Origin of the sequence: Duganella sp. S19_KUP01_CR8 (assembly GCF_036688705.1) — a bacterium.
Taxonomy (GTDB): Bacteria; Pseudomonadota; Gammaproteobacteria; order Burkholderiales; family Burkholderiaceae_D; genus Rugamonas.
Map to the genome: position 1 here is coordinate 56,312 of NZ_JAQQPR010000007.1, position 192,384 is coordinate 248,695.

176 protein-coding genes (1 of these 176 running past the window's edge) are annotated in these 192,384 nt (G+C 64.9%); 103 read left to right on the forward strand and 73 right to left on the reverse strand.

Annotated elements, in window-relative coordinates:
- Together V6M89_RS09005 and V6M89_RS09010 are read right to left on the reverse strand one after the other, a co-directional pair.
- On the reverse strand, positions 1-993 hold the 5' portion of the coding sequence (locus V6M89_RS09005) for a DUF2863 family protein (protein WP_332852872.1). 225 nt of this gene lie to the left of the window's left edge; only the first 993 of its 1,218 coding nucleotides appear in the window; the start codon lies at positions 991-993; its stop codon lies beyond the left edge, outside the window.
- Between the two features lie 16 nt (positions 994-1,009).
- Positions 1,010-1,876 carry an HDOD domain-containing protein gene (locus V6M89_RS09010; protein ID WP_332852873.1) on the reverse strand — a complete coding sequence of 289 codons (867 nt, stop codon included), beginning with the start codon at positions 1,874-1,876 and terminating at the stop codon, positions 1,010-1,012.
- A gap of 244 nt (positions 1,877-2,120) precedes the next feature.
- On the opposite strand from V6M89_RS09010, the gene V6M89_RS09015 reads away from it, so the two are divergent.
- The gene (locus V6M89_RS09015) at positions 2,121-2,690 is read left to right on the forward strand and encodes a DNA-3-methyladenine glycosylase (protein ID WP_332852874.1); all 570 of its coding nucleotides are present in this window, start codon (positions 2,121-2,123) and stop codon (positions 2,688-2,690) included.
- On the opposite strand, the gene V6M89_RS09020 is transcribed toward V6M89_RS09015, so the two are convergent.
- The gene (locus tag V6M89_RS09020; RefSeq protein WP_332852875.1) at positions 2,595-4,253 is read right to left on the reverse strand and encodes a methyl-accepting chemotaxis protein; all 1,659 of its coding nucleotides are present in this window, start codon (positions 4,251-4,253) and stop codon (positions 2,595-2,597) included. The genes V6M89_RS09015 and V6M89_RS09020 overlap by 96 nt on opposite strands.
- Before the next feature lie 15 nt (positions 4,254-4,268).
- Positions 4,269-4,721, reverse strand: coding sequence for a cache domain-containing protein (locus V6M89_RS09025; RefSeq protein WP_442881964.1), 453 nt, complete (start codon positions 4,719-4,721; stop codon positions 4,269-4,271).
- A gap of 245 nt (positions 4,722-4,966) precedes the next feature.
- Between V6M89_RS09025 and V6M89_RS09030 the strand changes: the two genes are divergently transcribed.
- The 4 genes from V6M89_RS09030 to V6M89_RS09045 are packed head-to-tail and all read left to right on the forward strand — an operon-like array spanning position 4,967 to position 9,503.
- Positions 4,967-6,448 (forward strand): KamA family radical SAM protein, encoded by a 1,482-nt coding sequence (locus V6M89_RS09030; protein WP_332852877.1) that lies wholly within the window; start codon positions 4,967-4,969, stop codon positions 6,446-6,448.
- Between the two features lie 8 nt (positions 6,449-6,456).
- Positions 6,457-7,737: an MFS transporter gene (locus tag V6M89_RS09035; RefSeq protein ID WP_332852878.1), complete on the forward strand. Its 1,281-nt coding sequence runs from the start codon at positions 6,457-6,459 to the stop codon at positions 7,735-7,737.
- On the forward strand, positions 7,734-8,618 hold the full coding sequence (locus tag V6M89_RS09040) for a 2OG-Fe(II) oxygenase (RefSeq protein WP_332852879.1): 885 nt from the start codon (positions 7,734-7,736) through the stop codon (positions 8,616-8,618). The genes V6M89_RS09035 and V6M89_RS09040 overlap by 4 nt, the downstream gene beginning before the upstream one ends.
- 33 nt (positions 8,619-8,651) lie before the next feature.
- Positions 8,652-9,503, forward strand: coding sequence for a fumarylacetoacetate hydrolase family protein (locus V6M89_RS09045; RefSeq protein ID WP_332852880.1), 852 nt, complete (start codon positions 8,652-8,654; stop codon positions 9,501-9,503).
- A 67-nt stretch (positions 9,504-9,570) separates the two neighbouring features.
- On the opposite strand, the gene V6M89_RS09050 is transcribed toward V6M89_RS09045, so the two are convergent.
- Positions 9,571-10,902 (reverse strand): aspartate aminotransferase family protein, encoded by a 1,332-nt coding sequence (locus tag V6M89_RS09050; RefSeq protein WP_332852881.1) that lies wholly within the window; start codon positions 10,900-10,902, stop codon positions 9,571-9,573.
- A gap of 119 nt (positions 10,903-11,021) precedes the next feature.
- Here V6M89_RS09050 and V6M89_RS09055 point away from each other — a divergent pair, with 119 nt between their 5' ends.
- A complete protein-coding gene (locus V6M89_RS09055; protein WP_332852882.1) occupies positions 11,022-11,573 on the forward strand; it encodes a carboxymuconolactone decarboxylase family protein in 552 nt (183 codons plus the stop codon).
- Positions 11,574-11,605: 32 nt separating this feature from the next.
- Here V6M89_RS09055 and V6M89_RS09060 read toward each other — a convergent pair whose 3' ends face one another.
- The 3 genes from V6M89_RS09060 to yjgA are packed head-to-tail and all read right to left on the reverse strand — an operon-like array spanning position 11,606 to position 13,474.
- Complete coding sequence (locus V6M89_RS09060) at positions 11,606-12,271, reverse strand: alpha/beta hydrolase (protein ID WP_332852883.1); 666 nt, start codon at positions 12,269-12,271, stop codon at positions 11,606-11,608.
- 8 nt (positions 12,272-12,279) lie between these two features.
- A complete protein-coding gene (gene mog, locus V6M89_RS09065) occupies positions 12,280-12,888 on the reverse strand; it encodes a molybdopterin adenylyltransferase (protein ID WP_332852884.1) in 609 nt (202 codons plus the stop codon).
- On the reverse strand, positions 12,878-13,474 hold the full coding sequence (yjgA, locus tag V6M89_RS09070; RefSeq protein WP_332852885.1) for a ribosome biogenesis factor YjgA: 597 nt from the start codon (positions 13,472-13,474) through the stop codon (positions 12,878-12,880). Before yjgA ends, mog begins: the two co-directional genes overlap by 11 nt.
- 94 nt (positions 13,475-13,568) lie before the next feature.
- Between yjgA and pmbA the strand changes: the two genes are divergently transcribed.
- On the forward strand, positions 13,569-14,921 hold the full coding sequence (pmbA, locus tag V6M89_RS09075; protein ID WP_332852886.1) for a metalloprotease PmbA: 1,353 nt from the start codon (positions 13,569-13,571) through the stop codon (positions 14,919-14,921).
- Positions 14,922-14,928: 7 nt separating this feature from the next.
- Here pmbA and V6M89_RS09080 read toward each other — a convergent pair whose 3' ends face one another.
- Together V6M89_RS09080 and V6M89_RS09085 are read right to left on the reverse strand one after the other, a co-directional pair.
- Positions 14,929-16,041, reverse strand: coding sequence for a hypothetical protein (locus tag V6M89_RS09080; RefSeq protein WP_332852887.1), 1,113 nt, complete (start codon positions 16,039-16,041; stop codon positions 14,929-14,931).
- Between the two features lie 101 nt (positions 16,042-16,142).
- Entirely contained in the window at positions 16,143-17,273 is a 1,131-nt protein-coding gene (locus V6M89_RS09085; RefSeq protein WP_116991762.1) for a M14 family metallopeptidase, read from the reverse strand.
- 164 nt (positions 17,274-17,437) lie between these two features.
- Between V6M89_RS09085 and V6M89_RS09090 the strand changes: the two genes are divergently transcribed.
- Both V6M89_RS09090 and V6M89_RS09095 read left to right on the forward strand, forming a co-directional pair.
- On the forward strand, positions 17,438-17,677 hold the full coding sequence (locus V6M89_RS09090) for a DUF4160 domain-containing protein (RefSeq protein WP_332852888.1): 240 nt from the start codon (positions 17,438-17,440) through the stop codon (positions 17,675-17,677).
- Positions 17,649-17,945, forward strand: coding sequence for a DUF2442 domain-containing protein (locus V6M89_RS09095; protein WP_332852889.1), 297 nt, complete (start codon positions 17,649-17,651; stop codon positions 17,943-17,945). Before V6M89_RS09090 ends, V6M89_RS09095 begins: the two co-directional genes overlap by 29 nt.
- On the opposite strand, the gene paaX is transcribed toward V6M89_RS09095, so the two are convergent.
- Positions 17,942-18,868 (reverse strand): phenylacetic acid degradation operon negative regulatory protein PaaX, encoded by a 927-nt coding sequence (gene paaX, locus V6M89_RS09100; RefSeq protein ID WP_332852890.1) that lies wholly within the window; start codon positions 18,866-18,868, stop codon positions 17,942-17,944. The two genes, V6M89_RS09095 and paaX, sit on opposite strands and share 4 nt — an antisense overlap.
- Positions 18,869-19,044: 176 nt before the next feature.
- Here paaX and paaA point away from each other — a divergent pair, with 176 nt between their 5' ends.
- The 13 genes from paaA (at position 19,045) to V6M89_RS09165 (ending at position 31,435) form a co-directional block, all read left to right on the forward strand.
- Entirely contained in the window at positions 19,045-20,031 is a 987-nt protein-coding gene (gene paaA / locus V6M89_RS09105) for a 1,2-phenylacetyl-CoA epoxidase subunit PaaA (RefSeq protein ID WP_332852891.1), read from the forward strand.
- Positions 20,032-20,041: 10 nt separating this feature from the next.
- Positions 20,042-20,326, forward strand: a complete 285-nt coding sequence (paaB, locus tag V6M89_RS09110) for a 1,2-phenylacetyl-CoA epoxidase subunit PaaB (protein ID WP_020701068.1) — start codon at positions 20,042-20,044, stop codon at positions 20,324-20,326.
- A 12-nt stretch (positions 20,327-20,338) separates the two neighbouring features.
- A complete protein-coding gene (gene paaC / locus V6M89_RS09115) occupies positions 20,339-21,091 on the forward strand; it encodes a 1,2-phenylacetyl-CoA epoxidase subunit PaaC (RefSeq protein ID WP_332852892.1) in 753 nt (250 codons plus the stop codon).
- Between the two features lie 13 nt (positions 21,092-21,104).
- Complete coding sequence (paaD, locus tag V6M89_RS09120; RefSeq protein ID WP_332852893.1) at positions 21,105-21,662, forward strand: 1,2-phenylacetyl-CoA epoxidase subunit PaaD; 558 nt, start codon at positions 21,105-21,107, stop codon at positions 21,660-21,662.
- Between the two features lie 7 nt (positions 21,663-21,669).
- Entirely contained in the window at positions 21,670-22,749 is a 1,080-nt protein-coding gene (paaE, locus tag V6M89_RS09125) for a 1,2-phenylacetyl-CoA epoxidase subunit PaaE (protein ID WP_332852894.1), read from the forward strand.
- Positions 22,750-22,771: 22 nt separating this feature from the next.
- Complete coding sequence (paaG, locus tag V6M89_RS09130; RefSeq protein WP_332852895.1) at positions 22,772-23,563, forward strand: 2-(1,2-epoxy-1,2-dihydrophenyl)acetyl-CoA isomerase PaaG; 792 nt, start codon at positions 22,772-22,774, stop codon at positions 23,561-23,563.
- A gap of 1 nt (position 23,564) precedes the next feature.
- On the forward strand, positions 23,565-25,157 hold the full coding sequence (gene paaH / locus V6M89_RS09135) for a 3-hydroxyacyl-CoA dehydrogenase PaaH (RefSeq protein WP_332852896.1): 1,593 nt from the start codon (positions 23,565-23,567) through the stop codon (positions 25,155-25,157).
- A complete protein-coding gene (paaI, locus tag V6M89_RS09140) occupies positions 25,150-25,629 on the forward strand; it encodes a hydroxyphenylacetyl-CoA thioesterase PaaI (protein WP_332852897.1) in 480 nt (159 codons plus the stop codon). Before paaH ends, paaI begins: the two co-directional genes overlap by 8 nt.
- A gap of 16 nt (positions 25,630-25,645) precedes the next feature.
- A complete protein-coding gene (gene paaK / locus V6M89_RS09145) occupies positions 25,646-26,956 on the forward strand; it encodes a phenylacetate--CoA ligase PaaK (protein ID WP_332852898.1) in 1,311 nt (436 codons plus the stop codon).
- 9 nt (positions 26,957-26,965) lie between these two features.
- Positions 26,966-28,171 (forward strand): 3-oxoadipyl-CoA thiolase, encoded by a 1,206-nt coding sequence (gene pcaF / locus V6M89_RS09150; protein ID WP_332852899.1) that lies wholly within the window; start codon positions 26,966-26,968, stop codon positions 28,169-28,171.
- An 80-nt stretch (positions 28,172-28,251) separates the two neighbouring features.
- Positions 28,252-28,863: a phenylacetic acid degradation protein PaaY gene (gene paaY / locus V6M89_RS09155; RefSeq protein WP_332852900.1), complete on the forward strand. Its 612-nt coding sequence runs from the start codon at positions 28,252-28,254 to the stop codon at positions 28,861-28,863.
- Between the two features lie 17 nt (positions 28,864-28,880).
- Complete coding sequence (gene paaZ, locus V6M89_RS09160; protein ID WP_332852901.1) at positions 28,881-30,926, forward strand: phenylacetic acid degradation bifunctional protein PaaZ; 2,046 nt, start codon at positions 28,881-28,883, stop codon at positions 30,924-30,926.
- 80 nt (positions 30,927-31,006) lie between these two features.
- Positions 31,007-31,435, forward strand: a complete 429-nt coding sequence (locus V6M89_RS09165) for a hypothetical protein (RefSeq protein WP_332852902.1) — start codon at positions 31,007-31,009, stop codon at positions 31,433-31,435.
- A gap of 12 nt (positions 31,436-31,447) precedes the next feature.
- Here the strand turns inward: V6M89_RS09165 and V6M89_RS09170 are convergent, their stop codons facing one another.
- The gene (locus V6M89_RS09170) at positions 31,448-32,677 is read right to left on the reverse strand and encodes a M24 family metallopeptidase (protein WP_332852903.1); all 1,230 of its coding nucleotides are present in this window, start codon (positions 32,675-32,677) and stop codon (positions 31,448-31,450) included.
- 154 nt (positions 32,678-32,831) lie between these two features.
- Between V6M89_RS09170 and V6M89_RS09175 the strand changes: the two genes are divergently transcribed.
- Positions 32,832-34,460 (forward strand): S-layer protein, encoded by a 1,629-nt coding sequence (locus tag V6M89_RS09175; protein ID WP_332852904.1) that lies wholly within the window; start codon positions 32,832-32,834, stop codon positions 34,458-34,460.
- On the opposite strand, the gene V6M89_RS09180 is transcribed toward V6M89_RS09175, so the two are convergent.
- From V6M89_RS09180 to V6M89_RS09235, 12 genes are all read right to left on the reverse strand, one after another.
- A complete protein-coding gene (locus V6M89_RS09180) occupies positions 34,461-36,989 on the reverse strand; it encodes a M4 family metallopeptidase (protein WP_332852905.1) in 2,529 nt (842 codons plus the stop codon). It abuts the gene before it with no gap.
- Positions 36,990-37,117: 128 nt separating this feature from the next.
- The gene (locus V6M89_RS09185; RefSeq protein ID WP_332852906.1) at positions 37,118-37,621 is read right to left on the reverse strand and encodes a type II secretion system protein; all 504 of its coding nucleotides are present in this window, start codon (positions 37,619-37,621) and stop codon (positions 37,118-37,120) included.
- Positions 37,596-37,970: a type II secretion system protein gene (locus tag V6M89_RS09190; RefSeq protein ID WP_332852907.1), complete on the reverse strand. Its 375-nt coding sequence runs from the start codon at positions 37,968-37,970 to the stop codon at positions 37,596-37,598. Before V6M89_RS09190 ends, V6M89_RS09185 begins: the two co-directional genes overlap by 26 nt.
- A 5-nt stretch (positions 37,971-37,975) precedes the next feature.
- Positions 37,976-38,449 (reverse strand): type II secretion system protein, encoded by a 474-nt coding sequence (locus V6M89_RS09195; RefSeq protein ID WP_332852908.1) that lies wholly within the window; start codon positions 38,447-38,449, stop codon positions 37,976-37,978.
- Positions 38,450-38,451: 2 nt separating this feature from the next.
- Positions 38,452-40,419, reverse strand: a complete 1,968-nt coding sequence (locus tag V6M89_RS09200; RefSeq protein WP_332852909.1) for a secretin and TonB N-terminal domain-containing protein — start codon at positions 40,417-40,419, stop codon at positions 38,452-38,454.
- Positions 40,416-40,970 (reverse strand): hypothetical protein, encoded by a 555-nt coding sequence (locus V6M89_RS09205; RefSeq protein WP_332852910.1) that lies wholly within the window; start codon positions 40,968-40,970, stop codon positions 40,416-40,418. The genes V6M89_RS09200 and V6M89_RS09205 overlap by 4 nt, the downstream gene beginning before the upstream one ends.
- Positions 40,967-41,563 carry a hypothetical protein gene (locus V6M89_RS09210; protein WP_332852911.1) on the reverse strand — a complete coding sequence of 199 codons (597 nt, stop codon included), beginning with the start codon at positions 41,561-41,563 and terminating at the stop codon, positions 40,967-40,969. Before V6M89_RS09210 ends, V6M89_RS09205 begins: the two co-directional genes overlap by 4 nt.
- The gene (locus V6M89_RS09215; protein WP_332852912.1) at positions 41,551-42,111 is read right to left on the reverse strand and encodes a hypothetical protein; all 561 of its coding nucleotides are present in this window, start codon (positions 42,109-42,111) and stop codon (positions 41,551-41,553) included. The genes V6M89_RS09210 and V6M89_RS09215 overlap by 13 nt, the downstream gene beginning before the upstream one ends.
- The gene (locus tag V6M89_RS09220; RefSeq protein ID WP_332852913.1) at positions 42,108-43,004 is read right to left on the reverse strand and encodes a hypothetical protein; all 897 of its coding nucleotides are present in this window, start codon (positions 43,002-43,004) and stop codon (positions 42,108-42,110) included. The genes V6M89_RS09215 and V6M89_RS09220 overlap by 4 nt, the downstream gene beginning before the upstream one ends.
- Entirely contained in the window at positions 42,991-44,673 is a 1,683-nt protein-coding gene (locus V6M89_RS09225) for a GspE/PulE family protein (RefSeq protein WP_332852914.1), read from the reverse strand. Before V6M89_RS09225 ends, V6M89_RS09220 begins: the two co-directional genes overlap by 14 nt.
- Positions 44,670-45,872, reverse strand: coding sequence for a type II secretion system F family protein (locus tag V6M89_RS09230; protein ID WP_332852915.1), 1,203 nt, complete (start codon positions 45,870-45,872; stop codon positions 44,670-44,672). The genes V6M89_RS09225 and V6M89_RS09230 overlap by 4 nt, the downstream gene beginning before the upstream one ends.
- A 106-nt stretch (positions 45,873-45,978) precedes the next feature.
- Positions 45,979-48,519 (reverse strand): M4 family metallopeptidase, encoded by a 2,541-nt coding sequence (locus V6M89_RS09235; RefSeq protein WP_332852916.1) that lies wholly within the window; start codon positions 48,517-48,519, stop codon positions 45,979-45,981.
- Positions 48,520-49,283: 764 nt separating this feature from the next.
- Between V6M89_RS09235 and V6M89_RS09240 the strand changes: the two genes are divergently transcribed.
- Complete coding sequence (locus tag V6M89_RS09240) at positions 49,284-49,940, forward strand: hypothetical protein (RefSeq protein ID WP_116991697.1); 657 nt, start codon at positions 49,284-49,286, stop codon at positions 49,938-49,940.
- A 14-nt stretch (positions 49,941-49,954) separates the two neighbouring features.
- Here the strand turns inward: V6M89_RS09240 and V6M89_RS09245 are convergent, their stop codons facing one another.
- Positions 49,955-50,611: a DUF6445 family protein gene (locus V6M89_RS09245; protein WP_217940900.1), complete on the reverse strand. Its 657-nt coding sequence runs from the start codon at positions 50,609-50,611 to the stop codon at positions 49,955-49,957.
- 4 nt (positions 50,612-50,615) lie between these two features.
- Positions 50,616-52,013, reverse strand: coding sequence for an argininosuccinate lyase (argH, locus tag V6M89_RS09250; protein WP_332852917.1), 1,398 nt, complete (start codon positions 52,011-52,013; stop codon positions 50,616-50,618).
- A 98-nt stretch (positions 52,014-52,111) separates the two neighbouring features.
- On the opposite strand from argH, the gene V6M89_RS09255 reads away from it, so the two are divergent.
- The gene (locus tag V6M89_RS09255; protein ID WP_332852918.1) at positions 52,112-52,537 is read left to right on the forward strand and encodes a GNAT family N-acetyltransferase; all 426 of its coding nucleotides are present in this window, start codon (positions 52,112-52,114) and stop codon (positions 52,535-52,537) included.
- Between the two features lie 79 nt (positions 52,538-52,616).
- Here the strand turns inward: V6M89_RS09255 and V6M89_RS09260 are convergent, their stop codons facing one another.
- The gene (locus V6M89_RS09260; RefSeq protein WP_332852919.1) at positions 52,617-54,011 is read right to left on the reverse strand and encodes a YfcC family protein; all 1,395 of its coding nucleotides are present in this window, start codon (positions 54,009-54,011) and stop codon (positions 52,617-52,619) included.
- A 14-nt stretch (positions 54,012-54,025) separates the two neighbouring features.
- Complete coding sequence (locus V6M89_RS09265; protein WP_332852920.1) at positions 54,026-55,165, reverse strand: succinylglutamate desuccinylase/aspartoacylase family protein; 1,140 nt, start codon at positions 55,163-55,165, stop codon at positions 54,026-54,028.
- A gap of 159 nt (positions 55,166-55,324) precedes the next feature.
- Between V6M89_RS09265 and V6M89_RS09270 the strand changes: the two genes are divergently transcribed.
- The 5 genes from V6M89_RS09270 (at position 55,325) to V6M89_RS09290 (ending at position 63,100) form a co-directional block, all read left to right on the forward strand.
- Positions 55,325-58,093 (forward strand): TonB-dependent receptor, encoded by a 2,769-nt coding sequence (locus V6M89_RS09270; protein ID WP_332852921.1) that lies wholly within the window; start codon positions 55,325-55,327, stop codon positions 58,091-58,093.
- 107 nt (positions 58,094-58,200) lie between these two features.
- Complete coding sequence (locus V6M89_RS09275; protein WP_332852922.1) at positions 58,201-59,526, forward strand: cyanophycinase; 1,326 nt, start codon at positions 58,201-58,203, stop codon at positions 59,524-59,526.
- An 81-nt stretch (positions 59,527-59,607) separates the two neighbouring features.
- Complete coding sequence (locus V6M89_RS09280; protein ID WP_332852923.1) at positions 59,608-60,840, forward strand: cyanophycinase; 1,233 nt, start codon at positions 59,608-59,610, stop codon at positions 60,838-60,840.
- Positions 60,841-61,077: 237 nt separating this feature from the next.
- Positions 61,078-62,511: an IgA Peptidase M64 gene (locus V6M89_RS09285; protein ID WP_332852924.1), complete on the forward strand. Its 1,434-nt coding sequence runs from the start codon at positions 61,078-61,080 to the stop codon at positions 62,509-62,511.
- Between the two features lie 106 nt (positions 62,512-62,617).
- Positions 62,618-63,100 (forward strand): hypothetical protein, encoded by a 483-nt coding sequence (locus V6M89_RS09290; protein ID WP_332852925.1) that lies wholly within the window; start codon positions 62,618-62,620, stop codon positions 63,098-63,100.
- A gap of 145 nt (positions 63,101-63,245) precedes the next feature.
- Here the strand turns inward: V6M89_RS09290 and parC are convergent, their stop codons facing one another.
- Together parC and V6M89_RS09300 are read right to left on the reverse strand one after the other, a co-directional pair.
- On the reverse strand, positions 63,246-65,759 hold the full coding sequence (gene parC / locus V6M89_RS09295) for a DNA topoisomerase IV subunit A (RefSeq protein WP_332852926.1): 2,514 nt from the start codon (positions 65,757-65,759) through the stop codon (positions 63,246-63,248).
- Between the two features lie 13 nt (positions 65,760-65,772).
- The gene (locus tag V6M89_RS09300; RefSeq protein WP_332852927.1) at positions 65,773-67,770 is read right to left on the reverse strand and encodes a DNA topoisomerase IV subunit B; all 1,998 of its coding nucleotides are present in this window, start codon (positions 67,768-67,770) and stop codon (positions 65,773-65,775) included.
- A gap of 216 nt (positions 67,771-67,986) precedes the next feature.
- Here V6M89_RS09300 and V6M89_RS09305 point away from each other — a divergent pair, with 216 nt between their 5' ends.
- The gene (locus tag V6M89_RS09305) at positions 67,987-68,748 is read left to right on the forward strand and encodes a TorF family putative porin (protein ID WP_332852928.1); all 762 of its coding nucleotides are present in this window, start codon (positions 67,987-67,989) and stop codon (positions 68,746-68,748) included.
- A 52-nt stretch (positions 68,749-68,800) separates the two neighbouring features.
- Here V6M89_RS09305 and V6M89_RS09310 read toward each other — a convergent pair whose 3' ends face one another.
- Positions 68,801-69,346 carry a hypothetical protein gene (locus V6M89_RS09310; RefSeq protein WP_332852929.1) on the reverse strand — a complete coding sequence of 182 codons (546 nt, stop codon included), beginning with the start codon at positions 69,344-69,346 and terminating at the stop codon, positions 68,801-68,803.
- 104 nt (positions 69,347-69,450) lie between these two features.
- Positions 69,451-70,056 (reverse strand): hypothetical protein, encoded by a 606-nt coding sequence (locus tag V6M89_RS09315; protein ID WP_332852930.1) that lies wholly within the window; start codon positions 70,054-70,056, stop codon positions 69,451-69,453.
- Between the two features lie 339 nt (positions 70,057-70,395).
- Here V6M89_RS09315 and kdpF point away from each other — a divergent pair, with 339 nt between their 5' ends.
- From kdpF to kdpE, 6 genes are read left to right on the forward strand one after another with little or no spacing between them, the layout of a single operon-like run.
- Positions 70,396-70,485, forward strand: coding sequence for a K(+)-transporting ATPase subunit F (kdpF, locus tag V6M89_RS09320; RefSeq protein WP_332852931.1), 90 nt, complete (start codon positions 70,396-70,398; stop codon positions 70,483-70,485).
- Positions 70,485-72,302: a potassium-transporting ATPase subunit KdpA gene (gene kdpA / locus V6M89_RS09325; RefSeq protein ID WP_332853029.1), complete on the forward strand. Its 1,818-nt coding sequence runs from the start codon at positions 70,485-70,487 to the stop codon at positions 72,300-72,302. Before kdpF ends, kdpA begins: the two co-directional genes overlap by 1 nt.
- Before the next feature lie 33 nt (positions 72,303-72,335).
- A complete protein-coding gene (kdpB, locus tag V6M89_RS09330; RefSeq protein WP_332853030.1) occupies positions 72,336-74,420 on the forward strand; it encodes a potassium-transporting ATPase subunit KdpB in 2,085 nt (694 codons plus the stop codon).
- A gap of 12 nt (positions 74,421-74,432) precedes the next feature.
- A complete protein-coding gene (gene kdpC / locus V6M89_RS09335; RefSeq protein WP_332852932.1) occupies positions 74,433-75,020 on the forward strand; it encodes a potassium-transporting ATPase subunit KdpC in 588 nt (195 codons plus the stop codon).
- A gap of 15 nt (positions 75,021-75,035) precedes the next feature.
- Positions 75,036-77,834: a two-component system sensor histidine kinase KdpD gene (kdpD, locus tag V6M89_RS09340; protein ID WP_332852933.1), complete on the forward strand. Its 2,799-nt coding sequence runs from the start codon at positions 75,036-75,038 to the stop codon at positions 77,832-77,834.
- Positions 77,831-78,535, forward strand: coding sequence for a two-component system response regulator KdpE (kdpE, locus tag V6M89_RS09345; protein WP_332852934.1), 705 nt, complete (start codon positions 77,831-77,833; stop codon positions 78,533-78,535). Before kdpD ends, kdpE begins: the two co-directional genes overlap by 4 nt.
- 21 nt (positions 78,536-78,556) lie before the next feature.
- Here kdpE and V6M89_RS09350 read toward each other — a convergent pair whose 3' ends face one another.
- The 4 genes from V6M89_RS09350 to V6M89_RS09365 form a co-directional block, all read right to left on the reverse strand.
- Entirely contained in the window at positions 78,557-79,483 is a 927-nt protein-coding gene (locus V6M89_RS09350; RefSeq protein ID WP_332852935.1) for a GNAT family N-acetyltransferase, read from the reverse strand.
- Between the two features lie 155 nt (positions 79,484-79,638).
- Entirely contained in the window at positions 79,639-80,808 is a 1,170-nt protein-coding gene (locus V6M89_RS09355) for a vWA domain-containing protein (RefSeq protein WP_332852936.1), read from the reverse strand.
- 1 nt (position 80,809) lies between these two features.
- Entirely contained in the window at positions 80,810-81,424 is a 615-nt protein-coding gene (locus tag V6M89_RS09360) for a GNAT family N-acetyltransferase (RefSeq protein WP_332852937.1), read from the reverse strand.
- Entirely contained in the window at positions 81,424-82,278 is an 855-nt protein-coding gene (locus V6M89_RS09365) for an AAA family ATPase (protein WP_332852938.1), read from the reverse strand. Before V6M89_RS09365 ends, V6M89_RS09360 begins: the two co-directional genes overlap by 1 nt.
- A gap of 210 nt (positions 82,279-82,488) precedes the next feature.
- Between V6M89_RS09365 and V6M89_RS09370 the strand changes: the two genes are divergently transcribed.
- Both V6M89_RS09370 and V6M89_RS09375 read left to right on the forward strand, forming a co-directional pair.
- Positions 82,489-82,830 carry a c-type cytochrome gene (locus V6M89_RS09370; protein WP_332852939.1) on the forward strand — a complete coding sequence of 114 codons (342 nt, stop codon included), beginning with the start codon at positions 82,489-82,491 and terminating at the stop codon, positions 82,828-82,830.
- An 11-nt stretch (positions 82,831-82,841) separates the two neighbouring features.
- Positions 82,842-83,183 carry a c-type cytochrome gene (locus V6M89_RS09375; protein WP_332852940.1) on the forward strand — a complete coding sequence of 114 codons (342 nt, stop codon included), beginning with the start codon at positions 82,842-82,844 and terminating at the stop codon, positions 83,181-83,183.
- 105 nt (positions 83,184-83,288) lie between these two features.
- Here the strand turns inward: V6M89_RS09375 and V6M89_RS09380 are convergent, their stop codons facing one another.
- On the reverse strand, positions 83,289-83,714 hold the full coding sequence (locus V6M89_RS09380; protein ID WP_332852941.1) for a DUF1841 family protein: 426 nt from the start codon (positions 83,712-83,714) through the stop codon (positions 83,289-83,291).
- Positions 83,715-83,795: 81 nt separating this feature from the next.
- Here V6M89_RS09380 and V6M89_RS09385 point away from each other — a divergent pair, with 81 nt between their 5' ends.
- A complete protein-coding gene (locus tag V6M89_RS09385) occupies positions 83,796-84,377 on the forward strand; it encodes a malonic semialdehyde reductase (protein ID WP_442881962.1) in 582 nt (193 codons plus the stop codon).
- A gap of 125 nt (positions 84,378-84,502) precedes the next feature.
- Here the strand turns inward: V6M89_RS09385 and V6M89_RS09390 are convergent, their stop codons facing one another.
- Positions 84,503-85,132: an RNA pyrophosphohydrolase gene (locus V6M89_RS09390; protein ID WP_332852942.1), complete on the reverse strand. Its 630-nt coding sequence runs from the start codon at positions 85,130-85,132 to the stop codon at positions 84,503-84,505.
- Between the two features lie 202 nt (positions 85,133-85,334).
- Here V6M89_RS09390 and V6M89_RS09395 point away from each other — a divergent pair, with 202 nt between their 5' ends.
- Both V6M89_RS09395 and V6M89_RS09400 read left to right on the forward strand, forming a co-directional pair.
- Positions 85,335-87,071 carry a proline--tRNA ligase gene (locus tag V6M89_RS09395; RefSeq protein WP_332852943.1) on the forward strand — a complete coding sequence of 579 codons (1,737 nt, stop codon included), beginning with the start codon at positions 85,335-85,337 and terminating at the stop codon, positions 87,069-87,071.
- 110 nt (positions 87,072-87,181) lie between these two features.
- Positions 87,182-87,754, forward strand: coding sequence for a lytic transglycosylase domain-containing protein (locus V6M89_RS09400; RefSeq protein WP_332852944.1), 573 nt, complete (start codon positions 87,182-87,184; stop codon positions 87,752-87,754).
- A gap of 75 nt (positions 87,755-87,829) precedes the next feature.
- On the opposite strand, the gene V6M89_RS09405 is transcribed toward V6M89_RS09400, so the two are convergent.
- Together V6M89_RS09405 and ffh are read right to left on the reverse strand one after the other, a co-directional pair.
- Positions 87,830-88,222, reverse strand: coding sequence for an SWIB/MDM2 domain-containing protein (locus V6M89_RS09405; RefSeq protein WP_116991652.1), 393 nt, complete (start codon positions 88,220-88,222; stop codon positions 87,830-87,832).
- A 191-nt stretch (positions 88,223-88,413) separates the two neighbouring features.
- Entirely contained in the window at positions 88,414-89,781 is a 1,368-nt protein-coding gene (gene ffh / locus V6M89_RS09410; protein ID WP_332852945.1) for a signal recognition particle protein, read from the reverse strand.
- A gap of 83 nt (positions 89,782-89,864) precedes the next feature.
- Here ffh and V6M89_RS09415 point away from each other — a divergent pair, with 83 nt between their 5' ends.
- The 14 genes from V6M89_RS09415 (at position 89,865) to V6M89_RS09480 (ending at position 106,182) form a co-directional block, all read left to right on the forward strand.
- Entirely contained in the window at positions 89,865-90,608 is a 744-nt protein-coding gene (locus tag V6M89_RS09415) for a substrate-binding periplasmic protein (protein ID WP_332852946.1), read from the forward strand.
- Between the two features lie 93 nt (positions 90,609-90,701).
- Positions 90,702-91,733, forward strand: a complete 1,032-nt coding sequence (locus tag V6M89_RS09420) for a YjgN family protein (RefSeq protein WP_332852947.1) — start codon at positions 90,702-90,704, stop codon at positions 91,731-91,733.
- Positions 91,730-92,749 carry a M48 family metallopeptidase gene (locus V6M89_RS09425; protein WP_332852948.1) on the forward strand — a complete coding sequence of 340 codons (1,020 nt, stop codon included), beginning with the start codon at positions 91,730-91,732 and terminating at the stop codon, positions 92,747-92,749. Before V6M89_RS09420 ends, V6M89_RS09425 begins: the two co-directional genes overlap by 4 nt.
- Before the next feature lie 76 nt (positions 92,750-92,825).
- The gene (locus V6M89_RS09430; RefSeq protein ID WP_332852949.1) at positions 92,826-93,803 is read left to right on the forward strand and encodes an ABC transporter substrate-binding protein; all 978 of its coding nucleotides are present in this window, start codon (positions 92,826-92,828) and stop codon (positions 93,801-93,803) included.
- Entirely contained in the window at positions 93,804-94,625 is an 822-nt protein-coding gene (locus V6M89_RS09435; RefSeq protein WP_332852950.1) for an ABC transporter permease, read from the forward strand.
- Positions 94,625-95,434 (forward strand): ABC transporter ATP-binding protein, encoded by an 810-nt coding sequence (locus tag V6M89_RS09440; RefSeq protein WP_442881963.1) that lies wholly within the window; start codon positions 94,625-94,627, stop codon positions 95,432-95,434. Before V6M89_RS09435 ends, V6M89_RS09440 begins: the two co-directional genes overlap by 1 nt.
- Positions 95,435-95,456: 22 nt before the next feature.
- Entirely contained in the window at positions 95,457-96,263 is an 807-nt protein-coding gene (locus V6M89_RS09445) for a cytochrome C assembly family protein (RefSeq protein ID WP_332852951.1), read from the forward strand.
- Entirely contained in the window at positions 96,260-96,535 is a 276-nt protein-coding gene (locus V6M89_RS09450; RefSeq protein WP_332852952.1) for a PP0621 family protein, read from the forward strand. Before V6M89_RS09445 ends, V6M89_RS09450 begins: the two co-directional genes overlap by 4 nt.
- 171 nt (positions 96,536-96,706) lie before the next feature.
- Complete coding sequence (locus tag V6M89_RS09455) at positions 96,707-98,389, forward strand: sensor histidine kinase (protein WP_332852953.1); 1,683 nt, start codon at positions 96,707-96,709, stop codon at positions 98,387-98,389.
- Between the two features lie 12 nt (positions 98,390-98,401).
- On the forward strand, positions 98,402-99,913 hold the full coding sequence (locus tag V6M89_RS09460) for a sigma-54-dependent transcriptional regulator (protein WP_332852954.1): 1,512 nt from the start codon (positions 98,402-98,404) through the stop codon (positions 99,911-99,913).
- Positions 99,910-100,545: a 1,6-anhydro-N-acetylmuramyl-L-alanine amidase AmpD gene (gene ampD, locus V6M89_RS09465; protein WP_332852955.1), complete on the forward strand. Its 636-nt coding sequence runs from the start codon at positions 99,910-99,912 to the stop codon at positions 100,543-100,545. Before V6M89_RS09460 ends, ampD begins: the two co-directional genes overlap by 4 nt.
- 268 nt (positions 100,546-100,813) lie before the next feature.
- Positions 100,814-103,768 (forward strand): ribonucleoside-diphosphate reductase subunit alpha, encoded by a 2,955-nt coding sequence (locus tag V6M89_RS09470; RefSeq protein WP_332852956.1) that lies wholly within the window; start codon positions 100,814-100,816, stop codon positions 103,766-103,768.
- Between the two features lie 122 nt (positions 103,769-103,890).
- Positions 103,891-105,009, forward strand: a complete 1,119-nt coding sequence (locus V6M89_RS09475) for a ribonucleotide-diphosphate reductase subunit beta (RefSeq protein ID WP_332852957.1) — start codon at positions 103,891-103,893, stop codon at positions 105,007-105,009.
- Between the two features lie 126 nt (positions 105,010-105,135).
- Positions 105,136-106,182, forward strand: a complete 1,047-nt coding sequence (locus V6M89_RS09480) for a PDDEXK nuclease domain-containing protein (protein WP_332852958.1) — start codon at positions 105,136-105,138, stop codon at positions 106,180-106,182.
- Between the two features lie 268 nt (positions 106,183-106,450).
- Here the strand turns inward: V6M89_RS09480 and V6M89_RS09485 are convergent, their stop codons facing one another.
- Complete coding sequence (locus V6M89_RS09485; RefSeq protein WP_332852959.1) at positions 106,451-106,927, reverse strand: hypothetical protein; 477 nt, start codon at positions 106,925-106,927, stop codon at positions 106,451-106,453.
- 862 nt (positions 106,928-107,789) lie between these two features.
- On the opposite strand from V6M89_RS09485, the gene V6M89_RS09490 reads away from it, so the two are divergent.
- Entirely contained in the window at positions 107,790-108,782 is a 993-nt protein-coding gene (locus V6M89_RS09490) for a hypothetical protein (RefSeq protein WP_332852960.1), read from the forward strand.
- Between the two features lie 80 nt (positions 108,783-108,862).
- A complete protein-coding gene (locus V6M89_RS09495; protein ID WP_301546345.1) occupies positions 108,863-109,393 on the forward strand; it encodes a YggT family protein in 531 nt (176 codons plus the stop codon).
- 139 nt (positions 109,394-109,532) lie between these two features.
- Here V6M89_RS09495 and V6M89_RS09500 read toward each other — a convergent pair whose 3' ends face one another.
- The 8 genes from V6M89_RS09500 to V6M89_RS09535 form a co-directional block, all read right to left on the reverse strand.
- Entirely contained in the window at positions 109,533-110,471 is a 939-nt protein-coding gene (locus V6M89_RS09500; RefSeq protein ID WP_332852961.1) for a carbohydrate kinase family protein, read from the reverse strand.
- A gap of 9 nt (positions 110,472-110,480) precedes the next feature.
- Positions 110,481-111,992, reverse strand: coding sequence for a DUF3426 domain-containing protein (locus V6M89_RS09505; protein WP_332852962.1), 1,512 nt, complete (start codon positions 111,990-111,992; stop codon positions 110,481-110,483).
- Positions 111,993-112,000: 8 nt separating this feature from the next.
- A complete protein-coding gene (gene prmA / locus V6M89_RS09510) occupies positions 112,001-112,933 on the reverse strand; it encodes a 50S ribosomal protein L11 methyltransferase (RefSeq protein ID WP_332852963.1) in 933 nt (310 codons plus the stop codon).
- Positions 112,933-114,318: an acetyl-CoA carboxylase biotin carboxylase subunit gene (accC, locus tag V6M89_RS09515; protein WP_116991630.1), complete on the reverse strand. Its 1,386-nt coding sequence runs from the start codon at positions 114,316-114,318 to the stop codon at positions 112,933-112,935. The genes prmA and accC overlap by 1 nt, the downstream gene beginning before the upstream one ends.
- 111 nt (positions 114,319-114,429) lie before the next feature.
- A complete protein-coding gene (gene accB / locus V6M89_RS09520) occupies positions 114,430-114,894 on the reverse strand; it encodes an acetyl-CoA carboxylase biotin carboxyl carrier protein (RefSeq protein ID WP_332852964.1) in 465 nt (154 codons plus the stop codon).
- 89 nt (positions 114,895-114,983) lie between these two features.
- Entirely contained in the window at positions 114,984-115,421 is a 438-nt protein-coding gene (gene aroQ, locus V6M89_RS09525; RefSeq protein ID WP_020701157.1) for a type II 3-dehydroquinate dehydratase, read from the reverse strand.
- Between the two features lie 83 nt (positions 115,422-115,504).
- Entirely contained in the window at positions 115,505-116,053 is a 549-nt protein-coding gene (locus V6M89_RS09530; protein WP_332852965.1) for a TlpA family protein disulfide reductase, read from the reverse strand.
- Positions 116,050-116,691: a hypothetical protein gene (locus V6M89_RS09535; RefSeq protein WP_332852966.1), complete on the reverse strand. Its 642-nt coding sequence runs from the start codon at positions 116,689-116,691 to the stop codon at positions 116,050-116,052. Before V6M89_RS09535 ends, V6M89_RS09530 begins: the two co-directional genes overlap by 4 nt.
- Before the next feature lie 78 nt (positions 116,692-116,769).
- Between V6M89_RS09535 and mpl the strand changes: the two genes are divergently transcribed.
- The 9 genes from mpl to corA all read left to right on the forward strand — a co-directional run bounded on the left by mpl (position 116,770) and on the right by corA (position 125,358).
- A complete protein-coding gene (mpl, locus tag V6M89_RS09540) occupies positions 116,770-118,155 on the forward strand; it encodes a UDP-N-acetylmuramate:L-alanyl-gamma-D-glutamyl-meso-diaminopimelate ligase (RefSeq protein WP_332852967.1) in 1,386 nt (461 codons plus the stop codon).
- Entirely contained in the window at positions 118,152-118,730 is a 579-nt protein-coding gene (locus tag V6M89_RS09545) for a YqiA/YcfP family alpha/beta fold hydrolase (protein WP_332852968.1), read from the forward strand. The genes mpl and V6M89_RS09545 overlap by 4 nt, the downstream gene beginning before the upstream one ends.
- Positions 118,727-119,320, forward strand: coding sequence for a chorismate--pyruvate lyase family protein (locus V6M89_RS09550; RefSeq protein WP_332852969.1), 594 nt, complete (start codon positions 118,727-118,729; stop codon positions 119,318-119,320). The genes V6M89_RS09545 and V6M89_RS09550 overlap by 4 nt, the downstream gene beginning before the upstream one ends.
- Before the next feature lie 2 nt (positions 119,321-119,322).
- Positions 119,323-121,350, forward strand: coding sequence for a ribonuclease catalytic domain-containing protein (locus V6M89_RS09555; RefSeq protein WP_332852970.1), 2,028 nt, complete (start codon positions 119,323-119,325; stop codon positions 121,348-121,350).
- 194 nt (positions 121,351-121,544) lie between these two features.
- Positions 121,545-122,378 (forward strand): TonB family protein, encoded by an 834-nt coding sequence (locus tag V6M89_RS09560; RefSeq protein ID WP_332853033.1) that lies wholly within the window; start codon positions 121,545-121,547, stop codon positions 122,376-122,378.
- Positions 122,378-123,196, forward strand: a complete 819-nt coding sequence (gene aroE / locus V6M89_RS09565; protein ID WP_332852971.1) for a shikimate dehydrogenase — start codon at positions 122,378-122,380, stop codon at positions 123,194-123,196. The genes V6M89_RS09560 and aroE overlap by 1 nt, the downstream gene beginning before the upstream one ends.
- Positions 123,193-123,900 carry a monofunctional biosynthetic peptidoglycan transglycosylase gene (gene mtgA, locus V6M89_RS09570; protein ID WP_332852972.1) on the forward strand — a complete coding sequence of 236 codons (708 nt, stop codon included), beginning with the start codon at positions 123,193-123,195 and terminating at the stop codon, positions 123,898-123,900. The genes aroE and mtgA overlap by 4 nt, the downstream gene beginning before the upstream one ends.
- Positions 123,901-123,909: 9 nt before the next feature.
- Complete coding sequence (locus V6M89_RS09575) at positions 123,910-124,311, forward strand: DUF4124 domain-containing protein (protein ID WP_332852973.1); 402 nt, start codon at positions 123,910-123,912, stop codon at positions 124,309-124,311.
- Positions 124,312-124,392: 81 nt separating this feature from the next.
- Complete coding sequence (corA, locus tag V6M89_RS09580; RefSeq protein ID WP_217940965.1) at positions 124,393-125,358, forward strand: magnesium/cobalt transporter CorA; 966 nt, start codon at positions 124,393-124,395, stop codon at positions 125,356-125,358.
- 16 nt (positions 125,359-125,374) lie between these two features.
- Here corA and V6M89_RS09585 read toward each other — a convergent pair whose 3' ends face one another.
- Entirely contained in the window at positions 125,375-125,878 is a 504-nt protein-coding gene (locus tag V6M89_RS09585) for a hypothetical protein (protein ID WP_332852974.1), read from the reverse strand.
- Between the two features lie 172 nt (positions 125,879-126,050).
- Between V6M89_RS09585 and V6M89_RS09590 the strand changes: the two genes are divergently transcribed.
- Both V6M89_RS09590 and V6M89_RS09595 read left to right on the forward strand, forming a co-directional pair.
- The gene (locus V6M89_RS09590; protein ID WP_332852975.1) at positions 126,051-127,781 is read left to right on the forward strand and encodes an ABC transporter permease; all 1,731 of its coding nucleotides are present in this window, start codon (positions 126,051-126,053) and stop codon (positions 127,779-127,781) included.
- 15 nt (positions 127,782-127,796) lie between these two features.
- Positions 127,797-129,107 (forward strand): ABC transporter ATP-binding protein, encoded by a 1,311-nt coding sequence (locus V6M89_RS09595; protein WP_332852976.1) that lies wholly within the window; start codon positions 127,797-127,799, stop codon positions 129,105-129,107.
- Positions 129,108-129,220: 113 nt separating this feature from the next.
- Here V6M89_RS09595 and hemL read toward each other — a convergent pair whose 3' ends face one another.
- Together hemL and thiD are read right to left on the reverse strand one after the other, a co-directional pair.
- The gene (hemL, locus tag V6M89_RS09600) at positions 129,221-130,513 is read right to left on the reverse strand and encodes a glutamate-1-semialdehyde 2,1-aminomutase (protein WP_332852977.1); all 1,293 of its coding nucleotides are present in this window, start codon (positions 130,511-130,513) and stop codon (positions 129,221-129,223) included.
- Positions 130,514-130,529: 16 nt separating this feature from the next.
- A complete protein-coding gene (thiD, locus tag V6M89_RS09605; RefSeq protein WP_332852978.1) occupies positions 130,530-131,378 on the reverse strand; it encodes a bifunctional hydroxymethylpyrimidine kinase/phosphomethylpyrimidine kinase in 849 nt (282 codons plus the stop codon).
- Between the two features lie 96 nt (positions 131,379-131,474).
- Between thiD and V6M89_RS09610 the strand changes: the two genes are divergently transcribed.
- From V6M89_RS09610 to V6M89_RS09640, 7 genes are all read left to right on the forward strand, one after another.
- Positions 131,475-131,627 (forward strand): rubredoxin, encoded by a 153-nt coding sequence (locus tag V6M89_RS09610; protein ID WP_116991613.1) that lies wholly within the window; start codon positions 131,475-131,477, stop codon positions 131,625-131,627.
- Positions 131,628-131,688: 61 nt separating this feature from the next.
- A complete protein-coding gene (locus V6M89_RS09615; RefSeq protein WP_332852979.1) occupies positions 131,689-132,096 on the forward strand; it encodes a response regulator in 408 nt (135 codons plus the stop codon).
- 32 nt (positions 132,097-132,128) lie between these two features.
- A complete protein-coding gene (locus tag V6M89_RS09620) occupies positions 132,129-132,494 on the forward strand; it encodes a response regulator transcription factor (protein WP_116991611.1) in 366 nt (121 codons plus the stop codon).
- A 3-nt stretch (positions 132,495-132,497) separates the two neighbouring features.
- Positions 132,498-133,061 (forward strand): chemotaxis protein CheW, encoded by a 564-nt coding sequence (locus tag V6M89_RS09625; protein ID WP_332852980.1) that lies wholly within the window; start codon positions 132,498-132,500, stop codon positions 133,059-133,061.
- A 45-nt stretch (positions 133,062-133,106) separates the two neighbouring features.
- Positions 133,107-135,446 carry a methyl-accepting chemotaxis protein gene (locus tag V6M89_RS09630; RefSeq protein ID WP_332852981.1) on the forward strand — a complete coding sequence of 780 codons (2,340 nt, stop codon included), beginning with the start codon at positions 133,107-133,109 and terminating at the stop codon, positions 135,444-135,446.
- Between the two features lie 30 nt (positions 135,447-135,476).
- Positions 135,477-141,188: an Hpt domain-containing protein gene (locus V6M89_RS09635; protein WP_332852982.1), complete on the forward strand. Its 5,712-nt coding sequence runs from the start codon at positions 135,477-135,479 to the stop codon at positions 141,186-141,188.
- Between the two features lie 23 nt (positions 141,189-141,211).
- A complete protein-coding gene (locus tag V6M89_RS09640; RefSeq protein ID WP_332852983.1) occupies positions 141,212-141,985 on the forward strand; it encodes a transporter substrate-binding domain-containing protein in 774 nt (257 codons plus the stop codon).
- Here the strand turns inward: V6M89_RS09640 and V6M89_RS09645 are convergent.
- Positions 141,982-142,455 (reverse strand): VOC family protein, encoded by a 474-nt coding sequence (locus V6M89_RS09645; RefSeq protein WP_332852984.1) that lies wholly within the window; start codon positions 142,453-142,455, stop codon positions 141,982-141,984. The genes V6M89_RS09640 and V6M89_RS09645 overlap by 4 nt on opposite strands.
- A 181-nt stretch (positions 142,456-142,636) precedes the next feature.
- Between V6M89_RS09645 and V6M89_RS09650 the strand changes: the two genes are divergently transcribed.
- Together V6M89_RS09650 and V6M89_RS09655 are read left to right on the forward strand one after the other, a co-directional pair.
- Positions 142,637-143,326 carry a hypothetical protein gene (locus V6M89_RS09650; RefSeq protein ID WP_332852985.1) on the forward strand — a complete coding sequence of 230 codons (690 nt, stop codon included), beginning with the start codon at positions 142,637-142,639 and terminating at the stop codon, positions 143,324-143,326.
- A 13-nt stretch (positions 143,327-143,339) separates the two neighbouring features.
- Positions 143,340-143,660 carry a hypothetical protein gene (locus V6M89_RS09655; RefSeq protein WP_332852986.1) on the forward strand — a complete coding sequence of 107 codons (321 nt, stop codon included), beginning with the start codon at positions 143,340-143,342 and terminating at the stop codon, positions 143,658-143,660.
- Here V6M89_RS09655 and V6M89_RS09660 read toward each other — a convergent pair.
- From V6M89_RS09660 to V6M89_RS09670, 3 genes are all read right to left on the reverse strand, one after another.
- Positions 143,653-146,943, reverse strand: a complete 3,291-nt coding sequence (locus tag V6M89_RS09660; protein ID WP_332852987.1) for a BTAD domain-containing putative transcriptional regulator — start codon at positions 146,941-146,943, stop codon at positions 143,653-143,655. The genes V6M89_RS09655 and V6M89_RS09660 overlap by 8 nt on opposite strands.
- 188 nt (positions 146,944-147,131) lie before the next feature.
- Complete coding sequence (locus tag V6M89_RS09665) at positions 147,132-150,263, reverse strand: carboxypeptidase-like regulatory domain-containing protein (protein ID WP_332852988.1); 3,132 nt, start codon at positions 150,261-150,263, stop codon at positions 147,132-147,134.
- Positions 150,264-150,444: 181 nt separating this feature from the next.
- Positions 150,445-151,881 (reverse strand): cryptochrome/photolyase family protein, encoded by a 1,437-nt coding sequence (locus V6M89_RS09670; RefSeq protein WP_332852989.1) that lies wholly within the window; start codon positions 151,879-151,881, stop codon positions 150,445-150,447.
- Positions 151,882-152,014: 133 nt separating this feature from the next.
- Here V6M89_RS09670 and V6M89_RS09675 point away from each other — a divergent pair, with 133 nt between their 5' ends.
- The 6 genes from V6M89_RS09675 to V6M89_RS09700 are packed head-to-tail and all read left to right on the forward strand — an operon-like array spanning position 152,015 to position 156,619.
- Positions 152,015-152,665, forward strand: coding sequence for a YqgE/AlgH family protein (locus V6M89_RS09675; protein ID WP_332852990.1), 651 nt, complete (start codon positions 152,015-152,017; stop codon positions 152,663-152,665).
- Entirely contained in the window at positions 152,666-153,052 is a 387-nt protein-coding gene (gene ruvX, locus V6M89_RS09680) for a Holliday junction resolvase RuvX (RefSeq protein WP_116991599.1), read from the forward strand.
- Positions 153,053-153,057: 5 nt separating this feature from the next.
- On the forward strand, positions 153,058-153,567 hold the full coding sequence (gene pyrR / locus V6M89_RS09685) for a bifunctional pyr operon transcriptional regulator/uracil phosphoribosyltransferase PyrR (protein WP_332852991.1): 510 nt from the start codon (positions 153,058-153,060) through the stop codon (positions 153,565-153,567).
- Positions 153,568-153,584: 17 nt separating this feature from the next.
- Positions 153,585-154,550 carry an aspartate carbamoyltransferase catalytic subunit gene (locus tag V6M89_RS09690; RefSeq protein WP_008452016.1) on the forward strand — a complete coding sequence of 322 codons (966 nt, stop codon included), beginning with the start codon at positions 153,585-153,587 and terminating at the stop codon, positions 154,548-154,550.
- A gap of 8 nt (positions 154,551-154,558) precedes the next feature.
- A complete protein-coding gene (locus V6M89_RS09695; RefSeq protein WP_332852992.1) occupies positions 154,559-155,860 on the forward strand; it encodes a dihydroorotase in 1,302 nt (433 codons plus the stop codon).
- 9 nt (positions 155,861-155,869) lie between these two features.
- Positions 155,870-156,619 (forward strand): lysophospholipid acyltransferase family protein, encoded by a 750-nt coding sequence (locus V6M89_RS09700; RefSeq protein ID WP_332852993.1) that lies wholly within the window; start codon positions 155,870-155,872, stop codon positions 156,617-156,619.
- A 42-nt stretch (positions 156,620-156,661) separates the two neighbouring features.
- Here V6M89_RS09700 and V6M89_RS09705 read toward each other — a convergent pair whose 3' ends face one another.
- Positions 156,662-157,510 carry a symmetrical bis(5'-nucleosyl)-tetraphosphatase gene (locus V6M89_RS09705; protein ID WP_332852994.1) on the reverse strand — a complete coding sequence of 283 codons (849 nt, stop codon included), beginning with the start codon at positions 157,508-157,510 and terminating at the stop codon, positions 156,662-156,664.
- 141 nt (positions 157,511-157,651) lie between these two features.
- On the opposite strand from V6M89_RS09705, the gene rfbB reads away from it, so the two are divergent.
- The 9 genes from rfbB (at position 157,652) to waaA (ending at position 166,514) form a co-directional block, all read left to right on the forward strand.
- Positions 157,652-158,725 carry a dTDP-glucose 4,6-dehydratase gene (gene rfbB / locus V6M89_RS09710; protein ID WP_332852995.1) on the forward strand — a complete coding sequence of 358 codons (1,074 nt, stop codon included), beginning with the start codon at positions 157,652-157,654 and terminating at the stop codon, positions 158,723-158,725.
- Positions 158,722-159,624: a glucose-1-phosphate thymidylyltransferase RfbA gene (rfbA, locus tag V6M89_RS09715; protein WP_332852996.1), complete on the forward strand. Its 903-nt coding sequence runs from the start codon at positions 158,722-158,724 to the stop codon at positions 159,622-159,624. Before rfbB ends, rfbA begins: the two co-directional genes overlap by 4 nt.
- Entirely contained in the window at positions 159,621-160,169 is a 549-nt protein-coding gene (rfbC, locus tag V6M89_RS09720) for a dTDP-4-dehydrorhamnose 3,5-epimerase (RefSeq protein WP_332852997.1), read from the forward strand. Before rfbA ends, rfbC begins: the two co-directional genes overlap by 4 nt.
- Positions 160,166-161,023, forward strand: coding sequence for a dTDP-4-dehydrorhamnose reductase (gene rfbD / locus V6M89_RS09725; RefSeq protein ID WP_332852998.1), 858 nt, complete (start codon positions 160,166-160,168; stop codon positions 161,021-161,023). The genes rfbC and rfbD overlap by 4 nt, the downstream gene beginning before the upstream one ends.
- 243 nt (positions 161,024-161,266) lie before the next feature.
- Positions 161,267-162,361 carry an MraY family glycosyltransferase gene (locus tag V6M89_RS09730; protein ID WP_332852999.1) on the forward strand — a complete coding sequence of 365 codons (1,095 nt, stop codon included), beginning with the start codon at positions 161,267-161,269 and terminating at the stop codon, positions 162,359-162,361.
- Between the two features lie 66 nt (positions 162,362-162,427).
- The gene (locus V6M89_RS09735) at positions 162,428-162,742 is read left to right on the forward strand and encodes an H-NS histone family protein (RefSeq protein WP_332853000.1); all 315 of its coding nucleotides are present in this window, start codon (positions 162,428-162,430) and stop codon (positions 162,740-162,742) included.
- A gap of 72 nt (positions 162,743-162,814) precedes the next feature.
- Entirely contained in the window at positions 162,815-164,197 is a 1,383-nt protein-coding gene (locus V6M89_RS09740; RefSeq protein ID WP_332853001.1) for a phosphomannomutase/phosphoglucomutase, read from the forward strand.
- Between the two features lie 4 nt (positions 164,198-164,201).
- On the forward strand, positions 164,202-165,215 hold the full coding sequence (gene waaC / locus V6M89_RS09745; protein ID WP_332853002.1) for a lipopolysaccharide heptosyltransferase I: 1,014 nt from the start codon (positions 164,202-164,204) through the stop codon (positions 165,213-165,215).
- Positions 165,216-165,224: 9 nt separating this feature from the next.
- On the forward strand, positions 165,225-166,514 hold the full coding sequence (gene waaA, locus V6M89_RS09750) for a lipid IV(A) 3-deoxy-D-manno-octulosonic acid transferase (RefSeq protein ID WP_332853003.1): 1,290 nt from the start codon (positions 165,225-165,227) through the stop codon (positions 166,512-166,514).
- Positions 166,515-166,602: 88 nt separating this feature from the next.
- Here waaA and V6M89_RS09755 read toward each other — a convergent pair whose 3' ends face one another.
- The 13 genes from V6M89_RS09755 to V6M89_RS09815 all read right to left on the reverse strand — a co-directional run bounded on the left by V6M89_RS09755 (position 166,603) and on the right by V6M89_RS09815 (position 181,701).
- Entirely contained in the window at positions 166,603-167,667 is a 1,065-nt protein-coding gene (locus V6M89_RS09755) for a patatin-like phospholipase family protein (RefSeq protein WP_332853004.1), read from the reverse strand.
- A 128-nt stretch (positions 167,668-167,795) separates the two neighbouring features.
- Positions 167,796-168,344 (reverse strand): cytochrome b, encoded by a 549-nt coding sequence (locus V6M89_RS09760; RefSeq protein WP_332853005.1) that lies wholly within the window; start codon positions 168,342-168,344, stop codon positions 167,796-167,798.
- A 22-nt stretch (positions 168,345-168,366) separates the two neighbouring features.
- Positions 168,367-169,494, reverse strand: a complete 1,128-nt coding sequence (locus V6M89_RS09765) for a hypothetical protein (RefSeq protein WP_332853006.1) — start codon at positions 169,492-169,494, stop codon at positions 168,367-168,369.
- A 6-nt stretch (positions 169,495-169,500) separates the two neighbouring features.
- Complete coding sequence (locus V6M89_RS09770) at positions 169,501-172,065, reverse strand: hypothetical protein (protein ID WP_332853007.1); 2,565 nt, start codon at positions 172,063-172,065, stop codon at positions 169,501-169,503.
- Between the two features lie 118 nt (positions 172,066-172,183).
- Positions 172,184-173,131 (reverse strand): M48 family metallopeptidase, encoded by a 948-nt coding sequence (locus V6M89_RS09775; protein ID WP_332853008.1) that lies wholly within the window; start codon positions 173,129-173,131, stop codon positions 172,184-172,186.
- A 17-nt stretch (positions 173,132-173,148) separates the two neighbouring features.
- A complete protein-coding gene (locus tag V6M89_RS09780; protein ID WP_373886686.1) occupies positions 173,149-173,841 on the reverse strand; it encodes a lysophospholipid acyltransferase family protein in 693 nt (230 codons plus the stop codon).
- A gap of 66 nt (positions 173,842-173,907) precedes the next feature.
- Entirely contained in the window at positions 173,908-174,474 is a 567-nt protein-coding gene (gene gmhB, locus V6M89_RS09785) for a D-glycero-beta-D-manno-heptose 1,7-bisphosphate 7-phosphatase (RefSeq protein ID WP_332853009.1), read from the reverse strand.
- 15 nt (positions 174,475-174,489) lie between these two features.
- On the reverse strand, positions 174,490-176,598 hold the full coding sequence (gene glyS / locus V6M89_RS09790) for a glycine--tRNA ligase subunit beta (RefSeq protein ID WP_332853010.1): 2,109 nt from the start codon (positions 176,596-176,598) through the stop codon (positions 174,490-174,492).
- A 15-nt stretch (positions 176,599-176,613) separates the two neighbouring features.
- Positions 176,614-177,537, reverse strand: coding sequence for a glycine--tRNA ligase subunit alpha (glyQ, locus tag V6M89_RS09795; protein ID WP_332853011.1), 924 nt, complete (start codon positions 177,535-177,537; stop codon positions 176,614-176,616).
- Between the two features lie 91 nt (positions 177,538-177,628).
- Complete coding sequence (gene lnt, locus V6M89_RS09800; protein ID WP_332853012.1) at positions 177,629-179,200, reverse strand: apolipoprotein N-acyltransferase; 1,572 nt, start codon at positions 179,198-179,200, stop codon at positions 177,629-177,631.
- Positions 179,200-180,084: an HlyC/CorC family transporter gene (locus V6M89_RS09805; RefSeq protein WP_332853013.1), complete on the reverse strand. Its 885-nt coding sequence runs from the start codon at positions 180,082-180,084 to the stop codon at positions 179,200-179,202. Before V6M89_RS09805 ends, lnt begins: the two co-directional genes overlap by 1 nt.
- An 89-nt stretch (positions 180,085-180,173) precedes the next feature.
- Positions 180,174-180,638, reverse strand: a complete 465-nt coding sequence (gene ybeY / locus V6M89_RS09810) for an rRNA maturation RNase YbeY (RefSeq protein WP_332853014.1) — start codon at positions 180,636-180,638, stop codon at positions 180,174-180,176.
- Complete coding sequence (locus V6M89_RS09815; RefSeq protein ID WP_116991575.1) at positions 180,622-181,701, reverse strand: PhoH family protein; 1,080 nt, start codon at positions 181,699-181,701, stop codon at positions 180,622-180,624. The genes ybeY and V6M89_RS09815 overlap by 17 nt, the downstream gene beginning before the upstream one ends.
- A gap of 150 nt (positions 181,702-181,851) precedes the next feature.
- Between V6M89_RS09815 and V6M89_RS09820 the strand changes: the two genes are divergently transcribed.
- Positions 181,852-182,190: a hypothetical protein gene (locus V6M89_RS09820; protein ID WP_332853015.1), complete on the forward strand. Its 339-nt coding sequence runs from the start codon at positions 181,852-181,854 to the stop codon at positions 182,188-182,190.
- A gap of 310 nt (positions 182,191-182,500) precedes the next feature.
- Positions 182,501-182,833, forward strand: coding sequence for a hypothetical protein (locus tag V6M89_RS09825; protein ID WP_332853016.1), 333 nt, complete (start codon positions 182,501-182,503; stop codon positions 182,831-182,833).
- Between the two features lie 65 nt (positions 182,834-182,898).
- Here the strand turns inward: V6M89_RS09825 and V6M89_RS09830 are convergent, their stop codons facing one another.
- Both V6M89_RS09830 and V6M89_RS09835 read right to left on the reverse strand, forming a co-directional pair.
- Complete coding sequence (locus tag V6M89_RS09830; protein ID WP_332853017.1) at positions 182,899-183,744, reverse strand: HDOD domain-containing protein; 846 nt, start codon at positions 183,742-183,744, stop codon at positions 182,899-182,901.
- Positions 183,737-184,084: a hypothetical protein gene (locus tag V6M89_RS09835; protein WP_332853018.1), complete on the reverse strand. Its 348-nt coding sequence runs from the start codon at positions 184,082-184,084 to the stop codon at positions 183,737-183,739. The genes V6M89_RS09830 and V6M89_RS09835 overlap by 8 nt, the downstream gene beginning before the upstream one ends.
- 169 nt (positions 184,085-184,253) lie before the next feature.
- Here V6M89_RS09835 and V6M89_RS09840 point away from each other — a divergent pair, with 169 nt between their 5' ends.
- From V6M89_RS09840 to V6M89_RS09850, 3 genes are read left to right on the forward strand one after another with little or no spacing between them, the layout of a single operon-like run.
- Positions 184,254-185,837 carry a sensor histidine kinase gene (locus V6M89_RS09840; RefSeq protein ID WP_332853019.1) on the forward strand — a complete coding sequence of 528 codons (1,584 nt, stop codon included), beginning with the start codon at positions 184,254-184,256 and terminating at the stop codon, positions 185,835-185,837.
- A 10-nt stretch (positions 185,838-185,847) separates the two neighbouring features.
- Positions 185,848-186,252 carry a DUF3224 domain-containing protein gene (locus V6M89_RS09845; protein WP_332853020.1) on the forward strand — a complete coding sequence of 135 codons (405 nt, stop codon included), beginning with the start codon at positions 185,848-185,850 and terminating at the stop codon, positions 186,250-186,252.
- A gap of 28 nt (positions 186,253-186,280) precedes the next feature.
- Positions 186,281-186,451, forward strand: a complete 171-nt coding sequence (locus V6M89_RS09850; protein WP_332853021.1) for a hypothetical protein — start codon at positions 186,281-186,283, stop codon at positions 186,449-186,451.
- A 12-nt stretch (positions 186,452-186,463) separates the two neighbouring features.
- Here the strand turns inward: V6M89_RS09850 and V6M89_RS09855 are convergent, their stop codons facing one another.
- Complete coding sequence (locus V6M89_RS09855) at positions 186,464-186,820, reverse strand: PEP-CTERM sorting domain-containing protein (RefSeq protein ID WP_332853022.1); 357 nt, start codon at positions 186,818-186,820, stop codon at positions 186,464-186,466.
- A 256-nt stretch (positions 186,821-187,076) separates the two neighbouring features.
- Here V6M89_RS09855 and V6M89_RS09860 point away from each other — a divergent pair, with 256 nt between their 5' ends.
- The 5 genes from V6M89_RS09860 (at position 187,077) to V6M89_RS09880 (ending at position 192,315) form a co-directional block, all read left to right on the forward strand.
- A complete protein-coding gene (locus tag V6M89_RS09860; protein WP_332853023.1) occupies positions 187,077-187,943 on the forward strand; it encodes a ChaN family lipoprotein in 867 nt (288 codons plus the stop codon).
- Positions 187,944-187,947: 4 nt separating this feature from the next.
- Positions 187,948-188,268: a thioredoxin family protein gene (locus V6M89_RS09865; protein WP_332853024.1), complete on the forward strand. Its 321-nt coding sequence runs from the start codon at positions 187,948-187,950 to the stop codon at positions 188,266-188,268.
- A gap of 80 nt (positions 188,269-188,348) precedes the next feature.
- The gene (locus V6M89_RS09870; protein WP_332853025.1) at positions 188,349-189,638 is read left to right on the forward strand and encodes an MFS transporter; all 1,290 of its coding nucleotides are present in this window, start codon (positions 188,349-188,351) and stop codon (positions 189,636-189,638) included.
- Between the two features lie 202 nt (positions 189,639-189,840).
- Positions 189,841-191,238: an MFS transporter gene (locus tag V6M89_RS09875; RefSeq protein ID WP_332853026.1), complete on the forward strand. Its 1,398-nt coding sequence runs from the start codon at positions 189,841-189,843 to the stop codon at positions 191,236-191,238.
- 87 nt (positions 191,239-191,325) lie between these two features.
- Positions 191,326-192,315, forward strand: a complete 990-nt coding sequence (locus tag V6M89_RS09880) for a LacI family DNA-binding transcriptional regulator (protein ID WP_217941021.1) — start codon at positions 191,326-191,328, stop codon at positions 192,313-192,315.
- Positions 192,316-192,384 lie beyond the last annotated feature (69 nt).

Genomic DNA, 192,384 nt, shown 5'->3' on the forward strand with positions numbered 1-192,384 from the left:
GACGGCGTTCAGCCCGGCCGGCGCGCGGCCATCGATCGCCTGGTTGAGCGCGGACAGCAGTTGCAGCATCGCGTATTCGGACTGGCCCTGCTCGCGCGCGCCGAAGAACAGGTCCTGGTACAGGAAGTTCAGGCGCAGCGCGCCATCACCGCGGCCGCGGCCCAGGCAGCGCGCCACCAGCGGCGCGTGCTGTTCGGTCCATTTCTGGTAGCGCTCGGCACGCTTGGCGAAATAGGCGTCGGCCGCCTTGTCGCCGGCCGGCACCTGGTAGAAGGCGTCGTCGGCGCGCTTCATGGCAAAGCCGAGCAGGAAGCGCAGCTCGACGGCGGTGTCGTCCGCGCCGAAGCCGGTGGCCGACCAGCCGGCCGCCATGCTGCGCTCCAGCGCCGGCGCGGCGGCGATCTTTTTCTCGGTCAGCGACTGCGCCGCTTCGCGCACCATGGTGTGCAGCTGGCCGTAGCTGACGCGTTCGAATTCGTCGAGGTCGTAGGCGTGGCTGACCAGCACCACCTTGGCCTTGGGGCTTTCCAGGCCGGCGTCGGTGAAGCTGTCGAGCAGGGCTTCGTAGGCGGCGGCGTCCTGGAAATCAAAGGCCGGATCCAGGCCGCCCTGGCTGTGGACGAACACCGGAATCGCGAAGGCGTCGATCTCCATCTCGGGCGCGCCTTCGCGGCGCAGCATCAGGCTGGCGGCGCCTTCCTCGACGGCGTTGCGCAGGTAGCGGTAGCCGTCGCGCGATTCGTCGCGCGCCAGCTCGATGGCGCCGTACAACACCTCGTCCTTGCTTTGGTTGAGCAGTTTGCGCAGCAGGCGCTGGAAGTCCAGCGCTTTCTGCGCCAGTTCGGCGCGGGTGCTGTCGGCCACGATGTCGTTGTTGAACTCGCCGTCCGCCAGGTCCAGCGCCAGGGCGCACAATTCGGTGGTTTGCTGTTCGTCTTTCAGTTCCGGGGAGTTCGCGGATTTGCGCGGTACGGGGCGCTTATTCTTGGGCATATTTCTGATGGTTCGCTTATCGTTCGGTGTGGAAGGCTTCGTGCAGTTCGTCCAGCAGGTCGGCGGTTTCGTCCTCGGACAGGCCGAGGTGGCGGCAGGCCTGGTCGCCGCCTTTTTCCCACTCATAGGACAGGTTGCGGCCGTGGAAGCGGGCGATGCCCTTTTCCGCCAGCAGCGCCAGCGCCACCAGCGAGCGCACGGCGTCGTCGGTGGCCGGGTCGTCCAGCACGCGGTAGTCGTGGTGCAGCAGGATGGCCCAGGAGACGTCCGGCGACAGCCCCCAGTTGCGCGCCAGCAGGCAGCCGATGGCGGCGTGGTTGGTGCTGTAGCGGCTGTCCTCGATGACGGTGAAGGCTTGCTCGGCATCGTCGCAGGCCTCGGTGTAGGTGGCGGCGTAGTCGGCGAAGCGGTTCATCAGCAGCGGCACGCCGATGTCGCAGAACAGGCCGAAGGTGTGGGCGATGTCGGGCGGGGCGATGCGCAGCTTGCGCGAGAAGAACACCACGGCCTGGGCGCGGCGCGCCGAGATTTCCCAGAACGCGTTCAGGTCGGCTTCCTTGCCGTCGATGGCCTGGCGCGCCAGCAGCCCGGTCAGCAGCGCCGCGCACTGGTTGACGCCGAGGAAATTGATGCCTTGCTCGACCGACTTGGCCTTGCGCGCGGCGCCGAAGAACGGCGAGTTGGCCAGCTTGAGCAGGGCGCCGGACATGCCGACGTCGTTGCCGATGATGCGGGCGATGCGGCGCGGCGACGGGTCGGGCTGGGCCAGCTCGCGTTGCAGGTCGACGAGCAGGCTGGGCCGTGGCGGAATACGGATGGAGCGCATCAGCGCTTCTTCCACCGCGTTTTCAACTGGCATGGCTGGGGCTGCAACTGTCGTCATTGTGATCTTCAGGGGTACGAGGTGGGGCGATGCAATACAGCACTATAAACCAGTGCGCTCACTCATGCTGGGCATGCTTATCCCGATTATCGCCGCAAGCGCGCGCGGCGGGCGTGAATTTATCCTGAATTTCTGCCGGGTTCGCCATATTTTGTCGCTAAAAACCGCTAAGTGCGGCGATTCGATAATCATTTGTTATGGGTTTCGTGACTAAGCAAACCAGATTGGCATTTACAATATAACCATGGATACATATCTGGCAGGCATCGATTTCAACGCGCCCTCGGCCGAGGTGGCGCGGCGGTTGATCGGCGTCACCTTGCTGGTGGACGGCGTCGGCGGGCGCATCGTCGAGGCCGAGGCCTACGACCGCAGCGAGCCGGCCGCGCACAGTTTCAACGGCCCGACGCCGCGCAATTTTTCCATGTTCGGGCCGCCGGGGCGCAGCTATGTGTACCGCTCGCACGGCTTGCACTGGTGCCTGAATTTTGTCTGCCGCGAGGAGGGCCACGGCGCCGGCGTGCTGATACGCGCGCTGGAGCCGCTGGCGGGACTGGCGCAGATGCGCGAGCGGCGCGGGCTGGACGATGAACGGCTGCTGTGCTCGGGGCCGGGGCGGCTGTGCCAGGCGCTGGGCGTCACGCGCGCGCACAACAACCTGGCGCTGGACGCGGCGCCGTTCGTGCTGCTGGCGCCCGGTCAGCCGGCTTTCGACGTGCTAGCCGGCCCGCGCATCGGCATTAGCAAGGCGGTGGAGTTGCCGTGGCGCTTCGGCCTGGCCGGCTCGCGCTTTTTGAGCAAGCCCATGCGCTGACGGCTGCTCCACCTTGAACACCGACACTGCCTGCGACAGCTGCACCGCCTGCTCCTGCAGGCTGGCCGCCGCCGCGGCCGCCTGCTCGACCAGCGCGGCGTTCTGCTGCGTCACATCGTCCATCTGACCGACCGCCTGGTTGACCTCGGCGATGCCCTGGGCCTGTTCGACGCTGGCCTGGCTGATGCGGGCGATCACCTCGTTGACCTGCTGCACCGATGCGACGATGGCGTCCATCCGCTCGCCGGCCTGGTGCACCGAGGCGCTGCCGCTGTCGATGGTGGCCACCGAGGCCGCGATCAGCGCCTTGATCTCCCTGGCGGCGGCGGCCGAGCGGTGCGCCAGCGTGCGCACCTCGCTGGCCACCACGGCGAAGCCGCGACCCTGCTCGCCGGCGCGCGCCGCTTCCACCGCCGCGTTGAGCGCCAGGATATTGGTCTGGAAGGAGATGCTGTCGATCACGCCGATGATGTCGACGATCTGGCGCGAGCTGGCGCGGATCGAGGCCATGGTTTGCACCGCCTGGCGCACCGCCGCGCCGCCGTGCTGGGCCAGGTCGGCGGCGCCGGCCGCCAGCTGGCAGGCTTGCTGGGCGCCGGCGGCGTTGTCCTGCACCGCCTTGGTCAGGCTGGCCATGGCGCTGGCGGTTTCCTCCAGCGAGCCGGCCTGCATCTCGGTGCGGGTCGACAGGTCGAGGTTGCCGCTGGCGATTTCATGGGAGGCGCAGTCGATCGCCTGCACCGCCGCCATGATGGCGCCCAGCGTCTGGGTCAGCTTGTGCATGGTGTGGTCCAGCATGCGGGCGGTGTCGGCGATCTCGTCGCGGCCGCGGTTGTCGCCGCGCCCGGCCACCAGGCGGCCGGCGGCCAGCGCCACCACCACGTCGGCGATGGCGCGGATGTCGTGCAGCATGGCGCCGCGCACCGCCATCGTCACCCCCAGCGACAGCGCGATCGACAGCAGCACGATCACCGCCATGCTGGTGCCGAGGGTGTGGAATTCGGCCCGCGCGCGCGCGTAGGCCTGCTCGCTGAGGGTTTTTTCCAGCGCCGACAGCTGCGCCAATTGTTCGTTCAACAGCAGGAATTGTTTTTCGCCGTGGGCCATGGCGTTGGTGGCGATGCTCTGGTCGATGCTGGCCATCTCCATGGTGTCGCGCACCGCCTTGCGGTAGGCGGCCAGCGATTGCAGCGTCTGCTCGACGATCTTGCGCTCGGCGGCGTTGCCGTCGGCCGCCGCCAGCGCGTCCAGCTGGCGCAGCTGGGTCTCGATGGCGGCGTGGCCGGCCTTGATCTGCCTGGTCAGCGCGTCCAGCCGGGGCTGGGAAAAACTGCCGTTGACCCAGGCCAGCAACTGGTAGATGTGGGCGTGGGCGTAGCGGGTTTCGCCGGTGATGTCGGCGGCGGTCCGGAGGCGGGTGGCGCGCACCTGCACCAGGTTTTCCAGCGAGGCGTTCTGGCGCACCATGCCGTAGTAGGCGGCGGCGGCCGTGACGATCAGCAGCAACAGCACCAGGCCGGGCGCCAGCAGCAGTTTGGGACCGATACGCAGTTTGCTCAGCATGGTGCTCTCCCGCCGCTATTTTTTATAGATGCCCGCTTCCAGCACCACGTCGCCGACGCGCAGGATGTAGGTGGTCTTGGGTTCGATCTTGCCGCTGCCGGGGTTCTTGTACTGGTAGTCGACCCAGCCGTGGCCTTTCTTGGCGGCCAGATCGATGATCTCGCGGCGGTATTTCTTGCCGCTGGCGTCGGGCACGTCGGTCAGGTCCTTGCCGACGATGGAGGGGTTGAACGGATGGGCCAGCACGATGCCGCTGTTGAGATCGCGCAGGTCGACGTACAGCGAACCCTGCACGAAGTCCGGGTCCTTGGCGGCCACTTTCTTGATCAATTCGTCCTTGCCGTGGGCCTTGAGGAAGGCGGCGCTCTTTTCGACGATGGCGACGGCGTCTTTTTCGGTGGGCTCGGCGGCGGCCGAGGCGGAGGCGTGCAGCAGCGTGGCGGCAATCGCGGCGATGGCGGCCAGCATGGCGGTCTGTTTCATGGCGGTTCCTTGTGGTGGGGGCGGGGAGGGCTTGCTCCAATGAACTTTACGCCGGCGCCAAGGACGGGAATTGCGATGCCGCAAAGTCTGGCCGTGTGGAAATTTTGCGCGCGTCCGGCGTCAAGGAAAAATATATTTCCTTGCGTCAGTTGATTTACGGCAATCACAGTTCCGGCGGGCGGCCTAGCATGCAGTTTCCGCCACCCTTTTTATTGCGATAGGAACCTGCGATGACCTCTACCTCGACCGCCGCCTGGAACAGCGCCGCCGCCCAGGCGCCCAAGTTCAAGCCCTTCATCCGCCAGACCATTCCCCATTCCCGCCAATGGGAGTGGCTGACGCCCGATTTGCAGGAAGCGGTGCAGGTGGTGTCGCACGTGCTGCCGTTCCGCACCAACGAGTACGTGCTGGACCACCTGATCGACTGGAGCAGCATCCCGGACGATCCGATCTTCCGCCTGACCTTCCCGCACCGCGACATGCTGGCGCCGGACGACTACGCGCAGCTGCGCGAGCTGGTGCTGGGCCGCGCCAACCAGCAGGCGCTGACGGAGCTGGTGCGGCGCATCCGCCTGCGTATGAATCCCCATCCGGCCGGGCAGATGACGCACAACGTGCCGCGCGTGAACGACGCGCCGCTCAAGGGCTTGCAGCACAAGTACAAGGAGACGGTGCTGTTCTTCCCCAGCGCCGGCCAGACCTGCCACGCCTACTGCACCTTCTGCTTCCGCTGGCCGCAGTTCGTCGGCATGGACGACATGAAGTTCGACGCCAAGGAATCGCACCAGCTGGCCGACTACCTGCGCCTGCATCCCGAGGTGACCGATGTGCTGATCACCGGCGGCGATCCGCTGATCATGAACACGCGCTCGCTGGAGGCGTATATCGAACCGCTGCTGGCGCCGGACCTGGCGCATATCCAGAACATCCGCATCGGCACCAAGTCGGTGGCGTACTGGCCGCAGCGCTTCGTCACCGACCGCGACGCCGACGACTTGCTGCGGCTGTTCGAGCGGGTGGTCGCCAGCGGCAAGAGCATGGCCATCATGGGCCACTACAACCACGCGGTGGAGCTGCGGCCGGAGATCGCCCGGCAGGCGGTCAAGCGCATCGTCGGCACCGGCGCCACCTTGCGCATGCAGGGGCCGCTGATCCGCCACATCAACGAAGACCCGCGCAGCTGGGCCGAGTTGTGGCAGACCGGCGTGCGGCTGGGGGCCATCCCCTACTATATGTTCGTCGAGCGCGACACCGGGCCGCGCGAGTATTTCCAGCTGCCGCTGGCGCGCGCGCACGAGATCTTCCAGCAGGCCTACCAGATGGTGTCGGGCCTGTCGCGCACGGTGCGCGGGCCGTCGATGAGCGCCTTCCCCGGCAAGGTGGTGATCGACGGTATCGCCAACATCGGCGGCGAAAAGGTGTTCGCCTTGCAGTTCCTGCAGGCCCGCAACGCCGACTGGGTGCGCAAGCCGTTCTACGCCAAGTTCGATCCGAAGGCGACCTGGATGGACGAGTTGAAGCCGGCCTTCGGCAAGGACAAGTTCTTCTTCGAGGAGGAGGGCGGCAGCCGCAGCGAGTACGGCGCCGAGCCGCCGGGCCAGCGCAAGGTGATCCCGCTGATCACGGCGCGCCAGGACGAGGCGCCGCGCGGCGGTGGCGGGAGCGCGGCGGTCGCCAGCGCGGCCGGCTGCGGCGCGCACGGTCCGGCGTAGGTGCAGCCATGTCCGGCCGCGCGGTGTTCGTGCTGGTGTTCCTGCCGTTCGCGCTGGGCCACTATCTATCAAGCCTGATCCGCACCGTCAACGCGACGCTGGCGCCGCAGCTGATGGCGGCGCTGGCGCTGAGCCCCGCCCAGCTTGGCCTGCTGACCAGCGCCTTCTTCCTGGCGTTCGCGCTGGTGCAGCTGCCGGTCGGCATGGCGCTGGACCGCTGGGGCCCGGCGCGGGTGCAGCCGCCGATGCTGCTGCTGGCGGCGCTGGGCGCGCTGGCCTTCTCCGGCGGCCGTGATTTCGCCCAGCTGCTGGTGGCGCGCGCGTTGATCGGGCTGGGCTTGGGCGGTTGCTTCATGTCGGCGGTGAAGGCGGTATCGACCTGGATCGCGCCGGCGCGGCTGCCGTCGGTGCAGGGTTATCTGATCGCCGCCGGCGGCCTGGGGGCGGCGTCGGCCACCCTGCCGGTGCGGCTGGCGCTGCACTACACCGACTGGCGCGGCTTGTTCGTCGGCCTGGCCGCGGCGGCGGCCGCGCTGGCGCTGCTGATACGGCTGGTGGCGCCGGCCGCGCCACCGCTTGCCTCTGTGTCGGCCAGGCCGGCCGGTCTGGCGGTGCTGCGCGAAGTGCTGAGGCATCCGGCCTTCCGCGAGGTGGCGCAGCTGGTGCTGGTGCCGCACATGGTGTTCTTCGGCATCCAGGGTTTGTGGATCAGCCGCTGGCTGACCGACGTCGCCGGCTACTCCGAGGCGGCGGTGGCCTACCTGCTGTACCTGGGCATGGCGGCGGTGATCTTCGGCGCCATCGCGGTCGGCATGCTCACCGAGTGGGCCGGGCGGCGCGGCGTGGCGCCGATCAGCGTGGCGGCGGCCGGCGTGGCGCTGTTCATCGCGGTGCAGCTGGGCTTTGTGTGCAATTGGGCGCCCAGCTACCAGCTGTTGTCGGTGATCTTTACGCTGGTGGGCACGGTGACCGGCATCGAGTATGCGATCGTCGCGCAAAGCCTGCCGGCCACGCTGACCGGGCGCGGCGCCACCTGCCTGAACCTGCTGATCTTCCTGGGCGCGTTCGCGGTGCAAGCGGGCTTCGGGCTGGTGGTCGGCTGCTGGCGGCCGGACTTCCTGCAGCACTATCCGGCGCAGGCCTACCAGGTGGCGTTCGCGGTGCTGGTGTTGTTGCAGCTGCGCGGACTGTTGTTATTCGCGCGCCGGCGCTGGGGCGCGGGCGCGCAATCCGGTAAAATCGAGCACCAATCCGGCAGTCCGGCAACCAGTCCACCGATCGCACGATGACCACCACAGCACCTACCGTCTTTGTCTCCCTGCCGGCCGTATGGCAGGAATGGATCATGGAAAACCTGGCGCGCGCCTGCAATCCGCTGGACATGGCCAACAGCATGGCGGCCTCCGGCCAGCACAGCATGGCGGTGGCGCGCGCCGCCATCGACGAGGCGCTGGCGCTGCGCGCGGCGGCCGACCACGCGCCGGCGCCGGTGGCGAGTGTGTTCGTGGCGCCGCAGCAGATGCCGTACATCGACCTGGAACGCAACCTGGTCGCCGCGCCGGACCGGGAGGTGGAGGTGCTGTTCGTGCTGAAGCAGCCGCAGATCATCCTGCTGGGGAATGTGCTCAGCGACGAGGAGTGCGACGCCATCATCGCCCACTGCGGCACCCGCTACACCCGCTCCACCGTGACCGGCGAGGCCGATGGCGCCAGCGTGGTGCACGAGGGCCGCACCAGCGAGATGGCTTTCATCCAGCGCGGCGAGGCCGAGGTGGCCGAGCGCATCGAGCAGCGGCTGGCGGCGCTGGCGCACTGGCCGCCCGAGTGCAGCGAACCGTTCCAGTTGCAGAAGTACGGCGTGACGCAGGAGTACCGGCCGCACTACGACTGGCTGGACCCGGACAGCAGCGGCCATCGCAGCCACCTGGCGCGCGGCGGCCAGCGGCTGGCCACCTTCATCCTGTACCTGAGCGATGTGGAGCAGGGCGGCGGCACGGTGTTCCCCGGCCTGGGGCTGGAGGTGTATCCGAAGAAGGGCAACGCGCTGTGGTTCCTCAATACCGATCCCAATCACCAGCCGGACAAGCAGACCTTGCACGGCGGCGCGCCGGTGGTCAGCGGCACCAAGATCATCGCCAACAAATGGTTGCGGCAGGGGCGCTACGGTTAGAATGGCGACATTCGAAATTAACCTAGGAACCCCATGAGACTCGTTCGTTACGGCCGTCCCGGCAAAGAAAAACCAGGCCTGATCGATGACGAAGGCAAGCTGCGCGACCTGTCCGGCGTGATCGCCGACATCGACGCGGCGCAGCTGGCGCCCAAGGCGCTGCGCAAGCTGGAAAAGATCCCGCAAGCCTCGCTGCCGCTGGTGCGCGGCAATCCTCGCTACGGCGTGCCGGTGGCGCGCGTCGGCAAATTCATCGGCATCGGCCTCAATTACTCGGACCACGCGGCCGAAGCGGGCATGCCGATCCCGAAGGAACCGATCGTCTTCATGAAGGCGATTTCCTGCCTGTCCGGCCCGGACGATCCCGTCATGCTGCCGCAAGGCTCGAAGAAGACCGACTGGGAAGTGGAGCTGGGCGTGGTGATCGGCACGCGCGCGCAGTACGTCAGCGAGGAGGATGCGCTGAAGTACGTGGCCGGCTATTGCGTGGTCAACGACCTGTCGGAGCGTTCGTTCCAGCTGGAGCGCGGCCCGCAATGGGACAAGGGCAAGGGTTGCGACACCTTCGGCCCGGTCGGCCCGTGGCTGGTGACGCAGGAAGACATCTACGACGTGCAGCAGCTGGACCTGTACCTGGAATTGAACGGCAAGCGCATGCAGACCGGCTGCACCGACACCATGATCTTCTCGGTGGCGCAGATCGTCAGCTACCTGTCGAAGTTCATGACCCTGGAGCCGGGCGACGTGATCGCCACCGGCACGCCGCCGGGCGTGGGCCAGGGCCGCAAGCCGCAGCGCTTCCTGAAAAAGGGCGACGTCCTGCGGCTGGGCATCGCCGGCCTGGGCGAGCAGCAGCAGGACGTCGTCGCCTGGACTGCGCGCTAAACCCGCACTGCGGCCAGTCGCGGGGTCGGACCCCGTACGGGGTCTGACCCCTCTTCGGTGGTGGGGTTCAGGTAGCGCTGACCAGCGCCCGCGCCAGGGCGTCGGCCAGCCGGCTGGTGATTTCCGCCAGCTCGACCTCGGTGGCGATGAACGGCGGCGCCAGCAGGATATGGTCGCCGCGCCGGCCGTCGATGGTGCCGCCCATCGGGTACACCATCAATCCCAGCGCCATGGCCTGCTCCTTGACCGCCGCGTGCAGCTGGCAGGCCGGATCGAAGGGCGCCTTGCTGTCGCGGTCCCGCACCAGCTCCAGCGCCAGCAGCATGCCGCGCCCGCGGATGTCGCCCACGTGCGGATGGTTGCCGAACGCCTCGCGCAGCATGCGGCGGAAGGCGGCGCCGCGCACCGTGACGGCGCCCAGCAAACAATCCCTCTGTATCACCTTCTGCACCGCCAGCGCGGCGGCGGCGGCCACCGGATGGCCCATGTAGGTGTAGCCGTGCTGGAAGGCGCCGCTGCCCTCGCGCAGCCGCCGCACCACGTGCTGGCGCGCCAGCACCGCGCCGATCGGCTGGTAGCCGGCGCCCAGGCCTTTGCCCAGCACCACCAGGTCCGGCAGCACGCCCTCCTGTTCAAACGCGTACAGCGTGCCGGTGCGGCCCATGCCGCACATGACTTCATCGAGTATCAGCAGGATGCCGTACTTGTCGCACAGCTTGCGCACGCCGCGGAAGTAGCCGGGCGTGGGCGGCACCGCGCCGGAGGTGGCGCCGACCACCGTCTCGGCGACGAAGCCGATGATGTGCTCAGGGCCGTGTTCGACGATGGTCGCTTCCACTTCGGCCAGCAGGCCGGCGGTGTAGTCTTCGGTGCTCTGGCCGTCGGCGCGGTCGCGGTATTCGTAGCAGGGAGCGACGCGCGGCACCGCCATCAGCATCGATTCGAACGGGCGGCGGCGCCATTCGTTGCCGCCGACCGCCAGCGCGCCCAGCGTGTTGCCGTGGTAGCTCTGGCGGCGGGCGATGAACATGCCGCGCTGCGGCTGGCCCGCCTCCATCCAGTACTGGCGCGCCAGCTTGAGGGCGGTCTCCATCGCTTCCGAACCGCCCGACACCAGGTAGACGTGATCGAGGTCGCCGGGGGCGTCGTTGGCCAGGCGGCTGGCCAGTTCCTCGGCGGCGTCGCAGCTGAAGAAGGCGGTGTGGGCGTAGGCGTTGCGGTCGATCTGGGCGTGCATGGCGGCCAGCACGTCGGGATGGGCATGGCCCAGCGAGGAGACGGCGGCGCCGCCGCTGGCGTCGATATAGCTGCGGCCCTGGCTGTCGCGCACGGTCAGGCCGGCGGCGCCGACGGCCAGCGGTGGGGCGCGGCGCAGGTTGCGGTGGATGATGTGGCTCATGGCGTCCTTTCGGTCAGGGTGACGAAGAGCAGACGATAGCCGCGATCGGCTTGTGTTCTGTTGATCTATCCCGCACCATGTGCGAATAATTGACCAGGATGCCAGCAGGAGTGACAGCGATGACCGACCGATTGGGAGCTATTCCGTTTGCCGACATGAGCGCGGCGCAGCAGGTGGCGGCGCAGGCCGTGATCGACGGGCCGCGCGGGGCCTTGTACGGGCCGTTCGTGCCGCTGATCCGCAGCCCGGAGCTGATGGCGGCGGCGCAACGCATGGGCGAGTACCTGCGCTACCGCAGCGCGATCGGCACGCGGCTGACCGAGCTGGCGATCCTGGTGACGGCGCGCCAGTGGAGTCAGCAGGTGGAGTGGGCGATCCACGAGCCGATCGCGCGCCAGTACGGCATTTCAGACGAGGTGATTGCGGCGGTGGCGGCGCGCCGGCGGCCGGACGGCATGGCGGCCGACGAGGCGCTGGTGCACGATTTCTGCCTGCAGCTGCACCAGCGGCAGCGGGTCGACGACGAGACCTATGCGGCGGCGCTGGCGGCCTTCGGCGAGCACGGCGTGGTCGACCTGATGGGTATCAATGGCTACTACACGTTTTTGGCGATGGTGATGAACGCCGCGCAGACGGCGGTGCCGGCCTCGCCGGCAGCGCCGTTGCCGTAAAAAAACCGAATGTCAGACTTGCCCCCCGCTGATTAAAGGACTTTCTTCAGCCAGGCGCTGATGTGGTCCACTTCTTCCTGGCACAGCGAGTGCTGCATCGCGTAGTCGTGCCATTCGACGCTGTAGCCCAGTTGCTGGAGCAGGTCGCGCGACTGTTCGGCGCGGGCCACCGGAATCACCGGGTCCATGCGGCCGTGCACCATGAAGATCGGCGTGGCCAGGCTGGCCTGGGTGTGCTCGGCGGCGGCCTTGGCGGCGATCGGCACATAGCCCGACAAGCACATCAGGCCGGCCAGCTTTTCCTGCAGGCGCATGCCGGTTTGCAGCGTCATCGCGCAGCCCTGCGAGAAGCCGGCCAGGATGATGCGTTCGGCCGGGATGCCGCGCGCTTTTTCACGCTCGATCAGCGCTTCCACCTTGGCTTGCGAGGCGCGCAGGCCGGCTTCGTCTTCCTGGCGACCGAGGTCGCTGGCGACGATGTCGTACCAGGCGCGCATCACGTAGCCGTTGTTGATGGTCACCGGCATGGTGTCGGCATTGGGGAAAATGAAGCGGATGGCCGGCAGGCCGCGCAGGTCCAGCTCGTGCAGCATGGGCACGAAGTCGTTGGCGTCGGCGCCCAGGCCGTGCATCCAGATGATGGCCACGCTTGGGTTGGCGCCGGTTTCTTTTTCGATGGTTTGCAGCAGGGTGCTCATGGGCGTCCTCAGGGTAGTGGGCGTAGCGCGGATTTGGGGCGGAAGGCCTTGCACACGGCCGGGTCGGTTTCCATGTAGGGACCGCCGATCAGGTCGACGCAGTAAGGCACGGCGGCGAAGATGCCGCCCACCAGCACGGCGCCGGCGGCGTCCTTCAGGCCGCCCAGCGTTTCGGCGATGGCCTTGGGCTGGCCGGGCAGGTTCAGCACCAGCGCGGCGTGGCCGGCGGTTTCGCGGATCACGGCGGTCTGGCGCGACAGGATCGCGGTCGGCACGAAGTGCAGGCTGATCTGGCGCATTTGCTCGCCGAAACCGGGCATTTCCTTGGTGCCGATGGCCAACGTGGCTTCGGGCGTGACATCGCGCCGCGCCGGGCCGGTGCCGCCGGTGGTCAGCACCAGGTGGCAGCGGGCGACGTCGACCAGTTCGGTCAGCGAGGCTTCGATCTGCGCGCGTTCGTCGGCGATCAGGCGGGTTTCAACACGGTAGGGAGTGGTCAGGGCGCGCGCCAGCCAGTCTTGCAGGGCCGGCAGGCCCAGGTCCTGGTAGACCCCGCCGCTGGCGCGGTCGGAGACCGACACCAGGCCGATCACCAGGGTGTCTGCATTACTCGTCATCGGACTCGCTGTCTTCGTCGTCGGTCTCGGCGGCGGCCTTGCCCTTCTTGGACTCGATCTGCTTGAGGATCTGGAAGATCTCGCGGTAGGCCTTCGGCGGCTTGCTCTCGGCCTGTTCCTTGCGGGCGTTGCGGATCAGGGTGCGCAGGTGCTGCACGTCCAGTTCCGGGTTTTCTTCCAGCAGCACGGTCAGCGCCTTGTCGTCGACCAGCAGCTTGTCGCGGCGGCGTTCCAGCGCGTGCATGGCGGCCGTCTCCGACTTGGAGGCGCCCTTCCAGCTGTCGATGGTTTGCTGGATCACGGCCACTTCGGCCTCGTCGAGGGTGCGCATCTTCTTGCCGACGTACTGCATCTGGCGGCGGCGGCCCTCGTGGTTGGTGATCTGCTGGCAGGCCAGGATGGCGTCCAGCACGTCCTCCGGCATCGGCACGCGCTTGACGCGGTCGCGCGGGGCTTCGACCAGGGTTTCGCCCATCTTCTGCAGGGCGTCCGACTGGCGTTTAAGCTCGGTTTTGGACGGGCGTTCGTATTCTTGTTCGAATTCGGTGGAGCTGAAGCCGACGGCTCCGCGGTTGGGATTTACCATAATATTAACTTTCGGTTCGGCACGTGGCCGCACCTGTAAACTGTAAACGACTGCTATGATACCTGTTTTAGCGGCCACCCGAAGATTACAGCCCATGAGCGATACCCATTTTACCCACACCCAGGACCAGTTGAAGCAGCTCGCACGCGATGTGCTGGCGTTCGCCAAGGAGCAGGGCGGCACCGATTGCGCCGTCGAAATCAGCGAAGGCAGCGGCTTGTCGGTGTCGGTACGCAAGAGCAAAATCGAGACCATCGAGCAAAACAAGGACAAGGGCATGGGGGTGACGGTGTTCATCGGCCAGCGCCGCGGCAACGCCAGCACCTCGGACTTTTCGCCGGCCGCGCTGAAGGCGACGGTGGAGGCGGCCTACAACATCGCCCGCTTCACCTCGGACGATGAATGCGCCGGCCTGGCCGACGCCGACCAGCTGGAACTGGCGCCGCGCGACCTGAAACTGTTCTATCCGTGGGATATCTCGACCGCCGACGCGGTGACGCTGGCGCAGCGCGCCGAAGCGGCCGGCTTCGAGGTCGATCCGCGTGTCACCAATTCGGAAGGCGCCGGCGTGCACGTGCAGCAGTCGCACTTCGTGTCGGCCAACTCGCGCGGCTTCATCGGCGGCTATCCGTATTCGCGCCACACGCTGTCGGTGGCGATGATCGCCGGCAAGGGCTCGAAGATGCAGCGCGACGACTGGTACACCTCGGTGCGCGACGCCAAGCAGATGTCGGCGCCGGAAGCGATCGGCCGTTACGCCGCCGAGCGCGCGCTGGCGCGCCTGAACGCGCGCACCATCGACACCCGCACCTGCCCGGTGCTGTTCGAGGCGCCGCTGGCGGCCGGCCTGCTGGGCGCCTTCGTGCAGGCGACCTCGGGCGGTTCGCTGTACCGCAAGTCCAGCTTCCTGCTGGACTCGCTGGGCAAGCAGGTGCTGCCGAAGCATATCCAGATCAAGGAAGATCCGCATGTGATCGGCGGCGTCGGCTCGGCGCCGTTCGATGAAGAAGGCGTACGCACCGTCAAGCGCGACGTGGTCAAGGATGGCGTGGTGCAGGGCTATTTCCTGTCGACCTATTCGGCGCGCAAGCTGGGCATGAAGACCACCGGCAATGCCGGCGGTTCGCACAACCTGTCGCTGACCTCGTCGCTGACCAAGAAGGGCGACGACTTCGCCGCCATGCTGCGCAAGATGGGCACCGGCCTGCTGGTGACCGAGCTGATGGGCCAGGGCACCAACTACGTGACCGGCGATTACTCGCGCGGCGCATCGGGCTATTGGGTCGAGAACGGTGTGATCCAGTATCCGGTGGAGGAAATCACCATCGCCGGCAATATGAAGGACATGCTGGCGCAGATCGTCGCCGTCGGCGCGGACGTGCTGGTGCGCGGCACCAAGCAGACCGGCTCCATCCTGATCGAAAACATGGTGGTGGCCGGCGGCTGATCGCTGGTTAGTCCCGCTTGCAGTGCGCGCTTGACGGCAGCCCGCAAGCGATCAGGCGGCCGACGTCGGGGTTGGTCAGGTAGTTCAGATGCGCGTAGTCGGGGCGCTCCAGCAGGCCGAAGTAGGTGCTCGCGTTGGAGACCAGGACGTTGTAAACCGTCACGCCCTGGCGCGCATATTTCTCCGATGGCAGCGTGTACGACAACAGGTCGTTCGGATCGGTGAACGCCACCAGCGTCAGGCGCCGGTCGGCGGCCGCCCCTTCCACCGCCAGCCGCTTTTGCAACAGCCGTTGCAGACTGTCAGGCGTGGCCGGGGCCAGCGCCGGCGTGGCTATCTGCTGGTCGGCCAGCGACAGCAAGGGTATCTGGTTGGCCGCCATCACCAGCAAGCGCAGGCGATCCACCGCCTTTTGCGCCACCAGCGCCGCGCGCGAGCCGGGCGCCTCCTCCGTCATGCGCAGCAGGGTATCGAACAGGATCTTGCTGCCCATGCTATGCGAAATCACCACCAGCGGTACATCGGGCGCGGCGTCGCCGGCGCCCAGCACTTGCAGGATCGCATCGCGCATGCGGCGCTGGATGTCGTCGCGCGCCACGCCCTGGTAGACCAGCGCGTCGGGCAGGCAATCATCGATCAAGCCATCCTTGAAGCGCGCGTTGAGGCGGGCGCGGGTGGACGTGAACGGTGGCGCGCCTTCGCAGATGGACGACTTGCCGGTCTGGTCGTAGCACAGCTGGCGCTTGAGGGTGGTGGTCAGCGGCGACCAGATCAAAGCGTCGAAACGCAGGCGGCCGGCGGGCGTCTGGACGTTGGACGAGACGATCTGGACCTGTGGCCCGCCAGTGGCGGCGTGGGCGGACGACGAACTGCTCGCGCTCGTGAGCGACTGCATCAGCTGGCCTACCACCACGCCGGCCCAACTGGCGTCATGGGTACAGATGCCGTGCACCAGCAACACGTCGGCGTTCTTGCCTTGGGCGCTGGCGGCCAGTTCGATCAGGCCGGGGAAGGTGGCGCCGGCGTCCAACAGTTGCGGCGGACGGTAGGGCGTGGTGCAGGCGCACAGCATCAACACAAGCAATAGCAGTGCGCGGCGTTTCCAAGTCGGGGTATGCATGCTGAACCTCCAGTCGCGGCGCGTGGGTGCGCCGATGAGGTCCAGTGTATTTTCCCCTGCGGCGGCGACATTGTCGCGCCGCAGGGAACAGGCTCAGCGTGTTATGCCTGCGCCAGCAGCGATTGCAGCACAGGTTGCAACACCGACTTGCCCAGTTCGGCGCTGCGGGCGCCGTTCCAGCCGGTGTCCGGATCCGGATCGTTGGCGTTGTCCTTGAACGGCATCTCCAAGGTCAGCGACAGGCAGCCGAAGGCGTGGGTGATGTGCGGCGAGCCCATGGTCAGGGTTTCGTCGGTGTACGGCGTTTCGCCGTAGCCGTACTCGTCCTGGAAGTCCGGGCTGGCGATCAGGAAATTGTCGATGAAGTATTGCTGCGCTTCTTCCTGGTCCGGCGTGAAGGTCGGCAGCGACTCGCTGCCCGCCACGAACACGTAAGGCAGGCCTTCGTCGCCGTGGATGTCCAGGCACAGGTCGCAACCGATTTCCAGCATCTTGTTCTTGACCAGGAACACTTCCGGGCTGCGTTCCATGGTCGGGTTCAGCCACTCGCGGTTCAGGTTGGCGCCGGCCGCGTTGGTGCGCAGGTTGCCGCGTACCGAGCCGTCCGGGTTCATGTTCGGCACCACGTAGAACACGGCTTCCTTCAGGCACTGGCGGCCGAACGGATTGGCCGGGTCCAGCAGCGCCTCGACCATGCCTTCGACGAACCACTCGGCCATCGTCTCGCCCGGATGCTGGCGCGCGATGACCCAGACTTTCTGCTCCGCTTCCGGATCGCCGATGACCAGCATGTTCAGGTCGCGGCCGTCGATGGTGTTGCCCAGGTCGACCAGCTTGACCAGCGGCGACAGTTGCGCGTTGTCCAGCAGCGACAGGTGGCGTTCCCACGAGTACGGTTCGAAATAGGCGTAGTAGACGCTGTCGTATTCCGGCGTGTGGTTGATGGTCATGACGGTGCCGTCATAGGTGGTCGGCACGCGGAACCAGTTGTCGCGGTCGTAGCTGGCGACGGCCTGGTAGTCTTTCCAGCCGTCAGGGTAGGCGGCGGTGCCGGCGTTCAGGAAGCGCAGCGCCAGCGGCGTGGCTTGCGCGCCCTGCACGCGGAAATAAAACCATTGCGTGATGTCGGCGTGCGAGTCCTTGCGGATGTTCAGGTCGATGGCGGCCGGATCGTCGGCACGCAGGACCTCGATGGCGCCGGCGTCGAATTGCTGGCTGATTTTGATAGACATGGCTGAATCCCGGTAAATTCTATGTAAGAAGTTTGTTTGCGCTTGTGGCGCAGTGGCGACATGATACAGGGTCGCGCCAAGCCCGGGGTCAAGTCTGCGCCAGCGCAATGCCGGTCGTGCCGGCTTTGCCAAGTTGAGGGGGCTGTCGCAGGAGTACAATCCCCATGACCCCCACGCTGTTTCGTCAAGCCGGCTTCCGTTACTTCTTTTTCTCGCGCGAGGAAACTCGGATGCATGTGCACGTGTCTCACCCTGACGGCGCGGCGAAATTCTGGCTGGAGCCGGAGGTCGCGCTGGCGTGGCAGACCGGCCTGTCGGCGCAGCAGTTGCAAACGGCTGCGCGGTTTGTCGCCGCGCACCAACAGGAGATGCAAAATGTCTGGCGCACGTATTTCTCACCCTGAGTCATCAATTGGGCGGGGCGGCGAAGTCCGCATCCTCGATATTTCGCCGCACGGTTTCTGGGTCGATCTCGGCAATGAAAAACTGTACGCCGCCTATGCGGACTTTCCCTGGTTCGCCGGCGTCACGCTGGCGCAACTGGACGATGTGCAGCGTCCCAGCGCCGATCACCTGTACTGGCCTGCGCTGGATATCGATTTGTCGGTCGCCTCGCTGCGCGATCCTGCCGCGTTTCCGCTGGTCGCCGCGCTGACGCCGCCCCAGCGTTAAGCCAGCCCGCCGAAGCGGTCGAAGAAGGCGGGCTCGGCGGCGGGGGCTTCGGTGTCCTCGCGGCGCAGCGTGGCGTCGATGTGCTGCTCGGCGGCGGCGTAGACGGCCTGGTAGATGGCCCGCGTCAGCTCGTAGGCCAGCGCGCCCGGCCACGGCGTCGGCAGCAGCTCGACCGGCAGTTGCGGATCGTGCAGTTGCACCCGGCGGTAGGCGTGGATGAGCAAGGTGCGCACCACGTAGGCTTGCTGCGGCGCCAGTCCGCCTTCCGCTTCAGCCGCCCGCACCGCCGCCAGCAGCGGCTCGAACTGCGCGATAAACTGCTGGTAACCCTGCGCCACGCCGCTCAGGTCCCAGCCGTCGGCCACCAGGTCGCTCAAGGCCCGGCTGCTGACCTGGCGCATGGCCTTGCCCTGCACCACGAACAGCTTGCCCGCCACGCCCAGCCGCTTGAGCAGCTCGTCCAGCGCCGGGCCGTCGGCCGCCGGATGGCCCATGATGCCGGGCGCGATCACGCTATAGCCTTCCCACAGCAACTCCTTGCGCACCGCGCTGCGCTCGGCCGCGTTGAGCGCGCCGTCGCCGTTGAGGATCAGGGTCCAGCTGCCGTCCCAGTGCACATTCAGCGGCGCGTAGATGCGGCGGTAGGCGTGCACGAAGCGCGTCATCGCCGGCGGCGTGATCGCGTACGAGCTGCGGCGGCCGTCGCGCTGCGCCCCCAGCCAGCCTTCCTGCGCCAGCCGGAACACCGAGGTGCGCAGCAGTCGGTCGTTGACGCCGAATGGCGCCAGCAGCTCGATCAGGCTGCCCAGCCACACCATGCCCCCGTGCGGCACGATGGCGTCGCCGAAGATGGTCACCACCAGCGATTTCGAGCGCGGCGGGTCGCTGGCCAAAAATCCGGTTATCCAGTCGTTGCAATTCATGGGCAGGCATCTCTTTCTATACACACAAACAAGAGTTTACTTTGCCTGACCATCGGCGCAGCATTTATTTCACCGTCGTTGCCGATGGGATACTGATTTATGATCTGAGTCAAAAAAATCGTAGTCAAAGCAAAATATGTATCGTATTATGGATCATCAGCGATGAGGAGACAGCGATGTATGCACAAATGGTGGAGACGGGCCTGAGCACGGTCCGCACGGCGGACGACATGGCCGCCGACGAGCGCGCCTTCCAGGCCCGCATCGACGACGGCGTCAAGATCGAGGCCAAGGACTGGATGCCGGACGCCTACCGCAAGACCCTGATCCGGCAGATTTCCCAGCACGCGCACTCGGAAATCGTCGGCCAGCTGCCCGAGGGCAACTGGGTGACCCGCGCGCCTACGCTGAAACGCAAATCCATCCTGCTGGCCAAGATCCAGGACGAGGCCGGCCACGGCCTGTACCTGTACAGCGCCGCCGAGACGCTGGGCGTGTCGCGCGACGAGCTGCTGGCCGCCCTGCACAGCGGCAAGGCCAAGTATTCCAGCATCTTCAACTACCCGACCCTGTCATGGGCCGACATGGGCGCGATCGGCTGGCTGGTCGACGGCTCGGCCATCATCAACCAGATCCCGCTGTGCCGCTGCTCCTACGGCCCGTATGCGCGCGCCATGATCCGCGTCTGCAAGGAAGAATCCTTCCACGCGCGCCAGGGCTACGACATCATGATGGCGCTGGCCAAAGGCACGCCGGAACAGAAGGCGATGGCGCAGGATGCGCTCAACCGCTGGTGGTGGCCGTCGCTGATGATGTTCGGCCCGTCCGACGCCGAATCGGTCAACAGCGCGCAGTCGGCGCAATGGCGGATCAAGCTGTTCTCCAACGACGAGCTGCGCCAGCGCATGGTCGACCAGACCGTGCCGCAAGCCGAATACCTGGGCCTGACCGTGCCCGACCCGGATTTGAAATTCAACGCCGAAACCGGCCACTACGAATTCGGCGCCATCGACTGGAGCGAGTTCCACAACGTCTTGAAGGGCAACGGCCCGTGCAACCGCGAGCGCCTGCGCACCCGCGTCAAGGCCTGGGACGACGGCGCCTGGTTCCGTGAAGCGCTGGTCGCCCACGCCGACAAACACGCCACCGCCAAGGCAGCATAAGGAGATCAAGATGAGCAAAGAATGGCCACTGTGGGAAGTCTTCATCCGCAGCCAGCACGGGCTGGCGCACAAACACGTCGGCAGCCTGCACGCGCCGGACGCCGAAATGGCGGTCAACAACGCGCGCGATGTCTACACCCGCCGCAATGAAGGCGTCAGCATCTGGGTCGTGCGCGCGGCCGACATCGTCGCCAGCAGCCCTGGCGACAAGGGCGCGCTGTTCGAGCCGTCCAACAGCAAGGTGTATCGCCACCCGACCTTCTTCCCGATGCCGGAAGAAGTCAAGAACCTGTAAGCGAGGCGCACCGTGCAAAACAAGGTAAATTATTTATTGCGATTGGGTGACAACGCCCTGATCCTGAGCCAGCAACTGTCGCAGCTGTGCGGCAAGGGCCCGGCGCTGGAAGAGGACATGGCGCTGACCAACGTCGCGCTGGACCTGCTGGGCCAGACCCGTTTGTGGTACGAGTACGCGGGCGAGCTGGAAGGAGCAGGCCGTGACGAAGACAAGCTGGCCTACCACCGCGACGCCCACGACTTCAAGAACTGCCTGCTGCTGGAGCAACCGAACGGCAACTACGCCGACACCATGGTGCGCCAGTTCTTCTTCGATGCGTGGCACTACTTCCTGATCGTCGGCCTGACGCGCAGCAGCGACACGCGCATCGCCGCCATCGCCGAGAAATCGCTGAAGGAAGTGACCTACCACCTGCGCCGCAGCGGCGACTTGATCGTGCGCCTGGGCGACGGCACGGACGTCAGCCACGCCAAGACGCAGGCGGCCGTGAACGAACTGTGGATGTACAGCGGCGAGGTGTTCGCCTACGACGCCATCGATGAAGCGATGGTGGCCGAAGGCGTGGCCCCAGCCGCCGCCGACCTGCGCGCGCAATGGCTGGCGCACGTGGCCGAGATCCTGGCCGAAGCCACGCTGGCCATGCCGCCGGCCGACGCCTGGATGCAGAGCGGCGGCAAGCAAGGCCGCCACAGCGAGCACCTGGGCTACATCCTGGCCGAGATGCAGTTCCTGCAGCGCGCCTATCCTGGCTCCACCTGGTAACAGCGAGCCCGCCATGACAGCCGCCGCCATCAACGCTCCCGCCGCCGCCCAGGTTTGGGCCTGGCTGGGCGAGGTCTCCGACCCCGAAATCCCGGTCATCTCGATCGTCGACCTGGGCATCGTGCGCGACGTGCAGCTGGCTGCCGACGGCGCCTGCACCGTCACCATCACGCCGACCTATTCCGGCTGCCCGGCGATGCAAGTGATCGCCGACGCCATCACCGAAGCCCTGCACGGACACGGCCTGCAAGACGTCCGCCTGCAAAACCAGCTCTCTCCAGCCTGGACCACCGACTGGATGAGCGAAGAGGGCAAGGCCAAGCTGCAAGGCTACGGCATCGCCCCGCCGGCGCAGCAGGTGATCGACATCAGCGGCCTGCGCGCGGGCGCCGGCGCAACGGGCGCGCTGGCCGCCATCTCGCGCCGCGCGCAGCCCCGCCTGACGGTGGCCTGTCCCAACTGCGGCTCGCACCACACCGAAATCACCAGCCAGTTCGGCTCCACTCCCTGCAAGGCCTTGTACAAATGCCTGGACTGCCGCGAGCCCTTTGACTACTTCAAGTGCCACTAAAAAGATCATGAGCAAATTCCACCCGCTGACCGTCTCGCAAGTGCGCAATGAAACGCGCGACACCATCGCCGTCACCTTCGCCGTGCCGCCCGAACTGCAACAGAGCTTCACCTTCCAGCAAGGCCAGCACCTGACGCTGCGCGCCCAGATCGGCGACGAAGACGTGCGCCGCTCGTACTCGATCTGCTCCGCCGTGCAGGAAGGCGCGCTGCGCGTGGCCATCAAGCGCACCCAGGGCGGGCTGTTCTCCAGCTGGGCCAACGACACCATCAAGCCCGGCATCACGCTCGACGTGATGCCGCCGATGGGCCACTTCAACGTGCCGCTGGACGCCGCCAACCACAAGCACTACCTGGCCTTCGCCGCCGGCAGCGGCATCACGCCTATCCTGTCGATCATCAAGACCACGCTGGCGGCCGAGCCGCACAGCCGCTTCACGCTCTTCTACGGCAACCGCGCCTCGTCGTCGGTGATCTTCAAGGACGAACTGTCCGACCTGAAGGACACCTACATGGAGCGTCTCAAGCTGGCCTACGTGATGAGCCGCGAGCAGCAGGACATCGAATTGTTCAACGGCCGCATCACCAAGGAGAAGGCGGCGCAATTCCTCAAGCACTGGGTGTGGGTGGAAGACATCGACGTCGCCTTCATCTGCGGCCCGGAAGACATGATGCTCGGCGTCTCCGAAGCCCTGCAGGAAGCCGGCATGCCGAAGGCGCAGATCAAGATCGAGCTGTTCGCCGCCAGCATACCCAAGCACCAGCACAAGCCACGCGCGGTCGATCCGCAAGCGGGCCGCCACGAAACCGAAGTCACGGTTATCCTGGACGGCAACGCCACCAGCTTCACCATGGACCAGGACAAGGAATCGCTGCTCGACGCGGGCCTCAAGGCCGGCATCGACATGCGCTACTCGTGCAAGGGCGGCGTGTGCTCGACCTGCCGCTGCAAGCTGCTCGAAGGTAAAGTCGACATGGACGTCAACTACGCGCTGGAAGACTACGAAATCGCGCGCGGCTATGTGTTGAGCTGCCAGAGCTTCCCCATCACCGACAAGGTCGTCATCGACTTCGACCAGGCCGAATAAAAAACATCCCACCGGAGACGCCATGAACTACGAGAACATCCTCTTCGACATCACCGACGGCATCGCCACGCTGACGCTGAACCGCCCCGATAAGCTCAACAGCTTCACCCAGGCCATGCACGAGGAAGTGCGCCACGCCATGCACAAGATCAGCCACGACAAGACCGTGCGCGTGATGGTGCTGACCGGTGCCGGCCGCGGCTTCTGCGCCGGCCAGGATTTGTCGGACCGTTCGGTGGAGCCGGGCGCCCGTCCGGTCGACCTGGGCGACTCGGTGGAAAAGAACTACGCCCCGCTGGTGCTGGCGCTGCGCGCCTTGCCGATGCCGGTGATCTGCGCCGTCAACGGCGTGGCCGCCGGCGCAGGCGCCAACATCGCGCTGGCCTGCGACATCGTGCTGGCCGCCAAATCCGCGTCCTTCGTCGAAGTGTTCTGCAAACTGGGCCTGATTCCCGACACCGGCGGCACCTACTTCCTGCCACGCCTGATCGGCAGCGCGCGCGCCATGGGCCTGGCCATGCTGGGCGATAAACTCAGCGCCGAAAAAGCCGAGTCCTGGGGGCTGATCTGGAAGGCCGTGCCGGACGACGAACTGGCCGCCGAAACGCAGGCGATGGCGCGTCACTTCGCCACCGCGCCGACCAAGGGCCTGGCGTTCACCAAACAAGCCTTGCATTGCAGCCCGCACAATTCACTGCAACAGCAGCTGGCGCTGGAATGCGAAATGATGAGCGAACTGGGTCGCAGCGATGACTACCGCGAAGGCGTGGCCGCCTTCATGGAAAAGCGCGCGCCGCAATTCAAGGGGAAATAAGATGGCAGCACTTCATACCGACCGCGCGGTCGCCGTCATAGGCAGCGGCGCCATGGGCGCCGGCATCGCGCAGGTGGCCGCCGTCGCCGGCTACACCGTCAAGCTGTTCGACACCCGGCCGGAAGCCGTGGCCAAGGCCATGTCCGATATCGCCGCCGCGCTGAACAAGCTGGTGGCCAAGGAGCGCATGAGCGCCATCGATTGCGCCGCCGCCATCGCCCGCGTGCAGGCTGCTATCACGCTGAGCGACATCGCCGACGCCGCGCTGGTGGTCGAAGCCATCGTCGAAAACCTCGACGTCAAGCGCGGCCTGTTCGCCGAGCTGGAAGCCATCGTCGCCGACGACTGCATCCTGGCCACCAACACCTCTTCGATTTCCGTCACCGCCGTCGCCGCCAAGCTGCGCCTGCCGGCGCGGCTGGTTGGCATGCACTTCTTTAATCCGGTACCGTTGATGGCGCTGGTCGAAGTGATCAGCGGCCTGGCCACCGACGCCGCCGTCGCGCAAGCCGTGTACGACACCGCCGCCGCGTGGGGCAAGCTGCCGGTGCACGCCAAGTCCACGCCGGGCTTCATCGTCAACCGCGTGGCGCGGCCGTTCTACGCCGAAGGCTGGCGCCTGCTGAACGAGCAGGCCGCCGACGCCGCCACCATCGACGCCGTCATGCGCGATTGCGGCGGCTTCCGCATGGGGCCATTCGAGCTGATGGACCTGATCGGGCATGACGTCAATTTCTCGGTCACGCAATCGGTGTTCGGCGCCTACTTCAACGATCCGCGCTTTACGCCGTCGGTGCTGCAGCAGGAGATGGTCAACGCCGGTTTCCTCGGTCGCAAATCGGGCCGTGGCTTCTACCACTACGGCGATGCCGCTCCTGCTGTGCCGCAGCCGCAGGCGGAAGCCGCGCAGCCGAAGCCGGAATTCGCCAGCTACACCATCGAGCCGGGGGCCGCGGTCGGTCCGTCGCATGCGGTCGGCGGCGCGGTTTGCGACGCGCTGGCGGCGCGCCTGCGCGCCTCGGGCATCAATATCTCGCACCGCAAGACGCCGGAAGCGCGCGGCCACGTCGCCGGCACCGACGACGCGCCGGCCTTCCACTGCAACGGCGCCGCCATCTACCTGACCGATGGCCGCAGCGCCACCCAGCGCGCGCACGACAGCCATCATCCGGACACGGTGCTGTTCGACCTGGCGCTGGACTACGCCACCGCCAAGCGCATCGCCGTCAGCTGCGCGGACCAATGTTCGCCTGCGGCCTTCAACGCCGTGGTCGGCCTGTTCCAGGCGGCCGGCTTCACCGTCACGCGGCTGGACGACGTGCCCGGCATGGCCGTCATGCGCACTGTCGCCATGCTGGCCAACGAGGCGGCGGATGCCGTCAACCAGGGTGTCTGCAGCGCGCAAGCGGCGGACATCGCCATGCAGAAGGGCGTCAATTACCCACGCGGTCCGCTGGCCTGGGCCGACGCCGTCGGCATCGGACAGATCGTCGCCGTGTTGTCCAACCTGGCCGCAGGCTATGGCGAGGACCGCTACCGCGTGTCGCCACTCCTGCGCCGCAAGCAGGCCGCAGGAGGGCGCTTCCATGACTAAGACCGCCATGCTGGCCGCCGCGCCCGCGCTGAATGCCGAGGAAGCACAGGCGCTGGCGCAAGCCGTCGGCGCCGCCATGTTCGACAGCGACCCGGCCTCGCAGGGCCTGGGCATGACGATCGACGCCATCGCTCCCGGCCACGCCCGCATGTCGATGCCGGTGCGCGCAGACATGTTGAACGGCCATGGCAGCTGCCACGGCGGCTTTATTTTCACGCTGGCCGACAGCGCTTTCGCCTTCGCCTGCAATAGCCACAATCTGACCACCGTGGGCGCCGGCTGCACCATCGACTACCTCGCGCCGGCCCGCCTGCACGACGTGCTGACCGCCGACGCGACCGAGCAGGCGCTGGCCGGCAAGAGCGGCGTCTACGACGTCAAGGTCACGAATCAGGACGGCCGCACCGTCGCGCTGTTCCGGGGTAAATCGCACCGCGTCAGCGGACATATTTTGCCGCAGCACGCCGAGTAAAGAGGGGGAGACACCGATGGTTCAACGCATACCCGCGCCGTCCGATCTGGAACCGATCGAACGCGCCAGCAAGGACGAACTGCAAGCGCTGCAACTGCAACGCATGAAGTGGTCGCTCAAGCACGCCTACGACAACGTCGCACACTACCGCGCCGCGTTCGACGCCGCCGGTGTCCATCCCGACGACCTGCACACGCTGGCCGACCTGGCCAAGTTTCCCTTCACCGGCAAGAAAGAACTGCGCGACAACTACCCGTTCGGCATGTTCGCGGTGCCGCAGGACCAGGTGGTGCGCGTGCACGCCTCCAGCGGCACCACCGGCAAGCCGACCGTGGTCGGCTACACCCAGAACGACATCGACACCTGGGCCAACGTGGTGGCGCGATCGATCCGCGCCGCCGGCGGCCGTCGTGGTGACATGGTGCACATCTCCTATGGCTACGGCCTGTTCACCGGCGGCCTGGGTGCGCACTACGGCGCGGAACGACTCGGTTGCACGGTGATCCCGATGTCCGGCGGCCAGACCGAAAAGCAGGTGCAGCTGATCCAGGACTTCAAGCCGTCCATCATCATGGTCACGCCGTCGTACATGTTGAACATCATCGAGGAGTTCCAGCGCCAGGGCCTGGATCCCGCCGCCAGCTCGCTCAAGGTCGGCATCTTCGGCGCCGAGCCGTGGACCGACGCCATGCGCGGCGAGATCGAACAGCGCGCCGGCATCGATGCGGTGGACATCTACGGCCTGTCCGAAGTGATGGGCCCCGGCGTCGCCAGCGAGTGCATCGAGAGCAAGGACGGTCCGGTTATCTGGGAAGACCATTTCTACCCGGAGATCATCGACCCCGAAACCGGCGAAGTGCTGCCGGACGGCGAAGAGGGCGAGCTGGTATTCACCTCGTTGAGCAAGGAAGCGCTGCCCATCATCCGCTACCGCACGCGCGACCTCACGCGGCTGCTGCCGGCCACCTCGCGTTCGATGCGCCGCATCGGCAAGATCACCGGCCGCTCGGACGACATGCTGATCATCCGCGGCGTGAACGTGTTCCCGTCGCAGATCGAAGAACTGATACTCAAGATGCCAAAACTGGCGCCGCAATACCAGCTGGTGATCAGCCGCGACGGCCACCTCGACAAACTGGACGTGCTGGCCGAGCTGCGGCCCGGCGTCGCCGACAGCGAAACCGAAGCGCTGGCGCGCGAGCTTGAGCACCACATCAAAACCTACGTCGGCGTCACCACCAAGGTGCGCCTGCTGGCCCCCAACGGCATCGAACGCACTTTGACGGGCAAGGCCCGCCGCGTGGTCGACCAGCGCCCAAAAACTTAAGGAGATTCCGTGAACGACGCTTTCATCTGTGACGCCATCCGCACCCCATTCGGCCGCTACGGCGGCGCCCTTGGCGGCGTGCGCGCCGACGACCTGGCCGCGCTGCCCATCGCCGCGCTGATCGCCCGCAATCCCGGCGTGGACTGGTCCAAGGTCGATGACGTCTACTACGGCTGCGCCAACGGCGCCGGTGAAGACAACCGCAACGTCGGCCGCATGGCGGCGCTGTTGGCCGGCTTGCCGGTCGATGTCCCGGCCAACACCATCAACCGCCTGTGCGGCTCCAGCCTGGACGCGGTCGGCATCGCCGCGCGCTCGATCAAGGCCGGCGAAGCGCAGCTGGTGATCGCCGGCGGCGTGGAAAGCATGACGCGCGCGCCTTTCGTCATGGGCAAGGCCGATAGCGCGTTTTCGCGCGCCGCCAAGATCGAGGACACCACCATCGGCTGGCGCTTCGTCAATCCGCTGATGAAGGCCAAGTACGGCATCGACAGCATGCCGGAGACGGCCGAAAACGTCGCCCAGGAATTCGGCATCAGCCGCGCCGACCAGGATGCGTTCGCGGTGCGCAGTCAGCAGCGCTGGGCCGCCGCCCACGCGGCCGGCGTGTTCAAGGATGAAATCGTGCCGGTCACCTTGGCGCAGAAAAAAGGCGATCCGAAGATCGTCGACACCGACGAGCATCCGCGTCCGGAAACCACGGTGGAGATGCTGGCCAAGCTGAAGGGCGTGGTCAAGCCGGATGGCAGCGTCACGGCCGGTAACGCATCGGGCGTCAACGACGGCGCTTGTGCCATCCTGCTGGCGTCGGCCGCCGCCGCTGAGCAGTACGGTCTGCGCAAGCGCGCCCGCGTGCTGGGCATGGCGACCGCCGGCCTGGCGCCGCGCATCATGGGCTTTGGTCCGTCACCGGCTTCGAAGAAAGTGCTGGCGCAGGTTGGCCTGACCATCGAGCAGATGGACGTCATCGAATTGAACGAAGCCTTTGCCGCGCAGGGCCTGGCGGTCACGCGTGATCTCGGCCTGGCCGATGATGCTGCGCACGTCAACCCGAACGGCGGCGCCATCGCCGTCGGCCATCCGCTGGGCGCATCGGGCGCGCGGCTGGTGCTGGCGGCGCTGAACCAGCTGGAACGCACCGGCGGCCGCTACGCGTTGTGCACCATGTGCATCGGCGTTGGGCAGGGGATTGCGTTGGTGATCGAGCGAGTATAGCCGTCACTCCCGCGAAAGCGGGAGTCCATGCTGAGTATGGATTCCCGCCTGCGCGGGAATGACGCTGGCGAGGATAGAATATGGTCAAGGTTTACGAAATCAATGGCGTCACGCCGGTGGTCCACCCGACCGCCTACGTGCATCCCAGCGCGGTGCTGATAGGCGATGTCATCGTCGGCCCTCGCTGCTACGTTGGCCCGTTGGCCGCGCTGCGCGGCGATTTCGGCCGCCTGATCCTGGAGGAGGGCGCCAACCTGCAAGACACCTGCGTCATGCACGGCTTCCCCGGTGCCGACACGGTAGTTGAACGCGACGGCCATATCGGCCACGGCGCCGTGCTGCACGGTTGCCGCATCGGCCGCAACGCGCTGGTCGGCATGAACAGCGTGGTGATGGACAACGCCATCATCGGCGCAGACAGCATCGTCGCCGCGATGAGCTTCGTCCGTGCCGGCATGCAGGTGCCGCCGCGTAGCCTGGTGGTCGGCACGCCGGCCAAGGTGGCGCGCGAACTGCGCGACGACGAGATCAAATGGAAGACCGAGGGTACCGGCCAGTACCAGGAACTGGCGGTGCGCTCCATGAACACCATGCGCGAAGTGGAAGCGCTGACCGAAGTGGAACCGGACCGCAAGCGCGTCGAGTGGGAAAGCTCGCTGCCGCTGCACCTGCATAAAAACGCCCAAGCATAATCAACGGAGAGATAAACATGGCATCAACCCTGCAAAGCTGGATCGGCGGCCGATGGATAGGCGCCGAAGCGTCTGCACCGCTGCACAGCGCCTTGAACAACGCGCTGATCTACCACACCCACGCCGAGAAGATCGACTTCGACGAAGCCGTCACCTACGCCCGCAAAACCGGCGTGCCGGCGCTGATGAAGCTGGATTTCCAGCAGCGCGCCGCGCGCCTGAAGGCTTTGGCGCTGTACCTGGCCAGCCGCAAGGAAGAGCTGTATGCGATCTCGCACCTGACCGGCGCCACCCGCGCCGACAGCTGGGTCGACATCGAAGGCGGCACCGGCACGCTGTTCGCCTACGCCAGCATGGGCAGCCGCGAGCTGCCGTCGTCGAACGTGCTGCACGAAGGCCCTGCCATGGCGCTGGGTAAGAACGGCGGATTCTCCGGCACCCACATCCTGGTGCCGCGCGGTGGCCTGGCGGTGCACATCAACGCCTTCAACTTCCCGATCTGGGGCCTGCTGGAGAAGTTCGCGCCGAGCTTCCTGGCCGCCATGCCGTGCATCGGCAAGCCTGCCTCCGCCACCAGCTACCTGACCGAAGCGCTGGTGCGCATGATGAACGATTCCGGCCTGCTGCCTGAAGGCGCGCTGCAACTGGTCATCGGCAGCACCGGCGACCTGCTGGACCGCTTGGGCGGTGCTGACGTCGTCACCTTCACCGGCTCGGCCGATACCGCCGCCAAGCTGCGCACCAACCGCAACCTGATCGCCAACTCGGTGCCGTTCACCGCCGAAGCGGATTCGCTCAACTGCGCCATCCTGGCGCCGGACGTCACGCCGGACGACGTCGAGTTCGACCTGTTCGTCAAGGAAGTGGCGCGCGAGATGACCGGCAAGGCCGGCCAGAAATGTACCGCCATCCGCCGCATCATCGTGCCGGAAAATATGGTGGACGCCGTCGGCACGCGCCTGCGCGAACGCCTGGCCAAAGTCAGCATCGGCGATCCGTCGGTGGAGGGCGTGCGCATGGGCGCCCTGGCATCCAAGGACCAGCAACGCGATGTCGCCGAACGCGTCGAGCTGCTCGCGCGCGGCAACGAGGTGCTGTTCAGTGAACGCGACGGCTTCAAACTGATCGGCGACGGCGTCGCCAACGGCTCCTTCTTCTCGCCGACGCTGCTGCTGTGCCGCGACGGCATGCGCAACGACGCCGTGCACGACATCGAAGCCTTCGGCCCGGTCAGCACCATCATCAGCTATAACGGCATCGATGAAGCGCTGGCGCTGGCCGCGCGCGGCAAGGGTTCGCTGGTCTCCACGCTGGTGACCAAGGATCCGGCCACCGCCGCCTACGCCGTGCCGATGGCCGCCGCCTCGCACGGCCGCGTGCTGATACTGGAACGCGAAGCGTCGGTCGATTCGACCGGCCACGGCTCGCCGCTGCCGCAGCTGAAGCACGGCGGCCCTGGCCGCGCCGGTGGTGGCGAAGAGCTGGGCGGCATCCGCGCCGTGCGCCACTTCCTGCAACGCGCGGCAGTGCAAGGCTCACCGACCATGCTGGCAGCCGTCACGGGCGAATACGTGCGCGGCGCCAAAGTGCAGGAGAGCGAGGTCCATCCGTTCCGCCGCTACTTCGAAGACCTGAAGATGGGCGACTCGCTGCTGACGCACCGCCGCACCGTGACCGAAGCGGACATCGTCAACTTCGGCGGTGTCTCCGGCGACTATTTCTACATGCACTTCGACGACATCGCCGCCAAGGACACGCAGTTCGGCAAGCGCATCGCGCACGGCTACTTCGTGCTGTCGGCAGCGGCGGGGCTGTTCGTCTCGCCGGCGCCTGGTCCGGTGCTCGCCAACTACGGCCTGGACAACCTGCGCTTCATCACGCCGGTGGCGATCGGCGACACCATCCGCGCGCGCCTGACCTGCAAGCGCAAGGTGGACCGCAACCGCACCGACGACAAAGGCGTCGGCCAGGGCGTGGTCGCGTGGGACGTGCAGGTGACCAACCAGAACGACGAACTGGTGGCCAGCTACGACATCCTGACCTTGGTGATGAAGCGAACCTGACGCATTGGCGGCGGCGGAAAACTGGCTTTTTCCGGCGCCGCCATGCAGAATGCTTTATTTGCAATGATCAGGCGATTCGTATGGCGTGTACTTTTCAAAAGCAGTCGATCGGCTTCAATCCCTTACTGAGCCTGCGCGACTGGATGGTGTGGGCTTGTTTGGTCGCCGGATTCCTGGCCGTCGCCGTGCTGGCCCATTTCTGGATGCCGGATGCGTTCGTGCGGGGAGCATTGGTCGGTGCGTGCATGGGTCAATTTCCATCGCTGCTGATGTGCCTTCCGGTGCGTGGCACCGTGGATGCGGCAGGCGAGGTGGCATTCCTTGGCCGCGTAGAGCAGCACGGTTTCGTCCCCGCCGGCGAAACCGACGAGGGACGCATCTTCAACTACAAAAGCCCGCACTGGATGCGCTGGGATTCCAACCGTATCGTGATCCGGTCCGCCAACGGTGTGCTGCACGTCACCGCGCCGCTGTACTTCTACAACCGGCTCAAGCGCATGCAGGCATAACGCCTACTTTCCTTACTTGCGCAGACCGAACGGATCGTCGATGCTGTGCGCCGGTTCGGTGAACCATTTCGGACCGTTCTCGGTCATGTAGAAATGGTCCTCGTGGCGTACGCCGAATTCGCCGGGGATGCAGATCATCGGCTCGTTCGAGAAGCACATGCCCACGTCCAGCGGCGTCTTGTCGCCGCCGACCAGGTACGGCCACTCGTGGATATCGAGGCCGATGCCGTGGCCGGTGCGGTGCGGCAGGCCTGGCAGCTTGTAGCCGGGACCAAAGCCGTCCGCTTCGAGCGAGCGGCGCGCGGCCATGTCCACCTGCTCGCACGGCACGCCCAGCTGCGCTGCATCGAAGGCCGCCAGTTGCGCCGCCTTCTCGCTGTTCCACACCGAACGCTGACGCTCGCTGATTTGGCCGTACACGTAGGTGCGCGTGATGTCGGAAATGTAGTTGTGCAGTTTGCAGCCTGTATCGATCAGCACAGTGTCGCCCGGTTGCAACGTTTGCACATAGCTCACACCGTGCGGATAGGCGGTCGCCTCGCCGAACAGCACAATCACGAAGTAGGAACCGGAAGCGCCGACCTTGCGGTGCGCGCGGTTGATGAACTCTTCCACTTCAACTGTGGTGATCCCCTCGCGCAGCATGCTGGCGGTGGCCACGTGCACGGCCAGCGTCATGTCCTTGGCGCGCTGCATCAGCGCGATCTCGTTGGCGGACTTGCGGGTGCGGCAGTGCGCCGTGACCTTGCTGGCGTTTTCCAATGCGTAGCCATCGGCCAGCGGGCGGATGCCGTCGTAGATGAAGAAAGCCGCGCTCTCGCAGATGCCGACGCGCGGCGTAACGCCGCCCGCAGCCGCCGGCGCGATGCCCATGCGCTTGAGCGTGTCGATGAACAGCTGGTACGGGCTCTCATGCTCGTGCCAGGTATTGACGTTGCCCTCGACCTTCATGAAGTCCTTCAGCGTGCTCTCTTCGAAAGCGGGAGCGATGTACTCCACCGCGCCGCTGGCCGGCAGGATAGCGCCTACCATGCGCTCGCTGGCGTGCCACTTGGTGCCGGTGAAGTAGGTCATGTTGGAGCCGGCGTTGACGTAGATCGCCGCGATGCCCTGGTCGCGCATGTAAGCCTGCGCGCGCGCCAGGCGTTGAAGGTGCTCGTCCTTGCCGATGGGGACCGCGCCTGCGGTCATGTCGGACAGCGAGGCCAAGGCCTCTTCTATGGTTTTTCCGCCAATAGTCATTTTTATAATCCCTGAATTGATTTGCGTGACCGCGCGGATCTTTGTCTGCGCCAGCCGACGATCATAACAGTTTTGCCTATGCCGCCAAGTCACAGACAGGTAATACGCCAATGCTAGTGTGCCGAATTCCGCATCCACTTCAGGACTCACCATCATGTCGCTTATCTTGCATTTCCGTCCACGCCAATTGCTGATCCCGACCGCCATTGCCATCCTGTTGACCGCTGTTGCCTGCGGCGGCGACCAACCCGCGGCCGTCGTCGTGCCGCCGATTCCGAGCGGCCGCTGGATCGCCGGCGACCTGCATACCCACACCACGCAGTCGCCTGACACGGACATCAGCCAGACACTGGACAAGGTGCTGGGCAAGGCCTTCACCACCTATGGCCTGGACTGGATGGCGGTCAGTAACCACCTGCGCCTGTCGTCGCGCGACGAGGAGGGCGCGCAGCTGCCGGCGGCGATTCCGCTGTCGATCGGCGTCGAGCGCTACGAGATCCCGCGCGTGCAGGCCTTGCAGGCGGCCGGCACCTACGCCGACAAGTTGATCTTCTCCGGCTTCGAGTGGGACATGCCGACCCATGACCACATCGGCATCGGCTTGTTCGAGGGCAGCGACAAGCTGGCCTCCAGCACCAAGGGCATGAAGGAATTCGAGTACCTGTTCACCACCCGCGATGCGGCGCTGTTCGACGCGGCCGATGTCGCCGCGTGGAAGTCCAAGTACGGAGCCACCCGCTACAACGCCACCGCCGACGACGCACTGAAGGCCATCAGCTGGCTGAAGGACAATTACCCGGACACCAGCTACGCGGTGGTCAATCACCCGTCGCGCAACAAGGGCAGCTACACCATCGACGACTTCCGCCGCTTCAACGACATCGCGCCGAACATCATGTTCGCCATCGAAGGCATGGTCGGCAACCAGATGGAACCGGACCGCGGCGGCTACACGGCCGCCTACACGCCGGAGAACGCGCCGCTGCGCGCCTACGGCGGCGTCGACTACATCGTCGCCAAGGTCGGCGGCACATGGGATGCGCTGCTGGGCGAAGGCCGCCGCATCTGGAACCTGACCGATTCGGACACCCACTTCAAAATCGTCGGCAACAGCAGCAGCGGCTACTTCCCCGGAGAGTATGCGAAGAACTACGTCTTCAACAGCGCCCAGGGCAAGCCAGTCGCCAAGGACCTGCTGCAAGGCCTGCGCTCCGGGAAAATGTTCTCGGCCTACGGGGACCTGATCAACGCGCTGGACTTCAACCTGGCCAGCAAGGATGACCGCAAGGAGATGGGCGGGGAACTGAGGGTCGTCAGCGGCGACAAGGTGACGATCACAATCCGCTTCAGGTCGCCGGCCAAAAACAACTACGAGAAGCCGGTCGACAGCGGCACGGCCGCCAACGTCAAGCCGGTGGTCGATCACGTCGACCTGATCGTCGGCGACGTCGGCGCCAAGGCCACGCCGGGCAGCGCCGCCTACAGCTTGGCCACCAACGCCAGCACCCGCGTGGTGAAGCGCTTCACCAGCGCGGACTGGAAGGTGGATGCGGACGGTTACTTCAGCATCAGCTACGAAACCACCGCCAGCAAGAACCAGTACTACCGACTGCGCGGCACCAACCTTGGCGTCGATGTCGCCGGCCTGACCCAGGACGGCGAACCGCTGGCGGACCAGCGCACCGGCACCACCGACAACACGGCGCGCTTCAACGACATCAACGACCGTAACTACCGCAGCCTGTGGTTCTATTCGAACCCGGTGTTCGTCAGCCTGCGTTGATTACTTCGTTATCAGGCTGACCTTGTCGAGCACGAAGGAGGTCTGCTTGGAGCTGTCCTCCCGCATGACGAACGACAGCGTCACGGTCTGGCCCTTGAAGGCGGCCAGATCGTAGCTGCGGATCTGGTAGCCGTCGGCGGCGTCGAGGTTGGACCAGGTGGCCAGCGTGCGCAACACGGAACCGGTGCTGCTTCGCACGGTGACGACCAGCCGGTCGTAAACAGTGGGCTTGGTTTCATCGGTGTCGATATGCAGCGCGAAGGTCAGCATCGCCGACGTGGCGTTCGACGGTATCGACACGGACTGGATCAGGGCTTCGATTGCGAAGAAGCCGTTACCTCCCAACCAGGCGTAGCGCGTGCCTTCGTACGCCGGCTGGTCGGCGAAGCTGCCGATCACACCGGTGCTGCCGCGCCATCCGGTGGTGCCGTTTTCGAAGCCGCCGTTAGTCACGCGTTCGGTGCCGCCACCGCCGGCGGTGACGGTCAGTGTCGCCTTGGCCGAGGTGGCGCTCTTCGGCGGCGATGCGGCGTCGCTGACGACCACATTGAACATGGCGCCGTTATCGGCGATCTGCGCCGTCAGCGAGTAGCTGGCCGCCGCCGCGCCGGCGATCTCGGCGCCGTTGCGGTACCACTTGTAGGCATAGGGCTGCGTGCCACCGCTGGCGCCCACGCTGAACGATGCGGTCGCGCCGGGCGCCACGGTCACGCTGGCCGGCTGCGTGGTGATCGAGACATCGCCGCCGCCGGTCGTGCCCTCGTCGACATCGGCGCCGACATTGATCGCGGCGTAGGCGCGTTGCACGGCGATGGCTTCTTTCGATCCTGCGCCGTACAACTCCTGCGCGGAAGCCAGCACCTTGGCGCGCGCGTCGGCGTAGTTGGTCGACGAAGTGAATTTGGTGGTGTTCGCCTTGAACCAGATCCGGTAGGCCTTGTCATTGCCCACACCCGTCATCGCTGCGGGACTCTTCACCAGGTATTTGCTGTAGTAGTCGGACGCGGGATCGCTGCTGGAACCCTGCGACAGGAAGTAGTACATGCGGTTATTCGGTCCGCTGGAGTAGTGCACGTCCAGGTTTTTGATGGAACTGCTCCATGCGTCGGGACTGCGGCCATCCTTGCTCGGCTTGTACATCCAGCGCAGCGGCTGGCCGGATTTGCTGATCTCCTTGCCCATCATCCAATCGTTGCCGGTGGCCGGTATCACGGCGCCGGTGCCGCCCGCGCGCGCGTAGGCTTCCACCATCTCGCCGCCGATGTCGGAGTTCGATTCGTTCAAGCCACCCGATTCACCGGAGTAGGTCAGGTCCGAGGTCGACGCGGTAACGCCGTGCGACATCTCGTGGCCGATCACGTCGATCGAGCCCAGGCTGTAGAAGCTGTTGCCGTCGCCGATGTACATGCACTTGCAGCTGTCGTCGTAGAAGGCGTTGTCGTAGGAGGTATCGACGTGGGCGGCGATGTAGGTGGAGGTGTTGTTCCCGTCCAGCGAATGCCAGCCCAGCGCGTTCCTGTTGGCGTCGTAGGTGTTCATCAAGCCCCACAGCGCGTTGACGGCGGCGGTCTGGCCGTTGGCGTCGGTGGTGCTGCCGCCGTTGATGTACTGCTTGCCGTCGCCCCAGGTGTTGCTGCTGTTGGTGTAGATGCTGCCGGGATTGGGATTGTTGGCCGAGCTGTGGTTGGCGTTGGTGATCGCCATGCCGCCGAATTTTCCGCCGACGCCGCGCGAGTCGTCCAGCATCTGGTAGCTGCCGCCGGACAGCGTGGTATTGATCGGCACCACGCCGTTGTACTGGCTGTTGCCGGTGCCGACCACTGTTTTCAGCGCCTGCCACTGCGCGATGATCACGCCGGTCTTGGCGTTGACGATGGTGTCGTAATAGACCGGCTTTCCGTCATCGGCCAAGCGCAATTTGACGTAGTAGGCCAGCTGGTAGCTGTCCACCACCTCTTCCACGTCCAGGGCATTGAGCTCGGACTCCGGCTTGCCCGCCGCCGACGGCAGGCGCACCGTCTTCATGATCGGGTAGATCAGCAGTTCGGCGCTGGGTGGCCAGCGGTTGGTGCCGCGCGGCGCGATGGAATTGGCCGCCACGGTAATGGCGTCGTTGGCGCTCAGCGTCGGCACCATGTCGCTGATGGAGGACGGCGCCAGGCCGGTGGCCAGCTGGCCGCGCCGGTCGGAGGTCGAGACGCTGATGATGTTGCCGGTGGCGTTGGTGACCGCCACCGACTCGGAGCCGAACACCCGCAGGCCCTTGTAGGTGTGCTGGGCGCGGACGATCTTCTGCCCGACGACGCCCGGATGCAGGCTGCTGATGCGGAAGCTCAGGTCGGGCGGGACGCCGCGCGCGACGTCCATCGCCGCCAGTTGCGCGACCAGGCCGGAGCTGTCCTGCGGCGTGAGCGTGTTGACCGGAGGGGCCATCAGTTGGTCTGCCGCGAGCGTCGCGGTGGCGGCCAGCAGTGCGGTCGCTGCGGCGACGGCGGTGGTGGCGGGTAGCAGGCGTGTACGCAGGATCATCTCATCCTCCCAAGTTCAACCATTCCAGCTGGCATCGAATGATGTCGCCGATTCCGCGTGGCGGATGAATCACGCTAGATCGCGGATGGCTTGGGGGTTCTGTCCAAGATCAACAAATTCGCAACAAGTCAGCGTTTGGCTTCCGTATTCTGCTGCACGATGAACAGGTCATAGGGATAGGCAAATATCCAGTCGGCGTAGCGCGCTTTCTTCGCCAGGCCGGCGTCGTCGTCGTCGAAGTTATCCTGCTTGATGGGGCGCTTGGTGGAGGTCGAGCGGACGCCGACGATACGGCCCTGTTGCAGCACCAGCGCCCAATCGGGTTTGCCGGTGATCGGGTCGTTGTACAGCCGGCGCAGGTGGCGTTTGGCGTTGGGGAAGCGCGGGTCCTTCAGCAGTTCCTCCAGCGTCAGCGGATACTGGCCGGCGCCATTAGCCTTGGTGTAGGCTTCCAGCGCGCGACGGAACTCGTGGCCGATGAACAGCAGCTCGCGCTCCTTGTCGCGCCGCATGGCGGTCGCATACAGGTCGGCGGCGATGGTCAGGCCGACGCCCATGAAGGCCACCAGCATCAGCGTCCACAGATAGGCGAAGCCGCCTTGCCGCCTACAGCTGTTCGAACGGGATGCCATCGCGGGTCTTTCCTTTTGCGCCGCTGCGGATATCGGCCACGCCGGGCTTGTCGGCGTCGGCCGATGGCAGCAGCTGCCAGGTGGTGGCGGACTCCGTCACCGGATCCAGCGGCACCTTGCGGAAGTAGCGCTGCGTGACGAGGTCCCCCAGCGCCGCCGGATACTCGCCACGGTCGGCGTAGTATTTGTCGATGCCGCTGCGGAGCACCTGCAGGTTTTCGCGCAGCGCCACTTCCTTCGATTTGTCGACCGAGCTGAAATAGCGCGGCAGCGCGATGGTGAGCAGCAGCGAGATGATCGCCAACACCACCAGCAGTTCCACCAGCGTGAAGCCCTTGTTGCGTTTCATGGCGGTCACCATTGTTTGAGGGGGATGCCGTTCAATCCCATGACGGTGGAGCGGGAGCTGATGTCGAATACGTCCTCGCCTTCGGACGGGTTGTCCGGCGGCGAGGCGTAGGAACGAAGGGCCCAGCCGGCGCTGTTGCCGTCGGCCGGCGCGAACGGGTCGCGCGGTATGCGGCGCAGGAAGTACATATTCTGCTTGCGCGGGCTGCGCTGGTCCGGCATGCCGGTGACCAGGTCTTCCAGCTTCTTCGGATAGCCGGATTCGCCCATCGCCAGCTTGATGCGGCCGTTGTCGGCGGCGCGCTTGTAGGCGTCGATCGCTTCGCGGATCTCGATCAGCGCGGTGCGCAGTTGGTGCTCTTTTTCGCGCTGCAGCGCCACTTGCGCCATCGGCGCCGCCACCATCGCCAGCGTGGCGAGGATGGACAGCGTAATCATCAACTCGATGAAGGTGAAACCGCGTTGAGCCTTGCGCAGCATGGCTATTGGCCTTTCTTCGGCGGCGTGTAGGGCATGGGATTGACCGGTTCCGGCTTGGCGGGCGGCGCTGGCGGCGCGTCGCCGCCGGTCATGCCCGAGCCGCCGCTCATCGAGGAGCCGGCAGGCGCCAAGGTTGGTGCCAAAGCAGGCGCGGCGTCGCGCGGCGTGGGCGCCATGTCGGCCGCCGTATCGGGTACGGAGGCCAGCGTGGTACCGAGCTGGCTGCGGCCGCCGATATCGGATTCGGTGCCGGAGTTGAACTCCGCCGCCGACAATTCCGGCCGGCGGATGGAGCGCAGCACGCGCGGCGTAATCGACAGCACGATCTCGCTGCGGGTGGAGTCATCCTTCTGGCTGCCGAACAGGCGGCTCAGCACCGGCAGGTCGCCCACGCCGGGCACCTTGTTGGCGGTGGTGCGGTCTTCGTCGCTGATCAGGCCCGCCAACACCTGCGTCTCGCCGTCCTTCAGGCGCAGCACGGTGGCGGCGCTGCGGGTACCGATCTGGTAAGCCTGGGTGCCGGATTTGCTGACGATCTCCTTGACCACGCTGCTGACCTCCAGGTTGATCTTGATCGCCACTTCGTCGTCCAGGTAGATGTTCGGTTCCACGTCCAGCTTCAAGCCCACGTCCACGTAGTTCACGCTGTCCGAACTGACGCCGTTGTTGGTGGTGACCGTAATCACCGGCACGCGGTCGCCGATCAGCACCTTGGCCTTGTCCTTGTTGCGCACGCGGATGCGCGGGTTGGCCAGGATGTTGCTGTCGGTGTCGTTCTTGTTGGCGTTGATGGTGACGGTGCCGAAGCCCAGGCCGATGGTGCTGCCGGTGATCTTGCGCAGGTCGCCCACGTTCAGCTGGCCGTACTGGCCGCTGCCCAGCAGGGTCAGGCCGACGGTGTCCGGCCAGCGCACGCCCAGCTCCTGGATGCGCGAACGCTTCACTTCCAGCACTTCCACCTCCAGCATCACTTCGGGATCGGCCACGTCCTGCACGGCGATGATGCGTTCGGCCATGCGTATCATTTCCGGCGTGTCGCGCATAATGATGGTGCCGATGCGTTCGTCGGTGACGATGTCGCGCGCCTTCAATAGCGTCTTGAGCGAGAACGCCACCGTCTTCACGTCGGAGTTAGCCAGGAAGAAGCTGCGCACCAGCAGCTGCTGGTAGTCCTTCTGCTTCTGCGGATTGTTGGGGTAGATGGTGATCGAGCGTTCGCCGGTGACGCTTTGTTCCAGTTGGTTGGCGCTCAACAGCATGCCGATGGCTTCTTCGATGCTGGTGTCGCGCACCGAGATGGTGGCGCGCAGGTTGGGATCCACGTCGCGGTCGAATACGAAGTTCAGGCCCGATACCTTGCTGATGAAATCGAACACGGCGCGCATCGGGGCGTCGCGGAACTCCAGTGTCACCGGCTTGCGGTAGGCCATGGCCAGCCGTCCGCTGGCGGGGCGCAGGCGCGTTTGGGCGTCGCTGACGAGGGTCTTGAGGCGCAACAGGTCGCGCTGGTTGGGGCGTTCCGCCAGCAGGGGGCGCAGCAGCTCCTGCGCCTGCGCCAGGTTGGCGTCGCCGCCGCGCTGCACCAGCGCTTCGACGTCGCCCGTCACTTTCTGCTGGCGTTGATCCTGCTCCAGCGCGGTCTTGCCCTGGCGCGCCACCTGGTTGGATGGGTCCAGCGCCAGTGCGCGGTCGTACATCGCGCCGGCTTCGGCGGCCTGGCCTTTCGCGCGCAGCATGTCGCCGTGGCTGTTCATGGCGTTGACCAGTTTGAGCCGGCGGTTCAGCAGCACGATGCGGTATTCGGCGTTGTGCGGATCGTCGCGGGAGGCCTGTTCCAGCTTGGCCAGGCCCTGGTCGATCTGGCCTGCATCCAGCAGGGCGTTGCCTTCCTTGAAGGTCTGGCTGCCGGCGCAGGCGCTCAGCAGCAGCGTGACGGCCAGGATGTGCAGGCGGTGGGCGGTCGGTTTCAATTGGTGTCCCCTACGACTAAGGTTTGTTTCTGGTTGAGCGGCAGGTAGATGAAGTTCATCGTGTCGCCGCTGATGCTGTCGAGCAGATAGCTGTCGTTGACTTTTTCGCCGGGACGGGCGACGACGTTCTGACCGTCGATTTGCAGGAAGTAGACGGTCTTGCCTTCATCCGTGAAGCGGCCCATGAACTGGAAGGGCAGGGCCGGCGGGCCGGCGGGCGCGTTGGACTGCTGCGCCGTTTGTTGGGCTTGCGCCTGATCCATCATGATTTTCTTCGGCGTCTCCGGCGCCCAGCTTTGCTTGGCGAAGACGTTGCCCATCTCGTCGTCGGCGACGCGCGGATGGATTTGCAGGTCGATGCCGTTGTCGGCCGGTGGTGCCGCGCTGGCGGGGGGCGTGGCGGCGGCTACGGGAGCCTGGGCGGCGGACACCGGCGCGGCTTCGCGCGTGGTGGCGGCTGCGGGGCCGACCACGCCGCCGTCCTGGTCGGGTGCGAACCATGCGGCCAGCAGTGTGGCGACGGCGGCGGCGCCGATGACGATTTTTCTCATTTCCGCGCCTCCTGCCGCACCAGCAGCACAAACTGGATGCGCGCTTCGATTTCGCCGGACTCGATCTGTTCGCGCTTGAAGGCGACCGAGTCGAGCGTCAGCGTTGGCAGTGTTTGCAGCGCGTTGATGATGAAGGTCTGCGCGCTCGCATAATCGGCCTTGACCGGCAGCGTGATGCGGTAGCGCAGGAAGCCGGCCTTGGCGTCCAGTTCGGGCTTGTACTCCGCCTTGTTCAACGCGATGCCGCTTTGCTGCGCCACCTTCACCAGTTCTTTGAGCTGATCGGGAATCGCGTCGTGCGCTGGCAGGTAGGCGTAGAAGGCGGCGACGCCGCCGGCCGCCGTCGGTGCCGGTGTGTGCGGCATGGCGGCGGCGCGGGCGGCGGCGTTGAGCTGTCGCGTCAACGTGGCCTGGCGCTGGTCGAGTTGTGTTGCGTGCCATTGCGCCAGCACGGCCAGCAGCGCGCAGGCGATGCCTGCCACCGCGCCGGGACCGGCCTGGCGCAGCAGGCGGCGCGCTTGCCACGCCAGCCTGGGTGCGAGGTTGGGCGCGAGCTTCAGCTTGGGCAGCGCGCCGGATTTCATTGCCGCCATTGGGCCTCCAGCTGAAAGTGATAGGGCCGCTCGCCGGCGCCGGCCGCCATCTCGTGCTTGACCAGGTACACGGAGCGGAACATCGGCTGCTGGTTGAGGAAGGCCAGGTAGTTGATCATGTCTTGCGCGGTTTCCGCTTCGGCGGCGATCTTCAGCGCGCCGGAAGGGACGGCGGTGTCGGCGCCGTCTTGCGGCGGCTGGCCGTTGAGGTCCAGTGCCAGCAGGGCGACGCGCACGTCGGCCGGCGCGACGATGGCCTTGATCAGCCGCGTGACCGGCAGGTTGAGCTGGCGAACCGCTTCGGCCACCGCCTTCACTTGCAGATCCAGTTCGTGCTGCTGCGCCGGCGCCAGCGCGGGCCGCGTCAAACGCGTCGGTTGCGTGGCGGCCGATTGTGCGTCCAACCGCGCCTCCAGCCGTTTGACGGTTTGCAGCTGCGAGATCCAGTTGCCGGCGGCGGGCAGCAGCATCAGCAGGCCGGTGGCCAGCAAGGCAAGGCGCCAGCCTGTCGGTTGCGTGGCGCGTGGCAGGAAGTTCAGGCGCGTCATGCCGCCACCTCCGGCGATGTCGCAGGCGGTCGTTGCTGCGTCGCGGCCATGGCAACGGCGGCGTGTTCGCCGAACGGATTGGCGCTCAGGCGGAAGCGCGAGGGCAATGCGCTGGGGACCAGATGCAGCGTGGCGGTGGACGGCGCGCTCAGGTCGGTGACGGCCACCTGCTCGATGCCGGCCAGCTCCGGCGCGCGCAAGGTCCAGCGCTGCCAGGCTTGCGGCAGTTCGAGCCGCCAGGCCTCGCTGGCCGGCTGCGACTGGATGGCGACGATGCGGTTGTCGCGCAGCGCCGCCATCGTGATGCGGCCAGGTTCGATCAGAGCCAGTGCGCCGGTCGCGGTGGCCGTGCCTTTTTTCAACCGAATCGGCTGCGACGACTCCTGCGCGCGCAGGGCGGTGCCCAGCAGCGGCTCGATCACGCGACAGGCGTGGCCGAATTCGGCGGCGACGTCCTTCAGGGCTTGCAGCAGCGTGCTGTCGACACCGCAGACCAGCCGCGTGTGGCCGTACGGCGCATCGTCGCCGATCACGCTCCAGCCGCGCGCGTTGTCGCCGTACAGGGCCGCCAGCTGCGTTTGCAGGAAGCGGCCGGCCGACGGTTCGGACAGCAGCGCATCGCTCCACGGCGCCAGCACCAGCTGGCTCCAGCGGCCCGACAGGCTGATCTCCAGCGGCAGCCTGGCCGCCACGACGTCCGGCTGCTGCAACAGCGCGCGCAACGCATCGATGGCGGCCTGCCAGTGGTCGCCGGCGCCATCGACGGCGATTTGCTGCGCGCTGCCTTCGACCAGCCGCTTGCCTTGGCGGATCACGCACAACAGCTGCTGCGGCGCGAGCAGCACGCGCAGGCGCCGCTGCCCGATGGGGAGAAGACGTTCAATAAGTGACACGATTGAGCTCCAGTAAGGTCGTTTCTCCCTGCCGCACCAGATCCAGCCCGGCGCTGCGCGCCAGCCGGAAGCCCATGGTCGCGGCTTCTTCCTTCATGCGGCTGACCGGTGCGCGGGTGCAGATCATCTCGCGCATGGCGTCGTTCAGTATCAGCACCTCGGCCACGGCCTTGCGGCCCTTGTAGCCGGTGCCACGGCAATGGCCGCAGCCGCTGCCGGCCTTGAAGCGCCAGTCGCGCACGGCGTCGGCGGCCAGGCCGCTGTCGATCAGGTCCTGCGGATCGGGCGCCACCTCCACCGCGCAATGCTCGCAGTTCAGGCGCAGCAGCCGCTGGGCGACGATGCCGTTCAGCGCCGCCGCAAAGCTGTACGGGTCCACGCCCATGTGCAGGAAGCGCCCGACCACGTCGAACACGTTGTTGGCGTGGACGGTGGTGAACACCAGGTGGCCGGTCAGCGAAGCCTGCACCGCGATCTGCGCGGTTTCGTCGTCGCGGATCTCGCCGATCATGATCTTGTCCGGATCGTGGCGCAGGATGGAGCGCAGCCCGCGCGCGAAGGTCAGTCCCTTCTTCTCGTTGACGGGAATCTGCAGCACGCGCGGCAGCCGGTATTCCACCGGGTCCTCGATGGTGACGATCTTGTCGCGGCCCGTGTTGATCTCGGTGATGGCGGCGTACAGCGTGGTGGTCTTGCCGGAGCCGGTCGGCCCGGTCACCAGCAGCATGCCGTGCGGCTTGGCGGCCAGGCGGCGGATCTGCACGATGGCGTCGTCGTTCAGGCCCAGGCTTTCCAGCCGCAGCGCGGCGGCGGCTTCGGTCAGCGCGCGCCGGTCCAGCAGGCGCAGCACCGCGTCCTCGCCGAAGATGTTGGGCATGATGGAGACGCGGAAGTCGATCTCGCTGCCCTTGACGCGCACCTTGAAGCGGCCGTCCTGCGGCACGCGGCGCTCGGCGATGTCCAGCTCCGCCAGCACCTTGATGCGCGAGATGATCTGCTCGGCCATCTGCAAGCCCTGCACCGTGCCGGCCTGCACCAGCACCCCGTCCACGCGGTATTTGATGACCAGGCTGGCGGCGTCGCATTCGAGGTGGATGTCGCTGGCCTGGAACTTCAGCGCGTCGTAGATGGTGGAGTTGACCAGCTTGACCACCGGGCTGCTGTCTTCGCTGATGCGTATCAGCGAGATGTCCTCGATGGTCTGGTCCAGGTCCGCCAGCTCGCCGTGGCTGCCGTCTTCCATCATGTCCTGCATGGCCTGCTGCACGCTCTCCTGCTGCACCAGGTAGGCGGTCAGGTCGTCGGGATGGGCCAGCGCCACGCTGTAGGCGCAGCCGATGGCGTAGTCGGCCCACTGCAGGGTATCTTCGGCAAACGGATTGCCGATCACCAGCACCGGGTCCGATCCTTCGTCGCGCAGCAGCACGCAGTCGCGCTGCGCGCAGTCGGTGTAGGACAGCAGGTCGAAGGCCGGCAGCGCGGCCTGCAGTTTGCTCATCGGCCAGGCCGGATAGCAGAACAGGTTGGCCAGCTGGCGGGTCAGTTCTTCCGGCGTCAGGCTGGAGGTCTCCTGCAGCAGCGCCATCGTCGGACGGCCCTGCGCCATCGCGGCGGCGCGCGCGCTGTGCAGCATCTCGGGGCTGAGGACAGCCGGTTCGCGTGCGTTCATGACAGACTCCCCGCCAATTCGAAGATCGGCATGTACATCAATACGACAACGCCGCCGATCACCACGCCGATCAGCGTCATCAAGACAGGTTCCAGCAGGCGCGAGGCCCAGTCCACCCAGCGGGCGAATTCCTCGTCGTGGAACTTGGCCGAGCGTTCCAGCATGTCGCCCAGGCGGCCGGTGTTCTCGCCGACCTTGAGCAGCGATTGCGCCACCGGCGTGGCCAGCGCGTTCTGCTCCAGCGCGGTGGAGAACGGCAGGCCCTGTTCCACCGCGCGGCGCGTCTGCACCAGCTGCAGCTGCTGCTCCGGCAGCAGCATGGCGTTGGTCATCGCCAGCGCCTTCGACAGCGGTATGCCGGCGTGCAGCAGCAGCGACAGCGCGCGGTAGAAGCGCGCCAGGCGGAACTCGGCGGCCTTGGCCGACAGCACCGGCAGCCGCAGCACCGCCAGCACCAGCTTCCGGCGCATGGCGGCGTTGCCGAGGCTGAACACCACGCCCAGCACCACGCCGCCCAGCGCGCCAGCGCTCAGCCACGGATGCGCGGCCAGCGTCTGGCCGAAGGACAGCAGCATCTGCGAGGCCCACGGGATTTCGCGGCCCGAGCTTTCGTACACCACGCTGAACTTCGGCACCACGTAGCCCATCAAGAACAGCGTGACCAGCGTGCCCACCACCAGCAGCATGGTCGGATAGATCGCGGCCGAGACCAGCTTCTTGCGGATGGCGTCGAACTGCAGCTGGTAGCCGACGAAGCGCGCCAGCGCCTCCGGCAGATTGCCCGAGCGCTCGGCCGCGTGTACGGTGGCGACATACAGATCGGGGAAGACGGCCGGGAAATCGGCCAGGGTGTCGGAGAAGCTTTTGCCCTGTTGCAGCGAGCGCTGGATGGCGGCCAGGGTGGCGCGCGCGCCGCTGCGGGTTTCCTTGTTGAGCAAGGTGGCGGTGGCTTCGCTCAGGTTCAGGCCCGCTTCCAGCAGGGCCAGTAGCTCCTGGCTGAATTGCAGCAGCGGGAAGGGCTGCTTGCTGAGGCGTGCGGGCGCGCGCGCCCCCGCACCAGTGGATTCGGTACTGCCGATGGCCAGCACGCGCCAGCCGTTGCGCGCCGCCTGCCGTATCGCTTCCGCCTCGCTGGCGGCGTCGATCGCTATGGTTTGCGGGCCGGACGGCCCACCCTGCACTTGGAGATGGAACTGCATTGCATGCGTACTGCCTTAAACACTCAGGTGAAAAAAACGGGGCGGCGATGGGCTGCCGTCCCGGAAAATACAGCCCCGTCGGGTCAGGCGGGGCTGGGTATCACACTTACTGGGTGATCAGGCTGACCTTGTCCACCACGAACGACGTTTGCAGCGACGAGTCTTCAGTCATGGCGAACGACAGCGTGACGGTCTGGCCTTTGTACGCGCTCATGTTGAAGGTGCGGACCTGGTAGCCGCTGGCCGCATTCGCGTTCGAATACGTGGCCAGGGTGCCCAGCACCGAACCGGCGCTGTTCTTCACGGTCACCACCAGCTTGTCGTAGACGGTGCTGCCGGTTTCCGCGGTGTCGATGTGCAGCGCGAAGGTCAGCGTGGCCGAGGTCACGGTCGAAGGAATCGTCACCGCCTGGGTGATGGTTTCCGACGCGGTGCTGCCGTTACCACCCAGCCAGGCGAACTTGGTGCCTTCGTAGGCGGTCTGGCCGCTGTAGTTGCCGATCACGCCGGTGGTGCCGGCCCAGCCGGTCACGCCGGACTCGAAGCCGCCGTTGGTCACGCGCTCGGTGGTGCCGCCGGTGGTGCCGACGGTCAGCGTAGCGTTGCCCGAGGTGGCGGTCTTGACCGGCGACGACGAGTCGCTGACCACGGCGTTGAACACCGCGCCGTTGTCGGCCGTCTGCGCCGTCAACGAGTAGGTGGCCGAGGTGGCGCCGCTGATGACGGCGCCGTTGCGGTACCACTTGTAGGTGTACGGCGAAGTGCCGCCGGTCGCGCCGACGCTGAACGAGGCGGTGGAGCCTGCGGTCACGCTGACGTTGGATGGCTGGGTCGTGATCGACACGCCGCCGGTGGCGCCGGTTTCGTCGATGTCGGCGCCGACGTTGATCGCCGCGTAAGCGCGCGTCACGGCGATGACTTCTTTCGAGCCTGCGCCATACAGTTCCGTCGCCGAGGCCAGTACCTTGGTGCGGGCGTCGGCGTAGTTGGTCGAGGAGGTGAACTTGGTGGTCAGCGCCTTGAACCAGATGCGGAACGCCTTGTCGTTGCCGATGCCGGTCATCGCGGCCGGGCTCTTGACCAGGTATTTCGAGTAGTAGTCGCTCGACGAGCTGGCGTTCGAACCCTGCGACAGGAAGTAGAACATGCGGTTGTTAGGGCCGCTGGAATAGTGCACGTCGAGGTTCTTGATCGTGCTGCTCCAGGCGTCCGGGCTGCCGCCGTCCTTGCTTGGCTTGTACATCCAGCGCAGCGGCTGGCCGGATTTGCTGATCTCCTTGCCCATCATCCAATCGTTGCCGGATGCCGGGATCACGCTGCCGGTGCCGCCTGCGCGCGCATAGGCTTCCACCATCTCGCCGCCGATGTCCGAGTTCGATTCGTTCAAGCCGCCCGATTCGCCGGAGTAGGTCAGGTTGGAGGTGGCGTCGGTGACGCCGTGCGACATCTCGTGGCCGATCACGTCGATCGAACCGAGGCTGTAGAAGCTGGAGCCGTCGCCGATGTACATGCACTTGCAGCCAGGTTCGAAGAAGGCGTTGTCGTACTGGGTGTCGACGTGGGCGGCGATGTAGGTGGCGGTGTTGTTACCGTCCAGCGACTGCCAGCCCAGCACGTTTTTCAGCGCGTCGTAGGTGTTCATCAGGCCCCACAGCGAGTTGACCGCGGCGGTCTGGCCGTTGGCGTTGGTGGTGCTGCCGCCGTTGATGTACTGCTGGCCGTCGCCCCAGGTGTTGCTGGTGTTGGTGTAGATGCTGCCGGCGTTCGGATTGTCGGCCGAGCTGTGGTTGGCGTTGGTGATCGCCATGCCGCCGTAGGTGCCGCCGGTGCCGCGCGTGGAGTCCAGCATTTTGTAGGTGCTGCCCGACAGCGAGGTCTGGATAGGCACGGTGCCGTTGTACTGGCTGTTGCCGGTGCCGACCACGGTCTGCAGCGCTTTCCAGCGGGCGATCACGGCGCCGGTCTTGGCGTTGACCATGGTGTCGAAGTACACCAGCTTGCCCTTGTCGGCCATGCGGGTCTGGACGAAGTAGGCCAGCTCGTAGTGGTCGACCACATCTTCCAGGTCGGTGGCGTTGAGCGCCGCTTCGGACTTGTTCAGGGCCGAGGCCACGCGCACCGATTTCATCACCGGATAGATCAGCAGTTCGGCTTTCGGCTCCCAGCGGTGGGTGCCGCTCGGCGCGACGGCCTTGACCACTTGAGCGATGGCGTCGCTGGCGCTCAGCGTCGGCGTCCAGTCGGCCTGGGCGACGGTGGCCGAACGGCCGTCGGTCGATGTGGCGGGGGCGCCCAGCTTGGCGCGACGGTCGGACACCGATTCGCTGACGATGTCGCCGGCGTCGTTGGTGACCACCACCGACTCCGAGCCGAACACGCGCAGGCCTTTGAAGGTGTGGTTGGCGCGGGTGATCTTCTCGCCGACGACGCCGGGGTGCTGGCTGGCGATGCGGAAGCTATGGTCGGCGGACAGGCCGCGCTGGTTGTCCAGCGCTGCGAGCTTGGACACCAGTCCTGCGCTCTCTTGTGGAGAGGCCAGGGCCACCGGTGCGGACATCAGCTGTGCCGCCGCTTGCGCTGCGTTGGAAGCCATCATCGGCAATGCGGCGACGATGGATGCAGCAAGTAGGGTCTTACGTAAATTCATCTCTTCTCCATGGGGTTTATGTTTTCGCTAGGTGCGGCCTTGGCCGGGATAGTGGCCAACTCGGCGTTCCCGACGCTGCGTCGGCGGTTGGCCTGGCAGCGTATTTTTTGCGGCTAAAACGGCGAGTAGGGGCGACACTATTCCTGTCGAGATCACGAAGTCAAAAAACTTGGAAAAATAGTCACGGAAGAAAAAAATGTCCGAAATTAGACACCTGGAGGGGGCGAAAAACAGGGCTTGCGGCGCCCTCCATACCAGATGTAGGCCGCATGAATGCGCACGATAGGCTTGGTTTGTCTTATATCAACAACGAACTAGGCGCGACCCTCTATTTTCGGTGGCTACGCAACACTATGCACAAATTTTCAGCAAATCGTGGTTGCAGAGTTCTAATATTGCGAATTAAACTAGTTGATGCCAGCTCGGATTATGGTTCGTGACTGGCATATAAAAAGCGCAGGGCACGACCCTTGGTAACAAGCGCAACGGGAACCACAGGAAGAAAATAATGACCGCACACCCAACGCATAATGTCAGTTCCGCCCGCGCTCTGCGCGCCGCCCACACGACGGCGCCGCCGACGGCCTAGCATCGACCTCCAATCATCACCGCTTGCCGCATTTCGTTAGCCGCTGCGCCTCCATCCGGGGCGCCGGCAGCGTGAGTGCGTCGCTGCGCGGACGCCTACCAAGGCGCGCCGCTCGGCGCAGCGCCTGCAGTTCAGTATAGTGTTTGTCCGCCGGCGCGCGGACAGGGGAGTTTGTATGCTGTCGATTGCTACCAAAGTAGAACGCATCGTCATGGAGTCATCCTTCCTCACGGAGGGCTTGCGGCGCAATTTGATTAATCTGTCGGAGCTGGCGCGCCAGTTGCAGCCGCAATTGGAAAGCGATATGTGGAAGCCGGTCGGCCAGGCGGCGGTGGTGATGGCGCTGCGGCGCGTGGCCGAGCGCCTGCCGGAGGCGAGCAACCAGCCGCTCGCGCTGGCGCAGAAGACCGGCGAGCTGACCACCCGCACCGAGCTGACCGAGTACACCTACCGGTATTCGGACAGCATCAACGAATGCCATCGCCAGCTGCTGTCGAAGGCGGAGCCGATGCGCGGCGCCTTCGTCACGGTCACGCGCGGGGTCAACGAGGTGATGGTCATTTGCAGCCGCGTGCTGACGGCGATGGTGGAGGAGGTGTTCGCCGGCGAGCGGCTGCTGGCGCGGCAGGACAACCTGAACGCGGTGACGCTGCACCTGAATCCGGACACCAGCCGCACGCCGGGCATCTATCACGCCATCCTCAAGCAGCTGGCGTGGGACAAGATCAACCTGGTCAACATGATCTGCACCTACACCGAGCTGACCATCCTGCTGGAGCAGAACCAGACCGGCGCCGCGTTCACCGTGCTATCGAAGATCGTCACCCAGTAGGCGGCCGGCCTTAGTCAGGCCATCCAGAAGAATACGGCGGTCATGCGTTTGTCGTCGTGGTCGCAGCCGAAGTAGCTGCTGGCCGAGTGCACCAGGTTGGCGCGGTACAGCAGGATGCGGTTGAACTGGTTGTCGACGCGCTGGTCCTCCTGCCAAGCCTGCGGCGGCAGGCTGGTCACGCCCAGCGCCTCGCGCAGGTTGGCGTGCGGCGGGCTGCAGTAATTGCCGCCTAGCGTGCCGTCCGGGTAGCGCAGGCGGTAGAACGAGGTGCCGGCCGCCGGCAGCGGATCGGGCGACAGGTAGATCACCGCGGCGTAGCGGCACAGTTTTAACGAATCGGTGTGCGGACGCGGACCGGATTCGATCCCGCCCACCAGCTGAACATAGTTGTGATTGAGGGTGCTGCCTTGCGGCGTGGCTTCCTGCCACAGCTTCTTGGCGCCGGTGACTTTTTTGACCCAGGCTTCCACCTGCGCCAGTTCGTCCGGCAGCAGCGCGCCCTTGCTGCGCATGCCGGGCCACGGCTCTGGGCGATGCGGCGCGCCCAGTTCCCAGTCCTCGCGGGCGAAGCAGCGTTGGGCAACCTCCTGCGCGTTCGGCAGGATGTTGTCCATGACCCAGTAGTCGCGCCCCAGTTGCGGTTTGCGATAGGTGAGCGTCGGGCGCGCCATTGCCTTATTTGGCCAGTTGCTCGCGCACGCGGGCGATGGCCTTGCGCACCTGGTTCGGTGCGGTGCCGCCGACGTGGTCGCGCGCGGCGACCGAACCTTCCAGCGTCAGCACGGCGAACACGTCGTCGTCGATCAGCGCCGAGTAGGCGCGCAGCTGGTCGAGCGACATTTCCGACAGGTCGATCTTCAGGTCGTCGCAGGCGCGCACGGCGTGGGCCACGGCTTCGTGGGCGTCGCGGAACGGCAGGCCTTTCTTGACCAGGTAGTCGGCCAGGTCGGTGGCGGTGGCGTAGCCTTGCAGCGCGGCGGCGCGCATGGCATCCGGCTTGACGCTGATGCCGCCGGCCATGTCGGCGAAGATGCGCAGCGTGTCGACCACGGTGTCGACGGTGTCGAACAGCGGTTCCTTGTCTTCCTGGTTGTCCTTGTTGTAGGCCAGCGGCTGGCCTTTCATCAGGGTCAGGAGGCCCATCAGGTGGCCGTACACGCGGCCGGTTTTGCCGCGCGCCAGCTCCGGCACGTCCGGGTTTTTCTTTTGCGGCATGATCGACGAGCCGGTGCAGAAGCGGTCGGCGATGTCGATGAAGCCCACGCGTGGGCTCATCCAGATCACCAGTTCTTCCGACATGCGCGACACGTGGGTCATGATCAGCGAGGCGGCGGCGGTGAATTCGATGGCGAAGTCGCGGTCGGAGACGGCGTCCAGCGAGTTGTGGCAAACGTCGTCGAAGCCCAGCGTCTTGGCCACGCGCAGGCGGTCGATCGGGAAGGTGGTGCCGGCCAGCGCGGCGGCGCCCAGCGGCAGGCGGTTGACGCGCTTGCGGCAGTCGGCCATGCGCTCGGCGTCGCGGCCGAACATTTCGACATAGGCCAGCATGTGGTGGCCGAAGGTGATCGGCTGCGCCACTTGCATGTGGGTGAAGCCGGGCATGATGGTGTCGGCGTTTTTCTCGGCCAGGTCGGTCAGGGCGCCGCGCAGGGCTGCCAGCAGTTCGACCACGTCGTCGATGGCGGAGCGCACGTAGAGGCGGATGTCGGTGGCCACCTGGTCGTTGCGGGAACGGCCGGTGTGCAGGCGCTTGCCGGCGTCGCCTACCAGTTCGGTCAGGCGTTTTTCGATATTCAGGTGGACGTCTTCCAGGTCCAGCAGCCATTCGAACTGGCCGGCTTCGATCTCGGAGGAGATCTGCGCCATGCCGCGCTCGATCTCGGCGCGGTCGGCGGCGCTGATGATGCCTTGCGCGGCCAGCATTTCGGCGTGGGCCAGCGAGCCCTGGATGTCGGCCTTGGCCAGGCGCTTGTCGAAGAAGACGGAAGCGGTGTAGCGTTTGACCAGGTCCGAGACGGGTTCGTTAAAACGGGCCGACCAGGCTTCGCTTTTTTTGGAAAGTTGTGCTGTCATAGTGGGGAAGGCTTGTGCGTGTGATTGATGTCGACAACGATTATAAACCGCAAGCTGCTCAAAAATATGTCAACATTACTATTTTGGCTATCGAAATCATGACGACTCTGCACATCAGCACTAATAAAGCGGATCTGGACGTGCCGCTGATTTATCAATTTATCAGCGAGCAGTCGACATGGGCGATCGGCATGCCGCTGGCGGTGCTGGAGCGGGCGATCGACAATTCGCTGTGCTTCGGCGCCTACCTGGACGGGCGGCAGATCGGTTTCGCGCGGGTGGTGACCGACTGCGCCACCTTCGCCAACCTGGTCGACGTGTTCGTGCTGCCGGAGTATCGGGGGCGGGGCTACAGCACGCAGCTGATGGAGGCGGTGCTGGGCCACCCGGACCTGCAGGGCCTGCGCCGCTTCACGCTGGCGACCGGCGACGCGCACGGCCTGTACGAGAAATTCGGCTTCACGCCGCCGGCCCGGCCGACCACGCTGATGGAGCGCTACTTCCCTAACATCTACAGCAACTGACCACCGTCACTCCCGCGCAGGCGGGAGTCCATGGAACGCGGGCTCAGCATGGACTCCCGCTTTCGCGGGAGCGACGAGGTTATTGCCAGTTCATCAGGCACGGCGGCACCAGCAGGGCCAGCGCCAGCACGGCGTAGATCAGCTGCAGCGGCACCATCCACTTGGCCCAGGTGATCCATGGGATGCGCGCCAAGGCCAGCACGCCGACGGTGATGCCGGAGGTCGGGATCATCGGCGTGGTGAACTCGCCGAACTGGAACGCCAGGATCGCGGTCTGCCGCGTCACGCCCACCAGGTCGGCCAGCGGCGCCATGATCGGCATGGTCAGCGCGGCCTGGCCGCTGCCGGAGTGGATGAAGAAGTTGATCACGGTCTGGATGCCGAACATCTTCCACGCCGCGAAGATCGGGCTGGACGACTGCACCAGCGGCATCAGCGAGTGCAGCATGGTGTCGATGATGTGGGCGTCGCGCGCCAGGATCATGGTGCCGCGCGCCAGCGCGATCACCAGCGCAGTGCCCACCAGGTCGCGCGCGCCCTGGATGAAGCCTTCAACGATCTGGGTCGAGTCGAGCTTGCCCACCAAACCAATGACGATGCCCATGGTCAGGAACAGCGCGGCGATTTCGTCGATGTACCAGTCGTAGCCGACCACGCCGCCCACCATGATCGCCAGCGAGCCGACGAAGATCGCCAGCACCAGCTTGTGGCGCCCGGTCATGCCGTGGAACTCGCCCAGGCCGTGCGGCTGTTCGCGGCGCTTGTCCAGGTCCAGCGCGTAGGTCGGGCTCAGTTCCGGGGTCTTCTTCACGCGCGCCGCGTACCACATCAGGAACACGATGGTGATGGCGGTGGCGATGAACCACACGATCAAACGATAGGCCCAGCCGGAAAACACCGGCACGCCGGCGATGCCCTGGGCGATGCCGACGTTGAAGGGATTCAGGAACGCCGCCGAAAAGCCGACCTGCGAACCGAGGAAGGGGATCGATACGCCGGTGATGGTGTCGTAGCCCAGGGCCAGCGCCAGCGGCACGAAAATCAATATAAACGGTATGGCTTCTTCATTCATGCCGAAGGTGGCGCCGCCGATCGAGAACATGGTGACGAACACCGGGATCAGCGCCTTCTGGATGAACACCGAGCTGTCGTGCGCGCGCGCCAGCGACTTGATCATCGAATCGACCGCCTCGGTCTTCTGCAGCACCGAGAAGGCGCCGCCGACGATCAGCACGAAGCCGATGATCAGCGCGGCGTCGACGAAGCCCTTGATCGGCGCCTTCATCAGCGCCGTCACGCCCTGCGGCGCGCTGGCGATGTAGTGGAAGCTGGACGGATCGATCAGCTGCTTGCCGTTGACCAGGTGGGTGTCGTACTTGCCGCCGGGGACCAGCCAGGTGGCCGCCGCGATCAGGGCCAGGATGATGAACAGCAGGACGAAGGTGTGCGGCAGCTTGAATTTTTTAGTGGTCATTTTTTTATACAGCGTTATTGGCTCAGCAAATCGCCGGCACGGTAAGCCTGGGCGCCGGCGACTTTGCCGACGTTCATGCCACGGATCACGTGGCGGTGCGCGCTGCGGGCGAAGAACACGCCGGCCACGCCGGCGCGTATCACCGTGGTCTCGCCGCTGACCGGGTCGATCAGGTCGGCCACGGCGTCGCCCGGCGCCACGCGCGCGCCGAGGTCGCGGGTGTAGACCAGGATGCCGGCATGCGGCGCGTACAGCGGCTCGACGCCTTCCAGCGGCGTGGCGGCGCACAGCGGCGCGGGCAGCACGGCGGCTGCCGCTGCGGCCGCGGCGTCCGGCGCCTGCAGCACGCCGTTCAGCGTCAGGAACTGAATCAGGCCGGCGGCGTCTTTCTCTGCCAGCGCGTAGCTCACTTCCATTTCGCCGCGCAGTTCGACGGTGGTCGACAGGCAGGCGGCCGGGATCGGGTAGCGGCCTTCGAAGTGTTTGTCCAGGTCCCACCACAGGCGGCTGCAGGCTTCGTCGAACGGTTCGCCGCCGGCCTGGTAGGCCAGCAGCAGCGCGTGCGCGCCCAGGATGGCGGCCAGCGGCGCGACGCCCTCGGCCAGCGGCGTGCCGGCGTAGATGTGCAGCGCGGCCTCGTTGTCGCAGTGCAGATCGAGCACGATGTCGGCGTCGATGGCCAGGGTCATCAGGGTTTTCTTCAGCGTGTCGGCGTCGGTGGCCGGCTGCCACGCGGCGATCGAGGCGCGCGCGTGCTCGCGGATCAGGCGCACGTTGGCGTCGGCGTCCTGCCCCAGCAGGCCGTCCAGCGATTTTTTCAGGTCGTCCGCCACGTGCTTGTACGAGCGGTTGAAGTTGATGCCGGTGGTGAGGTCGAAGCGGCCGAAGGCGGCGCCGTGGATGGCCTGCGCCAGGCCGATCGGATTGGCGGCCGGCACCAGTATCACTTCGCCGCTGATGCGGCCGGCCGCTTCCAGCGCGCTCAGTTCCTTGCGCAGGTATTGCGCCACCAGCATGCCGGGCACTTCGTCGGCGTGCAGCGAGGCCTGGATGTAGACCTTCTTGCCGGCGCCGGGGCGGCCGAAGTGGAGACTGGTCAGTTCAAAGCTGGCGTTGCTGTGCGGACCGGACAGCGGATGTTTGTGTACTTGCATGGCAGGAAGGACTTTTTCGACAAAGATTGAGTATGTAGCACTATTTTCACAAAGTAAATCACCGCACGGCGAAAGGCGGCCCGGTTTCTTGAGTTTTCCCGGCGATGTGCGTACAGTTTGTTTAATAGAATCATTTATATAACAATCAGAGAGAAAATCATGGGTGATGTGCAAAGCATGCGGGTGAAGATGATGGCGCGGTCGGTGCGCCTGGCCTTGAGCGCGGGCGCCGTGGTCGGCCTGCTCGGCCAGCCGGCGCTGGCGCAAGCGCAGGTACAAGATTCGGCTGCCAATCCGGCGCTGCTGCCGAAGGTGGAGATCACCGGTTCGGCGATCCGCCGCATCGAATCGGAAACCGCGCTGCCGGTGCAGGTGATCACCCGCGAGGAGATCGAGAAGGCCGGCGTCACCACCGCCTCGGAGCTGATGGCGCGCGTGTCGGCCAACGTCGGCGGCCTGACCGACGGCGCCAGCATCACCGATGGCCACGACCAGCGCGGCTTCAACAGCGCCAACCTGCGCGGCATCGGCACCTCGTCCACGCTGGTGCTGCTCAACGGCCGCCGCATGGCCAACTTCGCCTCGCCCGGCGACGACACCGGCGTCGACTTGAACAACATCCCGGCCGCCGCCATCCAGCGCGTCGAAGTGCTGCTGGACGGCGCCTCGGCGCTGTACGGCACCGACGCCATCGGCGGCGTGATCAACTTCATCACCCGCAAGGATTTCCAGGGCGTGGAGCTGAACGCCTACGGCAGCAAGACCAAGGAGGGCGGCGCCGGCAAGCGCACCGCCACGCTGACCGCCGGCACCGGCGACTTGAACAAGGATGGCTACAATGTGTTCGCGGTGGTGGACGTGCAGCGCACCGACGCCCTGAGCACCTCGCAGCGCAAGTTCATCGGCAACCTGCAGATCCCCGAGCGCCTGCCGCACCTGCTGTCCGGCTATACCTCGCCGGCCAACATCCGCCTGACCGGCGCCCAGCGCGACTACCTGAACGACAACGGCTTCACCCTCAACGGCAAGCCGCTGACCAACCGCACCATCAACCTGTCGGTGCCGGGCTGCGCGCCAGCGGCCAATCTGTACCTGCCGGCCGGCATCGGCGGGGTCGACGCCTGCACCTACAACTACATGGGCGACACCGAGTTGTATCCGAAGTCGGACAAGGTCAATTTCCTCAGCCGCGGCGTGCTGCAGCTGAACGCCGACAACCAGCTGTTCGCCGAGATCGCCTTGAGCCGCTCGAAGACCAATTACGTGGCCTCGACGGCGCGCGTGCGGGCGCCGATCAACTACAAGAAGATACCTGGCCTGGCCAAGTACGACCTGGAGTCGGACGAGGCCAGCGCGGACGACGACGTGGTCGGCGATGTCGAGCTGCGCATCCGCCTCAACGACGCCGGCCGCCGCACCAGCGAATTGACCAGCGAAAGCCAGCGCTTCGTGGTCGGCCTGACCGGCAGCGCCAACGGCTTCGATTACGACATCGGCTTGAACCACAGCGTCAACACCATCAAGGACAAGGATACCCACGGCTATCTGCTGTACGACAAGCTGGTCAAGGGCATCTACGACGGCGTGATCAATCCCTTCGGTCCGTCCAGCGCTGCCGGCGTGGCGCTGCTCGATTCGATCCAGGTCAACGACGACGTGCGCCATGCGCGCGGCGTGATGGATTCGATCGACTTCAAGGTCTCGCACGCGGTCGGCAAGCTGGCCGGCGGCGAGGCGGCGCTGGCGATCGGCGGCGAGGTGCGCCACGAGCGCACCGACTTCACGCCGTCGGCGCTGCTGCTGAGCGATAACATCAACAACGACGCCGCGCCCGAAGGCGGCCGCGCCACCAGCGACAAACGCACGGTGCAGGCGATGTACGGCGAGCTGCTGCTGCCGTTCACCAAGCAGTGGGAGGCGCAGCTGTCGGCGCGCTACGATCACTACCAGGTGGTCGGCGGCGCCGCCAGCCCGAAAGTGGGCGTGACCTATATGCCGGCCAAGACCATGCTGTTCCGCGCCTCGGCCGGGCGCGGCTTCCGCGCGCCGTCGATGTCGGACCTGTACCGCCCGACCATCTACAGCTCCACCGCGACCTTGCCCGATCCGGTCGCCTGCGCGGCGGCGGACAACAACTTCGCCGACTGCGCCGACAACTGGAACACCCGTCGCTATTCGAACGCGAACCTGAAGCCTGAGCACAGCCGCCAGTACTCGGTGGGCATGGTGATCGAGCCGTCCAAGCAGGTGACGATGACGCTGGACTACTGGAACATCAAGCGCACGGACCTGATCAGCGAGATCGGCGACGACGTCATCCTGGGCAACCTGGCCAAGTACGGCAACCTGGTGCACCGCGACGAGGACGACGCCATCGACTACATCGAGCTGCGCAAGGAAAATCGCGGTGCGCAGCTGGCCACGGGCCTGGACCTGACCTTGGACTACCGTGGCGTGAAGACCTGGGCCGGCAACTTCGGCGGCCACCTGTCGGGCACTTATGTGCTCAACTCGAAGATCCAGAATTCGGTGGGCGATCCCTACCTGAGCAACCTGGGACGCTTCGTCACCGATGGCGTGGTGCCGCGCTGGCGCCACACGGTCACCTTCGACTGGGACCGCGGCCCGTACTCGGCCAGCCTGTCGAACACGTATTCGAGCGGCTATGAGGACCAGAACTCGGCGATCAACACCGACGACGGCTCGGTGGTGGCGGCCAACCGCGTGAAGGCCTACTCGCTGTGGGATATGTCGGGCGCCTGGCAGGTGAACAAGGCGTTCAAGCTGCGCGCCGGGGTGCAGAACCTGTTCAACACCGCGCCGCCGTACTCGAATCAAGCCTTCTTCTTCATCTCGGGCTATGATCCGACCTACACCGATCCGCGCGGCCGGCGCTTCTATGCCAGCGCCAATTACGCTTTCAAGTAATGTAACGTAATGATGCTTTAAGCCGGATTTAGTAATTGATTGGTATCATCTGCATTATCGACGGCGCCGCGCGTGAGCGTGGCGCCGGTTTTCATCGGAAGGGCAACATGAAATTAACAGGTTTTACGCTGCGGCGTCTCGTCATGCTTTGGCTGCTGGTAGTCGCCGGCACGGGCGTGTGTGCGGCGCAGGTGGCCGCGCAGGGGACCGGATCGGCGCCGGTCGCCAAGGTGACGGTCAAGTCCAGCAAGCCGGCCAAGGCGGTGCCGCCGCCCAAACCGGTGCTGGCGCCGCCGGCGGGCAACCTGGTCATCATCGGCGGCGGCCTGCGGGCCGACAACGCCGAAGTCTGGCAACGCATCGTGACCCTGGCCGGCGGCAAGGGCGCGCGTATCGGCGTGTTCGGCTCGGCCTCGATCAATCCCGAGAAGTCGGCCCAGAACACCGTCAACAAGCTGAATCAATACGGCGCCCAGGCGTTCTTTATTCCGTTGGGCGTCACGCTGCCCAATAGCGATTACCGCAAGGCGGCCGAAGATCCGGAAGTGGTGGCGGCCATCCATTCGGCCACCGGCATCTACTTCACCGGCGGCGACCAGGCCCGCATCACCAAGGCGCTGGTGCGCCCGGACGGCAAGCACACGGCGGCGCTGGACGCGGTGTGGGACGTGTACCGCGACGGCGGCGTGGTGGCCGGTTCCAGCGCCGGCGCGGCCATCATGAGCACCACCATGTTCTACGACGCCAAGCCGACCCTGGACATGCTCAAGCAGGGTGTCAACGACGGCCATGAAATCGCTTCGGGCCTGGGCTTCATCGGCGACGACGTGTTCGTCGACCAGCATCTGCTGGTGCGTGGCCGCTTCGCCCGCATGATCCCGGTGATGCTGAAGAAGGGCTACCAGATCGGCCTGGGCATCGACGAGAACAGCGCCATGGTGGTCAACGCCAAGCGCGACGTCGAGATCATCGGCTATAGCGGCGCGCTGCTGCTGGACTTGTCGGCGGCGATCACCGATCGCGGCATCAAGGGCTTCAACATCAGCAACGCCACCATCAGTTACCTGGACCGGGGTGACAAGTTCAACCTGGTGTCGCGCGAGTTCACGCCGTCGCCGGACAAGGCCGACAACAAGCTCGATCCCAACCAGCCGGACACGCGCGAGCCGGTGTTCACCAACGACATCCTCGGCAACAACGCGGTGCTGGACCTGATGGTCAACCTGATCGACAACGCCCAGCAGGAGGCCATCGGCATCGCCTTCGGCAATCCGCGCGACGCCTATCCGGACCTGGGCTTCGAATTCCGCTTCAGTAAAACCATCAACAGCGTCGGCTACAGCTCGACCGAAGTCGAGGCGTATTCGGTGCTCAAGCTGCGCATGGATATCCGGCCTATCCAACTGCAGCAGCCGCTGTACCGCTACCGCTAGCGGCCGCGCGAAATCGGGTATATTGGATGGGATGGCGCCTCGGGCTCCATCCCATTTTTCATTGCGGGGGCGCTTATGCGGATGTCAATCTTGAAGCATTGCTTGCAGGCGGCGCTGATGTTTGCCGTGCCGTTGGGCGGCGCGCTGGCCGCTTCGACCGCCGCGCCGGCCGCTCCCAAGGGGACGCTGGTCATCATCGGCGGCAATCTGCGGCAGGACAACGCCGACGTCTGGCAGCGCATCGTGCAGCTGGCCGGCGGGCCGGGCGCGCGGGTGGCGGTGCTGCCGTCGGCCGCCGCCGATCCGGCGCCGGTGGGCGCGGCCATCGTCGGTTTCCTCAAGCAGTACGGCGCGGACGCCTTCCTGGTGCCGCTGGCCGTCAAGCTGGCCGACAGCGATTTCCGCAAGGCTGCCGACGATCCCGAACTGGCGGCGGCGGTGCGCGGCGCCGGCGGCGTGTTCTTCGTCGGCGGCGACCAGGCCCGCATCACGCAGGCGCTGGTGCGCGAGGACGGCAGCCGCAGCGCGGTGCTGGACGCGGTGTGGGAGCTGTACCGCAACGGCGGCGTGGTGGCGGGCAGCAGCGCCGGCGCGGCCATCATGAGCAGCACCATGTTCTATGCGCCGAACACGGTGTTCGCCACCCTGCGCGGCGGCGTGACCGAGGGCAGGGAGATCGCGCCGGGGCTGGGCTTCATCGGCGACGACGTGTTCGTCGACCAGCACCTGCTGGTGCGCGGCCGCTTCGCGCGCATGATCCCGGCGATGCTGAAGAAGGGCTACAAGTTCGGCTTGGGCATCGACGAGAACACGGCGATGGTGGTGGACAGCCGGCGGCGGGTGGAGATCGTCGGCCACAAGGGCGCGCTGCTGATCGACCTGACGCGCGCCACCACCGATCCGGCCAACGCCGGCTTCAACGTCTCCAACGCCGTCATCAGCTATCTGGACCGGGGCGACAAGTACGACCTGGGCACGCACACCTTCACGCCGTCGGAAGCCAAGGCGTCCGGCAAGCTGAAGGCGCATGCGGCGGTGCTGCGCGAGCCGGTGTTCTCGGCCGACATCCTGGGCAAGAACGCGGTGGTGGAGCTGATGGAGAACCTGATGAACAACCGCCGCAGCGAGGCGATCGGCATCGCCACCAGCGGCCGCAATACGCCGCTGCCGGAGCTGGGCTTCCAGTTCACCTTCTCCAAGACGCGCGACAGCGTGGGCTACGCGTCGGCGGCGCCGCAAAGCTACTCCATCCTCAATATGCGGCTCGACATCCGCCCGCTCGACATCGGACAGTCGCTGACGCAGAAAAACTAGACCGGGTGTGGTGGGCGGGAGCCTCGGCGCGCTCCCTGTTCTGGATCATCCTGCTTTTACGACTGGAATCTCCTGCTTTCGGCTGATTTTGGCAGCTACTGTAAAAACAGGATAAACAAGTAAAATCCAGCGGAAAAAGCAGGAGGTTTCAGTGCATGGAGCGCGGCGGACACCCCCATCTCCTCGTCCCGCCGGGATTACAATGGCGGTCACCGTACACTGAACCACAGGAGTTCCATGAACCGCTTCGTATCCTTGGCGTTGGCCGCTTTCGCGGCCGTCGCCGCCCTGCCGGCGATGGCCGCGCAACCCGCCACCGTCCGTGTCGATTATCTCCACAGCGGCAACGCGCTGAACGAAAGCTACGCGTTGGAGCGCGTGGTGATCGAGCCGCTGCCGTGGGCGGGCGATATGCGCAGCACCATCGACAACACCAATCGCGGCAACAACATGGTCGAAGTGGTGGACGCCAAGAGCGGCGAGCTGCTGTACTCGCGCGGCTTCTCCACCATCTTCGCCGAATGGCGCAGCACCGACGAGGCGTCGCACGCCAATCGCGGCTTCCAGGAGTCGGTGCGCTTTCCCAAGCCGGACCGCCCGGTGCGCGTGCGCATCCTGAAGCGCGACGACCGCAACGCCTTCTCGGTGGTGTGGACCGCCGATGTCGATACCGATGCGATGGACGTGGTGCGCAAGCAGACGCCTCCCGCGTCGATGGCGGCGGCGCCGAAGCCGATCGCCATCCGCGTCAACGGCCCGTCGCCCGACAAGGTCGACCTGCTGATCCTGGGCGACGGCTACACCAAGGCCGACATGCCCAAGTTCGAAGCGACCGCGCGCAAGCTGGCCGACCACCTGTTCGCCACCTCGCCGTTCAAGGAACGCGCTAAGGACTTCAACGTCTGGGCGCTGGCGCTGCCGACCGAGGAATCGGGCGTGTCGCGTCCTTCGACCGGCGTGCACCACGCGTCGCCCTTGGGCACGCGCTACGACATCTTCGGCAGCGAGCGTTATGTGCTCACCACCGACAACCGCGCGCTGCGCGAGCTGGCGCAGTACGCGCCGTATGAATTCATCGAGATTTTGGTGAACAACGAGACCTACGGCGGCGGCGGCATCTTCGGCCAGTTCAGCACCGCCGCGGCCAACAACGACTGGGCCGACTACCTGTTCGTGCACGAATTCGGCCACCACTTCGCCGGCCTGGCCGACGAGTACTACACCTCGCCGGTGGCCTACCAGTCGAACGGCACGCGCCAGGAGCCATGGGAGCCGAATGCGACCGCGCTGCGCGATCCGGCCAATCTGAAATGGAAGAAGTTCGTCAAGGACGGCACGCCGCTGCCGACGCCGTGGGCCAAGGAGACTTATGAGACCGCGTCGCGCGCCTACCAGAAGGAGCGCGCCGCGCTGCGGGCCGCCAACCGGCCGGAGTCGGAGATGAGCGCCTTGTTCCGCAAGGACCTGGAGTCGACCAATGTGCTGTTCTCGAAGGACCCGCAGTTCCACACGGTGGGCGCGTTCGAGGGCGCGAACTATGAGGCCAGCGGCTACTACCGCCCGCAGATGCAGTGCATTATGTTCGACCGCAGCGAGAAGTTCTGCGCCGTCTGCGCCGACGCCATCGGCGCCATCATCGATTTGTACTCGCGCCCGGGGGCTGGCAGGTAATTCGCGTTAGGTACGGTACCGTACAGAGTGCTTCCTCTCATCGGCCTATTCTGGATACGTGGCAAGAACAAGAACGCATCCAAATAAAACTTTGAGAGGAAACACCATGAACAAAATTATCGCTACCCTGATCGCCGGCCTGTTTGCAACCGCCGCTTACGCACAAACCACTCCGGTTCAGACTCCGGCCGTCGTCAAGGCTGAAAATGAAGCCAACAAGGACGTGGCCAAGGCGCAGCAGAAGGAATTGAAGGCCGACGTCAAAGCCGACAAGAAAACCGACAAGGCTATCGCCAAAGCCCATAAGACCCATGACACCGGCGCCGCCCACGTCGACGTGGAAAAAGCCAAAGCCAACGAAAAAGTAGCCAAGGCCGATCCTGAAGACAAAGCCAAGGCAGAAGCCAAGGGTGACAAAGCGGTCGCCAAGGCTGAAGAAAAAGCCGTCAAAAAAGACGTGAAAGCCGACGCCAAGGCGATCAAGGAAACCGTTGACGCGACCGCCGACAAAGCCATCGCCGCCAACAAGACCGATGCCGTCAAAGCCAAATCGGCTGCCGACGTCAAAGCTGCCGCCGCCAAGAACTAATCAGTAGCGCATAAAAAAACCGCCGGCATGCCGGCGGTTTTTTTGTGCCCGTCATTCCCGCGCAGGCGGGAATCCATGCTGAGCTGACTGAGGAGCCGCTGTATGGATTCCCGCTTTCGCGGGAATGACGGGGGAGAGGGCGGGGTTAGACGATAGGCGTCAGCGAGGTTGGCTTGATCTTGGTCGCCAGCGCCTTGCCTTTGCGGGCGCGCTTGCCGAAGTGGACCGCCAGCGCCGATGCGGACAGACGCTCTTCCTGCGCCTTGCCGCCACGGCCGATGCCGGCGACGATCACGCCTTTCTGGCTGATAGGCTTGGCCGCGATCAGGGTTTCCTTGTCGTCGAGCTCCATCAGGATCACGCCGCGGCCGCCGTTGGTCAGCACCTTCATCTCGTCCATGCCGAACACCAGCACGCGCGCATTGGCCGACAACACGGCTACCGCGCTGGCGCTGTCGGCGATGACCGCCGGCGGCAGCGGCACGTCGCCGTCCTCCAATGTGATGAAGGCCTTGCCGCCCTTGATGCGGCTGACCATGTCGCCCGCCTTGGCGATGAAGCCGAAACCGGCGCTGGTGGCCAGCAGCAGCTGCGTGCTGCCCGTGCCGGCGAAGTAGTGCTGGATGCGGGCGCCGCTGGCCAGGTCGATCAGCGTGGTGATCGGCACGCCGTCGCCGCGCGCGTTCGGCAGCGCCGCCACCGGCACCGAATAGATCTTGCCGTTGCTGCCGAAGGCCAGCAGGTTGTCCACCGTGCGGCACTCGAAGGCGCCGTACAGCGTGTCGCCGGCCTTGAAGGTGAACTGCGCGGCGTCGTGGCCGATGCCGGTGCGCGCGCGTATCCAGCCTTTTTCCGAAATGATGACGGTGACCGGCTCGTCCACCACCTTCTGTTCGACCACGGCTTTCTGCGCTTCTTCGATCAGGGTGCGGCGGGCGTCGCCATAGGTCTTGGCGTCGGCGTCGATTTCCTTGATGATGGCGCGCTTCATCGACGATGGGTTGTCGAGCAGGTCTTGCAGCAGGCCTTTTTCCTTGCGCAGTTCGGCCAGTTCTTGCTGGATCTTGATCGCTTCCAGGCGGGCCAGTTGGCGCAGGCGGATTTCCAGGATGTCCTCGGCCTGGATCTCCGACAGGCGGAAGCGTTCCATCAGCGCCGCTTTCGGTTCGTCAGAGTTGCGGATGATGTGGATCACTTCATCGATGTTCAGCAGGATGGTCTCGCGGCCTTCCAGGATGTGGATGCGCGCGTCGACCTTGCCCAGCTTGTACTGCGTGCGGCGGGTGACGGTGGCGAAGCGGAACTCGATCCACTCCTGCAGGATGTCGGTCAGGCCCTTCTGGCGCGGACGGCCATCGCCGCCTATCATGACCAGGTTGATCGAGGCCGACGATTCGAGCGAGGTATGCGCCAGCAGCAGCAGCATGAATTCGGTCTGGTCCTGGTTCTTCGACTTCGGCTCGAACACCAGGCGCACCGGCGCGGCGCGGCCCGATTCGTCGCGGATGGTGTCGAGCGAATTCAGGATCAGCGACTTGAGCGCCATCTGTTCCGGCGACAGCGCCTTCTTGCCCATCTTGATCTTCGGATTGGTCAGCTCTTCGATCTCTTCCAGCACCTTCTGCGACGAGGTGCCCGGCGGCAGTTCGGTGACCACCGCCTGCCACTGGCCGCGCGCCAGTTCCTCGATCTTCCAGCGCGCGCGCACCTTCATGCTGCCACGGCCGGTCGCGTACATGTCGCTGATCTGCGACGGCGGGGTGATGATCTGGCCGCCGCCCGGGAAGTCCGGGCCGGGGATCATGGCCATCAATTCGCCGTGGCTGATCTTCGGATTGCGGATCATGGCGACGGCGGCCTGCGCCACTTCGGTCAGGTTGTGCGACGGGATTTCCGTCGCCAGGCCGACCGCGATGCCTGAGGCGCCGTTCAACAGCACCATCGGCAGGCGGGCCGGCAGCAGGCACGGTTCTTCGGTCGAGCCGTCGTAGTTGGCCTGGAATTCCACGGTGCCGAGGTTGATTTCGTCGAGCAGCACCTTGGCGATCGGCGTCAACCGGGCTTCGGTGTATCGCATCGCCGCCGCGCCGTCGCCGTCGCGCGAGCCGAAGTTACCCTGGCCATCGACCAGCGGGTAGCGCAGCGAGAAGTCCTGCGCCATGCGCACCATGGCGTCGTACACCGACTGGTCGCCGTGCGGGTGCAATTTACCGAGCACGTCGCCGACCACGGTCGCGGACTTGCGCGGCTTGGCGGTGCTGTTCAGGCCCATTTCGTTCATCGCGTACAGGATGCGGCGCTGGACCGGCTTCTGGCCGTCGCACACGTCCGGCAGCGCGCGGCCCTTGACCACCGAGATGGCGTAGTCGAGATAGGCGCGTTCGGCGAAGGTGGACAGGGTCAGCGTGTCGCCGCCGTCGCCGTCATCGCCGCCGCCCAGGGGGCCGTCGTTGCCGCCGTTGCCGCCACCATTGCCGTCGTTGCCGCCGTCGCCGCCGCCGGTGCCGCCAGCGCCGCCGTCCAGCGGATTGTCGGTTTCGCCGGCGCTCGCCTGCGCGGACGCAGGCGAGTACTCGGCCAAGGGCGCAGGTGCTGCAGGTTGAGCCACCGCTGCCGTTTCCGGCGCCGGTTCGTCAAAGAGATTTGCTTGATGAGTCATAGTCGGTCAGTAATTAGATGTCTGCTTCGGCTTCGTTGCCGTGTTCTTCGATCCAGGCGCGGCGCGCGGCCGCTTCGCCTTTGCCCATCAGCATATTGAAGCGCGCCGACGATTCGCCGTGCGCGTAGGCGCCCAGCGACACCGGCAGCAGCCGGCGGGTGTCCGGGTTCATGGTGGTTTCCCACAGCTGTTCGGCGTTCATCTCGCCCAGGCCTTTGAAGCGCGAGATCGACCAGGCGCCTTCCTTCAGGCCGTCCTTGCGCAGCTTGTCCTCGATCGCCACCAGTTCGCCGGCGTCGAGCGCGTACAGTTTCTGGATCGGCTTCTTGCCGCGCGCCGGCGCGTCGACGCGGTACAGCGGCGGCCGGGCGATGCAGATATTGCCGTTGGCGATCAGGCCGGGGAAGTGCTTGAAGAACAGCGTCAATAACAAGACCTGGATGTGCGAGCCGTCGACGTCCGCATCGGACAGGATGCAGATCTTGCCGTAGCGCAGACCGCTCAGGTCCGGCATGGTGTCGGCGCTGTGCGGGTCGACGCCGATCGCCACCGAGATGTCGTGGATCTCGTTGTTGGCGAACAGGCGGTCACGGTCGGTCTCCCAGGAGTTGAGCACCTTGCCGCGCAGCGGCAGGATGGCCTGGAATTCCTTGTCGCGGCCCATCTTGGCCGAACCGCCCGCCGAGTCGCCCTCGACCAGGAACAGTTCGGTGCGGGCGACGTCGGTCGATTCGCAGTCGGTCAGCTTGCCCGGCAAAACGGCGACGCCGGACGACTTCTTCTTCTCGACCTTTTGCAGCGAGCGCAGACGCGATTGCGCCTGCTTGATGACCAGTTCGGCCAGCTTCTTGCCGTAGTCGACGTGGTGATTTAGCCACAGCTCCAGCGCAGGCTTGGAATAGGTCGAGACCAGGCGCACGGCGTCGCGCGAATTCAGGCGTTCCTTGATCTGGCCCTGGAATTGCGGGTCCAGTACCTTGGCCGACAGCACGAACGAGACGCGCGCGAACACGTCCTCCGGCAGCAGCTTGACGCCTTTCGGCAGCAGCGAGTGCATCTCGACGAAGTTCTTCACCGCGCCGTACAAGCCGTCGCGCAGGCCCGATTCGTGGGTGCCGCCGTTGGGCGTGGGGATCAGGTTGACGTAGGATTCACGCACCACGGCGCCTTGCTCGGTCCACGCCACCACCCAGGCCGCGCCTTCGCCCTCGGCGAAGCCTTCGGCGTCCGGGCCGGCGAACTGCGCGCCTTCGAACAGCGGGATCAGGGTCTCGCCGTCGGTGGCCTGGGCCAGCGCCTCGGTCAGGTAGCCGCGCAGGCCGTCGTTGTACTGCCAGACCTGCGATTCGCCGGTCTTGGCGTTGGTCAGCGTGACGGTGACGCCCGGCAGCAGCACGGCCTTGGAGCGCAACAGGCGCTGCAACTCGGTCTGCGAGATGGCGGGGGAGTCGAAATATTTGGCGTCCGGCCAGGCGGTGACGCGGGTGCCGGACTTCTTGCCGTCGCGCGGGGCGACCACGGAGGACAGCGGCTCGACCACGTCGCCGTGCTCGAAGGCCAGCTTGTGCAGGCCGGTGCCGTCGGGCTCCTTGCGCCAGACGGTGATCTCCAGGCGCTTGGACAGCGCGTTGGTGACCGACACGCCGACGCCGTGCAGACCGCCGGAGAAGGCGTAGGCGCCGCCCGAACCCTTGTCGAACTTGCCGCCCGCGTGCAGGCGGGTGAACACGATTTCCACCGTCGGCACGCCCTCTTCGGGGTGCAGGCCGACCGGAATGCCGCGGCCGTCGTCTTCGACGGTGATGCTGCCGTCGGCGTTCTGCGTGACGATAATGTTTTTGCAATGTCCGCCCAGCGCCTCGTCCGAGGCATTGTCGATCACCTCCTGGATGATGTGCAGCGGATTCTCGGTGCGGGTGTACATACCCGGGCGTTGCTTGACGGGTTCCAGGCCCTTGAGGACCCGGATGGATGCTTCGCTGTAGTCGGAAACTGGTTTTTTAGTGGCCATACGTGATCAAGCTTGTAATTTCGATACTGGGTTTATGTACAGTTTTATGCGGACGTTTGCGTATTCTATCCTCAACCGGGCGTAATCGCGGCAAAAAAACGGCGCGGGCCAATTTATACACGATGTTTACAACCCCGGCCCGCCTTTTTAGACCGTTTTTACGGCGCCGTCGATAAGCTGGCTGCTTGATCCAACCACTAAAAGAAGGACCGCTTTATGAAGAAATTGATACTTGCCGCCGCCGTCGTCGCTGTTTTCACGGGCACGCGCGCTGACGCCGAGGATGCCGCGCCCGCCGTCAAGCCGGACAATGAGACCAGCTTCAATGCCGCCGTGGTCAGCGACTATCGCTATCGTGGCATTTCGCAGACGCGCCTGAAACCGGCCGTGCAAGGCGGCTTTGATTACACCAACAACCCGACCGGCTTCTACGCCGGCACCTGGCTGTCGACCATCAAATGGACCAAGGACGCCGGCGGCGGCGGCGGCATCGAGTGGGATATCTACGCCGGCAAACGCGGCCAGGTCACGCCCGACGTGTCCTACGACGTGGGCGTGCTGACCTATGTCTATCCTTCGAACGAGCTGTCGCACGTCAGCGGTTTCGCCAACGCCAACACCACCGAGCTGTATGGCCAGCTGGGTTATGGTCCGGCTTATATCAAGTATTCGCACTCGGTGACGAATCTGTTTGGTTTTGTCGACAGCAAGAACAGCGGCTACCTGGACCTGGGCGCCAACATCGAGGCGGGCGAGGGCTGCACGGTCAACCTGCATGCCGGCCGCCAGAACGTTAAGCATAACGGCGCGGCCAGCTATAGCGACTGGAAGATCGGCGCTACCAAGGACTTCGGCGTGGTGACCGGCGCGCTGGCCGTGATCGGCACCAACGCCGACAAGACCGCCTACGCGTCGCCGGCCAACGGCAAGTTCCTGGGCAAGGCAGCGCTGCAGCTGACCATCAGCAAAGTGTTCTGATCGGACTCGCGCCGGTCATCGAAGGGGCGGCGCCTGGCGCGCGCCCCTTTTTTTACGTCCGCTGTCCGCGGAATACTTCGCTGTAGAGGTGGCGTACTTCCGGGGCGCACAGCACGTAGGCCGTCTTGCGGCAGCCCAGTTCCAGTTCGCTGTGGTGGGAGTGGTAGGTGCCGCGCTGGTCGAGTTCCAGCGTGTCGGCCAGGCGCGCGCCGGGGATTTGCGCGACGAACACCAGCAGGCATCCGGTCTGGTGGGGCGACAGCGGCTGGCTGCCGTGGGCAATGGTCACCAGTACGCGGGCGCCGGGATTACGTTCTTGCGCCCGTCGAAGGCGGGTCAGGAAGTCGGCGTGGCGGCCTTGCTCGATGTCGGCCGGGCGCACCAGCGCCACGATGACGGCCGCGCGGGCGAGCGCCGCGTCAGCGTCGTGGTGGGAGGCGTCAATCACCAGGTCATCGTACAGTTGCGGATCGTAGGCGCCGGGGTTGGGGCTGACCAGCAGCACGCGGCTGCCGGCAGCCACGCGCAGCATCGCCAGGTCTTCGGCCAGGTCGGAGACGGTGGCGTTACCGTCCATGCCTGTCAGTGCGACGATCATATGGGCTCTTTATTTAGTTGAGACAGAAACAGCGTATGCCTGCCTCCGTAAAAATTTTCTAAATAGTCGGGCCGTGCCTGTAAATAAAGCGTAAATGCCGGTCTTTAATCGAAGGCGACGTCCTCCAGCCGGAGGCGGAACTTGCGGCGTTCGGGCAGCGTCCAGCCTACGCCGGGACTGGTGTCGCGGGGAGGCGTGGCTGGCGCTGGCGGGCAGGGCGCAGGCTCGGCTCGGGTTGGGACGGCGGGCAATAGGGCGGCTTCGGGCTGAGGATGTGCATCCTTGTCGGCGGCCGCCTGTTCGCGTCGCAGCTGGCGGGCGATTTTGTAGAACTTGTCGCCGGGGCGGCGGATGTACAAGTCGTTCCAGGCGTTGCGCACGCTGTTGGCGTGCAGCGCCGCGAACTGGTTGGGCGACAGCTTGCGGCCCTCGTAGACGATGGCGTCGCCTTCCACGCTGGCGTAGTGATGGTCGCCGTAGCTGATGCAGCGTACCAGCGTGCCTTCCGGCAGAAACAGCGATTTCCATTGGTAGCCATGCACGGCGGCCGGCGCTGCGGCCGGCGCGCGCTTCTGCTGCGCGGCCAGCCAGAGCTCCACCGCCGCCAGCACGATCACTGACGGATCCTGCGATTCGCCGTTCAAGCCAGCCTGTTCGATCATATCGAGCAGGGTATGGGAGGGAAGCTGCACACTCAATGTTCTCTTCATGTCTACTTTCTCCACTGGTTTTGACTACTTCCTCCTTCTTTAGACCAGCGTTCTGAAAATAGGTTCAAGTAGTCGGATTCAGTCGAAAAAGTAGGAGGTTTCAGTACATAGACTTCAAAACAGCACCCCATACATATACTCCCCGCCGATTTTTACGCTTTGTTTACACCCCGCCCCCAAGTCTTTACACAATCTTTAGACCTCAGTCGCTAACCTTCTCAGTATCAAAACAAGACCTGTGAGGGGTGTGATGGACATAGTTTTTATCGGCGCATTGGTGGTCTTTCTTGCCGTGAGCGTGGCGTTCGCCATTGGCTGCGACAAGCTGGGAGGCCAGCCATGAACCTCTTTTATCTGATCGGCACGATCGCCTCGGCCGGCCTGCTGGTGTATCTGGTGGTGGCCCTGTTGAATGCGGAGGACCTGTGATGACCCTGCAATCGACCATACTGCTGGTGGCCTTCCTGGCGGCGCTGCTGGCGCTGGCCTGGCCGCTGGGCATCCTGCTGGCCCGCGTCGGCAACGGAGGCGCAGTGCCCGGCATGGGCTGGCTGGCCAAGCTCGAAACCCTGCTGTACCGCGCCGCCGGCATCGCCGGTAAAGACGGCGCGCCCGAAGGCCAATCCTGGAAAGCCTACGCCATCGCGCTGCTGCTGTTTAACGGCGTCGGCGCGCTGGCCGTGTATGCCTTGCAGCGCGTGCAGGCCTTCCTGCCGCTCAATCCGCAGGCGATGGCCAACGTCAGTCCCGACTCGGCCTTCAACACCGCCGTCAGCTTCGTCGCCAACACCAACTGGCAGGGCTACAGCGGCGAGCAGACCATGAGCTACCTGACCCAGATGCTGGTGCTGACGTGCCAGAACTTCTTCTCGGCCGCCACCGGCATCGCCGTCGCGTATGCGCTGATCCGGGGCTTCTCGTCGCGCTCCGCCAAATCGATCGGCAACTTCTGGGCCGACGTCACGCGTTCCACCTTGTACGTGCTGCTGCCGCTGTCGCTGGTGCTGGCCGTGGCGCTGACCGGCCAGGGCGTGATCCAGAACTTCTCGGCCTACAAGGACGTGCAGCTGCTGGACGCCGTAACCTACACCCAGCCCAAAGTGGGCGCCGACGGCCAGCCGCTGAAGGATGCCAAGGGCGAGCCGGTCACCGAAACGCTGACCGCCACCACGCAGAACATCGCCATGGGGCCGGTCGCCTCGCAGGAAGCGATCAAGATGTTGGGCACCAACGGCGGCGGTTTCTTCAACGCCAATTCAGCCCATCCGTACGAGAATCCGACCGCGCTGTCGAACTTCCTGCAGATGCTGGCGATCTTCGTGATCCCGGCCGGCTTGTGCTTCGCCTTCGGCCGCATGGTCGGCGACCAGCGCCAGGGCTGGGCGGTGCTGGGCGCGATGAGCGTGCTGTTCGTGGTCTGCACGGTGGCCGTGCTGGGCGCCGAGCAGCAGGCCCACCCCGTGCTGCAAACGCTGCAGGTCGACCAGGCCATGAGCGCGCTGCAATCGGGCGGCAATATGGAAGGCAAGGAGACCCGCTTCGGCATCAGCGCCTCGGCCCTGTTCGCGGCCGTCACCACCGCCGCCTCCTGCGGCGCGGTCAACGCCATGCACGACTCCTTCATGCCGCTGGGCGGCATGATCCCGATGCTGCTGATCCAGTTCGGCGAAGTGATCTTCGGCGGCGTCGGCTCCGGCCTGTATGGCATGCTGGTCTTCGCCATCATGGCGGTGTTCATCGCCGGCCTGATGATAGGCCGCACGCCCGAATACCTGGGCAAGAAGATCCAGGCCTATGAAATGAAGATGACGTCGATCGCCATCCTGGTCACGCCGACGCTGGTGCTGGCCGGTACCGCCATCGCCGTCATGTGCGACGCCGGCAAGGCCGGCATCGCCAACCCCGGCGCGCACGGCTTCTCGGAAATCCTGTACGCCTTCAGCTCGGCCGCCAACAACAACGGCAGCGCGTTTGCCGGCCTGTCCGCCAACACGCCGTTCTACAACACCATGCTGGCCGTCGCCATGTGGTTCGGCCGCTTCGCCATGATCGTGCCCATCCTGGCGATCGCCGGTTCGCTGGCCGGCAAGCAGCGGCTGGAGGCCAACGCCGGCACCATGCCGACCCACGGGGCCATGTTCATCGGCCTGCTGTGTGGCGTGGTTGCCCTGGTCGGCGTGCTCAATTACGTTCCGGCGCTCGCGCTCGGCCCTGTGGTCGAACACCTGCAGCTGTTTGCCCAATAAGGAAACACCATGTCACAAGCTACTCAAAAAGAGATGACGATCTTTACCACCCCGCCCGCCAGGAAGTTCCGGATGTTCGATTCCGAGCTGCTGATGCCGGCCATCGCCGATTCGTTCCGCAAGCTCGGCCCGCGCACCCAGTTGCGCAGTCCGGTGATGTTCGTGGTCTATGTCGGCAGCATCATCACCAGCGCGCTGTACGTGCAGTCGCTGTTCGGCGTGGGCGAGGCGCGCCCGGGCTTCATCCTGGCCACCGCCGTCTGGCTGTGGTTCACGGTGTTGTTCGCCAACTTCGCCGAGGCGATGGCCGAGGGCCGCAGCAAGGCGCAGGCGGCCTCGCTGCGCAGCCTGAAGCAAAGCGTCACGGCCAAGAAGCTGGCCAGCCCGAAGCACGGCACCACCTGGCTGCCGCAGCCGGCGCTCGATCTGCGCAAGGGCAATTACATCCTGGTCGAAGCGGGCGACGTGATCCCCATCGACGGCGAGGTGATCGAAGGCGTGGCCTCGGTCGACGAGAGCGCCATCACCGGCGAATCGGCGCCGGTGATACGCGAATCGGGCGGCGACTTCTCCAGCGTCACGGGCGGCACCCGGGTGCTGTCGGACTGGCTGGTGGTCAAGGTCACCGCCAATCCGGGCGAGACCTTCCTCGACCGCATGATCTCGATGGTGGAGGGCGCCAAGCGCCAGAAGACCCCGAACGAGATCGCGCTGACCATCCTGCTGGTGGCGCTGACGATCGTGTTCCTGATCGTCACGGTGACCCTGCTGCCGTTCTCGCTGTTCTCGGTGGCCGCCGCCGGTGCTGGCACGCCGATCACCATCACGGTGTTGATCGCGCTGCTGGTGTGCCTGATCCCGACCACCATCGGCGGCCTGCTGTCGGCCATCGGCGTGGCCGGCATGAGCCGCATGATTCAGGCCAATGTGATCGCCACCTCCGGCCGCGCGGTGGAAGCGGCCGGCGACGTCGACGTGCTGCTGCTCGATAAAACCGGCACCATCACGCTGGGCAACCGCCAGGCCTCGGCCTTCTACGCCGCCCCCGGCGTGACCGAGCAGCAGCTGGCCGACGTCGCACAACTGGCCTCGCTGGCCGACGAAACGCCGGAAGGCCGCAGCATCGTGGTGCTGGCCAAGCAGAAGTTCAACATCCGCGAACGCGAGATGGCCTCGCTGCACGCGGTGTTCGTGCCGTTCACCGCGCAGACCCGCATGAGCGGGGTCGATATCGGCGAACGCCATGTTCGCAAGGGCGCGGCCGACACCGTGCGCCAGTATGTCGAGGCGCTGGGTCAACCGTATCCGGCGGAGGTGGCGCGCGCGGTTGACGACGTGGCGCGCCGCGGCAGCACGCCGCTGGTGGTGGTCGACGCCGGCCGGGTGATGGGCGTGGTCGAGCTGAAGGACATCGTCAAGGGCGGCATCAAGGAGCGCTTCGCCGAGCTGCGCCGCATGGGCATCAAGACCGTGATGATCACCGGCGACAACAAGCTGACCGCCGCCGCCATCGCCGCCGAGGCGGGCGTGGACGACTTCCTGGCCGAAGCCACGCCGGAGGACAAGCTCAAGCTGATCCGCAGCTACCAGTCCGAGGGCCGGCTGGTGGCCATGACCGGCGACGGCACCAACGACGCGCCGGCGCTGGCCCAGGCCGACGTCGCCGTGGCGATGAACTCCGGCACCCAGGCCGCCAAGGAGGCCGGCAACATGGTCGACCTGGATTCGAATCCGACCAAGCTGCTGGAGATCGTCGAAATCGGCAAGCAGATGCTGATGACGCGCGGCTCGCTGACCACGTTCTCGATCTCGAACGACATCGCCAAGTACTTCGCCATCATCCCGGCGGCCTTCGTCGGCACCTATCCGCAGCTGAAGGCGCTCGACGTCATGCACCTGGCCAGCCCGTCGTCGGCCATCATGTCGGCGCTGATCTTCAACGCGCTGATCATCGTCGCCCTGATCCCGCTGGCGCTCAAGGGCGTGCAGTACCGCGCCATCGGCGCCACCGCGCTGCTGCGCCGCAACCTGCTGGTGTACGGTATCGGCGGCATCATCCTGCCGTTCATCGGCATCAAGGCGATCGACCTGCTGCTGTCGGCGTTCAACCTGGTTTAACAAGGAATCATCATGAGTTCTCCTATTCGTCCCGCGCTGGTGGTGTTCGGCGCATTGACGCTGCTGTGCGGCGTGCTGTATCCACTGGCCGTCACCGGCGTCGCCGCCGTCGCCTTCCCGGCGCAGGCGGCCGGCAGCATCGTCGAAGTCAACGGCAAGGCGGTCGGCTCCGCGCTGATCGGCCAGGCCTTCTCCTCGCCGCAGTACTTCTGGAGCCGGCCGTCGGCCACCGGGCCGATGCCCAACAACGGCGCCGGTTCCGGCGGCTCCAACCTGGGCGCCAACAATCCGGCCCTGATCGACGCCGTCAAGGGCCGCATCGCCGCGCTCAAGGCGGCCGACCCGGCCAACACCGCGCCGATACCGGTCGACCTGGTGACCGCTTCGGGCAGCGGCCTGGATCCGGAAATCAGCGTCGCCGCCGCGCGCTACCAGGCCGGCCGCATCGCCGCCGCGCGCAAGACCGACAGCGCGCAGGTGCTGGCGCTGGTCGAGCGCCACCAGCTGAAGCAGTATTTCGGCTTCTTCGGCGAGCCGCGCGTCAACGTGCTGGAACTGAATCTGGCGCTGGACCAGGCAAAACCGGCGGCGAAGCAGTAGAATCGGCGGATGTCCATGTTCCCCAACGATAGCCTGCGTCCCGACCGTCCCGACCCGGACGCGCTGCTGGCCCAGGTGCAGGCGCAGGAGCGGCGCGCCGCGCGCGGCAAGCTGCGCATCTACTTCGGCGCCTCGGCCGGCGTCGGCAAGACCTACGCCATGCTGGCCGCCGCCCGCAAGCTGCAGGCCGACGGCCAGCCGGTGCTGGTCGGCGTGATCGAGACCCATGGCCGCAGCGAGACCGCGGCCATGCTGGAGGGACTGGACGTGCTGCCGCTCAGGCAGGTCGCCCACCGCGGCAAGCAGCTCGCCGAGTTCGACCTGGACGGCGCGCTGGAGCGCCGGCCGCCGCTGATCCTGATGGACGAGCTGGCGCATTCGAACGCCCCCGGCTCGCGCCATCCCAAGCGCTGGCAGGATGTCGAGGAACTGCTGGACGCCGGCATCGACGTGCTGACCACGGTCAACGTGCAGCACCTGGAAAGCCTGAACGACGTGGTCGGCGGCATCACCGGCATCCGCGTCGGCGAAACCGTGCCCGACACCGTGTTCGACGCCGCCGACGAGGTGGTGCTGGTCGACATCCCGGCCGACGAACTGCTGGCGCGCCTCAAGAGCGGCAAGGTGTACAAGGAACAGCAGGCCGAGCGCGCCTCCAAAAATTTTTTCCGCAAAGGTAACCTGATCGCGCTGCGCGAGCTGGCGCTGCGCCGCACCGCCGACCGCATCGAGGACGACGTGCGCGCCTACCGCGTCGAGCAGTCGATCGCCGACATCTGGAAGACCGGCGCCGCGCTGCTGGCCTGCGTCGGCCCGCGTCCGGGCGGCGAGCACACGGTGCGCAGCACGGCGCGCCTGGCCAGGCAGCTGGGCACCGGCTGGCACGCGATCTACATCGAAACGCCGTCGCTGCAACGGCTGCCGGCCGTGCAGCGCGAACAGATACTCAGGACCCTGAAGCTGGCCGAAGACCTGGGCGCGACCACCGCCGTGGTGTCCGGCCACGATATCGCGCAGGCGGCGGTGGACTATGCGCGCAGCCACAACCTGTCGAAGATCGTGCTGGGGCGCGCCCACCCGAGCTGGCCTTGGCGCGCGCCCCACATCAAGCGCCTGGCGCGCTACGCGCCCGACATCGACCTGGTGGAGATCGGCGCGCCCAGCAACGAGGCGGCGCCGGCCGCGCGCGGCGCCAATGCCGCCAATCCCTCCAACCCCGCCGACGGCGGCCCGGACGGCGAGCCGGATGCGGAACTGGCGCGTAAGCGCGTGTTCGGCTACGTGGCCGCCAGCGCCGCCAGCGTCGCCACCGCGCTGCTGGCCACGCCCTTGCTGGCCTATCTCGACCTGGCCAACATCGCCATGCTGTTCCTGCTGGTGGTGGTGCTGGTGGCGGTGCGCTTCGGGCGCGGGCCGTCGGTGCTGGCCACCTGCGTCAGCGTGGCCTGCTTCGATTTCTTCTTCGTGCCGCCGCGCTTCACCTTCGCGGTGTCGGACTTCCAGTACCTGATCACCTTCGTGGTGATGCTGGCGGTGGGCCTGATCACCGGCCACCTGACGGCCGACCTGCGCTTCCAGGCGCGCGTGGCCTCGCACCGCGAGAAGCGCTCGCGCGCGCTGTACGAGTTCGCCCGCGAGTTGTCGGGCGCCCTGCAAACCGAGCAGATTTTCGAGACCACCCAGGGCTTCATCCAGCGCGCCTTCCGCGCCCGCGCCACCTTGCTGGTGCCGGACGCCGCCGGCCGCCTGCTGCCGCCGGCGGCGACGCCGATGCCGATGCCGATGCCCGGCGGGGCCGACGCCGCCGCCCGCAGCCACCGCACGGCGCTCGACGTCGGCATCGCCCAGTGGGCCTTCGACCGCGCCGAGGGCGCCGGCCTGGGCACCGACACCCTGCCGGCCAGCCGCATCTTCTACCTGCCGCTGGTGGCGCCGATGCGCACCCGCGGCGTGCTGGCGATCGAGCCCGAGCACCGGCGCTGGATCCTGATCCCGGAACAGCGCCAGCAGCTCGACACCTTCGCCGCGCTGGCCGCGATCGCGCTGGAGCGGGTGCACTACATCGAGGTGGCGCAGAACGCGCTGGTCAACATGGAGTCGGAACGCCTGCGCAACTCGCTGCTGGCGGCCTTGTCGCACGATCTGCGCACGCCATTGACCTCGCTGGTGGGGCTGTCGGAATCGCTGGCAGGCTCCAAGCCGGCGCTGGCGCCGGCCCAGCTGGAGGTGGCGTCGCTGCTGCACGACGAGGCGCTGCGCATGAGCGCACTGGTGTCCAACCTGCTCGACATGGCGCGCATCCAGAGCGGCGAAGTCAAGTTCAACCTGCAATGGCAGGCGCTGGAAGAGGTGGTCGGCAGCGCGCTGCGCGCCAGCGCCTCGCTGCTGCAAGGGCACGCCGTGCGTACCCGGCTGCAGCCCGACCTGCCGCTGCTCAGCTATGACGCCGTGCTGATCGAGCGGGTGCTGTGCAACCTGCTGGAGAACGCCGCCAAGTACACGCCGCCCGGCTCGCGCATCGAGATCGCCGCCGCGTTGCGCGGGGCCTGGATCGACGTCATGGTCTATGATGACGGTCCGGGCCTGCCGCATGGGCGGGAGGAAGCCGTGTTTGAAAAATTCACCCGCGGCGAGCGCGAATCGGCCAAGCCGGGCGTGGGGCTGGGGCTGGCGATCTGCCGCGCCATCGTCGACGCGCATGGCGGCCGCATCCACGCCGCGGCGTCGCCGCTGGGCGGGGCGGCCTTCGTCATGACGCTGCCGCTGGGCACCCCGCCGGCCATGCCGGAACCGGAAATCGAAGGAACACCATGAGCACCCCCGACACCGCCCCCACCGCCCTGCTGGTGGAAGACGAACCGCAGATCCGCCGCTTCGTGCGCAGCGCGCTGGAGGAGGAGGGCTGGCAGGTGCACGAGGCGGCCACGCTGCAGCGCGGCCTGATCGACGCCGGCACCCGCAAGCCCGACCTGGTGGTGCTGGACCTCGGCCTGCCGGACGGCGACGGCATCGACTTCATGACCGATTTGCGCAAGTGGTCCAGCGTGCCGGTGATCGTGCTGTCGGCGCGCGTCAACGAGGCCGACAAGATCCGCGCGCTGGACGCCGGCGCCGACGACTACCTGACCAAGCCGTTCGGCGTGGGCGAGCTGCTGGCGCGGGTGCGCGCCACCCTGCGCCGCCAGCGCCAGCCGGCCGCCGACAGCGCCGGCCTGATCCAGTTCGGCGACGTCGCCGTCGACCTGCAGAACCGCCGCGTCACGCGCGGCGGCGAGCATGTGCACCTGACGCCGACCGAATACCGGCTGCTGGCGGTGCTCGTCGGCAACGCCGGGCGCGTGATGAGCAACCCGCAGCTGCTGCGCGCCGTGTGGGGGCCGTCGCAATCGGAGAACGGCCACTACCTGCGCATCTACATGGGCCACCTGCGCCACAAGCTGGAGGCCGACCCGACCCAGCCGCGCTACCTGCTGACCGAGACGGCGGTCGGCTACCGGCTGCAACTGCCGGCCTGAGGCCGCCGTCGCGCGGCAAGGCTAGTCGCGCGCCATGATCAGGTAGTCCTGGTTGTCGCTGCGGGTCAGCTGCGCGAAGCCGCGCCGGGTGAGCAGGCGCAGCATGGCCGAGCCGTCGCGGCAGGCCGCCACCAGGCGGCGCTGCTTGTAGTGGGTGCAGAAGAAGTCGACCATCATGCCGCCCACGCCGTGGCCGCGGTAGGTGTGCTCGACCACCATCGCGTGCAGCTCGCGCTGCATGCTTTTCTGCCCGTCCACCCCCAGTATCATCATGTAGCTGACCACTTTGGCGTCGATCTCGCAGACCCAGAACTCGATCGGCACCGTGGTCTGGCCGCCGGCCCACAGGTCGCGCAGCGCGGCGCCGTCGACGATGCCGGCGGTGAAGGTGGTGGCCAGCGTGGCCTGGCGCACGCTGTCGGTGACCGACTGGTCGAAGCCGCCGCTTTCGCCGCCCGAAGTGGTCAGCCGGATGATGGAGTCGACGTCCTCCGGGATCGCGCGCCGGATCGCCGAATCGAGGATGCGCCGGTGGCGTTCGCGGCGGGCGGCGTCGCGCACCCTGCGCGCATGGCGCAGCAGCGCATCGCGCCGGCCGCGCAGGTACAGCACCAGCAGCGCGACCAGGCCGTACAGCGCCGCGCTTTGCAGCAGCTCGTAGACCCGCAGGTAGAGCACCTCGTCGGGGGCGCGGGTCACCGTGTAGTCGTACACCCGGGCCACGCTGGACAGGACGACGAACAACAGCGCCGCGCGCCGCCCCAGCAGCCAGGCCGCCAGCGCGGTCGGCGCCACCAGGAAGGGCGCGTAGGAGATGCCGGCGCCGGTGTCGACGTCGAGCAGGACGATCAGCGCCTCCAGCGCCAGCAGGGCGGCGAAGATCAGGCGGTTGCTGGCGCGGCGCGCCAGCCGGCGCAGGCGCAGCAGAATTTTTTTTGTACGTGACATAAGAACGTGCGGTCTTTGTGGGCGGGATTGCGGCCAACAGCATAAAGAAAAGACAGGCTATACGTCGTACGATACGATGACAAGTTAATATTTGTTTAAAATTGTAGCGCGCACTCTTTACATTGTTTTACATGGGAAACACTTGTGTTTTCCGGTCATTTGCTCAGCGTGCGCATGGCGCGCTCCAGGCCGTCCATGGTCAGCGGGAACATGCGGTCGTTCATCAGCTGGCGGATGATGGAGATCGATTGCCGGTACTGCCACACGCCCTCCGGCTCGGGATTGAGCCAGGCGAACTTGGGGAAGGCGCTGGTGAAGCGCGCCAGCCAGGCGCTGCCGGCCTCCTCGTTGTTGTATTCGACCGAACCGCCCGGCTGCAGCACCTCGTAGGGGCTCATGGTGGCGTCGCCGACGAAGATCAGCTTGGTGTCCGGCGGGTATTTGCGCAGGATGTCCCAGGTCGGGAAGCGCTCCGCGTTGCGGCGGCGGTTGTTCTTCCACATATAGTCGTAGACGCAGTTGTGGAAGTAGAAGAACTCCATGTTCTTGAACTCGGTCTTGGCGGCCGAGAACAGCTCCTCGGTGCGCTCGATGTGGTCGTCCATGGTGCCGCCGACGTCGAACAGCATCAGCACCTTGATGTTGTTTTTGCGCTCGGGCTGCATCTTGATGTCGAGGAAGCCGGCGTTGTTGGCGGTGGCGCGGATGGTGGCGTCCAGCGCCAGTTCGTCCTCGGCGCCCTGGCGCGCGAACTTGCGCAGCCGGCGCAGCGCCACCTTGATGTTGCGGGTGCCGATCTCGCGTTCGCCGTCGTAGTCCTGGTAGGCGCGCGCCTCCCACACCTTGACCGCGGTGCGGTTGCCGCCCTTGCCGCCGATGCGCACGCCCTCGGGGTTGGTGCCGCCGTTGCCGAACGGCGAAGTGCCGCCGGTGCCTATCCACTTGCTGCCGCCTTCGTGGCGCTCCTTCTGTTCCTTCAGCAGCTCGTTGAGGCGGTCCATCAGCTTGTCGTAGCCGAATTTTTCCAGCTGCGCCTTCTGCTCCTCGCTCAGCTCGCGCTGCATGCGCTTGAGCAGCCAGTCCAGCGGGATCGCGGCGTTGCTCTCGAAGGCGGCGTTGATGCCCTTGAAATACTGGGCGAAGGCGCGGTCGAACTTGTCGAAGTGGGCCTCGTCCTTGACCAGCGTCAGGCGCGCCAGGTAATAAAAATCGTCCATCGAGGCCTCGATGACGTTCTGCTGCATCGCCTCGAGCAGGGTCAGGAACTCCTTGATCGTGACCGGGATCCTGGCGTCCTTGAGGGTGAAGAAGAAATCGATCAGCATGTCAGAGGGTCCCGTGTTGCGCCAGCTTGTAGCGCAGCTGCGCCTTGATCTCCGGCCATTCGCCGGCGGCGATGCTGTACATCACGGTGTCGCGCACGGTGCCGTCGCGGCGCAGCGCGTGGTGGCGCAGCACGCCGTCCTTCTTCGCGCCCAGCCGCTCGATCGCCGCCTGCGAGGCGAAGTTGAAATTGTCGGTGCGCAGGCCCACCAGCGCCGCGCCCAGGGTTTCGAAGGCGTGCGTCATCAGCAGCAGCTTGCAGGTGGTGTTGACGTGGCTGCGCTGGCGGCTCTTGCCATACCAGGTATAACCGATCTCCAATCTGGCGATGGCCGGCACGATGTCGTGGTAGCTGCTGCTGCCGATCACCGCGCCGCTGGCGACCTCGACCACGGCGAACGCCAGCCGGCCGGGGCGCATTTCCAGCGCGGTGGCGATGTAGGCGTCGACCTGTTCCGGCTCCGGCACCGAGGTCACGCGCAGCTTCCACAGCTCGCCGTCGCGGGCGGCCGCGCGCAGGCCGTCGGCGTGCTGCGGGCCCAGCGGTTCCAGGCGCACGCCGTGCAGTTCCAGCGTGACGGGCGCGATAGTGGCGGCGGGGTGGGCGAGCTGGTGCATCAGCGGTTGGCCCGGTTCATGGCCACCAGGCGTTCGAACAGGTGCACGTCCTGCTCGTTCTTGAGCAGGGCGCCGTGCAGCGGCGGCACGATGGCCTTGGCGTCCTTGCTGCGCAGCGCCTCGGCCGGGATGTCCTCGGCCAGCAGCAGTTTGAGCCAGTCGAGGAATTCCGAGGTCGACGGTTTTTTCTTCAGGCCCGGCACGTCGCGCACCTGGTAGAAGGTTTGCAGCGCCTGTGCCAGCAGCTCCTGCTTCAGGTTGGGGTAGTGGACGGCGACGATCTGCTCCATCGTGTCGCGGTCCGGGAATTTGATGTAGTGGAAGAAGCAGCGGCGCAGGAAGGCGTCCGGCAGCTCCTTCTCGTTGTTGGAGGTGATGATGACCAGCGGCCGGTGCTTGGCCTGCACCATTTCGCGGGTTTCGTAGACGTAGAACTCCATGCGGTCCAGCTCGCGCAGCAGGTCGTTGGGGAACTCGATGTCGGCCTTGTCGATCTCGTCGATCAGCAGCACCACCGGCTCGGGCGCGGTGAAGGCTTGCCACAGCACGCCCTTGACGATGTAGTTGTGGATGTCGCGCACGCGCTCGTCGCCCAATTGGGAGTCGCGCAAACGCGACACTGCGTCATATTCGTACAGCCCCTGTTGCGCCTTGGTGGTGGACTTGATATGCCACTGCATCAGCGGCATGTTCAGCGCGGCCGCCACTTCCTCGGCCAGCATGGTCTTGCCGGTGCCCGGCTCGCCCTTGATCAAGAGCGGGCGTTGCAGCGTCAAAGCCGCATTCACGGCCAGTTTCAGGTCATTGGTCGCGACGTACTGGTCGGAACCTTCAAAGCGTTGTTTGGCGTGCATGCGTGTCGATCTCAAAAAGAAGGGAGGATAGGCAAGAGTATAGGGGAGTTCGTTAGAGGGAGTGCTCGGCCGGAGGGCTTGACAGTGTGTTGTTGCGGCAATGATTCCCTGTAGCGCGGGTGAAAGTCTTGAGTTAGAATCGCAGGTTAATAGTGCAAAAGTCAAGTTTTGCATCCGCGGTAGTATCCGATTACTTACCTTGCAAATACCATGAAAAAAATCACCGCACTCCTCGTGCTCGCAGGCTTCGCCCAACTCGCCACGGCGGCGGACATCGTGGGCAATGCCCAGAACGCCAAGGGCAAGATTGAAATGTGCATCGGTTGCCACGGCATCCCCGGCTACAAAGCCACGTTCCCGGAAGTGTTCCAGGTGCCGATGATAGGCGGCCAGTCGGCCAAGTACATCGAGGGTGCGTTGAAGGCGTATCAAAAAGGTGACCGCAAGCATCCGTCGATGAAGGGCATCGCCGGCAGCCTGTCGGACCAGGACATCGCCGACGTTGCCGCGTTCTACTCGCAGCAGACCGCCACCGCCACCGCCGCGAAATGAGGACCGACGACATGAAAAAACTGATCACCGCGCTGTTCTGCTCCGCCGTTTCCTTCTCCGCTGTGGCTGGCGGCAATATCGACGCCGGCAAGGCGCTGGCCGACAAGTACAGCTGCTTCGCCTGCCACGGCAAGGATTTCAACACTCCGATCGACCCGAGCTATCCGAAGCTGGCCGGCCAGCACAAGGATTACCTGGAGCACGCGCTGACCGCCTACAAGCGCGGCGACGGCGCCAACGGCCGCAACAACGCGATCATGACCGGCCAGGTCAAGCCGCTGAGCAACCAGGACATCAAGGACCTGGCCGCCTACCTGCACAGTCTGCCGGGCACGCTGGCAGTCCACCGCTAAGCCGACCGTAGTCAGAAAATCCGGGGTCAGGTCCCCCATTTATTCATGAGTCCGACTGTAGCAGCCGGGCTCATGAATAAATGGGGGACCTGACCCCGGGTTGTTTTACAGGCGGCGCTTGATCGCTTCGATGTAGGCGTCGCCGTCCGGCGGCGTGCCGTTGCGCTGGGCGTTCCAGATCATCTCGCCCAGGCATTCCATGATCTCGTGCTGCGCCGCGTGGGCGTCGTCCAGCTTGAGCGTGAGCGCGGTGGCGGCGTCGCGGATGCCGCGCGGCTGGTCGATCGAGATCTGCTCGTCGATCGACAAATGCATAGACAAATGCAAAAACGGATTGGCCTGCGCGCCGTCCACCGAGTAGTCGCGCGCCAGCGCGGCCTCGACGTCGCTCAGCACGTCGTGGTACTCGGGGTGGTGGCGCACCCAGTCGGCCGCCATGGTTTCAAGCGGCGTCAGGATTTCGTTGGCGCGCTGCTTGCGGAAGGTCTCGCAAAAGAAGCGGCGCACGTCGTCGGAAGATGGATTAAACATGGCGACATTGTACCCGCTGGATAAAATGTGTACTGTGAGCCCGCGCCACCATGGCAATTCATTAAACTTGACGGATTAATCATGCTTAATCAAACCGCCCTCGACACCCTGTTCTACAACGCCCGCACCCACAACGGCTGGCTGGACCGCGCCGTCAGCGAGGCCCAGCTGGAACTGCTGTACGACCTGATGAAATGGGCGCCGACCTCGGCCAACGGCTCGCCGGCGCGGCTGGTGTTCGTCCGTTCGCCGGAAGCCAAGGCCAGGCTGCTGCCGGCTCTGTCGGCCGGCAACGCCGAGAAGACCATGGCGGCGCCGGTCACCGTCATCGTCGGCATGGACATGGAATTTTACGAAAAGCTGCCGCAGTTGTCGCCGGCGGTCGATGCCCGCTCCTGGTTCGCAGGCAACGACGCGGCGATCCAGGCCACGGCCTTCCGCAACTCGTCGCTGCAAGGCGGTTATCTGATCATGGCGGCGCGCGCCATCGGCCTCGATTGCGGACCGATGTCCGGCTTCGACAACGCCAAGGTGGACCAGGCCTTCTTTGCCGGCAGCGCCGTCAAGTCCAACTTCCTGTGCAACCTCGGCTACGGCGACGTCGCCAGGCTGCGTCCGCGCGCGCCGCGGCTGGCGTTCGACGAGGCTTGCCGCATCGTCTGAACAAACCAGCGTGCCTAAGCGATACGCTTGCCATGCCACTTAGGGGTCTGACCCCATCCGGGGTCAGACCCCGCATGGCGGTGCGGGGTAAAAAAAACGGGACAGTCAGACTGTCCCGTTTTTTTTTAACCGATTTTCTTTTGCGGCTCGGCGGCCACTTCGACCGCTTCGACCGGCGCCTCCGTGCCGCAAGTCGAACCCGGCGCTTCCGGATTCGGCCGAGGCGGGTGCGGCTGGCGCAGATAGCGCGAACCGTGATGGCGGCGCTCGTGGCCGTTGGCCGGCCAGGTCAGGAAGCGCGACAGCTCCTGCAGGGCGCGCTGGTAGACATCGCGCTTGAACTCGATCACCACGTCCAGCGGCACCCAGTAATCGTGCCAGCGCCAGGCGTCGAATTCCGGATGGTCGGTCAGGCGCAGGTTGACGTCGTTGTCGCGGGCGCACATCCGCAGCAGGAACCAAATCTGCTTCTGGCCACGGTAATGGCCGCGAATCTCGCGCTTGATGAAGTGGTCGGGCACTTCGTAACGCAGCCAATCGCGCGTGCGGCCGACGATTTTGACGTGCTCTGCCCGTAATCCGATCTCTTCTTCCAGCTCCCGATACATCGCCTGTTCCGGCGTTTCTCCGTACTTGATGCCGCCTTGCGGAAATTGCCATGAGTGCTCGCGCACCCGCTTGCCCCACCACACCTCGTTCTGGGCGTTTAGCAGGATGATGCCGACGTTGGGCCGAAACCCTTCACGATCGAGCATATTGCACCTCAAACTTTCTGCGACCGAGCTCCCTGCTTATATTTTTGCCCACAAAACCGCGCTCCGGCTGGGTTTTCGGGGTACGAAAACGGCCGGAGAGGCATCAATTGAACGCATTTGTATAAAGTATGGACGCATCAGCCAGCTAATCCTTTAAAATTAGGTTGATTATAACTCTCTCTTTTTAAAAAGAATTCACCGTATGCGCGCCTCACGATTTTTTATTTCCACGCTTAAAGAAGCGCCGTCCGACGCCGAGATCGTCAGCCATCAGTTGATGATGCGCGCCGGCATGATCAAACGCCTCGGTTCGGGCATTTATACCTACATGCCGATGGGCTTGCGCGTCATCCGCAAAGTCGAGGCCATCGTCCGCGAAGAGATGAACAAGGCCGCCGCCATTGAGCTGCTGATGCCTTTGGTGCAGCCGGCCGAGCTCTGGCAGGAGACCGGACGCTGGGACAAGATGGGTCCGGAGCTGATGCGCGTGAAGGACCGTCACGGCCGCGATTTCGCGATCCAGCCCACTTCGGAAGAAGTGATCACCGATGTGGTGCGCTCGGAAATTAAATCCTATCGGCAGCTTCCGTTGAATTTTTACCACATTCAGACCAAATTCCGCGACGAACGCCGTCCCCGTTTCGGCCTGATGCGCGGCCGCGAGTTCACCATGAAGGACGCTTACTCCTTCGACCGCGACCTGGCCGGCCTGCAGGCGTCGTATAAAGTCATGTTTGACGCCTATGTCTCGATCTTCACCCGCTTCGGCCTGAAGTTCCGCGCCGTGGCGGCCGACAACGGCGCCATCGGCGGCACTGGTTCGCACGAATTCCACGTCATCGCCAGCACCGGCGAGGACGCCATCGTGTATTGCGAGACCTCGGACTACGCCGCCAATATGGAGGCGGCCGAAGCGCTGCCGCTGGCGGCAAGCCGTCCGGCCGCCGCGCAAGCGCTGACCAAGACCTCGACCCCGAACGCCACCAAGTGCGAGGCGGTGGCCGAGCTGCTCAAGCTGGAGTTGTCGCAGACCGTGAAAACCATCGCGCTGACGGTGGAAACCGAGACCGACGGCAAAGTGGCTAAACAGTATTTCATGTTGCTGCTGCGCGGCGATCACGAACTGAACGAAGTCAAGGTCGGCAAGGTTGCCGGCCTGGCGGCGCACCGCTTCTCGACCGAAGCGGAGATCCTGGAAGTGTACGGCTGCGTGCCCGGCTACCTGGGCCCGATCTCTACCCTCGCCCCGGTCACCGTGGTGGCCGACCGCACGGTCGCCAACATGGCCGACTTCGTGTGTGGCGCCAACGACGCCGGCTTCCACTACACCGGCGCCAACTGGGGTCGTGATGCCGCCGAGCCGGCCATCGTGGCCGACCTGCGCAACGTGGTGGCGGGCGACGCCTCGCCGGACGGCAAGGGCGTGCTGGCGATCGAGCGCGGCATCGAAGTGGGCCACGTGTTCCAGCTGGGCACCGCCTACTCGGAAGCGATGAAGGCCACCTTCCTCGACGAGAACGGCAAGCCCGCGCCATTGCAGATGGGCTGCTACGGCATCGGCGTGACCCGCATCCTGGGCGCGGCGATCGAGCAGAACTTCGACGACAAGGGCATCATCTGGCCGACCTCGCTGGCGCCGTTCGAGCTGGTGCTGTGCCCGATGGGCATGGACCGCAGCGAGGCGGTCAAGGAGGCGACCGAGCAGCTGTACGCCGACGCGCAGGCGGCCGGCATCGACGTCATCCTCGACGACCGCGGCCTGCGTCCGGGCGGCATGTTCGCCGACTGGGAGCTGATCGGCGTGCCGCACCGCGTGGTGATCGGCGACCGCGGCCTGAAGGAAGGCAACCTGGAATACCAGGGCCGCCGCGACACCGAAGCGACCGCCGTGCCGGTGGCCGACATCGTCAGCTTCATCAAAGGCAAAATGGCGGCGTGAACGTGAGCCCCTGTCATTCCCGCGCAGGCGGGAATCCATACTGCGCCGGGCAGGACACTCAGCATGGGTTCCCGCGTGCGCGGGAACGACGGAGTTTATGGTGTGGGTTTTTGCTGGTGCTGGCGCTGGCCGGCGGCGCCCACGCCGGCAACCAGAAGGAAGAAGCGCTGGCCGATTCGGTTCGGCTGGCGCTGTCGAACGCCATCAAGGATGCGACCCCGCCGCAGCCGACCTTCCGCACCGACACCGAACGCCTGCGCTACCAGGGCTGGCTGGCGCAGGTGTCGTCGCGCCTGAAGCGCAAGCTGCCCGACGAGCAAACCCGCAACGAGTTCCTGACCACCGTCTGGTACGAGGCGCGCCGCGCCGGACTGGAGCCGGGCATGGTGTTGGGCCTGATCCAGGTGGAATCGGCCTACCGCAAGTACGCGGTGTCGCTGGTGGGCGCACGCGGCTATATGCAGGTGATGCCGTTCTGGACCAATGTGATCGGCGACCGCAACCGCAGCGCGCTGTTCAATATGCAGACCAATCTGCGCTACGGCTGCGCCATCCTGCGCATGTACATCGATATGGAGTCGGGCAACCTCTACCTGGCGCTGGGCCGCTACAACGGCAGCCGCGGTAAGCCCGAATATCCGAACGCCGTGCTGTCGGCCTGGAACAACTGGAAGGTGCAGTAACATCCCGCCCATAAAAAATGCCGTCATCGCGTGAGCGAGGACGGCATCCCGGCGCGGCTGTACTGGCCGCTGCGCTTATTTCAGGTGGTCGGAAATGAGCTTGGTCATTTCGAACATGGACACTTGTGCTTTGCCGCCGAACACAGCTTTCAGCTTGTCGTCGGCATTGATCATGCGGCGGTTGGCCGGATCTTGCAGGTCGAGCTTCTTGATGTAATCCCAGACTTTTTTGGTGACTTCGGTGCGTGGCAGCGGTGCTGCGCCAACCACGGCGGCCAGGGTGGCCGATGGCGTCATCGCTTTCATGAAGGCGGCGTTCGGTTTGCGCGGTGCGGCCGGTGCGGCTGCTTTTTTCACTGCTGCTGGCTTGGCTGCTGCTTTTGCGGGTGCTGCCTTTTTTGCGGCTGCCGGTTTCGCGGCGGCTTTCTTAGCTGGTGCTGCTGCTGGGGTTTTTTTGGCTGTTGCCATCTTCGAGCCTCCTTAACGAACACATGGAAAATTGCGCAATTGATCGCACCGGCTAATATTGGTGGTGATTTACCGAGTATGCAAGTGTTTTTCGCGTTTTTTCCCGGAAACACCACGTAAACACGGGCTTTCGCGGGGCAGCGCACCGTGGCGGCGCGCTTTTCCCTCTGTGACGCAGGCTTTTCCCCAGCTTAGCGCATGCCCGGCATCATGCCCTTCATCGAGCGCATCATCTTCATCATGCCGCCGCCGGACAGCTTTTTCATCATGCTCTGCATTTGCTCGAACTGGGTCAGCATGCGGTTCACTTCCTGCACCTGCACGCCGGCGCCGGCCGCGATGCGGCGTTTGCGGGTGGCCTTGATCAGCTCCGGCTTGGCGCGTTCCTGCGGCGTCATCGAGTCGATGATGCCGACCATGCGCCGCACCTGCTTGTCGGCCTGGTCCATGTTGGCGCCGCCGGCGGCCTGCTGGAACTGCGCCGGCAACTTGTCCACCAGGCTGGCCATGCCGCCCATCTTCTTCATCTGGCCCAGCTGCGCCTTGAAGTCGTTCATGTCGAACTTGCCGCCCGACTTGACCTTGGCCGCCAGTTCGGCCGCGGCCTTGGTGTCGACGCCCTTGCGCGCCTCTTCCACCAGCGCCATGATGTCGCCCATGCCCAGCACGCGGCTGGCCATGCGCACCGGGTCGAACGCTTCCAGGCCGTCCAGCTTTTCCGACACGCCGGCAAACTTGATCGGCTTGCCGGTGATGTGGCGCACCGACAGCGCGGCGCCGCCGCGGGCGTCGCCGTCCAGCTTGGTCAGCACGATGCCGGTCAGCGGCAGCGCGTCGTTGAAGGCCTTGGCGGTGTTGATCGCGTCCTGGCCCAGCATGGCGTCGACCACGAACAGGGTTTCGATCGGCTTGACCGCCGCGTGCACGGCGGCGATTTCCTTCATCATCTCTTCGTCGATGCCCAAACGGCCGGCGGTGTCGATGATCAGCACGTCGTGGTAGTGCTTCTTGGCCCAGTCCAGCGCGGCCAGCGCGATGTCGACCGGCTTGTCCTGCGCGGTGGACGGGAAGAAGTCGGCGCCGACCTGGGCCGTGACCGATTGCAGCTGGGCGATCGCGGCGGGACGATACACGTCGGCCGAGACGGTCAGCACTTTCTTTTTCTTCTCTTCCTTCAGGTACTTGGCCAGCTTGCCGACGGTGGTGGTCTTGCCCACGCCTTGCAGACCGGCCATCAGGATGATCGCCGGCGGCTGCTGGGCAAAGCTCAGCTGCGAAGCCTCGGGGCCGAGGTCGGCGCCCATGAGGGCGGCCAGCTCGCGCTGCACCACGCCGACCAGGGCCTGGCCCGGCGTCAGCGAGGAGATCACCTCTTCGCCCAGGGCCTTTTCCTTGACCTTGGCGATGAATTCGCGCACGGCGGGCAGGGCGACGTCGGCCTCCAGCAGCGCCAGGCGCACTTCGCGCAGCATCTCGGCGGTATTGGCTTCGGTCAGGCGGGCCTCGCCGCGCATGGTTTTAACGACCTTGGCAAGGCGTTGGGTAAGATTGTCTAGCATGATGAACCCGGAATGAACAGTGGCCGTCATTTTACCCCATCGGGCAGGTCGCGGGCGCCGGCGGGCCTGTTATCATTTACTGCATGAACCGAGCGCACCTCTTCCTCTCCATAATGCTGGCGCTGGCCGGGCCGGCCGGCGCCGCCACCGTCAGCATGGCCTTTGGTGACAATCTGCCGCCCTTTATATTAGTACGCGAGGATGCCGGCATCGAAGTGGAGGTGGTGCGCGAGGCGCTGGCCTACCGCGGCCACGTGCTGCAGGCGCGCTATCTGCCGATGGGCCGCATCCCGGTCACGTTCAAGGCGGGTGGCGTCGACGCCATCATGATGGACGTCGGCGAGGACATGACGCGCCATGGCGGCCACTACGCCAGCGCGCCGGTCATCTACGACAATGTGTTCTACACGCTGGCCAGCCGCGGGCTGCAGATCCGCAGGCCGCAGGACTTGCAGGGCCACAGCGTGAACGCCTTCGTCGGCGCGGCCGTGCGCTATCCGAGCTGGCTGCAGCCGCTGGTCCGCAGCCGCGACTATGTCGAGAACAACCGCCAGGAGGCCCAGCCGCAGCTGCTGGCGCTGGGCCGCTACGAGGTGGTGCTGAGCGACCGCAGCATCTTCCAGTACTACACGCGCCTGCTCAAGCAGCGCCAGCCGGGCTTCGTGATGCCGGCGCTGGACGAGCACAGTTTCATCCGCGCCGACCCCAACGACTACCGCCCGGTGTTCCGCAACGCCGCCATCCGCGACGACTTCAACGCCGGCCTGGCGCAGCTGCATAAGAGCGGCCGCTACCGGGCGATCTACGACAAATACCTGAAGGACTGAGTGTCGACGAATCTTGTTAAAAATGTAGTTTCCCATTGACAATATTGTTTTGTGTAGGCATCGTTGATGCTTTGTTAATATCGGGGGCACCACATGGAACAAGTGCAAGGGGAGCAAACGCAACGTCTGCGTTTCCACGCCAGCGGCGGCGAGTATTTCCGCATCTGGATAGTCAACCTGCTGCTGACCATCGTCACACTGGGGATATACTCGGCCTGGGCCAAGGTGCGGCGCAACCAGTACTTCTATTCCAGCACCGAACTGGCCGGCAGCAGCTTCGAATACCACGGCAACCCGGTCGCCATCCTCAAGGGCCGCATCGTGGCCGCCGTGATCTTCGCCATCTACCTGGCCGGGGCCGCCTGGGCGCCGCTGGCGGCGGTGGTGGTGGCCTTGGGCATGGGCGCGGCCTCGCCATGGGTCATCTGGAAGAGCCTGCAATTCCGGCTGCACAACACCAGCTATCGCGGCATTCGCTTCAGCTTTGCCGGCGACGTGCACGACGCTTATACCAACTACCTGGTGCGCCCGCTGCTGAACGGCGTGACCTTGGGCCTGGCCACGCCGTTCATCCACCAGCGCGCCAAGGCCTGGCAGCACAATGAAAGCCGTTACGGCAAGGCGCGTTTCTCCTTCGACGGCAGCGTCGCCGATTTTTATAAACTGTACGGCGGCTTGCTGCTGATCGGCGGCGGCGGCATGGTGGCGCTGTTCTGGCTGCTGATCAAGGGCGCGCCGGAGCCGACCAGCAGCGCCGAGGCGGCCGGCGAAAGCAGCTTGTTCCTGTTGGCGTTTTACGGCTGGGTTTTCGTGGTCTATCCGCTGTTCATGAACATGCTGCAAAAGCTGATCTGGAACCACACCAGCCTGGAGCATCATCGCTTCCAGTCCGACATGCGCTGGAGCCGGCTGGTGTTCATCACCGTCACCAACTACCTGGCCGTGATTTGCACACTGGGCCTGTTCCTGCCGTTCGCTCACGTGCGGGCGATGCGCTATCGCCTGGAGTCGATGTCGCTGCTGGTGGACGGCAGCCTGGACGACATCACCGCCGTGCCCGGGGGCGAAGTCGGCGCGACCGGCGAAGGCATGGCCGAGTTCATGGACTACGACCTGTCGCTATGAGCGGCGCGCAGCACCCTATCGCGCCGGTCGCCGCGCGCTATTTCGACGGCCGCAGTTCGCGCCTGCACCGCGTCACGCTGAGTGTGGCGGACGGCGTCGCCCGCCTGGACGGCGACGCCCGGCGTGTGGCGCCGCTGGCCGAACTGCGCGTGTCCGAGCGCAGCCGCCACGCGGCGCGCAAGGTGACCTTCGCCGACGGCGCCTACCTGGAGATCGACGACCTGGCCGGCTTCGAGCAGCTGCTGCGCCAGACCGGCCATCGCGACGGCCTGGTGGTGCGGTTGCAGCATAGCTGGCGCGGCGTGCTGGCTGCGGCCGCCGCCACGGTGGCGCTGCTGGCGCTGGGCTATCTCTATCTGCTGCCGGCCGGGGCCGGCTGGATCGCCGACGCCTTGCCGGTGTCGGCCGAGCGCCAGCTGGGGCAGGGCGTGCTGGCGGCGCTGGACCACCAGATGTTCGCGCCGTCGACGCTGGCGCCGGCGCGCCAGCAAGCTTTGCGGCGCCGCTTTGCCGCGCTGGCGCCACCGCCTGCGGTGGCCGGCCCCGCGCCGGCCTGGCAGCTGGTGTTCCGCAGCAGCCGCGTCGGCCCCAATGCGTTCGCGCTGCCGTCCGGCGATATCGTGATGACCGACCAGATGGTCGCGCTGCTCCAGGATGACGATGCCGTCATGGGCGTGCTGGCGCACGAGCTGGGCCATTTGCAGCGGCGCCATATGACGCGCCGCATCATCCAGAGTTCGGCGGTGACGGCCGTGACCTCGCTGGTGTTCGGCGACATCTCCGCCATGCTGAGCACGCTGCCGGCGCTGGCGCTGGACCTGAAGTACTCGCGCGACGCCGAGCAGGAAGCCGACGACTACGCGGCGGCCATGCTGCGCCACAATGGCGTCGCGCTCGATCACCTGGCGGCGGTGTTCGCCAAGCTGGACAAGCTGGATGGCGGCAAGCTGCCGGCGTATTTTTCCAGCCACCCGCCGAGCGCCGAACGACTGGCCCGGTTGCGCGCGGCGCCTTGATTGAGCGATAGGCAACTCATCGCTAGCTTGGTATGATCTGCATTCCAAGCCGTACCACCCACGACAGGAGAGATGGATGAATCTGAACGCTATCGGCAAGACCTTGAGCATCGCCGCCATGCTGGCCGCAGTCGGCGCCGCGCAGGCGCAGGAGGTGGTCCGCCTCGGCAACCTGAAGTTCGCCCACTACGGCGCCGTCTCCTACATCAAGGAGATCGCCCCCAAGTGCGGCATCAAGGTCGAGGAGCGGGTGTTCGCCAAGGGACTCGATGTGATGCAGGGGATCATCGCCGGTGAGCTCGACGTCGGCACCACAGCGTCGGAAGCGGCCATCTCCGGCCGCGCCAGCGGCGCGCCGATCTTCGTGGTGGCCGGTTTCGCCAAGGGCGGCGCGCGCCTGGTCGGCCGCGCCGAGCTCAAAATGAAAAGCGTCAAGGACCTGAAGGGCAAGAAAGTCGGCGTCACGCGCGGCGGCATCCAGGAAGTGCTGTTGCTGGCCGAGCTGCAGCAGGCCGGCCTGAGCGCTTCCGACCAGCAGGGCAAGGACGTGCAGCTGATCTACCTGGCCTACGCCGACCTGAACCAGGCGCTGCTGGGCAAGAACATCGACGCCATGATGAACTCCGAGCCGCAATCCTCGCAGTCGATCAACAAGGGCTACGGCAACGAGATCCTCAAGCCCTACGACACCCCGATCGGCGAGCCGATCCGCACCATGGTGATGACCGAGAAGTTCTATAAAGAGAAGCGTCCGCTGGCCGAGAAGTTCATGCGCTGCTTCGTCGAAGCCACCAAGACCTTCATCGAGCAGCCGGCCGTGGCCGAGAAGTATGTGCGCGAGACGGTGTTCAAGGGCCAGATCAGCAAGGACGATTTCGACGACGCCATCGGCAATTCGCCGTACTCCTACGACATCACGCCCGAGCACATCCAGATCACCACCGACGTCATGTTCAAGACCGGCGTCGGCCGCATGAGCAAGCCGCCCGCCGCCAAGGAATGGGTCAAGACCGACCTGCTGGACGCCGCCAAGAAAAGCCTGGGCGTCAAGTAAATGGCCGCGTTCAAGCTGAAGGAGGCCGGCGTCGGCCTGATCGTGCCGGCGCTGGTGATCGGCGTCTGGCAGCTGGTGTCGATGAAGGGCTGGGTCAATCCGCAGATGCTGCCGTCGCCGCTGGCGGTGCTGGAACGCTGGATCGCCTATCTGCTGCCGATCCAGCCGTACAGCCCGGAGCAGGGCAGCTGGCTGCTGTGGGCGGTGTCCGGCGAGTTGATCGTCGACGCCCTCGGCAGCCTGTATCGCGTGGTGGTCGGCTTCGCCATCGGCGCCGCGCTGGCACTGCCGCTGGGCCTGGTGATGGGCGCCAGCCAGACCGTGTACGCCTGGCTCAATCCGCTGATGCAGCTGCTGCGGCCGATCCCGCCGATCGCCTACATCCCGCTGTCCATCCTGTGGTTCGGCCTGGGCAATCCGCCGGCCATCTTCCTGATCGTGCTGGGCGCCTTCTTCCCGGTGCTGATGAACACCATCGCCGGCGTGCGCCAGGTCGACAGCATCTACCTGCGCGCCGCGCGCAACCTCGGCGCCAGCGGCAGCACCATGTTCCTGCGGGTGATCCTGCCGGCCGCCGTGCCGTATATATTGTCCGGGGTGCGGATCGGCATCGGCACCGCCTTCATCGTGGTGATCGTGTCCGAGATGATCGCGGTGAACAACGGCCTGGGCTTCCGCATCCTGGAGGCGCGCGAGTACTTCTGGTCGGACAAGATCATGGCCGGCATGATCACCATCGGCCTGATCGGCCTGATCATCGACACCGCCGTCAACAAACTGAACAACCATCTGCTGCGCTGGCACCGCGGCCTGGAGAACTGATGATGAGTGTTGCAAACCCGCCCCACATCGTCGTCGCCAACGTCAGCAAGGTGTTCCAGACCGCCGAGCGCCAGCTGGTGGCGCTCAAGGACATCGAGCTGGAGATCCCGCAGGGCCAGTTCGTCTGCCTGCTGGGGCCTTCGGGCTGCGGCAAGTCGACCCTGCTGAACGCGATCGCCGGCTTCGCGCTGCCCAGCTCCGGCCGCATCGTCGCCGACGGCAAGGAGGTGACGGCGCCCGGTCCCGAGCGCGGCATGGTGTTCCAGGAATACGCGCTGTTCCCGTGGATGACGGTGGCCGACAACGTCGCCTTCGGCCTCGAGATCAAGGGCTTGCCCAAGGCCGAGATCAACGCCATCGTCGACAAGCTGCTGGCGATGCTGTCGCTGAGCGATTTCCGCAACCGCTTCCCCAAGGACCTGTCGGGCGGCATGCGCCAGCGGGTGGCGATCGCCCGCGTGCTGGCGCTGGACTCGCCGATCATGCTGATGGACGAGCCGTTCGGCGCGTTGGACGCGCTGACCCGCCGCAACCTGCAGGACGAGCTGCTGCGCATCTGGGCCGAGTTGAAGAAGACCATCATCTTCGTCACCCACAGCATCGAGGAAGCGATCTACCTGGCCGACCGCATCGTCGTCATGACCTACCGTCCCGGCACCGTCAAGCGCGACCTGATGGTGGAACTGCCGCGCATGCGCGATCCGGCCTCCGCCGAGTTCAACGCCCTCAAGCGCGAACTGGGCCAACTGGTGATGGAAGAACAGCAACGCCATCACAACGACGAGCTGCGCATGGCAGCCGTCGACTGAGCGATGGTGTAAACTGAAGGACATGCAGACTTCCTTACTCTTCGCAGCCATCGCGCTGTACCTCCTCTGTGCGGTGCTGCCGTCGCGCCGCGCCGTCCTGATTTCCGGCTTGACGGCTGCCGCCTGGCTGCTGCACGGCGCCGGCCTGTGGTCCGAGGTGGCCGGCGGTGCGGGCTCCATCCGCATCGGCTTCGCCGCCATGCTGTCGTCGGCGCTGTGGGTGTCGGTGGGCGCGTACTGGATAGAGAACCAGAATTTCAGCCTGGACGGCATGCGCCGCCTGGTCATGCCGAACGCCGCGCTGGCGGCCGCCCTGCAGGCCGGCTTCCCCGGCAACGTGATTCCGCTGGAGGGCAAGACGCCCTTGTTCGGCTGGCACATCGCCATCGCCACGCTGGCCTACAGCACCTTGACGGTGGCCGCCTTCCACGCGGTGTTGATGGCCTTGCAGGAAAAACGCCTGCACGCCGGCACCGACAGCAAGAGCTTCATGTCCGGCGCGCTGGACCGGCTGCCGGCGCTGCTGACGATGGAAAAACTGTTGTTCCGCATGATAGGTATCGGCTTCGCTTTGCTCAGCCTGACCGTGTTATCGGGTATCGTGTTCTCCGAACAGCTGTTCGGCCAGGCGCTCAAGTGGGACCACAAATCGGTGTTCACGCTGATGTCGTGGCTGCTGTTTGCCGCGCTGCTGGCGGGCCGCCGCTTCCGCGGCTGGCGCGGCAAGACTGCGCTCAGCTTCACGCTGGCCGGTTTCGCCACCTTGTTGCTGGCCTACGTCGGCAGCCGTTTTGTGTTTGAAGTGGTTTTGCATAAGGGTTGGGCATGAGCCGTATTATCTTTTGGTTGGCCTTGGTGTTCCTGGTGATCTTCGCCGTCCGCAGCAAGATCCGCGAGGCGCAGAAGCGCCACCAGCAGCAGTTCCGCGAACCGCAGCAACCTGCCGGCGGCGGTGCGCGTTCGAATGAGAAGGTCGCGGCCGAAGCCGAGACCATGCTGCAGTGCGCCCATTGCGGCATCTTCTATCCGGCATCGGAATCCGTGCAGGCGCGCGGCCGCGACTATTGCAGCGCGGCCCACGCCACGCTGCCGGCGGCATAGTGCGGTACTGCGCTCTTGTTGGAGCATAAAAATGCGCATTTGCGTGCCATGCTTCGTTGCAAATCCTCGCGATAGCTCGCTATCGCTGCGGTGTTGCGCCTCGCCTGGCACGCAAATGCATCATTTTTATTTGCTCCCCCAAGAGCGCAGTACCGCACTAGGGTCCCTGGCGTGATAGCGCGCCTGCAAGCCCTGTCGGCCGAATCGCGCGCAACCTTCTGGCGTTCGTTGCAGACGCTGAACGCGACCCGCGTGGTGATCGCGCTGGTGCTGCTGGTCTACCTGAGCTTCGACAACCACGGCCTGCGCGCCTCCGGTCCCTATCTCTACCTGCAGATCTGCCTGATCTACCTGGGCCTGGCGATCGCGTTCGCGCTGACGGCGGTCTACTGGCAGCGCCGCTTCCTGTTGCAGCTGCTGTCGCAGATCGCCTGCGACCTGGCCATCATCTCGCTGCTGTATATGGCGGGCGGCGGCTTGCGCAGCGGCCTGGCCATCCTCTATCTGTTCCCGCTGGCCGGTTCGGCCATCCTGGCGCCGCTGATGCTGTCGCTGTTCTGCGCCGCGCTGGTGGCGCTGTTCATGCTGGCCGAATCGACCTGGCGGGTGTTCATGATGGAGGGCGACCAGCCCTACCTGCAGGCGGGCCTGTACGGCGCGGCCTTCTTTGCCGCGGTATTCGTGGTCAACCGCATGGCGGCCAAGTTGATCGGCCAGGAAGAACTGGCGATCCAGCGCGGCGTCGAGATCACCGTGCAGCAGGCGGTGAACCAGCTGGTGATGGCCAACGTCGGCGACGGCATCCTGGTGGTCGATCCCGACGGCCAGGTATTCGCCGGCAATCCGGCGGCGCAGCAGATGCTGGGCATGGTCGGCCCCGAGATGAAGTTCCGCCTGTCGGCCGCCGCCGCGCTGGCGCCGCTGGCGCAAGCATACGCCGAATGGCGCGCCGACGCCGCGCGCAGCACCGCCTATGTCACCATCAAGCCGTACGCCGAGGCGGCGCTGCAGGACGTGACGGCCGCCTGGAGCGCGCGCCGCGACCTCTCCGCGCACTTGAAGGTGCGCTTCGCGGCGGTCAACACGGCCGGCCTGGGCACCGAGCGCAGCGTGATCTTTTTGCAGGACGTGACCGGCATCGAAAACCAGGCGCAGCAACTGAAGCTGGCGTCGATGGGGCGGCTCACCGCCAGCATCGCGCACGAGGTGCGCAATCCGCTGTCGGCCATCGGCCACGCCACCGCGCTGTTGGGCGAGGACCTCGACAGCACGGTCCACCTGCGGCTGCTGAAGATCGTCGGCGACAACGTGGCGCGGGTCAACCGCATGGTCGAGGACATCCTGCAGCTGTCGCGCAAGGTGCAGCCGCACAGCGAGCCGCTGGCGCTGGACGTCTTCCTGGCCGAGCTGAAAACCGAATTCGTCGAGACCCACGGCCTGACGCCGGACATCATCGGCGCCTCGGCGCCGGCCGGCACGCTGGTGCGCTTCGACGCGCTGCACCTGCGCGAGGTGGTGCTCAACCTGCTCAACAACGCGGTGCGCTACGCCAGCGGCGGGCCGGACTCGATCCGCATGGACCTGGTCAGCGACAAGGCGCGGCGCATGGAGCTGCACGTGCAGGACGACGGCCCCGGCATCTCGCCCGAGGTGCGCGCCCACCTGTTCGAGCCGTTTTACACCACATCCAGCAAGGGCACCGGGCTGGGACTATATCTGGCGCGCGAATTGTGTTTGAATAACGAGGCGCGACTGGACTACGAATATCGTTTTGATATCAAAGCCAGCCCCGATGGGACTCCCCGCTCGCGCGGGCGATTTGTAATCACCTTCGCCCATCCGGCGCAGACGTAGAAAGGCTGTTTGATGAGTGCTAGAGGTTCCCAACGCGCGCCTCGCGTGCTGGTGGTCGACGATGAGGCCGACCTGCGCGAGCTGCTGGAACTGACCCTGCTGAAAATGGGCCTGGACGTCGACAGCGCCGCCACGCTGGCGCAGGCGCGCGGCCTGCTGGCCACGCCGGAACGCGAGTACCAGCTGGTGCTGACCGACATGCGCCTGCCCGACGGCCTGGGGCTGGAGCTGGTGCGCGAAGTGAGCGCCGCATATAAGAACACGCCGATCGCGGTGGTGACGGCCTTCGGCAGCGCCGACAACGCCGTCATCGCGCTCAAGGCCGGCGCCTTCGACTACATCTCCAAGCCGGTGGCGCTGGACCAGTTGCGGGTGATGGTGCAGTCGGCGCTGCGGCTGAACGCCGAGCCGTCGCCGGGCGAAGCGCTCAGCGCCGAGCCGCCGGCCAGCCGGCTGAAGGGCGAATCGGCCGTGATCCAGGCGCTGCGCGCGCAGATCGCGCGGCTGGCGCGCTCGATGGCGCCGATCGCCATCAACGGCGAATCGGGCAGCGGCAAGGAGCTGGCGGCGCGCGAGATCCACGCCCAGAGTTCGCGCGACGGCAAACCTTTCATCGCCGTCAACTGCGGCGCCATCCCGGAGGCGCTGATGGAGGCCGAATTCTTCGGCTACCGCAAGGGCGCCTTCACCGGCGCGGCCGATGAGCGCGACGGCTTCTTCCAAGCGGCCAACGGCGGCACGCTGATGCTCGACGAGGTGGCCGACCTGCCGCTGGCGATGCAGGTCAAGCTGCTGCGGGCGATCCAGGAGCGGCGCGTGCGCAAGATCGGCGCCACCGCCGAGGAGCCGGTCGACGTGCGGATCATCAGCGCCACCCACAAGAACCTGGCGCAGTGCGTGGAGCAGGGCAGCTTCCGCCAGGATCTGTTCTACCGCCTGAACGTGATTGAACTGAGCCTGCCGCCGCTGCGCGAACGGCTGGACGACCTGGCCGTGCTGACCGGCGCCATCCTCGACCGGCTGGGCACCTTCGAACACCAGGTGCGGCTGGGCGAGGGCGTGCTCGATGCGCTGCGCGGCTACTCCTTCCCCGGCAATGTGCGCGAGCTGGAAAACATCCTGGAACGGGCGCTGGCCTTCGCCAACGACGGCGTGATCGAAGTGGCCGACCTGGCGCTGAAGGGCGCGCGCATGGTCGAAGCCATCGTGCCGCTGCCGACACCCGCGCTGCCGGCGCCGTACATGGCCGCCACCGAGGCCGCCGTGTTGGGCGTGGCGCCGTTGCCGTCGCCGCCGCCGGCCGAGCCGCCGCCGCCCGCCGCCGGCACGCTGCCGCTGCCGCACCTGGATGGGCTGCCCAGCAGCCTGCCCGACTACCTGAACCAGATCGAGCGCGACATCATCCTGCGGGCGCTGGCGCAAACCCAGTTCAACCGCACCCAGGCCGCCCAGCTGCTGGGCATCAGCTTCCGCCAGCTGCGCTACCAGATGCAGAAGCTGAACATCCAGGAGCCGGAGGCGTGAGCCCGCCGGAACTGGGCGCCGACGGCTGGTGGCCGCCGGCGCTGCGCTACGACAGCCCGCATGCCGACTGCCGTCCCGACCCGGCCGACATCACGCTGCTGGTGGTCCATAACATCTCGCTGCCGGGCGGCTGTTTCGGCGGTCCGCACGTGTCCGACCTGTTCAGCGGCCGCTTGGACTATAATACTGACCCCTCGTTCGCGGACCTGCGAGGGTTGAAAGTGTCGAGCCACTTTTTCATCCGCCGTGACGGCCGCGTGACGCAGTATGTTTCTGCTAACGAGCGGGCCTGGCATGCGGGACTGTCGGCCTTCCAGGGCCGGGAAAAGTGCAACGACTATTCGATCGGCGTGGAGCTGGAAGGCACCGACGACAGCGGCTTCGAAGCGGCCCAGTACCAGGCGCTGGCGGCGCTGACGCTGGCGCTGCAAACGCGCTATCCGCTGACCGATGTGCAGGGCCATGAACACATCGCGCCGGGCCGGAAAACCGACCCGGGACCGTTGTTCGATTGGGAAATTTATCGGAAAACCTGGCAGACTTTGCTTAATCAAAAGGCACCGGATGAGCCCGCGTTAGTGGGCGCTAGCGCCGGACTACGCTTCGCAAAAGGGCTTCCACAAAGTCAATAGAAAAATTGCCGTTTAAGGCAAAATTTCCACTTGTCTTACCATTACCTGACCACTACAATCAGTGTATCGATTCACACCAATCACTAGATATAGTAGTTCTCATGACACTGGTTCTTAAACTATTTACAAGCCGACAAGGCCAGTTCATCACCCATTTTATTGCAGTTTAACCAGCCAGGCAGGTTTGGCCGGTCGCTTCATTTTGGCCTTTTTTTATACAACATTACGTCGCGCAGCACTGACTGCACGCTGTTATCGGGGAGCTTAAATGCAATCTACTCAAGACATCACCATCAATCCAGCGCTGGTACCAGCAGCCGCTGCGAGCACCGCCAGCAGCCCGGTCACGGCCGCCAGCGACCTCGGTGACTACCGCATCATCCGCCGTAACGGCGCGGTCGTCGCGTTTGAACCGTCGAAAATCGCCATCGCCGTGACCAAGGCCTTTTTGGCCGTTAACGGCGGCCAGGGCGCAGCTTCGGCGCGCGTGCGTGAATTGGTAGAACAGCTGACCGCCAGCGTGGTCACCGCGCTGGTGCGCCGTCAGCCATCGGGCGGCACCTTCCACATCGAAGACGTGCAAGACCAGGTTGAACTGGCGCTGATGCGCTCCGGCGAACACGATGTCGCCCGCGCCTACGTGCTGTATCGTGCCAAGCATATGGAAGAGCGCCGCGCCGCCAAGGAAGCCCAGGGCGCCGCCGCCGCGATCGAAGCACCGCAAATCCACGTGCTGGAAAACGGCGAGCGCAAGCCGCTGGAAATGGACCGCGTCACCGGCCTGATCAACGCCGCCTGCATCGGCCTGGAAAAGCACGTCGACGCCGACGCCATCCTGGCCGAGACGCTGAAGAACCTGTACGACGGCGTGCCGGTCGAAGAACTGCACAAATCCGCCATCCTGGCCGCCCGCGCGCTGATGGAAAAAGATCCGGCCTACTCGCAAGTGACGGCCCGCATCCTGCTGCACACGATCCGCAAGGAAGTCTTCGGCAAGGAAGTCGCGCAGGGCGCCGCTGCCGCCGAATACGTGACCTACTTCCCGCAATACATCGCCAAGGGCATCACCAACGAACTGCTGGACGTCAAGCTGGCCGAGTTCGATCTGGCCCGCCTGGCCAAGGCGCTGGTCGCCGACCGCGATCTGCAGTTCGGCTACATCGGCCTGCAAACCCTGTACGACCGCTACTTCCTGCACGTCCGCGACGTCCGCATCGAAATGCCGCAAGCCTTCTACATGCGCGTCGCCATGGGCCTGGCCCTGAACGAGTCCGACCGCGAAGCGCGCGCCATCGAGTTCTACAACCTGCTGTCGACCTTCGACTTCATGAGCTCCACGCCGACGCTGTTCAACTCGGGCACCCTGCGTTCGCAGCTGTCGTCGTGCTACCTGACCACCGTGTCGGACGACCTGGAAGGCATCTACGACGCCATCAAGGAAAACGCATTGCTGGCCAAATTCGCCGGCGGCCTGGGTAACGACTGGACCCCTGTGCGCGCACTGGGCGCCCACATCAAGGGCACCAACGGCAAATCGCAAGGCGTGGTGCCGTTCCTGAAAGTGGTCAACGACACCGCCGTCGCGGTCAACCAGGGCGGCAAGCGCAAGGGCGCGGTCTGCGCCTACCTGGAAACCTGGCACATGGACATCGAAGAGTTCCTGGACCTGCGCAAGAACACCGGCGACGACCGCCGCCGCACCCACGACATGAACACCGCCAACTGGATCCCGGACATGTTCATGAAGCGCGTGATGGAAAAAGGCGACTGGACCCTGTTCTCGCCATCCGACACCCCTGACCTGCACGACCTGGTCGGCAAGGCCTTCGAAAAAGCCTACCTGGGCTACGAAGCCAAGGCCGCCGCCGGCGAAATCCGCGTGTTCAAGAAGATCGCCGCGCTGGACCTGTGGCGCAAGATGCTGTCGATGCTGTTCGAAACCGGCCACCCATGGATCACCTTCAAGGACCCATGCAACATCCGTTCGCCACAGTCGCACGTCGGCATGGTCCACAGCTCCAACCTGTGCACCGAGATCACGCTGAACACCGGCCCTGACGAAATCGCCGTCTGCAACCTGGGTTCGGTCAACATGCCAGCCCATATGAAAGAGGGCAAGCTGGATCACGTCAAGCTGAAAAAGACCATCCGCACCGCGATGCGCATGCTGGACAATGTGATCGACATCAATTACTACGCCGTCGACAAAGCGCGCAACGCCAATATGCGCCACCGTCCGGTGGGCCTGGGCGTGATGGGCTTCCAGGACTGCCTGCACATGATGCGCATTCCGTTCTCGTCGAACGAAGCCGTGTCCTTCGCCGACACCTCGATGGAAGCGGTGTGCTACTACGCCTACCTGGCCTCGACCGAACTGGCTGAAGAACGCGGCCACTATCAGTCGTACAAAGGCTCGCTGTGGGACCGCGGCATCCTGCCGCAGGACTCGATCAAGCTGCTGGCCGACGAACGCGGCGGCTACCTGGAGCAGGATACCTCGGCCGCCATGGACTGGACCCCGGTGCGCGACCGCATCAAGAAGTTCGGCATGCGTAACTCGAACTGCGTGGCGATCGCTCCGACCGCGACCATTTCGAACATCATCGGCGTGTCGGCTTGCATCGAACCGACCTTCCAGAACCTGTACGTGAAGTCCAACCTGTCGGGCGAGTTCACCGAGATCAACGCCTACCTGGTGCGCGACCTGAAGGCGCGCGACCTGTGGGATGAAGTGATGATCTCCGACCTGAAGTACTTCGACGGCTCGCTGGCCAAGATCGACCGCATCCCGCAAGACCTGCGTGACATTTATGCAACCGCGTTCGAAGTGTCGCCGACCTGGCTGGTGGAAGCGGCATCGCGCCGCCAGAAGTGGATCGACCAGGCGCAGTCGCTGAACATCTACATGGCTGGCGCGTCGGGCAAGAAGCTGGACGAGACCTACAAGCTGGCATGGCTGCGTGGCCTGAAAACCACCTACTACCTGCGCACCATCGCCGCCACCCACACGGAGAAATCGACCTCCAAGACCGGCGCGCTGAACGCGGTGGCCGTGGACGGCGGCATGTCGGCCAGCGCGATGTCGGCGGCCGGTCCGGCGACGGCGGCCCTGGCGGGTTCGGCGGCATCGGCATCGTCGGTGGCGCAAGCCGAAGCCGACGGCGCGGCCTGCTACCTGCGTCCTGGCGACGACGGCTTCGAGGAATGCGAAGCTTGCCAGTAAAACCATAGCCGCCTACTGTCATCCCCGTGCAAACGGGGATCCATGCTGAGTATGGATTCCCGCTTTCGCGGGAATGACGGAGGTACTAATATATACAGATAGAATTCAGAAGGAAATCCATTATGTCGCTGTCCTGGGACGAAGAGGCCGCATCGGCCGCACCACAAGCTGCAGTCAATCAAGCCGCACTGGCCACCGGCGAAGCCAACGCCGAGCAAGTCGCGCGTCGCGTCAATGCCGACGACAAGCGCATCATCAACGGCAAAACCGACGTCAACCAGCTGGTGCCGTTCAAGTACAAGTGGGCATGGGACAAATACCTGGCCGGCTGCGCCAACCACTGGATGCCGCAGGAAGTGAACATGCAGCGCGATATCGAGCTGTGGAAGAACCCGAACGGCTTGACCGAAGACGAGCGCCGTCTGGTCAAGCGCAACCTGGGCTTCTTCGTCACCGCCGACTCGCTGGCCGCCAACAACATCGTGCTGGGCACCTATCGCCACATCACCGCTCCCGAGTGCCGCCAGTACCTGCTGCGCCAGGCCTTCGAAGAGGCGATCCACACCCACGCCTACCAGTACATCGTCGAGTCGCTGGGCCTGGACGAGGCGGAGATCTTCAACGCCTACAACGAAGTGAAGTCGATCCGCGACAAGGACGAGTTCCTGATCCCGTTCATCAACACGCTGACCGACCCGGCCTTCACCACCGGCACCGTGCACAACGACCAGCAGCTGCTGAAGTCGCTGATCGTGTTCGCCTGCCTGATGGAAGGCCTGTTCTTCTACGTCGGCTTCACCCAGATCCTGGCGCTGGGCCGCCAGAACAAGATGATGGGCGCCGCCGAGCAGTACCAGTACATCCTGCGCGACGAGTCGATGCATTGCAATTTCGGCATCGACCTGATCAACACGATCAAGATGGAAAACCCGCTGTTGTGGACGCCAGCGTTCAAGGAAGAGATCAAGCAGCTGTTCCTGAAGGCCGTGGACCTGGAGTACGCCTACGCCGAAGACACCATGCCACGCGGCGTGCTGGGCCTGAACGCCACCATGTTCAAGGGCTACCTGCGCTTCATCGCCAACCGCCGCGCCACCCAGATCGGCCTGGAGACGCTGTTCGAGCAGGAAGACAACCCGTTCCCATGGATGAGCGAGATGATCGACCTGAAGAAGGAACGTAACTTCTTCGAGACCCGCGTCATCGAATACCAGACCGGCGGCGCGCTGAACTGGGACTGATCCCGATCTGGTTGGACGGGATCAAACGAAAAGCCTGGCATTTGCCAGGCTTTTTGCTTTTTGCGGGCATGGTTGTTCTCGCAGGCGCATATTCTGGCTGTTTGATGATGGCGCAGAGGTGCAGTCATGAGCAAAGCCAATTTGACGTCGATCCCTGGGCTGGAGTCCCTCCATGCGGAGTTGCGCGGCTTGATAGAGTCCAGTCGGCAGCGCTTGTCCAGCAGCGTCAATGCAGAACTAAGTCGTTTGTATTGGACGGTGGGACAGCGTTTGCATAGCCAGATACTGGTTGGTGAGCGGGCTCGTTATGGGACCCAGATAATGGCTCGCTTAGGTCAGAAGCTGGCGAATGAATTCGGTCGAGGCTTCGAGGTACAGAATCTTCGCCGGATGGTGCAGTTTGTACAAGCCTTTCCAGACTTGGAAAATGTCGCATCACTGATGCGACATTTGAGTTGGACCCATTTTTTGCAGTTGCTACCAGTGAGGGATGAGGCTGCCCGATGGTGCTACGCGCAGCAAAGCGTCACGGAAGGGGGGAGTGTCCGCGAGCTTCACCGGCAAATTGAGCGGAAAAGTTATGAGCGAAGCGAAATCGCAGCATCGCAATTACCTCCGGCGCCGCTTTGTACTGAGGCCACGTCCGCCGTCATCTTTAAAGATCCCTATTTTCTTGATTTTCTTGGCTTACGTCGGGGCTATGATGAGGCCGATCTGGAGACCGCAATCCTGCTCCAGCTGGAGGCCTTTATCCTGGCGTTGGGAAGGGGCTTTGCCTTTGTAGAGAGGAACAAACGGATGGTGATAGATGGCGAGGATTTTCATCTTGATCTTCTGTTTTTTCACCGCCGCCTCCATCGCTTGGTGGCCATCGAGCTTAAACTTGGGCGCTTCAAAGCCTCTCATAAAGGACAGATGGAGCTGTATCTCAAGTGGCTGGACAAGCACGAGCGCCATTCAGGCGAGGAGTCGCCCATCGGGTTGATCTTGTGTGCGGAATCCCGTCATGAGCAAATAGAGCTGCTCCAGATGCACAAGGATGGCATCACTGTGGCCGAATACTGGACCGAGCTGCCGTCCAAGGCGGAATTGGAGCGCAAGCTGCATATGGCCCTTGAGGAAGCGAGAGAGCGTTTGGCGCGGCGAGGCGCATTGTTCCAGCCCCTGGACTGACCCTTCTGGATCAGGATCCAGCCGCACATTACCGATGCGGCGCTCACCGATGAACGCCTGCCGGTCTGCGCGGAGCGCGCTTGCGGTTTGCCAGTTCTGCTTTTTCCATCGCGTCGATGGATGCCACCTTGAGCCGTAACAGTTCACCGTGAGCGTCGGCCAGCCCCACGCTTTCCACATACGCCAGCCAGCGCTGGGCTGCACTCGTCGCGCTGTTCACCGGTGGCGGCGATATTGATGGCTTGGCCGGCTCATAGCGCAGCGGCGATTAGTCGCCGCTATCCAATAGCGTAAACAAACGTAGCGACTGGCCAGCGGCGCAGCAGCAGGGGACGATCTCGAGCCGCTCCGCTTCGTTGGTGTCGAGTAGCGTGCCCACCGTCGTCTCGTCGTCCGCTGTGATGGTGCGCGCGCAGACATCGTCGGCATCCTGCTGGAAGCCTGCCAGCGCTTCGAAGATCTCGAGGCTGAGCGGCTGGATGCCTTTGCCGGCGAAGTGGAGGAGGTGGCGCTCGGCCGAGAGATGGCGGACGCTATCGACCGCGTGCGCGAGAACATCGTCACCGAGTTGATGGCCGAGTTGAGAGCAGCCGAACGACGCGACTGTCGCGGATGATGACGCTTCGCTGCGGCATGAACGCATAGCGGCAGCGCCGCTAAAAAGCGACGACGAGGAGTGAGCGTGATCCGATCGCGCGGCGCGTCGCGCACGCGCGCGGTCCGCGAACAGCGCCGCGATCCGCATCGCGGCGCATCAGCGCCGGCGCGCACCGGAGTATTCTGCTTGCCATTCGCCGCACTCTGTCTCATAATCGCGACGAAATTAAAACAGTGAGTAGCGGCGGCGCGCAAGCGATGCGCAAGCGCTCTCGGATTCGACAGCGGGTGGTGCGGATTTTTTCGCCGGCGACGACGGCGTCGCAGAAACCCAGACGGCACAAGGCGCGCTTTCAAGCGCTCCTTTTTCGCGCGACAGCGCGAACGTTTTTTCGAACTCGATTGAGCGCGCACATCGCGGCGCGACGACGCAAGCAGGCATGCAGAATCGGCATGCGCATGTGAGTTGAAGCGCTTAACGCGAAAAAAAGCGCGTGAATATCTATCGTGCTGGTTGCGCACCGACAAGGTTTTCGTGTACTTTACGAGATTGAAAATGCGTGTTTTGAAGTGTGCAGAAATTTGACGTCGCACACGCCGCAGAAATGATCGCGATACGGGATACAGATTCACACAGATATGCACAAGACCACACCGTTTTTGTTTAGCCGTCTCGCCTGATTAGGTTCAGGCTGGGCGGCTTTTTGTTTGAAAACGAAAACGGTGGAGGTCAGCGACGTAGGTCCCTGGAGCTGAGTACACGCCCGACCACCCGCAAAACGTCGCAACAAGATTTGTACCTGAGCGCCGACCGGCCACGGACGGCGACCAGGTTAATGGCTGAAGTGCTGCACTCGTGAGGGGTTGCAGCAGTTCAGCTGGTGCCGAATTCATTAGCGCAAACCGTAGTTCGTTTGCGCCGATGAATAATTCGCCTGGCCTAATTCCGGGCCGGACGGGTTTAAATCTTGTAATGAATTTTTCCCATCCCCGATGAAGGAGAACTAAAAATGGCAACAGCCGCAAAGAAACCAGCAGCAAAGAAACCGGCCGCTAAAGCCGCCGCCCCAGCGAAAAAGCCTGTCGCAGCGAAAGCCGCCGCCAAGCCAGCAGCAAAAGCTGCCGCCAAACCAGCCGCTAAACCAGCTGTGAAAAAAGCCGCTGCCAAGCCAGTCGCGAAAAAAGCCGCCGCTAAACCAGCAGCCAAGCCAGCAGCAAAAGCAGCAGCTAAACCAGCAGTGAAAAAAGCTGTCGCCAAGCCAGTCGCTAAAAAAGCAGCAGCCAAGCCAGCCGCTAAACCAGCAGCGAAAAAAGCAGCAGCCAAGCCAGCAGCGAAAAAAGTAGCAGCTAAACCAGCAGCGAAAAAAGTCGTCGCTAAAGCAGCAGCGAAACCAGCAGCGAAAAAAGTAGCAGCCAAGCCAGCAGCGAAGAAAGTCGCCGCCAAGCCAGCAGCTAAAAAAGTCGTCGCCAAGGCCGCCGCCAAGCCAGCAGCTAAAAAAGCCGCCGCTAAACCAGCAGCAAAAAAAGCAGCAGCCAAGCCAGCAGCGAAAAAAGTAGCCGCTAAACCAGCAGCAAAAAAAGCCGCGGCCAAACCGGCAGCCAAGCCAGCAGCGAAAGCAGCAGCCAAGCCAGCAGCTAAAAAAGCTGTCGCCAAAAAACCAGTGGTAAAAGCAGCAGCCAAACCGGCTGCAAAGGCCGCGGCTAAGCCAGCAGCAAAAAAGCCGGTTAAAGCAGCTGCTGCCAAGCCAGCTGCTAAAAAGCCAGTCGCCAAGAAGGCCGCCGCTAAACCGGTAGCCGCTCCGGCCGCAGCTCCAGTCGTGGCAGCCGCCGCTCCTGCTGCCAAGCCAGCCGCGAAAAAAGCTGCGCCGAAAAAGGCTGCTGCACCGAAGAAGGAAGCTGTCGCCAAGCCAGCCGCTCCAGCTCCGGCCGCCGCTCCTGCAGCAAAAACCGTGTTGGCACCGGCCGCAGCATGGCCGTTCCCAACCAGCACCCGTCCTAGCTAATTAAATAGCTTCGATGCCTGCTGAGGCAATGGGCCGCTGTGTGAGACAATCACACAGCGGCTTTTTTTTGGAGGGGACTCGTGCTTAGTATCGTTAAGTTGATTGTCGACGCCATCGCCACCCTGTTGGGCGGGGCTTTATTGTTACGTTTCTGGATGCAAGCGATCCGTGTCCGCCCACCGGCATCGGTGGCCCAATTTACCTTCCAGCTGTCGGACTGGCTGGTGCGCCCGCTGCGCCGCATCGTGCCCGGCGTGGGCGGCTATGACTGGGCCAGCCTGATCGGGGCCTTCCTGATCGTGCTGCTGGCCACCTCGGTGATGTATCTGGCCGGCTGGACCACGCCGCTGGTGCTGCTGATGGCCTTCCAGCGCTTCCTGGAATGGATACTGTACGGCTTCATGGCCTTGCTGGTGATCGAGGCGATCTTCAGCTGGGTGAATCCGCATGCGCCGCTGGCGCCGTTCGTGCGCGCGCTCAACGAGCCGCTGCTGCGGCCGATTCGCCGCGTGGTGCCGCTGGTCGGCAACCTGGACTTGTCGCTGCTGGTGGCGCTGATCCTGCTGCAGATCGCGCTGCTGGTGCTGGGCATGCTGTTCAGCGGACGCTGACCAACGCCTCTCAAAGCAGAAGGGCAGACCGTTGAGGTCTGCCCTTTTTCATGCGCACTCAGATTGAGCGGCGCTTTAACCCGGTGAGGCCGGGGTCTGACCCCGTACGGGGTCAGACCCCTAAAGCGCGTCGTGCGGGTTAGTAGCGGTAGCCGAAGGCGGCTTCGAAGCGGTCGGCGATCTCGGCTGCCGTCAGCTGGTGGTTCTGCGCGCCCTTGCTGGCGATCTTGATCGCGCCCAGCAGGCTGGCCAGGCGGCCGGTGGTTTCCCACTTCCAGCCCTTGGTGATGCCGAACAGCAGGCCGGCGCGGTAGGCGTCGCCGCAGCCGGTCGGGTCGATCGCCGCGTCCACCGGCACGGCCGGGATCTCGATGCGCTTGCCGCCGGTGTAGATTTCCGAACCCTTTTCGCCGCGCGTGATGATCAGCGCTTCCAGTCGGCCGGCGATGTCCGGCACGGTCAGGCCGGTGCGGTCCATCAGCAGTTCGATCTCATAGTCGTTGGTGGTGACGTAGGTGGCCTTGTCGATGAACTCGATCAGCTCGTCGCAGTTGAACATCGGCAGCTGCTGGCCCGGATCGAAGATGAACGGGATCTGCAGCTTGGCCAGGTCGGCGGCGTGCTTCTTCATGCCCAGGTGGCCGTCCGGCGAGATGATGGCGAGCGCGGCAGGACCGGCCTTGGCGACGTCGTTCTCGTGCGCGTACGACATGGCGCCAGGGTGGAAGGCGTTGATCTGGTTGTTGTCTTCGTCGGCGGTGACGAAGCACTGGGCGTTGTAGGCTTCCGGCTTGATCAGGATGTTGTCGGTGGACAGGCCCAGCTTGCGGAAGCGCTCCATGTAGGCGGCATTGTCCTGGCCCATGACGCCGACGATGCGCGGCTCGCCGCCCAGCAGTTGCAGGTTGTAGGCGATGTTGGGCGCGCAGCCGCCGAACTCGGTGCGCATGGTCGGCGCCAGGAAGGAGACGTTGACCTTGTGCAGCTGGTCGGCCAGCAGGATGCTGTCGAAGCGGCCAGGGAATTGCAGGATGGTGTCGATTGCGATCGAGCCGCAAATCAAAGAGGTCTGGGTCATGATAGGTCTTTAAGGATAGAAGACTGCGATGTGATAGCCGGATGCTTTCAGCTGCTTCAATTCGAAGTACAGTTTGACAGATTGTTCGGTGTGCGGGGCAAAGCCTTTGTCGAGCGCGACGTCGGCGCCCAGGTATTCGCGCGGCGTGAACACGCGGCGCAACACGGCCTTGTCGCTGGCGTCGTCCAGCACCAGTTCGATGTGCGGCCAGGCTTGCGCGGTGGCGCTCTGGTTGCGCAGCTGGGTGGTGAAGGAGAAGGTGGTCTCGCTCAGGGTTTGCAGTTCGCCCTGCTCGATGCCGAGGTCGTCGATCTGCGCCGGCAGTTCGATCTTGCAGCCGAGCGCGTTGCAGGCGGCAGTCAGCGCCGGCTTGAGCGGCGGCAGCGCGGCGGCGATCTGGTTGCGGAAGGTGGTCAGGCCCTGGGCCGCCAAGGTGGCCAGCAGCAGCAGCGCGCCCAGGCTCATGGCGATGGTCGCGGCCTTGCCGAACTTCTGGCGCAGGCGGTCGCGCTTGATGAAGCCGGGTTCTTCGGTGTCGTCGTCGTCGTTGTCGGCGGCGGCTTCTTCGGTGGCGGGCTCGTCCGGCAGCAGCGCGTGCGCGTGGACGGCCTGGATCTGCGACTCGGCCAGGCCGGCGGAGGACAGCTGCACCAGTGCTTCCTCGTCGACTTCTTCGAGTTCGTTGAAGCGCTCGGCCTCGCTGACGGACGTTGCGGCGATGGTGGCCGGTGCCGCGTCCAGCGTCGGCTCGCGGCGTTCGTCGGCCAGCATGGAGGTGAAGGCGGTGGGGGCGGCGTCGGGCTCGGCGCCCGGTTCGGCGGCGTCCTGCTCGATGACGGCCAGTTCGGCTTCCAGCGCGGCTGCCAGTTCTTCGTCCGACATGGCTTCGATGCTGAGCGCGTTTTCAAGCGGCTCGGCGTCGGCTTCGGCGTCCCACTGCGGTTCCTGGACGGCGGCTACGGCAGGCTCGGGTTCAGGCTCGGGTTCGGCGGCAGGTTCAGGCTCGGCGTCCGGCTCCACGTCCAGATCGAGGTCCAGCGTTTCTTCCACGGCGGGTGGCAGGCTGGGCGGCTCGGCCGGCAAGGCCAGCGGGCTGGTGGCGATCGGTTCGTCGTCGTAGCGGCCGTCGTCGTCGTAGGGCAGGGCGGCGTCGGCCAGCGCTTCGGCCTCGATAGCGGCGGGTGCATCGGCTTGCTCGACTGCCTCAGCCGCTTCGACCGCGTCCATCGCGGTATCGAGCTCAAGCGTGTAAATCGGTTCTGCGGATTCGCTGCCCAGCACTTCGGCGGCGCGGGTGTCCAGCGCGGCCATCTTCTGGTCGAAGGGCGTGGTTTCAGGCAGTGGGGCAGGGGAGGATGCGGGCGCTTGGGGCGCTGCGGCGAGCGGCTCCAGCAGGGCCGCGTTGCCGTCAAAGACTTCATTACAGGAGCCACAGCGCACTATGCCCCCACGTAATTTCAACTGGTCATGGGCGACCCGAAATATCGTGTTGCAGTGGGGGCATTTGGTGGCGAGCGCCATTGCTGTGGTTAGCGCGCCGCTGGAACCACATCGCTGCCGAGGCGGCCGTGCAGCGCCACCCAGCCGTCTTGCTCAGCCCACACGCCCAGCTTGATGAACGGGGCGTAGGCAGCGGCCACTTCCTCAGCCTGGCGCGCCAGCACGCCGGACAGGATCAGCGCGCCGCCGTCGGCCACGCGGCCCGACAGCATAGGCGCCATCAGCTTCAGCGGGCTGGACAGGATGTTGGCGACCACGATGTCGAAACGCTGCGTCGCATGCTTCGATTGCGCGAAGGTGTCCGGCAGGAAGTACTCGATCTCGCACTTGTTGCGCTCTGCATTGTCGGCCGCCGATTCGATCGCCTGCGGATCGATGTCCACGCCGACCACTTCGCCGGCGCCAACCTTCTTGGCCACCATGGCCAGGATGCCGGAGCCACAACCGTAGTCGAGCACGGTCTTGCCCGGCGCCGGATTCGCTTCCAGCCACTCCATGCACAGACGGGTGGTCGGGTGCGAGCCGGTGCCGAAGGCCAGGCCCGGATCCAGTTCCAGGATCAGGCCGTCAGGGTCCGGCGCTTCGTGCCAGCTCGGCACGACCCAGATGTTCTTGCCGATGTGGATGGGCGCGAACTGCGACTGGGTCAAACGCACCCAGTCCTGCTCTTCCACCTTGCGGGTGGTGAACTTCGGCAAGGTGGTCAAGCCGACCTGTCCGGCAGCGGCGGCCACGATCACGGCCTGGTCGTCGTCTTCGTTGGTCAGGGCGACTACGCGGCTGTGATCCCATGCCGCTTCAGTCGGTTCCATGCCCGGCTCGCCGAACAGCGGTTTTTCCGCGTCGGTGCCTTCGTCCGCGTCTTCCACGGACACCGACAGTGCGCCCACGTCCATCAGGGCTTCCGACAGTGCTTCCGCGTGGTCGCGGGCGATTTCGATGACGATTTCAGTCCAGCTCATTATTGTGGCGCCTTGTTACTCAAACTCAGTTTATGCAGGTCTGGCATGTCTGCCAGCTTTTGTTCCAGGTAGTGGATGTTGGTGCCGCCTTCGATGAAACGGGCGTCGACCATCAGCTCGCGGTGCAGCGGGATGTTGGTCTGGATGCCCTCGACCACCATTTCCGACAGCGCGATCTGCATGCGGCGGATCGCCTGCTCGCGGGTGGCGCCGTAAGTGATCACCTTGCCGATCATCGAATCGTAGTGCGGCGGTACATAATACCCCGCATAAGCGTGCGAGTCGACGCGCACGCCCGGGCCGCCCGGCACGTGCCAGGACGTGATGCGGCCTGGCGACGGCGTGAACTTGAACGGGTCTTCGGCGTTGATGCGGCACTCGACGGCGTGGCCGGACAGCATCACGTCGCGCTGGCGGAAGCGCAGCTTCTCGCCGGCGGCGATGCGGATCTGTTCCTGCACGATGTCGATGCCGGTGATCATTTCGGTGACCGGGTGTTCAACCTGCACGCGGGTGTTCATCTCGATGAAGTAGAACTCGCCGTTCTCATACAGGAACTCGAAGGTGCCGGCGCCACGGTAGCCGATCTTGCGGCAGGCTTCGGCGCAGCGGTCGCCGACTTTTTCGATCAGCTTGCGCGGGATGCCCGGCGCCGGCGCCTCTTCGATGACCTTCTGGTGGCGGCGCTGCATCGAGCAGTCGCGTTCGCCCAGCCAGACGGCGTTTTTGTGTTCGTCGGCCAGGATCTGGATTTCCACGTGACGCGGATTTTCCAGGTACTTCTCCATGTAGACTTCCGGATTGCCGAAGGCGGTGCCCGCTTCGGTCTTGGTCATCGCCACGGCGTTGATCAGCGCGGCTTCGGTATGCACCACGCGCATGCCGCGGCCACCGCCGCCGCCAGCCGCCTTGATGATGACCGGGTAGCCGACCTTGCGCGCAATTTGCACGATCGCCTTAGGATCATCCGGCAAAGCGCCTTCCGAACCTGGCACGCACGGCACGCCGGCCTTGATCATGGTTTGCTTGGCCGAGACCTTGTCGCCCATGATGCGGATCGATTCCGAGCGGGGGCCGATGAAGACGAAGCCGGATTTTTCCACGCGTTCGGCGAAGTCGGCGTTTTCCGACAGGAAGCCATAGCCCGGGTGGATCGCTTCGGCGTCCGTCACTTCGGCGGCGCTGATGATGGCTGGCATGTTCAGGTAGCTGAGCGTCGACGGTGCTGGACCGATACACACCGATTCATCCGCCAACTTCACGTATTTGGCGTCTTTGTCTGCTTCCGAGTGGACCACAACCGTTTTGATGCCCAGTTCGCGGCAAGCGCGCTGGATACGGAGGGCGATTTCGCCACGGTTGGCAATGAGGATTTTTTCAAACATGATAGGTTCGCGTATGTCTGTGAGCACCGGCAAGCCGGTAACGTCAGGTAGAGGAGGGAATGCGGACCAAGCCGGCGCGCCCGTCACCGATGGGGAGGGCGCAGGCCGGTCTTAGCCTATCACAAACAGCGGTTGACCGAATTCGACCGGTTGGCCGTTCTCGACCAGGATCTGGGTGATCGTGCCGGACTTGTCGGCGTCGATTTCGTTCAGCAGCTTCATCGCTTCGATGATGCACAGGGTGTCGCCTTCCTTGACCACGGCGCCCACTTCGACAAACGCCGGCGAGCCAGGTGCGGACGAACGGTAGAAGGTGCCGACCATCGGCGACTTGACCACGTGGCCGGTCGGCTCGGCGGCGACTGCGGTCACCGGAGCGGCGGCTGGCGCGGCGGCTTGCGCCGGGGCGGCGTGGTATTGCGGCATGCCTTGCGGCTGCATCATCACCATCTGGTTTTGCGGCAGTGCGGACGACTTGACGATGCGTACTTTGCTTTCGCCTTCGGTCACTTCGAGTTCGGCGATATCCGATTCTGCGACCAAATCAATCAAGGTCTTCAGCTTGCGTAAATCCATGTAACCCCCAGGAATGTCTTTGTTATGTAAGTGTGAACGGCAGCGCTTTTTGAGCGGAGCCGCGCGAAATTGCGCGCAGATCGCGTAGATTATCGCTTTTTAAGAACGAAGTCGATGGCAAACCGATATCCTTCGATACCCAGTCCGCAAATAGTACCTATAGCGATCGCGCTAAGAAATGAGTGGTGTCGAAACGACTCGCGCTGGTAAATATTCGAAATATGCACTTCAACAAACGGTATCGCCACGCCCGCCAGGGCGTCGCGCAAGGCCACGCTGGTATGCGTCAGGCCGCCCGGGTTGATGACGATGGCGTCCACGCCTTCCGCTCTGGCGGCATGGATGCGGTCGATCAGCGCCCCTTCGTGGTTGCTCTGGAAGCAGGACAAGCTCGCGCCCGCTGCTTGGGCTTGTGCCTGGGCAGCGTGTTCGATGTCGGCCAAAGTGCTAGCGCCGTAGACCTCAGGCTCACGGCTACCCAGTAAATTCAGGTTGGGACCGTTGAGCAGTAGGAGGTTTTTTGCCATGGTTCAGGACCGTTTTCCGCGAAAGTTCCGCATTTTGCCGCCAACCGCCGGCATTGGCAAGAGAAAAAAACTTGTAAAACTATTTACAGAGTTGCGAGGTCCTTGCGCAGCTCGTCAAACTTCAGACGGCCCAGATAGGTCTTCTTGACCTGGCCGTCGGCGCCGATCAACACCGTGTAGGGAAGGCCGCCGCCGCCGTTGCCGAACGAGCGCGAGAGGTCGGTGCCGGCCATGCCAGCCACGAAGACTGGATAGCTGATTTTGAACTTGTCGCTAAATTCGGCGATATTTGTTGGCGAATCGATACCAATTCCGATAACTTGCAGCTTCTTACCCTCTTCTCCGGCGGCCAGCGCCGACAGCTCCGGCATCTCCTGCACGCAGGGACCGCACCACGGAGCCCAGAAATTGACCAGCATGGCCTTGCCTTTATATTGGGCCAGCGACTGCGATACGCCTTTTGCGTCCGGCAGGGACTGCTTATATAAGGCATCCACCGGACCGGTGATGCCGGCCGGCTGGGTGGTGGTCAGTGGAGGCGCCGGCGGTTGTTTATTTAATCCGACATAGGCGCCGGAGGCGGCGAATAGCAAAGCGACAACAACGTAGGCTGCGAGGTGTTTTTGGTTCATGGTTGAGATTGATCAGGGTTATCGTGAGTACTGTTAACTAGTAGGGCGCGTACGGCGGCGATATCGGCGCGCATCAATTTGCCGTCGCCGCGGGTTTTAACGGCGCCGCGCAAATCGTCCAGCTCATATAAGGCGGCATGTACGCCTTCCTTGTGCCACATGAAGCTGACCGTTTCGACCGAGCCGTGGCGCGGGCCCTTGAAGTGCGGCGTCTCGGAGATGTCGATTTGTAAATTACGGTTCAGCAGGAAGATCTCCACTTCCTTGGCGCTGTCGGCGAACAGCTGCAAGTGGATGTCGTCGTGCGGGCCGGCCGTGCCATTTAATACGGCGCCGGTCAGGTAGGGATGGAAGGCGGCCAGGCCGTCCATGATGTCGACCGCCAGCGTGCGCAGCCGGAACAGGCGGGCGGGCTGGGTGTCGGCATGGAATAGCGACTGGTAGATCCGCACTTCCGCCTCGATCTGGGCGTTGTCCGGCAGCAGGTTGGGCGGCGGCTGGGTGTCGCCGAGGATCTGCTTGGCGGCCTTGCGCTTGGCCGCGTTGTAGTCGAGGCCATCCTGGGCGATCAGGCGTGCGGCGGCCGCGGCGATCTCCGCACGCAGCAGCAGGACTTCTTCGATAACATTCGGCGTCATGGACGAGATAATACTCTTAACCGGGAAAAGGGCGTCGGGTCGGGTAAAATCCCGTATTCATTCGTCGTCTTGATCACTATGCATATTCATATCCTCGGTATTTGCGGCACCTTTATGGGCGGCCTGGCTGTTCTGGCTAAAGAAGCGGGCCACCGCGTGACGGGCTGCGACGCCAACGTGTATCCGCCCATGAGCACCCAGCTGGAAGCCCAGGGCATAGAACTGATACAGGGCTTCGGCCCGGAGCAGGTGCAGCTCAACCCCGACCTGTACGTGATCGGCAACGTCGTTTCGCGCGGCAATCCGCTGATCGAAGAGATCATGAATCGCGGCCTGCCGTTCGTCTCCGGGCCGCAATGGATCGGCGACCACATATTAAAAGACAAATGGGTATTGGCCGTGGCCGGCACGCACGGCAAGACCACCACCTCGGCCATGCTGACCTGGATCCTGGAAGACGCCGGCTACGCGCCCGGCTTCCTGATCGGCGGCGTGCCGATGAACTTCGGCGTTTCGGCCCGCATGCAGGGCGATAAGGATTCGATCTTCTTCGTCATCGAAGCCGACGAGTACGACACCGCCTTCTTCGACAAGCGCAGCAAGTTCGTGCACTACCACGCCAAGACCGCGATCCTGAACAACCTGGAATACGATCACGCCGACATTTTCCCCGATCTGGGCGCGATCGAAACCCAATTCCACCACCTGGTGCGCACCGTGCCCGGCATCGGCCGCGTAGTCTTCAACGCCGACGAGCCTGCGCTGCAACGTGTGCTCAAACGCGGCTGCTGGAGCGAGAAGGAAAGCTTCGGCCGCACTGAAGGCGCCGATTGGGCGATGAACGAATACGATGACGGCAGCTTCGACGTGATCTTCGGCGGCGAAGTGGCCGGCCGCGTGGAGTGGAGCCTGACCGGCAAGCATAACCGCGCCAACGCGCTGGCTGCGATCGCCGCCGCCCGCCACGTCGGCGTGCCGGTGGCGCAGGCGGCCAAGTCGCTGGCCACCTTCGAGAACGTCAAGCGCCGCATGGAAGTGCGCGGCGTGGTAAACGATATTACTGTTTATGACGATTTCGCCCACCATCCGACCGCCATCGCCACCACCGTCGGCGGCCTGAGGCAAAAACTTAAAAGTGTAGGCCCCGCCAAGGCGGAAGCCCGCATCCTGGCAGTGCTGGAGCCGCGCTCCAACACCATGAAGCTGGGCGCGATGAAGGATGCGCTGCCGGGCAGCCTGTCCGACGCCGACCTGGTGTTCGGCTTCGGCAGCCAGCAGGCGCTGGGCTGGAGCCTGGGCGATGCATTGGCGCCGCTGGGCCAGGTCGCCAGCGCCTATGAAGACATCGACGTGCTGGTCGCCGCCATCGTCAAGGCCGCGCAGCCGGGCGACCAGATCCTCGTGATGAGCAACGGCGGCTTCGGCGGCGTGCACAACAAGATCCTGGAAGCGCTGGCGCGATGATTCTTTATCTGCACGGATTCCGCTCGTCGCCGAAATCGATGAAGGCGCGCGTGATGGGCGAGCGCATGGCGGCGCTGGGTTTGTCGGCGCAGTTCATCTGCCCGCAGCTGCCGGCCTCGCCGAAGCTGGCGATGGAATTGGCGCTCTCTTTAATAGAGGGCATCCCCGCCAGCGAGCTGACCATCGTCGGTTCTTCGCTGGGCGGCTACTACGCCACCTGGTTGGCCGAGCGCATCGGCTGCCGCGCCGCGTTGCTGAATCCGGCCATCGTGCCGCTCAAGGACCTGGACAAGCATGTCGGCGTGACCACGCAATACCATTCCGACGAGCCGTTCGAGTTCAAGCGCGAATACATCGAGGAACTGCGCGCATTGGCCGTCAACCCGGTCACGCGCCAGGAGCGCTACTTCCTGATCGCCGCGACCGGCGACGAAGTGCTGGACTATCGCGACATGGTGGCGCACTATGCGGGCGCACGCCAGCTGGTCATCGAGGGCAGCGACCATGCCATTTCGGAGTTCCCCGACTATGTGGAGTCTGTGCTGGAGTTTTGCGGTATCGAGGCCAGGCAGTGACGGCCTCCACGCGTGGTGCTTCACTGCGGCAGACGCAATGGCAGCCGCATGTGCTGGCGCTGAATGCGCCGCACGCCTACCGCCAGTGGCTGACGGCCGACGGTTCGCTGACCGCCAAGTTGAAGGATCATAGCCGGGCGTTCCGCGTGCAGTGCCTGCATCAAACCACGGCGCGCTGTCTGACGGACGAGGCGGTGTCGATCGGCATGCACAGGCCCGGCCGCGTCTGGGAGAGGGAAGTGCTGCTGCGGTGTGATAATACGCCTGTGGTGTTCGCGCACACGGTGGTGCCGATGTCGGCCACGGCCACGGACTGGCCATTGTTCAGCGCACTGGGCGAGCGCTCGCTGGGATCGACCTTGTTTGGCGACCCGCAAGTGCGGCGCGGTGTTTTGGAATTTGCAAGATTGCGGGAAGGACATCCCCTGGCGCAGCGCGCGCGCAAGGCGCTCGGGTTGGATGGTCCGCAAGAACTCATATTATATGCACGGCGCTGTCTATATCGGCGCCGTCAGGGTACTCTGCTGGTCACGGAAGTGTTTCTGCCTTCCGTGCTGGAATTGAAACTAATAACAACGAACAGAAGCTAGCAATGAATCTATTTTTCGAAGAATCCGGCGATTTCAAGGTCGGCTCCATGATGTCGCAAGCGGGCGAGGCCTATCAGGTTGAGATGGCCAGCGGCAAGCGCACCAAGGTCAAGATCAAGGACGTGCTGCTGCAGTACGAGAAGCCGTCGCCGACGGATTTGATGGAACAGGCCAAGGCGGTCGCGGCCGACATCGACCTCGACTTCCTCTGGGAAGTCGCGGGCGAAGAGGAATTCGGTTTCGCCGAGCTGGGCGCGGAATACTTCGGCCACGCGCCGCTGCCGGCCGAAGCCGCCGGCCTGATCCTGAGCCTGCATTCGGCGCCGATCTACTTCTACAAAAAAGGCCGAGGCCGCTACAAGGCCGCGCCCGAGCAATCGCTGCGCGCCGCCCAAGCCGGCATCGAGAAAAAGAAACAGCAGGCGCTGGTGCAGGCCGAGTACGTCGAAGAGCTGAAGGCCAACAAGCTGCCGGCCTCGATGCAGAACATCGTCATGCAGCTGCTGTTCAAGCCGGACAAGAATTCGATCGAATACAAGGCGCTGGAAGCTGCCTGTAACGAGCTGCACACCAATCCGCAGCGGCTGATGCTGGCGGCCGGCGGCGTGGCCTCGCCGAAGGCGCTGCACATGGCCAAGTTCCTGTTCGAGAATTTCCCGCGCGGCGCCGGCTTCCCGGACGTGCCGGTGCCGGTGGCGCCGACCAAGCTGCCGCTGGCCAATGTGCAAGCGTTCTCGATCGACGATGTCACCACCACCGAGATCGACGACGCCTTCTCCGTCACCAAGCTGGACGACGGCAACATCAAGATCGGCATCCACATCGCCGCGCCTGGCCTGGGCATACAGCCGGACGACGCGGTCGACAAGATGGCGCGTGCGCGCATGTCCACCGTGTACATGCCTGGCGATAAGATCACCATGCTGCCGGACTCCATCGTCGAAGCGTTCACGCTGGCCGAAGGCAAGACCTGCCCGGCGCTGTCGCTGTACGCCACCCTGAACCCGGCCGACTGGTCGGTGCTCGCCACCGAGACCCGCGCCGAGATGGTGCCGATCGCGAACAACCTGCGCCACAACGACCTCGACGACCTGGTCAACGAGGAAACGCTGGCCAGCGGCGAGGGCGACTATCCGCACAAGGAATCGCTGGGCCTGATCTGGCAATGGGCGCAAGTGCTGGAAGCGGCGCGCATGGTCAAGCGTGAAGGCTTCGGCTTGAAGCCGGAACAGAACAATCGCGTGGACTTCAACTTCTACGTGGAAGACGACGTGGTCACGGTCAGCCGCCGCAAGCGCGGCGCGCCGCTGGACAAGATCGTCGCCGAGTTGATGATCTTCGCCAACAGCACCTGGGGCAAGTTGATGCACGACCATGGCGTGCCGGGCATCTACCGCAGCCAGGGCCAGGGCGTGGGTGGCTGGGCCGCCAAGATGCAGGTGCGCATGCTGACCCATGCGGCGCCGCACCAGGGCCTGGGCGTGGACCAGTACGCATGGAGCACTTCGCCGCTGCGCCGCTATACCGACCTGGTCAACCAGTGGCAGATCCTGGCCTGCGCCGAGCACGGCGTGACCGCGCCGCTGGTCGCGCACTTCAAGCACAAGGACGCCAACCTGTTCGCGATCGTGTCGCAGTTCGACGCGGCTTACGCGGCCTACGGCGATCACCAGTCGAACATGGAACGCTACTGGTGCCTGCGCTGGCTGGGCCAGCAGGAGGCGCGCCAGGTCGAGGCCGTGGTGCTGAAGGACGAGGTGCTGCGCCTGGTCGATATTCCGCTGATCATCCGCCTGCCGGGCATGCCGCAAGTGGCGCGCGGCGCGCAGGTCAAGCTGGACATCCTGCGCTGGGACGAAGTGGACCTGACCATCGAAGCCCGCATCCTGGAAATCCCGACCACCGAAACGGTGGCCGCCGATGCCGAGCTGGACTACGAGGAAGAGGACGCGGGCGATACGCCGGAAGAAGCGGTGGATGCGCCGGAAGTGGCGGTCGAGGCCGCCGCCGAGGAGCCCGCTGCTGAGTAACCCGGAGCCAAACCGGGGTCAGACCCCGTACGGGGTCTGACCCCAAACGGCGACAGCCGCCGGGGTTCGCAGGCAAAAACCTCCAGCCCCGCATTCGCTTTGACGTAAAATCAGCCCTAACTTTTCTACCCCGGCCTCGCGTGAAGTCTTTCAAAGAAAATCGCTTGCTGTACCTCGCCATCGGCCTCTCGCTGATGGCGCATGGCGCCTTGCTCGCGGTGCACTTTGTCGCGCCCAAACCGACGCCGGTGCAAGCCACCGATCCGGGGTTGGAAGTGATACTGGTCAACGCCAAGCACAGCAAGGCGCCGCTGAAGGCCGACGCGCTGGCCCAGGCCAACCTGGACGGCGGCGGCACCGTCGACAAGGGCCGCTCCAAATCGCCCATGCCCGACATGCGCAAGATGGAAACCGGCGACAGCATCAAGGCCGCCAAGCGCCGCATCGCCGAGCTGGAAGAACTGCAGAAGAACCTGCTGACGCAGGCGGCCAGGCAGACCCCGTTCACCGCGCCGCCGGTGACGGAAAAGAGCAAGCCCGATCCGCTGCCGACCGGCGCCGACCTGCTGGACGCCAGCAAGGCCATCGCCCGCCGCGCAGCCGAGATCAGCGAAACCATCGACGACCAGAACAAGCGCCCGAAGAAGACCTTCATCACGCCGAGCACGCGCGGGGTGGGCTATGCGATGTACTACAAATCGATCCAGAAGCGGATCGAAGACATCGGTACGCTGAACTTCCCGCAACAGAACGGCCGCAAGCTGTACGGCCAGCTGGTGCTGTCGATCCCGGTGTTCCAGGACGGCACGATTTACGAGCGGGACGGCGGCATCAAGGTCGACCGCAGCTCCGGCAACCAGGCGCTGGACGAGGCGGCGATGAACATCGTGCGCCGCGCCGCGCCGTTCGGCAAGTTCCCGCCGAACATGCTGTCGAACGAAAAAGACGATCTGTGGGTGATCGTCACGACTTTCAAATTCACCCGCGAAGACAAACTACAAGCCGACTTAAGCGGCGGAGGACGTTGATGGACCGCTACTGCGTATTCGGCAATCCGATTGCCCATAGCAAATCACCCGAGATCCATGCCGCATTCGCTGCGCAGACCGGGCAGGAACTGACCTACGAAAAACGGCTGGCGCCGGTGGACGGTTTTGCCGCCGCCGTGCAAGCCTTCATCGCCGAGGGCGGCAAGGGCGCCAACGTCACCGTGCCGTTCAAGCTGGAGGCGGTGAAGGTGGCGCAGGCGTTGACGATCCGCGCCCGCGCGGCCGGCGCCGTCAACACGCTGCACTTCACCGAAGACGGCATCGTCGGCGACAACACCGACGGCGCGGGACTGGTGGCGGACATCGTCAACAACGCCGGCGTGCAAATCATCGGCAAGCGCGTGCTGTTGCTGGGCGCCGGCGGCGCCGCGCGCGGCGTGGTGCTGCCCATCCTGGAACATCGTCCGGCGCAGCTGGTCATCGCCAACCGCACCGTGGCCACGGCCGAGGCGCTGGTGGAACAGTTTGCCGCGCTGGGCGGCGAGGGCGTGGTGTCTGCCTGCGGCTACGGCGAGATCGAAGGCGCGTTCGACATCGTCATCAACGCCACCTCGGCCAGCCTGAGCGCCGAGCTGCCGCCGGTGCCGGCGTCGGTATTTGCTCCAGGTTCGCTTGCTTACGACATGATGTACGGCGCCTCCCCCACGGTATTCTTGCAGTTCGCCGGCCAGCACGGCGCACGCTTGCGCGACGGCCTGGGCATGCTGGCCGAGCAGGCCGCCGAGGCCTTCAGCCTGTGGCGCGGCGTGCAGCCGGCCACAGCGGAAGTACTGCAATCGCTGCGGGCCAAGCTGTGAGCGCGGCCAAGGCGGGCAAATGGCGCTGGGTGAAGTGGATCTTCATCCTGCCGGTCTTGCTGGTGCTGGTCGTGCAGCTGTACTTCTTCCTGCAGATCTGGTGGTGGGTCGACCATAATCCGTCGACGACCAGCTTCATGCGCGAGCAGCGCTCGGTGCTGCGCGAGAAGAACCCGGACGCCAACATCCAGCAGATGTGGGTGCCGTACAACCGCATTTCGAACAACCTCAAGCGCGCCATCATCGCCTCCGAGGACGCCAATTTCTCCGAGCACGAGGGCGTCGACTGGGAGGCGCTGCAAAAGGCCTACGAGAAGAACAACAAGAAACACAAGGTGGTGTCGGGCGGCTCGACCATCACCCAGCAACTGGCCAAGAACCTGTTCCTGTCCGGCTCGCGCAGCTATGTGCGCAAGGGGCAGGAGCTGATCATCACCTACATGCTGGAAACCTTGATGGACAAGGAGCGCATCTTCGAGATCTACCTGAACGTGGTGGAGTTCGGCACCGGCACTTTCGGCGCCGAGGCGGCGGCGCGGCATTATTATGGCGTCAGCGCGGCCAACCTGGGCGCGGCCCAGGCGGCCAAGCTGGCGGTGATGTTGCCCAATCCGCGCTTCTTCGACAAGCACCGCGATTCGGGCTATCTGGCGCGGCGCACCGGCGTGATCCTGCGCCGCATGGGATCGGCGGAATTACCCTAGGAGGCAGCGATGTTAAGCAAGCAGCGTGGACTCGGATTGATACAGGTGGCCATAGTCATGGCCTCGCTGGCGGCGATTGCGATGGCGTTTTTGATGTCGGCCCGCCATGAGCGCAATTTCTTCACCGAAGGACTGGCCAAGCTGACCGGCCAGGCGCCGGCGGCCGCGTCGGCCTCGGCCGCCGCAGCGGCCACGGCTGCGTCTGCGGTTCCGGCGGCCCCGGCCGGCGTGCTGCGCAAGTGCGTTATCGACGGCAAAACCGTGCTGTCGGACGTGGACTGCAAGGACGGCAAGGTGGTCAAGGCCATCGATACGCGCGGCATCGAAGCGCCCAAAGTACCCAAGCCGGACCCGGCCGACGCAGCCCCGCAGTCGGCCACCGACAAAATGATAGAAAAAGCGACCCGCTAGGCCGAAAAACCGCATGGCAGGCTGGCCTCGGCAGGGGCTTTGCGGGTACACTTGCGCTGTTTCCAGAAGGCTCGCGTACCCATGATTAATGTTTTCGTTCTCCAGAATGGCCGGCTCAACCAGGTGCCCATCGACAGTCGCGCAGACCTGGAACAGGTCGAGCCGGTCTGGGTCGACCTGACCGACCCGACGGACGACGAACGCGCATGGGTCAAGACCATCTACGGCGTGACCTTGCCGGGCGAGGACGAAGTCAAGGACATCGAAGCGTCGGCCCGCTACTACGAGGCGGAAAACGGCGACCTGCACCTGCGCACCGACTTCTTGCTGGAAGAAGAGGACGGCCCGTCGCGCATCGTCACGGTGGCCTTCATCCTGGCGCGCAAGATGCTGTTCTCGGTGCACACCGACGATTTGCCGGTGTTCCGCCTGGTGCGCATGCGCGCCCGCTCGCGGCCCGGCTCGATCGCCGACTACATGGACGTGCTGCTGGACCTGTACGCGACCGACGCCGAATACTCGGCCGACGCGCTGGAAGGCATTTACCAGAACCTGGAAGAAGTCAGCGGCCGCGTGCTGCAGGAAGAGTTCACCGACCAGGACGCGGCCGCCGCGCTGAATGCCATCGCCCACGAGGAAGACTTGAACGGCCGCATCCGCCGCAACATGATGGATACGCGGCGCGCGGTCAGCTTCCTGATGCGCGGGCGCTTGCTGAATTCGGAACAGTTCGAGGAAGCGCGCCAGATTCTGCGGGACATCGAATCGCTGGACGGCCACACGTCCTTCCTGTTCGACAAGATCAACTTCCTGATGGACGCCACGGTCGGCTTCATCAACATCAACCAGAACAAGATCATCAAGATCTTCTCGGTGGCCAGCGTAGCCTTCCTGCCGCCGACCCTGATCGCCTCGATCTACGGCATGAACTTCAAGTGGCTGCCGGAGCTGGAATGGCAGCTCGGCTACCCGTTCGCCATCGCGCTGATGATCACCAGCGCGATCGCCCCGTTCTGGTACTTCCGCCGCCGTGGCTGGTTGAAGTAAATCCCAAGCTTCAGCGCTACACCGGCTGCGGGCTGAATTCCAGCGACAGGGTGCTGAAGTAGGGCGCCGAAATCCATTTTTCGTTCAGCGACAGCGCGCGGTCGTACAGGGCCGCCTTGATGTCGATGCCGATCTTGCCGAAGTCGAAAGGCTGCTTGTCGCGCGCCGTGCAGGCGGAGGCGGCGCCGGCCAGGAAGGCTTCCTCGTCGAACGCGCCCGACCACAACTGCGCCTGCAGCCCCTCGACGATCGCTTCCGCCTGCACCGCCTCGGTCTCCACATCCTTGTTGGAGGCGTCGTGCACCGCTTCCATGACGAACTGCGCATCCGCGCCGCGCGCCAGCAGGCTGAGGAAGCCGTGCCGCAGCGGCAAGGCCGATTCCACCACGTAGTGCAACAGATCGTGCGGCAATATGCCCTGGCGCGGCATCACCGTGTCGGTGCAGCTGCCGTTGTTGCGCACGAAGCGCAAAACATCATATTTGTCGGTCTTGGACCGTTTTTCAGCAATCAATTTCATAACGCGCAATATTATTCCGAAAGTCACACAATTATGCGCCTTACAAGGGCCGTAAATAGTCACCAACTTTCACGACCGTAATTAATTTCGCATAAGTTATCCCTTAGAATGGCGGCCTGTGTCACTCTCCGGTCACCCGCATCGGTTATTCTGGCCGAAGAAAGCACAAAGAATGAGCAAAAAACGGCAATTTTTCCCCCGTCAGGTGGTCGAGGCTGGCGGCAATCGCTGGGACTGGGCGCTGCTGCCCATCGTGCTGGCGCTGTTCGTCCTGCTGGCCTACGGCAGCCAGCAAATGGTCCGCCCGTACGAGCTGGGCCAGACGCTGCCCATGTCGCTGGACCCGACTTATCTGCCTTACTACCTGCTGCGCACCACGCTGCGCATGTTCATCGCGCTGGGCGCGTCGGTGGTGTTCAGTTGCGTGTTCGCCGCCCTCACCACCAAATACCGGCTGGCCGAAAAAGTGCTGGTGCCGATGCTCGACATCCTGCAATCGATCCCCATCCTGGGCTTCCTGTCGATCACCGTCACCGCCTTCATCGCCTTCTTTCCCGGCAGCCTGCTGGGCGTGGAGTGCGCGGCGATCTTCGCTATCTTCACCTCGCAAGCCTGGAATATGGCGTTCTCCGCCTACCAGGGCTTCCGCACCGTGCCGGCCGAATTGTCGGAAGCGGCGCGCGTGTTCCAGCTCTCCGGCTGGCAGCGTTTCTGGCGCCTGGAGCTGCCGTTCGCCATGCCCGGCCTGTTGTGGAACATGATGATGTCGATGTCCGGCGGCTGGTTCTTCGTGGTGGCGTCGGAAGCGATTTCGGTCTCCGGCCAGGACATCAAGCTGCCCGGCATCGGCTCCTATATCGCCATGGCCATCGCCAAGAGCGACATGGGCGCCATCGGCTGGGCCATCCTCACCATGCTGGTCGGGGTGCTGATGTACGACCAGCTGTTCTTCCGCCCCTTGCTGGCATGGGCCGACAAGTTCCGCTTCGAGGAAACCGGCAGCGACACCGCACAGCAATCCTGGCTGCTCACCTGGCTGCGCCGCACCGAGCGCACGCAGGCCATGGTGGAATGGTTCGGCAACCTGCTGTCGCGTTCCATCGCCCTGTTCCGACTGGGCCACGACGGTACTTCGATCCGCGCCCGCCGCGACCAGCCCTCGCTGGTGCCGCAGCGCGTGTGGGATGCGGTGATCGCCGCCGTGGTGTTCTACGCCTTGTGGAGCCTGGGCCACTTCATCAGCACGGAAGTCGGCTGGGCCGAAGTGGGGCATGTGTTCGTGCTTGGCCTGTACACGCTGGCGCGCGTGATCCTGTTGCTGGCGCTGGCCGCCTTGGTGTGGGTGCCGGTCGGCGTGTGGATCGGCATGAACCCGCGCTGGGCGTCGCGCACGCAGGCGGTGGCGCAGTTCCTCGCGGCCTTCCCGACCAACCTGGTGTTCCCGGTGGCGGTGGTGCTGATCGTGCGCTACAACCTGAACCCGGACATCTGGCTGTCGCCGCTGATGATACTCGGCACCCAGTGGTATTTGCTGTTCAACGTGATCGCCGGCGCCTCCACCATTCCGACCGAGCTGCGTCACGCCGCCAAGAACTTCGGCCTGACCGGCTGGCTGAAATGGCGGCGCTACCTGCTGCCGGCGATCTTCCCCAGCTTCGTCACCGGCGCCATCACCGCCACCGGCGGCTCTTGGAACGCCAGCATCGTGGCCGAGTATGTGAGCTGGGGCCCGACCACGCTGAAGGCGCACGGCATCGGCAGCTACATCCAGGAGATGACCACCGCCGGCGATTTCCCGCGCATCGCGCTGGGCATAGGCGTCATGTGCATCTTCGTCATGGGCTTCAACCACTTCGTGTGGCGCCGCCTGTACACCATGGCCGAGAGCCGGCTGCATTTCTAGTATTGAGATCGAATTATGAGCACTCCTATCGTCGAATTGAAATCGGTCGGCAAGCATTTTCGCGGCGCCGACGGCTCCGCGCGCTCGGTGCTGGAAGGCGTGGACTTCACGCTGCACGAAGGCGAGATCGTCGCGCTGCTGGGCCAATCGGGTTCCGGCAAATCGACCATGTTGCGCATCATGGCGGGGTTGATCCAGGCCGATGAAGGCCAGGTGCTGTATCGCGGCATGCCGTTGTACGGCACGGCGCGCGGTATCCGCATGGTGTTTCAGTCGTTCGCGCTGTTCCCGTGGCTGACGGTGCAGAAGAACGTCGAGCTGGGGCTGGAGGCGCAAGGCATGCCGGCCGAGGAGCGCGCCGAGCGCGCCGAAAAGGTGATCGATTTGATCGGCCTGTCCGGCTTTGAAGGCGCGCTGCCGCGCGAGCTGTCGGGCGGCATGCGCCAGCGCGTCGGCATCGCCCGCGCGCTGGTGATGGAGCCGGAAGTGCTGCTGATGGACGAAGCGTTTTCCGCGCTGGACGTGCTGACCGGCGAGCGCCTGCGCGAAGAAATCCTGGAGTTGTGGCAGTCGGGCCAGATCCCGACCAAGGCGATCCTGGTGGTGTCGCACAACATCGAGGAAGCGGTGATGATGGCCGACCGCGTGTTGATCTTCGCCAGCGATCCTGGCCGCGTGCGCGCCGAGCTGCCGATTTCTCTGCCGCAGCCGCGCAAGGCCGAAGGGCCGGAAGTGCGCCAGCTGATCGACAAGGTGTATGAGCTGATGACCGCCGGCGCCGGCCGCCGTGGCCTGATCAGCGAGAAGGAGGTCAAGCTGCAATTGGGCGACCGCCTGCCGCAGGCCGACATCGCGCACATGGAAGGTATCCTGGAGTTGTTGTCCGAAGAACCGTTCTCCGGCCGCGCCGACCTGCCGCAGCTGGCCGAAGAAACGGAGCTGACCGACGCCGAGCTGCTGGAAGTGTTGAACGGCTTGATATTGCTGGGCTTTGCCTACCTGACCAACGGCGATATTTTGCTGACTGATTTGGGCGGCAGGTACGCGGCGGCCAGCAACACGGAGCGGCAGGATATCTTCGGCAAGCAGCTGTTGGAGCATGTGCCGCTGATCGCCTACATCTGCCACGGCCTGCAGCAGGACAAGTCGGGCGACTTGCCGGAGGAGCTGTTCCTCAAGCTGCTGCGCTTCACGCTCAGCGAAGAAGAAGCGGAACGCGCACTGCGCGTCGCCATCGAGTGGGGCCGTTACGGCGACCTGTTCGAATACAACTTCAACACCGGCGTGATCCAGCAGTCCGAAGAGGACGAGGAAGACGAAGCGTAAAACTTGCGGCACCGCCGCACCCCGCACTGCGTTGGCCGGGGTCTGACCCCGGCGGGGGCATCTCGCACTGCGAGATGCGGGCGCAGCCCTCCCCAGACCCCTTCGTCTTAGGGTTAGGCGGCCAGTTTCTTGAACACGCGGGCGGCGGCGGCGATGGTTTCGTCGATCACCGCGTCGCTGTGCTGCGCCGAGACGAAGCCCGCCTCGAACGCGGCCGGCGCGAAGTACACGCCTTCATCCAGCATCGCGTGGAAGAACACATTGAAGCGCGCGCGGTCGCCGGCCATCATTTCGGCGTAGTTGTTCGGCGGCGTCTCGCTGAAGTACAGGCCGAACATGCCGCCCACCGCGTCGGCGCAGAATACGATGCCCGCATCCTTGGCCGCCTTGGTCAAGCCGGCCGCCAGGCGCGCAGCCGTCGCGCTCAGTTTCTCGTAGAAGCCCGGCTCCTGGATGATCTTCAGGGTCGTCATGCCCGCCGCCACCGCCACCGGATTGCCCGACAAGGTGCCAGCCTGGTACACGGCGCCCAGCGGCGCCATTTTGCTCATCAGCTCAGCGCTGCCGCCGAAAGCCGCCACCGGCAGGCCGCCGCCGATCACCTTGCCCAGCGCCGTCAGGTCCGGCTTGATGCCGTACAGCTGCTGCGCGCCGCCCAGCGCCACGCGGAAACCGCACATCACTTCGTCGAAGATCAGCACGGAACCGTGCTTGGTGCACAGCGCGCGCATCGATTTCAGGAAGGCCTCGCTGGCCTTGATCAGGTTCATATTGCCGGCCACCGGCTCGACGATCACGCAGGCGATTTCGTCGCCGAACGAGGCGAACGCCTCTTCCAGCTGCTGCACGTTGTTATAGTCCAGCACCAGCGTGTGCTTGACGAAGTCCTCCGGCACGCCGGCCGACGTCGGATTGCCGAAGGTGAGCAGGCCGCTGCCCGCCTTGACCAGCAGCGAATCCGCGTGGCCGTGGTAGCAGCCCTCGAACTTGATGATCTTGTCGCGGCCCGTGGCGCCGCGCGCCAGGCGCAGTGCGCTCATGGTCGCCTCGGTGCCCGACGAGACCAGGCGCACCTGCTCGATCGACGGCACCAGGCGGCAGATTTCTTCGGCCATCAGGATCTCGCCTTCGGTCGGCGCGCCGAACGACAGGCCGCGCGCGGCCGCTTCCTGCACCGCCTTCACCACCACCGGATGCGCGTGGCCGACGATGGCCGGGCCCCAGGAGCCGATGTAGTCGATGTAGCGCTTGTCGTCCGCGTCCCAGAAGTACGGGCCTTCGGCGCGGGTGATGAAGCGCGGCGTGCCGCCCACCGAACGGAAGGCGCGCACCGGCGAGTTGACGCCGCCGGGCGTGGTTTTCTGGGCGCGTTCGAATAACTGGTCGTTTTTGGAAATCGTGGTCATGATGGCATCTTCAATATCAAGTTGGTAAAGCCTGCTGCATGTGGAAGAAACGGTTAGGTATGAACTTGCCCATGCCGTAGCGCTGGGCGTGCGCCAGCGCGCCGATGGTGTACTCCTGCGCCGCCTTGACCGCGTCCGGCACGTCGCTGCCGCGCGCCATGAAGGCGGTGATCGCCGCCGACAGCGTGCCGCCGGCGCCGAGGAATGGACCGGGCATATGCTGCCAGGCGTCGTGGCTGATCACGCCGTCGGCGCCGAACAGGGTGTTGGCCAGCGTGTTCGGCGCGGCCGTTTCGCCCTGCTGCGAGCCGGCGTGGGTGCCTGTGACGAGCACGAATTCGCAGCCCAGGGCCAGCAAATGCTCGACGTCCGATTCCATGGTGTCCTCGGCGCCTTCGCGCCAGGTTTCGGCCAGCCGGCCCAGCTCCACCTGCGACAGCATCAGCAGCGTCGCCTGCGGCACCAGCAGCTGGCGCAATGCCGTCAGCAGCTCCTCGACTTCGTCGGCGTCGGCCGGATCGGGCAGGCGGGAGCTGAACGGATCGAGGATCAGCGGCGCATCGGGATAGTCGGACAGGATCTCGGCGATGGCCGCCACCTGCTCGACATTATTCAACGCGCCGACCTTGAAGGCGGCCATGGTCATGTCTTCCAGGATCACGCGGGCCTGGTCGGAAACCCAGTCGGCATCGATGTCCTGCGCGTCTTCGACGCGGGCACTGTCGCCGATCAGCAACGCGGTGGTCACCGCCAGGCCGGTGCAGGAGAGGGCGGAAAATGCAGCCAGGTCGGCCTGGACGCCAATCGCGCCGGCCGGATCGGCGGCGCCGAAGCTTAATATGAGAGGAGATGTTTGGTTTTGCACGGCGGGTAGATTAAGATACCTAATTCAGCATTTTACTTGATTGAAGGGTGGCAGAACGTGAGTAGCAATGAAACAACGCAGGAGTTCCAGACTTGGATGTGCCTGATCTGTGGCTGGATCTACGACGAACAAGCCGGCTTGCCGGACGAAGGCATCGCCGCCGGCACCCGTTGGGCCGACGTGCCGATGAACTGGAGCTGCCCGGAATGCGGCGCCCGCAAGGACGATTTCGAGATGGTAGCCATCTGATACCCGCGCCGGCCGCCTCCCGGCTATGCTATGGTGTAGCCACCATTCCAGCGAATCGACTATGACGACGACCACGCCGCACGCTAATGCCCTGAAAATCATGGTGATCGACGATAGCAGCACGATACGTCGTTCGGCCGAGATCTTCCTGACCCAGGCCGGCTACCAGGTGGTGCTGGCCGAGGATGGATTCGACGCGCTGGCCAAGATCAACGACCATCATCCGGCGCTGGTCTTTTGCGACATCCTGATGCCGCGCCTCGACGGCTACCAGACCTGCGCACTGATCAAGAAAAGCGCCAAATTCCACGCCACGCCGGTGCTGATGCTGTCGTCCAAGGACGGCTTGTTCGACCGCGCGCGCGGCGCCATGGTCGGCTCGGCGGCCTACCTCACCAAACCATTTACCAAAGACAGCCTGCTGGCAGCGGTGCGCGAGCACACCGGCGGCGTCTCCGCACAAGAATAACTAAGAGAATAACTAAGCTTCAGGGGAATACCATGACCATACAAAGAATTCTGATCGTCGACGATTCGCCCACGGAGCGCTACTACCTGACCGACATCCTGGTCAAAAACGGCTTTTCCGTCTCCACCGCCGAAAACGGCGAGGAAGCGCTGGCCAAGATCAAGGCCGACAAGCCCCAGCTGATCCTGATGGACGTGGTCATGCCCGGCGCGAACGGCTTCCAGGTCACGCGCGCGATCGCCCGCGATCCCGACCTGCAGGACGTGCCGGTGATTATCTGCTCCAGCAAGAACCAGGAAACCGACCGTATCTGGGGCCTGCGCCAGGGCGCGCGCGACTACCTGGTGAAACCGGTCGACGCGGCCGAGCTGCTGGCCAAAATCGCCGCCCTCGGCTAAACGATGAGCAGCCAGACGCCCGATACCCCCTCCACACCGGCCGGTCCGGAACGCCGCAGCCGCTTGCGCCAGTACCAGGTGCAGCTGCTGGAGCGCATGCAGGCCGCCAAGACCGGCGCCGCCGTCGGCGGCCGCGAACTGGGCGTGCTGATAGGCGGCCGTCTGTGCCTGCTTGACCTGACGCAGATTAGCGAGATCGTTCCGCTGCAACCGGTCACCCCGGTGCCGCTGGCGCAGGACTGGTATCAGGGCCTGGCCAATATACGGGGCAACCTGACCGGCGTGATCGACCTCGCGCGCTACCAGGGCCAGGACGCCGGCGAGACCGCGGCCTCCGACTGCCGTTTGATCACATTCGCGCCCGCACTGGGCTTCAACTGCGCACTGCTGGCCGAGCGCGTGCTGGGCCTGCGCAAGCTGGCCGACATGCAGGCCGTGGAGGCGCCGGACGATGTTGGACCTGAGTGGCGCCGCCAGCATTTCACCGACAGCGAGGGCCAGCAATGGACCCGCATCGACCTGGCGCAGCTGGTGCGCGAATCACGTTTTCTGCAGGTTGGTTTGTAAGGGCGGCATACTGGTGTAGGTCGCAACTAATCCGGAGAGGGTGTAATGGCTTTCAAGATGGGGTTTTTCTCGCGTGGCAACCGGAATGCCAGCCAGGATCTGGCAGCGAATTCAGAATTCGGCGAAGCAGGCGATTCGCAGTTCATGCACACCGCCGTTCAAGCGGCGCAGGCGCCTGCGCCTGACAGCAGCAGTCATGCCGACAGCGAAGATAGCGCCGCGCCGCTGCGCCTGCGCGACGCGCTGGGCCGGCGTGGCAGTGCGCCCGTCGCGGCGGCCGAAGCGGGCGCCGGCTTCAAGCTGCCGCTGATCGGCCACCTGCCGGCGCAGCGCCAGCTGAGCATATTGTCGACGGCGCTGGCGGTCAGCCTGCTGCTGAGCGCCTTGTTCGTCGCCCTGAACACCATTCACAGCGCCAATCGCTCGACCCAGACCCAGGTGGCCAGCGATGCGCTGATGCACTCGCAGCGCATCGGCAAGGCGACGCCTAACGCGGTGCAGGGCAGCACCGAAGGCTTCCGCCAGCTGGAGGAAAGCCGCAATGAACTGAACAACGACTTCCAGCTGATGACGCGCGGCGGCCGCTATCAGGGTCGCGAGATCGGCGAGCCGATTTCGTCGCTGGCGCCCATCGTCGCTGCGGCACGCAAGCAGTGGAACCAGTCGGACAAGGCGGCCAACACCATCCTGCTGCTGAAGGCCGACCTGAGCGACGTCGACAAGACCCTGCAAAAACTGAACGCCATGTCGCCCGGCCTGCTGACCCACACCGAGGAAATCTCCGCGCTCAAGGTGCAGCGCGGCGGTTCGGCGCGCGAGATCGCGGCGCTCGGCAAACTGACCATGCTGACCCAGCGCATGAGCCGCAGCGCCGGCGAGTTCCTGATCGGCGGCGGCGTCAAGTCGGACAGCGCGTTCCAGCTGGGGCGCGATACCACCGTATTCCGCAATACCGTCGACGGCTTCCTCAACGGCAGCGCGCCGCTCGGACTGGCCGCCGTGCGCGAGCCGGACCTGCGCGAGAAGCTCACGGCGCTGAAAACCGAATTCGAGGCATACCAGAAGCTGGTCACGGGCATCCTCGACAAGCTGGATAAGTTCAGCGCCGCCAAAGGCGCCGAGCAGTTGATCTTCACCGACAACGAAGCGCTGCGCCAGCGCCTGTCGGTCTTGCAGCAGGCCTACCGCCAGGACCAGGATTCGCTCGGCATGACCTTCTGGCTGATGGTGGCCGGCGGCATGCTGACGCTGGTGTCGGCGGCGGCCATCGGCCGTGTGCTGCTGGTCGATTCCTACAACCGCACCCGCGGCGCCGACCGCCGCCGCCAGGAAGCGGAAACCATGCGCCAGCAATCGCAGCGCAAGGAAGAAGAAGCCAAGGCCATGAACGACCAGAATCAGGCGGCGATTCTGCGCCTGATGAACGAGCTGCAGGAGGTGGCGGACGGCGACTTGACGGTGCAGGCCACGGTGTCCGAGGACATCACCGGCGCCATCGCCGACTCGGTCAACTACACGGTGGAAGAGCTGCGCGGCCTGGTGGGCCGCGTGACCGCCACCGCCGAGCAGGTGACCAAGGCGTCGACCCACGCGCAGAGCATCTCCAGCGACCTGCTGCTGGCGTCGCAGCAGCAGTCGCGCGAGATCCAGGATGCGTCGGCCACCGTCGTCAAGATGGCCAACGAGATTACCGACGTATCGCGCTCCGCCAGCGAATCGGCCGACGTGGCGCGCCAGTCGGTGGCGGCGGCGCAGCAGGGCGCGACGGCGGTGGAAAACGCCATCAAGGGCATGCACGAGATCCGCGAGCAGATCCAGGATACCTCCAAGCGCATCAAGCGCCTGGGCGAATCGTCGCAGGAGATCGGCGAGATCACGGAGCTGATTTCCGACATTACCGAACAGACCAATGTGCTGGCGCTGAACGCGGCGATCCAGGCCGCATCGGCCGGCGAAGCGGGACGCGGCTTCTCGGTGGTGGCGGAAGAGGTGCAGCGCCTGGCGGAACGCTCGGCCGAAGCGGCCAAGCAGATTGGCGCGCTGGTGCGCACCATTCAGACCGACACCCACGATGCCGTGGCGGCAATGGAGAAGTCGACCCAGGGCGTGGTCGAAGGGGCGCGCCTGTCCGACGCGGCCGGCGCGGCGCTGAACGACATCTCGCAGGTGTCGAACCGCCTGGCCGAGCTGATCTCCGGCATCTCGATGGCGACCGGCCAGCAGGCCACGTCGGCGAACGGCGTGGCGCAGAACATCCAACACATTTTGACGGTGACCGAGCAGGCGCAGGACGGCACCCAGCAAACCGCACAATCGATTCATAAGCTGTCAGTGCTGGCGCAGGAATTGAAAAACTCGGTGGCGCGATTCCGTATCGCGTCCTGAACCGCCCATCATTGAAAGGCCGAGGCAAGCATGACCACAACTGATTTTCCGAATCCGCCGCAACCGCAATTTGATACCGGCCCCTTGTCGTGGGTGATGGTGGAAATCCGCGAGTCGCTGGCACGCTCGAAGACCGCCCTGTTCGAAGCGGGCGGCCGGGCGGCGGAAGATCAAGCGACCCAGCTGCAGCACGCCAAATCCCATCTGCACCAGGCGCACGGTGCGCTGATGATGGTGGACGTGGACGGCGTCGGCCTGGTGACGCAGGTGGCCGAGGAGGCGCTCGACCGCTTCAAGGCTGGCGCGCTCAAATGCAGCACCGACCATGCGCAGACGCTGGCGGAGCTGTATCAGGCATTGGTCGAGTATTTGCAGGAGCTGCTGGACGGCGGCCCGTCGCAGCCGGTCAAGCTGTTCCCCTACTACCGCGCGGTGCAGGAGATGCTGGGTACGGAGCGCATCCACCCGGCCGACTTGTTCTATCCCGATTTGTCGCGCAGCGCCGATCTGTCGGCGGCTGGTGAAGTTCCCGCCGCCGACTACACGGCCTACCGTCAGCGCTTTGAGAAATCGCTGCTGCCGTATTTGAAGAGCACCGACGCGGCGCAGCAGCTGGAGCATGCCGCCGCGCTGCTGGAGGCCGTGAAGCTGGTCGCCTCCGCGCAGCAGGACGCCAAGGCGCGCACCTTCTGGCTGGCGATGCAGGCCTTTGCCGAACTGGTGGCCAATGGCGAGCTGGCGGGAGGACTGTACGTCAAGCAGCTGTTCGGCATGATCAATTTGCAGATACGGCGCCTGAGCCAGGGCACCGCCGCGCAGCCTGATGCGATGCTGCGCGACGCATTGTTCTTCATCGCCGCCGCAGGGCCTGCGTCGGCATCGGAAACGGTGCAGCGCTTGCGCCGCGTGTTCGCGCTCGACGGCCTGGTGCCGGTCGATTATGAACGCCGCCGCTACGGCCAGATCGACCTTGAGGCGCTGGAGCGCGCCAAGGCCGGCATGGCGAAAGCGAAGGCCAATTGGGACCGGCTGGCCGGGGCGGAAATCGATCCGGCATTGGACGCTGCTTTCGGCGGCGCGCTGGGCGAGGTGGCCGAGGCTTGCGATCAACTGGAGATGCCGGCACTGAGCGTGCTGCTGCGGCAGCTGGCCGATGTGGCGCATACCGCCATCTCCGCCGGCCGCAGCGAGGAGCTGGCGCTGGAGATGGCCACCGCGCTGTTGTTCGCTGAACATGGTTTGGAACAGATCCGTCATCTACCCGACGATTTCGCCGCGCACGCCGACACGATAGGCGCGCGTTTGCTGGCGCTGGTAGCCGGCGATACGCCGCCGGAGCCTGCGCAGTGGCAGAGCGGCCTGGCGCAGCAAATGCAGCAGGACGACACCGTCGTCGCGCTGGCGATGGAAATGAAGACCGGCCTGCGGCAGGTGGAGAAGGTGCTCGACGAGTATTACATCGATCCTTCGAAACGTCCGTCGCTGGTGGAGCTGGACAAGGTGCTGCATCAGTTGCAGGGCGCGCTGGCGATCCTCGACCAGGACGGCGCGACGCAGGCGGCGCGGCACGTGAAGGCTGCCGTGCATGCGCTGGCGGTTGGCGACGGCGATCCGTCGCTGGAGCCGAAGGCGCTGGACGATATCGCGCAGAATGTCGGCGCGCTGGGATTCTTTGTCGATATGCTGGCGCAGAACGCGGCCGGTGCGCGCGAGCGCTTTGCGTTCGACGTGGAGCATGGCACGTTCCGTTCGGTGCCGTTCAAGAAGATGGCGGGTTCGGAGTCGATACCGGTGCTGGACCAGCAGGTGCCCGCACCCGCGCCCGTGGCCATGCCGGTGCAAGCGCCGGCGCCCGCCAGCAGCGATGCGGCGGTGGAGGCCGAGCTGCTCGATATCTTCATCTCCGAGGCGCAGGATGTGCTGAAGTTTGTCGACGCGACGCTGGCCAAGCCGCGCGCGGAGTCGGGCAGCGAAGAGAATTTGACCATGCTGCGGCGCTCCTTCCATACGCTGAAGGGCAGCGGACGGATGGTGGGTCTGAACCAGTTTGCCGATGCGGCGCATGGCATCGAGCGGGTGATGAATATGTGGCTGGCGGAAGCGCGGCCGGCCACGGACGCATTGTTTGAGCTGCTCAACGAGGCGGCGCGGCAGATGGGCGCCTGGGTGGCGGAGTTGGTGGCGTCCGGCGTTTCGGCGCGCAATGCGGATGCGCTGGTCGCTGCGGCGGCCCGCGTGCAGGATGGTGACGATTTTGTGATCGATGTGACGGCGGAAGCGGCGGAAGCTGCGACTTCGCCGTCTTCGCCACCGCTGTCGCCTGTGCCGCCGCCGGAGGTTGTGGTGGAGGAGGAGCCTGCGGTTGATGCTATCGAGGAAGCGCCGGTGGCCGATGTGCCGTCGGTGGATGTGCCGGCTACGGCGCCTGCCTTTGCCGCTACCGGCAACGTCATCGAATTCCCGACCATCACGCCTGCCGTGCCGCGCGACGACAACGTCAAGCATATCGGCGAGCTGGAAATCCCTCTGCCGCTGTACAACATCTATCTGCATGAGACGGACGAACTGGTTCGCTTGCTGACGCAGGACTTTGGCGAGTGGCGTCATGAGCCTCGCCGTCCGGTCAATGCGGAGGCCTTGCAGGCATCGCATACGCTGGCGGGTACTTCGGGAACGGTGGGCTTCAAGGCCTTGCGCGAGCTGGCGTTGGCGCTGGAGTCCACGCTCCAGGCACTGCTGCCGCCTGCTCCACATCTGGACCAGGTGCAGCATGATTTGCTGGACTTTACGATAGAGCGCATACGCCAGATGCTGCAAAGTTTTGCGGCGGGCGATATGCCGTCTGCGCAGCCGGAGCTGGTCACTGCGCTGCACGATTTGCGTTTGGAGCTGGAGGCTACGCCGCCTGCCGCCAGCAATGCGATCGAAGCGCGACTGGATGATCTGGTCGCAGAGACGATGCACGACATCACCAGCGCACCGCCCGCGCCGGTGGAGTCGATGATGGACAGGCTGTTCCGCGAGACGTTTGATGCGCTTAGCGGAAGCGCACCGGAATCCGATGCCCCTGTGGCAGCGGAAGCACCGAAAAAGACTGAAGCGCGGACAGACGACAGCATCGATGATCTGTTCAACGCCGCGTTTGACGACGCCTTCGCCGAACCACCGCTCAAGATCGCCGAGCCGCTGGCCCCGGAACCTGAGCCAGAGCCGATAGTTGCCGTACCTGCGCCCGAGCAGGAGCCCGAGCCGGTAGTTGTCGCATCAGCGCCCGAGTCCGAGCCCGAGCCCTTGCTGCCGGTGGCGGAGCCTGAACCGGAACACGAGCCGGAGCTCGACCAAGCCAGCGAGCCGGAGCCTGAGCTGGAAGCCGAGATCCTCGAACTCGCTCCTGCCGAACCAGAAATCCTGACCGCCGCACCGGCAATCTTCAACGACGAACTGGACGCCGACCTGCTGCCGGTCTTCCTGGAAGAGGGCGCGGACCTGCTGCCTCAGGTAGGCGAAGCATTGCGCGCCTGGCAGCACAATCCCGCCGATACCGCGCACGCCCAAAGCTTGCTGCGCCTCCTGCACACCGTGAAGGGCAGCGCCCGCATGGCCGGTGCAATGCGCCTGGGCCAGCACGCCCACGAAATCGAAACGCACATTGAAAACATGGTGCACGCCGGTTCCGCCACGCCGCAAGCGTTCGACGAACTGCTGGCCCACTACGACCACGCGCTGCTGCTGTTCGAACAGCTCCAGCACCCGGACGCATTGCAGCAAACCGCCTCCGGCCTGGCCGCCGATGTCGCCAGCTTGGAGGCCGGCGAGCCGACCATCGCCGGCACCAGCGACATCACCGCCGACGCCATCGACAGCCCGGCCGCACCCGCCGTGGCGGCCGTGGCAGTGGCACAAGCACCAGCCGACGACCTGCAATCCAGCGTCAAATCGCCGCTGGTCCGCGTCCGCGCCGACATCCTTGACCGTCTGGTGAACCAAGCCGGTGAAGTATCGATCTCCCGCTCCAAGCTGGAAAACGAAGTAGAGACCCTGCGCGCCTCGTTGTTCGACTTCTCCGAAAACCTGACCCGTTTGCGCCGCCAATTGCGCGAAGTCGAAATGCAAGCCGAATCGCAGATCGCCTCCCGCATGTCGATCTCCAGCGAACGCGAATTCGACCCACTCGAATTCGACCGCTTCACGCGCCTGCAGGAACTGACCCGCATGATGGCGGAAAGCGTCAACGACGTCGCCTCCTTCCACGAAAGCCTGACCCGCAGCGTCGACAACGCCGGCGACGACCTGGTGCTGCAAGCGCGCCTCACGCGCGACCTGCAACGCGACCTGATGCGCGTGCGCATGGTGCCATTCGCCAGCATCTCCGAACGCCTGTTCCGCGTCGCCCGCCAGAGCGCCAAGGAAGTCGACAAACGCGTCAACCTGGATATTCGCGGCAGCGCGGTGGAAGTCGACCGCAGCGTATTGGAACGAATGGCCGCGCCATTCGAACACCTGCTGCGCAACGCCATCGCGCACGGCGTGGAGAGCCGCGCCGCCCGCAGTGAAGCCGGCAAGAGCGAAACCGGCGAACTGCTGGTGCAGGTCACACAGCAGGGCAATGAAGTCGTCATCGAATTCACCGACGACGGCGCCGGCCTCGATCTGGAACGCATCCGCGCCAAGGCGATCAGCAACGGCCTGCTGCAGGCAGACGAAGAAGTCACCGACGTCCAGATCGCCGACCTGATTTTCGAACCAGGCTTCTCCACCGCCGAAGCGCTGACCGAACTGTCCGGCCGGGGCGTCGGCATGGACATCGTGCAGTCCGAAGCGCAGGCGCTGGGCGGCCGCGTCGACACGTTCACGGAGCGCGGCAAGGGCACCCGCTTCACCATCCATCTGCCATTGACGCTGGCCGTCACACAGGTTGTACTGCTGTCTGCCGGCGGCAAGACCTACGCGCTGCCGGCCATCCTGGTCGAGCAGGTGCTGCAAATGAAGGACGCCGCGCTGGTCGAAGCGCACCACAACGGCTACGTACCGATTCAAGGCCAGCACGCCGTGCTGCACTACCTGCCCGCCTTGCTGGGCGACGCGGCGGCGCATCCGCCGGTGCAGCGCTCCGCACCGGTGATGATGCTCAAGAACGGCAACGAGCGGCTGGCCGTGCGCGTTGATGAAGTGCTGGGCAACCGCGAGGTCGTCATCAAGAACATCGGCCCGCAGCTGGCGCGCATGGTCGGCATCGCCGGCGCAACGGTGCTGGGTTCGGGCGACATCGTCCTGATCCTGAACCCGGTGGCGCTGGCGCAGCACCTGGCGCACCATCCCGAGATGAAGCAGCACTATGCGGCAGCGGCCGGCGACAGTCCCGCGCCGCGCGCGCCGGGCCGCTCGATCATGGTGGTGGACGATTCGATGACGGTGCGCCGCGTAACCCAGCGCCTGCTGGAGCGCGAAGGCTACAGCGTGGTGTTGGCCAAGGACGGCGTCGACGCGCTGGAGCAGCTGCAAGGCGCCACGCCGGACCTGATGCTGGTCGATATCGAGATGCCGCGCATGGACGGTTTCGACCTGACCCGCAACGTGCGCGGCGACGAGCGCACCAAGGACATCCCGATCATCATGATCACCTCCCGCAGCGCCGACAAGCACCGCAACTATGCGCTGCAACTGGGGGTGAATGCCTACTTCGGCAAACCGTTCCAGGAGCCGGTGCTGCTGGATGCGATCGAGGGGCTGTTGAAACAGTAGTCCCACTGCACCCAGGAACCAGCATGAAGATTGCACTGGCAGTTGTACTGTTGCTCCTGGGTTGTTTGCAGGGTTTGGCGCTAGCGCAGCCGGCTGAGGAAATCAAGGCGTGGACCTATTACTCGGCGCCGCCGTTTATGACCGACGCCGGAACCAGTGCCGGGCTGGATCGGGACTTGGTGGCTTACCTGAATCAGAAGCTGGCAGGGAAATATGAAATCCGTCTCATGTTTCTGCCGCGCGCCCGATTGGGTTCCATGCTCGATAAGGGAGACCAGGGCATGGTCCTGTTTGCGCCGTCCGTCATCTTTGGCGGTCCGGCAGGAGGAAAGTACCTCTGGACTTCAGCCCTGTTCGATGACCGGCAGGATCTGGTATCGCGCTCCTCGCTGCCATTCGAATATGACGGTCCGACCTCGCTGAAAAACCTTCGATTCGGCGCAATGCTTGGCCATGTCTATCCGGCGCTGGCCGAAGACATGGACCGGGGGAAGATACGCGCGCACCGTAACAACAATGAGGGTGCGCTGCTGCGCATGCTGTTGATGGACCGTCTCGATGTGATCACGCTGGCTGATTCATCCGTCCGTTACCTGGTCAAAAAAGACACTCGCGTTGACGGTAAAATCTACGTCTCCACACAAAACCTGGGAAGCTACACACGCCACCTGATGTTCCAGCAAGGCATGGACAGGGAGCGCGACGACATTGAAGAAGTCGTGCTCAAGATGGACAGCGATCCAGTCTGGCGTGCGATCCTGAAGGCGTACGGATTGGAAGCCCCAAGAAAACGCTAGCCGCGCACCGCCGCTTCGATCTTGGCGACGTCGATCTTGCGCATCTCCATCATGGCCGCGAACGCGCGCTTGGCCACATCGCCGCCCTTGGCCATGGCGTCGGTCAGCACGCGCGGCGTGATCTGCCACGACAGGCCCCATTTGTCCTTGCACCAGCCGCAGGCGCTTTCCTTGCCGCCGTTGTTGACGATGGCGTTCCAGTAGCGGTCGGTCTCGGCCTGGTCGTCGGTGGCGATCTGGAACGAGAACGCTTCGCTGTGCGTGAAGGCTTTCCCGCCGTTCAGGCCGATGCACGGGATGCCGCACACCGTGAACTCGACTGTCAAAACGCTATCCGCCTTCCCACCCGGGAAGTCGGACGGCGCGCGATGCACTGCGCCGACTTTGCTGTCGGGGAAAGTGCGGGCGTAGAAGTGTGCGGCTTCTTCCGCGTCATGGTCGTACCACAGGCAGAGCGTGTTCTTGTTCATCGTCATCCTCCTTTAAATGGTTGGCCGACATAGTCTACCTCCGCTTTCTGACGGCGCGGCGCTAGCTTGCCGTTTGGCTAGCAGGTATTTGCAAGTCATTTGTGGGTCGGACAAGATTAACGTTCTTCCAGCGGTCACCGATATTCCATCGGCGGCGCTTTATCTACAGGAAGAAAGCATCATGTCAGTCACCAGCACATACTCATTCATACAAGGGTTCTTCAACGGCGTCTTTGTCGGCCAGAACGCCGTGAGCGCAGCGGATCAACTGTTCACCGAATCGCCTCCGGGCAGCGGCGTGTTCGTCGTCCACCGTCCCAGCGGCGAGAACGTGGTCGATCTCGGCAAGCTGATTAACACCAACGCCAACGTCGGCATGGTCGCCAAGCAGCTGATCGCCGCCGGCGCCTCGCTCACCAGCGGCCTGCGCGTGCAGGGCACGCCGTGGATCAGCGTTCCCTACTTTATCCAGTCGCCGGCCGCGCACAAACCTTTCGACATGCTAGCCAAGGTCAATTTCGATTTCCATATCGAGACGCCGTGGTTCTGCAGCGATATCGACGGCACCATCTCGGTGTTCCTGTTCGTCTTCCTCGACAGCCAGAAGCACCTGCATGTCACGGTCGACGGCACCTGGTTCTCGTTCGAGGGCGGCTCGCCGTTCTGCGCCGGTCCCGCTTCCGATGCATTGAAGGCCGCCATGCCGGCGGTGCGCAAGGAAGTGCAGAACCTGCTGCCGCAACTGACGTCGGCCATCGCCAACGTCAAGTTCTCCAAGACTTACTTCTTGCCCGGTAATGGCACCAAGACCGCCGGCGCCTTCGTACAAAACGCCAGCAGCGACGCGTCGCTCGGCCTGCTCTTAGCTTAAAAGGAAAATGAAAATGGATAAGGATCAAAAACTGGTCAACGACATCTGCGCGCTGCTGCGCGACGCAGGCTATACCGGCCTGACCGTGCACGCCGACCAACACGGCACGTTGCTCAATGCCACCCGCGAACATGGCGGCGTGGTGCTGCGCCTGTCGCCGGACATGCAGAAAGTCACGCGCCGCACCGAAGCCGGCGCGGCCGAGGCACACAACGTGCGGCTGGATGTGCACGAGGTGCCGGCGATGGAAGGCGTGGAGCAGCAGATACGCGCCAATCCCGAACTGGCCAAGGCCATGGGCATCCCGTCCCAGCATCTGAAGTACATCATGTAGTTCGCGCCGGTCCGGCCTTGCCCGCCAAGTGGGCGGGGCTGGACTGCGCCGCGCCGGCCAGCAGCTGCTGCGCCAGCGCTTCGATTTCCGGCGCCACCGGCGTGCCCAGCGCGCTCAATGCCATGCGTTGATAGCGGCGGTAGACCGACAGCCCCGCCTCGAACGCCGCGTCGTCCAGATGGATGCGCATCAGGTCCGCGCTCAGCGTCTTGCAGTACTGGTCGGCCTCCAGCGCCCGCTCCAGCAATTGCGTGGCGGCGGCGGTATTGCCGGCATGGGCCAGCTGGCGTCCGGCGTCGCCCAGTGCGCGCGCCAGTTTGCCGCGCCACAGTTCGCGCCGCGCCAACAGCCACGGCGCGCTTTCCCCGAGCATCAACTCCCCCCGGTACAGCGACAGCACTTGCGCGGCGGTCGCCAGCAGTGCGGCTTCGTGCGTCGCCGGGGCGGCGTCGCCGGCGGCGGCCCATTCCTGCGTCAGCGTTTGCAGGCGTGGCAGCAGCCGTTCCAGCGTCGCGGTATCGCTCCAGCACTGCTGCGGCGCCAGCGACAGCGTTCCCTGTTCCAGCAGGATGCAGCCCGCGCCCACCGTCGCCCGCAAGCGCGACAGCGTGGTTTCCAGCGCGTGGCGCGCAGTGTCGCCATCGGCGTCTGGCCACAGCAATTCCGCGGCGCGCTCCAGCGAGACGCTGGACGGCGCGTGGGCCGCGATCAGTTTCAGGATGTCGAGCTGGCGGTGCTTGGATTTGCCTTGCGAGCGCAATGGCTCGCCGGCGATGCGCAGCTCGAAACCGCCGAAGCTGCGCACCTGCACCGGCCACGGCCAGTTGTCGCCGGCGTCTTCCGGCGGAGTCAATCGCCAGGCGCGCACCAGCATATTGGCTGCGGCGGGGATGATGCCGGCCGCCAGCGCGTGCGCGCACAGCGGTTGCAGGAGGTGCGGCGTGGCGAAGGTCAGGTAGCCGCCTCCCTGCGAGGCGATGTGGTTCAGCGCGCGGCGCAGTTTGTCCTGCGCCATCAGCAGCTGCGCCGGGTGCGCGCGTTGCAGTTGCGGCAGCGCTTGCGCCTTGCCGTCGGCGCCGGTGATGAACAGCCACGCCTCCAGCAGGTCGGACAGGGTCGCCGCCAGCGGCGAGCTGTAGTCGCGGGCGTGCTGGCGCAGCACGACGGTTTCGGCGGCGCAGCGTTCGCGGTCCAGCAAGGTCCAGGCGACGCAGTTGGCGGCCTGCGCGTAGATCTCGTAAGGCACGCTGCCGAAGCGCAGCGCCGCTTCGTGCGCCAGGCGGGCGTGCGCCAGCGCGCCTTGGCCGTCGCCGCGGCAGCTGGCCAGCCAGGTTTGAGTCAGCTGCAGATGGGCCACCAGGTTGTGATGTTGCGGCGGCGTTTGTGCCGCCACGTCGGCGGTGGCGGCGGCGGCTTTGTCGAGTTCTCCGCGCAGCAGGCAGGCGGCCGCGTACAGCAGCACGTAGTGCGCGTCCATGATGCGGATGCCGCTGCTTTCCGAACTGGCGCGGCAGGCGGCGAAGACGGCGTCGAAGCGGGCGTGGTCCATGGCGGCCAGCGCGTCGTACAGCTGCACCAGGTGCGACAGGTAGCGCGCGTACGGCGGCAGCGTGGCCGCTTCCGGCAGCGCGTCCAGCAGCACCCGCACCGAGCGCACGGCGGCGTAGCGGCCGGACTGGTAGTAGTGCTGGCCCAGCATCGCGCCCAGCCGCACCTTCAGCGTGGGATCGGCCGGCTGGCGCAGCACGTCCAGCGCGCGCTGCTCCCACAGGTCCATGTCCTGGTGGCCGGGATCGGTCATGAACAAGCCGCTCCACATGCTGTGCGTCAGGTGCGCTTTCAGGCCGGGATCGGGCAACTGGTCATAGTCTTCCGACGGGTCCACGTGCTGTTGCAGGAAGGCGCGCAGCGGTTGTTCGGCCGCACCGTCGAAGAAGTAGGAGCTGATGATGGCGCTCAGCGCCAGGAAGCGGTGCATCGGCCGGTTCTGTTCCGTGAACGCTTGCAGCGCCTTGAGCAGCGCGGCGCGGGCGCGCGCGGTGTCGCTCATGAACACGGCCAGGCCCAGCCAGTAGTAGTGCCACGGGCTGCGGTGCGCTTCGGGCAGGGCGTCGATCCAGCGCGCCAGCGTGGTGTGGCGGGCGCTGGCCAGCATCGCTTCGGCGCGCGATTCGATCAGGCCGGCCGCGCGTTCGGGCATGCCGTGTTCCAGTGCCAGCTTGATGGCGGTGTCGCCGCTGCCGTCGGCCAGCAGGGTGTCGATGCAGCCGGCGATCCATGCGCGGCGCTGCGCGTCGTCGGCGCGGGTGGCGGCCCACTTGCGCAGGAAACCCTGGAACAGCGGGTGCAGCGCGTACTGGCGGCCGGGGTATTCATAGATCAGCGCTCCCTGCGCGGCCAGGCGGGCCACGATGTCGGCCGCGTGCGGCGCGCCGGACAAGGCCGCCGCCCAGGCGCCGCTGAAGTGCGGCAGCCAGCACACGGCCAGCAGCGTGGCGCGTTCCTCGTCGCTGTAGGCGCTGAATACTTCCTCGGCCAGGTAGCCGACCATCGCTTCCGACAGCACATCCTCGGCGGCCAGCGCGGCGCCGGGGCGGCGCTTGAGCCACGAGGCCACCAGCGCGATGCCGGCGGCCCAGCCGCGCGTGAAGGTGTAGACGCTGTCGGCGACGCTGTCGGCATGGACGATGCCCAGCACGTTGAGCAGGATTTCGGTTTCGTCGCGGCTGAAGGCCAGCGCCGCGCCGTCCACTTCATGCATGTCGCCGTGCGCCAGCAGGCGCGCGCAGGCGGCCGGCGGCAGCGCGCGGCTCAGCACCACGACCTTGCTGGCCGGCGGCAGTTCGGTGGCCAGCGTTTCGAGGAACTGGCGGAAGAAGGGCGCGTCCTGGCAGCGGTGGGCGTCGTCCAGCACGATGCAGCTGGCCGGCGCCAGCGCCGCGCCCAGTGCGCGCACGTACAGCCGCAGGTAGCCGTGCAACGCCGGCAGGTGTTCGCGCAGCAGCGGCGGCGGTTGCCAGCCCGGCGCCACGCCGCCGTTGGCGATCGCCTGTTCGAAGTAGAGCAGGAAGCTGGCCGGGTCGATGTCCGCCTCGTCCAGTCGCAACCACGCAACAGTGGGGCCGGCGGCCTGGCAGAATTCCAGCCCCAGGCTGGTCTTGCCGGAACCGGCCGGCGCGGCGATCCAGGTCAGCGTGGCGGGGGAATCGAGCATGGCCTGCACGGCGCTGTGGCGGCCGATCAGACGGGCGACGGGACGGGAAGTCTTGGCGAGGGATGCCATGATGCGGTTCCTTGAAGCGGACTGCGCGGGAACCACTAGTTTAATTCTGATTATAAAAAGAACAAATCTTTTATTTCGACAACTATCGTGCTGCAAGGAGGGCTGTCGTTCCCGCGAAAGCGGGAATCCATGCAGCGCCGGCTTCGGACGCGTTCTATGGATTCCCGCCTGCGCGGGAATGACGGAGCTTAGACCGGATCGACCTTGTTGGTCAGCGTGAAGTGCGCTTCGGCGTAGTTGTCGCCATCGACGAACATCCACCAGGTGCCGCTCTTGTTAGGCCCAACGGTGAACGGCGCCAGATGGCCTTCCTGGTAGTTGTCGCCGTCGGCATAGCCTTCGCCGTAGCAGCGCAGCGTGGCCTTGACCTGGATGACGTCGTTGGCCAGCAGGTCCAGCGTCAGGATCAGGCGCCCCATCGCGTCGTCGGCCACCTGGTCGAACACCTTGACCACATGGGTGTCGGACGACGGTCCCAACTGGGCGATGTTGTAGAAATCGCCGACGCTGTGCGGATAGGCCGCGGCGGCGAATTCATAATCGGTGGTCGCCATCCAGCCGTCGATGGTCATGCGGCGGAACCAGTGCTGCGGATCCTTCAGGTCCACCGTCACGTTGGCGGTCTGGTTGGCCGCCACCGTCACCGTTGCGGCGCCGTGCAGCTCCTGCTTGTCGGCGGTGACTTGCACGCTGCCCACCGGTACGCCGGTCAGCGTGAAGCTGCCGTCGGCGGCGCTGTGGGTGAACTGGTTCTGCGACAGCTGCACGCTGACGCCGGCCGCCGCCTTGCCGCCGTAATGCACCACGCCGTGCAGCGTGCCGGTCTGCGCCACCTTCTTCCATTTGTAGATGGTCACTTCCTCCCAGCGCGCCGGCCGGTAGATCAGCGGTTCGGCATAGCCGTACAGCGGCGCGTCGAAGAAGCACAGGTTGGCGGGGCTGACGGCGTTGGCGTCGCCGGTCTGGCGCCAGGCATCGGAGTCCTTGGCGTCGGTCTCGCACCAGTCGGAGGCGAAGGCGTTGAGCATCTGGTTGGCGGTATCGTCGGCGGCGTCGGTCAGCGCGTTACCCAGCCAGCCGGCGCTCTCCAGCACCATCTCGTGGATCTTCGAGTACAGGATCTCGCCGGCGGCGATGCGCTCGTCGGACTGGTAGACGTACAGGCCGTCCGGCGTCGACTGCACGATCTGCGCGCCGCCCGCCAGGTCGCTCTGTTCCAGCATGCCGCCTTCCATCGGCACGCCGGACTGCTTGATCGACATCCACAGCAGCGACGAGCACACCGTCGGGAAAGTGTTGGCGGCCCACTTGGCGCTGGCCGGCGCCTTGTCGGTCAGGCCGATGGCGGGCTTGGTGTAGCAGTAGAAGCGGTAGTGGCTCTTGCCGGCCTGCTGGGCGGCGAAATCGGCGATGCCGTGCAGCGTCTGGCGGATCTCCAGCGTTTCCTTCAGCGGATCGGGCTTGACCACCATGGCCGGCACGATCTCCGGCGCCACGCCGCCCAGGTCCATCTTCGATTCGATGGTGGCGAAGCCGGCGATCGGATGCTTCTTGCCGGTCTCGGGATCGACCATGTCCTCGCCGTCGACCGCGTGTTCGACGGTCTGCGTGACCACGCCCGGCCACAGGTATTTGAGCACGTCGGGACGGGCGCCGTCACCGTCGATGAATTCGATCAGCCGGTCTTCCGAGGCGGTGGAGTGGGTGATCTCGTCACGGTTGCGGGTCATGATGCCGGAGTGCGAATAGCGCTGCGCCGGCGTCACCGTTTGCAGCACGGCGGAGATCAGGCTGCCGTTGCTGGGGTTGAGGATCAGGTCGCCCTTCTTGGCGTTCATGAAGCGCGGCGGCATCTGCATCCAGCGTTTTTCCTGGGTCGGCATGCAGAACATGCCGTCGGGGATGTGGTCCGGCATATTCCACGGATCGCATTCCTGGCCTTCGACCGGGAACGGCGGCGCCATGTGCATGTCCATCGCCGTCAGCGTGTGCAGCGGTTGCAGCGCGCTGGCCAGCGCGGCCGGCACACGGCTCATGCCGACCTGCAGCGCCGACGAGGCGGCGGCCGGCAGCATGCCGTACTGGCCCAGGCGCGCCACTTCCTCCACGGTGATCGAGGCCGGATTGGCGACCAGCTGGCGGCTGGCCAGGTCGCTCAGCAGCGCCTGCGCATTGGCGTTGACCAGCAGCTTCTTGCTCATGTGCTGAGGCACGTCGAAGTGGGCGCTGACGCGCACCGGCAGGCCGTTCGGCGCCGTGCCCTTGTAGTGCGCGCTGAAGGCGATGGCGGCTTGCGGCAGCTGCGCTTTCGGGATCACGACGTCGATGCGGGTGCTGGCCTGGGCCTTCAGTACGATGGCGCTGGCGACCGGGGGACGCAGCTCGAATTCGCGCGGGCCGTCTTCATAGGCCAGTTCCAGCTGCATGCTGCTCAGCGTCAGGTTGCCGGCTTCGGGATTGCGCACCACGAAGCTGGCGCGGAAGCTGCCGTCGACGAAGCGCGCGCTGAAGTCGCTGCTCTCCACCGGCGGCTGCAACACGCCGCGCTGGCGCGCCAGGAAGTAGGGGTTGGCCACGCTGACGCTGCGCTGGATCACGCGCGGCGCGGCGCCCGGCTGCTGCACCGTCACCTGCACATGGAACACCGTGTGCGGGCGGTTGGGATTGAGCTGGGCGGCGAAATCGTGCTGCACCGTTGGATGCGTGCTGCCCAAGGCGGTCGCGCCCAGCTGCCAGTTGTAGACGGCGGCGGTGGCGCCGCCGCCGGCATTGATGGCCACGCGCGGCTGTGTAGTCGGCAACAGGATCGGATGGCTGGCGGCGTCGCGCGCGGGGATGGTGTGTGCGCTCATCGCTGTCTTGCGCGGCACGATGGGACCGACGGGCACGGCCGGCGTGGCCGGGGTGCGCGGCTTGATCTCGATGCGCGGACGCGGCGTGCCCTGGGTGCGGCGCTCGGGTGCGTTCTGTACCGTCAGTATCATCGCGGTCGGGTTGTGCGGCGCGCTGCGCACCGTCAGCATGGGCGGCTGCTTGCCGTCGGCGGGGGCGTTGATCTGGACTTCGGCTTTCAGCTTCTCGATGGCGCCGCGCTTGCCGGCGGTGACGTTGATGGTCTTCTTGCCGGCGCGGTTCCATACCAGGTACTGCTTGGAACCGGGCACGCCGTTGATGCTGATGTTGCCGCTTTCGTTGTTATCGTAGGACTGGCCGTTCGGCGCTTTCACTTCAACGCAGATGCTGTCGCCGATGGCGGCGACAGCAGGCGTACAGACAACGGAACCAAGCAGCGGGGTTGGGATGGTTGGTACTTGCAACATGGGAACTCCTGTGGACAGTGGGAATGATGACGTCAGGCCTGTTTGCAGCAGTCCTGGTGTTCCCAGTGTCGTGTGGAGCTCCCCACAAATCGCTCACAAATACCGGGGTCAGGTCCCCCATTTATTCATCAGCTCGGCTTTTTAGCCGAGCTGATGAATAAATGGGGGACCTGACCCCGGGTTATTTTTTCACCACCGCGTAGCGCTCCAGCGTGCGCTTGCGCGCCTCGTCGTGCATGACGATGGGATCGGGATAGTCCAGCGGCAACATGCGCGGCACCAGCCACGGCGCGTGGATTTCCTTGTCGCTCAAATCCTTCAGCTGCGGCAGGTAGCGGCGGATGAACTTGCCCGTGCTGTCGAACTTTTCCGATTGCGTGATCGGATTGAAGATGCGGAAGTAGGGCTGGGCGTCGCAGCCCGACGACGACGCCCATTGCCAGCCGCCGTTGTTGGAGGCCAGGTCGAAGTCGTTCAGGTGCAGCGCGAAATATTCCTCGCCGCGGCGCCAGTCTATGCCCAGGTCCTTGATCAGGAAGCAGGCCGTCACCATGCGCAGGCGGTTGTGCATATAGCCGGTCTGGTTCAGCTGGGCCATGGCGGCGTCCACCAGCGGGTAGCCGGTGCGGCCTTCGCACCAGGCGGCGAACAGTTCTTCGGCTTGCGGGCCGGTTTCCCATTGGATGGCGTCGTAGGCCGGCTTGTAGGCGCCGCCCACCACGTGCGGGTTGTGGAACAGGATCATGGCGTAGAACTCGCGCCAGATCAATTCCGCCAGCCACACCGGCGCGCCTTCGCCGCCGGCGCCGCGCGCCATCAGGTCGACCACGGTGCGCACCAGGTGCCGCACCGACAGCGTGCCGAAGCGGAAATGGATGGACAAATAAGACGGCCCCTTCACGGCCGGGTAGTCGCGTGCATCCTTGTAGCTGGCGATGCGCGGCAGGAAGTCTTCCCACAGTTGCGCCGCGCCCGACATGCCGGTCGGGATCTTCATCTCGGCCAGGTTGCTGGGCTCGAAGCCTAGCTCGGCCAGCGTCGGCAGCGGCTGAGCTTGAGCCCCGGCGGGAGGCGGCGCCAGCCGTGCCGCATGCGGTTCGATGTGATAGGGCGCCAGAACCGAAGGGTCCGCCTCCAGCTTCTTCAGCCAGGCGTTCTTGTAGGGCGTAAACACCGAGAACACGCCGCCGGTCTGCGACAGCACTTCGCTTTTTTCAAAGATCACCTGGTCTTTGTAGCTGAAGAACTGGCGGCCGTCGGCGCGCAGCGACTGTGCCACGGCGTCGTCGCGGGCGATGGCCTGGGGTTCGTAGTCGTGGTTGCAATACACGGCGTCCACGCCCAGCTCGGCGGCCAGGGCCGGGATCGCGGCGGCCGGATCGGCGTGGCGCACGATCAGGTGGCCGCCCAGCTGTTGCAGTTCGGCCGCCACTTCGGCGATGCTGGCGTGGATGAAATCGACCCGGCGGTCGCGGCGCGGCAGGCCGGCCAGGATGGTGGTGTCGTAGACAAAAACGCAATACACGCGCTCGCTGTCTTGCAGGGCCTGGTGCAGGGCGACATGGTCGAAAACCCGCAAATCGCGGCGCAGCCAGACCAGGGAGGAATTCAGTTTCATTCAGTCTGTGTCAATGGGTTGGGGGAACTCAAACATGGCCGCATCCGCAATTCAGTGTAAACTATCGTTTAGACAGAGTTGCTAGCCGCGCGAATACTACAGTAATTGTCAGCAGCACAGAAAGAACACGCATATGAAGAAAAGCAAAATCGGCAAAACTCTCCCTGTACCCGGCCTGCTGCAGGAGGCCGGCGATCCGTTGGAATCCCCTGGTAGCGGTATGGCGGCGACGCTGAACCTGGCAAATCATTTCCTGATTGCAATGCCCTCCATGCAGGATCCGGTCTTTGGCGGCACCGTCGTGTACGTGTGCGAGCACAATGAAAACGGCGTGCTGGGCGTGGTCATCAACAAACCCACCGACATGACGATGGAGGTGCTGTTCGAGCGCATCGACCTCAAGCTGGAGTCCAGCGTCGACGTCGACGCCCCCATCATGTTCGGCGGCCCGGTGCAGGACGACCGCGGCTTCGTGCTGCACACGCCGGGCCAGCGCTATTCCTCGTCGCTGACGGTGACCGAGGACGTGGCCTTCACCACCTCGATCGACGTGCTGGAGGCGGTGGCCGCCGGCGACGGTCCGCCGCGCATGTTGGTGTCGATCGGCTATTCGGGCTGGAGCCCGGGGCAGCTGGAAGACGAGATCAGCCGCAACGGCTGGCTGACCGTGGGCGCCGATCCGGAGATCCTGTTCAACCTGCCGATCGAGGAACGCTACACGGCCGCGATGCGCCTGCTGGGCATCGATCCGCTGATGCTGACCTCCGAGGCGGGTCACGCTTAAATGACCATAGAGACCATCTTCGCTTTCGATTTCGGCGTCAAACGCATCGGTGTGGCCATGGGCAATACGATGATCCGCCAGGCCGAGCCGGTCAAGGTGATCAGCGCCATCGACAACGCCACCCGCTTTGCCGACATCCAGGCGCTGCTGGACGAATGGAAGCCGGCGCGGCTGGTGGTCGGCCTGCCCATGCATCCCGACGGCGCCGAGCACGAAATGACGGCGCGCGCGCGCAAGTTCGCCAATCAACTGCACGGCCGCTTCAGCCTGCCGGTGGAGCTGGTCGACGAGCGCTATTCCTCGGCCGTGATTTCCGCCAAGCGCGGCGAAGTCATCGACGACCGCGCCGCCGCCATCATCCTGCAACAATATTTCGACACCCACTAAATCCCATGTCCACACTGAACCCCAACCAACTCGACGCCGAAGCGCTGTACGCGACCCTGCTGGCCGACGTCAAAGCCGGCCTGGCCGGCGTGGCCGATGTCGCCATCGTCGGCATCCACTCCGGCGGCGCCTGGATCGCCGAACGCCTGGCGGCCGACCTCGGCCTGTCCGCCCGCTGCGGCGTGCTGGACGTGTCCTTCTACCGCGACGATTACGCCAAGAAGGGTTTGCCTGCGGACGTCAAGCCGACCAACATCACCTTCGAGGTGGCGGCCGCCAACCTGCTGCTGGTGGACGACGTGCTGTACACCGGCCGCACCACCCGCGCCGCGATCAACGAGCTGTTCGACTACGGCCGCCCGGCGCGCATCATGCTGGCCGCGCTGGTGGACCGTGGCGAACGCCAGCTGCCGGTGGCGGCCGACTTCGTCGCCGCCCACGTGCAGGTGCCGCAAGGGCAGGCGCTGGTGCTGAAGCGCGCCGACGATGGAAAATTTACGCTAACCATAGAATAACGCTTAGACCAAACTATATGCTTAATCCGCAACTGAACAAACACGGCGAGCTCCAGCACTTGCTGTCGATCGAGGGACTGCCGAAGTCCATCGTCAACCACATCCTGGACACCGCCTCGTCGTTCGTCGGCATCTCCGACCGCGACGTCAAGAAGGTCCCGCTGATGCGCGGCAAGTCGGTGTTCAACCTGTTCTTCGAGAACTCCACGCGCACCCGCACCACCTTCGAGATCGCCTCGAAGCGGCTGTCGGCCGACGTGATCAACCTGAACATCCAGGCCTCGTCCGCCAGCAAGGGCGAGTCGCTGCTCGACACCATCGACAACCTGTCGGCCATGCACGCCGACATGTTCGTGGTGCGCCACGCGCAGTCGGGCGCGCCCTACCTGATCGCCAAGCACCTGCACGACACCAAGCAGTCGCACGTGCACGTGGTCAACGCCGGCGACGGCCGCCACGCGCACCCGACCCAGGGCCTGCTGGACATGTACACCATCCGCCACTACAAGAAGGACTTCACCAACCTGACGGTGGCGATCGTCGGCGACATCCTGCACAGCCGCGTGGCCCGTTCCGACATCCATGCGCTGACCACGCTGGGCGTGCCGGAAGTGCGCGCCATCGGCCCGCACACCCTGCTGCCTGGCGGCCTGGAGCAGATGGGCGTGCGCACCTTCACCAATATGGAAGAGGGCTTGAAGGGCGTCGACGTGATCATCATGCTGCGCCTGCAGAACGAGCGCATGAGCGGCGCGCTGCTGCCGTCGGCGCAGGAATACTTCAAGAGCTACGGCCTGACGCCGGAACGCCTGGCGCTGGCCAAGCCGGACGCGATCGTCATGCACCCGGGCCCGATGAACCGCGGCGTCGAGATCGACTCGGCGGTGGCGGACGGTCCGCAGGCGGTGATACTGCCGCAGGTGACTTTCGGGATTGCAGTACGCATGGCGGTAATGAGCATAGTGGCGGGGACGCAGGGATGAGCGCAGGCATGAAACTACACATTAAAAACGGTCACCTGATCGATCCGGCCAATGGCATCGACGGCAAGAACGACCTCTACATCGCCGACGGCAAAGTGCTGGCGGTGGGCAGCGCGCCAAGCGGCTTCACGGCCGACCAGACCATCGACGCCAGCGGCCTGATCGTCTCGCCCGGCTTCGTCGACCTGTCCGCGCGCCTGCGCGAGCCGGGCTACGAATACAAGGCCACGCTGGAATCGGAAATGCAGGCCGCCATGCAAGGCGGCGTGACCAGCCTGATCTGCCCGCCGGACACCGATCCGGTGCTGGACGAGCCGGGCCTGGTCGAGATGCTCAAGCACCGCGCCAAGACGCTGAACCAGGCCAATGTGCACCCGCTGGGCGCGCTGACCGTCGGCCTCAAGGGCAAGGCGCTGACCGAGATGGCCGAGCTGACCGAAGCGGGCTGCATCGGCTTCGCGCAAGCGGAAGAGCCGATCGAAGACACCAACGTGCTGCTGCGCGCCATGCAGTACGCCAAGACCTTCAACTACACCGTGTGGCTGCGTCCGCAGGATGCGCACATCGGCCGCGGCGGCATCGCGGCCAGCGGCCCGCTGGCTTCGCGCCTGGGCTTGTCCGGCGTGCCGGTGATGTCGGAAACCATCGCGCTGCACACGATCTTTGAACTGATGCGTTCCACCGGCGCCCGCGTGCACCTGTGCCGCATGTCGTCGGCGGCCGGCCTGGAGCTGGTGCGCAACGCCAAGAAGGAAGGCTTGCCCGTCACCTGCGACGTCGGCGCCCACCACATCCACCTGACCGACGCCGATATCGGCTTCTTCGATTCGAACGCGCGCGTGACGCCGCCGTTCCGCAGCCAGCGCGACCGCGACGCGATCCGCCTCGGCCTGCTGGACGGCACGGTCGACGCGCTGTGCTCGGACCACACGCCGGTCGACGACGACGAGAAACTGCTGCCGTTCGGCGAAGCCTCGCCCGGCGCCACCGGGCTGGAGCTGCTGCTGTCGCTGGCGCTGAAATGGGCCGACGACTACGCCGCCACCCAGGACACGGGCGCGGTGCGTCCGCTGGCGCGCGCGCTGGCCCGCATCACCTCCGACGCGGCCCGCGTGGCCGGGCTGGACGCCGGCACCCTGTCGGTCGGCGCCTCGGCCGACGTCTGCCTGTTCGATCCTGAAGCGCGCTGGACCGTGGAAGCATCGGCGCTGGCCAGCCAGGGCAAGCACACGCCGTTCATCGGCTACAACCTGGCCGGACAGGTCCGCACCACCATCGTGGCAGGTCACGTCGCCTACCAACGCAGCTGATCGGTTTGCATGAAGCTTACGATGATCTTCCGCCTGGTGCGGGTGTTTGTGCATGTGCTGGTCGGGATGACGATCTGTGCGACGGTGTTCCCCTGGAGTGGGCAGGAAAAGCGTAACGGCCACATCCGCCGCTGGTCGACCCGGCTGCTGGCGATGTGCAATGTGACGGTGGAGCAGAGCGCCGGCGTGCCCTTGCTGGACCGGGCGATGGTGGTGGCCAATCACGTCTCGTGGCTGGACATCTTCGTCATCCACAGCCTGCATCCGAGTCACTTCGTGGCCAAGGCCGAGATCCGCGCGTGGCCGCTGGCCGGCTGGCTGGCGGAGAAGGCCGGCACCGTGTTCATTTCGCGTGGCAACCGGCGCGACCTGCGGCACATCTTCAAGGGACTGGTGCACAGCCTGGAGCGCGGCGAGCGCGTGGCCTTTTTCCCGGAGGGGACCACGGCGGCGCAGGGCAGCCTGCTGCCGTTCCACGCCAATCTGTTCGAGGCGGCGATCGACGCCAAGGTGCCGGTGCAGGCGATCGCGCTGTCCTACCGCGAGCCGTCGGGCGCTTCGCATCCGTCGGTGGATTTCATCGGCGAGACCACCTTCGCCGAGAGCATCATGCTGATCCTGGATGGTCCGCCGGTGAAGGCCCGCTTGACGATACTGCCGGCCATAGCCAGCATCGGCGCGCATCGCCGCGAGCTGGCCGAGGCCACGCACCAGGCCGTCGCCGCCGCGCTGGGCGTGACGGCAACCCCGCACGGCTAGGCGGGGTCTGACCCCTCGGGGTCAGACCCCTGGCTTGCGGGGTTATTTTTTGCCGCTGTGTTGCTGGAATTCCGGGCACTGCACTTGCAGCAGGCTGCGGTCTTCCAGGCACACGGCGCTCAGCTGGCCGCCCCACACGCAGCCACTGTCGAGCCCGATCAAATGCGGCTTCAGCACCAGGCCCAGCGCCGACCAGTGGCCGAACACCACCGTCTCCTTGCGGCTGCGCCGGCCCGGCACCTCGAACCACGGCATCAGGCCTGAGCCTTTTTCCGCCGTGCCGCTTTCCTTCATCTTGAAATCCATCACGCCGTCGGCATCGCAGAAGCGCAGCCGCGTCATCGCGTTGATGATGCAGCGCAGCCGGTCCGCGCCCTGCAGCTCGTCGCTCCACTGGTCGGGCAGGTTGCCGTACATCTCGGCCAGGAACTCCTCCATGCCGGCGCCGCGCAGCATCTGCTGCACTTCGCCGGCCAGGGCCATCGCCTGCGCCGCCGTCCATTGCGGCAGCAGGCCGGCGTGCACCAGCAGATGGCCCTGGGTGTGGATGGCCAGCGGACGGCGTCGCAGCCAATCGATCAGCTCGTCCCGGTCGGGCGCGTGCAGGATCTCGGCCAAGGTGTCGGACTTGTGCTCGGGCCGGATGCCGTAGGCCACCGCCAGCAAGTGCAGGTCATGATTGCCGAGTACGCTATCGATGCGGCCGCCGCTGCCCATCGCCAGCGCGCGCACATGGCGCAGCGTGGCCAGCGAATCCGGGCCACGATTGATCAGGTCGCCAGCAAACAGTATGACGGGCTCTTCTTCACCGGCATGTTCGCGGACCCGTTCCAGCAGCAACAAGGTCTGCTCATGGCAGCCCTGCAAATCCCCGATTACATAGGTTTTCATATGGATGCTCTGTGGTTCGTTGCTTTGGAATCTGAAATACCCTGAAATCAGAGCGTGGGGTGTCGATTTTTGCCCGGTAGCAGGGCAGTTTCACATAAAATCATGCTTACGACTAATTTGACTCTTGCAGCGGGATACTAAATGATTTTTGTGACGGGTGGTGCGGGTTTCATCGGCTCGAATTTTGTCCTCGACTGGCTGGCTCAGTCGGACGAGTCTGTCATCAACTACGATAAGCTGACCTACGCAGGCAATCTGAACAATCTGGCGTCGCTGAAGCAGGATGGTCGCCACACCTTCGTGCGCGGCGACATCTGCGACCAGGCGCAAGTGCTGGCCTTGTTCCAGCAGCACAAGCCGCGCGCGGTGGTGCACTTCGCCGCCGAGAGTCATGTGGACCGCTCCATCCTCGGACCGGGCGAGTTCATCAACACCAACATCAACGGCACCTTCAGCCTGCTCGAAGCGACGCGCGCCTACTGGTCGGCGCTGCCGGACGACGAGAAGGCCGCGTTCCGCTTCCTGCACGTGTCCACCGACGAAGTCTACGGCACGCTGGGCCCGGACGATGCGCCGTTCAGCGAGACCACCGCGTTCGCGCCGAACAGCCCGTACTCGGCGTCGAAGGCCGCCTCCGACCACCTGGTGCGTTCGTATCACCACACCTACGGCCTGCCGACGGTGACCACCAACTGCTCCAACAACTACGGCCCGTATCACTTCCCCGAGAAGCTGATCCCGCTGATCATCGCCAACGCGCAGGCCGGCAAGCCGCTGCCGATCTACGGCGACGGCCAGCAGGTGCGCGACTGGCTGTACGTCAGCGACCACTGCGCGGCGATCCGCCGCGTGCTGGAAGCGGGCCGGCTGGGCGAGACCTACAACGTCGGCGGCTGGAACGAGATGGCCAACCTGGACGTGGTGCACACCCTGTGCGACATGCTGGACCGGCTCAAGCCGAAGGCGGACGGCGCCAGCTACCGCGCGCAAATCACCTACGTCAAGGACCGCCCCGGCCATGACCGCCGCTACGCCATCGACGCCCGCAAGCTGGAGCGCGAACTGGGCTGGAAGCCGGCCGAGACCTTCGAGACCGGCATCGCCAAGACCGTGCAGTGGTACCTGGACAATCAGGCCTGGGTGGCCGACGTGCAGTCGGGCAGCTACGCCAAGTGGGTGGAAACCAATTACTTTAACCGCGAAGGCCAGCAATGAGCACTCCTACGACTAGCCGCAAAGGCATCATCCTGGCCGGTGGTTCCGGCACCCGCCTGTATCCGGTGACGATGAGCGTCTCCAAGCAGCTGCTGCCGATCTACGACAAGCCGATGATCTACCATCCGCTGACGGTGCTGATGTTGGCCGGCATGACCGAGATCCTGCTGATCTCGACGCCGCAGGACACGCCGCGCTTCCAGGACCTGCTGGGCGACGGCAGCCAGTGGGGCATCCACATCAGCTACGCGGTGCAGCCTTCGCCGGACGGCCTGGCGCAAGCCTTCATCATCGGCAAGGAATTCGTCGGCGATTCGCCGTCGGCGCTGATCCTGGGCGATAACATCTACTACGGCAATGACCTCGACGCCTTGCTGCGCCACGCCACCGAGCAGACCGACGGCGCCACCGTGTTCGCCTACCACGTGCAGGACCCGGAACGCTACGGCGTGGTCGAGTTCGACGCCGACCGCACGGCCGTGTCGATCGAGGAAAAACCGCTCAAGCCGAAGTCGAACTACGCCGTCACCGGCCTGTACTTCTACGACAACCAGGTGTGCGACATCGCCGCCAGCATCAAGCCGTCCGCGCGCGGCGAGCTGGAGATCACCGACGTCAACCGCGTCTACCTGGAAAAGCAGCAGCTCAACGTCGAAGTGATGGGGCGCGGCATGGCCTGGCTGGACACCGGCACCCACGAGTCGCTGCTCGATGCCTCGCAGTTCATCGCCACCATTGAAAAGCGCCAGGGCCTGAAAGTGGCTTGCCCGGAAGAGATCGCCTACCGCAAGGGCTATATCGACGCCGCCCAGTTGCGCAAGCTGGCCGAGCCGCTGAAGAAAAACAACTACGGCCAGTACCTGCTGCAGATCCTCGAAGACAAGGTCGTACCGCGATGAATGTGATTGCCACGCCGCTGGAGGGCTTGCTGGTGCTGGAGCCGCGCGTGTTCGGCGACGACCGCGGCTTTTTCTACGAGAGTTTCAACGCCCGCCGTTTCGCCGAGCTGACCGGCGTCACCCTGCCGTTCGTGCAGGACAACCACTCGCGCTCGGCCAAGGGCGTGCTGCGCGGCCTGCATTACCAGATCCAGCAGGCGCAGGGCAAGCTGGTGCGCGCCACCGCCGGCAGCGTGTTCGACGTCGCCGTGGACATGCGCAAGAGCTCGGCCACCTTCGGCCAGTGGTACGGCATCGAGCTGTCGGCCGAGAACAAGAAGCAGATGTGGATACCGCCCGGCTTCGCGCACGGCTTCGTGGTCACCAGCGACGCCGCCGAATTCCTCTACAAGACCACCGACTACTGGGCGCCCGAGCACGAGCGCTCGGTGCTGTGGAACGACCCGGCCATCGGCATCGAGTGGCCGGCGCTGGACGCCGCGCCGCTGCTGTCCGGTAAAGACCAGGCCGCCTTGCTGCTGGCCGACGCCGAGGTGTTCGCATGAAAATCCTGCTGACCGGCAGCAGCGGCCAGGTGGGGTATGAACTGGCGCGCAGCCTGCAAGGCATAGGCGAGGTGGTGGCGGTGGACCGCAACGTGATGGACTTGTCCGACCTGGACCAGGTGCGCGACGTGATCCGCCGCGAGAAGCCGGGGCTGATCGTCAATCCGGCCGCCTACACGGCGGTCGACAAGGCCGAGAGCGAGCCCGAACTGGCGCACCGCATCAACGCCGAAGCGCCGGGCCTGATGGCGCGGGAAGCCAAACTGCTGGGCGCGGCCATGGTGCACTACTCGACCGACTACGTGTTCGACGGCAGCGCGCCGTCGGCGCGGGTGGAGGACGACGCCACCGGCCCGCTCAACGTCTACGGCGCCAGCAAACTGGCCGGCGAGCAAGCCATCGCCGCGGCCGGCATACCGCACCTGATCTTCCGCACCAGCTGGGTGTACGGCATGCGCGGCAAGAACTTCCTGTTGACCATGCTGCGCCTGGCCAAGGAGCGCGACGAGCTGCGCGTGGTGGCCGACCAGCACGGCGCGCCGACCTGGAGCCGCACCATCGCCGACACCACCGCGCTGGTGCTGTCGCAAGCCCACGCGGGCGGGCGCGAGTGGTGGGTGCAGAACAGTGGCGTGTATCACCTGAGCGCCCAGGGCCAGACCACCTGGTTCGAGTTCACCCAGGCCATCATCGAGGCGGCGGGGCTGGAATGCCGCGTGCTGCCGATCACCAGTGCCGAATACCCGGTGCCCGCCAAGCGCCCGCAGTACTCGGTGCTGTCGTCCGAGCGCCTGATGGCGCGCTTCTGTCACTTGCCGGACTGGAAAGAGGCCTTGCACCTGTGCATGCGCTGAGTTGTATCGGTTAGTAAGCAATCCCACCGTCCCCATACGCTGCTGCTATCATGCCGACGCGCCATAACGGCGCGCCGGCATGCTTCCCCGCGGCTGACGTTGCAAAACTGTCCAATGTTTGACGCCGGGCAGCTATTACTAGCCGTCAATTCAGGACCGGCCCGCTTAATCCGGTACAATCGCGGGTTAGCGTGTAGTCCATCCTTATCGGTTAGCGCATCCGGTAATTTTGTATAGAAAAATATGTTTTCCTTTTTACTGAGCTTTGTCGCTTCCGCGCTGCTAACCCTGCTGGTGATTAAAGAAGCGAGACTGCACGGTCCTGCGCTCGATTCCGATTTCATGGGCGTACAAAAAGTGCACGCCCACCATGTCGCCCGTATTGGCGGCTTATCGATATTCTTATCGGTGGCGCTGAGTTCTTTCATTTCCATTTGGCGGGTGCCGGCCATGACGCATTGGCTGATGTCGCTATTGGCCTGTTCCGCCGTGGCCTTTGTCGGCGGCATCGTCGAGGATTACACCGGTCGCGTCAGCGCCGCGCGCCGCCTGGTGCTGACCATGGCCGCCGCCGCGCTCGGCTATTTCCTGCTCGACGCCCGCGTCGACCGCATCGACTGGGCGTTTTCCGCCTGGCCGCTGCAATACATGTGGCTGACCCTGCCGCTGACGGTGCTGGCCGTGGCCGGCATCGCCAACGCGGTCAACATCATCGACGGTTTCAACGGCCTGGCCAGCGTGGTGTGCATCTGCATGCTGCTGTCGCTGGGTTATGTGGCCTTGCAGGTCAATGATATGTTCGTCTTGATCGCGGCGCTGATGGTGGCGGGCGCCACCGCCGGCTTCCTGATCTGGAATTATCCGGTCGGCATGATCTTCCTGGGCGACGGCGGCGCGTATTTCATCGGCTTCATGCTGGGCGAACTGGCCTTGCTGCTGGTGATGCGCAACCCGCAAGTTTCCACCTGGTACGCGGCGCTGCTGTTAATCTACCCGACCTTTGAAACCTTATTCTCCGTTTATCGCCGCATGTTTGTCCGTGGAAAGTCTCCGGCCATGCCGGACGGCATCCATTTGCATAGCCTGATCTTCCGCCGCATCGTGCAATGGGCGGTCGGCCGTAAAGAGGCGCGCGCGCTGATACGCCGCAATTCGATGACCTCGCCGTATTTATGGCTGTTTTCGCTGATGGCGGTGATACCGGCCACGGTATTGTGGCGCCACACCTGGGCATTAATGGTTTTCTGTATTTTGTTTATCAGCAGTTACATCTGGATATATGTCCGTATCGTCCGCTTTAAAGCCCCGCGCTGGATGATACGCCATAAGAAAACCTGACTTTTTTATGTTGATGTAATATATTCCCGCCGGGTTTTATATCACCTCACTTAAAAGGAATACCAAATGGATCTGTCGAATATGTCCTCCGCCGATTTGCGTAATCTGCAGGAACAAGTTAAGCGCGAATTAAAGCAGCGCGAAAGCCAGGACCTGGCCAAGGCGCGCGAACAGATACTGGCCATTGCCCAAAGCGTGGGCGTGCCCTTGAAAGACCTGGTTGGCGGCGCGGCCGGCACCCGGGCCAAGACCGGCAGCGTGGTGCCACGCTACCGCAATCCGGCCGATGCCTCGCAACTCTGGACCGGCCGCGGCCGCCAGCCGAAGTGGGTCAAGGACTGGCTGGAAGCCGGTAAAGACATCGCCGGCTTAAAGGTTTAAACTGCTTGCACTCCGATAACCTGCGGCTGGTACAACCAGCCGCTTTCACTCTACTCGCATACATTCCACACTATGGTTTCTTTATCTAAAACGATCTTCAAGGCTTACGACATCCGCGGCATCATCGATAAAACCCTGGATGCGGGCGTCGCGCGCCAGATCGGCCAGGCCTTCGGCCAGGCGGCGCTGGCCAAGGGCGAGACCAAAGTTGTGATCGGCCGCGACGGTCGCCTGTCCGGCCCGGTGCTGACGGCAGCGCTGGCCGAGGGCCTGCAAGCGGCCGGTGTGGATGTGATCGACCTGGGCGTGGTCGCCACGCCGATGGTGTATTTCGGCACCAATGTGCTGGGCGCCGCGTCCGGCATCATGGTCACCGGCAGCCACAATCCGCCCGACTACAACGGCTTCAAGATGGTGCTGGCCGGCGAAGCGATCCACGGCGACGCCATCACCGCGCTGTACCAGCGCATCGTCGACCACGACGGTAGCGCCGCCGCCAACAAGGGCGCCTACAGCACCCACGACATCCGCGCCCAATACCTGGAGCGCATCATCGGCGACGTCAAGCTGGCGCGTCCGATCAAGATCGCGGTGGACTGCGGCAACGGCGTGGCCGGCGCGTTCGCGGGCGACCTGTTCCGTGGCATGGGCTGCGAAGTGGTCGAACTGTTCTGCGAAGTGGACGGCAACTTCCCCAACCATCATCCCGATCCTGCGCATCCGGAAAACCTGCAAGACCTGATCCGCTGCCTGCAGGAGACCGACGCTGAACTGGGCATCGCCTTCGACGGCGACGGCGACCGCCTGGGCGTGGTCACCAAGGATGGCCAGATCATCTATCCGGACCGCCAGATGATGTTGTTCGCGGCCGACGTGCTGAGCCGCCATCCGGGCGAGCAGATTTTGTACGACGTCAAGTGCACCCGCCACCTGGCGCCGTGGATCAGCAAGCATGGCGGCGTGCCGCTGATGTACAAGACCGGCCACTCGCTGGTCAAGGCCAAGCTGCGCGAAACCGGCGCCCCGCTGGGCGGCGAAATGAGCGGCCACATCTTCTTCAAGGACCGCTGGTACGGTTTCGACGACGGCCTGTACTCCGGCGCCCGCCTGCTGGAAATCCTGACCCGCGAAGCCGATCCGTCCAAGCTGCTGAACTCGCTGCCGCAATCGGACAGCACGCCCGAGCTGCACCTGCACCTGAACGAAGGCGAGAACGTCATCGTCATGGACAAGCTGCGCGCCGACGCCAAGTTCCCCGGCAACGTGCAGATCATCACCATCGACGGCCTGCGGGTGGAATACGAAGATGGCTTCGGCCTGGCGCGTTCGTCCAACACCACGCCGGTGATCGTGATGCGCTTCGAAGCCGAAACGCCGGCCGCGCTGGCGCGCATCCAGGGCCAGTTCAAGAGCGTGATCCTGGCTGCCAAGCCGGACGCGGAACTGCCGTTCTAAGCGCATGACGGCGCAAGCGGGCGGCCGCAAGCCGCTGAACATTTTGCTGGTGCGCGTCTCCTCGCTGGGCGACGTGCTGCACAACCTGCCGATGGTGGCCGATATCGCCCGCCATTTCCCGGACGCGAATATCGACTGGGTGGTGGAGGAGGGCTACGTCAGCCTGGTGCGGCTCAACGCCCGCGTGCGCACCATCATTCCGTTTGCGCTGCGGCGCTGGCGCAAGAGTCTCGGCAAGCCCGAGACCCGCGCCGAGATCAAAAGCTTTTTCCGTACGCTGCGCGGGCAGCAGTACGACTATGTATTCGATACGCAGGGATTGCTCAAGACCGGCATCATCATGGGCGCGGCCCGGGTGGTGAAGTGCGGCCGCAAGGTTGGCCTGGCCAACGGCAGCGAAGGCTCCGGCTACGAAGGCATCTCGCGCATCTTCCACAACCTGAGCATCCCGACCGATCCGCGCACGCACGCGGTGGCGCGCGGCCGCCTGGTGGCCGGCGCTGCGCTGGGCTACGCGGTCGATACGCCGGCCGATTTCGGCCTGCCGGAAGTGTCGGCCAGCGAGCCGCGTCCGGACTGGATGCCGGCCGAGCCATACGCCGTCTACTTCCACGGCACCGCGCGCGATCCGAAGAAATGGGCGCCGGAGAACTGGATAGCGCTGGGCCGCGAACTGGCGCCCATGCCCATCCTGCTGCCCTGGGGCTCGCCGAAGGAGAAGGCCGAAGCCGAGGTACTGGCCGCCGGCCTGCCGAACGCGCGCGTGCTGCCGAAACTGTCGATGGCCGATGCGATGTTGCTGGCGCGTCACGCCGGCCTGGTGATCGGCGTCGATACGGGATTGACCCATATCGCCGCTGCCTTCGTGCGGCCGACGGTGGAGATCTACGCCGATTCGCCGCGCTGGAAGACCGAGGGCAACTGGTCGCCGCGCATCATCAACCTGGGCGATCGCGGCACGCCGCCGTCGGTGGCCGAAGTGCTGTCCGCAGCCCGTAGCTTGCTCGCGCAGTCATAAGTAATCGCCATGCGTATTTTCTATTCCGTGATGTGGTGCCTGGCCTTGCCGCTGGTGCTGACCCGCTTGTGGCTGCGCGGCCGCAAGGAGCCGGGTTATCGCCAGCATTGGGGCGAGCGCCTGGGCTTCTACACCGGCGCCGCTTCTGATGTGCAGACGCTGTGGGTACACGCCGTGTCGGTGGGCGAAACGCGCGCCGCCGAGCCGTTGATCGACGCCTTGCTGGCCGAGTATCCGAACAGCCGCATCGTCCTCACCCACATGACGCCGACTGGCCGCGCCACCGGCAAGACCCTGTTCGCCAAACATGGCGCGCGGCTGGTGCAATCGTATCTGCCGTATGACACTGCGACGATGGTGGGCAGCTTCATCAAACATTTCAAGCCTGCGGTCTGCATCCTGATGGAGACCGAGGTGTGGCCGAACCTGATCGCGGTGTGCGGCAAGCGCGGCGTGCCGGTGGTGCTGGCCAACGCCCGCCTGTCGGAGCGTTCGCTGCGCAGGTCGCGCCGCTTCGGTTCCCTGCTGGTGGATGCCGCGCGCGGCATCTCGCTGGTCGCGGCGCAGACGGCGGCCGATGCGGAGCGCGTGCGCTCGCTGGGCGTGCAGCGCGTCGAGATCACCGGCAGCATCAAGTTCGACGTGGTGGTGCCGGATGCGGCGCTGGCCATCGGCGCGGCGCTGCGCGGCGTGATCGGCGGCCGTCCGGTGCTGCTGTGCGCCAGCACGCGCGAGGGCGAGGAAGAACTGATACTCGATGCCTTCCGCCAGCAGCGCGCAAGCTTGCCGTCCAATGTATTGCTGCTGATCGTGCCGCGTCATCCGCAGCGTTTCGATGAAGTGGAGAAGATGGTCGGCGCGCATGGCTTGAGCGTGCAGCGCCGCAGCAAGCTGGCGCTGGACGGCGGCGATGCCGCGTTGCCGGGAGTTGTCGATGTGCTGCTGGGGGATTCGATGGGCGAGATGTTCGCCTACTACGCGGCCTGCGATGTGGCCTTCGTCGGCGGCAGCCTGCTGCCGCTGGGCGGCCAGAACCTGATCGAGCCGGCGGCGCTGGGCAAGCCGGTGCTGATCGGAGTACACACCTTCAACTTCGCGCTGGTGACGGAAGATGCGTTGGCTGCAGGCGGCGCGCAACGCGTCGCCGATGCGGCGGAGCTGATGTCCGCCGCAGGGCGTCTGCTGAACGATGAAGCGGCGCGCGCGGCGATGGGCCGCAACGCGCTGGCCTTCGCCAACCAGCATCGCGGCGCCACGCGCCGCACGCTGGCGTTGTTGCCGGCGCTAATCAAACCTTAAGAACCTCGTCGTTCCCGCGCAGGCGGGAATCCATGCTGCGCCTCTGACCACGAGACGTATGGATTCCCGCCTGCGCGGGAACGACGGATTATCCGGCCAACTCCATCTCTTCAGCGTAGCGCAGCACCGTGGAGTGCTGGCGGCAGAAGCGCGTCGCCGCCTTGTAGCCGATATCGAACAGGAACTGCATGTTCGACGACGACCAGTCCATCGTGTTCGGCATATGCTCGTCCGGCACGGCGGCCATCAACTCCAGCTTGAGCATGCGGCGTTTTGGCAGGCCGGTCTTGCGGTCGGTGTTGTGCTCCAACTCGAACAGGCGGATCTGGTTCTGCGAAATCTTCACCAGCGGCGTGATCATCGAACCTACCCACGCGTCGTACAGGTTGCGCGGCTTGCGCAGCAGGCGTTCGTCGCCGAGGATGTCGAGCACGATCAGTGTGTCGGTGTCGTGGTGATCGCCTTTGCCTTCGATGAAGGGATCGAAGTTCAAGGTCTCCAGCGCGGCGCCTTCGATGTAGTCTTCGCCGTCGATTTCAGTCGGCGCGTACAGGAAGGGGAAGGACAGCGCGGCGCGCACGTGTTCCGCCTTGATTTCGTGCTTGTCCCAGATCGTCATGCGATGCTGGTTCAGGTTGTAGGCGTTGATGTAGAACTCCGGCTTCATGCTGGCGATGGCGGAGAAATCAACCGCGCCTTCCAGGAACGGCGCATGCGCGCACAAGCCCAGGCTCTTGGCCGACAGGTTGGACGGCGACATGGTCGACATCAGCAACTGCGTCCAGTCGGTCCACGGCACCGAGCCTTGGGCGAACACGTTTTGCATCGCGCCAAACACCGGGTGGCTGCTCGATGGCGCGAAGGCGTTGCGGAAGGCGTCCGCTTCCTGGCCCGGCTTGTGGAAGATCTTGTAGTTCACCGGCATCATCTTGTAGATGCTGTCGGAGACGCCGGTATCGGCCCAGCGTTTCAGCGCTTCGCGCGGCGAGCCTTCCAATGGCGCCGCGTACAGCAAGCCCATCAGAACACCCGCTCCGGAAGCGGAAATCACATCGAATTCGACTTCCTGGTCGAGGAAGGCAGCCAGCGCGCCGGCGATCAGAGGCGAGTTCGGCGCGCCTCCACCCAAGACCAGGCCGGTCTTCTTTTTCATAGTTTGTTGCATTAAATTTATCCCTTATGCGGCAGTGCAGCAGAAGTTATCACGATAAATTCCATACAGCAACTTTTAATATCGAATGATAGATATTTGCGATTCGGATAATGGTATTGCAGTTATCTTCATTTTTGCGTGCGGCCCAGCATGCGCGTCAAGGTGGCGTCCTTGTCGACGAGGTGGTGTTTGAGCGCGGCGGCGGCATGCAGCACGATCAGCGTCAGCAGCAGGTAGCCGAGGAAGCCGTGCATGTCCTGGCCGATGTCGGACCAGCGCGCGCTGAGCGGCACGGCCTGGTCGCCGAGGTGGTGGCTGGGGAAAATCTCCCAGCCGAAGATGCCGAAGCCGTGGCCGCTGGCGCCGGAGTAGAGCATGCCGCTCAGCGGCATCACGACGGTCAGGATCAGCAGCACCACGTGCGCCGCCACGGTGGTCACATGCTCCAGCCGCGACACCGGCCGCACCGGCTGCGGCAGGCCATTGCGCCAGCGCCAGGCCAGCCGCGCCAGGATCGCCACGAAGACCAGCAGGCCTATCGATTTGTGGATGTCGTACAGATGCCAGGATTCGGTCTCGACCATGTAGATGCCGAGCGCGATCAGGCCGATGATGCTGGCCGCCACCAGCCAGTGCAAAACGATGGTGGTGCGGCTGAAGTTTGTTTTGGTATCCATGGCGTTAATTAGAACACAAAAATTAGAACACAAAATTCATGGCCGTCTCCAGGCTGAATGCGCGCGCCTCGCTGAACGGCAGGCTGTCGGTGCGCACGCGCAGACGGAGCGGGCCCTGCTCGTATCCCAGTCCCACCATGTTGAAACGCGTGTCATAGCTGGCGCTGAGCGTTCCCCAGCGACTGGCGTAGCTGCCGATGGCTTCCGGTATGGTGGTGCCGGCGATGCGCTGGGCGCCGATGCGTAGCGCCCATTGCTGGTGGCGGTAGGTGAGGTTCAGCGCGGTGCTGGCGCCGATGGTGCCGGTGCGTTCGATCAAGCTGTTCTGGCCCACCATCTGCGGCTGGTAGTTGATGTAGCCGTCGCTGTCGACCGTGCGCACGTTGGAGGCGATGACTTTGACCACCGACGGCAAATTGGTCCAACGCATGCGGCTCCACAAGTCATTGACCGCCAGGTTGGCGGTCAGCTGACTGCTCAGCGGCCATTGCAGGGCGGCCGAGATGCTGGCCCCCGACGATTTTTGCGTCGCATCCGGTTTGAACGGGTAGTCGTAGCCGGTGTTCGAATTCCGGTACGTGCCGTCGATCCGATAGGCGGTGTCGGGCGTGTAGCTCAGCTTGCCGGACACGTCGCTATCGTGATTGCGGACGTGTCCGTAGACTGCGGCGGACACCAGCAGCAAGGGTTGGCCGGCAGCCTGTTCGGGCAGCACAAAAGTACGGCCCAGGCGCGCGCCCGCCGCCGCCCATTGGGTCGAATGCGCATCGGCCGTGAAATCGCGGGCCTTGGCGGGCGGTTTGTGGCTTTGATAGACATGGTACAGGTCCACCGTGTCGCGGCTCGCCTCCAGCGAGAGTTCCAGCCGGTACTCCGCGCCGAGGCGCCAGCCGTCTTTCTCCACGCCGAATTCCACGCGGTCCCGCTGCAGGAAGGCGTTGCGGCCGTTGCGTGGGCTGTAGCCGCTGCTCCAGTCGCGGTTCAGTTCGCGGATCGGCACGGCATCGTAGGCCGCCCAGGCTTGGGTCTTGGCATACAGCTGCCAAGCGGCGCTGGGGGCCCGCAGTGCAATGTCGCTGTCGGCGACGGCTGTCTGCGCCGCCGCCCCGCCTGTCACAAGCAGGGCGCTCAGTAAAGAAAATAAGCGCATGGTGGATTAATAGATCGACTCGAAACTGCCGTCGGCGTAGTTGATCATCTTGGTGCTGGTATTGATCAACGCAGTCCGGCTGTTGTTCTTGAAGACGCCGTAGTACTTGTCGCCGTCGACCACATTGACCGTGACGCCTGTGGCGCTGCCGATGTGGACCGTTCTCGGCAAGGAGTTGTTGCCGTCAAAGGAGATCGCGTTCGCGCCGTCGTTGTAGGTGGCGTTGAACTCGCTGGTCTTGTAGCCGGTGGCGCGGGCGGCAAACGTCACCGCCAGCAGCGGACGGCTGGCAATCTTCAGGCTGCCCTTGAACGCTGCGTTGCCCGTGCCGAAGTTGGTCGCGGACTGCGGCGCCGAGCTGTCGTAGGCTTTGTAGTTCAGCACTTCGGCGGTGATGACGCCGTTGAAGTTCTCGGCCCGGTTGTTGGTGAAGCTGCCGCTGAACTGCGCATAGTTGGGCAGGTAGCGATTGCCGTATTTGTCGGTATCAAATTTGCTCAGGGATAAAGTGCCGCTGACTTTGCTGCTGGCCGTCGCGACTTCGATTCCCAGTTTGCCTTCGGTGACGCGATACTTGCCGCCGTTGTCGGCCACACGGATGAAGGAGCCGTCGGAGATCTTGACGTTGCCCAGCGTCGCGCTGTTCTTGATGGCGTCGACGTAGCCGGAGAACGTGTACTTGTTGATGTTGTTCGCTTCCGCCGTGGTGGCGGTATTGATGCGCCAGGTTTCGTAGTCGGTGAGCGCAACGCCGCTGGCGTCGGTGCGTGCCGGCATGGTGCCGACAATCAGCGCCGTGGTGACGGCGTTGCCGGTCATCGTGTAGGCGATGCTGCCGCTTGCGGCGCTGCCGACGGCAACCGGACCACTCAGCGTCCGGATGTTATAGGCGAGACCTTGCTGATCCTTCAGGTATTCCTGCGAGGCGCGTTGCGTCTGGGCGGTGTAGCTGAAACTGCCGCTGGCGACCGGCAGCAGTGTGATGTTCCGGACGATCACGGAGCGGGTGTATTGACCGCTGGATCCTGTGCCGCGTTCCGAGCCCTCGACGATCTTGCCGTTCAATGCGCAGGCGACGCTCTTCGGGGTGACCGATGGCACATCGCCTGCCGTCATGGCGATGGTGGCCGCTACATCCTTGTAGAGCGTGCACGAACCCAGCGCGGAGGCTGCCGAACCGTCGTTGACGGTGATGGCCGTGGACTTGCCCTGCGTGTAGTCGTTGAACAATTTGATACCGCGACCGGATACGACGACCCAGTCGGCCAGGCTCTGGTCCAGCGGCGCCACGGCGGTTTCAAAATCGGTCTTCATCGCGTCCAGGCTGCTGCGCAGGCCGCCGCCGTCCTTGTTGGCGTCCGACCATGCTTGCAGGTTGGTGCGCAAACTGGCGAACAAGGCTTTCGTTTCGCCCACCGGGTTTGATGGGGTTGGTGTCGGCGTCGGCGTTGGTGTTGGCACCGGCGTTGGCACGGGAACCGGAGTCGGCACAGGTGTCGGAACCGGAGTTGGTACAGGAGTTGGTACAGGCGTCGGAACCGGGGTAGGAACCGGAGTTGGTACGGGCGTTGGAACCGGAGTCGGTACAGGTGTCGGTGTCGGCGTTGGCGTCGGAGTCGGAGTCGGCGTAGGAGTCGGAGTCGGAGTCGGAGTTGGCGTCGGCACAGGTGTCGGAACCGGCGTCGGCACAGGCGACGGGGTATTGACGGCGACGTCGGAGAACAGCTTCTGGCCATCCAGCGTTTTCAGCGACGTTTTGTTGACGGCCGTGTCACTGGCCACCGTGGTCAGCGCCGCGAGCAAGGCATCCTTCGCGCCGCCGGAAATGCTGACGGCGCCATTTTTCATCGTTGCGGTACCGGTCGTTGCGGTCACCGCGCATTTGACTTTTTCGCCTGGCGTGCCGGCGCATCCCATACGGTTAGCGTGGGCAATTTGCGAGATCGCCGCCAGCGCCACGGATTGCAATTTTTCCGCCGCGTCGCCCGTATTGGCGGCGGCGTCGCTATTGGCGTTGAGCGGTTTGGTGGTCAGCGGATTAAAGCCGAGGATCTTGGTCACTTCGGTCTGCGCCGAGGCCACGTTGGCCGTGGTCAGGCTATTGGCCGTGCCGGCGCTCATCGCCGCTGTGACCAGCATGTCGGTGAACGGCGTAACGTGGCCGGTGACGGTGGTGTTGCTGCCGCTGTCGAGCTGAACCAGGCTGCGCATCGTCATCGTGGCGGGCATGGAGATGGTGCCGCTGTACTCGTCTTCCATGGTGGTGTTCGCGTCAGCGCTCACTTCCACGGTGAACAAGCCGGTGCGGGTGCCCAGGTTGATCGAATAGCTGCCGTCGGTTTTGGACGTGCGTCCGCTGGCGATCGGCACCGCTGAGCGGTTGCCTGCGGCGTCGTAGGCATAGACGTTGACGATACCGTCTTTGATGAGGCCCTTGGCGGCGATGCCGCTCAGAGTGCGGGACGGTGCGGCGACCGGGCCGGTGTCTGGGGCTAAGGTGCTGCTGCCACCACCACCACCGCATGCGGCCAGGACAGAAGTGAGCGCGCAGGCGATAGCGAGTTTCGTCAATTTCATTGCAATAGTTAAATAATAGTTTTCGAACTATCAATTATAACATATGCAATTTCCAGTTGGCAATTATTGACTTGGTGGCAGCTTTGTTGAAGTGTCAAGCCATGCGAGGCGGCTACGGGAACAGCACCGGCAGCTCCTGCGCGCGCTTGCGCAGCAGGTTCTTGGCTTCCTCGTATTCGGGGTAGATCAGGCCCACCGTGTTCCAGAACTGCGCGCTGTGGTTCATCTCCAGGATGTGCGACAGTTCGTGCGCGATCACGTAGTCGATCAGCGGTTGCGAGAAGTGGATCAGCTTCCAGTTCAGGCGGATCTTGCGGTCCACCGTGCACGAGCCCCAGCGCGTGCCGGCCGACGACAGACCGAACGAGTGATAACGCACCCCCAGCCGCTCCGCATACACGTCCAGCCGCTGCTCGAACAGCAGCTTCGCTTCCTGCTGGTACCAGCCCTTCACGCGCTCCTTGAGCAGTGTCTCGGTGGCGCCGGGTACCAGCACCATGGACAGCTCGCGGGTGGCCGGGTTGTAGCTGCTGCGATTGCGTCCACCCACCAGCAGCCGCAGCGTGATGTCGGCGCCCAGGTAGGGCAGCTGCGCGCCATCCACCCATTCCACCGGCGGCTTCTCCAGCCTCGCGGCGCGGCGTTCGCGGCGTTCTTTCAGCTTGCTCAGTATCCAGTGCTGCTTGGTGCGGATGGCGTTGTCGATTTCGGCGATGCTGATGCGCTTGGGCGCGGTCACGCGCAGGCCTTCGTCGTCGATCATGAAGCCGATCGAGCGGCGGGTCGAACGGCGCAGCGAATATTCAAGCACGAAGTCGCCCACCATCAGCTGGCGCTTGGGGATCTGGTCCGGCGGCGGCGGCGTCTGCGCGCGCGGCTTGACCGGCACGGCGGTCTGCGGCGGCGCCACGTAAGGCGAAACGGGAGGAGGGGTATTCGAGGCAGGAGTGGTCGGAATCGACCATACCGGTGCGGTGTACACCGGCTTGAGAGACGACTGCGCCTCCCGTCCAAACAGGTCCAGTTGGCTGGCGTCGTCTTGCGGCGACGCCGGCTTCACCAGCGTGGCTAGATCATCTAGCCAGCGTTGTAGGCGTGGGGCGAAATGACGCGCATTTCTGATTCTATCCAATTTTCCACCTGTTGCATCATGCTGTCCGGGGTCTGGCCTTCCGGCGAAATCGGTTTGCCTATCGATACTGTAACAAGGCCGGGCCGCTTGATGAAAGAATTTTTTGGCCAGCACTCGCCCGAGTTGTGCGCGATCGGCACCACCACCGCGCCGGTCTCGATGGCCAAGCGCGTGCCGCCGCTCTTGTACTTGCCCGCCTTGCCGACCGGGATGCGGGTCCCTTCCGGGAACATGATAATCCATTGGCCGTCGGCCAGGCGGCGCTTGCCGTGGCGGACCACGTCCATGAAGGCGTTCTTGCCCTGCTTGCGGTCGATCGGGATCATGCGCAGCAGCGCCATCGCCCAGCCGAAGAAGGGAATGTACAGGATCTCCTTCTTGAACACGAACACCAGCGGGCGCGGCATGTTAGGCAGCAGGAAGATGGTCTCCCATGCCGACTGGTGCTTCGACAGCACGATGGCCGGCGCGTCCGGGAAGTTCTCGGCGCCCTTGATTTCGTAGCGGATGCCGCAGATGACCTTGAGGCACCAGATCATGAAGACGTTCCAGCGCGCGGTGACGAAGAAGCGTTTGTTGTACGGCAGCGGCGCGGCCAGGAAGCATACGCAGGCCCAGACGATGGTCGATACCACCATGACGATGGTGAAAATCAGGGAACGCAGAAACAAGACGGGATGACCCAATGCAGACTCCAAAACTGTTTAGCTAACGACGTGCAGCGCCGGCGGGGCGCTGGTTTTCAGCAGGTGATTGACCATCGCGGCGAGGTCGGCGAAGACCATGGTGCCGGGCGGCAGGCCACCCGTGGCCTGGGTTTTCTCGCCCTTGCCGGTCAGGACCAGGTAAGGCACGCAGCCGCTGACGTAGCCGGCTTGCAGGTCGCGCAGCGAGTCGCCGACGGTCGGCACGCCTTTCAGGCTGATTTTATACCGCTGCGAGATTTCCGTGAACATGCCCGGCTTCGGCTTGCGGCAATCGCAGCTGTCGGCAGCGGCGTGCGGGCAGAAGAAGATGGCGTCGATGCTGGCGCCGACTTGCTGCGCCAGGTTGTGCATCTTCTGGTGGATCGCGTTCAGGATCGCCATGTCGAAGAATTCGCGGGCAATGCCCGACTGGTTCGACGCCACCACCACGCGATAACCCGCCTGGTTCAGGCGGGCGATCGCTTCGAGCGAACCGGGGACCGGAATCCACTCGGCCGGCGACTTGATGAAGTCCGGCGAATCATGGTTGATGACGCCGTCGCGATCGAGGATGATCAGTTTCATGGACGGCGCACCCATTTAGGCCGCCAGCTTCGAAATGTCGGCCACGCGGTTCATCATGCCGTGCAGCGACGACAGCAAGGCCAGGCGGTTGTTGCGCAGGGCGACATCCTCGGCCATGACCATCACGTCGTTGAAGAAGGCGTCGACTTCCTCGCGCAGCTGCGCCAGGGTTTTCAGCGTGCCGGCGAAGTCGCCTTTGTTGAAGGCGGCGTCGATTTCCGGCAGCACGCGCACCACGGCGGCGTGCAGGTTCTTCTCGGCGGCGTCCTGCAGCAGCGCGGTGTTGACGCCGCTGTTGCCGGCGGCGGCCAGCGCTTCCTCGTTCTTCTTCAGGATGTTGGTGATGCGCTTGTTGGCGGCGGCCAGCGAGGCCGATTCCGGCAGCGCGGCGAAGGCTTGCACGGCCTCCAGGCGCTGCACGATGTCGTCCAGGCGGTCCGGGTTCTGGGCTACGACGGCTTCGATCTCGTTCGGCGAGAAGCCGCGCTCGCGCAGGATGCCGCGCAGGCGGTCGATCATGAAGGTGTAGACGTCGGCCGATGGATCCTTGAAGCCGGCCACGGAAGCGAACAGGCCCGAAGCGTGCGACAGCAGGCCGGAGATAGCCAGCGGCAGGCGCTTCTCGATCAGCATGCGCAGCACGCCCAGCGCGTGGCGGCGCAGCGCGAACGGATCCTTGTCGCCGGTCGGCGCCAGGCCGATGGCCCAGATGCCGACCAGGGTTTCCAGCTTGTCGGCCAGCGCCACGGCGGTGCCGGTGACGGTCGATGGCAAGGCGTCGCCGGCGAAGCGCGGCTGGTAGTGCTCGGACGCGGCCAACGCCACGTCTTCCGGCTCGCCGTCGTTGCGGGCGTAGTAGGTGCCCATGATGCCTTGCAGCTCAGGGAACTCGCCGACCATCTCGGTGACCAGGTCGGCCTTCGACAGTTTGGCGGCACGGGCGGCCAGTGCTGCGTCGCCGCCGATCTGGGTGGCGATGTAGCCAGCCAGCGCTGCGACGCGTTCGCCGCGCGCGGCCTGCGTGCCCAGCTTGTTGTGGTAGACGATTTTTTCCAGCAGCGGCAGGCGCGATTCCAGCGTCTTCTTCTTGTCCTGCTCGAAGAAGAATTTGGCGTCGGACAGGCGCGGACGCACCACGCGCTCGTTGCCGTCGATGATGGCGGTCGGCGTTTCGGTGGCGATGTTGGAGACGATCAGGAAGCGCGAACGCAGCTTGCCGTTGGTGTCGGTCAGCGCGAAGTATTTCTGGTTGGTCTGCATGGTCAGGATCAGGCATTCCTGCGGCACGGCCAGGAACTCTTCCTCGAACTTGCACTCGTAGACCACCGGCCATTCGACCAGCGCGGCCACTTCGTCCAGCAGCGCTTCAGGCATCAGCACCTGGTCGGCGCCGGCCTTGGCCAGCAGCTCGGCGCGGATCTTCTCTTTGCGCTGTTCGACGCTGGCCAGTACCTTGCCTTCGGTCGCCAGGGTGGCGGCGTAGCTGTCGGCGTTGGCGATGGTGATCATGCGCTGGCCCGGCGCGGTCAGGAAACGGTGGCCTTCGCTGACGTTCGATGCGGTCAGGCCCAGCAGGGTCAGTGGCAGCACGGTGGCGCCATGCAACGCGATCAGGCTGTGCGCCGGACGCACGAACTGCACGGTGGCGCCGTCGGGACGCTGGTAGCTCATCACTTTAGGAATCGGCAGCTTGGCGACCGATTCTTCCAGCGCGGCTTGCAGGCCCGCTTGCAGCGCGCTGCCGGCTGCGGTGTAGGTGTAGAAGAAGCTTTCAGCCTTGCCGTCCTGCGCGCGTTCCAGGTCGGCCACGGTCAGGTTGGGGAAGCCCAGCGCGGCCAGTTTCTTGGCCAGCGGCGGCGTGCCGTTGCCGGCGGCGTCCAGCGCTACCGACACCGGCAGCACTTTTTCGCGGATCGCCTTGTCCGGCGACGTGGCGCGCACCTTGGTGATGGAGACGGCCAGGCGGCGCGGCGAGGCGTACAAGGTGGCGACGCTGTCGGCTTCCAGGAAGTCGCGCGATTTCAGGCCGTTGACGATGCCGTCCGCGAAAGCCTTGCCCAGTTTGGCGAGCGCCTTCGGCGGCAGTTCTTCGGTCAGCAGTTCGATGAGCAGAGTTTGAGTCATATTATTTATATCGAATTATTCAGCAACGGCGGCAGCGGTCGCCAAGGCGATAGCCATAGGGAAGCCCAGGCGTTCGCGCGAATCGTAGTAGGCTTGGGCGACCAGGCGCGACAGGGCGCGCACGCGGCCGATGTAGGCGGCGCGTTCGGTCACGGAGATGGCGCCGCGCGCGTCCAGCAAGTTGAAGCTGTGCGAGGCCTTCATGATCTGCTCGTACGCAGGCAGGGTCAGTTGCAGCTCGATCAGGCGCTTGGCTTCCGATTCGTGGTTGTTGAACTGGGCGAACAGCAGCTCGGTGTTCGAGTGCTCGAAGTTGTAGGCCGATTGCTCCACTTCGTTCTGGTGGAACACGTCGCCGTACTTCAACGTCTTGGTGACGCCGTTTTCTTCCCAAGTGGTCCACACCAGGTCGTACATATTCTCGACGCCCTGCAGGTACATCGCCAGGCGTTCGATGCCGTAGGTGATCTCGCCCAGCACCGGCTTGCAATCGAGGCCGCCGACTTGCTGGAAGTAGGTGAACTGCGTCACTTCCATGCCGTTCAGCCAGACTTCCCAACCGAGGCCCCAGGCGCCCAGGGTCGGCGATTCCCAGTCGTCCTCGACGAAGCGGACATCATTCTGCTTCAGGTCCAGGCCCAGCGCTTCCAGCGAACCCAGGTACAGGTCCAGGATGTTTTCCGGGGCCGGCTTCATCACCACCTGGTACTGGTAGTAGTGCTGGCCGCGGTTAGGGTTCTCGCCGTAGCGGCCGTCCTTCGGGCGGCGCGATGGCTGCACGTAGGCCGCGCGCCAGGGCTCAGGGCCGATCGCGCGCAGGAAGGTGCCGGTGTGGAAGGTGCCGGCGCCGACTTCCATGTCGTATGGCTGGAGCAGGGCGCAGCCTTGCTTGTCCCAGTAGGTTTGCAAGGTCAGGATAATTTGTTGAAATGTCAGCATCTTGTTTGGTCGGTGGCGCAGCCCATGGGCGCGCGGTTGCAGTTTCGCTAAAGGGGCAATTTTAGCGGGTTTTACAGGGAGCCTGTAGAGATTAAGCGGCTTGGCCCTGGTTTTTTGCGCGCTTGGCCCAAAACCAGGCTCCGGCCAGCGACAGCGCGGCCAACGCCAGGAACAGCTTGTTCCCCCACAGGATGTACGGGGTGCTGCCGCCCATGCCCTGCACCGAGGCCGCCAGCGCGCCGTAGGTGTTCACGGGCAGCTGCTGGACCACCTTGCCTTCGCCATTGATGATGGCGGTGGCGCCGGTGTTGGTCGCCCGCAGCATAGGGCGGCCGGTCTCCAGCGTGCGCATTTGCGAGATCTGCAAATGCTGGGGGATGGCGATGGTGTCGCCAAACCAGGCCAGGTTCGAGACGTTGAGCAGCATGGTGGCCGGTTTCTGGCCCTGCGCCGGGTTGTTCAGCTGGTCGGCGATCTCTTCGCCGAACAAGTCTTCGTAGCAGATGTTCGGCAGCACGCGCTGGTCCTTGATGGCGAACGAGGGTTGGATGTCGCGGCCGCTGGTCTGGTCGCCCAGCGGGATCGACATCAGGTTGACGAACCAGCGGAAGCCGAACGGAATGAATTCGCCGTACGGCACCAGGTGGTGCTTGTCGTAGCGGTAGTAGCTGGAACCCAGGCGCGACGGGATGCCGATCACGCTGTTGAAGTAGGCGGTCTGGCTGTCGGCCAGCGGGATGCCGAGGATCAGGTTGCTGTTGGTCTTGTTGAGGAACTGGGCGATGCCGGGCAGATAGTCCGGCGGCAGCTGCTGCGGCAGCATGACGATGGCCGTCTCCGGCGTGGCGATCAGGTCGGCCGGAGCCGCCGTGATGGCGTCCTGGTACAGCTTGAGCGCCGCCATGACGCGGGCGCCGTTGAATTTTTCGTCCTGCGGGATATTCCCTTGCAGCAGGCGCACCGAGATCGGCTTGCCTTCCGGGTAGGTCCAGTGCAGGAAGCCGAGGGCGACGCCGGCCACGGAAATGGCGACGATCAGCCCGGCCGCGCGCAGGCGCGTGCGGTGCAGCAGCAACAGCATGGCGCCGGCGATCACCGCCGCCAGCCAGCCCAGGCCGTACATGCCGATCACCGGCGCAAAGCCGGCCAGCGGACTGTGGTTGTGGGCGTAGCCGGCCGACAGCCACGGGAAGCCGGTGAACAGCCAGCCGCGTATCCATTCGAACAGCGCCCACATGGCCGGCAGCACCAGCAGGTTGGCGGCCGGCAGCGGCAGCGCCCAGCGCTTGCGCAGCCAGGCCGCGCCGCCCATCGCCAGCGCCACGTAGAAGCCCATGGCCCAGGCCAGCAGCAGCACGGCGGCGGCGGCCAGCGGCGCCGGCATGGCGCCGTAGGTGTGCAGGGAAACGTAGAGCCAGTGGGTGCCGGCGGCGGTCCAGCCGAAGCCGAAGGCCCAGCCGATCAGGCCTGCGGCCCTGACGTCGCTGCTGCGCAGCACCTGGTAGAACAAGGTCGCCAGGCCGAGGATCTCCAGCGGCCACCAGCCGAACGGCGCGAAGGCGAACACGCACAACGCGCCGGCGACGGCGGTGATGGCCATGCGGCCACGGGTGGAGCGTTGCGGCTTGGGTGGATCGTTCGGGTTGGCGCGGCGAAAACGCATTATGCGTCGTCGCCGGCTTCAGCGGCGGCCGGCAGTTTCTCCACCAGCAGCACGTGGATCTGGCGGGCGTCGGCGCGCAGCACTTCGAAGCGCAAGCCTTCCATGTCGAACACGTCGCCCTTGTGCGGCATGCGCGCCAGGTGCTTGGCGACCAGGCCGCCGATGGTGTCGACGTCGTCGTCCGGCAGCGCGGTGTCGAGTTCTTCGTTGAATTGTTCGATCTCGGTCAGCGCCTTGATGCGCCAGCGCGGACCGTGCACGCCTTCCTTGATCGACAGGATGTTGTCTTCTTCCTCGTCGAAATCGTATTCGTCCTCGATGTCGCCGACGATCTGCTCCAGCACGTCCTCGATGGTGATCAGGCCGGCCACGCCGCTGTATTCATCGACCACGATGGCCATGTGATTGTGGTTGGCGCGGAAGTCGCGCAGCAGCACATTCAGGCGTTTCGATTCGGGGATGAAGATGGCGGGGCGCAGCATGTCGCGCACGTCGAACGATTCTTCGGCGTAGTAGCGCAGCAGGTCTTTCGCCAGCAGGATGCCGATCACCTTGTCGCGCTCGCCTTCGATGGCGGGGAAGCGCGAGTGGGCGGTGTCCAGCACTTGCGGCATCCATTCCTCGATCGGCTTGGAGATGTCGATGACATCCATCTGCGAGCGGGGAATCATGATGTCGCGGGCGGACAGATCCGACACCTGGAACACGCCTTCGATCATCGACAGGGCGTCGGCGTCGATCAGGTTGCGTTCGTGGGCGTCATGCAGAACTTCGAGCAGTTCCGCGCGGTTCTCTGGCTCGGGGGAAATCAGTGCGGTCAGGCGTTCAAACAGTGACCGATGGGGTTTGGCGTCAGTCTTGACGCCACTAGAGTGCTCTTGCATAGGAGGCGTGAGCCGTTGTTTCGAAGGGGTATAGGATACACCAAATGGGGAGGCGGAGCCGTTTTTGTCAAAAAGACAGCTCCGCCGCTTCAGTCGGCGTAGGGATCTGCGTAGCCGAGGCCGGCCAGGATTTCTGTTTCAATGCCTTCCATTTCGGCCGCTTCCTCGTCGTCCATGTGGTCGTAGCCTTGCGCGTGCAGCACGCCGTGGACGATCAGGTGGGCCGCGTGTTCTTCCACGGTTTTCTTTTGCTCGGCCGCTTCCTGCTCCAGCACGTCGGTGCAGAGGATGATGTCGGCCTGGGTCGGCGCGTCGTCCGGGATGTCTTCGCCTTCGTTGTAGGCGAAGGTCAGCACGTTGGTGGCGTAGTCCTTCTCGCGGTAGTCGCGGTTCAGGGTGCGGCCTTCCTCGGCGTCGACGAAGCGTATCGTCAGCTCGGCCGGCGCGAACAGGGCGGCCTGCACCCAGCGGCGGATCTTCGGACGGGTGATGCTTTCCTGCAGGCGGGCGTCGGGATATTGCACCGACAGCGTCAGTTTATTTTTTGCGGACATTTTTGAGGGCTGTGGCTTTGAGGAGGGGAGCGATTTCCGCTTCGTGGTTGTGCGCCGTTTCGTAGGCGTCGACGATGCGCGCCACCAGCGGGTGACGCACCACGTCCTCGCTGTTGAAGTGACTGAAGGCGATGCCGCGCACATCCTTCAACACTTGCACCGCGTCCACCAGGCCGCTCTTCTGGCTCTTGTGCAGGTCGACCTGGGTGACGTCGCCGGTGACCACGGCCTTGCTGCCGAAGCCGATGCGGGTCAGGAACATCTTCATCTGCTCGACGGTGGTGTTCTGCGCCTCGTCCAGGATGACGAAGGCGTGGTTCAAGGTGCGGCCGCGCATATAGGCCAGCGGCGCGATCTCGATCACCTGCTTCTCGAACATTTTCTGCGTGCGGTCAAAGCCCAGCAGGTCGTACAGCGCGTCGTACAGCGGCCGCAGGTAGGGATCGACCTTTTGCGCCAGGTCGCCCGGCAGGAAGCCCAGCCGTTCGCCCGCTTCGACGGCGGGACGGGTCAGGATGATGCGCTTGACGGCGTCGCGCTCCAGCGCGTCGACCGCGCAGGCCACCGCCAGGTAGGTCTTGCCGGTGCCGGCCGGGCCGACGCCGAAGCTGATGTCGTGCTCCAGGATGTTGCGCAGGTAGCGGATCTGGTGCGGCGTGCGGCCGCGCAGGTCGGCGCGGCGGGTCTTCAGGATGGGGCTGTTGATGTCCGGCTCGACGAACGGCGCTTCGACCACGCGCGGCTGGTCCGGCGCCGAGGCGGCGGCGATGGCGGCGTTGGCCACCGCCAGGCCGGCGCGTTGCTCGACCAGCGCCAATTGTACTTCCTCGATCGGCACGATCTTGTTGGCGACCGCGTAGAACTGCTCGAGGATCTGCACCGCCCGTTCGGCGTTGTGGCCGCTGACGATGAACTTCTCGCCGCGACGGAAAATGGTGACGTCCAGCGCGGCGGAAATCTGGCGCAGGTTTTCGTCGAGGGGGCCGCACAGATGGGCCAGACGCGCGTTATCGAGCGGTTCCGGGACAAAGTAGTGCGGCTGGACTGGTGTTTTGGTTTTCAATGGGATGCTTTATGAGAGAGGCCGGCAGTGCCGGCACAGGCCATAGTTTAACGTAATTTTCCGCCGCCAGATGCGATAGGCCTTGATTTCAAGCACCTGAGCTTCTACAGTGAAAGAGTAGCCTGCCGGCAATTTCTATTGGAGGGTTTCATGGCAGCCAATGCGATTTCGTCCTCGCGCATCAGCACCCCGCTCGATAGCGTGCAGGCGGCCAACCAGCGCGAAACCCGCGCCAACCGCGAGCAGCAGCGCGCCCAGCAGGCGAGCTCGGCCGAGAGCGTCGAGCGCGAGCAGCGCAGCAACGGCGCCGAACGCGCGGTGCAGACCCGCGTGGAAAAGAATAGCGACACCCAGCGCAGCCGCGCCCAGGCCAATGACGACGCCACCGCGCTGCAGCGCCGCGCCGCCCAGGCCGCCGACAAACACGCCGAACAGGATCGCCGCCAGAGCGAGAAAACCCTGGGCCGCCACATCGATACCACCGCCTGATTGCCCCCGCCTCCCGCCTGTAAAGATGAACTTGCTTTGTGTAACAGTTTCCTACAAGTTCTTGCGTGCGACACCCTCCAGCCCCATGTGATGAAATAGCATTGTTGCTAAGGTTTCTAGCCAGCGATTGATGTCGAACAATCTTCGCTCGACGGACGACGGCGGAAACAGGCCCTTTTGAGCATAGAATAATCTTGCACGAAAGGCAATCGGCGAAGACCTGGTGCATCGGAAGACTTAGTCCAAGGAATCTAAGTTGCCCTTAAGTTCAGGCCTGCACACTTCATTCACCTAATCAACGAGGAAAATCATGGCACATCACGCACTTGCTTCCCAGGAAAGCTACAACCCCAACCATCTCCTGGACATCTTGCTCGGCAAGATGCAACTGAAAAACGACGCCGCGCTGTCGCGCCTGCTGGAAGTCGCGCCGCCGGTCATCAGCAAGATCCGCCACCACCGCTTGCCGGTCGGCGCCTCGCTGCTGATCCGCATGCACGAAGTGACCGGCATGAGCATCCGTGACCTGCGCGACTTGATGGGCGACCGCCGCACCAAGTACCGTTTGTCCGACGCCCAAGGCCGTCCAAAGCCAGAAGAGCGTACTGAAAAGGCCGAGTCCGGAAACTACGCGCGCCACTAATGCGCCCGCACGTCTGCACCTGCCGTTGCCGAGCTTGATTTGAAGCCGGCCGGCAGGGAGCTGGTTCAGCTCAACAGCACCATCGAAATTTCTTCATATTGCAGTTCCGTCTCGCGGAACAGTTGCAGATAGATTTCCTCATCGAGGCCCAGCGCAGTCCAGGCCACGGTGGATAACGGCGGGACCAGATCGTCCTGCACCTGCGCCAGATCGAGCGCATGCACGATGGCGTCGGCCACATGGATAATGGCGGCCAGGAACCCTGCGCCCGGCGCTTCCGGGTCGTGATGGCCGCCGATGGCCAGCCGCATCGTATCGGAAAAATTCCAGTGCTCAGCCAGGGCCAGCCCGGCGTCGACATGATCGACGCCCAGCACGGTACGCTCGGCGTCCAGCAGATAACAATCGTGGGCGTCGCGGTAGGCGATGGTTTCCGAATACTGGTTCGGGAAGCAGGACACCAGCACCAGCCGGCCGATATCGTGCAGCAGCCCCGCCGTGAAGGCGTAATCCTGGTTGAAGCGCATCTGCCGCGCCAGCACCTTGGCGCAGGCGGCGGTGGCGATCGAGTGGCGCCAGAAGGCCTTGTGGTCGAACCCGGGGCAATGGCCCTCGGCGAAGCAGCCGGTGACGGCGGCCGCCGTGATCAGGTTGCGCGTGGTCTGGAAGCCCAGGTAGGTGATCGCCTGCTGGATGGTGGTCACCTTGACCTGCAGGCCGTACAGCGAGGAATTGGCCAGCCGCAGCGTCTTGGCCGTCAGCGCCTGGTCGTGGGACACCTTCTTGGCCAGCACGGAGATGTCGACATCGTCTTGGTCTATGCTGTTGAGCAGCTCCATCACCACCGCCGGCAGCGAGGGCAGGTCATCCAGTGTGCGGACGACGTCGTCGTAACTCAGGGTATTACTCATGCTCGGGAGTCTCCGGTAAGCCCAGGCGGAAGTCCGACACGAAGCGGCGCAGCAGCGCGGTGGCCCAGTCGCTGTCGCTGTCGGCGTCGTTTTTGCGGAACAGGTGGTCGATGCGCGCCTCATGGTGCTGCAGCGTCGCCTGCGCCACTTCCGGCGACACTTCTTCTTTCAGGATCGGCAGCATGGCGATGCCGTGGCGCGGCATCAGCGCCAGCATGGCCTCGGTCAGCACCGTGCCCTGCGGCAGCAGCACATGGCCTTGCACGTCCAGCAGCACGTCCGACAGGACCATGCCCGGCCGCACCTCCGCCAGCGTCAGTTGATGATAATTGCCTGTCATGTTGCCCCTCCCGGTTTGCCACCTCGTCTACATTGCCCGATCTTACCATTGCAGGCAAGCAAAGTCTGCCGTGGCGGCGCGGCGATGGGGGCCATAACTTGCCAAGTCGCATCTCATACCGTACATTGGGACGTTGCCGTCAATTCCATCACTGCACGGAGGTTGGTCGATGTTTGGTATCCAAGGCCGCTTGACGCTGCTTTTTGTGGTCATCGTGACCCTGGTGTTGGGCATTTCCGGCACTTACGCCCAGTACAGCCTCGGCCACGAGCTGGAAGTGAGCAGCCAGCGGCTGCGCCAGGGCGTGCTGACCCGTTTGCAAACCAGCCTGCCGTCGGCGCTGTGGGACCTGGACAAGGCCAAGGTCGACAACATCGTCGCGGCCGAGATGCTGCCGCCCGAGCTGGTCTCCATCCGCGTCTACGACACCTCGGTCGGCCTGTTCTCCGGCAAACTGCGCAATGAAAACGGCAGCGTCAGCTCGATCGAGAACGACGCCGCCGTCGGCGGTTCGCCGGTGGTGGCCGACCTGGCCTACCGCGATTCCGGCGCCGCCGGCGCCTCGCTCAAGCCGGTCATCGTCGGCCGCGTGGTGGTCAACTTCAGCCGCGCGCAGATCGACGCCACCCTGGCGGCCGAAGTGCGCCGCAAAGTCACCGAGGTGCTGCTGCTGGACCTGATCCTGGTGGCGGCGCTGGCGCTGTCGCTGCGCATCGTGTTCGACCCGCTCAAGCGCCTGCGCGACGGCCTGTTCGACCTGGCCACGCGCGGCAGCGACGAGGTGGAGGAGCTGCCCGACAGCCGGCACGACGAGCTCGGCGAGGTGATCCGCGGCTTCAACGCCATCCAGCGCAAGGTCAAATCGAATATCCAGCGCATCCGCGAGGCCGAGGACGAGGCCCGCAAATCGGCCCAGACCACCGCCAAGGCGCTCGACGACCTGCGCCGCACGCAGGAATCGCTGCTGCAGGCCGAGCGGCTGGCCTCGCTGGGCGGCCTGGTGGCCGGCGTCGCGCACGAGATCAACACCCCGGTCGGCATCGCGCTGACCAGCGCCTCGGTGCTGATGGAGGCGACCGAGAAGGTGCACCAGTCTGTCGCTGGCGGCAATATCAAGAAATCCGACATCATGCGCTACCTGGAAACGGCGGCCGAGAGCACGCGCCTGATCATGAACAACGCCTACCGCGCGGCGCACCTGATCCACAGCTTCAAGCAGATCGCGGTCGACCAGGTCAGCGAGGCGCGCCGCCGCTTCGAGCTGCGCGACTACATCAATGAGGTGGTGTCCAGCCTGCAGCCCAAGCTGAAGAAGACCCGCATCACCGTCAGCATCGCCTGCCCGCCGGACATCATGCTCGACAGCTATCCGGGCGCGCTGGCCCAGGTCATCACCAACCTGACGCTCAACTGCGTCGAGCACGCCTTCGATGCGGGCGACGAGGGCCGCATCACCATCGGCGTGGCGCAGAAGGCCGACTGGATCGAGATGCAGGTGGTGGACGACGGCAAGGGCATTCCGCCGGACATGCTGGACAAGGTGTTCGACCCCTTCGTCACCACCCGGCGCGGACAGGGCGGCACCGGCCTCGGACTCAATATCGTGTTCAACTTGATCGCCAAGCAGTTTGGCGGCACCATTACGGTCTCCAGCATCCTCGGGCAGGGCGCCAGCTTCGTGCTGCGCATGCCGTGCGTGACGCCGGTCGACGATCCGGCCGCGCTGCAAGCGGATGCCCGTCTCCACACTTGAAAGGCCGGTCATGCCCAAAATCAGCGGTGAATTCAACGTCAAGATGGCGCCAGAAACCATGTCGGCCGTGGCGGCCGAGAGCGGCATCGGCCGCATGTCGCTCGACAAGCGGTACCACGGCGCGCTGGACGCCGCCGGCGCCGGCGAGATGCTGGCCTATATGGATCGCGAACTGGGATCCGGCGCCTACGTGGCGATGGAGAAAGTGACGGGGACGCTGGAAGGGCGGCGCGGCAGTTTCCTGCTGCACCACAGCGGCACCATGGAGCGCGGCGCGGCCGGCCTGAAGGTGGCGGTGGTGGCCGATTCCGGCAGCGGCGAGCTGGCCGGCCTCGGCGGGACGTTGCAGATCCGCATAGAGGGCGGCAAGCATTACTACGATTTCGACTACACGCTGGGCGGCGCCGTTGCGTAAGCGTCCGGCGCCACGCTAGAATGCCGCCATGGACAAAGACACACTCAAGGGTTTGGTGATTTTAATCGGCGTGGCGGTGGCGCTGGCGATCTTTGCGGTACTGGGTACCGAGAACGGTGTGCAGAAACTTTCCTGCGTCGGCCGCGCCATCCTGCATGGCGTGGCGATCACCAACATCCATGGGGTGTGCGGCCTGTAGGGGATGCCTGGCTCAGTCGGTAAATTTATCCGAGGCGTCGCTGCTGCGCGTAGCAAAACCCAGAAATACCAATCCCAGCATCAGCATGACGAAGGTCTGCGGTTCCGGCACTTCGGCCACCGGGTCGTTGACCTGCTGGTTTTTCGGGTCGTTATTAGCCAGCGCTTCAGGATCGCGATCCGAAGCGGTCTTTTCCGCGGGCACGGCGCCATCGATGCCGCACGGTGTGGTGCTGTGGGCATCGCATTGGGCGAGTACGATTGCTGCGGTTGCAACTTTGCTGTTGTCCGGGCTGGCGGTCTGAGCCTGAGCGGCTCCGGCCACTCCCAGGGCCAGCAATAATGTCGTTATAAAATTCAACTTCTTCACAGTGCTCTCCTGACTATGCTGCACAAGCAGGACGTTAAGGCTACATTAAAACATATACATTAAGCTAAGATCGGAAATGAATCCAACCGTGCTCGACAGATTCGCATTAAACCATAATTAATAACATATTGCCATCTGTATTTTTCTTTGGGCAATCAATTCGTGCGGCGCAACAACGGTTGTTGCCCGCTAGCCAGTGGCGTATATGATTTCAACTTCACAACAAATAATTCGATTGCACAGGACCCGGATACAGATGATTTCCACATATGGCGGCAAATTGGGATTGACTTTCGCCGCTGCGGCGCTGGCCTTGCTGGCCGGCTGCGCCAGCGGCGGCAAGGGCGCCGTTGCTGTCGCGGCGGCCGCGCCGGCGCCGGAGGGGGGCAATCCGCAGGTGCTGCTGCTGGGCGAGGTGCACGACAACACCGCCGGCCACAAGCTGCGCTACGAGCTGCTGCGCCAGCGGGTCGAAGCCGGCTGGCGCCCGGCCATCGTCATGGAACAGTTCGACCGCGAAAACCAGGACGTGCTGAGCAAGGCCCAGAAAGGCTGCCTGGACGCCCAGTGCGTGATCCGCGTGGTCGGCGCCGGCCGCTGGAACTGGCAGCTGTACTATCCGGTGATCCAGCTGGCGCTGACCTACCAGTTGCCGCTGATCGCCGGCAACCTGTCGCGCGCCGACGCCTCGCGCGTGGTGCGCGACGGCATCGCCGCCACCTTCGACCCGCAAAGCGTGCGCGACTACCATCTGGACCAGCCGCTGCCGGCCGACGTGCGCGGCGCCCAGTACAAGGAAATCATCACCGGCCACTGCAATATGCTGCCGGAGATGATGGTCGATGGCATGATCAACGCCCAGGTGTCGCGCGACATCTGGATGGCCAAGATCGTGCGCGACCAGCAGCCGCGCGACGTCGTGCTGATCGCCGGCAACGGCCACGTGCGCAAGGACATCGGCGTGGCGCGCTGGATCAACGAGCTGGCGCCGGCGCTGACGGTGCGCAGCGAAGGCTATGTCGAAGGCGCCGACGGCGCCGGCCGCTACGACGCGGTCTACACCGTGGCGCCGCAGTCCCGTCCTGACCCGTGCGCCGAGCTCAAATCCAAAGCCAAATCCTGACGCCATGGAAAAAATCTACCTGCCCACGGCGCCCGACCGCGCCACCGTCGACGCCCTGGCCGGCGCCACCTTGCTGGAGTTCGGCGCCAACTGGTGCGGCCACTGCATGGCCGCGCAGGCGCCGCTGGCGCAGGCCTACGCCGGCCACGAGGGCGTGCGCCACTACAAGGTCGAGGATGGCCCCGGCCGCGCGCTGGGCCGCTCCTACCGCGTCAAGCTGTGGCCGACCTTGATCTTCCTGCGCGACGGCCAGGAAGTGGCGCGCCTGGTGCGGCCGCTGCAGGCCGACCCGATCAGCGTTGCCTTTGCGCAAATCGATACCTAGAGAACAAGCTTATCTGCTTGGCAGCAGGCGAGGCGGGTGTGTATGATGGGCCGCACCATCCACCCGCAGGAGCGTCAAGCATGAGTCAGTCTCACCCCGGATCGCCCAAGACCAACTCGCCGGCCACCGTGCTGTTTGCCAGCCTGATCGGCACCACGATCGAATTCTTCGATTTCTACATCTACGCCACTGCGGCCGTGCTGGTGTTCCCCAAGCTGTTCTTCCCCGCCAGCGACCCGGCCGCCGCCACGCTGCAATCGCTGGCCACCTTCGCCATCGCCTTCTTCGCGCGCCCGGTCGGCTCGGCCGTGTTCGGCCACTTCGGCGACCGCATCGGCCGCAAGGCCACGCTGGTGGCGGCGCTGCTGACCATGGGTATCTCGACCGTGGTGATCGGCGCGCTGCCGACCTACGCTTCGATCGGCACCTTGGCGCCGGCGCTGCTGGCGCTGTGCCGCTTCGGCCAGGGCCTGGGCCTGGGCGGCGAGTGGGGCGGCGCGGTGCTGCTGGCCACCGAGAACGCGCCGCCGGGCAAACGCGCCTGGTACGGCATGTTCCCGCAGCTGGGCGCGCCGATCGGCTTCTTCCTGTCGGGCGGCATCTTCCTGCTGTTGAGCCAGACCCTGAGCGACGCCGAATTCTTCAGCTACGGCTGGCGCATTCCCTTCCTGGCCAGCTCGCTGCTGGTGATCGTCGGCCTGTACATCCGCCTGAAGATCCATGAAACGCCGGACTTCCAGAAAGTGCTGGAGAAGAACGAGCGCGTCAAAGTGCCGGTGCTGACCGTGTGGCGCGACCATCGCCGCGTGCTGGTGCTGGGCACCCTGATCGCGCTGGCCACCTTCGTGTTGTTCTACCTGATGACGGTGTTCGCGCTGAGCTGGGGCACCAGCGCGCTCAAGTTCAGCCGCAAGGATTTCCTGATCCAGCAGCTGTTCGCCGTGATCTTCTTCGGCCTGACCATCCCGGTCGCCGCGCTGTGGGCCGACCGCTACGGCCGCCGCATCACGCTGGTCTGGGTGTCGGCCGCGATCGCCGTGTTCGGGCTGGCGATGGCGCCGATGTTCGGCTCCGGCAGCAGCCTGCAGGTGACCGTCTTCCTGTCGCTGGGCCTGGGCCTGATGGGCATGACCTACGGCCCGCTGGGCACCATGCTGTCCGAGCTGTTCCCGGCTGAGGTGCGCTACACCGGCGCCTCGCTGACGTTCAACCTGGCCGGCATCCTGGGCGCCTCGCTGGCGCCGTACGCGGCCACCTGGCTGGCGACCAACTACGGCCTGCAATACGTCGGCTACTACCTGTCCACGGCGGCGGTGATCAGCCTGGTGGCGCTGCTGCTGGCCAAGGGCGGCACCGCCAAAACGCCTTAATTGCATTAAATGTCATCATACAACACCATCGCGACAGCCGCAGCGCCGGACTGTCGCGATGGCGCAACCCCATGGCAATCCCTTGTATATCCACATCTTTCCGCTTGCCTATCGCGTTTTATAGTTGTACGATGACTTACGACTAGAGTGATCTCGTGGAGACCGGGAGATCATCACCAAAAACCAGAATAGAAGTGATGCCATGAACCTGAGCGAGCCTGTGAACGCGCAAGCGGTGGGAAAAACCGTCGGTAAATACCGCTGGACCATCTGTGCACTGTTGTTTTTTGCCACCACCGTCAACTACCTGGACCGCCAGGTCCTGAGCTTGCTCGCGCCCGACCTGTCCAAGGAATTCGGCTGGAGCAATACCGACTACGCCAACATCGCCGCCGCCTTCCAGTTCGTCTACGCCATCTCGATGCTGTTCGCCGGCCGCGTGGTCGACAAGATCGGCACCAAGGCCGCCTATGTGGTGGCGATCACGATCTGGTCGCTGGGCGCGCTGCTGCACGCCTTCTCGGTGCCGATGGGCGAGGGCGTGGGCGTGCTGCTGGGCGCCTTCGGCATCGTCACGGTGCCGTCCATCGTCGGCTTCATGATTTCGCGCGCGGTGCTGGCGGTCGGCGAGGCCGGCAACTTCCCGGCCGCGATCAAGGCCACCGCCGAATACTTCCCGAAGAAGGAGCGCTCCTTCGCCACCGGCATCTTCAACTCCGGCGCCAACGTCGGCGCCATCCTGGCGCCGATCTGCGTGCCGCTGATCGCCGGCATCTGGGGCTGGCAGGCCGCCTTCATCATGATCGGCATGCTGGGCTTCGTCTGGATGAGCGTGTGGATCACGCTGTACGAAAAGCCGGACCAGCAGCAGCGCCTGTCGGCGCAGGAACTGGCCTACATCCGCAGCGACCAGCCGGCGCCGGTGGAAGCGTCGGTGGCGCCGGCCGCCGGCAAGAAAGTCTCGTGGTTCCAGCTGCTGAAGTACCGCCAGACCTGGGCCTTCGCCTTCGGCAAATTCATGACCGACGGCGTCTGGTGGTTCTTCCTGTTCTGGCTGCCCACCTACCTGTCGGCGCAATACGGCATGAAGGGCGACGCCATCGTGGTGCCGCTGGCGGTCCTGTACAGCATGACCATGGTGGGCTCCATCGGCGGCGGCTGGTTCCCCAGCTACTTCATGGCGCGCGGCCATGCGCCGTATGACGGCCGCATGAAAGCCATGCTGGTGATCGCCTTCTTCCCGCTGGTGGTGCTGCTGGCGCAGCCGCTGGGCGCGATCAGCTTCTGGGTGCCGGTGCTGCTGATCGGCGTCGGCGCCTCGGCGCACCAGGCCTGGTCGGCCAACATCTTCACCACCGTGTCCGACATGTTCCCGCAAAAATCGGTGGCCTCGGTGATCGGCATCGGCGGCATGGCCGGCGGCATCGGCGGCGTGCTGCTGACCAAATTGGGCGGCTGGGTGTTCGACTACTACAAATCGGTCAACGACATCCGCACCGGCTACATGATCATGTTCGGCATCTGCGCGCTGGCCTACCTGGTGGCGTGGAGCGTGATGAAGCTGCTGGTCCCGCGCCACAAGGAAATCACCGACCTGTGATCGGGCGGCGGACCGATGCCGACATGCTAAGATTGTCCTTTGGCGCCGCCGAAGCACCGGCGGCCACGCATCCCCGACAATCAGAACATGAAAAAAAATGTAGCAACCATCCGGGACGTCGCCGCAGCAGCCGGCGTCTCGACCGCCACTGTATCGAAGTTCGTCAACGGCGCGCAGCGCTTCTCGCCGGCGGTGGAGGCGACCATCAAGGAAGTCATCGCCCGGCTGGGCTACCGCTCCAATCCCCTGGCGGCGTCGATGATCACCGGCCGCACCAAGAGCATCGGCCTGTCGGTGCTGGACGTGGCCAATCCGCACTTCACCAGCATCGTCAAGGGCGCCAACCGCGTCGCGCTGGCGCACGGCTACACGCTGCTGCTGGTCGACACCGAGGAGAACCCGGACCGCGAACGGCCCTTGCTGGAAGCGCTGAGCCGCCGGGTGGACGGCATCATCATGTTCTCGCGCATGCTGGAATCGGAGATGGACTGGGTGATGGAGCTGGGCAAGCCGCTGGTGTATTTCGGCCGCCTGTCGCGGCTGGAGATTCCGTGGGTGATCAGCGACGACCACCGCGGCGCCTACATGCTGGCGCGGCACCTGGTCTCGCTGGGGCACAAGCGCATCGGCTACCTGCGCTTTCCACGCTCGCGGCGCGACGAAGAGCGCCTGGCCGGCATCCGCGCCTGCCTGGCCGCGCATGACCTGGAGTTGACTGTGTACGAAGGCGGCGCGCCGACGGCGGCCGAAGGCGAGCGCGTATGCTCGTCCATCATGCTGGGCGCCGAGCACCCGGATGCGCTGATCTGCTACAACGACCTGATGGCGCTGGGCTTCATGAAAGCGGCGCAGACGCTGGGCTTCAAGCTGCCGGAGCAGCTGTCGGTGGCGGCCTTCGACAATATCGAATACGGCCAATACACCTCGCCGGCGCTGACCACGGTGGACTTGCAGAGCGAGCGCATGGGCGTGGCCGCGATGGAAAAGCTGATCGCCGCCATCGACGGCAAACCCGCCCCCGCCACCACGATGATCGAACCGCAGCTGATCCTGCGCGGCTCGACCATCAAACGCTAAAATCCGGGGTCAGGTCCCCCATTACAGCATGAGCTCGGCTGTACCCGCCGAGCTCATGCTGTAATGGGG

Coding starts and splice junctions, on each gene's coding strand:
- V6M89_RS09010 (WP_332852873.1), bottom strand. CDS start 1,876: ATGACGACAGTTGCAGCCCCAGCCATGCCAGTTGAAAACGCGGTGGAA.
- V6M89_RS09015 (WP_332852874.1), top strand. CDS start 2,121: ATGGATACATATCTGGCAGGCATCGATTTCAACGCGCCCTCGGCCGAG.
- V6M89_RS09020 (WP_332852875.1), bottom strand. CDS start 4,253: ATGCTGAGCAAACTGCGTATCGGTCCCAAACTGCTGCTGGCGCCCGGC.
- V6M89_RS09025 (WP_442881964.1), bottom strand. CDS start 4,721: ATGCTGGCCGCCATCGCCGCGATTGCCGCCACGCTGCTGCACGCCTCC.
- V6M89_RS09030 (WP_332852877.1), top strand. CDS start 4,967: ATGACCTCTACCTCGACCGCCGCCTGGAACAGCGCCGCCGCCCAGGCG.
- V6M89_RS09035 (WP_332852878.1), top strand. CDS start 6,457: ATGTCCGGCCGCGCGGTGTTCGTGCTGGTGTTCCTGCCGTTCGCGCTG.
- V6M89_RS09040 (WP_332852879.1), top strand. CDS start 7,734: ATGACCACCACAGCACCTACCGTCTTTGTCTCCCTGCCGGCCGTATGG.
- V6M89_RS09045 (WP_332852880.1), top strand. CDS start 8,652: ATGAGACTCGTTCGTTACGGCCGTCCCGGCAAAGAAAAACCAGGCCTG.
- V6M89_RS09050 (WP_332852881.1), bottom strand. CDS start 10,902: ATGAGCCACATCATCCACCGCAACCTGCGCCGCGCCCCACCGCTGGCC.
- V6M89_RS09055 (WP_332852882.1), top strand. CDS start 11,022: ATGACCGACCGATTGGGAGCTATTCCGTTTGCCGACATGAGCGCGGCG.
- V6M89_RS09060 (WP_332852883.1), bottom strand. CDS start 12,271: ATGAGCACCCTGCTGCAAACCATCGAAAAAGAAACCGGCGCCAACCCA.
- mog (WP_332852884.1), bottom strand. CDS start 12,888: ATGACGAGTAATGCAGACACCCTGGTGATCGGCCTGGTGTCGGTCTCC.
- yjgA (WP_332852885.1), bottom strand. CDS start 13,474: ATGGTAAATCCCAACCGCGGAGCCGTCGGCTTCAGCTCCACCGAATTC.
- pmbA (WP_332852886.1), top strand. CDS start 13,569: ATGAGCGATACCCATTTTACCCACACCCAGGACCAGTTGAAGCAGCTC.
- V6M89_RS09080 (WP_332852887.1), bottom strand. CDS start 16,041: ATGCATACCCCGACTTGGAAACGCCGCGCACTGCTATTGCTTGTGTTG.
- V6M89_RS09085 (WP_116991762.1), bottom strand. CDS start 17,273: ATGTCTATCAAAATCAGCCAGCAATTCGACGCCGGCGCCATCGAGGTC.
- V6M89_RS09090 (WP_332852888.1), top strand. CDS start 17,438: ATGACCCCCACGCTGTTTCGTCAAGCCGGCTTCCGTTACTTCTTTTTC.
- V6M89_RS09095 (WP_332852889.1), top strand. CDS start 17,649: ATGTCTGGCGCACGTATTTCTCACCCTGAGTCATCAATTGGGCGGGGC.
- paaX (WP_332852890.1), bottom strand. CDS start 18,868: ATGAATTGCAACGACTGGATAACCGGATTTTTGGCCAGCGACCCGCCG.
- paaA (WP_332852891.1), top strand. CDS start 19,045: ATGTATGCACAAATGGTGGAGACGGGCCTGAGCACGGTCCGCACGGCG.
- paaB (WP_020701068.1), top strand. CDS start 20,042: ATGAGCAAAGAATGGCCACTGTGGGAAGTCTTCATCCGCAGCCAGCAC.
- paaD (WP_332852893.1), top strand. CDS start 21,105: ATGACAGCCGCCGCCATCAACGCTCCCGCCGCCGCCCAGGTTTGGGCC.
- paaE (WP_332852894.1), top strand. CDS start 21,670: ATGAGCAAATTCCACCCGCTGACCGTCTCGCAAGTGCGCAATGAAACG.
- paaG (WP_332852895.1), top strand. CDS start 22,772: ATGAACTACGAGAACATCCTCTTCGACATCACCGACGGCATCGCCACG.
- paaH (WP_332852896.1), top strand. CDS start 23,565: ATGGCAGCACTTCATACCGACCGCGCGGTCGCCGTCATAGGCAGCGGC.
- paaI (WP_332852897.1), top strand. CDS start 25,150: ATGACTAAGACCGCCATGCTGGCCGCCGCGCCCGCGCTGAATGCCGAG.
- paaK (WP_332852898.1), top strand. CDS start 25,646: ATGGTTCAACGCATACCCGCGCCGTCCGATCTGGAACCGATCGAACGC.
- paaY (WP_332852900.1), top strand. CDS start 28,252: ATGGTCAAGGTTTACGAAATCAATGGCGTCACGCCGGTGGTCCACCCG.
- paaZ (WP_332852901.1), top strand. CDS start 28,881: ATGGCATCAACCCTGCAAAGCTGGATCGGCGGCCGATGGATAGGCGCC.
- V6M89_RS09165 (WP_332852902.1), top strand. CDS start 31,007: ATGGCGTGTACTTTTCAAAAGCAGTCGATCGGCTTCAATCCCTTACTG.
- V6M89_RS09170 (WP_332852903.1), bottom strand. CDS start 32,677: ATGACTATTGGCGGAAAAACCATAGAAGAGGCCTTGGCCTCGCTGTCC.
- V6M89_RS09175 (WP_332852904.1), top strand. CDS start 32,832: ATGTCGCTTATCTTGCATTTCCGTCCACGCCAATTGCTGATCCCGACC.
- V6M89_RS09180 (WP_332852905.1), bottom strand. CDS start 36,989: ATGATCCTGCGTACACGCCTGCTACCCGCCACCACCGCCGTCGCCGCA.
- V6M89_RS09185 (WP_332852906.1), bottom strand. CDS start 37,621: ATGGCATCCCGTTCGAACAGCTGTAGGCGGCAAGGCGGCTTCGCCTAT.
- V6M89_RS09190 (WP_332852907.1), bottom strand. CDS start 37,970: ATGAAACGCAACAAGGGCTTCACGCTGGTGGAACTGCTGGTGGTGTTG.
- V6M89_RS09195 (WP_332852908.1), bottom strand. CDS start 38,449: ATGCTGCGCAAGGCTCAACGCGGTTTCACCTTCATCGAGTTGATGATT.
- V6M89_RS09205 (WP_332852910.1), bottom strand. CDS start 40,970: ATGAGAAAAATCGTCATCGGCGCCGCCGCCGTCGCCACACTGCTGGCC.
- V6M89_RS09210 (WP_332852911.1), bottom strand. CDS start 41,563: ATGGCGGCAATGAAATCCGGCGCGCTGCCCAAGCTGAAGCTCGCGCCC.
- V6M89_RS09215 (WP_332852912.1), bottom strand. CDS start 42,111: ATGACGCGCCTGAACTTCCTGCCACGCGCCACGCAACCGACAGGCTGG.
- V6M89_RS09225 (WP_332852914.1), bottom strand. CDS start 44,673: ATGAACGCACGCGAACCGGCTGTCCTCAGCCCCGAGATGCTGCACAGC.
- V6M89_RS09230 (WP_332852915.1), bottom strand. CDS start 45,872: ATGCAGTTCCATCTCCAAGTGCAGGGTGGGCCGTCCGGCCCGCAAACC.
- V6M89_RS09235 (WP_332852916.1), bottom strand. CDS start 48,519: ATGAATTTACGTAAGACCCTACTTGCTGCATCCATCGTCGCCGCATTG.
- V6M89_RS09240 (WP_116991697.1), top strand. CDS start 49,284: ATGCTGTCGATTGCTACCAAAGTAGAACGCATCGTCATGGAGTCATCC.
- V6M89_RS09245 (WP_217940900.1), bottom strand. CDS start 50,611: ATGGCGCGCCCGACGCTCACCTATCGCAAACCGCAACTGGGGCGCGAC.
- argH (WP_332852917.1), bottom strand. CDS start 52,013: ATGACAGCACAACTTTCCAAAAAAAGCGAAGCCTGGTCGGCCCGTTTT.
- V6M89_RS09255 (WP_332852918.1), top strand. CDS start 52,112: ATGACGACTCTGCACATCAGCACTAATAAAGCGGATCTGGACGTGCCG.
- V6M89_RS09260 (WP_332852919.1), bottom strand. CDS start 54,011: ATGACCACTAAAAAATTCAAGCTGCCGCACACCTTCGTCCTGCTGTTC.
- V6M89_RS09265 (WP_332852920.1), bottom strand. CDS start 55,165: ATGCAAGTACACAAACATCCGCTGTCCGGTCCGCACAGCAACGCCAGC.
- V6M89_RS09270 (WP_332852921.1), top strand. CDS start 55,325: ATGGGTGATGTGCAAAGCATGCGGGTGAAGATGATGGCGCGGTCGGTG.
- V6M89_RS09275 (WP_332852922.1), top strand. CDS start 58,201: ATGAAATTAACAGGTTTTACGCTGCGGCGTCTCGTCATGCTTTGGCTG.
- V6M89_RS09280 (WP_332852923.1), top strand. CDS start 59,608: ATGTCAATCTTGAAGCATTGCTTGCAGGCGGCGCTGATGTTTGCCGTG.
- V6M89_RS09285 (WP_332852924.1), top strand. CDS start 61,078: ATGAACCGCTTCGTATCCTTGGCGTTGGCCGCTTTCGCGGCCGTCGCC.
- V6M89_RS09290 (WP_332852925.1), top strand. CDS start 62,618: ATGAACAAAATTATCGCTACCCTGATCGCCGGCCTGTTTGCAACCGCC.
- parC (WP_332852926.1), bottom strand. CDS start 65,759: ATGACTCATCAAGCAAATCTCTTTGACGAACCGGCGCCGGAAACGGCA.
- V6M89_RS09300 (WP_332852927.1), bottom strand. CDS start 67,770: ATGGCCACTAAAAAACCAGTTTCCGACTACAGCGAAGCATCCATCCGG.
- V6M89_RS09305 (WP_332852928.1), top strand. CDS start 67,987: ATGAAGAAATTGATACTTGCCGCCGCCGTCGTCGCTGTTTTCACGGGC.
- V6M89_RS09310 (WP_332852929.1), bottom strand. CDS start 69,346: ATGATCGTCGCACTGACAGGCATGGACGGTAACGCCACCGTCTCCGAC.
- V6M89_RS09315 (WP_332852930.1), bottom strand. CDS start 70,056: ATGAAGAGAACATTGAGTGTGCAGCTTCCCTCCCATACCCTGCTCGAT.
- kdpF (WP_332852931.1), top strand. CDS start 70,396: ATGAACCTCTTTTATCTGATCGGCACGATCGCCTCGGCCGGCCTGCTG.
- kdpA (WP_332853029.1), top strand. CDS start 70,485: ATGACCCTGCAATCGACCATACTGCTGGTGGCCTTCCTGGCGGCGCTG.
- kdpB (WP_332853030.1), top strand. CDS start 72,336: ATGACGATCTTTACCACCCCGCCCGCCAGGAAGTTCCGGATGTTCGAT.
- kdpC (WP_332852932.1), top strand. CDS start 74,433: ATGAGTTCTCCTATTCGTCCCGCGCTGGTGGTGTTCGGCGCATTGACG.
- kdpD (WP_332852933.1), top strand. CDS start 75,036: ATGTTCCCCAACGATAGCCTGCGTCCCGACCGTCCCGACCCGGACGCG.
- kdpE (WP_332852934.1), top strand. CDS start 77,831: ATGAGCACCCCCGACACCGCCCCCACCGCCCTGCTGGTGGAAGACGAA.
- V6M89_RS09350 (WP_332852935.1), bottom strand. CDS start 79,483: ATGTCACGTACAAAAAAAATTCTGCTGCGCCTGCGCCGGCTGGCGCGC.
- V6M89_RS09355 (WP_332852936.1), bottom strand. CDS start 80,808: ATGCTGATCGATTTCTTCTTCACCCTCAAGGACGCCAGGATCCCGGTC.
- V6M89_RS09360 (WP_332852937.1), bottom strand. CDS start 81,424: ATGCACCAGCTCGCCCACCCCGCCGCCACTATCGCGCCCGTCACGCTG.
- V6M89_RS09365 (WP_332852938.1), bottom strand. CDS start 82,278: ATGCACGCCAAACAACGCTTTGAAGGTTCCGACCAGTACGTCGCGACC.
- V6M89_RS09370 (WP_332852939.1), top strand. CDS start 82,489: ATGAAAAAAATCACCGCACTCCTCGTGCTCGCAGGCTTCGCCCAACTC.
- V6M89_RS09375 (WP_332852940.1), top strand. CDS start 82,842: ATGAAAAAACTGATCACCGCGCTGTTCTGCTCCGCCGTTTCCTTCTCC.
- V6M89_RS09380 (WP_332852941.1), bottom strand. CDS start 83,714: ATGTTTAATCCATCTTCCGACGACGTGCGCCGCTTCTTTTGCGAGACC.
- V6M89_RS09385 (WP_442881962.1), top strand. CDS start 83,796: ATGCTTAATCAAACCGCCCTCGACACCCTGTTCTACAACGCCCGCACC.
- V6M89_RS09390 (WP_332852942.1), bottom strand. CDS start 85,132: ATGCTCGATCGTGAAGGGTTTCGGCCCAACGTCGGCATCATCCTGCTA.
- V6M89_RS09395 (WP_332852943.1), top strand. CDS start 85,335: ATGCGCGCCTCACGATTTTTTATTTCCACGCTTAAAGAAGCGCCGTCC.
- V6M89_RS09405 (WP_116991652.1), bottom strand. CDS start 88,222: ATGGCAACAGCCAAAAAAACCCCAGCAGCAGCACCAGCTAAGAAAGCC.
- ffh (WP_332852945.1), bottom strand. CDS start 89,781: ATGCTAGACAATCTTACCCAACGCCTTGCCAAGGTCGTTAAAACCATG.
- V6M89_RS09415 (WP_332852946.1), top strand. CDS start 89,865: ATGAACCGAGCGCACCTCTTCCTCTCCATAATGCTGGCGCTGGCCGGG.
- V6M89_RS09420 (WP_332852947.1), top strand. CDS start 90,702: ATGGAACAAGTGCAAGGGGAGCAAACGCAACGTCTGCGTTTCCACGCC.
- V6M89_RS09425 (WP_332852948.1), top strand. CDS start 91,730: ATGAGCGGCGCGCAGCACCCTATCGCGCCGGTCGCCGCGCGCTATTTC.
- V6M89_RS09430 (WP_332852949.1), top strand. CDS start 92,826: ATGAATCTGAACGCTATCGGCAAGACCTTGAGCATCGCCGCCATGCTG.
- V6M89_RS09435 (WP_332852950.1), top strand. CDS start 93,804: ATGGCCGCGTTCAAGCTGAAGGAGGCCGGCGTCGGCCTGATCGTGCCG.
- V6M89_RS09440 (WP_442881963.1), top strand. CDS start 94,625: ATGATGAGTGTTGCAAACCCGCCCCACATCGTCGTCGCCAACGTCAGC.
- V6M89_RS09445 (WP_332852951.1), top strand. CDS start 95,457: ATGCAGACTTCCTTACTCTTCGCAGCCATCGCGCTGTACCTCCTCTGT.
- V6M89_RS09450 (WP_332852952.1), top strand. CDS start 96,260: ATGAGCCGTATTATCTTTTGGTTGGCCTTGGTGTTCCTGGTGATCTTC.
- V6M89_RS09460 (WP_332852954.1), top strand. CDS start 98,402: ATGAGTGCTAGAGGTTCCCAACGCGCGCCTCGCGTGCTGGTGGTCGAC.
- V6M89_RS09470 (WP_332852956.1), top strand. CDS start 100,814: ATGCAATCTACTCAAGACATCACCATCAATCCAGCGCTGGTACCAGCA.
- V6M89_RS09475 (WP_332852957.1), top strand. CDS start 103,891: ATGTCGCTGTCCTGGGACGAAGAGGCCGCATCGGCCGCACCACAAGCT.
- V6M89_RS09480 (WP_332852958.1), top strand. CDS start 105,136: ATGAGCAAAGCCAATTTGACGTCGATCCCTGGGCTGGAGTCCCTCCAT.
- V6M89_RS09485 (WP_332852959.1), bottom strand. CDS start 106,927: ATGCGGATCGCGGCGCTGTTCGCGGACCGCGCGCGTGCGCGACGCGCC.
- V6M89_RS09490 (WP_332852960.1), top strand. CDS start 107,790: ATGGCAACAGCCGCAAAGAAACCAGCAGCAAAGAAACCGGCCGCTAAA.
- V6M89_RS09500 (WP_332852961.1), bottom strand. CDS start 110,471: ATGACCCAGACCTCTTTGATTTGCGGCTCGATCGCAATCGACACCATC.
- V6M89_RS09505 (WP_332852962.1), bottom strand. CDS start 111,992: ATGGCGCTCGCCACCAAATGCCCCCACTGCAACACGATATTTCGGGTC.
- prmA (WP_332852963.1), bottom strand. CDS start 112,933: ATGAGCTGGACTGAAATCGTCATCGAAATCGCCCGCGACCACGCGGAA.
- accC (WP_116991630.1), bottom strand. CDS start 114,318: ATGTTTGAAAAAATCCTCATTGCCAACCGTGGCGAAATCGCCCTCCGT.
- accB (WP_332852964.1), bottom strand. CDS start 114,894: ATGGATTTACGCAAGCTGAAGACCTTGATTGATTTGGTCGCAGAATCG.
- aroQ (WP_020701157.1), bottom strand. CDS start 115,421: ATGGCAAAAAACCTCCTACTGCTCAACGGTCCCAACCTGAATTTACTG.
- V6M89_RS09530 (WP_332852965.1), bottom strand. CDS start 116,053: ATGAACCAAAAACACCTCGCAGCCTACGTTGTTGTCGCTTTGCTATTC.
- V6M89_RS09535 (WP_332852966.1), bottom strand. CDS start 116,691: ATGACGCCGAATGTTATCGAAGAAGTCCTGCTGCTGCGTGCGGAGATC.
- mpl (WP_332852967.1), top strand. CDS start 116,770: ATGCATATTCATATCCTCGGTATTTGCGGCACCTTTATGGGCGGCCTG.
- V6M89_RS09545 (WP_332852968.1), top strand. CDS start 118,152: ATGATTCTTTATCTGCACGGATTCCGCTCGTCGCCGAAATCGATGAAG.
- V6M89_RS09555 (WP_332852970.1), top strand. CDS start 119,323: ATGAATCTATTTTTCGAAGAATCCGGCGATTTCAAGGTCGGCTCCATG.
- V6M89_RS09560 (WP_332853033.1), top strand. CDS start 121,545: ATGGCGCATGGCGCCTTGCTCGCGGTGCACTTTGTCGCGCCCAAACCG.
- aroE (WP_332852971.1), top strand. CDS start 122,378: ATGGACCGCTACTGCGTATTCGGCAATCCGATTGCCCATAGCAAATCA.
- V6M89_RS09575 (WP_332852973.1), top strand. CDS start 123,910: ATGTTAAGCAAGCAGCGTGGACTCGGATTGATACAGGTGGCCATAGTC.
- corA (WP_217940965.1), top strand. CDS start 124,393: ATGATTAATGTTTTCGTTCTCCAGAATGGCCGGCTCAACCAGGTGCCC.
- V6M89_RS09585 (WP_332852974.1), bottom strand. CDS start 125,878: ATGAAATTGATTGCTGAAAAACGGTCCAAGACCGACAAATATGATGTT.
- V6M89_RS09590 (WP_332852975.1), top strand. CDS start 126,051: ATGAGCAAAAAACGGCAATTTTTCCCCCGTCAGGTGGTCGAGGCTGGC.
- V6M89_RS09595 (WP_332852976.1), top strand. CDS start 127,797: ATGAGCACTCCTATCGTCGAATTGAAATCGGTCGGCAAGCATTTTCGC.
- hemL (WP_332852977.1), bottom strand. CDS start 130,513: ATGACCACGATTTCCAAAAACGACCAGTTATTCGAACGCGCCCAGAAA.
- V6M89_RS09610 (WP_116991613.1), top strand. CDS start 131,475: ATGTGCCTGATCTGTGGCTGGATCTACGACGAACAAGCCGGCTTGCCG.
- V6M89_RS09615 (WP_332852979.1), top strand. CDS start 131,689: ATGACGACGACCACGCCGCACGCTAATGCCCTGAAAATCATGGTGATC.
- V6M89_RS09620 (WP_116991611.1), top strand. CDS start 132,129: ATGACCATACAAAGAATTCTGATCGTCGACGATTCGCCCACGGAGCGC.
- V6M89_RS09625 (WP_332852980.1), top strand. CDS start 132,498: ATGAGCAGCCAGACGCCCGATACCCCCTCCACACCGGCCGGTCCGGAA.
- V6M89_RS09630 (WP_332852981.1), top strand. CDS start 133,107: ATGGCTTTCAAGATGGGGTTTTTCTCGCGTGGCAACCGGAATGCCAGC.
- V6M89_RS09635 (WP_332852982.1), top strand. CDS start 135,477: ATGACCACAACTGATTTTCCGAATCCGCCGCAACCGCAATTTGATACC.
- V6M89_RS09640 (WP_332852983.1), top strand. CDS start 141,212: ATGAAGATTGCACTGGCAGTTGTACTGTTGCTCCTGGGTTGTTTGCAG.
- V6M89_RS09645 (WP_332852984.1), bottom strand. CDS start 142,455: ATGAACAAGAACACGCTCTGCCTGTGGTACGACCATGACGCGGAAGAA.
- V6M89_RS09650 (WP_332852985.1), top strand. CDS start 142,637: ATGTCAGTCACCAGCACATACTCATTCATACAAGGGTTCTTCAACGGC.
- V6M89_RS09655 (WP_332852986.1), top strand. CDS start 143,340: ATGGATAAGGATCAAAAACTGGTCAACGACATCTGCGCGCTGCTGCGC.
- V6M89_RS09660 (WP_332852987.1), bottom strand. CDS start 146,943: ATGGCATCCCTCGCCAAGACTTCCCGTCCCGTCGCCCGTCTGATCGGC.
- V6M89_RS09665 (WP_332852988.1), bottom strand. CDS start 150,263: ATGTTGCAAGTACCAACCATCCCAACCCCGCTGCTTGGTTCCGTTGTC.
- V6M89_RS09670 (WP_332852989.1), bottom strand. CDS start 151,881: ATGAAACTGAATTCCTCCCTGGTCTGGCTGCGCCGCGATTTGCGGGTT.
- V6M89_RS09675 (WP_332852990.1), top strand. CDS start 152,015: ATGAAGAAAAGCAAAATCGGCAAAACTCTCCCTGTACCCGGCCTGCTG.
- ruvX (WP_116991599.1), top strand. CDS start 152,666: ATGACCATAGAGACCATCTTCGCTTTCGATTTCGGCGTCAAACGCATC.
- pyrR (WP_332852991.1), top strand. CDS start 153,058: ATGTCCACACTGAACCCCAACCAACTCGACGCCGAAGCGCTGTACGCG.
- V6M89_RS09690 (WP_008452016.1), top strand. CDS start 153,585: ATGCTTAATCCGCAACTGAACAAACACGGCGAGCTCCAGCACTTGCTG.
- V6M89_RS09695 (WP_332852992.1), top strand. CDS start 154,559: ATGAAACTACACATTAAAAACGGTCACCTGATCGATCCGGCCAATGGC.
- V6M89_RS09700 (WP_332852993.1), top strand. CDS start 155,870: ATGAAGCTTACGATGATCTTCCGCCTGGTGCGGGTGTTTGTGCATGTG.
- V6M89_RS09705 (WP_332852994.1), bottom strand. CDS start 157,510: ATGAAAACCTATGTAATCGGGGATTTGCAGGGCTGCCATGAGCAGACC.
- rfbB (WP_332852995.1), top strand. CDS start 157,652: ATGATTTTTGTGACGGGTGGTGCGGGTTTCATCGGCTCGAATTTTGTC.
- rfbA (WP_332852996.1), top strand. CDS start 158,722: ATGAGCACTCCTACGACTAGCCGCAAAGGCATCATCCTGGCCGGTGGT.
- rfbC (WP_332852997.1), top strand. CDS start 159,621: ATGAATGTGATTGCCACGCCGCTGGAGGGCTTGCTGGTGCTGGAGCCG.
- rfbD (WP_332852998.1), top strand. CDS start 160,166: ATGAAAATCCTGCTGACCGGCAGCAGCGGCCAGGTGGGGTATGAACTG.
- V6M89_RS09730 (WP_332852999.1), top strand. CDS start 161,267: ATGTTTTCCTTTTTACTGAGCTTTGTCGCTTCCGCGCTGCTAACCCTG.
- V6M89_RS09735 (WP_332853000.1), top strand. CDS start 162,428: ATGGATCTGTCGAATATGTCCTCCGCCGATTTGCGTAATCTGCAGGAA.
- V6M89_RS09740 (WP_332853001.1), top strand. CDS start 162,815: ATGGTTTCTTTATCTAAAACGATCTTCAAGGCTTACGACATCCGCGGC.
- waaC (WP_332853002.1), top strand. CDS start 164,202: ATGACGGCGCAAGCGGGCGGCCGCAAGCCGCTGAACATTTTGCTGGTG.
- waaA (WP_332853003.1), top strand. CDS start 165,225: ATGCGTATTTTCTATTCCGTGATGTGGTGCCTGGCCTTGCCGCTGGTG.
- V6M89_RS09755 (WP_332853004.1), bottom strand. CDS start 167,667: ATGAAAAAGAAGACCGGCCTGGTCTTGGGTGGAGGCGCGCCGAACTCG.
- V6M89_RS09760 (WP_332853005.1), bottom strand. CDS start 168,344: ATGGATACCAAAACAAACTTCAGCCGCACCACCATCGTTTTGCACTGG.
- V6M89_RS09765 (WP_332853006.1), bottom strand. CDS start 169,494: ATGCGCTTATTTTCTTTACTGAGCGCCCTGCTTGTGACAGGCGGGGCG.
- V6M89_RS09780 (WP_373886686.1), bottom strand. CDS start 173,841: ATGGTGGTATCGACCATCGTCTGGGCCTGCGTATGCTTCCTGGCCGCG.
- gmhB (WP_332853009.1), bottom strand. CDS start 174,474: ATGAAACTGATCATCCTCGATCGCGACGGCGTCATCAACCATGATTCG.
- glyS (WP_332853010.1), bottom strand. CDS start 176,598: ATGACTCAAACTCTGCTCATCGAACTGCTGACCGAAGAACTGCCGCCG.
- glyQ (WP_332853011.1), bottom strand. CDS start 177,537: ATGCTGACATTTCAACAAATTATCCTGACCTTGCAAACCTACTGGGAC.
- lnt (WP_332853012.1), bottom strand. CDS start 179,200: ATGCGTTTTCGCCGCGCCAACCCGAACGATCCACCCAAGCCGCAACGC.
- V6M89_RS09805 (WP_332853013.1), bottom strand. CDS start 180,084: ATGCAAGAGCACTCTAGTGGCGTCAAGACTGACGCCAAACCCCATCGG.
- ybeY (WP_332853014.1), bottom strand. CDS start 180,638: ATGTCCGCAAAAAATAAACTGACGCTGTCGGTGCAATATCCCGACGCC.
- V6M89_RS09820 (WP_332853015.1), top strand. CDS start 181,852: ATGGCAGCCAATGCGATTTCGTCCTCGCGCATCAGCACCCCGCTCGAT.
- V6M89_RS09825 (WP_332853016.1), top strand. CDS start 182,501: ATGGCACATCACGCACTTGCTTCCCAGGAAAGCTACAACCCCAACCAT.
- V6M89_RS09830 (WP_332853017.1), bottom strand. CDS start 183,744: ATGAGTAATACCCTGAGTTACGACGACGTCGTCCGCACACTGGATGAC.
- V6M89_RS09835 (WP_332853018.1), bottom strand. CDS start 184,084: ATGACAGGCAATTATCATCAACTGACGCTGGCGGAGGTGCGGCCGGGC.
- V6M89_RS09840 (WP_332853019.1), top strand. CDS start 184,254: ATGTTTGGTATCCAAGGCCGCTTGACGCTGCTTTTTGTGGTCATCGTG.
- V6M89_RS09845 (WP_332853020.1), top strand. CDS start 185,848: ATGCCCAAAATCAGCGGTGAATTCAACGTCAAGATGGCGCCAGAAACC.
- V6M89_RS09850 (WP_332853021.1), top strand. CDS start 186,281: ATGGACAAAGACACACTCAAGGGTTTGGTGATTTTAATCGGCGTGGCG.
- V6M89_RS09860 (WP_332853023.1), top strand. CDS start 187,077: ATGATTTCCACATATGGCGGCAAATTGGGATTGACTTTCGCCGCTGCG.
- V6M89_RS09865 (WP_332853024.1), top strand. CDS start 187,948: ATGGAAAAAATCTACCTGCCCACGGCGCCCGACCGCGCCACCGTCGAC.
- V6M89_RS09870 (WP_332853025.1), top strand. CDS start 188,349: ATGAGTCAGTCTCACCCCGGATCGCCCAAGACCAACTCGCCGGCCACC.
- V6M89_RS09875 (WP_332853026.1), top strand. CDS start 189,841: ATGAACCTGAGCGAGCCTGTGAACGCGCAAGCGGTGGGAAAAACCGTC.
- V6M89_RS09880 (WP_217941021.1), top strand. CDS start 191,326: ATGAAAAAAAATGTAGCAACCATCCGGGACGTCGCCGCAGCAGCCGGC.